The sequence below is a fragment of the Pectobacterium sp. A5351 genome, assembly GCF_028335745.1.
Classification (GTDB): domain Bacteria; phylum Pseudomonadota; class Gammaproteobacteria; order Enterobacterales; family Enterobacteriaceae; genus Pectobacterium.
This window is the reverse complement of sequence record NZ_CP116477.1, coordinates 4,033,816-4,264,501: the sequence shown is the minus strand read 5'-3', so window position 1 is coordinate 4,264,501 and position 230,686 is coordinate 4,033,816. Positions and strand designations below refer to the sequence as shown.

Annotated in this window: 196 protein-coding genes, 8 tRNA genes, 3 rRNA genes and 4 pseudogenes (2 of these 211 running past the window's edge); 122 read left to right on the top strand and 89 right to left on the bottom strand. The window is 52.2% G+C overall.

What is annotated here, in order from left to right:
- The 9 genes from O1Q74_RS19640 to O1Q74_RS19600 form a co-directional block, all read right to left on the bottom strand.
- Positions 1 to 866: the 5' portion of an alkylhydroperoxidase domain protein gene (locus tag O1Q74_RS19640; RefSeq protein ID WP_271875153.1), read on the bottom strand. Its footprint begins 268 nt before the window's first position; only the first 866 of its 1,134 coding nucleotides appear in the window; its start codon is at positions 864 to 866; its stop codon lies beyond the left edge, outside the window.
- The gene (locus tag O1Q74_RS19635) at positions 863 to 1,897 is read right to left on the bottom strand and encodes a putative FMN-dependent luciferase-like monooxygenase (protein WP_271875152.1); all 1,035 of its coding nucleotides are present in this window, start codon (positions 1,895 to 1,897) and stop codon (positions 863 to 865) included. The genes O1Q74_RS19640 and O1Q74_RS19635 overlap by 4 nt, the downstream gene beginning before the upstream one ends.
- A complete protein-coding gene (locus O1Q74_RS19630) occupies positions 1,894 to 3,633 on the bottom strand; it encodes a dipeptide ABC transporter ATP-binding protein (RefSeq protein WP_271875151.1) in 1,740 nt (579 codons plus the stop codon). Before O1Q74_RS19630 ends, O1Q74_RS19635 begins: the two co-directional genes overlap by 4 nt.
- Positions 3,630 to 4,490, bottom strand: a complete 861-nt coding sequence (locus O1Q74_RS19625) for an ABC transporter permease (protein ID WP_271875150.1) — start codon at positions 4,488 to 4,490, stop codon at positions 3,630 to 3,632. The genes O1Q74_RS19630 and O1Q74_RS19625 overlap by 4 nt, the downstream gene beginning before the upstream one ends.
- On the bottom strand, positions 4,487 to 5,431 hold the full coding sequence (locus tag O1Q74_RS19620) for an ABC transporter permease (RefSeq protein ID WP_271875149.1): 945 nt from the start codon (positions 5,429 to 5,431) through the stop codon (positions 4,487 to 4,489). Before O1Q74_RS19620 ends, O1Q74_RS19625 begins: the two co-directional genes overlap by 4 nt.
- A gap of 27 nt (positions 5,432 to 5,458) precedes the next feature.
- The gene (locus O1Q74_RS19615) at positions 5,459 to 7,096 is read right to left on the bottom strand and encodes a TIGR04028 family ABC transporter substrate-binding protein (protein ID WP_271875148.1); all 1,638 of its coding nucleotides are present in this window, start codon (positions 7,094 to 7,096) and stop codon (positions 5,459 to 5,461) included.
- A gap of 303 nt (positions 7,097 to 7,399) precedes the next feature.
- Positions 7,400 to 8,362 carry a glyoxylate/hydroxypyruvate reductase GhrB gene (gene ghrB / locus O1Q74_RS19610; RefSeq protein ID WP_271875147.1) on the bottom strand — a complete coding sequence of 321 codons (963 nt, stop codon included), beginning with the start codon at positions 8,360 to 8,362 and terminating at the stop codon, positions 7,400 to 7,402.
- A gap of 176 nt (positions 8,363 to 8,538) precedes the next feature.
- Positions 8,539 to 8,973: an N-acetyltransferase gene (locus O1Q74_RS19605; RefSeq protein ID WP_271875146.1), complete on the bottom strand. Its 435-nt coding sequence runs from the start codon at positions 8,971 to 8,973 to the stop codon at positions 8,539 to 8,541.
- A complete protein-coding gene (locus O1Q74_RS19600; protein ID WP_271875145.1) occupies positions 8,970 to 9,533 on the bottom strand; it encodes a DNA-3-methyladenine glycosylase I in 564 nt (187 codons plus the stop codon). Before O1Q74_RS19600 ends, O1Q74_RS19605 begins: the two co-directional genes overlap by 4 nt.
- A 295-nt stretch (positions 9,534 to 9,828) precedes the next feature.
- On the opposite strand from O1Q74_RS19600, the gene O1Q74_RS19595 reads away from it, so the two are divergent.
- The 8 genes from O1Q74_RS19595 to O1Q74_RS19560 all read left to right on the top strand — a co-directional run bounded on the left by O1Q74_RS19595 (position 9,829) and on the right by O1Q74_RS19560 (position 19,635).
- Positions 9,829 to 10,635 carry a sulfite exporter TauE/SafE family protein gene (locus tag O1Q74_RS19595; protein ID WP_271875144.1) on the top strand — a complete coding sequence of 269 codons (807 nt, stop codon included), beginning with the start codon at positions 9,829 to 9,831 and terminating at the stop codon, positions 10,633 to 10,635.
- 126 nt (positions 10,636 to 10,761) lie between these two features.
- Positions 10,762 to 11,676: a glycine--tRNA ligase subunit alpha gene (gene glyQ, locus O1Q74_RS19590; RefSeq protein WP_010286428.1), complete on the top strand. Its 915-nt coding sequence runs from the start codon at positions 10,762 to 10,764 to the stop codon at positions 11,674 to 11,676.
- A gap of 9 nt (positions 11,677 to 11,685) precedes the next feature.
- Entirely contained in the window at positions 11,686 to 13,755 is a 2,070-nt protein-coding gene (glyS, locus tag O1Q74_RS19585; protein WP_271875143.1) for a glycine--tRNA ligase subunit beta, read from the top strand.
- A gap of 375 nt (positions 13,756 to 14,130) precedes the next feature.
- Positions 14,131 to 14,847 (top strand): DUF3053 domain-containing protein, encoded by a 717-nt coding sequence (locus O1Q74_RS19580; RefSeq protein WP_271875142.1) that lies wholly within the window; start codon positions 14,131 to 14,133, stop codon positions 14,845 to 14,847.
- Between the two features lie 532 nt (positions 14,848 to 15,379).
- Entirely contained in the window at positions 15,380 to 17,287 is a 1,908-nt protein-coding gene (locus O1Q74_RS19575; protein WP_271875141.1) for a PTS mannitol transporter subunit IICBA, read from the top strand.
- 61 nt (positions 17,288 to 17,348) lie between these two features.
- Positions 17,349 to 18,497 carry a mannitol-1-phosphate 5-dehydrogenase gene (locus O1Q74_RS19570; protein ID WP_271875140.1) on the top strand — a complete coding sequence of 383 codons (1,149 nt, stop codon included), beginning with the start codon at positions 17,349 to 17,351 and terminating at the stop codon, positions 18,495 to 18,497.
- A 117-nt stretch (positions 18,498 to 18,614) separates the two neighbouring features.
- Complete coding sequence (locus tag O1Q74_RS19565) at positions 18,615 to 19,181, top strand: MltR family transcriptional regulator (RefSeq protein WP_271879006.1); 567 nt, start codon at positions 18,615 to 18,617, stop codon at positions 19,179 to 19,181.
- Positions 19,182 to 19,272: 91 nt separating this feature from the next.
- Positions 19,273 to 19,635, top strand: a complete 363-nt coding sequence (locus tag O1Q74_RS19560; protein WP_271875139.1) for a YibL family ribosome-associated protein — start codon at positions 19,273 to 19,275, stop codon at positions 19,633 to 19,635.
- Between the two features lie 117 nt (positions 19,636 to 19,752).
- On the opposite strand, the gene O1Q74_RS19555 is transcribed toward O1Q74_RS19560, so the two are convergent.
- From O1Q74_RS19555 to fdhD, 3 genes are all read right to left on the bottom strand, one after another.
- Positions 19,753 to 21,639 (bottom strand): methyl-accepting chemotaxis protein, encoded by a 1,887-nt coding sequence (locus O1Q74_RS19555; protein WP_271875138.1) that lies wholly within the window; start codon positions 21,637 to 21,639, stop codon positions 19,753 to 19,755.
- Between the two features lie 375 nt (positions 21,640 to 22,014).
- The gene (sodA, locus tag O1Q74_RS19550; protein ID WP_271875137.1) at positions 22,015 to 22,641 is read right to left on the bottom strand and encodes a superoxide dismutase [Mn]; all 627 of its coding nucleotides are present in this window, start codon (positions 22,639 to 22,641) and stop codon (positions 22,015 to 22,017) included.
- 235 nt (positions 22,642 to 22,876) lie between these two features.
- A complete protein-coding gene (gene fdhD / locus O1Q74_RS19545; protein ID WP_271875136.1) occupies positions 22,877 to 23,710 on the bottom strand; it encodes a formate dehydrogenase accessory sulfurtransferase FdhD in 834 nt (277 codons plus the stop codon).
- 305 nt (positions 23,711 to 24,015) lie between these two features.
- On the opposite strand from fdhD, the gene exaC reads away from it, so the two are divergent.
- The gene (gene exaC, locus O1Q74_RS19540; RefSeq protein ID WP_271875135.1) at positions 24,016 to 25,551 is read left to right on the top strand and encodes an acetaldehyde dehydrogenase ExaC; all 1,536 of its coding nucleotides are present in this window, start codon (positions 24,016 to 24,018) and stop codon (positions 25,549 to 25,551) included.
- A 207-nt stretch (positions 25,552 to 25,758) separates the two neighbouring features.
- Positions 25,759 to 26,751 carry an acyltransferase gene (locus O1Q74_RS19535; protein ID WP_271875134.1) on the top strand — a complete coding sequence of 331 codons (993 nt, stop codon included), beginning with the start codon at positions 25,759 to 25,761 and terminating at the stop codon, positions 26,749 to 26,751.
- 30 nt (positions 26,752 to 26,781) lie between these two features.
- Here the strand turns inward: O1Q74_RS19535 and xylB are convergent, their stop codons facing one another.
- Together xylB and xylA are read right to left on the bottom strand one after the other, a co-directional pair.
- Positions 26,782 to 28,239 (bottom strand): xylulokinase, encoded by a 1,458-nt coding sequence (xylB, locus tag O1Q74_RS19530; RefSeq protein ID WP_271875133.1) that lies wholly within the window; start codon positions 28,237 to 28,239, stop codon positions 26,782 to 26,784.
- A 66-nt stretch (positions 28,240 to 28,305) separates the two neighbouring features.
- A complete protein-coding gene (gene xylA, locus O1Q74_RS19525; RefSeq protein WP_271875132.1) occupies positions 28,306 to 29,625 on the bottom strand; it encodes a xylose isomerase in 1,320 nt (439 codons plus the stop codon).
- A gap of 357 nt (positions 29,626 to 29,982) precedes the next feature.
- On the opposite strand from xylA, the gene xylF reads away from it, so the two are divergent.
- The 4 genes from xylF (at position 29,983) to xylR (ending at position 35,110) form a co-directional block, all read left to right on the top strand.
- On the top strand, positions 29,983 to 30,978 hold the full coding sequence (xylF, locus tag O1Q74_RS19520) for a D-xylose ABC transporter substrate-binding protein (RefSeq protein ID WP_271879004.1): 996 nt from the start codon (positions 29,983 to 29,985) through the stop codon (positions 30,976 to 30,978).
- A gap of 119 nt (positions 30,979 to 31,097) precedes the next feature.
- A complete protein-coding gene (locus tag O1Q74_RS19515) occupies positions 31,098 to 32,639 on the top strand; it encodes a xylose ABC transporter ATP-binding protein (RefSeq protein ID WP_271875131.1) in 1,542 nt (513 codons plus the stop codon).
- Positions 32,640 to 32,667: 28 nt separating this feature from the next.
- Complete coding sequence (xylH, locus tag O1Q74_RS19510; RefSeq protein WP_271879002.1) at positions 32,668 to 33,798, top strand: xylose ABC transporter permease XylH; 1,131 nt, start codon at positions 32,668 to 32,670, stop codon at positions 33,796 to 33,798.
- A 133-nt stretch (positions 33,799 to 33,931) separates the two neighbouring features.
- Positions 33,932 to 35,110: a D-xylose utilization transcriptional activator XylR gene (gene xylR, locus O1Q74_RS19505; protein WP_271875130.1), complete on the top strand. Its 1,179-nt coding sequence runs from the start codon at positions 33,932 to 33,934 to the stop codon at positions 35,108 to 35,110.
- A 71-nt stretch (positions 35,111 to 35,181) separates the two neighbouring features.
- Here xylR and O1Q74_RS19500 read toward each other — a convergent pair whose 3' ends face one another.
- The gene (locus O1Q74_RS19500) at positions 35,182 to 35,757 is read right to left on the bottom strand and encodes a DJ-1/PfpI family protein (protein WP_271875129.1); all 576 of its coding nucleotides are present in this window, start codon (positions 35,755 to 35,757) and stop codon (positions 35,182 to 35,184) included.
- Positions 35,758 to 36,184: 427 nt separating this feature from the next.
- Here O1Q74_RS19500 and argG point away from each other — a divergent pair, with 427 nt between their 5' ends.
- Together argG and O1Q74_RS19490 are read left to right on the top strand one after the other, a co-directional pair.
- The gene (gene argG, locus O1Q74_RS19495) at positions 36,185 to 37,531 is read left to right on the top strand and encodes an argininosuccinate synthase (protein WP_271875128.1); all 1,347 of its coding nucleotides are present in this window, start codon (positions 36,185 to 36,187) and stop codon (positions 37,529 to 37,531) included.
- 267 nt (positions 37,532 to 37,798) lie between these two features.
- Positions 37,799 to 38,452, top strand: a complete 654-nt coding sequence (locus O1Q74_RS19490) for an acyl-homoserine-lactone synthase (RefSeq protein ID WP_271875127.1) — start codon at positions 37,799 to 37,801, stop codon at positions 38,450 to 38,452.
- Here the strand turns inward: O1Q74_RS19490 and O1Q74_RS19485 are convergent.
- The 3 genes and pseudogenes from O1Q74_RS19485 to O1Q74_RS19475 all read right to left on the bottom strand — a co-directional run bounded on the left by O1Q74_RS19485 (position 38,430) and on the right by O1Q74_RS19475 (position 40,305).
- On the bottom strand, positions 38,430 to 39,167 hold the full coding sequence (locus tag O1Q74_RS19485; RefSeq protein ID WP_271875126.1) for a LuxR family transcriptional regulator: 738 nt from the start codon (positions 39,165 to 39,167) through the stop codon (positions 38,430 to 38,432). The two genes, O1Q74_RS19490 and O1Q74_RS19485, sit on opposite strands and share 23 nt — an antisense overlap.
- A gap of 391 nt (positions 39,168 to 39,558) precedes the next feature.
- Positions 39,559 to 39,719 (bottom strand): annotated as a pseudogene (locus tag O1Q74_RS20425) (acyl-CoA thioesterase); the annotation flags it as partial.
- 244 nt (positions 39,720 to 39,963) lie between these two features.
- Complete coding sequence (locus O1Q74_RS19475) at positions 39,964 to 40,305, bottom strand: GlpM family protein (protein ID WP_271875124.1); 342 nt, start codon at positions 40,303 to 40,305, stop codon at positions 39,964 to 39,966.
- Between the two features lie 229 nt (positions 40,306 to 40,534).
- Between O1Q74_RS19475 and O1Q74_RS19470 the strand changes: the two genes are divergently transcribed.
- The 3 genes from O1Q74_RS19470 (at position 40,535) to O1Q74_RS19460 (ending at position 42,727) form a co-directional block, all read left to right on the top strand.
- Positions 40,535 to 40,762 (top strand): hypothetical protein, encoded by a 228-nt coding sequence (locus tag O1Q74_RS19470; RefSeq protein WP_271875123.1) that lies wholly within the window; start codon positions 40,535 to 40,537, stop codon positions 40,760 to 40,762.
- Between the two features lie 165 nt (positions 40,763 to 40,927).
- Positions 40,928 to 41,428, top strand: a complete 501-nt coding sequence (locus tag O1Q74_RS19465) for a GrpB family protein (RefSeq protein ID WP_271875122.1) — start codon at positions 40,928 to 40,930, stop codon at positions 41,426 to 41,428.
- 93 nt (positions 41,429 to 41,521) lie between these two features.
- Positions 41,522 to 42,727, top strand: a complete 1,206-nt coding sequence (locus tag O1Q74_RS19460; protein ID WP_271875121.1) for an AI-2E family transporter — start codon at positions 41,522 to 41,524, stop codon at positions 42,725 to 42,727.
- A gap of 10 nt (positions 42,728 to 42,737) precedes the next feature.
- Here O1Q74_RS19460 and O1Q74_RS19455 read toward each other — a convergent pair whose 3' ends face one another.
- Positions 42,738 to 42,824 carry a DUF596 domain-containing protein gene (locus tag O1Q74_RS19455; protein WP_271879000.1) on the bottom strand — a complete coding sequence of 29 codons (87 nt, stop codon included), beginning with the start codon at positions 42,822 to 42,824 and terminating at the stop codon, positions 42,738 to 42,740.
- A gap of 37 nt (positions 42,825 to 42,861) precedes the next feature.
- A complete protein-coding gene (locus tag O1Q74_RS19450; RefSeq protein ID WP_271875120.1) occupies positions 42,862 to 43,248 on the bottom strand; it encodes a hypothetical protein in 387 nt (128 codons plus the stop codon).
- 310 nt (positions 43,249 to 43,558) lie between these two features.
- Here O1Q74_RS19450 and O1Q74_RS19445 point away from each other — a divergent pair, with 310 nt between their 5' ends.
- Entirely contained in the window at positions 43,559 to 44,104 is a 546-nt protein-coding gene (locus O1Q74_RS19445) for a hypothetical protein (protein WP_271875119.1), read from the top strand.
- 221 nt (positions 44,105 to 44,325) lie between these two features.
- Here the strand turns inward: O1Q74_RS19445 and O1Q74_RS19440 are convergent, their stop codons facing one another.
- Together O1Q74_RS19440 and O1Q74_RS19435 are read right to left on the bottom strand one after the other, a co-directional pair.
- Complete coding sequence (locus O1Q74_RS19440; RefSeq protein WP_271875118.1) at positions 44,326 to 44,553, bottom strand: hypothetical protein; 228 nt, start codon at positions 44,551 to 44,553, stop codon at positions 44,326 to 44,328.
- Between the two features lie 551 nt (positions 44,554 to 45,104).
- A protein-coding gene (locus O1Q74_RS19435; protein ID WP_271873361.1) for an IS3 family transposase occupies positions 45,105 to 46,468 on the bottom strand; the annotation gives its coding sequence in 2 pieces (ribosomal slippage) (positions 45,105 to 45,991 and positions 45,991 to 46,468; 1,365 coding nt in all).
- A gap of 607 nt (positions 46,469 to 47,075) precedes the next feature.
- Between O1Q74_RS19435 and abiEi the strand changes: the two genes are divergently transcribed.
- Together abiEi and O1Q74_RS19425 are read left to right on the top strand one after the other, a co-directional pair.
- Positions 47,076 to 47,600 (top strand): type IV toxin-antitoxin system AbiEi family antitoxin, encoded by a 525-nt coding sequence (gene abiEi, locus O1Q74_RS19430; protein WP_271875117.1) that lies wholly within the window; start codon positions 47,076 to 47,078, stop codon positions 47,598 to 47,600.
- 26 nt (positions 47,601 to 47,626) lie between these two features.
- Entirely contained in the window at positions 47,627 to 48,514 is an 888-nt protein-coding gene (locus O1Q74_RS19425; protein ID WP_271875116.1) for a nucleotidyl transferase AbiEii/AbiGii toxin family protein, read from the top strand.
- Between the two features lie 215 nt (positions 48,515 to 48,729).
- Here the strand turns inward: O1Q74_RS19425 and dinD are convergent, their stop codons facing one another.
- The 14 genes and pseudogenes from dinD to ycjG all read right to left on the bottom strand — a co-directional run bounded on the left by dinD (position 48,730) and on the right by ycjG (position 64,985).
- Entirely contained in the window at positions 48,730 to 49,554 is an 825-nt protein-coding gene (dinD, locus tag O1Q74_RS19420) for a DNA damage-inducible protein D (RefSeq protein ID WP_271875115.1), read from the bottom strand.
- A 574-nt stretch (positions 49,555 to 50,128) separates the two neighbouring features.
- Positions 50,129 to 50,338 (bottom strand): annotated as a pseudogene (locus tag O1Q74_RS19415) (IS630 family transposase); the annotation flags it as partial.
- A 254-nt stretch (positions 50,339 to 50,592) separates the two neighbouring features.
- Positions 50,593 to 51,852: a tyrosine-type recombinase/integrase gene (locus O1Q74_RS19410; RefSeq protein ID WP_271875114.1), complete on the bottom strand. Its 1,260-nt coding sequence runs from the start codon at positions 51,850 to 51,852 to the stop codon at positions 50,593 to 50,595.
- A 186-nt stretch (positions 51,853 to 52,038) separates the two neighbouring features.
- Complete coding sequence (locus O1Q74_RS19405) at positions 52,039 to 52,902, bottom strand: YicC/YloC family endoribonuclease (RefSeq protein WP_039278589.1); 864 nt, start codon at positions 52,900 to 52,902, stop codon at positions 52,039 to 52,041.
- Between the two features lie 98 nt (positions 52,903 to 53,000).
- Positions 53,001 to 53,909: a LysR family transcriptional regulator gene (locus O1Q74_RS19400; protein ID WP_271875113.1), complete on the bottom strand. Its 909-nt coding sequence runs from the start codon at positions 53,907 to 53,909 to the stop codon at positions 53,001 to 53,003.
- Positions 53,910 to 54,238: 329 nt separating this feature from the next.
- Positions 54,239 to 55,186 (bottom strand): isoaspartyl peptidase/L-asparaginase family protein, encoded by a 948-nt coding sequence (locus tag O1Q74_RS19395; protein WP_271875112.1) that lies wholly within the window; start codon positions 55,184 to 55,186, stop codon positions 54,239 to 54,241.
- A 60-nt stretch (positions 55,187 to 55,246) separates the two neighbouring features.
- Positions 55,247 to 56,068, bottom strand: a complete 822-nt coding sequence (locus O1Q74_RS19390) for a M55 family metallopeptidase (protein WP_271878998.1) — start codon at positions 56,066 to 56,068, stop codon at positions 55,247 to 55,249.
- Positions 56,069 to 56,094: 26 nt separating this feature from the next.
- Complete coding sequence (locus tag O1Q74_RS19385) at positions 56,095 to 57,171, bottom strand: DmpA family aminopeptidase (RefSeq protein WP_442953109.1); 1,077 nt, start codon at positions 57,169 to 57,171, stop codon at positions 56,095 to 56,097.
- 8 nt (positions 57,172 to 57,179) lie between these two features.
- A complete protein-coding gene (locus tag O1Q74_RS19380) occupies positions 57,180 to 58,079 on the bottom strand; it encodes an ABC transporter permease subunit (RefSeq protein WP_039347894.1) in 900 nt (299 codons plus the stop codon).
- Between the two features lie 8 nt (positions 58,080 to 58,087).
- Positions 58,088 to 59,008, bottom strand: coding sequence for an ABC transporter permease (locus tag O1Q74_RS19375; protein WP_014913740.1), 921 nt, complete (start codon positions 59,006 to 59,008; stop codon positions 58,088 to 58,090).
- A gap of 278 nt (positions 59,009 to 59,286) precedes the next feature.
- Entirely contained in the window at positions 59,287 to 60,309 is a 1,023-nt protein-coding gene (locus tag O1Q74_RS19370; protein ID WP_271875111.1) for an IS110 family transposase, read from the bottom strand.
- A gap of 147 nt (positions 60,310 to 60,456) precedes the next feature.
- Positions 60,457 to 61,998 (bottom strand): glutathione ABC transporter substrate-binding protein, encoded by a 1,542-nt coding sequence (locus O1Q74_RS19365; RefSeq protein WP_271875110.1) that lies wholly within the window; start codon positions 61,996 to 61,998, stop codon positions 60,457 to 60,459.
- A 101-nt stretch (positions 61,999 to 62,099) separates the two neighbouring features.
- Entirely contained in the window at positions 62,100 to 63,971 is a 1,872-nt protein-coding gene (locus O1Q74_RS19360) for an ABC transporter ATP-binding protein (protein WP_271875109.1), read from the bottom strand.
- Between the two features lie 48 nt (positions 63,972 to 64,019).
- Positions 64,020 to 64,985: an L-Ala-D/L-Glu epimerase gene (ycjG, locus tag O1Q74_RS19355; protein WP_271878994.1), complete on the bottom strand. Its 966-nt coding sequence runs from the start codon at positions 64,983 to 64,985 to the stop codon at positions 64,020 to 64,022.
- Positions 64,986 to 65,190: 205 nt separating this feature from the next.
- Here ycjG and rph point away from each other — a divergent pair, with 205 nt between their 5' ends.
- Complete coding sequence (gene rph / locus O1Q74_RS19350) at positions 65,191 to 65,907, top strand: ribonuclease PH (protein WP_271875108.1); 717 nt, start codon at positions 65,191 to 65,193, stop codon at positions 65,905 to 65,907.
- A 58-nt stretch (positions 65,908 to 65,965) separates the two neighbouring features.
- A complete protein-coding gene (gene pyrE / locus O1Q74_RS19345; RefSeq protein ID WP_271875107.1) occupies positions 65,966 to 66,607 on the top strand; it encodes an orotate phosphoribosyltransferase in 642 nt (213 codons plus the stop codon).
- 50 nt (positions 66,608 to 66,657) lie between these two features.
- Here pyrE and slmA read toward each other — a convergent pair whose 3' ends face one another.
- The 3 genes from slmA to coaBC all read right to left on the bottom strand — a co-directional run bounded on the left by slmA (position 66,658) and on the right by coaBC (position 69,097).
- Positions 66,658 to 67,254, bottom strand: coding sequence for a nucleoid occlusion factor SlmA (gene slmA, locus O1Q74_RS19340; RefSeq protein ID WP_271875106.1), 597 nt, complete (start codon positions 67,252 to 67,254; stop codon positions 66,658 to 66,660).
- A gap of 129 nt (positions 67,255 to 67,383) precedes the next feature.
- Positions 67,384 to 67,842 (bottom strand): dUTP diphosphatase, encoded by a 459-nt coding sequence (gene dut / locus O1Q74_RS19335; protein ID WP_271875105.1) that lies wholly within the window; start codon positions 67,840 to 67,842, stop codon positions 67,384 to 67,386.
- Positions 67,820 to 69,097, bottom strand: a complete 1,278-nt coding sequence (gene coaBC, locus O1Q74_RS19330; RefSeq protein ID WP_442953108.1) for a bifunctional phosphopantothenoylcysteine decarboxylase/phosphopantothenate--cysteine ligase CoaBC — start codon at positions 69,095 to 69,097, stop codon at positions 67,820 to 67,822. The genes dut and coaBC overlap by 23 nt, the downstream gene beginning before the upstream one ends.
- Positions 69,098 to 69,250: 153 nt before the next feature.
- On the opposite strand from coaBC, the gene radC reads away from it, so the two are divergent.
- The 5 genes from radC to O1Q74_RS19305 all read left to right on the top strand — a co-directional run bounded on the left by radC (position 69,251) and on the right by O1Q74_RS19305 (position 72,648).
- The gene (gene radC / locus O1Q74_RS19325; RefSeq protein ID WP_271875104.1) at positions 69,251 to 69,916 is read left to right on the top strand and encodes a RadC family protein; all 666 of its coding nucleotides are present in this window, start codon (positions 69,251 to 69,253) and stop codon (positions 69,914 to 69,916) included.
- 237 nt (positions 69,917 to 70,153) lie between these two features.
- A complete protein-coding gene (gene rpmB / locus O1Q74_RS19320) occupies positions 70,154 to 70,390 on the top strand; it encodes a 50S ribosomal protein L28 (RefSeq protein ID WP_005967968.1) in 237 nt (78 codons plus the stop codon).
- An 11-nt stretch (positions 70,391 to 70,401) separates the two neighbouring features.
- Entirely contained in the window at positions 70,402 to 70,569 is a 168-nt protein-coding gene (gene rpmG / locus O1Q74_RS19315) for a 50S ribosomal protein L33 (RefSeq protein ID WP_002442576.1), read from the top strand.
- A 228-nt stretch (positions 70,570 to 70,797) separates the two neighbouring features.
- Complete coding sequence (mutM, locus tag O1Q74_RS19310) at positions 70,798 to 71,607, top strand: bifunctional DNA-formamidopyrimidine glycosylase/DNA-(apurinic or apyrimidinic site) lyase (protein WP_271875103.1); 810 nt, start codon at positions 70,798 to 70,800, stop codon at positions 71,605 to 71,607.
- Between the two features lie 51 nt (positions 71,608 to 71,658).
- Complete coding sequence (locus O1Q74_RS19305) at positions 71,659 to 72,648, top strand: glycosyltransferase (RefSeq protein WP_271875102.1); 990 nt, start codon at positions 71,659 to 71,661, stop codon at positions 72,646 to 72,648.
- Between the two features lie 5 nt (positions 72,649 to 72,653).
- On the opposite strand, the gene coaD is transcribed toward O1Q74_RS19305, so the two are convergent.
- The 4 genes from coaD to O1Q74_RS19285 all read right to left on the bottom strand — a co-directional run bounded on the left by coaD (position 72,654) and on the right by O1Q74_RS19285 (position 76,370).
- Complete coding sequence (coaD, locus tag O1Q74_RS19300; RefSeq protein ID WP_271878990.1) at positions 72,654 to 73,142, bottom strand: pantetheine-phosphate adenylyltransferase; 489 nt, start codon at positions 73,140 to 73,142, stop codon at positions 72,654 to 72,656.
- A gap of 36 nt (positions 73,143 to 73,178) precedes the next feature.
- The gene (gene waaA, locus O1Q74_RS19295; RefSeq protein WP_271875101.1) at positions 73,179 to 74,456 is read right to left on the bottom strand and encodes a lipid IV(A) 3-deoxy-D-manno-octulosonic acid transferase; all 1,278 of its coding nucleotides are present in this window, start codon (positions 74,454 to 74,456) and stop codon (positions 73,179 to 73,181) included.
- A 226-nt stretch (positions 74,457 to 74,682) separates the two neighbouring features.
- Positions 74,683 to 75,543, bottom strand: a complete 861-nt coding sequence (locus tag O1Q74_RS19290; RefSeq protein WP_271875100.1) for a glycosyltransferase family 32 protein — start codon at positions 75,541 to 75,543, stop codon at positions 74,683 to 74,685.
- 62 nt (positions 75,544 to 75,605) lie between these two features.
- Positions 75,606 to 76,370 carry a glycosyltransferase family 2 protein gene (locus tag O1Q74_RS19285; protein WP_258883510.1) on the bottom strand — a complete coding sequence of 255 codons (765 nt, stop codon included), beginning with the start codon at positions 76,368 to 76,370 and terminating at the stop codon, positions 75,606 to 75,608.
- A gap of 86 nt (positions 76,371 to 76,456) precedes the next feature.
- Between O1Q74_RS19285 and O1Q74_RS19280 the strand changes: the two genes are divergently transcribed.
- Positions 76,457 to 77,206, top strand: a complete 750-nt coding sequence (locus O1Q74_RS19280) for a glycosyltransferase family 25 protein (RefSeq protein WP_271875099.1) — start codon at positions 76,457 to 76,459, stop codon at positions 77,204 to 77,206.
- A gap of 123 nt (positions 77,207 to 77,329) precedes the next feature.
- On the opposite strand, the gene O1Q74_RS19275 is transcribed toward O1Q74_RS19280, so the two are convergent.
- The 12 genes from O1Q74_RS19275 to rfaD all read right to left on the bottom strand — a co-directional run bounded on the left by O1Q74_RS19275 (position 77,330) and on the right by rfaD (position 90,318).
- Positions 77,330 to 78,304 carry a hypothetical protein gene (locus O1Q74_RS19275; RefSeq protein WP_271875098.1) on the bottom strand — a complete coding sequence of 325 codons (975 nt, stop codon included), beginning with the start codon at positions 78,302 to 78,304 and terminating at the stop codon, positions 77,330 to 77,332.
- A 60-nt stretch (positions 78,305 to 78,364) separates the two neighbouring features.
- Positions 78,365 to 79,090 carry a hypothetical protein gene (locus tag O1Q74_RS19270; RefSeq protein WP_271875097.1) on the bottom strand — a complete coding sequence of 242 codons (726 nt, stop codon included), beginning with the start codon at positions 79,088 to 79,090 and terminating at the stop codon, positions 78,365 to 78,367.
- A gap of 197 nt (positions 79,091 to 79,287) precedes the next feature.
- Complete coding sequence (gene yibB / locus O1Q74_RS19265; protein ID WP_271875096.1) at positions 79,288 to 80,163, bottom strand: protein YibB; 876 nt, start codon at positions 80,161 to 80,163, stop codon at positions 79,288 to 79,290.
- Positions 80,164 to 80,269: 106 nt separating this feature from the next.
- Complete coding sequence (gene galE, locus O1Q74_RS19260; RefSeq protein ID WP_271875095.1) at positions 80,270 to 81,301, bottom strand: UDP-glucose 4-epimerase GalE; 1,032 nt, start codon at positions 81,299 to 81,301, stop codon at positions 80,270 to 80,272.
- A 155-nt stretch (positions 81,302 to 81,456) separates the two neighbouring features.
- The gene (locus tag O1Q74_RS19255) at positions 81,457 to 82,479 is read right to left on the bottom strand and encodes a glycosyltransferase family 8 protein (protein ID WP_271875094.1); all 1,023 of its coding nucleotides are present in this window, start codon (positions 82,477 to 82,479) and stop codon (positions 81,457 to 81,459) included.
- Positions 82,480 to 82,529: 50 nt separating this feature from the next.
- Complete coding sequence (gene waaO / locus O1Q74_RS19250) at positions 82,530 to 83,543, bottom strand: lipopolysaccharide 3-alpha-galactosyltransferase (protein ID WP_271875093.1); 1,014 nt, start codon at positions 83,541 to 83,543, stop codon at positions 82,530 to 82,532.
- 74 nt (positions 83,544 to 83,617) lie between these two features.
- Positions 83,618 to 84,742: a glycosyltransferase family 4 protein gene (locus tag O1Q74_RS19245; protein ID WP_271875092.1), complete on the bottom strand. Its 1,125-nt coding sequence runs from the start codon at positions 84,740 to 84,742 to the stop codon at positions 83,618 to 83,620.
- Positions 84,739 to 85,809 carry a lipopolysaccharide core heptosyltransferase RfaQ gene (rfaQ, locus tag O1Q74_RS19240; protein ID WP_271875091.1) on the bottom strand — a complete coding sequence of 357 codons (1,071 nt, stop codon included), beginning with the start codon at positions 85,807 to 85,809 and terminating at the stop codon, positions 84,739 to 84,741. The genes O1Q74_RS19245 and rfaQ overlap by 4 nt, the downstream gene beginning before the upstream one ends.
- A 192-nt stretch (positions 85,810 to 86,001) precedes the next feature.
- Complete coding sequence (locus O1Q74_RS19235) at positions 86,002 to 87,258, bottom strand: O-antigen ligase family protein (RefSeq protein ID WP_271875090.1); 1,257 nt, start codon at positions 87,256 to 87,258, stop codon at positions 86,002 to 86,004.
- Between the two features lie 26 nt (positions 87,259 to 87,284).
- A complete protein-coding gene (gene rfaC, locus O1Q74_RS19230) occupies positions 87,285 to 88,268 on the bottom strand; it encodes a lipopolysaccharide heptosyltransferase RfaC (protein ID WP_271875089.1) in 984 nt (327 codons plus the stop codon).
- Positions 88,265 to 89,362 carry an ADP-heptose--LPS heptosyltransferase RfaF gene (gene rfaF / locus O1Q74_RS19225; protein ID WP_271875088.1) on the bottom strand — a complete coding sequence of 366 codons (1,098 nt, stop codon included), beginning with the start codon at positions 89,360 to 89,362 and terminating at the stop codon, positions 88,265 to 88,267. Before rfaF ends, rfaC begins: the two co-directional genes overlap by 4 nt.
- Positions 89,363 to 89,385: 23 nt before the next feature.
- The gene (rfaD, locus tag O1Q74_RS19220; protein ID WP_271875087.1) at positions 89,386 to 90,318 is read right to left on the bottom strand and encodes an ADP-glyceromanno-heptose 6-epimerase; all 933 of its coding nucleotides are present in this window, start codon (positions 90,316 to 90,318) and stop codon (positions 89,386 to 89,388) included.
- Positions 90,319 to 90,560: 242 nt separating this feature from the next.
- Here rfaD and O1Q74_RS19215 point away from each other — a divergent pair, with 242 nt between their 5' ends.
- Positions 90,561 to 91,757 carry a glycine C-acetyltransferase gene (locus O1Q74_RS19215; protein WP_271875086.1) on the top strand — a complete coding sequence of 399 codons (1,197 nt, stop codon included), beginning with the start codon at positions 90,561 to 90,563 and terminating at the stop codon, positions 91,755 to 91,757.
- A 10-nt stretch (positions 91,758 to 91,767) separates the two neighbouring features.
- The gene (tdh, locus tag O1Q74_RS19210; protein ID WP_271875085.1) at positions 91,768 to 92,799 is read left to right on the top strand and encodes an L-threonine 3-dehydrogenase; all 1,032 of its coding nucleotides are present in this window, start codon (positions 91,768 to 91,770) and stop codon (positions 92,797 to 92,799) included.
- A 51-nt stretch (positions 92,800 to 92,850) separates the two neighbouring features.
- Here tdh and O1Q74_RS19205 read toward each other — a convergent pair whose 3' ends face one another.
- Both O1Q74_RS19205 and envC read right to left on the bottom strand, forming a co-directional pair.
- On the bottom strand, positions 92,851 to 93,798 hold the full coding sequence (locus O1Q74_RS19205) for a divergent polysaccharide deacetylase family protein (protein ID WP_271875084.1): 948 nt from the start codon (positions 93,796 to 93,798) through the stop codon (positions 92,851 to 92,853).
- 2 nt (positions 93,799 to 93,800) lie between these two features.
- Complete coding sequence (gene envC, locus O1Q74_RS19200) at positions 93,801 to 95,102, bottom strand: murein hydrolase activator EnvC (RefSeq protein WP_271875083.1); 1,302 nt, start codon at positions 95,100 to 95,102, stop codon at positions 93,801 to 93,803.
- Between the two features lie 364 nt (positions 95,103 to 95,466).
- On the opposite strand from envC, the gene O1Q74_RS19195 reads away from it, so the two are divergent.
- The 6 genes from O1Q74_RS19195 (at position 95,467) to O1Q74_RS19170 (ending at position 100,790) form a co-directional block, all read left to right on the top strand.
- Complete coding sequence (locus O1Q74_RS19195; RefSeq protein ID WP_271875082.1) at positions 95,467 to 95,898, top strand: rhodanese-like domain-containing protein; 432 nt, start codon at positions 95,467 to 95,469, stop codon at positions 95,896 to 95,898.
- Between the two features lie 203 nt (positions 95,899 to 96,101).
- The gene (gene secB / locus O1Q74_RS19190; RefSeq protein ID WP_263058295.1) at positions 96,102 to 96,572 is read left to right on the top strand and encodes a protein-export chaperone SecB; all 471 of its coding nucleotides are present in this window, start codon (positions 96,102 to 96,104) and stop codon (positions 96,570 to 96,572) included.
- Positions 96,572 to 97,591 carry an NAD(P)H-dependent glycerol-3-phosphate dehydrogenase gene (gpsA, locus tag O1Q74_RS19185; RefSeq protein ID WP_271875081.1) on the top strand — a complete coding sequence of 340 codons (1,020 nt, stop codon included), beginning with the start codon at positions 96,572 to 96,574 and terminating at the stop codon, positions 97,589 to 97,591. Before secB ends, gpsA begins: the two co-directional genes overlap by 1 nt.
- Positions 97,592 to 97,858: 267 nt before the next feature.
- Positions 97,859 to 98,680 (top strand): serine O-acetyltransferase, encoded by an 822-nt coding sequence (gene cysE / locus O1Q74_RS19180; RefSeq protein WP_271875080.1) that lies wholly within the window; start codon positions 97,859 to 97,861, stop codon positions 98,678 to 98,680.
- Between the two features lie 307 nt (positions 98,681 to 98,987).
- Entirely contained in the window at positions 98,988 to 99,641 is a 654-nt protein-coding gene (pagP, locus tag O1Q74_RS19175) for a lipid IV(A) palmitoyltransferase PagP (RefSeq protein WP_271875079.1), read from the top strand.
- Positions 99,642 to 99,890: 249 nt separating this feature from the next.
- Positions 99,891 to 100,790, top strand: coding sequence for a carboxylate/amino acid/amine transporter (locus tag O1Q74_RS19170; RefSeq protein ID WP_271875078.1), 900 nt, complete (start codon positions 99,891 to 99,893; stop codon positions 100,788 to 100,790).
- Here O1Q74_RS19170 and metR read toward each other — a convergent pair.
- On the bottom strand, positions 100,696 to 101,631 hold the full coding sequence (gene metR / locus O1Q74_RS19165; RefSeq protein ID WP_271875077.1) for an HTH-type transcriptional regulator MetR: 936 nt from the start codon (positions 101,629 to 101,631) through the stop codon (positions 100,696 to 100,698). The genes O1Q74_RS19170 and metR overlap by 95 nt on opposite strands.
- A 104-nt stretch (positions 101,632 to 101,735) precedes the next feature.
- Here metR and metE point away from each other — a divergent pair, with 104 nt between their 5' ends.
- Both metE and O1Q74_RS19155 read left to right on the top strand, forming a co-directional pair.
- Entirely contained in the window at positions 101,736 to 104,000 is a 2,265-nt protein-coding gene (gene metE / locus O1Q74_RS19160; RefSeq protein ID WP_271875076.1) for a 5-methyltetrahydropteroyltriglutamate--homocysteine S-methyltransferase, read from the top strand.
- A 657-nt stretch (positions 104,001 to 104,657) separates the two neighbouring features.
- A complete protein-coding gene (locus O1Q74_RS19155; RefSeq protein ID WP_271875075.1) occupies positions 104,658 to 106,319 on the top strand; it encodes a methyl-accepting chemotaxis protein in 1,662 nt (553 codons plus the stop codon).
- A gap of 141 nt (positions 106,320 to 106,460) precedes the next feature.
- Here O1Q74_RS19155 and O1Q74_RS19150 read toward each other — a convergent pair whose 3' ends face one another.
- The gene (locus O1Q74_RS19150) at positions 106,461 to 107,288 is read right to left on the bottom strand and encodes a dienelactone hydrolase family protein (protein WP_271875074.1); all 828 of its coding nucleotides are present in this window, start codon (positions 107,286 to 107,288) and stop codon (positions 106,461 to 106,463) included.
- 517 nt (positions 107,289 to 107,805) lie between these two features.
- Here O1Q74_RS19150 and udp point away from each other — a divergent pair.
- Together udp and O1Q74_RS19140 are read left to right on the top strand one after the other, a co-directional pair.
- Positions 107,806 to 108,576, top strand: coding sequence for a uridine phosphorylase (udp, locus tag O1Q74_RS19145; protein ID WP_271875073.1), 771 nt, complete (start codon positions 107,806 to 107,808; stop codon positions 108,574 to 108,576).
- A gap of 148 nt (positions 108,577 to 108,724) precedes the next feature.
- A complete protein-coding gene (locus O1Q74_RS19140; protein WP_271875072.1) occupies positions 108,725 to 109,507 on the top strand; it encodes a tyrosine-protein phosphatase in 783 nt (260 codons plus the stop codon).
- 75 nt (positions 109,508 to 109,582) lie between these two features.
- Here the strand turns inward: O1Q74_RS19140 and ppc are convergent, their stop codons facing one another.
- Complete coding sequence (ppc, locus tag O1Q74_RS19135) at positions 109,583 to 112,222, bottom strand: phosphoenolpyruvate carboxylase (protein WP_271875071.1); 2,640 nt, start codon at positions 112,220 to 112,222, stop codon at positions 109,583 to 109,585.
- 242 nt (positions 112,223 to 112,464) lie between these two features.
- Positions 112,465 to 113,838, bottom strand: coding sequence for a PTS transporter subunit EIIC (locus O1Q74_RS19130; RefSeq protein ID WP_271875070.1), 1,374 nt, complete (start codon positions 113,836 to 113,838; stop codon positions 112,465 to 112,467).
- A gap of 322 nt (positions 113,839 to 114,160) precedes the next feature.
- Between O1Q74_RS19130 and O1Q74_RS19125 the strand changes: the two genes are divergently transcribed.
- Complete coding sequence (locus O1Q74_RS19125; RefSeq protein WP_271875069.1) at positions 114,161 to 115,360, top strand: starvation-sensing protein RspA; 1,200 nt, start codon at positions 114,161 to 114,163, stop codon at positions 115,358 to 115,360.
- A 7-nt stretch (positions 115,361 to 115,367) separates the two neighbouring features.
- Here the strand turns inward: O1Q74_RS19125 and O1Q74_RS19120 are convergent, their stop codons facing one another.
- Complete coding sequence (locus O1Q74_RS19120; protein WP_271875068.1) at positions 115,368 to 116,081, bottom strand: GntR family transcriptional regulator; 714 nt, start codon at positions 116,079 to 116,081, stop codon at positions 115,368 to 115,370.
- 54 nt (positions 116,082 to 116,135) lie between these two features.
- Positions 116,136 to 117,287 carry an acetylornithine deacetylase gene (gene argE / locus O1Q74_RS19115; RefSeq protein ID WP_271875067.1) on the bottom strand — a complete coding sequence of 384 codons (1,152 nt, stop codon included), beginning with the start codon at positions 117,285 to 117,287 and terminating at the stop codon, positions 116,136 to 116,138.
- Between the two features lie 202 nt (positions 117,288 to 117,489).
- Here argE and argC point away from each other — a divergent pair, with 202 nt between their 5' ends.
- The 12 genes from argC to hemB all read left to right on the top strand — a co-directional run bounded on the left by argC (position 117,490) and on the right by hemB (position 129,345).
- Positions 117,490 to 118,494, top strand: a complete 1,005-nt coding sequence (gene argC / locus O1Q74_RS19110; protein WP_271875066.1) for an N-acetyl-gamma-glutamyl-phosphate reductase — start codon at positions 117,490 to 117,492, stop codon at positions 118,492 to 118,494.
- A gap of 37 nt (positions 118,495 to 118,531) precedes the next feature.
- Complete coding sequence (argB, locus tag O1Q74_RS19105) at positions 118,532 to 119,305, top strand: acetylglutamate kinase (RefSeq protein ID WP_334311370.1); 774 nt, start codon at positions 118,532 to 118,534, stop codon at positions 119,303 to 119,305.
- Between the two features lie 62 nt (positions 119,306 to 119,367).
- Complete coding sequence (gene argH, locus O1Q74_RS19100; RefSeq protein WP_271875065.1) at positions 119,368 to 120,741, top strand: argininosuccinate lyase; 1,374 nt, start codon at positions 119,368 to 119,370, stop codon at positions 120,739 to 120,741.
- Positions 120,742 to 120,961: 220 nt separating this feature from the next.
- Entirely contained in the window at positions 120,962 to 122,524 is a 1,563-nt protein-coding gene (rmuC, locus tag O1Q74_RS19095) for a DNA recombination protein RmuC (RefSeq protein ID WP_271875064.1), read from the top strand.
- A 135-nt stretch (positions 122,525 to 122,659) separates the two neighbouring features.
- Positions 122,660 to 123,415 (top strand): bifunctional demethylmenaquinone methyltransferase/2-methoxy-6-polyprenyl-1,4-benzoquinol methylase UbiE, encoded by a 756-nt coding sequence (ubiE, locus tag O1Q74_RS19090; protein WP_015842148.1) that lies wholly within the window; start codon positions 122,660 to 122,662, stop codon positions 123,413 to 123,415.
- A 32-nt stretch (positions 123,416 to 123,447) separates the two neighbouring features.
- Positions 123,448 to 124,089 carry a ubiquinone biosynthesis protein UbiJ gene (gene ubiJ, locus O1Q74_RS19085; RefSeq protein ID WP_271875063.1) on the top strand — a complete coding sequence of 214 codons (642 nt, stop codon included), beginning with the start codon at positions 123,448 to 123,450 and terminating at the stop codon, positions 124,087 to 124,089.
- Positions 124,086 to 125,726: a ubiquinone biosynthesis regulatory protein kinase UbiB gene (gene ubiB, locus O1Q74_RS19080; RefSeq protein WP_271875062.1), complete on the top strand. Its 1,641-nt coding sequence runs from the start codon at positions 124,086 to 124,088 to the stop codon at positions 125,724 to 125,726. The genes ubiJ and ubiB overlap by 4 nt, the downstream gene beginning before the upstream one ends.
- A gap of 82 nt (positions 125,727 to 125,808) precedes the next feature.
- Positions 125,809 to 126,069, top strand: coding sequence for a Sec-independent protein translocase subunit TatA (gene tatA, locus O1Q74_RS19075; RefSeq protein ID WP_271875061.1), 261 nt, complete (start codon positions 125,809 to 125,811; stop codon positions 126,067 to 126,069).
- 3 nt (positions 126,070 to 126,072) lie between these two features.
- Entirely contained in the window at positions 126,073 to 126,660 is a 588-nt protein-coding gene (gene tatB, locus O1Q74_RS19070) for a Sec-independent protein translocase protein TatB (RefSeq protein ID WP_271875060.1), read from the top strand.
- Between the two features lie 3 nt (positions 126,661 to 126,663).
- Positions 126,664 to 127,416 (top strand): Sec-independent protein translocase subunit TatC, encoded by a 753-nt coding sequence (gene tatC, locus O1Q74_RS19065; RefSeq protein ID WP_271875059.1) that lies wholly within the window; start codon positions 126,664 to 126,666, stop codon positions 127,414 to 127,416.
- A gap of 106 nt (positions 127,417 to 127,522) precedes the next feature.
- The gene (gene tatD, locus O1Q74_RS19060) at positions 127,523 to 128,305 is read left to right on the top strand and encodes a 3'-5' ssDNA/RNA exonuclease TatD (protein WP_271875058.1); all 783 of its coding nucleotides are present in this window, start codon (positions 127,523 to 127,525) and stop codon (positions 128,303 to 128,305) included.
- Between the two features lie 17 nt (positions 128,306 to 128,322).
- Complete coding sequence (hemB, locus tag O1Q74_RS19055) at positions 128,323 to 129,345, top strand: porphobilinogen synthase (RefSeq protein ID WP_271875057.1); 1,023 nt, start codon at positions 128,323 to 128,325, stop codon at positions 129,343 to 129,345.
- 59 nt (positions 129,346 to 129,404) lie between these two features.
- On the opposite strand, the gene rfaH is transcribed toward hemB, so the two are convergent.
- Complete coding sequence (rfaH, locus tag O1Q74_RS19050; protein WP_271875056.1) at positions 129,405 to 129,893, bottom strand: transcription/translation regulatory transformer protein RfaH; 489 nt, start codon at positions 129,891 to 129,893, stop codon at positions 129,405 to 129,407.
- A gap of 200 nt (positions 129,894 to 130,093) precedes the next feature.
- On the opposite strand from rfaH, the gene ubiD reads away from it, so the two are divergent.
- The gene (gene ubiD / locus O1Q74_RS19045; RefSeq protein WP_271875055.1) at positions 130,094 to 131,590 is read left to right on the top strand and encodes a 4-hydroxy-3-polyprenylbenzoate decarboxylase; all 1,497 of its coding nucleotides are present in this window, start codon (positions 130,094 to 130,096) and stop codon (positions 131,588 to 131,590) included.
- Between the two features lie 49 nt (positions 131,591 to 131,639).
- Positions 131,640 to 132,341, top strand: coding sequence for an NAD(P)H-flavin reductase (fre, locus tag O1Q74_RS19040; protein WP_271875054.1), 702 nt, complete (start codon positions 131,640 to 131,642; stop codon positions 132,339 to 132,341).
- A gap of 108 nt (positions 132,342 to 132,449) precedes the next feature.
- On the opposite strand, the gene fadA is transcribed toward fre, so the two are convergent.
- Together fadA and fadB are read right to left on the bottom strand one after the other, a co-directional pair.
- Positions 132,450 to 133,613: an acetyl-CoA C-acyltransferase FadA gene (fadA, locus tag O1Q74_RS19035; RefSeq protein ID WP_271875053.1), complete on the bottom strand. Its 1,164-nt coding sequence runs from the start codon at positions 133,611 to 133,613 to the stop codon at positions 132,450 to 132,452.
- A gap of 11 nt (positions 133,614 to 133,624) precedes the next feature.
- Positions 133,625 to 135,814, bottom strand: a complete 2,190-nt coding sequence (fadB, locus tag O1Q74_RS19030) for a fatty acid oxidation complex subunit alpha FadB (RefSeq protein WP_271875052.1) — start codon at positions 135,812 to 135,814, stop codon at positions 133,625 to 133,627.
- A gap of 185 nt (positions 135,815 to 135,999) precedes the next feature.
- Between fadB and pepQ the strand changes: the two genes are divergently transcribed.
- The 15 genes from pepQ (at position 136,000) to yjfF (ending at position 150,889) form a co-directional block, all read left to right on the top strand.
- Positions 136,000 to 137,331 (top strand): Xaa-Pro dipeptidase, encoded by a 1,332-nt coding sequence (gene pepQ / locus O1Q74_RS19025; RefSeq protein WP_271875051.1) that lies wholly within the window; start codon positions 136,000 to 136,002, stop codon positions 137,329 to 137,331.
- Positions 137,331 to 137,942, top strand: a complete 612-nt coding sequence (locus tag O1Q74_RS19020; RefSeq protein ID WP_271875050.1) for an IMPACT family protein — start codon at positions 137,331 to 137,333, stop codon at positions 137,940 to 137,942. The genes pepQ and O1Q74_RS19020 overlap by 1 nt, the downstream gene beginning before the upstream one ends.
- Before the next feature lie 43 nt (positions 137,943 to 137,985).
- Positions 137,986 to 139,437: a Trk system potassium transporter TrkH gene (gene trkH / locus O1Q74_RS19015; RefSeq protein ID WP_010298674.1), complete on the top strand. Its 1,452-nt coding sequence runs from the start codon at positions 137,986 to 137,988 to the stop codon at positions 139,435 to 139,437.
- 21 nt (positions 139,438 to 139,458) lie between these two features.
- The gene (gene hemG, locus O1Q74_RS19010; RefSeq protein ID WP_271875049.1) at positions 139,459 to 139,998 is read left to right on the top strand and encodes a menaquinone-dependent protoporphyrinogen IX dehydrogenase; all 540 of its coding nucleotides are present in this window, start codon (positions 139,459 to 139,461) and stop codon (positions 139,996 to 139,998) included.
- 391 nt (positions 139,999 to 140,389) lie between these two features.
- A 16S ribosomal RNA gene (locus O1Q74_RS19005) occupies positions 140,390 to 141,931 on the top strand.
- A gap of 73 nt (positions 141,932 to 142,004) precedes the next feature.
- Positions 142,005 to 142,081: transfer RNA gene (locus O1Q74_RS19000), tRNA-Ile, on the top strand.
- Positions 142,082 to 142,123: 42 nt separating this feature from the next.
- Positions 142,124 to 142,199 (top strand) — tRNA-Ala (locus tag O1Q74_RS18995).
- Positions 142,200 to 142,400: 201 nt separating this feature from the next.
- A 23S ribosomal RNA gene (locus O1Q74_RS18990) occupies positions 142,401 to 145,307 on the top strand.
- 138 nt (positions 145,308 to 145,445) lie between these two features.
- Positions 145,446 to 145,561 (top strand): 5S ribosomal RNA (gene rrf / locus O1Q74_RS18985).
- Together the 16S, 23S and 5S rRNA genes with 4 tRNA genes alongside form the textbook arrangement of a ribosomal RNA operon.
- A gap of 52 nt (positions 145,562 to 145,613) precedes the next feature.
- Positions 145,614 to 145,690: transfer RNA gene (locus O1Q74_RS18980), tRNA-Asp, on the top strand.
- A gap of 54 nt (positions 145,691 to 145,744) precedes the next feature.
- Positions 145,745 to 145,820: transfer RNA gene (locus O1Q74_RS18975), tRNA-Trp, on the top strand.
- 441 nt (positions 145,821 to 146,261) lie between these two features.
- Positions 146,262 to 147,218 carry a galactofuranose ABC transporter, galactofuranose-binding protein YtfQ gene (gene ytfQ / locus O1Q74_RS18970; RefSeq protein ID WP_130637827.1) on the top strand — a complete coding sequence of 319 codons (957 nt, stop codon included), beginning with the start codon at positions 146,262 to 146,264 and terminating at the stop codon, positions 147,216 to 147,218.
- A gap of 191 nt (positions 147,219 to 147,409) precedes the next feature.
- Positions 147,410 to 148,930: a galactofuranose ABC transporter, ATP-binding protein YtfR gene (ytfR, locus tag O1Q74_RS18965; RefSeq protein ID WP_271875048.1), complete on the top strand. Its 1,521-nt coding sequence runs from the start codon at positions 147,410 to 147,412 to the stop codon at positions 148,928 to 148,930.
- Positions 148,917 to 149,927 (top strand): galactofuranose ABC transporter, ATP-binding protein YtfT, encoded by a 1,011-nt coding sequence (gene ytfT, locus O1Q74_RS18960; RefSeq protein ID WP_271875047.1) that lies wholly within the window; start codon positions 148,917 to 148,919, stop codon positions 149,925 to 149,927. The genes ytfR and ytfT overlap by 14 nt, the downstream gene beginning before the upstream one ends.
- Positions 149,927 to 150,889 (top strand): galactofuranose ABC transporter, permease protein YjfF, encoded by a 963-nt coding sequence (gene yjfF, locus O1Q74_RS18955; protein ID WP_271875046.1) that lies wholly within the window; start codon positions 149,927 to 149,929, stop codon positions 150,887 to 150,889. The genes ytfT and yjfF overlap by 1 nt, the downstream gene beginning before the upstream one ends.
- Before the next feature lie 20 nt (positions 150,890 to 150,909).
- Here the strand turns inward: yjfF and hdfR are convergent, their stop codons facing one another.
- Complete coding sequence (gene hdfR / locus O1Q74_RS18950; RefSeq protein WP_271875045.1) at positions 150,910 to 151,737, bottom strand: HTH-type transcriptional regulator HdfR; 828 nt, start codon at positions 151,735 to 151,737, stop codon at positions 150,910 to 150,912.
- 120 nt (positions 151,738 to 151,857) lie between these two features.
- Here hdfR and O1Q74_RS18945 point away from each other — a divergent pair, with 120 nt between their 5' ends.
- Positions 151,858 to 152,196: a DUF413 domain-containing protein gene (locus O1Q74_RS18945; protein ID WP_102119500.1), complete on the top strand. Its 339-nt coding sequence runs from the start codon at positions 151,858 to 151,860 to the stop codon at positions 152,194 to 152,196.
- Positions 152,197 to 152,253: 57 nt separating this feature from the next.
- On the opposite strand, the gene O1Q74_RS18940 is transcribed toward O1Q74_RS18945, so the two are convergent.
- Entirely contained in the window at positions 152,254 to 153,780 is a 1,527-nt protein-coding gene (locus O1Q74_RS18940) for a YifB family Mg chelatase-like AAA ATPase (protein WP_271875044.1), read from the bottom strand.
- A 407-nt stretch (positions 153,781 to 154,187) separates the two neighbouring features.
- Between O1Q74_RS18940 and ilvL the strand changes: the two genes are divergently transcribed.
- The 7 genes from ilvL (at position 154,188) to O1Q74_RS18905 (ending at position 161,669) form a co-directional block, all read left to right on the top strand.
- The gene (ilvL, locus tag O1Q74_RS18935) at positions 154,188 to 154,286 is read left to right on the top strand and encodes an ilv operon leader peptide (RefSeq protein ID WP_071531109.1); all 99 of its coding nucleotides are present in this window, start codon (positions 154,188 to 154,190) and stop codon (positions 154,284 to 154,286) included.
- 140 nt (positions 154,287 to 154,426) lie between these two features.
- On the top strand, positions 154,427 to 156,073 hold the full coding sequence (gene ilvG, locus O1Q74_RS18930) for an acetolactate synthase 2 catalytic subunit (RefSeq protein WP_271875043.1): 1,647 nt from the start codon (positions 154,427 to 154,429) through the stop codon (positions 156,071 to 156,073).
- A gap of 76 nt (positions 156,074 to 156,149) precedes the next feature.
- Entirely contained in the window at positions 156,150 to 156,410 is a 261-nt protein-coding gene (gene ilvM / locus O1Q74_RS18925; RefSeq protein ID WP_005969103.1) for an acetolactate synthase 2 small subunit, read from the top strand.
- Between the two features lie 25 nt (positions 156,411 to 156,435).
- Positions 156,436 to 157,362: a branched-chain amino acid transaminase gene (locus O1Q74_RS18920; protein ID WP_225086140.1), complete on the top strand. Its 927-nt coding sequence runs from the start codon at positions 156,436 to 156,438 to the stop codon at positions 157,360 to 157,362.
- A gap of 69 nt (positions 157,363 to 157,431) precedes the next feature.
- Positions 157,432 to 159,282 (top strand): dihydroxy-acid dehydratase, encoded by a 1,851-nt coding sequence (ilvD, locus tag O1Q74_RS18915; protein WP_271875042.1) that lies wholly within the window; start codon positions 157,432 to 157,434, stop codon positions 159,280 to 159,282.
- Between the two features lie 5 nt (positions 159,283 to 159,287).
- Positions 159,288 to 160,832 carry a threonine ammonia-lyase, biosynthetic gene (gene ilvA / locus O1Q74_RS18910; protein WP_271875041.1) on the top strand — a complete coding sequence of 515 codons (1,545 nt, stop codon included), beginning with the start codon at positions 159,288 to 159,290 and terminating at the stop codon, positions 160,830 to 160,832.
- 93 nt (positions 160,833 to 160,925) lie between these two features.
- On the top strand, positions 160,926 to 161,669 hold the full coding sequence (locus O1Q74_RS18905) for a DUF2461 domain-containing protein (protein ID WP_271875040.1): 744 nt from the start codon (positions 160,926 to 160,928) through the stop codon (positions 161,667 to 161,669).
- A gap of 10 nt (positions 161,670 to 161,679) precedes the next feature.
- On the opposite strand, the gene O1Q74_RS18900 is transcribed toward O1Q74_RS18905, so the two are convergent.
- Both O1Q74_RS18900 and ilvY read right to left on the bottom strand, forming a co-directional pair.
- Complete coding sequence (locus O1Q74_RS18900; protein ID WP_271875039.1) at positions 161,680 to 162,480, bottom strand: lysozyme inhibitor LprI family protein; 801 nt, start codon at positions 162,478 to 162,480, stop codon at positions 161,680 to 161,682.
- Positions 162,477 to 163,367 carry an HTH-type transcriptional activator IlvY gene (gene ilvY / locus O1Q74_RS18895; RefSeq protein ID WP_271875038.1) on the bottom strand — a complete coding sequence of 297 codons (891 nt, stop codon included), beginning with the start codon at positions 163,365 to 163,367 and terminating at the stop codon, positions 162,477 to 162,479. Before ilvY ends, O1Q74_RS18900 begins: the two co-directional genes overlap by 4 nt.
- 203 nt (positions 163,368 to 163,570) lie before the next feature.
- Here ilvY and ilvC point away from each other — a divergent pair, with 203 nt between their 5' ends.
- Entirely contained in the window at positions 163,571 to 165,049 is a 1,479-nt protein-coding gene (ilvC, locus tag O1Q74_RS18890) for a ketol-acid reductoisomerase (protein ID WP_271875037.1), read from the top strand.
- 102 nt (positions 165,050 to 165,151) lie between these two features.
- Here ilvC and putP read toward each other — a convergent pair whose 3' ends face one another.
- Positions 165,152 to 166,636, bottom strand: coding sequence for a sodium/proline symporter PutP (gene putP, locus O1Q74_RS18885; RefSeq protein WP_271875036.1), 1,485 nt, complete (start codon positions 166,634 to 166,636; stop codon positions 165,152 to 165,154).
- Positions 166,637 to 166,832: 196 nt separating this feature from the next.
- On the opposite strand from putP, the gene putA reads away from it, so the two are divergent.
- Complete coding sequence (gene putA / locus O1Q74_RS18880) at positions 166,833 to 170,801, top strand: trifunctional transcriptional regulator/proline dehydrogenase/L-glutamate gamma-semialdehyde dehydrogenase (protein WP_271875035.1); 3,969 nt, start codon at positions 166,833 to 166,835, stop codon at positions 170,799 to 170,801.
- Positions 170,802 to 170,866: 65 nt separating this feature from the next.
- Here the strand turns inward: putA and ppiC are convergent, their stop codons facing one another.
- Positions 170,867 to 171,148 carry a peptidylprolyl isomerase PpiC gene (ppiC, locus tag O1Q74_RS18875; protein ID WP_015842110.1) on the bottom strand — a complete coding sequence of 94 codons (282 nt, stop codon included), beginning with the start codon at positions 171,146 to 171,148 and terminating at the stop codon, positions 170,867 to 170,869.
- Positions 171,149 to 171,308: 160 nt separating this feature from the next.
- Here ppiC and rep point away from each other — a divergent pair, with 160 nt between their 5' ends.
- A complete protein-coding gene (rep, locus tag O1Q74_RS18870) occupies positions 171,309 to 173,330 on the top strand; it encodes a DNA helicase Rep (protein ID WP_271875034.1) in 2,022 nt (673 codons plus the stop codon).
- A 22-nt stretch (positions 173,331 to 173,352) separates the two neighbouring features.
- Here the strand turns inward: rep and ppx are convergent, their stop codons facing one another.
- Together ppx and rhlB are read right to left on the bottom strand one after the other, a co-directional pair.
- The gene (ppx, locus tag O1Q74_RS18865; RefSeq protein WP_271875033.1) at positions 173,353 to 174,849 is read right to left on the bottom strand and encodes an exopolyphosphatase; all 1,497 of its coding nucleotides are present in this window, start codon (positions 174,847 to 174,849) and stop codon (positions 173,353 to 173,355) included.
- A gap of 6 nt (positions 174,850 to 174,855) precedes the next feature.
- Positions 174,856 to 176,148, bottom strand: a complete 1,293-nt coding sequence (gene rhlB / locus O1Q74_RS18860; RefSeq protein WP_271875032.1) for an ATP-dependent RNA helicase RhlB — start codon at positions 176,146 to 176,148, stop codon at positions 174,856 to 174,858.
- 118 nt (positions 176,149 to 176,266) lie between these two features.
- Here rhlB and trxA point away from each other — a divergent pair, with 118 nt between their 5' ends.
- From trxA to O1Q74_RS18770, 18 genes are all read left to right on the top strand, one after another.
- Positions 176,267 to 176,593, top strand: a complete 327-nt coding sequence (trxA, locus tag O1Q74_RS18855) for a thioredoxin TrxA (RefSeq protein ID WP_010283883.1) — start codon at positions 176,267 to 176,269, stop codon at positions 176,591 to 176,593.
- Positions 176,594 to 177,084: 491 nt separating this feature from the next.
- Positions 177,085 to 178,344: a transcription termination factor Rho gene (gene rho, locus O1Q74_RS18850; protein WP_096617845.1), complete on the top strand. Its 1,260-nt coding sequence runs from the start codon at positions 177,085 to 177,087 to the stop codon at positions 178,342 to 178,344.
- Positions 178,345 to 178,657: 313 nt separating this feature from the next.
- Complete coding sequence (gene wecA / locus O1Q74_RS18845; RefSeq protein WP_271875031.1) at positions 178,658 to 179,755, top strand: UDP-N-acetylglucosamine--undecaprenyl-phosphate N-acetylglucosaminephosphotransferase; 1,098 nt, start codon at positions 178,658 to 178,660, stop codon at positions 179,753 to 179,755.
- A gap of 21 nt (positions 179,756 to 179,776) precedes the next feature.
- Positions 179,777 to 180,823: an ECA polysaccharide chain length modulation protein gene (wzzE, locus tag O1Q74_RS18840; RefSeq protein ID WP_271875030.1), complete on the top strand. Its 1,047-nt coding sequence runs from the start codon at positions 179,777 to 179,779 to the stop codon at positions 180,821 to 180,823.
- A 67-nt stretch (positions 180,824 to 180,890) separates the two neighbouring features.
- Entirely contained in the window at positions 180,891 to 182,021 is a 1,131-nt protein-coding gene (gene wecB / locus O1Q74_RS18835) for a non-hydrolyzing UDP-N-acetylglucosamine 2-epimerase (RefSeq protein WP_271875029.1), read from the top strand.
- A gap of 113 nt (positions 182,022 to 182,134) precedes the next feature.
- Positions 182,135 to 183,397: a UDP-N-acetyl-D-mannosamine dehydrogenase gene (gene wecC, locus O1Q74_RS18830; RefSeq protein WP_271875028.1), complete on the top strand. Its 1,263-nt coding sequence runs from the start codon at positions 182,135 to 182,137 to the stop codon at positions 183,395 to 183,397.
- Positions 183,388 to 184,461 carry a dTDP-glucose 4,6-dehydratase gene (rffG, locus tag O1Q74_RS18825; protein WP_271875027.1) on the top strand — a complete coding sequence of 358 codons (1,074 nt, stop codon included), beginning with the start codon at positions 183,388 to 183,390 and terminating at the stop codon, positions 184,459 to 184,461. The genes wecC and rffG overlap by 10 nt, the downstream gene beginning before the upstream one ends.
- A gap of 42 nt (positions 184,462 to 184,503) precedes the next feature.
- Positions 184,504 to 185,235, top strand: coding sequence for a dTDP-4-amino-4,6-dideoxy-D-galactose acyltransferase (gene wecD / locus O1Q74_RS18820; protein ID WP_271875026.1), 732 nt, complete (start codon positions 184,504 to 184,506; stop codon positions 185,233 to 185,235).
- A gap of 4 nt (positions 185,236 to 185,239) precedes the next feature.
- Positions 185,240 to 186,370, top strand: coding sequence for a dTDP-4-amino-4,6-dideoxygalactose transaminase (gene rffA / locus O1Q74_RS18815; protein WP_271875025.1), 1,131 nt, complete (start codon positions 185,240 to 185,242; stop codon positions 186,368 to 186,370).
- Position 186,371: 1 nt separating this feature from the next.
- Positions 186,372 to 187,622 carry a lipid III flippase WzxE gene (gene wzxE, locus O1Q74_RS18810; protein WP_271875024.1) on the top strand — a complete coding sequence of 417 codons (1,251 nt, stop codon included), beginning with the start codon at positions 186,372 to 186,374 and terminating at the stop codon, positions 187,620 to 187,622.
- Positions 187,619 to 188,704, top strand: coding sequence for a TDP-N-acetylfucosamine:lipid II N-acetylfucosaminyltransferase (locus tag O1Q74_RS18805; RefSeq protein ID WP_271875023.1), 1,086 nt, complete (start codon positions 187,619 to 187,621; stop codon positions 188,702 to 188,704). Before wzxE ends, O1Q74_RS18805 begins: the two co-directional genes overlap by 4 nt.
- Entirely contained in the window at positions 188,701 to 190,083 is a 1,383-nt protein-coding gene (gene wzyE, locus O1Q74_RS18800) for an ECA oligosaccharide polymerase (RefSeq protein ID WP_271875022.1), read from the top strand. Before O1Q74_RS18805 ends, wzyE begins: the two co-directional genes overlap by 4 nt.
- Positions 190,080 to 190,829, top strand: a complete 750-nt coding sequence (gene wecG, locus O1Q74_RS18795; RefSeq protein WP_271875021.1) for a lipopolysaccharide N-acetylmannosaminouronosyltransferase — start codon at positions 190,080 to 190,082, stop codon at positions 190,827 to 190,829. Before wzyE ends, wecG begins: the two co-directional genes overlap by 4 nt.
- 286 nt (positions 190,830 to 191,115) lie before the next feature.
- On the top strand, positions 191,116 to 192,507 hold the full coding sequence (gene thrP, locus O1Q74_RS18790; protein WP_271875020.1) for a bifunctional threonine/serine APC transporter ThrP: 1,392 nt from the start codon (positions 191,116 to 191,118) through the stop codon (positions 192,505 to 192,507).
- 139 nt (positions 192,508 to 192,646) lie between these two features.
- Positions 192,647 to 192,723, top strand: a tRNA-Arg gene (locus O1Q74_RS18785).
- A gap of 115 nt (positions 192,724 to 192,838) precedes the next feature.
- Positions 192,839 to 192,914, top strand: a tRNA-His gene (locus O1Q74_RS18780).
- 42 nt (positions 192,915 to 192,956) lie between these two features.
- Positions 192,957 to 193,043 (top strand) — tRNA-Leu (locus O1Q74_RS18775).
- 44 nt (positions 193,044 to 193,087) lie between these two features.
- Positions 193,088 to 193,164 (top strand) — tRNA-Pro (locus O1Q74_RS18770).
- 123 nt (positions 193,165 to 193,287) lie between these two features.
- Here the strand turns inward: O1Q74_RS18770 and O1Q74_RS18765 are convergent.
- Positions 193,288 to 194,595 carry a histidine-type phosphatase gene (locus O1Q74_RS18765; protein ID WP_271875019.1) on the bottom strand — a complete coding sequence of 436 codons (1,308 nt, stop codon included), beginning with the start codon at positions 194,593 to 194,595 and terminating at the stop codon, positions 193,288 to 193,290.
- 248 nt (positions 194,596 to 194,843) lie between these two features.
- Between O1Q74_RS18765 and purB the strand changes: the two genes are divergently transcribed.
- From purB to O1Q74_RS18735, 6 genes are all read left to right on the top strand, one after another.
- The gene (gene purB, locus O1Q74_RS18760; protein WP_271875018.1) at positions 194,844 to 196,208 is read left to right on the top strand and encodes an adenylosuccinate lyase; all 1,365 of its coding nucleotides are present in this window, start codon (positions 194,844 to 194,846) and stop codon (positions 196,206 to 196,208) included.
- Positions 196,209 to 196,217: 9 nt separating this feature from the next.
- Entirely contained in the window at positions 196,218 to 196,760 is a 543-nt protein-coding gene (locus O1Q74_RS18755; RefSeq protein WP_010294608.1) for a GNAT family N-acetyltransferase, read from the top strand.
- Complete coding sequence (locus tag O1Q74_RS18750) at positions 196,757 to 197,548, top strand: amino acid ABC transporter substrate-binding protein (RefSeq protein WP_271875017.1); 792 nt, start codon at positions 196,757 to 196,759, stop codon at positions 197,546 to 197,548. Before O1Q74_RS18755 ends, O1Q74_RS18750 begins: the two co-directional genes overlap by 4 nt.
- Before the next feature lie 80 nt (positions 197,549 to 197,628).
- A complete protein-coding gene (locus O1Q74_RS18745; protein WP_010294604.1) occupies positions 197,629 to 198,300 on the top strand; it encodes an amino acid ABC transporter permease in 672 nt (223 codons plus the stop codon).
- Positions 198,301 to 198,309: 9 nt separating this feature from the next.
- Positions 198,310 to 199,071 (top strand): amino acid ABC transporter ATP-binding protein, encoded by a 762-nt coding sequence (locus O1Q74_RS18740; protein ID WP_271875016.1) that lies wholly within the window; start codon positions 198,310 to 198,312, stop codon positions 199,069 to 199,071.
- 77 nt (positions 199,072 to 199,148) lie between these two features.
- A complete protein-coding gene (locus O1Q74_RS18735; protein WP_271875015.1) occupies positions 199,149 to 200,306 on the top strand; it encodes a M20 peptidase aminoacylase family protein in 1,158 nt (385 codons plus the stop codon).
- Between the two features lie 59 nt (positions 200,307 to 200,365).
- Here O1Q74_RS18735 and O1Q74_RS18730 read toward each other — a convergent pair whose 3' ends face one another.
- The 7 genes from O1Q74_RS18730 to O1Q74_RS18700 form a co-directional block, all read right to left on the bottom strand.
- The gene (locus O1Q74_RS18730; RefSeq protein ID WP_271875014.1) at positions 200,366 to 201,121 is read right to left on the bottom strand and encodes an amino acid ABC transporter ATP-binding protein; all 756 of its coding nucleotides are present in this window, start codon (positions 201,119 to 201,121) and stop codon (positions 200,366 to 200,368) included.
- A gap of 42 nt (positions 201,122 to 201,163) precedes the next feature.
- A complete protein-coding gene (locus tag O1Q74_RS18725; RefSeq protein ID WP_271875013.1) occupies positions 201,164 to 202,273 on the bottom strand; it encodes an amino acid ABC transporter permease in 1,110 nt (369 codons plus the stop codon).
- Between the two features lie 10 nt (positions 202,274 to 202,283).
- Positions 202,284 to 203,507, bottom strand: a complete 1,224-nt coding sequence (locus O1Q74_RS18720) for an amino acid ABC transporter permease (RefSeq protein ID WP_271875012.1) — start codon at positions 203,505 to 203,507, stop codon at positions 202,284 to 202,286.
- Between the two features lie 122 nt (positions 203,508 to 203,629).
- Positions 203,630 to 204,682 carry an amino acid ABC transporter substrate-binding protein gene (locus O1Q74_RS18715; protein WP_271875011.1) on the bottom strand — a complete coding sequence of 351 codons (1,053 nt, stop codon included), beginning with the start codon at positions 204,680 to 204,682 and terminating at the stop codon, positions 203,630 to 203,632.
- A 221-nt stretch (positions 204,683 to 204,903) separates the two neighbouring features.
- The gene (locus tag O1Q74_RS18710) at positions 204,904 to 205,665 is read right to left on the bottom strand and encodes a sulfite exporter TauE/SafE family protein (protein WP_271875010.1); all 762 of its coding nucleotides are present in this window, start codon (positions 205,663 to 205,665) and stop codon (positions 204,904 to 204,906) included.
- A gap of 75 nt (positions 205,666 to 205,740) precedes the next feature.
- Positions 205,741 to 207,066: an MmgE/PrpD family protein gene (locus tag O1Q74_RS18705; RefSeq protein ID WP_271875009.1), complete on the bottom strand. Its 1,326-nt coding sequence runs from the start codon at positions 207,064 to 207,066 to the stop codon at positions 205,741 to 205,743.
- A gap of 63 nt (positions 207,067 to 207,129) precedes the next feature.
- Positions 207,130 to 208,482 carry an MmgE/PrpD family protein gene (locus O1Q74_RS18700; RefSeq protein ID WP_271875008.1) on the bottom strand — a complete coding sequence of 451 codons (1,353 nt, stop codon included), beginning with the start codon at positions 208,480 to 208,482 and terminating at the stop codon, positions 207,130 to 207,132.
- Positions 208,483 to 208,819: 337 nt separating this feature from the next.
- On the opposite strand from O1Q74_RS18700, the gene O1Q74_RS18695 reads away from it, so the two are divergent.
- Positions 208,820 to 209,470 (top strand): GntR family transcriptional regulator, encoded by a 651-nt coding sequence (locus O1Q74_RS18695; RefSeq protein ID WP_271875007.1) that lies wholly within the window; start codon positions 208,820 to 208,822, stop codon positions 209,468 to 209,470.
- Positions 209,471 to 210,082: 612 nt separating this feature from the next.
- Here the strand turns inward: O1Q74_RS18695 and hemY are convergent.
- Genes hemY through hemC form a run of 4 tightly spaced genes read right to left on the bottom strand, consistent with a single transcriptional unit; the run spans position 210,083 to position 214,105 of the window.
- Positions 210,083 to 211,276 carry a protoheme IX biogenesis protein HemY gene (gene hemY / locus O1Q74_RS18690; protein ID WP_271875006.1) on the bottom strand — a complete coding sequence of 398 codons (1,194 nt, stop codon included), beginning with the start codon at positions 211,274 to 211,276 and terminating at the stop codon, positions 210,083 to 210,085.
- A 2-nt stretch (positions 211,277 to 211,278) separates the two neighbouring features.
- Positions 211,279 to 212,403 carry a uroporphyrinogen-III C-methyltransferase gene (gene hemX, locus O1Q74_RS18685; protein WP_271875005.1) on the bottom strand — a complete coding sequence of 375 codons (1,125 nt, stop codon included), beginning with the start codon at positions 212,401 to 212,403 and terminating at the stop codon, positions 211,279 to 211,281.
- 23 nt (positions 212,404 to 212,426) lie between these two features.
- Complete coding sequence (gene hemD, locus O1Q74_RS18680) at positions 212,427 to 213,167, bottom strand: uroporphyrinogen-III synthase (protein ID WP_271875004.1); 741 nt, start codon at positions 213,165 to 213,167, stop codon at positions 212,427 to 212,429.
- Complete coding sequence (gene hemC / locus O1Q74_RS18675; protein WP_271875003.1) at positions 213,164 to 214,105, bottom strand: hydroxymethylbilane synthase; 942 nt, start codon at positions 214,103 to 214,105, stop codon at positions 213,164 to 213,166. Before hemC ends, hemD begins: the two co-directional genes overlap by 4 nt.
- Positions 214,106 to 214,438: 333 nt before the next feature.
- Between hemC and O1Q74_RS18670 the strand changes: the two genes are divergently transcribed.
- Positions 214,439 to 216,997, top strand: coding sequence for a class I adenylate cyclase (locus O1Q74_RS18670; protein ID WP_271875002.1), 2,559 nt, complete (start codon positions 214,439 to 214,441; stop codon positions 216,995 to 216,997).
- A gap of 48 nt (positions 216,998 to 217,045) precedes the next feature.
- Positions 217,046 to 217,219: pseudogene (locus O1Q74_RS18665) on the top strand (MFS transporter); the annotation flags it as partial.
- A 10-nt stretch (positions 217,220 to 217,229) separates the two neighbouring features.
- On the opposite strand, the gene cyaY reads toward O1Q74_RS18665, so the two are convergent.
- Positions 217,230 to 217,550, bottom strand: coding sequence for an iron donor protein CyaY (gene cyaY, locus O1Q74_RS18660; protein WP_271875000.1), 321 nt, complete (start codon positions 217,548 to 217,550; stop codon positions 217,230 to 217,232).
- A 59-nt stretch (positions 217,551 to 217,609) separates the two neighbouring features.
- Between cyaY and lptM the strand changes: the two genes are divergently transcribed.
- The 10 genes and pseudogenes from lptM to O1Q74_RS18615 form a co-directional block, all read left to right on the top strand.
- Entirely contained in the window at positions 217,610 to 217,795 is a 186-nt protein-coding gene (gene lptM / locus O1Q74_RS18655; RefSeq protein ID WP_271874999.1) for an LPS translocon maturation chaperone LptM, read from the top strand.
- Positions 217,796 to 217,872: 77 nt separating this feature from the next.
- On the top strand, positions 217,873 to 218,697 hold the full coding sequence (gene dapF / locus O1Q74_RS18650) for a diaminopimelate epimerase (protein ID WP_039277685.1): 825 nt from the start codon (positions 217,873 to 217,875) through the stop codon (positions 218,695 to 218,697).
- Complete coding sequence (locus O1Q74_RS18645; protein ID WP_271874998.1) at positions 218,694 to 219,398, top strand: DUF484 domain-containing protein; 705 nt, start codon at positions 218,694 to 218,696, stop codon at positions 219,396 to 219,398. Before dapF ends, O1Q74_RS18645 begins: the two co-directional genes overlap by 4 nt.
- Positions 219,395 to 220,330: a tyrosine recombinase XerC gene (gene xerC, locus O1Q74_RS18640; RefSeq protein ID WP_271874997.1), complete on the top strand. Its 936-nt coding sequence runs from the start codon at positions 219,395 to 219,397 to the stop codon at positions 220,328 to 220,330. The genes O1Q74_RS18645 and xerC overlap by 4 nt, the downstream gene beginning before the upstream one ends.
- A complete protein-coding gene (gene yigB / locus O1Q74_RS18635) occupies positions 220,330 to 221,046 on the top strand; it encodes a 5-amino-6-(5-phospho-D-ribitylamino)uracil phosphatase YigB (RefSeq protein ID WP_271874996.1) in 717 nt (238 codons plus the stop codon). Before xerC ends, yigB begins: the two co-directional genes overlap by 1 nt.
- 204 nt (positions 221,047 to 221,250) lie before the next feature.
- Complete coding sequence (gene uvrD, locus O1Q74_RS18630) at positions 221,251 to 223,413, top strand: DNA helicase II (protein ID WP_271874995.1); 2,163 nt, start codon at positions 221,251 to 221,253, stop codon at positions 223,411 to 223,413.
- 223 nt (positions 223,414 to 223,636) lie between these two features.
- Positions 223,637 to 224,383 (top strand): cyclase family protein, encoded by a 747-nt coding sequence (locus O1Q74_RS18625; protein WP_271874994.1) that lies wholly within the window; start codon positions 223,637 to 223,639, stop codon positions 224,381 to 224,383.
- Positions 224,384 to 224,569: 186 nt separating this feature from the next.
- Positions 224,570 to 224,626 carry a YsgD/CorL family protein gene (gene ysgD / locus O1Q74_RS20420; RefSeq protein ID WP_349814568.1) on the top strand — a complete coding sequence of 19 codons (57 nt, stop codon included), beginning with the start codon at positions 224,570 to 224,572 and terminating at the stop codon, positions 224,624 to 224,626.
- A gap of 166 nt (positions 224,627 to 224,792) precedes the next feature.
- The gene (gene corA, locus O1Q74_RS18620; RefSeq protein WP_180743781.1) at positions 224,793 to 225,743 is read left to right on the top strand and encodes a magnesium/cobalt transporter CorA; all 951 of its coding nucleotides are present in this window, start codon (positions 224,793 to 224,795) and stop codon (positions 225,741 to 225,743) included.
- A 553-nt stretch (positions 225,744 to 226,296) separates the two neighbouring features.
- A pseudogene (locus O1Q74_RS18615) lies at positions 226,297 to 226,743 on the top strand (AbrB family transcriptional regulator); the annotation flags it as partial.
- Here the strand turns inward: O1Q74_RS18615 and rarD are convergent.
- Both rarD and O1Q74_RS18605 read right to left on the bottom strand, forming a co-directional pair.
- On the bottom strand, positions 226,709 to 227,638 hold the full coding sequence (gene rarD / locus O1Q74_RS18610; protein ID WP_271874993.1) for an EamA family transporter RarD: 930 nt from the start codon (positions 227,636 to 227,638) through the stop codon (positions 226,709 to 226,711). The pseudogene O1Q74_RS18615 and the gene rarD overlap by 35 nt on opposite strands.
- A 98-nt stretch (positions 227,639 to 227,736) precedes the next feature.
- Entirely contained in the window at positions 227,737 to 228,243 is a 507-nt protein-coding gene (locus O1Q74_RS18605; RefSeq protein WP_271874992.1) for a thioesterase family protein, read from the bottom strand.
- 267 nt (positions 228,244 to 228,510) lie between these two features.
- Between O1Q74_RS18605 and pldA the strand changes: the two genes are divergently transcribed.
- A complete protein-coding gene (gene pldA / locus O1Q74_RS18600) occupies positions 228,511 to 229,383 on the top strand; it encodes a phospholipase A (protein WP_271874991.1) in 873 nt (290 codons plus the stop codon).
- A 122-nt stretch (positions 229,384 to 229,505) separates the two neighbouring features.
- On the top strand, positions 229,506 to 230,686 hold the 5' portion of the coding sequence (gene recQ / locus O1Q74_RS18595; protein WP_271874990.1) for an ATP-dependent DNA helicase RecQ. 646 nt of this gene lie beyond the right edge of the window; 1,181 of the gene's 1,827 nt are visible here — the first part of the coding sequence; it begins with the start codon at positions 229,506 to 229,508; its stop codon lies beyond the right edge, outside the window.

Sequence of the window (230,686 nt, the reverse complement as noted above, 5' to 3'; positions counted from 1 at the left end):
TTGGAGAGTTGGCTGGCTTTACGCGCGTGTACCGAGGCGCAGTAGATGCAGCCGTTGACCTTGCTGGTGACAGCGGCGATCAGTTCGCGCTCCTTGCGCGGCAGGCCGCCAGCGGTATAGAAAATCCCTTTATCCGTCAGCGTGCGCTGTTCCAGTACCGGGAGATTGCGGCCTAGCAAACGAAAATAGTCGGAATCGGTGTGGCCGAAACGCGCCAGAATCGCCTGCTCATCCGCATTAAATTCGGCCAGCGGCTTGGGCGCGATCCATGGTTCCCAACCCAGCTCTGCCTGAGTAAACGCCTGCGGTGCAGATTTGCCGCTGTGCGTCAACGGTTGGGTATGCCACTGACCCGCGACGGCGGCCTGTGAATGCGGCTGGCCGACGCGATGGCCGGCAATCAGGCGATAGCCGCGCAGCAGCCGGCTTTGAAAATTCACAAATGCGATGAGCTGAGACAGCGTCACGATATCGTTTACCGACCAGCCTGCTTTTTCCAGCGCGGTGACGTGTGGCGCTGCGGCCTGCACGGGCGTTTTCGTCAGGCGTTCGGCGTGATCCAACGCTAGCTGTAGTGCCGGTGTCAGCGTGGGTTCCAGGAAATCTGCCAGCCGCTCGGCATAGAAATGTTGTAGCTGCTCATCCTGCTGCCAGCCACTAATCTTTGCGGCAAACCAGAAGCGCAGCGATAGCGGCAGTGTTGCATCGTCTGCGGTGTTGGCATTAAACAGCACATCGTAGCTGCCCTGAGTGTGTCGGGTTGCTGCATCGCGGGTTTTTCTGGCTGCGGCGAGGGCGGAATCCGGGCCGATTTCGGCCAGTGCATCCAGTACGTCAGGGGTGTGTAATGTGTTAGCGTGCGTCATGCAATCTCCTGCCCGAGCGGGCTTTTCTGTTTGACGGCGGATCTCCAGCCCAACGCGGGGGCCACCTGAGTGGCAATCAGTTCAAGCGAACGCAGAATCAATGCGTGCGGCGGATCGATGGAATGCACCTGGAATGTCACATCGGTCGCACGTTCCAGCGAGCTGTCAGCCCGAAGTGACGCGATGACATCCTGCGCGGTGCCGACATGGCTATCGAAGGAGGCGATCAGCGCCTCTACCGAGTCGTGAGAAATCGGTCGGAACGTGCCGGAACGGGCGGCGGAGCGATTAAGCCCCTTTTCTGCCAGACTCAGCGCTAACTGTCGATCGTCAGCCACGAAAACGCTACGCGAGCTGAGGATGCGCGGTTCGACGCCGGTGGGCAACGCGGCCAGATAAGCGTCGATCATCGGATTTTGCAGGTCAGCCAGCGTGGCGTCTGGGAAATGTTCCGGGCGTGGCTGGGTACGAGAGAGCATCAAGCCATCGCCTGCTTTACCGGCTCGTTCTGCCCCTTCGATGGAAAACGTGGCCTGCCAGACGCGCTTATCCAAATGCGGGGCGGCAGGGTAGAGCTGATTACCGTCTTCGCTTAGTGCTTCTCCCCGCCACGCAGCGCGCAGTTTCTCAAGATAGCGCCCGAGGATCTGCCCGCGCTGTGCGCTGTCGTGACCGAAGGCGGCAAATGAGGACGGTGTACCGCCGGAACCGACGCCGATTTCCAGCCTGCCGTTGCTGAGTAAATCGAGCACGGCGGTATCTTCCGCTACGCGCAGCGGCTCTTCCATCGGCAGTGTAATCACGCCGGTGCCGAGTTGGATGCGGTGCGTGCGTGCGGCAACCAGCGCCAGAAACACCAGCGGCGAAGGTAGCCCGCCTTCATCGGCGTGAAAGTGGTGCTGCGCGACCCAGGCGCTGTCGAATCCGAGTTGTTCGGCTTTGACGATTTGTTCCGTCGCCAGCCGATAGCGTTGCTGAGCGGAAGCGTCGTCCAGCAATCGCGTGAAAAATCCCAGCCGTTTCGTTGTCATTCTACAGTCCTTGGTTTAGTGCCATGTTTTTCAGCGTGAATGTGTTTCAGAGTGAATGTGGATTCAGTACGAATGTGAGAGTGATGCGAACGGGAAAAAGCCGGATGTTGCTGCCCGGGGATGGCCGCAATGAGTTCACGGGTATACTGATGTGCGGGCTGGGCGAAGATCTGCTCCACCGGGCCGGATTCAAGCTGCTTGCCGTGATACAGCACCGAAACGGTGTCGGCGATCTGGCGTACCACCGCCAAATCGTGTGAGATGAACAGATACGTTAACCCGAGTGATTCCTGTAATTCGGTCAGCAAACGCAGAATCTGCGCCTGCACGGTGACATCCAGCGCGGAAACGGCCTCGTCCAACACCAGTACCTGTGGTTCCAGCATCAGCGCCCGAGCGATAGCAACACGTTGGCGTTGGCCACCGGACAGCTCACGCGGTTTGCGCGACAGCAACGCAATTGGCAGGGCGACACGCTTGAACATCTCATGAATTTTGCGTTCCCGCTGCGCGGCGGTATGGCGATTAAAATTGCGCAGCGGTTCCTCGACGATGTCGTATAACCGCTGCGACGGATCGAGTGAACCAAAAGGATTTTGATAGACCAACTGGATTTTCTGCCGGAACTGCCGTAGCGCTTCACCTTTCAGGTGGGTGATATCGGTGCCGTCGATCAGAATCCGTCCGGCGCTGGGGTGATGAAAGCCGAGTAGGCTGCGCGCTGTAGTGGTTTTACCCGAGCCGGATTCGCCGACAATAGCGTGGGTTGTGCCGCGCGGCACGCTGAAAGAGACGTCATCTACCGCCCGAAAGTGTTCCCCTTTACGTCCTGACAACGGGAAGGTCTGCACCAAATTTTCAACCGAGACAATACTGTCAGCTTCCGATGTATTGGTGCGCGGTGGACGCGGCGTTGGGTTTAGCGACGGGACGTTAGCCAGTAGCGTGCGGGCATAGTGGCTTGAGGGCGCGCTGAGTACCTCAAGCGTAGGGCCTTGCTCCTGAATATAGCCGCTCTGGAAGACCAGAAGCCGATCGGCACGCTCGGCCGCCACACCCAGATCGTGGGTGACGAACAGCACCGCTGTCCCATTTTCGCGCCGTAGTTCATCAAGCAGATCGAGAATGCGTTTCTGCACCGTGACATCCAGCGCGCTGGTGGGTTCATCGGCAATAATCAGCGCGGGTTTCAAGGCAATCGCAATGGCGATCAGGACGCGCTGTTTCATACCGCCGGACAGCTCGTGCGGATATTGCTTTGCGCGCAGTTCCGGCTGGTTTAGCCCCACGCGCTCCAGCAGTGCCAGCGTTTTCCGGCGGGTAGTCTGGCGATCTTCCCGCTGATGAATGCGCAGAATCTCGTCTACCTGCTCACCGATGGTCTGCACCGGATTCAGGGAACTGGTGGGATCCTGCGGGATCAGACTGATCTGCGCGCCGCGCACGCTGTCCAGCCGCTTCTGCGACCAGCCGCTGATATCTACGCCATTGAGCCGAATGGCGCCGCGCGTTAACCGACCGTTTTCGGCCAGCAAACCGATAACCGCCTGCGCGGTGGTGGTTTTCCCTGAACCGGATTCCCCCACCAGCGCGACGACTTCACCGGGCTGAATATGGAAAGAGACGCCTTCCACGACGGTCTGCTCGCGATCGTCACTGCGATAGGCAATCGTGACGTTCTCCAGAGCCAACACGGGCACCGCGGCGCTGGTTTGTAGGCTGGCTGACAGGCTCATCGTGCCGTTCTCCTGATTGACTGGCTGATGCGGTTAGCGGATAGCACAACAAGTACCACCACCAGACCGGGGAAGGTGGTTAGCCACCACGCAGTAGCGATGTAGTTACGGCCTTCGGCGATCAGCAGTCCCCATTCCGGCGTGGGCGGCGGCGCACCGTAGCCGAGGAAGCTGAGTGTGGAGATAGCCAGAATTGCGCTGCCGAATTGCAGCGCGGCAAAAGCGAAAACGGTGGTCAGTGAGTTCGGCAGAATATGCCGCCATAACACGCTGAAAAAGGTGCCGCCGCTGCCATAGGCGGCTTCGACGTAGTCGCTGTGGCGCACGCGTAGTACTTCTGAACGTACCAGTCGGGTGAAGCTGGCGACGGAGGTGACGCCCACGGCAATCGCAGCGTTAACCGTGCCGAAACCCAACAGGATGATGACGCTCAGTGCCAGCAGCAGGCCGGGGATGGCCAGCAACACGTCGATGCTGCGCATTACGACGCTATCCAGCCAGCCGCCAACGGCACCCGCCAAGAGACCGAACAGGCTGCCGAGCACCAAACCTAGCCCGACGGCGATGACCGCACCAGAAAGTGAGTGCACCGCGCCATAAACGATACGTGCATAGAGGTCACGCCCTAGCTGATCGGTGCCGAGCCAGTAGTCGGCGTCAGGTGCCAGCCGCTGTGCGCCCGCGATGCCTTCCGTCGGGCTATAGTCAGTAAACCAGCCGGGAAACAGCGCCCAGAGTGCGACGGTCAGCATAATCAGCCAGGCCAGCACCAACCCCGGCTGAAAGGCGTAGCGACGCAGAAGCGGCCGCTTACGCAGAAGAGGAAAGGTGATTTTTTCCAGTTGTACGGTAGTCATAACGTGGCTCCTGACGTGCTTTTCAGGCGCGGATCGAGAAGGGGATAGAGCAGATCGACGGCCAGATTGACGACAACAAAGGCGGCGGCGGAAATCAGCACGATGGCCTGCAATACGCTGCTGTCCTGATAATTCACGGCCTCCTGCGTCAACTGGCCGAGTCCATTGCGGCCAAACACGGTTTCGGTAATCAGTGCCCCTGCAATCAGTTCGCCCAACAGCAGGCCAGCGATAGTCAGCGTGGGCAGCATGGCGTTGCGGGCGATATGTCGCCAGAGTACGCCGCTGCGGCTGGCTCCTTTGGCGCGAGCGACGGCAACAAACGGCTGGGTTTGTATCTGATCGATGCTGCGCATCAGCACCTGAGCAAGCGGGGCGGAGATCGGTAGTGCCAGCGTGAGAACCGGCAGAATCAACCCTTCCCATTCGCCGGGGTTAATCACCGGAATCAACCCCAAACGGAAAGAGAAGACCTGAATCAGCACGATGCCCAGCCAGAAGGTCGGAACGGAAATAAACAGCGACGGCAACGATTGCAGCGTGCTTCGCAGCCACTGGAATGGTGTGAGCGTCGATAAGAAGGCGAGAGCAAACGCCAGCAGGCCAGCGGCAATAAAACCCAGTACCGCGAGCAGCAGCGTTGGCGGCAGGTTCGCGGCAATCAGTTCGGTGACCGGCACGCCCGCCTGAAGAGAGAGGCCGAGATCGCCACGCAGTATCTGGGTTATCGCATGAAAATACTGGGTGAGTACTGGCGTATCGGCGCCGTAAGACAACCGCAACTGCGCAATCTGCTCGGCACTCAGGCCGAGCTCTGGGGCTTGAAACTTAATCAGTACGGCATCGCCTGGCATCGCCTGAAGCAGGATAAAAGATAGGGTAAATGCCGCCCACAGAACGAGCAGTGCCTGACCGATGCGCAGTGCCAGATATCGGTTCATGATGATCTTCTCCTTCCTTCTTCTGTGTTACTTATCCAGCCAGGTGCTGTAAAAGCTGGGGCGACCCACGGCTTCAAACGCGATACCTTTGGTGGTGGGCGCGCCAGCAAACACCTGTGGTTCTTCAAAAATGGGGATGACGTAGGCCTGATCGATCAGGTAGTTCTGCACCTCTCCCACCAGCGCCAGTCGCTTGCTACGGTCGGTTTCTGCGGCGATGCCATCCAGCAGCGTATTCAGATGCGCATCCACAAAGGTATTCACCTTGTCGCTGGAACCGCCTTTTTGCAGCAGAACGTTACGCACTGTCGGGTAATACTGGCTTTTCAGCACATCCGGGTCGGCACGGCCTACCATCGCCGGAGCCACGCCGGTTTTCAGCGGGTCGAGGCTATCGACGGTCTTGCTGCCTGCGTCACCCGCCAGCACGTTCAGCTTCACGCCGACTTTTGCCCACTGCTGGGAAACCAACTGTAAGGTTTCTTTGTTCTGCGGTTGCGGCAGCGATTCATAAGCGGTCAGTTCCAGCGTTTTGCCGTCTTTTTGCCGCAATCCCTGCGAACCGGTTTTCCACCCCGCTTCATCTAACAGTTTGTTAGCCTGCGCGGGATCGAAGGTGAGCTTGCTGGAGAGATCGACATAGCCGGCGGCGGTTTTAGCTAGGGGGGATGTCGCTTGTGGGTAGTTGTCAGAGAACAGCGTAGCAATGATCTCTTTGGTGTTGGTGGCGTGCAGCAGCGCTTTACGCACGCGGATATCGGCGACCAGCGGGTTATCCGGGCGGAAAACCACGCTGTTATTAACGCCGCGCGTCGGTGGGGCATAAAGATTGAAGCCCTGACTCTGCACCCGCTTCTCATCATAAGCCTGAATCTGACGAATGAAGTCCGCCTGACCAGAGACCAACGCGCCGATGCGTACGCTGTCTTCCGGGGTGACCAGATAGGTAATGCCGTCCAGATAGGCACGCCCCTGATGTTTTGATTTAACCGGTGCCCAGTTGTAATCCTTACGGGCGGTCAGTTTCAGCTCGCGCCCCAGTTTCTCGCTGCTTACCACGAATGGACCAGAGCCGATAATGTTTTTGGCATTACCTAACTGATTGAAATTGCGCTCAAGCGTACTGAGCGAAACCAGTCCGGAACCGATGGCCGAGGTGCCTTGCAGGAAGCCTGGAGATGGCTTCTTAAAGTAAAACTTCACGGTGAGCGGGTCGATAACTTCGCTGCGCAGATAGTTATTGATGACCTCTGAAATTGGCTGGTTGAGCGCCGTATTTCCTAAGCCGTAGGTATCAAAATTTTTCGCTACCGCGTTGGCATCCAGCGGCGTGCCGTCAGAGAAGGTAATGCCGGGACGAATCTTGAATGTGTATTCGGTGTTATCTGCGTTGACGCTCCAGGATTCTGCAACCCACGGTTCGATTTCCAGCGTTTCCGGGTTTTGGTACGTCAGTTTATCGGTTACCTGATTGAGAATGCCGCCGTTTGGGTAAAACCCGCCCGCGGGCGTATAGAGATTGGTGTGCGCCTGCTGTTCCAGATAAATCAGCGTGCCGCCGATTTTCGGTGTGTCGTTCGCTGCTTGTACGCTCAGCGCACCGCCCAGAAGGAGCAGAGAGGCAAAAAGAGTGAGTTTTTGATGAGGATGCAAAAAAGTCGCCACGATGGTTGTTCCTACAGGTAATGGTTTTTATTAACGTTCTGTTTTATCAGGTGAATATGCGGAGCGATTACGCCCTGAAATGCGGAAATACGGCGGGGACGGTAACCATTCGTTACAGCCGATACTTCCATAGGCGGTAGGAAACAGCAAAGAACAAAACCGGCATTGGTTATCCAGTTTTTAGGTAGGAAAAAGAGCGGCTTTTTGCGGGAAATCGCTGCGTTTCGCGTGTGATGGTGAACTTATTGAGTGGGCGTCGGTAGCGCTGCGAGCGTGCGTCGCAGCGCCATAGCTACCTGAAGCCTATTTCAACACCTGTGGGTTCACGCAGTTTTCTTTTACTTGACCGCTCAGGGCGGCAATCAGGTTATCGACAGCACAGGCTGCCATGCCGTAACGGGTTTCGTGCGTGGCAGAACCGATATGCGGTAGCGCCACAACGTTAGGCAAATCCAGTAGTGGAGAATCGACGGGCAATGGTTCTTTGACAAACACATCCAAACCTGCGCCTTGAATGGTCCCTTTCACCAGGGCTTCCGTCAGCGCGTCTTCATCCACGACGGCACCACGACCGATATTAATCAACATGGCGCTGGATTTCATTTTTGCCAGTTGCTCGCGCCCAATCAGATGATGTGTTTCCGCCGTGAGCGGCAGCGTGATACAGAGGAAATCAGACTCGGCCAAGAGTGTATCGAGATCGCAGTAACGGGCATTAAAGCGCTGCTCCGCTTCGGAGTGATGGCGGCGTGCGTTGTACAGCACCGGCATGCTGAAACCAAAGTGAGCACGTTGTGCTACGGCCAGACCGATGCGGCCCATCCCCAGAATGCCGATGGTTTTATGGTGAACGTCTGTGCCAAACCAGTCGCTGTCAACGCCACCTTTCCATTCGCCTGCTTTAACGCGTTCGGCGACTTCCACGACCCGGCGCGCGCTGGCGAGCATCAGTGCCAGAACCGTATCCGCCACGGTTTCCGTCAGCACGGTTGGGGTATGCATGAGAATCACCCCTTTTTCATTCAGTGCGTCGACGTTAAAGGTGTCGTAACCGACAGAAATGGTGGAGGCTGCACGTAAACGTGGTGCATGTTGCAGGAAGTCTTTATCGACCTTGCCACCGGAACCAATGATGCCTTCGGCCGTTGCCAGAGCCGGGTGGTCGAGTGCAGGAAAGTCGTCAAGTTCAGTGACGGTGAAGTGTTGGTCCAAACGAGTGCGCAGGTCGTCAGCAACTTTTTTGTACAGGATAACGCTAGGTTTCATCACAAACTCCAGCAGATTAAGGAAGTTAACGTAGAAATAGCCCTCGAATAATCGCGTAGCTGGCGAGAGACTGCAAGTGATACCGCCCCCGCATTTGCCCAAGGCTAACCGCGATTAATGGGGGATTTGCACGATGTAGAGTATGAACGATGGTACGACATCCGCACTTATAGCGCTCATCTGGGGGCGGCCCACTGCATGATCAGTGCCGTGGCCTGCGTATCCTGATTGACGTTTTCCTCTACAACAACAAACCCCTGCTTATGGTAGAACCGGCAGGCGCGCGTATTCTGCTGATATACTTCTAGGCTGAGTAACGGGAACCGTGCCTGAACGTGCTGGATCAGCGCCGTACCAATCTGCTTGCCATAATAGGTCTGTTCTACAAATAGCGCGCCGATGAGCCGTGCTTCCAGCACGCTGATAAAGCCAATAAGGCTTCCTTGCTCCTCATCAACCCAGGTTTGCGACTGGGGAATATAGATCTCACGTACCGCGCTGGCACTCTCTCGCCAGTAATCTTCACGAATAAACGGATGTGCCAGAATGGTGCTCTTTAGCCAAAGCTGCATCAGAGGGGCGAGATCGGGGTCGCGGTAAGGGCGAATCATGACGCGCTTTCCTGATGACAAAAACAGTCGGTGACATGGTCGTTGACCAATCCACCCGCCTGCATGAAGGCATAGCAGATGGTTGAGCCGATAAATTTGAAGCCGCGCTTCTTCAGAGCTTTGGACATGGCATCCGAAACGTCTGTTTTGGCGGGGACTTCCGCGAGTGACGCGGGGTGATTGAGACGCGGCTGGTGCTCGACAAAAGACCAAATGAAGTGCGAGAAGCTCTTCCCCTGACTTTCCATTGCCACCCACGCTTTTGCATTGGTGATAATCGCCTCGATTTTTCCGCGATGGCGGATAATGCTGCTGTCCTGTACCAGACGATCTACGTCATCCTGCGTCATCTGTGCCACTTGCTCAGGGTTGAACTGGTGGAAGCAACGGCGATAGTGTTCGCGTTTTTTCAGCACGGTGATCCAGGAAAGACCCGCCTGCTGGCCTTCCAGGCACAGTAACTCAAACAGCTTCTGGCTGTCGATGCAGGGCTTTCCCCACTCGTTATCGTGGTAATCCTGATATAAGGTGTCTTGTGTCACCCAGCCGCAGCGTTGCATGCCTTTCTCCTGATGATGGTGATGCCGTTCATTGTAAGGCGATCTATCGCAATGTGGTGCGATGATGGCATTTATATTCCTGTATGGGCAACCAGTATTTTGCGGGCGTGCTCGCAGATATGAAAGTCTGTTTGCGGATGGGGCGGAAAGTCGTCGTGGAATCGTGAATAATGTTTTGCCAACAGCTTCGGGTTATTCATTTCATTAGCTCAAGGCTGTTTATTGGTTCAGGGCTGCTCATTAGCTCAAGACTGTTTACTCGATCATAAGAAAAGCATAAACAGGGGTGCAGGGAATGGCAGTGGAGTGGATAGCGGCCTATCTGGCATTAGGCGCGGTGGTAGGTTTTATGGCGGGGTTATTGGGGATTGGCGGCGGCGGTATTATGGTGCCGGTGCTGACGGCGCTGTTTGCCGCTCAGGGAGTCGATAATACACATCTGGTGCATCTGGCGTTGGGAACATCAATGGCGGCGATTGTCGTCACGGCGATTTCCAGCCTGCGCACGCATCATCAACATCAGGCGGTGCTTTGGCCAGTGGTGGTGCGGATTACGCCTGCCATCCTGATCGGGACATTCGCTGCCACCTGGCTGGCAACGCTGTTGCCGACGCGGACTCTGGCAATCTTTTTTTCCTGTTTTATGGCCTACGTTTCGCTGCAAATGGTACTGAATATCAAGCCAAAGCCTCAGCGTCAGTTGCCCGGTACGGCAGGCGTTTCACTGGCGGGATTGGTGATTGGTAGCATTTCAGCGCTGGTGGCGATCGGCGGCGGGTCGCTCACGGTGCCGTTCCTGACATGGTGCAACGTCCGCATTCAGCAGGCGATTGGCACATCCGCAGCGGTTGGGCTACCGATCGCCCTGTCCGGCGCGCTGGGCTACATGATTAACGGTTGGTCAGTGGCCGGGTTACCTGATTACAGCGTCGGCTATGTGTATTTGCCTGCCGTTCTTCTGATTTCCGCTGTCAGCTTTTTCACCGCACCTGTCGGGGCGCGTCTGGCGCACCGTTTGCCTGTCGCGACGCTGAAAAAGGCCTTTGCGGTGCTGCTGCTGTTGCTGAGCCTGAAGATGCTGCAGACCGTTTTTTCAGGCTGATCCTGAAATTTGAAAGATGATGACGGGGATTTGCACTTGTTACCGCATTCTGGCTGTATATCTTGCGGTCAGAGGGTATACTGGCGCATTCCTTATAAATCCACTTGTATCGTGCGCGAATCCAACATGCAAAAGTTTGATACCAAGACCTTCCAGGGCCTGATCCTGACATTACAGGATTATTGGGCGCGTCAGGGCTGCACCATTGTTCAACCATTGGACATGGAAGTCGGCGCAGGCACTTCACATCCTATGACCTGCCTCCGGGCGCTGGGGCCGGAACCCATGGCCGCTGCTTATGTGCAGCCTTCTCGCCGTCCGACCGATGGGCGCTACGGTGAAAACCCGAACCGCTTACAGCACTATTACCAGTTTCAAGTTGTCATTAAGCCATCACCGGACAACATTCAGGAGCTGTACCTCGGTTCTCTGAAAGAGCTGGGCATGGATCCGACTATTCACGATATCCGCTTCGTGGAAGACAACTGGGAAAACCCGACGCTGGGTGCCTGGGGTCTGGGCTGGGAAGTCTGGCTGAACGGTATGGAAGTCACGCAGTTTACCTACTTCCAGCAGGTTGGCGGTTTGGAATGTAAACCAGTGACGGGTGAGATCACCTACGGTCTGGAACGTCTGGCTATGTACATTCAGGGCGTCGATAGCGTTTACGATCTGGTCTGGAGCGATGGCCCGTTAGGTAAAACCACCTACGGCGACGTGTTCCATCAAAACGAAGTCGAGCAGTCGACCTACAACTTTGAACACGCTGACGTTGATTTCCTGTTCAGCTGCTTCGAGCAATATGAAAAAGAAGCGCAGCACCTGCTGGCGCTGGAAAAACCGCTGCCTTTACCGGCTTACGAACGCATTCTGAAAGCGGCGCACAGCTTTAACCTGCTGGATGCGCGTAAAGCGATCTCGGTTACTGAGCGCCAGCGCTATATTCTGCGTATTCGTACCCTGACCAAAGCGGTTGCGGAAGCCTATTATGCCTCCCGTGAGGCACTGGGTTTCCCGATGTGTAATAAGAAAGAGAGCTAAGAGGCAGCCATGACTGACAAGACTTTTCTGGTGGAAATTGGCACGGAAGAGCTGCCGCCGAAGGCTCTCCGTAATCTGGCAGAATCCTTTGCCGCTAATTTCACGGCGGAGCTGGATGCCGCCAATCTGGCGCATGGTGAAGTGAGCTGGTTTGCCGCGCCGCGCCGCCTGGCGCTGAAAGTGGCACGCTTAAGCGCTTCTCAGCCCGATCGTGAAGTAGAAAAACGCGGTCCGGCGATTGCCCAAGCATTTGATGCTGAAGGTAAACCAACCAAAGCGGCAGAGGGCTGGGCGCGTGGTTGTGGCATCACCGTTGAGCAGGCTGAGCGTTTGACGACCGACAAAGGTGAGTGGCTGCTGTATCGCGCCCATGCGAAGGGCGAACAGGCGCAGGCGCTGCTGGCTGGCATGGTAAGCACGGCATTGTCGAAATTGCCGATTCCAAAGCTGATGCGCTGGAGCGACAAAGAAACACAGTTTGTGCGTCCGGTACACACCGTAACCATGCTGCTGGGTGAAGAACTGATCCCCGGTCAGGTATTGGGTATCAATTCTGCTCGTACCCTGCGCGGCCACCGCTTTATGGGTGAAGCGGAATTTACGATCGATACTGCTGAACAGTATCCGCAGATTCTGCTGGAGCGCGGTAAAGTCGTCGCCGACTACGATGCGCGTAAAGCGAAAATCAAAGCCGATGCCGAAGAAGCCGCACGCAAGATTGGCGGTAATGCCGATTTGAGCGACAGCCTGCTGGAAGAAGTCACCTCGCTGGTGGAATGGCCAGTGGTACTGACCGCGAAATTTGAAGAAAAATTCCTCGCTGTGCCGTCCGAAGCGCTGGTTTACACCATGAAAGGTGACCAGAAGTATTTCCCGGTTTACGACAACAGCGGCAATCTGCTGCCTAATTTCATCTTTGTTGCCAACATTGAATCCAAAGATCCACAGCAGATTATTTCCGGTAACGAAAAAGTGGTGCGCCCGCGTCTGGCTGACGCCGAATTCTTCTTTAATACCGACCGTAAGAAGCGTTTGGAAGATCACCTGCCGCGTCTGGAAACCGTTTTGTTCCAGCAGCAGTTGGGTACGCTGCGCGACAAAACTGACCGCATTCAGGCACTGGCAGGTTGGGTGGCTGGTCAGATTGGCGCTGATGTGAATCACGCGACGCGTGCGGGTCTGCTGTCCAAGTGTGACCTGATGACCAACATGGTGTTTGAATTCACCGACACGCAGGGCGTGATGGGGATGCACTATGCGCGTCATGATGGCGAAGCGGAAGATGTTGCCGTTGCGCTGAATGAGCAGTATCAGCCGCGCTTTGCAGGTGATGAACTGCCGTCTTCCTCAGTGGCCTGTGCGCTGGCGATTGCCGACAAGATGGATACGTTGGCAGGGATTTTTGGCATTGGCCAACACCCGAAAGGCGACAAAGACCCGTTTGCGCTGCGTCGTGCCGCCCTCGGTGTGCTGCGTATCATCGTCGAAAAACGTCTGCCGCTGGATTTGCAGACGCTGGCCGAAGAAGCGGTGCGTTTGTATGGTGCCAAGCTGACTAACGCCAACGTTGTTGATGATGTGATTGAGTTTATGCTCGGTCGTTTCCGCGCCTGGTATCAGGAAGAAGGCCACAGCGTGGATACTATTCAGGCGGTATTGGCGCGTCGTCCAACTCGCCCGGCAGATTTCGATGCCCGCGTGAAAGCCGTCAGCCACTTCCGTTCGCTGGATGCCGCCGCAGCGCTGGCAGCGGCTAACAAGCGCGTTTCCAACATTCTGGCGAAGTCTACCGATACGCTGAATGAGAGCGTCAACGCTGCCGTATTGAAAGACGCGGCGGAAATTACGCTGGCAACGCACCTTGTTGTGCTGCGCGACAAGCTGACGCCGCTGTTTGCTGAAGGTCGCTATCAGGAAGCGCTGGTTGAGTTGGCTTCGCTGCGTGAACCTGTCGATGCATTCTTCGATCAGGTGATGGTAATGGCGGAAGATGAGCAGGTGCGTGTGAACCGCCTGACGCTGCTGAGCCAACTGCGTGAGCTGTTCTTGCAGGTTGCGGATATTTCCGTGCTGCAATAACGGCGATAGCGTCACCGTCGTCCTAATCCCCGAGTCGGTTCTCCTGCTCGGGGGTTATTTTTTCCGCGTTGTAAACGTCCCGCTGCTGTTCCTGTCCGTAACGACGGACTACTCCATGCTAAAACCCTGTCGTCATACTTTTTTAATACTGTTCATTTAAGCATGAATTTACTCGCCCAGTGCCTGTGCTCGCCCCGGTATCTCGATCCTAAAAGAGCGGCATTATGTTGTCAGATCTGGCCTTTTCCTGCACAGCCAGCCTGATTCGACTATGCTTATGTCGTAGAAAATCTTGTCATGGAAAATCCGTCGCTAGCGTGTTTTTGTCTGAGTAAAGCACGTCTGGCGGGGCAGTAAGCATAACAGGAGTAGGGCATGAGAAGGCTGATGATGTACCGTTCACGCTGGCTGCTGCCAGTTCTGGTTATTCTGGCGGCATTGCAGTTGGCTGCCTGTGGTGACAGCGAGGCGGAGCAGCGGAAGGCATTCATTGCATTCCTGCAAAGCGCACAGTCGCAGCAGGATGGGACGCTGCCAGCATTGACGGAAGAACAAAAGAAGAGTTTTGGCAATTTTGCCAACGATTATGCGATTTTAACCACCTTTTCTCAGCAGTTTAATCAGGCTGTATCCGGCAGTTTGACGCCGATGCTGGGGCAAATTTCCCGTATTCGCGTCCCTAAAGACTATCTGATACAGCGTGATGACCTTCGGCAATCTATCGGGGCAATGAACCTGCTGAGCCAGCATGTGCAGGCGGCGAAAGTGCAGGCGGACAATGCCCACCGAATGCTAAAACAACCTGAAGAGGTGCAGATACCCTATGAGCGGCTGTATGCACGCACGGTAATACAGCCAACTAACGCGCTGTTGCCCGCCATTCCGAGTGCGATTGCCTTCGCACAGAGCCTGATTCAGATCGGTGATTTCCTTCAGGCTCAGGGCGATCAGGTTGTGTTTAATGGTGCATCGGTGCAATTCCGTACGCCGCAGCAGGTGGCGCAATATAATGGCATGGTGGTGGCGTTACCTATGCAACAGCAGAATTTAATGAATGCGCTTAGAGGGATAAATGGCGTGAATTATCCCTAGCGGCGTTGTTTTTTTAGTGCGTCAACGATTCTATATTACGGGTCGGTATGCTGGGTAAAGTTGAGTTTGGCTGGGAGAGGGTGAAAATAAATTGTGATTTACATCACATAAATAAAACAAACACACACCATTAAAATGTGATGTAAATCACATATGGTGAGTCGTATTTGTCTGGGAATTGGTTTAGTTTTTCATTTTTAACGGCTTTTTGTGAAGTAAATCACCTATTTGTATCGTTGATGTAGGGTGGTTGTGTGATTTTTGTCACGTTCCTGCCATGGAGTTGCGGTATGAAAACAGCGTGTTAGAGTCCGCGCTGCATACAGTAATACTGACGGAAGCAATCGGTGTTTTGATAACCGATAGGTCTATAACCAGCCGAGGTTTTGGTCACTGCTGATATCTCGGTAAAAAATAAGACTGTCGGTCGTTGTTGCTAACCATCGCTGCAACTAACACATATTGTCACGCCGTCTCACGATAATTACCACGCGCTCTTATTGTCAGCGCGTTTCAATAGGGGTGTGTTTTTATGCTTTCACCAGATATTAAGATCAAAGTGCAAAACTTTGGTCGCTTCCTCAGCAATATGGTTATGCCCAATATTGGCGCCTTTATCGCCTGGGGTATTATTACCGCGCTGTTTATTCCTACCGGCTGGATTCCCAATGAAACGTTGGCGAAGCTCGTCGGCCCGATGATTACGTATTTGCTGCCATTGCTGATTGGTTATACCGGCGGACGTCTGGTATTCGGTGAGCGTGGTGGCGTGGTGGGTGCAATTACGACGATGGGTGTGATCGTCGGGACTGATATCCCGATGTTCCTCGGCGCCATGATCGTCGGTCCATTGGGCGGCTGGGCGATCAAACGTTTTGACCGCGTGGTCGACGGTAAAATCAAGAGCGGCTTTGAAATGCTGGTCAACAACTTCTCTGCCGGTATTATCGGTATGTTGTTGGCAATTCTGTCATTTTTGGCGATTGGTCCGCTGGTTGAAGTCTTCTCTCAGGTACTGGCTTCCGGCGTTAACCTGATGGTACAGAACAACCTGCTGCCGTTTACGTCCATCTTCGTTGAACCCGCGAAAATTCTGTTCCTGAACAATGCGATCAACCACGGTATCTTCTCACCACTGGGCATTCAGCAGGCAACGGAAACCGGCAAGTCTATTTTCTTCCTGATCGAAGCAAACCCAGGCCCAGGTATGGGCGTGTTGATGGCTTATATGTTCTTCGGTCGTGGTAATGCGAAAGAGTCTGCGCCAGGTGCGGCGATTATCCACTTCCTGGGCGGGATTCATGAAATTTACTTCCCGTATGTACTGATGAATCCGCGTCTGATTATCGCGGTGATTCTGGGCGGGATGACTGGCGTGTTTACGCTGAGCGTGCTGGGCGGTGGTTTGGTTTCTCCAGCGTCTCCAGGTTCGATTCTGGCGGTGCTGGCGATGACGCCAAAAGGCGCTTACTTCGCTAACCTCGCAGCCATTGCAGCGGCCTTCGCAGTATCCTTCATCGTGTCGGCGATTCTGCTGAAAAGCACCAAGCAAAAAGAAGAAGATCTGAGCGACGCAACGCGCCGCGTACAGGAAATGAAAGCCTCTGCGAAAGGTACGGCGACGAGCGTTGGCGTCAGCGGCGATATGAGCACCGTACGTAAAATCATTGTCGCCTGTGACGCCGGTATGGGTTCCAGTGCGATGGGGGCTGGCGTGCTGCGCAAGAAGGTGCAGGATGCCGGGCTGACCAACATTTCGGTGACCAACAGCGCGATCAACAGTCTGCCGGACGATGTCGACCTGGTCATTACGCACCGCGATCTGACCGAACGTGCGATGCGTCATGCGCCGCAGGCACAGCACATCTCACTGACCAACTTCCTTGATAGCGGTCTGTATAGCGATCTGGCGGCTCGTCTGGTGGCTGCGCAGGGTGCCGTGCAGCCTGAAACCGTGGCGACGCCTGTCCCTGCTACCGCTGAGGCGCAGACGAACCTGTTCCAACTGGGGGCGGGTAATGTGTTCCTGAATCAGCATGCGACAGACAAAGAGCAGGCAATCCGTTTTGCTGGTGAGCAACTGGTGAAAGGCGGCTATGTCGAGCCTGCGTATGTTGAAGCGATGCTGGAACGCGAAAAACTGACCTCTACCTATCTGGGCGAATCGATTGCCGTGCCGCACGGTACGATTGAAGCGAAAGATCGCGTGCTGAAAACGGGTGTGGTTTTCTGCCAATACCCTGAAGGCGTTCGCTTTGGCGATGAAGAAGATGAGGTTGCGCGTCTGGTTATCGGTATCGCTGCCCGTAACAACGAACATATCCAGGTCATCACCAGTCTGACCAACGCACTGGATGATGACGCTGTCATTGAACGTCTGGCGCACACGCAGGATGTTCAGGAAGTCCTCGACTTACTCTCCGGTAAAAAGAGTGCCTAATTGATGTGGCTAGTGCCGCCTTCGGGCGGCCTCTTTTTATGTTTTTTTAAGGTTATGTCTCATGAAAGCATTACATTTTGGCGCGGGTAATATTGGCCGTGGATTTATTGGGAAATTGTTGGCGGATGCCAACGTCGAACTGACATTCGCTGACGTCAATCAGCCGCTTCTGGATGCCTTGAACAGCCGTAAAAGCTATACGGTGCGGATTGTTGGCGATAACACACGCCTTGATACCGTGAGCAACGTGAGTGCCGTTCACAGCGGTAGTCAGGATGCTGTGGCGTTGATTGCCGTGGCCGATCTGGTGACAACCGCCGTGGGGCCGCAGATTCTGGAAAAAATCGCCGGAACTATCGCTCAGGGGCTGGTTAAGCGTCATCACGACGGCAATACCCGGCCGTTGAACATTATTGCCTGTGAAAATATGGTGCGCGGCACCAGCCAGTTAAAACAGCATGTGTTGAAACTGCTGCCCGAAGGCCATCAGGAATGGGTTGTCGAGCATGTGGGATTTGTCGATTCCGCCGTGGATCGCATCGTTCCTCCTTCCGAAGCCGGTAGTGATGATGTGCTGGCGGTGACGGTAGAAACCTTCAGTGAATGGATCGTCGATAAAACCCAGTTCTGCGGTGAGCCGCCAGCGATTCCCGGTATGGAATTGACCGACAACCTGATGGCGTTTGTCGAGCGTAAGCTCTTCACGCTGAACACGGGCCATGCGATTACGGCTTACCTCGGCCAGCAGGCGCGTCATCAAACGATTCGCGATGCGATTCTTGACCCGAAAGTCAGAGCCGTAGTCAAAGGCGCAATGGAAGAGAGCGGTGCGGTGCTCATCAAGCGCTACGGTTTTGATGCGGATAAGCACGCTGCCTATATCAATAAGATTCTTAGCCGCTTTGAAAACCCCCATCTGCATGATGATGTGGAGCGCGTTGGCCGTCAGCCGCTGCGTAAACTGAGCGCGGGCGACCGTCTGATCAAGCCGCTGCTGGGAACGCTGGAGTACCATTTGCCGCATGACAACCTGATTACTGGTATTGCCGCCGCGATGCATTATCGCAGCGAACAGGATCCGCAGGCGCAGGAGCTGGCCGAGTTGCTTCGCGCACAGGGGCCGCAGGCGGCGCTGGCACAGATTTCTGGTCTGGACGCTGACAGCGAGGTTGTCGCGCAAGCAGTGAATGTGTATAACGCCATGCAGTAATCGGCGCGTCTCGTCACCAGGCAGGTGTGGTCTTTTCGACACGGTGTAATTTATACGGGCGACGTCGGGGATGGGAGGTCGCCACACCTGCCGGTAAGCATGCTACCGAGATGGGGTATGCTGTGTGCGGGGTTAAAAGGTCGAGAAGTGACGATGGAAGAAACACAGGCGTTTGAAAACCGGGTTCTGGAAGCGCTGAACTCAGGGAAGACCGTGCGCGATTTTATGCTTTGTGCCGTTGAATTGCTGGCTGAAGCGGTCAGTATCCTGATGTTGCAGGTGTTCCGTAAAGACGACTATGCGGTGAAATATGCCGTTGAACCCTTGATGACGGGAACGGGCCCGCTGGGCGACCTGTCCGTGCGCCTGAAACTGATTTATGGTCTGGGGATGATCAGCCGTAAAGAGTACGAAGATGCAGAACTGTTAATGGCGCTGGGCGAAGAGCTGACGCATGACGATCGGCATTATCGTTTTACCGACGATGAAATTCTGGGGCCCATCGGCGAGCTGCATTGCGTTACGGCGCTGCCCGCAGAACCCGCTTTGCCGCCGGGGACCGACGCTGCCGATCCGCTTCTGGTGAACATGCAGCAGCAGCGTTATCAGCAGATGGTACGTTCCACGCTGGTGTTATCCCTGACCACTCTGATTGCGCAAATTAGCCTGAAAAAAGCGTTTTAACGCGATTCCACGCTATCACGTCACTGCGTCAATCCGAGGTTTCGTGTATGCTGTGCTCCGCATTATTCTCCCGTTATACAGGTTATCTTTTATGAAAGAGCAGGAAAAAGCAGAGATTAAACGCCTTAGCGACCAATTGGATAAGCTGACGCGTAAGCAGACCACGCTGCTGGCACAAGGTGATGCTGAGGCTATCGCCCTCAATATGGACGCGCGTGAGAAGCTAACGGCCGAAATTGAGCGCCTGCGTAACGTGAGAGAACAGAAACTCAGTAAAGAGGCGGAGAAACTGGTGAAGCTGCCTTTCAGCCGTGCGATTACGAAAAAAGAGCAGGCTGATATGGGGACGTTGAAGAAAAGCGTTCGCGGTTTGGTGGTGGTGCACCCGATGACCGCGCTGGGGCGCGAGATGGGCTTAACAGAGATGACGGGCTACGCGCCGAAACCGTTCTGAGGTTTGTTTCTCTGCGCAGACAGAAGCTGATGATGGACGCGTTAGCGTAATGGATTCGTTGATGAAGCCCCTGTTTAACAGGGGCTTTGTCGTTTCTGGTACGCAGCCGTTTTGGTATTAGCGCGGCGCGTACAGACGATGCGTTGGGTCGGCAAAGGCGATACCGGCCGGCGTGTCATCGTGCTGTGTGTTTGCCAGACGGAAGACGGAAACCGCTTGCTTCAGCAGTCTCGCCTGTTCTTCCAGCGAATCGGCGGCGGCAGAGGATTGTTCAACCAGCGCGGCGTTCTGCTGCGTGGTGCTGTCCATCTCAACAATCGCCTGGCTAACTTGACTAATTCCCCGGCTTTGCTCATCCGATGCCGTCGCAATTTCACCCATGATGTCGTGCACCTGCGTGATCGAGGTGACGATATCATTCATCGTTTTGCCTGCGTTGCCGACCAGCGTCGCACCGTGTGAGACCTGGTTAACGGATTCAGAGATCAGGCCTTCGATTTCCTTCGCGGCCTGAGAACTGCGCTGTGCCAGATTGCGGACTTCGCTGGCGACCACAGCAAAGCCACGGCCTTGTTCACCGGCGCGCGCGGCTTCCACTGCGGCGTTCAATGCCAGAATGTTGGTCTGGAAGGCGATGCTATTGATGACGGACGTGATTTCCGCGATACGTTTAGAGCTGTTTTCAATCGCGGTCATGGTTTGCACCACGTTATTCACCTGCTCGCCACCCTGTCTTGCGGTTTGGGAAGCGCTGATAGCCAGTTTGTTGGCGTGGTGCGCGTTATCCGCGTTTTGCTTAACTGTTGCAGTGAGCTGTTCCATGCTGGCGGCGGTTTCTTCAACGGCAGCAGCTTGTTGCTCGGTACGTGATGACAAATCGGTGTTGCCTGCGACGATCTCGCTGGAGGCGTTAGAAATCTGGCTGACGCCGACGCGAATGTCGTCGATCATATTGTGCAGGTTGTCGTTCATTTTCGACATTGCACTCATCAACTGACCCAGCTCATCCTTACGCGTCGTGTTGATGGACATGGTGAGATCGCCTGTCGCGATTTTTTCAGCCATGTTCAAGGTGTTGCCCAGGGGGGTGGTGATCTGGCGTGAAATAAACCAGGAAATCAGCAGGCCAAGCAATAGCGTTATCAGCGCCGCAATGCTCATTTGCAGCGTGGCATTGCGAATATCTGCCTGCGAAGCAGCCAACTGATCGCTAAGCAGGGATTTAACTACGTCGTTTAACTGTCCGGCGACAACCTGCATTTGCCCTGCTTGCGCCATCTCCTCCTGATAGGCTGGCATATAGGCCAGAACCTGCTCTTCATAGTTGTTCATGATTGTCAGAACGGGTGCCAGCGTTTCACGCTGTTCGGCAGACAGACTCTGATACAGGAAGGTCAATGACGTTTGTGCCGCATTGATGGCATCCGTCAGCTTTTCTTCGGATTCTTTATTGGTAGAAAGTAATAAACCACGAACGTGGTAGCGGACGGCAATCAGTTTTTGGTTCAGGTCGGAAAGTAATAATTGGAGAGTAGCGCTGTTGTTGTCTGTTTTTAATTGATCGTTGAGCTGTTGCAGTGGTTTTTCCGTGGTTGAAATATTCCAGCTCTTCCTGACGGCATCTTTTTTGCTTACGGCGTTAATGTAATTATTTTGTTTTTCCTTGTAGCTGGTAATCAAGGTGGGGATGCTGGCTATTTTCTTGGTATCGTTTTCCGGCCAGTGAAATTCTTTTGATTTTTCAACGAGTTTTATAATGTTGGCAATGTGTTCAACGTTCTTTTTTATATCATCAGGATTATAGGTAGTGCCGTATAATGCGCGGTAATACTTAGCCTGGTTAATTTCATCATTGATAGTGTTGCTTAAATTAACTTTATCAATACTGTCTTTCAGCGAGCTAATATGCATAATACCCGCGCCGGCAATCACCATGGTCATCAGCAGAATCAGGAAAAAGCCTAATCCTAATTTTTTACCGACTTTTAGATTGTCAAAATTCATAGCTATCACATCCCACCACTGTATCGTATTGAGTCAAATTCACTATCCCGATGCACACTTGATTAGCGGTGTTAGCATCTCGGATTACCGCTTGCCTGATCCCTGCAAAACAACATGATAAAACCCATAGCAGATATCGGCATTTTACTCTGAAACTTTACGCGCCGCCCGCTTTTCGGGCTTAAAGCTGCATGTTGTTTACACACTCAGAAGAATGCATAAACAAGATGATATCACTGCTATCTGAATGCGTATGTCGATGGTGGGGAAGAGGAACAGAAAAGACGAGACAATAAAAAACTGGAATAACAGTCTGTTATTCCAGTTTATATTCAAACGCAGAAGGAACCTGATGGTATCAGGCACCCAACGGTTTTATTTTTTTGCGGCAGCGAAACGGGCGGCAGCTTCGTCCCAGTTCACCACGTTCCAGAATGCTTTAGCATAATCTGGGCGACGGTTCTGGAATTTCAGGTAGTAGGCGTGTTCCCAAACGTCCAGGCCAATGATTGGGTAGCCAGAAGCGCCAGAAACGGCTTCACCCATCAGTGGGCTATCCTGATTTGCAGTAGAAACGACAGCCAGTTTGCCGTCGTCTTTCAGCACCAGCCAGGCCCAGCCAGAACCAAAGCGGGTTGCTGCTGCTTGCTCAAATTTCTCTTTAAACGCATCAACGCTACCGAAATCGCGTTCGATGGCGGCTTTCAGGTCGCCAGTCAGCGTCGTGCCTACTTTCAGGCCTTTCCAGAACAGGCTGTGGTTAGCGTGGCCGCCAGCGTTGTTACGCAGTGCTGCTTTTTTCTCAGCAGGAACTTTATCCAGTTGGGCGATCAGCTCTTCAGCAGACAATTTAGCCAGCTCAGGCAGAGATTCCAGCGCGGCGTTAGCATTATTGACGTAAGCCTGATGGTGTTTGGAATGGTGAATTTCCATCGTCTCTTTGTCGAAATGCGGTTCCAGTGCGTCATAAGCATAAGGCAGCGATGGCAGTGAATAACTCATGTTTAGCATCTCCATGGTAAAAAAAATGTTACGGCACTGTACGGTTAGTACCGCGTAAGCAATACATTCATTATAGTTAATTAAATGATATTGAAAATGATTATTCTCGTTCTGATGTCATGAACCATATTGCTTTACCTCATGATAACAAACGGTTATGTCATTATTGCACTATGTAGAAACAAATTAATCTATACCCGTCGCCTGCAAAACGCCGTGACGTGGGTGGCGTTTTTTACTCGCTCAGACGCTGTGGATGCGTGTAGATAGTCGCCTGCCCCGGCCGACAAAAACCGACCAGCGTCAGGTTGCAGCGCTCTGCGACCTCAACAGCCAGAGAGGTGGCCGCCGAGGCAGCAAACAGAATTTCCACGCCGCACATGGCAGACTTCTGGACCATTTCATAGCTGGCACGGCTGGAAACCAGCGCGGCGCCTTGCAGCCACCCTTGTTTCGCTCGGGTACCCAGCAGTTTATCCAGCGCGACATGTCGGCCGACATCTTCGCTTCCCCCAGATAGTGTACCGTCTGGTGCAACCCAGCCCGCGGCATGCGTGCAACCCGTCACCTGACCGATCTGCTGCACGTCTCGTAGTCGCGCCAGCGCGCTATCGAGCCTGCTGAGGGAAAATGTCTGCGTGAAGGGTAAAGGGGCGATAGGTTTGCCGATTTCCGCGAGCTGCTCTACGCCGCATACGCCGCAGCCTGTGCGGCCATCCATCGCTCGGCGTCGTTCTTTTAGCCCGGAAAAGCGTCGGCTGGAAAGCTCAATCTGCACTTCGATGCCGTTACAGGTGGCCTGTACATCCATCCCGTAGATATCCGCCGGTGATTGAATAATGCCTTCTGATAAGGAAAACCCGAGGGCGAACTGTTCCAGTTCTTTCGGCGAGGCCATCATGACGACATGTGATATACCGTTGTAGACCAGCGCAACGGGCACTTCTTCCGCCAACCAGTCAGACTGCGGTTGATGCAGCGAATCGGGATGATAGACCGAATGTTGCGTTGCGCCTTCAAGGGCGGCATCTGCGTGTAAATGAACCCCTTCCACCTGAAATACCTGCATGTTAATAACCCTGGAAATTAAAAGTATTATACCCGTCATACTTCAAGTTGCATGTGCGTTGGCTGGTCAAATTCGTTCCCGACGAATTTGTCCTTCCCTTGCCGCGTTACGATGCTCATTGTGAGCATCGCCCTGAAGGGCTGCGAATTTTTCTTGCAAGAAACTGTGCGTTAACTCGAAGAGTTGCCTTCTTCTCTGGCTGAATCCTGTCGCTAACCCCATACCCCGTATAGGCTTAATGTAACTGTTTGCCTCTTTTTTCACTGCGGCATGGCCGCTCACTCAGAACTGAAAAGGAGACTGAAATGGCGCATGATAATCTCGAAGGACGATCCGCATCTGGCGAATACGGTTCTCTCAATCTGAAAAAACGCTATGACAATTTTATCGGTGGAGCCTGGGTTCCCCCTGATGCGGGTCAGTATTTTGTCAATTTGACGCCAGTAACGGGCCAGCCGATGTGTGAAGTAGCCAGTTCGACAACGCGAGATGTTGATCACGCGCTGGATGCTGCTCACAAGGCAAAAGCGGAATGGGGTGGCCTGTCGGTGCAGGAACGCGCGTTGGTGCTTAACCGAATCGCTGACCGGATGGAGCAAAATCTTGAGCGGCTGGCGCAGGTGGAAACCTGGGATAACGGTAAACCGATACGTGAAACCAGTGGGGCGGATGTGCCGCTGGCGATTGACCATTTTCGCTATTTTGCGGCCTGTATCCGTGCGCAAGAAGGGGCGATCAGTGAAATTGACGGCGATACCGTGGCTTACCATTTTCATGAACCTCTCGGCGTTGTAGGGCAAATTATTCCCTGGAATTTCCCGCTGCTGATGGCCTGTTGGAAAATGGCGCCAGCGCTGGCTGCCGGTAACTGTATTGTGTTGAAACCCGCCAAACTGACGCCGATGTCGGTGCTGATTTTGATGGAGTTGATTCAGGATCTGCTGCCCGCGGGGGTCATTAATGTCGTCAACGGGTCGGGAAGTGAAATTGGTGAATACCTGGCGACGTCGAAACGCGTTGCGAAAGTCGCCTTCACCGGCTCGACCGAGGTGGGGCAGCAGATCATGAGCTATGCGGCGCAGAACGTGACGCCAGTCACGCTGGAGCTAGGCGGCAAATCGCCGAACATTTTCTTTGCCGATGTGATGGATAAAGAAGACAGCTTTTTTGACAAAGTGCTCGAAGGCTTCACCCTGTTTGCTTTCAATCAGGGAGAGGTCTGCACCTGTCCGAGTCGTGCGCTGGTACAGGAATCTATCTACGATCGTTTTATGGAACGGGCAATCAAGCGCGTTGAGGCTATCCGCATCGGCAACCCGCTGGACAGCAAAACCATGATGGGCGCACAGGTGTCAGCAGGCCAGCTTGATACCATCCTTAACTATATTGATATCGGTAAGAAAGAGGGGGCACGGGTGCTCACGGGCGGCCAGCGTAAGGTGATGCCGGGCGGGCTGGCGGAAGGCTACTATCTGGAGCCGACGATATTGTTCGGTAAAAACAGTATGCGCGTCTTTCAGGAAGAAATTTTCGGGCCGGTGCTGGCGGTTACGACGTTCAAAACGATGGATGATGCGCTGGAGATTGCCAACGATACGGAATACGGGCTGGGGGCTGGCGTGTGGAGCCGTAACGGTAACATCGCTTACCGGATGGGGCGCGGTATTCAGGCTGGGCGCGTCTGGACCAACTGCTATCACGCCTATCCGGCGCACGCGGCGTTCGGCGGTTACAAGCAGTCCGGTATCGGGCGTGAAAATCATAAAATGATGCTGGAACACTACCAGCAAACCAAGTGCCTGTTGGTGAGTTATTCTGATAAGCCGATGGGACTGTTCTGATTCACTCACGCCATGCCCTGCCTGCCTTTTCTGGCGAGTACGCATGGCGTAACCCAATGTTTTCCCGTGTTAATCTGTCATTATCACTCAGATTTGCCCGATTGTTGAGTACAGGCTTTTGATTGTGGATTGTTGATCGTTGATTGTACCAGCGCTCAACAACGGCTACGCTGTTTTGAATAGCGCTTTGCTTTCAAGAGGTTGTGCATGACGGATAAGATCGGCTGGATTGATAACCTGCGGGCGCTGGCCTGCATGATGGTCGTTCTGATTCATAGCACAACCTACTATATTACGGCGGGTGGCACGCCAGGCGACGGGCACTGGGATGTGGCGAATATCCTGAACTCCGCTTCGCGCGTCTGTGTTCCGCTGTTTTTCATGATCTCGGGTTACTTATTCTTTGGCGAGCGCAGCGCGGGGAAAAAACATTTCCTGCGTATCGGTTTATGCCTGCTTTTTTATAGTACGGTCGCGCTGATTTATATTGCGACGCTCACGCCGATTAATGGCCTGAATTCATTGCACCATGCGCTGCAAAAACCGGTCTTTTATCACTTATGGTTTTTCTACGCCATTATCGTGATTTATCTGCTTTCCCCACTTATTACCATCAAGCCGGTATCGGGAAAATATTTAGCCGTCTTGATTATCTTGCTGGCCGTTGTCGCCAACCCCAATACGGGGCGGGTGGAGTTTGAAGGCTTTAAATTACTGCCCGTGAATCTCTATATTTACGGCGATACGTTTTACTACGTGCTGTATGCCGCGCTGGGGCGTGCGTTGGGAATGTTGGACGTACCAAAGAAAATCGCGCTAGCCGCTATCCCATGTTTTATTGCCTGTGTCGCGCTGGTCGCGATGGGGACGAAGCACCACACATTATTGAACGATACGTTTACCCAGACATTTTATATCTACTGTGGCCCGCTGGTGTTTCTAGCGGCGGTCAGCCTTCTGGTGGTGTTTAAGCATTACGGTAGCCAGCGGATTTTACCGGGATTTGCCATCATTTCGCGCCATTCACTGGCGATTTACGGCTTCCACGCGTTGATCATTCACTATCTGCGTACGCATGACGTAGTGCTGCCATCCCACCCGGTTCTCGACATCTTGTATGTTTTCGCCATCGCGCTAGGAGCCAGCCTGCTGCTCTCGATGGCGCTACAGAAAATCGATGTGCGGCGCTGGGTGAGTTGACCGTTTGTCAGCCGCACCAGACGAATCTTTTTACATCAACGGTTTAAGCTGCTGGTAGAGTGCCTTAAATGTACGCCTCCGCTCGGCATAGTCGGCGTGACGCTGGGGATCCGGTTGATGAACCTGCTCCAGCGGCAGCGGCGGCAGAAGGTCTGCCAGTGACGTATGCGGATGCATGGCGATTTGTGCCAGACGAGCAGCACCGAGCGCAGGGCCGACATCCCCTCCCGTGCGGTACGCCAGCGTTTGACCGCTGATATTCGCCAGCATTTGCCGCCAGTAGGCGCTGCGTGCGCCACCGCCAATCAGTGTGATGCTATCGGGTTTTAGCCCGGTCATATGCAGTGCGTCCATGCCATCGGCAAGCGCAAATCCCACGCCTTCCAGTACCGCTTTTGCCAGTTCTGGTCGGTCGTGCTGATGGGTGAGTCCCCAGAATGCGCCTTTGGCATCGGGATTATTGTGCGGTGTGCGTTCGCCGGAGAGATAGGGTAAGAACCACACTGGCGTGATTGTGTCATCGGCTGGCGTCGAGGCGGTTTCCTGCAACAGCGCGGGTACGCTCTCTGCGTGCGTCAGACGGGCGACCCAGTCGAGGCAGGAGGCGGCGCTTAGCATTACGGACATCAGGTGCCAGGTATTCGGCAGCGCGTGGCAGAAGCTGTGGACGGCATGCTGCGGGTTGCTGAGAAAGCCGTCGCTGACGGCGAAGTAAACGCCGGATGTGCCGAGAGACAGCATCGCCTGACCCGTTTGATACAGCCCGACACCAATCGCACCTGCTGCGTTATCCCCGCCGCCAGCAATCACGGGGACGGGATCCATACCCCAGCGGCTGGCAATATCAGGCCGCAGATAACCAGTAATCTGGCTGCCTTCATATAGCGTAGGCATATGTTTGCGGCTCAGCGAACAGGCTTCCAGCAGGGTGTCGCTCCAGTCTCGTTTGGCGACATCCAGCCAGAGTGTGCCGGCTGCATCGGACATATCGCTGGCAAATTCTCCCGTCAGACGCCAGCGCAGATAATCTTTTGGCAGCAGGACTTTGTCGATTTGGCGAAAGATCTCGCTGTCGTTTTCCTGTACCCATTTCAGCTTGGGCGCGGTAAAGCCCGGCATCATCAGGTTGCCGGTAATCTGGCGCGATGTGGGTACCTGTTGCTCCAGCGTGCGGCATTGGGCCGCGCTGCGTCCGTCATTCCAGAGGATCGCGGGTCGCAGCACGTTCTGGCGGGCATCCAGCAAGGTCGCCCCGTGCATTTGCCCGGTCAGCCCCAGCGCTTTCACGGCGCGAAGGCTGTGCGTTGCCGCCAATGCCTGTAGCGCCTGATCGGTCGCCTGCCACCAGTCTTCCGGCGCTTGCTCTGACCAGAGCGGGTGCGGGCGAGAAATGCTCAGCACGGCGCTATGGCTGGCAATCACTTCGCCCGCTTCATCTAGCAGGATGGCTTTCACACCGGACGTACCCAGATCAATACCGATATACATAGTGGCTCCTGATAAGCCTCTGCGACAGGGTTTAGTCTGTCGCAGTAGGTGTGTGACCGTACCGTTTTAGCCAAAGAGGTGGCGGTTAACCAGATTTTCCAGCAATTCCTGCTGACCACTCTGGTGCTGTGGTGCCAGTTGGTGGCTTTCCGCATAGTGGGCGAGTGATTCCAGCGAGGCGTTACCTTGCAGGATTTGCTGACCCAGTTCTCCGTTCCAGCCTGCATAGCGTTTAGCAACCAGCTGATTGAGTTTATCATCTTCAATCATTCTGGCGGCGGCCTTGAGCGCCAGTGCCAGCGTATCCATCGCACCGATATGCGCATGGAAAAGATCATAGCGATCGGTGCTCTGGCGACGAACCTTGGCATCAAAGTTCATGCCTCCCGTCGTGAAGCCACCCGCTTTGAGAATTTCATACATGATCAGCGTGTTCTCTTCCACGCTGTTAGGGAACTGATCGGTGTCCCAACCGAGCTGTGGATCGCCGCGGTTTGCATCGACCGATCCGAAAACGCCCAGCGCGACAGCAGTGGCGATCTCATGGTGGAATGAATGGCCTGCCAGCGTCGCGTGGTTGGCTTCCACGTTGACTTTAATCTCTTTTTCGAGCCCAAACTGCTTCAGGAAGCCGTAGACGGTGGCGACATCATAGTCGTATTGGTGCTTGGTCGGTTCCTGCGGCTTCGGCTCAATGAGCAATGTGCCCTGAAAGCCGATTTTGTGTTTATGTTCGACGACCATCTGCATGAAGCGGCCGATTTGCTCACGCTCCTGACGCAGGTCGGTATTGAGCAGGGTTTCATAGCCTTCGCGCCCGCCCCACAGCACATAGTTTTCGCCCCCCAGTTTTTTGGTCGCGTTCATGGCCGTGAACACCTGCGTGGCCGCCCAGGCAAAGACATCCGGGTCAGGGTTGGTGGCCGCGCCTGCGCCATAGCGAGGATGGGTAAAGCAATTGGCGGTGCCCCACAGCAGCTTCACGCCGCTATCCTGCTGCTTTTCCGCCAGCACATCGGTGATAACCGCAAAGTTATGCAGATACTCTTTCAGTGAGTTCCCTTCCGGTGCGACATCGACGTCATGGAAACAGTAGTAAGGCACGCTCAGCTTTTGAAAGAATTCGAATGCGATGTCTGCCTTGCGCTTCGCCAGTTCCAGCGCGTCGCCTGACTGTTGCCACGGCCGTGCAAAGGATCCGACGCCGAACATATCCGCGCCGTTCCAGCAGAACGTGTGCCAATACGCGACAGCAAAACGCAAATGATCCGCCATACGCTTGCCGAGTATTTCCTGGTCGGGATTATAGTGACGAAAGGCGAAGGGATTGTTGCTTTGGCTACCTTCATAGCGGACTTTGTCGATCTGTTCAAAATAGGCTTGCATCGTTAACTCCTTAGAAACCACCCAGACGGAAGCGACGGGAATGGGATTAATTTTCGGAGCGGATGCATTTTTCCTCAATTACGTTATTTCACACTGAAATTCAGAGAATTATTAAATGTGCGCTGCGTCGCAAAAATAACGGTATTTAATCTGAATACGCTTCGCAATGTGTAACAACATAAAAATGTGATTCGACAATAAAATATGACCCGTATCAAAAAAAAGAAATTAAACCAAAAAACATAATTGGAGGATAAAAATCTGTAATTGATAGGGGGATACTTAGCGACAATACTCATCTGGCTATTGCTATTGGAGTTTTAGGCCCTGCATCTTAAATAAAAAAGGTACGCTATGATGAAAGTTAACCATTTTTTACTCTCAGCCTGTGCCGTATTCGCTTTAGTTTGTCAGCCCGGATTCGCGAAGGACGTTAAAATAGGCATGGCGATTGATGACTTGCGTCTTGAACGCTGGCAGAAAGATCGCGATCTTTTTGTTGAGCAAGCCAAAAAGCAGGGTGCTGATGTTTTTGTTCAATCGGCAAACGGCAATGAGGCCACGCAGATTTCTCAAATAGAAAACATGATCAATCGCGGTGTCGATGTCTTGGTTATTATTCCTTATAACGGTCAGGTACTTGGCAATGTTATTGCGGAAGCAAAGCGAGAGGGAATAAAAGTGCTTGCTTATGACCGCATGATTAATAATGCCGATGTGGATTTTTATATTTCATTTGATAATGAAAAGGTTGGAGAACTACAGGCGAAATATCTCGTCGATAAGGTGCCCGGTGGCAACTATTTCTTAATGGGCGGCTCCCCCGTTGATAATAACGCGAAGCTGTTTCGTCAGGGGCAAATGAAAGTGCTCACGCCGCTGATCGAAAGCGGGAAAATAAACGTGGTCGGCGATCAGTGGGTTGATGCCTGGTTACCAGAGAATGCGCTGAAAATTATGGAAAATGCGCTAACGGCGAACAGCAATAAGATCGATGCTGTTGTCGCATCGAACGATGCGACGGCGGGCGGGGCGATTCAGGCGCTTGCCGCACAGGGTCTGGCAGGGAAGGTTGCGATTTCCGGTCAGGATGCCGACCTGGCGGCAATCAAACGCATTGTGGCAGGGACGCAAACCATGACGGTCTATAAACCGATCAGCAAGCTGGCGAAAGATGCCGCAGATATCGCCGTGGCGTTAGGTTCAGGTAAAACGCCGGAATCTAACGCTAAATTAAACAATGGATTGAAAGACATTCCTTCCTTCTTACTGACGCCGATTCCCGTCGATAAATCCAATATCGATTCCACCGTCATTGCCGATGGCTTCCACAAAAAAGCGGATGTGTATTAACGCACTTCACCACCAACATAATCCAGGATGTAGGAAAGAAGTCTACGGGCCATGACATAACGTTGTGGCTCGCCACTGTCGCAGGCGAGGTCTGAGACACCTGAATTACGGAGGCTGCGATGCCACATCTGTTGGAAATGAAAAACATCACCAAGGCGTTTGGCGCGGTGAAAGCCGTCGATAACGTTAGCCTGACGCTGGAGGCCGGCCAGGTCTTGTCGCTGTGCGGCGAGAATGGTTCTGGCAAATCCACCTTAATGAAGGTGCTGTGTGGCATTTACCCTCATGGCAGCTATGACGGGCAGATCGTGTTCTCGGGTGACGAGCTACGCGCCAACCATATTCGCGATACGGAGCAAAAAGGCATTGCGATTATTCATCAGGAGCTGGCGCTGGTGAAAGAGATGACGGTGCTGGAGAACCTCTTTTTGGGTAACGAATGGTCGCGTTTTGGCGTGATGGATTACGACAATATGTACCTTCGCTGCCAGCGCATGCTGGAGCAGGTCAAGCTGGTTGTCGATCCGAATACCAAAGTGGGTGAACTTGGATTAGGTCAGCAGCAACTGGTGGAAATCGCCAAAGCACTGAACAAGCAGGTGCGTCTGCTGGTGCTGGATGAGCCAACGGCCTCATTGACCGAGCGGGAAACCGCTATCCTGCTGGAGATCATCCAGGATCTACGCGATCACGGTATCGCCTGCATCTATATCTCGCACAAGCTCAATGAAGTTAAAGCCATTTCTGATGTGATTTGCGTGATTCGCGATGGGAAACCTATTGGTACGCGTCCGGCGGCTGAGCTGAGTGAAGATCAGATTATTGCCATGATGGTGGGACGAGAGCTGACGGAGCTTTATCCCAATGAACCGCATGTCATTGGCGAAGAAGTGCTGCGTGTAGAACACCTTACCGCCTGGCACCCGGTCAATCGCCATATTCGCCGGGTGGATGATGTCTCGTTTGCACTGCACCGAGGCGAGATTCTCGGCATTGCCGGGCTGGTGGGGTCAGGGCGTACGGAAACGGTGCAATGCTTGTTTGGTGCCTATCACGGCCGCTGGCAGGGCGACATCTTTATTGACGGCGAGCAGGTGACCATCAGCAACTGCCAGCAGGCGATGGTGCGGGGCATTGCGATGGTGCCGGAGGATCGTAAGAAGGATGGCATCGTCCCGGTGATGAGCGTGGCGCAGAACATGACGTTGGCGGCACTCGACCAATTCACAGGGCCGTTTTCCATGCTGGATGATGCCCGTGAGCAGGACATCATCCGGCAATCGCTAGTGAACCTGAAGGTGAAAACCTCCAGCCCGGAACTGGCGATTGCCCGGCTAAGCGGCGGCAACCAGCAAAAGGCGGTGCTGGCGAAATGCCTGCTGTTGAACCCCCGTATTCTGATTCTCGATGAACCCACGCGCGGCATCGATATCGGTGCCAAATATGAAATCTACAAGCTCATTAATGCGCTGGTAAAACAGCACATTGCCGTCATTGTCATTTCTTCTGAATTGCCCGAAGTGCTGGGGTTGAGCGATCGGGTGTTGGTGATGCATCAGGGGCGGATCAAAGCGGATTTGATCAATTGTGATTTAACCCAGGAACAGGTTATGGAAGCCGCATTGAGGAGTGAACATCGTGCTGAAAACATCGCAGTCTGAACAACAACATATCGCGGGCTCTGTCTCGATGCTGCAACGATTGAAAAACATCAATCTTCAGGTCTACGTGATGATTGCCGCCATCATCGCCATCATGCTCTTTTTCACCTATATGACCGACGGGGCGTATCTCAGCGTGCGTAATCTCTCCAACCTGCTGAGGCAAACGGCGATCACCGGCATTCTGGCGGTCGGTATGGTGTTTGTCATTATCTCCGCCGAGATCGATCTGTCGGTTGGCTCGATGATGGGATTATTGGGCGGTGCAGCGGCTATTTTTGATGTCTGGTTTGGTTGGCCTTTGCCGTTAACCATCGTTGTGACACTTGCGCTGGGATTGCTGCTTGGCGCGTGGAATGGCTGGTGGGTTGCTTACCGGAAAGTCCCTTCTTTTATCGTGACGCTGGCGGGGATGCTGGCTTTTCGCGGCATTCTGATCGGCATTACCAATGGGACGACGGTTTCCCCGACCAGCGAAGCGATGTCGCAGATTGGTCAAAGCTATCTGCCTTCTGGTATCGGTTTTATGTTCGGTGCCGTCGGGCTAATGGTGTTTATCGCCTGGCAGTGGCGTCGGCGCAGCAGTCGTGCGCAATTAGGGTTACCAGTAAACCCTTCTGCGGGTGATATTGGCCGTCAGACGGTGACAGCGCTGGTGGTGCTGGGCGCGATTTATCTGCTAAATGACTATCGCGGTGTGCCAACACCGGTTCTGGTGCTGACGCTGCTGATGTTGGGCGGTATTTTTCTGGCGACGCGAACTGCATTTGGCCGCCGCATCTATGCCGTGGGCGGCAATATCGATGCCGCCCGCTTATCGGGTGTGAATGTTGAGCGCACCAAAATGGCGGTGTTCGCGATTAACGGCCTGATGGTCGCGGTCGCCGGGCTGATTCTTAGCTCGCGGCTAGGGGCAGGCTCACCCTCCGCCGGGAACATTGCCGAACTGGATGCGATTGCCGCCTGCGTGATTGGCGGCACCAGTCTGGCGGGCGGTATTGGCAGCGTGGCGGGCGCGGTGATGGGGGCATTTATCATGGCGTCGCTGGATAACGGGATGAGCATGCTGGATGTGCCGACCTTCTGGCAATACGTCGTAAAAGGCGGAATCCTGCTATTGGCGGTGTGGATGGATACCGCAACAAAGCGGCGCGTATGACGTGATGCGAAGGGGGAGGAAATACGTGGCGGCTCGCAATAATCAGCAAATTATTTTGGCCTCTGGGGGCGCTGTGCTATTCAAGGAAGCAGACTTGATTCAAAGAACGTGCGATTAATGAGTGCCGACTGCCATGTTTGAAAAACGCTATCGCATCACGCTGCTGTTCAACGCCAACAAAGTGTATGACCGTCAGGTAGTTGAAGGGGTTGGTGAATATTTACAGGCTTCTCAGTGTGACTGGGACATCTTCATCGAAGAGGACTTCCGTTGCCGCATTGATAACATCAAAGAGTGGTTGGGAGACGGCGTGATTGCCGATTTTGACGATGGCGAGATCAAACAGCTACTACAGGATATGAACGTGCCGCTGGTGGGGGTTGGCGGCTCCTACCATCGGCCTGAGGATTACCCGCCTGTGCATTATATCGCGACAGATAATTATGCACTGGTGGAAAGCGCGTTTATGCACCTCAAAGAAAAAGGGCTGAACCGCTTTGCTTTTTATGGCCTGCCGGCATCGGGTGGGAAAGGCTGGGCACAGGAGCGGGAATACGCTTTCCGGCAGCTCGTTGCGGCAGAAAAGTACCAGGGCGTGGTGTATCAGGGAATGGAAACGTCGCCGGATAACTGGCAATACGCGCAAAATCGGCTGGCCGACTGGGTGCAGGGGCTTCCGCCGCAGACGGGGATTATCGCGGTGACGGATTCCCGCGCGCGCCATCTGTTGCAGGTCTGCGAACATCTGAACATTGCCGTACCGGAAAAGCTGTGCGTCATCGGGATCGATAACGAAGATCTGATTCGCTACCTTTCACGCGTCGCGCTCTCGTCGGTGGCGCAGGGCACGCGCCAAATGGGATACCGCGCCGCGAAGTTGCTGCATCAACTGCTGTTGAACCAGACCGATTTGCCGCTGCAGCGTATTTTGGTGCCGCCGATTCGGGTGGTGGAACGTCGCTCAACGGATTATCGCTCTGTGCACGATCCTGCCGTTATTCAGGCGATGCACTTTATCCGCTATCACGCCTGTAAAGGAATTAAGGTCGAGCAGGTGCTGGATGCGGTAGGGATTTCCCGCTCGAATCTGGAGAAGCGTTTCAAAGATGAAGTCGGTCAGACGATTCACGGTGTGATTCACGCGGAAAAGCTGGATCGGGCGCGTCACTTGCTGATATCGACTTCGCTCTCGATTGGCGAGATCTCGCTAATGTGCGGTTACCCTTCATTGCCCTATTTTTATGCCGTCTTTAAGAAAGGGTATGACATTACGCCGAAGGAGTACCGTGAGCGTTATGGCGAAGGTTATTAAGAGGATTTGCTCAGGAAGGCGCGGCGGTGCGCGCCTTATCATTGGAGTAGTGAGGAGAGTCTGGTGAACGGTTACGCCGGCACGCGCCAGTAATCGTAATCGATATGCTCAACCTGGAAGTTGGCGTTCTCTTTGTCGCCCGTCAGACGGCTGGCGATGGTAAAGGCAAAATCGAACGTCACGCCTAATCCCTTGCCGCTGATCAGATTGCCGTCTTCCACGACTTTCTCGTCAACATAAACGCCATCGGTCACGTCCTGCCATAACTTGCCGGAGCAAACGTAGCGACGGCCTTTCAGCAGGTTGTTACCGCCCAGTACGCGTGCAGCCGCAGAGCACAGTGGGCAAATCAGTTTTCCCGCCTCGTCATGGCGACGGATAAACTCGACAACCATCGGGTTGGCGGCCAGGTTTACCGTACCCTGTGGGCCGCCTGGAATGACCACGGCATCAAACAGCGTGTCCTGATTTCTTTCCAGCAGAGAATCGGCAAACATACGAATATTGTGATAACTGCGCAGTTCCAGTCTGTCATAGCATGACAGCATGGTGACTTCTATCTTCATGCGGTGCAGTACATCAATCACCATGATCGCTTCTGCTTCTTCAAACCCAGGGGCCAGCAGAACGGCGACTTTCTTAGACATAGCATCTCCAGCAATATGCAAGGGAAGGTGTTAACCGCAAGAGGATAGCAAAGAAATATCAAGAAAATGAAACGATGTTTTATTAATGTCGAGCGGGTCGCGTAAACGATTTTTGCTGCTTAGCCTGAAGAGAAGATGGCGCTATACTTGCTAACTTGGTCGTGAATCGGCCATGAATTTTTTTACACGAAAGCATGACTCTTCTCTTCCTGTCCCGCCAAAAAGATGTTTAAATTATCACTCACTTATTTTGCATAAATATGCATCTTTGAGTGCGTCGATTTTGATTATCGACCGGCCCGCTTGATGTAGAATGTGCAACAGGGTCCGAACGCTCATTAATGCATGGCGTAACATAATGGTGTGGCGACTAAGCTGATACCCTAGGGGTATATCACCATAGATCTTTCGAGCAGGGATTACATATATGACAACGATTCTCAAGCATCTTCCGGTTGGTCAGCGTATTGGTATTGCGTTCTCGGGTGGTCTGGATACCAGCGCCGCGCTGCTTTGGATGCGTCAAAAGGGCGCGGTTCCTTATGCGTATACCGCAAATCTGGGTCAGCCAGACGAGGATGACTACGAGGAAATCCCTCGTCGGGCTATGGAATATGGCGCAGAAAATGCTCGCCTTATCGATTGCCGTAAGCAACTGGTTGCTGAAGGTATTGCTGCGATTCAGTGTGGCGCATTCCACAACACGACGGCGGGCGTGACCTATTTCAATACCACGCCGCTGGGCCGCGCAGTGACCGGTACGATGCTGGTTGCTGCGATGAAAGAAGATGGTGTCAACATCTGGGGTGACGGCAGCACCTATAAAGGCAACGATATTGAGCGTTTCTATCGTTACGGCCTGCTGACCAACGCTGAACTGAAGATTTATAAGCCGTGGTTGGATACCGACTTCATTGATGAGTTGGGTGGTCGTCAGGAGATGTCCGAGTTTATGGCGCAGGCAGGCTTTGGTTATAAAATGTCGGCCGAGAAAGCCTATTCCACCGATTCCAACATTCTGGGTGCGACGCACGAAGCGAAGGATCTGGAATTCCTGAATTCCAGCGTCAAAATCGTTAACCCGATTATGGGCGTGAAATTCTGGGACGAGAACGTCAAGGTTCCGGCAGAAGAAGTGACTATCCGTTTTGAACGCGGTCACCCGGTTGCGTTGAACGGCAAGACCTTTGCCGATGATGTTGAACTGATGCTGGAAGCAAACCGTATCGGTGGACGTCATGGTCTGGGGATGAGCGATCAGATCGAAAACCGTATCATTGAAGCGAAAAGCCGTGGCATCTATGAAGCGCCGGGAATGGCACTGTTGCACATTGCCTACGAGCGTCTGGTTACCGGTATCCACAACGAAGACACCATCGAGCAATACCACGCCAATGGCCGTCAGTTGGGTCGTTTCCTGTATCAGGGACGCTGGTTCGATTCTCAGGCGCTGATGCTGCGTGATGCGTCTCAGCGTTGGATCGCCAGCGCCATCACGGGCGAAGTGACGCTGGAGCTGCGTCGCGGCAATGATTACTCCATCATGAATACCGTGTCTGACAATCTGACCTATAAACCAGAGCGTCTGACCATGGAGAAAGGCGACTCGGTCTTCTCGCCAGATGACCGTATCGGCCAACTGACCATGCGCAATCTGGATATCACGGACACGCGTGAAAAACTGTTTAACTATGTTGAAACGGGCTTGCTCTCTTCCTCTGCCAGCACGGGTCTGCCGCAGGTAGGCCAACTACAAGATAAAACAGAGAAATAACGCAGAGGTTAAGTAAGATAAAAATCCGGAATCGTCTTGCGTTTCCGGATTTTTTTATCTGTTTATCATATGGTTATGTTTGGTCTTCTCGCGGTGTTTTTTTGTATATGAACTCTTGCTGACAATGCAGGTTGCATCTGTACAACCGTCGTAGAAAGGGACAGAATACAATGACAATAAGCCTGGAATGTTTAAAAGGCGAAAGAAGCTATTGGACGGTGTATCTGTTTTTGTGATGTCTAGATGCAAATTTTTAATGGAGGAAAAATGTTAGAAATATTCGATGTAAGTTACTCGCTATTATCGGAAAAAAAGTCGGAGGAATTGTTTACGCTTAGAAAAGAAACTTTCAAGGATAGGCTTAACTGGGCGGTGAAGTGTATTAATGGGATGGAGTTCGATCAATATGATGATGATAATGCGACCTATCTTTTCGGTGTAGAGGATAATCAGGTAATTTGCAGCTCCCGGTTAATCGAAACAAAATATCCTAATATGATAACTGGCACATTTTTTCCCTATTTTGAAAAAGTAGATCTTCCTGAAGGAAATTATATTGAGTCAAGCCGATTTTTTGTAGATAAAGCTCGGTCAAAAACGATTTTAGGTAATACTTATCCTGTTAGCACAATGTTCTTTTTGGCAACCGTGAATTACTCAAGATGTAAAGGGTATGATGGTGTTTATACGATTGTCAGTCATCCTATGCTCACTATATTAAGGCGTTCTGGCTGGAAAATTTCAGTGATTGAACAAGGGCTATCAGAAAAACAGGAAAGAGTTTATCTACTGTTTTTGCCTGTAGACAAAGAGAGTCAGGATGTATTGATTCACCGTATAAACCGCAATCAAGAGTTTGTTGAGAGTAAGCTACGGGAGTGGCCATTGTCCTTCGTGCCTATGACTGAAGCGGTCGAATAAGTTGTAGTTCGATGCCGAGTCTGATTGCATGTTTGGCATTTAATACACCGAGTTTTTTTACAACATTGCCTATATGGAATTTGACAGTCCCTGTTTTAATACCTAATATCAGTGCGATTTCCTGATAGGTTTTCCCCATACTGGCCCAATAAAGGATTTCATTTTCTCGTTGAGAAAAAATATCTTTATCATTCGATCTTTCATCTTCTTTGTTTCTAATCATCTCTCTGTAAAGGGAGATGGTTTCTGCATGAATATTCATCAACGTCATTTGTAGCTTATCTTTATTATTCTCGATTACCTCGTCAATGTTACTCACATTCGATTCATCAATCATGATAGATAGCATAACCAGATTATTACTATGGTCATGAAGAACAAAAGTATAGCCGTTAGTGATGTTATGCTCTTTGGACAAGTTGAATATCTTTGACATCTTCAACTGCGTGCTGACGAGTAAGTCCTCATCCCAAGGGAAAGGCGTGATTTTATTAAGAGCAGCAATGACCACAGGATCAATGTGTTGATAGTTATTGGCTCGGTATATTTCTCTCCATTCGTCGTGGTGATTTGAAATGATAAGGATTTCTGTAGGTTTTTTCTTATTTAATACCATATAGGAATATTTGATGTCACCATAGTAACTTAGTGCCATATCGAATTGACTTTTTATTATTCTGCTTATAGTTTCGTTGTTATGAAATAATTGTGACATCTGATAGCCTCAGTCTGAAAATTCAACATCCTGTAATAGAAAAAAAGTATATACCCATCACTATAGGTATATCTACAGGAACCTATACCGATATGCTAAACTATACCTTAGTATAGCTTTTCTTGGGGGTGAAAAAACATACAATCTTACGATAATGTTAAGGGCGTAAAACAAAAGAAATAAACACCGCTCAGGATAAGCGTGATGATTGGCTAACATCAGGGAATGCTAATTAAAACGATATTTTTCAGTAACATAATGAAGGGTATTTCTTTTTACGGCCAGTATTGTTTCACAGGCCCATCAAGTGTTCTGATTCATTAATTCCATCAGGGTGACAGTTTCGCGAATGACACTCGCTTTTATGCTGTGTTCTTTTTCGCGGAACTTCAAGCCTCACAACGTTGTTGTATTCCCACAGCCGATTGAAATGCACGTCGTCTAGATTGCGGGCTGAGTCCGTATTACCTGCAAAAGCCGTGCAGTGGTTGCCGCTGCTCCCCACGGTTGTTCTCTGTCATAGCTGCTGGCGTCAATCATACTGTCACGAATTCGTTGTGGACGTTGCTGGTATTGACGAAAAACGATCAATGAGGCGCACCCTTTCAAGCTGTACCTTATCGCCGTCGGTGCGGGCTGCCAGACATCAGCCTCATCTTGGTCATCGTTCTTATGCAGCGTAAAATAGTGCGGGAGCGTAAAGCGACTCGCTTCCTGCTCGGAAATAATGGGGTGAGAAACCGTACCGGGGTAGGTTGTTTTTATCATTGTGTTACCCTAATAAAGAAGTCAGAAGCTAATTCCCCTGATACCACGTCCAGATCTTGATCAGCAGTGCCGCTGATATACTCCAGCATACGACAGCCGCGAGCAATGCCTGTGGCAACTTCATCCATGCGGTAAAGTAATAAAGTGAGATGAGATAGACCAGATAAGGAATTACGGTCCAGATGCCAAACAGGATGGTGGCGCGTAGCGCTTCCAGACCGCGCTCAGTGCCAACGATATAATGTGCGATCAGCGCGAATGTAGGGAACAGTGGCACCAGCCCGGCAATATAATAGTTTCGGCTTTTCGCCAGTACGCTGATGATCAATACGATTAGTGCGCCGATAATAGATTTGATAAACAATGACATAAGTATGACCTCTGGCGTAATTAAGCATCGTGAATGAACAGAGAATAGTGCCACAGCTTAAGATTTCAATTCGTGGTGATTTCGTTATTCTTAGCAACAGAATGAATAAGTACCGCGCACGATAATCTTATCGTACGCGGGTAAAACGATAATGAATCAGGAAAGGATTGATATTGAGGATACAAGGTCATTTCTTTAATAACGCATTGATTAATATAAATATTATCCCTTGCTACGTAGTGGTAAATTAGATGTACGGCTCAATAAACCCGCCAGTGATGTAGAAAGCCGTTCTGGTATTACCTATCGCCACCATGCGGATAATCATGCCAGCCAGGCCGAATTCGATGTGGCGACGTTAGATGACGCGCTGGCGCGAGTCGTTATTCCGCCGGCATCTATTGCCCTGCTGCTGTTTGTTTCTGCGATACCCATTCAGGCGATCCTGAAAAGGTAAATGTTGATCCGATCGCGCAGTATGGCAAAACCTCACAAAAAAGACGTGTTTTATTAACAACTCTTTTATGCGTGGTATTCCCTTATCCTACTTGTGTGACGGCTTTTGAACCTTTCCCTGAACGTTGTTAACCTTTACGCGATAAGACGTGTGAGGGATAAAGGCATGGGCGGGCGAATAATTACCGTAGTGGATTACGATCCACACTGGGCGACGAATTACGCAACGGCGGCACGTGCGATAGCGCAGGTGCTCGGTGGCGTTGCGGTGAAAATCCACCATATTGGCAGCACGGCCGTGCCGGGGTTACCCGCCAAACCGGTGATTGATATGCTGCTGGAAGTGGTTTCGTTGTCCGATTTGGACCGACTCGATCATGTCATGGTCGATGTGGGCTATCGCCCTCGCGGCGAAAGTGGGATAGCGGGGCGTCGTTACTACACCAAAGGCGGCGATGTGCGCACTCACCATCTGCACGCTTTTGTGGTGGGTGACGAGTCTATTCAGCGACATCTGGCTTTTCGTGATTATCTACGGGCGAATCCTTCTGTATGTGCGGAATACGCGGCAATAAAACGTGCCGCTGCACGGGCATGTGACAACGATGCCGCCGTGTATAGCCAGCTAAAAAATGACTTTATCGTGATGCATGAGGCGCTCACGTAGCTACTTCCTCAGAATCAGGCATTTTTTTCTATATTGCAAACGCCCCACTTCGTTCTATATTTCGAGAGCAGATTGAATGAAGGGGAAATCGTTGTGAATATTAAAGGGCTTACGAAAGGATTCTTCATCCTTATCTTATTTGTCGTTACGCTGGCGTTTTTTGACATATTGGTGCCGTATTATTCCGCCATCCTGTGGGCGGCGGTGCTGGCTATTATCTTCCATCCGCTGAAAAGTAAAATTCGGCAAAAATTGAACGACCGTAACGGCGTTGCCTCGCTGCTGACTGTTCTGATCATCTTCCTGATCGTCTTCATTCCATTGGGCGTGATTGTTTCCTCGCTGGTGGTTGAGATTAATGGGGTTTATACCCGGTTGCAGGATAGCAATACGCAGTTCCCGGTGGTGCTGGCGGAGTTGCTTCAGCATTTGCCGAAGTGGGCGCGGCATTTCCTGGCGGAACACAATCTGGATAATGCCGCCAAAATACAGCAAGAGTTGTCTCAGGTTGCGCTGAAAGGCGGGCAATATCTGGCGGGAAGCGTGCTGCTGATCGGTAAAGGAACATTCACCTTCTTCGTGGGTTTCGGGGTGATGCTCTACCTGCTTTTCTTCCTCCTGAAAGACGGTTCCTATCTGGTGAACCTGATTCTGGAATCGCTGCCGCTGTCCACCTATGTTAAACACCACCTGCTGGTGAAGTTTGCCGCGGTATCCCGGGCGACCGTGAAAGGTACTGCCGTTGTGGCGATTGTACAGGGGACGCTGGGCGGTATTGCATTCTCCATCGCAGGAATAGAAGGCAGCCTGCTGTGGGGCTCGCTAATGGCGTTCCTGTCGCTGATTCCCGCCGTGGGTTCAGCGATTATTTGGGTGCCTGCTGCCGTCTTCCTGTTCGCGACGGACATGCTCTGGCAGGCGATCTTTATTGTTGCGTTCTTCGTGCTGGTGATTGGGCTGGTGGATAACATTCTGCGTCCGCTGCTGGTGGGTAAAGACACCAAAATGCCGGATTACCTGATTCTGATCGCCACGCTGGGCGGGATGGAAATCTACGGTATCAACGGTTTTGTGATTGGCCCGTTGATTGCGGCGTTATTCATCGCCTGCTGGAACATCCTCTCTGGGCGTGACAATCAGGAAAATATTGAAGGTATCGATGAAGATTTTATCGAGGAAGGCCGACTGTACGCGGGTTTGGTAACTCCCGAAGAGGCTGATGCGGGAGTGAAGGACAGCAAGACGGCAACTGAGCGAACGGTGGAAAGCCAGGGCGCGGTGAATAAGAAGGTAGAGTGAGTCGCTTGCGTTAAGTCCAAATTTCTTGCCCCTCGGGTGTGATCCACACGACGCCTGCGGGGACCTTGACTAAGAACCACCGACCACATTCTTTTATCGCCCCTCTTCAGCCCGTGACGTTAGAGGCACTGACTTTAGCGTGTGGGATCGTAGGCATTTATTTCATGGCTCCACGGAATCACATGGTCGTCGACCGCGACGTGCCATTCGCAGTGCGTCAGAGCGGCACGTATTTCGGATAAACACTGGCACCAATGCTGAACGCCAACCCAGGTGGCTTCTTCGTCGTTATCGGGAAGTTTGGTCGAACCGGAGAGTACGATTCCTTTTCTGAACACGTTACCGGTTTTCACGTTGAGAGCGAAATCAAAGGATTCCCAATTCAGGCCTTCTCCGGTTGTCAGATAGTTCTCAATTTGGTCATTAACGGAATGGCGTTGGACGATCTCCTTCACGGCAGATATCTCTGTCTGGCTCAGGGATTTTTTGCGTCGAACGGTGTAATAGAGCGAAATTGCCATGTTGCCTCGTTTATACCCGTCATACTTCAAGCTGCTTGTGCGTTGGCAATACTCGGCTCATTTCTGAGCCTCGCCCTAGAGGGCCGCCGCAAGCGGCGTTCAAATCGGCTAAGCCAATTTGTCCTTACTCACCCCAGTCACTTACTGGTGTAAGCTCCTGGGGATTCGCGCAGTTGCCGCCTTCACGCAACTCGAATTATTTAGGGTATATTAATAGTGTTTAAGGTGAGGTAATAGAGCATAAATTTTCGAATAAAAAACGGCATAACATAATCAGGAAGTTCTGATTTTATAAAGGTAAGGGATGGTTATGTTTGGGAAAATTATTCTCATGGGGATAAGCGCGGCATTAATCAGCGGATGCTCGGTCGCAACCTATAGTCATAAACTGGAGGATTATCAGGGTGCTGACCGCGTGGGTATCACGTTCGATAATCGTAACCTCGATTATATTCGCGTTTATCCGACGACCGACCGATGTATTAATATTGATGCGCCAGAAAATGGCTACACCAATAATGCGTTTGGGTTACAAACTAAACTCAATAATAAAGAACTCGGCTTCCCGGCTATTCCCGAAACGCCAACGATGATTCGTGAATTCTGGGTCAGTGCGCAACATAATATTACAGTCAGAATGATTGCAGTGAATGGCGGATTTAGCACCGTAACGTTTAAACCCGTAGTGGGGAATTACTATTATGTCACTGGCAAGTTTGATGGACCTTATTCGCCCCGACGCATTGAAGTCTACGAAGTGTTCCAAACAGAGAAAGGCTACTACGACCGCCGACCGGTCAAAGATTTGATGTTGAAAAACTGCGGTGGATTTGATTCCAGAGTGCATAAGTTTTAATGCTGCTACTCGGCCAGACGCGATCTGTCTGGCCGCCTTCACTATGTTTAGGTGAGCTGTTTCCCGGAAAGTGGTAACCGCCTGACGGCCGGTTAACGCAGGAAGGATGACGGAGAGGACGAGATAACGTATGTCGGTTGTTGTTCCCTGTTTTCACTGATGTGGATTTCTCAAGATGGTGCTCAATGGCGGTTTGGGTTCATCGACATTGTTGATAACCATCATAATTTTCCATTGAACATGTCGATAATTTCTTCTTTATTCAAATCATTAAAATTATCTGGGGCTGAAACTTGGCCCTTCATGAAACCAATGCGTGGCGTTTTCTCCGTAACGGTAAGGGGAACGATCTTCGCCACGGGTCTAAGATGATCAACGGGTAGTGAAGCAATCAGATCTCGGAAAATGGTAATGGAACTCTCGGTAACGGCTGCATTTGTCGTGGTCATTGGCGATCCTCCTTGAAAGTCAGTGTCGCGAATTGTCGATGCTTTTTACGGGTTCAGATACTACGAGTTTCGTAGTTATTTTAAAGAAGTTAGAATGATAATAATTTAATAATTACCAATATTTTTTAGCATGTATTAAATAATTATTTTGGGTGGTAAATATATAATTATGGTATATTATGTAAAATATTTTTAGAATGGGAATGTTTATTTAAATAAGAGGGTTGCTATATGTCTAATGCAGTCAAACTTCCACACACTTGTCCTAAATGTAAGTCTACCACAGCCCACACTGCCGTCGAGTTGCAGTCTCTTTTTGGTTATAGAACTGTACCTGCGGGAGCAACAACCCAAAGTTGGTGTAAAAGCTGTCGCTCAAAAAGTTAAAAATAAAAATTTTCCATTTATTCTTATGAGCATGAATTTATTCATTTAATAAATGAGAGGGATTTTAAATATCTATGTAATAACATTTTTTGTAATTAATACTATTGTGAAATATTTAAATGCCCTTAAAAATGGACTGACCCCATAAAGTTGGACAGTTCATGTTAAGCGGCTATCAGGGCCCGGGTTCGGTATTCTACCGGACTCAGGCCTTTTAATTTCAGGCTGATCCGCTCGTTGTTATAGTAATGGATATAGTCCTCTATCGCCTTCCTCAGTTCATTCAGATCGCTGAACCTGTTCAGGTAAAAACACTCCGATTTCAGTGTGCCGAAGAAGTTCTCCATCACCGCGTTATCCAGGCAGTTTCCCTTGCGTGACATGCTTTGCGTCATACCCTGTGCCTTTAACTTTGCCTGATAGCCTGCCATTCGGTATTGCCAGCCCTGATCCGTGTGCAGCAGCGGTGTATCCTCCGGTCCGAGCGCTGAGAACGCATCGTGCAGCATCGTATTAACCATCTCCATCACCGGCCTTTCCGACAGGCTGTAGGAGATAATCTCCCGGTTAAACAGATCGAGAACCGGCGACAGGTACAGCTTTTTACCCTGCACCGAGAACTCTGTAACATCCGTGACCCATTTTTCGTTGGCTTTCGATGCACTGAAGTTCCGGCTCAGGATATTGGGCGCAGCCTTGCCCATTTCCCCTTTCCAGGCACGATATTTCTTCACCCTTATCAGAGAGCGGAGTGACAGCTCCGCCATCAGTCTCTGCACAGTTTTATGGTTTACCAACAACCCCTGTTTTCTCAGTGAGAGTGTGATCCTGCGGTAGCCATAACGCCCTTTGTGATAGTGGTAAATCTCTCTGATTTTATCTTTCAGCCCGGCATGCCTGTCCACTCGCTTCAGCGCATTCATATTGTGATACCACGTACTACGGGACATACCCGCTGCACGCAGAAGATCACCGAGCGCATACTCCAGCCTTAGCTCACTGATTATTCCGGCTTTCTGCCGCTTTTCTCGCTTTGAACTAAGGCCTTCAGCTTTTTTAGATAGGCATTCTCTGCGCGCAGGTAACGAAGTTCAGCCCGCAGTTCTTCGGGAGATAACTTTTCCAGTGCAGCATCGGTAAGTGGAGGTGTTTTTTTGGGTTTTGTCATGTCCTTGCTCCGGCCTGGTTTTATGCTCAGAAGTCCTTTCTCACCTGCGTCTTTGTATACATTCACCCAGTGCCGGACAACGGTTTCAGTTGAGATATTAAACCGTGCGGCAGCTTCACGCATCGAAAGTTCTTCATTGAGAACAGTCTGGACAACAGTCATCCGGAACGCCGGAGAATGGCGGTCATTTTTCCAGGTAATGCCATCAATACCATGGAGTTGCCAGGCTCTTACCCAGCGTCGCACTGATGTTCTCTCAACACCAAAGCGTTCAGCTGTACGATGTGTTCCATCTTTTCCGGCGAGGTAGTGATTAACTACAGCTAATCTGGTTTCGAGGGAATATTTTGGCTTTGCCATAAAAAACTGCACCTTACTCAGTTGGGTGTCCAACTTTTGGGGTGCAGTCCAAAAAAGGGCATTATTGAATTTAATAGGTGCGGGTGGAATTTATTCGATTGAATTCACTGCTTGAATGATGGTGTAAATAACAGTAATATCAATATATTACACAAAATAAACCGTTCAAAAATGCCTGTTTGTCCACCAAACAGTCCACCAAACAGTCCACCACTTACCTTGGCTTTTACCAAATATTAGTGGCGAGCAATGGAAAAACAGTACCGTTTTTACGCTGCTGTTAGGGGGAAAAAATAGTAGTTTTGAAAGGCTTTACTGAGCAAAGTCGGGCCATCTTTTTGAGGCCTCTTTGCAATAGCCATTAGCCAACAGAATACCTCGCCCATTTGAAATGAATATCACCGTGTCCAAATTCTATAAAAATGCTCAATATGGACATATTGGTATCCCTGGCTGGCGATATACAAGAGTCGAGAGCGAAGGTTACCCAGGTTTAATGGGTCTACACTAAGTTACTTATTTCGTAACAATCTGTAGACCTTTTTTTTGCGCAGGTCTTGCATTAGGTCTACACTACATTACTTACTTGGTGATGTAGTGTAGACCTATGGCTAAATCTGATGAGCTATTAAACGCGTTGGCTAAAGCAGTGAACGCTGGCGGTGGCATTCACAGTGTAACAGAGCTGGCTTTTATGCAGGGTGTGCCTTGTGACTCAGCCTTTAGAAAGTTCCTGGCAGATTGCGTAAAGAAGGGGCTGCTAAGACGAGTGGTGAAAGGCTTCTATGAAAGTGTTATTACACCACCTGAGCCTGAGACTGCCATTTATAAAACCATCAAAAAGTTGCGCAGTGGTGTATTGAACTACATCAGCTTAGAAAGTCAGCTCAGTCATACCGGTGATATTTCACAAGTTGTGATGGGTAGAGTCACGGTGGTGACTAAAGGTCGAAGTGGTTGTTTTGATACGCCTTATGGCGTGATCGAGCTTACCCATACTAAAAAGTCAGTCGAGCAAATTGCACCTAATTTGTACTATGACCCTGACATCAAAATGTATCGCGCATACAAGGAACAAGCGATTGCAGATCTAAAGCACTGTCACCGCAATCTACATATGTTGGAGAGCTAAGTATGGGGAGTGTGTAGGAGAAACGTATGCTGAAGCAACAAATTCGCCAAATCGTCCAGTCAAACCCTGACTATGCCGCAGTGACACCCGTCATAGAAAAAGAGATTTTGCATCATGACATTATGGATGTGCTGATCAAACAGGGCGTCATGCAGCGGTTAACGTTTATTGGCGGTACCTCATTACGCATGTGTTACAATAGCAGCAGGCTATCAGAAGATCTTGATTTCAATGGTGGTCATGATTTCCAGCCCTCAGCGTTTGAGGGACTGGAGTCCGAAATCCAAACCTATATTCAGAATAAGTATGAAACCGAAGTTTGGGTAAACAAACCTTCTGGCGAGCAGCAAGGGGATACCGTTTCTTGGAAAATGAGTATCGTAAAAGAAGCTAATCGTCCTGATTTGCCACGGCAAAAAATGCATATTGACGTCTGTGCTATTCCGTCATTTGATATTGAAAAGCGCCCGCTAATCAATCATTACGACATCGTTGTTCCGACTGAAGGGATTTTGGTTCCGGTACAGTCGTTACAAGAAACATTAGCCGATAAGTTGATCGCGTTAGCGTATCGGGCAAGACGTATTAAACCTCGTGATATCTGGGATATTGTTTGGGTTAAGCAGCGCGGTATTGATTTATCCAAGACACTGGTTGAAAAGAAGCTCACCGCCAGACAGGAGCAAACAGAAGACTTTCGACAGGCGCTGTCTATTCAGTTAGCCAAGCTGATGTCGGAAGATGAAGTCCGTGACGACTTCAATATGGAAATGAGCCGCTTTATTCCTAAGCAAATTAAAGAGAGAACCCTCGATAATCCTGAATATTGGGCTTATGTTCAGGGGGAAGTACATGCCACCGCGTCTGAGTTACTGAATGACGGAACACCAAAAAATCCATTTGATATGGGTTAGCCCCATGTTTTTTCCTCCATCATAAAACAAAAAAGGCCATGATTTACAATGGCCTTTTTATCCTTGCGAGACTTAATGAGACAACGCGAGATCGCGTTGAATCTGTTTATTGAGTAGATGGGTTAAAGCCTTGCTGTAAGCGGGTTTGCGATAATGCGTTTTTTCTATGTGTACACCCATGTGTACACGGTAAAATGGAGTGCTCTATATTTTGGCTATTTTTTATCCAGTCTTTTTGCGGCAGACTCTAGCTGTTTGATGCTTTTTTCTGGCGCAGGTAGATTCTCTGGCATAGTCCCGCCCAGTTCCTTGATTGTTTGTCTTACTTTCCTTCCCACTTCAAAGTGAGTTTCATTGGCTTTTTGCTTCGATTTAACATTATCCCTGCGGAGTTTCTCTTCAGCCTGGGTTGCTCGGAATAGGTTGGCTGCTAATTCAGTGGAACCCATGTGGTCGAGTATCTTTTGGCTTTTCTTGAGTCCTTTCCGTTGATGTATGGCCTTTTGGTCTAATCCGCCGTACAGCCCTTGATACCCATGATTTTGAAATATTGCAAAATCCAGAGTAGTTTCAACACCCGCTTGCTGTGCTGCCTCGACCAATTGTTTATTGTGCTCTTTCAGTTCGTTCCTGAGAAAAAGTCGTTTTTCATCTTCGCGGAGCTGCTTGAATGTCTCATCATCAGCTAGCTCCTGCCGTCTTGTCTGTATTGCAAAGTATGTTTGCCCTGCTGCTATGACGGGCTTTGTGGGGTCGCCGTTTTGCACAACTAAGTAGCAAGCGTATCGGGAAAGCCTTATATCCTTTAATTCTCTTTGCGCACCTGAACCAATTTTGACCATACCGAGGACATCCTCGAAATGGTCATCAACATTGTGCCCGCTGTTGAGGCAGGCTTCTTTTGCGCGTTCTAAAACAGGAGTGAAATGACGATACTCTGAGTAATCCAGCAGCTTTGCTAGCTCTCGCGCTGACCAATATTCTGCTCCTTCGTCATCAACTTGCTTGATTTCTTCAAAAGGCTGGTGGTGCTCGTTCATCGCTCACTCCATGTATCTTGCGCTGGTGGGTTTTGTTTTAGTCACTGGATCTGCGAAATGTTTGCTTCAATATCCCACATTCCGATTATTGTATGATAGACCTATCCCACAATAAGGAACCACACCAGCCAGAGAATGACAGCCACAAAAAAAGAGATAATCGGTTTGTGCCGCTGCTTTGGTTGATAACTAGCGTCACTAAAAACGCATATATAAGCAAAAGTATGTTAGTTCAGTTGGTTCAGTTGGTTCAATTTGTAAAGATGATTGTTTTAAATAACTATTTTATCAAAAACTGAACCAACACAGGGACGTTTTGAGCCAACACTAACCCCTGATTGAACCAACATCATGATCCGCTGCTGTCATTTCCGTTTGATCGGGTACAAAAAACCGGCTCTGTAGCCGGTTCGTATAACCGAATATCAAGCAGGCGCTCTAATTCGGTGGCGTAGTTCCGGCCAGAAGAAAGGCGGCAATAGCGGAGAATATCATTCTCAGTAAAGCCACCAGCGCCGGAACACAGCATGAAAACCCGTGCGCGATGCTTTTTAGGGACTGGTTTTATCCGCTCTGGCCAGCGTGGAGTTCGCCCTGACTTGAGGCTTTTTAGTCCTTCAACACCATGTAGAGTAAACCAGTTTACCCATCGTCCAACGGATGAGCGAGCGGCACAGAGCAGTCTGGCGATGAGTCGTCTGGAATGGTTTTTATCGCGTGTTTGTTGGGCTTCTTTACGCATTAGTCGTCGTTCTTCATCAGGGATTGCTGCTATGATCGGCATTGCTCAGTCCGGTTGGTGATTTGTGATGTTTGTCGATTGATCTGATCGCACAACTCGGACTGAGTTCCCTTCAAGTGATCTACTATTTGGCGAAGCTATTTAATCTACGGGCGGTTTCTTCTGGGGTAAGCCATTCTTTTAATCTAAATAACTTTTTCACTACGCTACCTTTTGCGTTATGCCTTGTCGTTGATTGAGCCAGGCAGTAAGGCTTCCCGCTTTTCACCCCGTCGAGTTAGGCTCAATCTGTTCGGCTAATTTGCCTTTCTGATAGGCGTCACGTTGTAATCTTCGCCATGTTCCAGAGCCACCAGCAGGTTAGCCCACAGAGTTAATGCCGCCTTGCGTTCGTCGAAATACTGGTAACGGTTATAAATCCCCTCAACGCCTTTTATCCGGTGATTCAGGCAACGTTCAGCTACCACGGGATCGACACCTAGCGCGGCCAGATGAGTACGGGCCGTGCGCCGGAAATCGTGAATAGTGAAATTAGGCACTTCAGGCATTGCCGCCCGTACTTTCACCAGCGCGACGGGTAGTGTGCTTTCCTGAATATGCGGAATCATGCGGTTTTGCATCTTTCTGGCTGGAAGAACCCATGCGCTATTGCATGAAAATGAATGAAGTTCTCTCAACCATTCAAGCGCTGGTGGAGGAAGGGGGATATCTATTGGATCACCATTTTTACTGCGTTCTTCTGGTAAATGCCAGATAGCGCCATCTAAATCGAATTCTTCCCAACGTGCTGCGCACAGTTCCATTTTGCGTACACACAGTGTTAGCAATAATTTAAAGGTAAGCTCATTCTGGCGGCTGAATCCCTTTGCTTTCCGCATTGCCTGAAACAGTTGGATAAGTTCATCGCGGGTGAGCCATCGCTCACGAGCTATCTCTTTGCCGCCTGCGTCTGATACTTCAAAGGCTGAACACGGGTTTATTTCTAAAGCGTGCCGTTTAATCCCATAGTCGAATATGCGACGTGTCCAGCGCAGAACGTCCGTTGCTATGGTTGGCGCTCCGCGATCGACGATGCCTTTTAGCATGTCATCAATATGGCGCGGTTTAACGTCCTCGACCTTCATGTGACCAATGCAAGGGTTTATGTCCTTGTCGATACGGCGGCGTAAAATGTCGGGATGTTTCCAGCGGGGCAGAATCTGACGTTCAAAGTATTCAGCGGCCAGTGCTGATACTTTCAGCGCGTGTTTCTCTGCGTCGATCTTTGCTAATGCTTCGGTTTTTCGCTCTTGTTTTTCTCCGGCAACGTCATAACCCAGCGCAACGCGGGCGGATAGCTCTTTAGCGGTTTCTCTGGCTTTTGACAGTGATAACTCTGAATACGAGCCAATCAGCATGGCACGGGACTTGCCAGCGAACTTGTACCGGAAGCGCCAAACAGGCGTTTGATAGTTTTCTCGATAGGAAAGATAAAGCCCGTTGCCGTCCGAGCGCCCCTCAAACCGTTCTCCAGCTTTTATCCATGCCCGTATCTGCATATCTGTGAGCTTTGCCATCGTATCGCCTGAGTCTCAAATAGCGGTGTACACCTAACTATGCACACCTTCTGTCTAGGGGGGCACCCAGGTGTACACGGTAATCATGCGCTTTGTTGCTTCTTCATGATAGCTCATGATAACAAAAAAGCCTGCAATATCGCAGGCTTCTTGGTTTTTTGATAGCGGATGATTTTTCGTGAATCGTTATTCGATATTCTGAATCTGTTCCCGCATTTGCTCGATCAGCACTTTCAACTCAATGGCTGACGCGGTGACGTCGGCGTTGATGGATTTCGAGGCCAGCGTGTTCGACTCGCGGTTGAATTCCTGCATCATGAAGTCGAGGCGGCGGCCGACGGCTTCTTCTTTTTTCAGGATTTTGTAGGTTTCCTTGACGTGAGCGTCGAGGCGGTCGAGTTCTTCGGCGACGTCGACGCGCTGTGCCATCAGTACCAGTTCCTGTTCCAGACGGTTATTTTCCAGCTGTACCTGCGCATCTTCCAGTTTGCTTTGCAGGCGCTCGCGCTGCCATAGCAGAATGTTTGGCATCTGGGCGCGGACTTTGACGACTTCGGCGCTGACGCCAGCCAGGCGCTGTTCGATCAGCGCTTTCAGCGCGTTGCCTTCGCTTTCACGGGCGGCGATGAAGTCATCCAGCGCGCCTTCCAGCGCGGTCAGCAGTTCGGCGCTGATGGCATCCAGATCCTGCTCTTCCGCCGACATCACGCCGGGCCAGCGCAGAATATCAACCGGGTTGATTTCCCCTTCGTCGCTCTGCATTTTGACCCAGTTGGCGGCGTTAACCAGCTGTTTCGCCAACTTTTCGTTCAGAATCAACGCACTTTGCGCGCTCGGGTCGAGTTCAAAACGCAGGTTGCATTCGATTTTGCCACGGGTCAAACGGGCGCGGATGCGCTCACGAGCGACGGGTTCGAGGCTGCGGAATTGTTCCGGTAAACGAAGATAGGTTTCCAGATAGCGCTGGTTAACGGAACGCAGTTCCCAGGCTGCGCTTCCCCAGTTGCCCTTGATTTCTCGGCGGGCGTAAGCGGTCATGCTGCGAATCATTGGTGCATACCTGTAAAGCAAATGATGAGAAAGATTATAGCGTTGAGTCCGCCGCAGGGGATAGAAAAAACCGTCTGCCGTGTAGCGCCTGTCATGAATCAGGCGGCGTTAAGCAAGGCCTCGTTCTGTCGGGCTATCTCACGACAGCGGTTTTTCATCATCTGCTTCAGTTGCAGTGTTGCCTGTGATTGCGGGTTATCACGCCGGCTGATCAGCGTGACTTCAAAAGGCAGCGGCTGGTCGATAGGGACAATCTTGAGCTGATTGGCATAGCGACAGGCGGTAAAGAGATCGACGATACCCGCCCCGCCGCCTGCCAGCACCATATCGGCAATCACCGAGTAGGTTTTGATGTAGAGCGAAGCGGCGGGCTGTAGCGCCTTGTCGCGCAACGCACGATGTACCACCTGACCGAGCGGATCCTGATGCTGCATCATTAGCAGGTTGTTGTTGCACAACCATTCCAGCGAGACGGGGCCGTTTATCGGGCTGTCTTTCGGCAGAAGAGCCACCATCGTGGACTGGAATAGCGGTTCTGCCAGCAGTTCGGACGGCACCTGCTGACCAAAGATCAGCGCGAAATCGAGCTGGTTTTGCAGAATGTTCTGGCACAGCGTGCTGAAGTGTTCGGTGACGAGTTCGACGTTAACCGAGGCCGCCTGCTTATGAAACTCCACCAGCGTCGGTGCCACGATCATCTGCCCGAACGCATGCGCCGCACCCAGCCGTACGGAATGGGCCTTGCTGGTTTTGATTTGTTCGGTGAGGGAACTGATGCTTTGCAGGTGGCTGAAAAGTTCCTGCACTTTCGGGATGAGGCGTAGTCCTTCTTCGGTGGCGACCATTCCCTGAGTGCGACGCTCAAACAGAGAGAAGCCCAGTTGCTGTTCCGCGTGATTTAATACCCGGCTGACGTTGGGCTGAGAGACGTTGAGCAAACGAGCAGCACCGCTGATAGTGCCTGCCTGAACAATGGCCTGGAAGATTTCAATATGGCGTAATCGCATGGTTGCAGGCTCCGGCTGATGCTTTCTGATGAGCATCGTATGAGTAATAACCAAAAGTTCTGCAATTATTACGCCAGGTTATATACCCGTCATACTTCGAGTTGCATGTGCGTTGGCTGCGTTCAGTCACCCGAATTACTTACCTGAGTAAGCTCATCGGGACTCCCTCTCTTGCCGCCTTCCTGAAACTCGAATTATTTAGAGTATAAGGCCGCGATGAATGGCCGATAGATAAGCGATGAGAACACTTTATGCACTATTTTGATGCCCGATAATGGTGCAATGCACCGATATCGGGCGTTTTGGTTCTGTTTCGATGTGCTGGGACGTTAACGATAGATATCGGCGACGGGGGCTTCGCCCACGTAGCCATAGCCGCGGTACATGCCTTCGCTGTTGAACGGCAGAGCGATGTTGCCGGCTTTGTCCACGGCAATCATCCCGCCGCTGCCGTCCATTTGCACGAGTTTCTCCATCACCACGCGATCGCTGGCCTGTTGTAGCGTGAGTCCGGCGTATTCCATCAGCGCCGAGACATCATAGGCGGCGACGGCACGCATAAAGACTTCGCCTGTGCCGGTGCAAGAAACGGCCACCGTCTGGTTATTGGCGTAGCAGCCCGCACCGATAATGGGGCTGTCGCCGACGCGTCCAGCCTGTTTGTTGGTCATACCGCCCGTTGAGGTTGCCGCCGCGAGATTCCCCGCGCTGTCGAGTGCGACTGCACCGACGGTACCGAATTTACGGTCGGGATCGATAGGGTCGTTTTGACCGTCATGATCGAGGATAACGCGGCCTGAACCTGCCTGTGCGTTATGCAGTTGCTGACGGCGTTCCTCGGTGGAGAAAAACGCAGGTTCAACCCTTTCCAGACTGTGCAGCTGTGCAAAGGCTTCCGCGCCGTCGGCGGTAAACATCACATGCGGGCTGGCTTCGAGTACGGTACGAGCCGCCAGAATCGGGTTACGGATATGGCTGACACAACTGACCGCACCAGCATCCAGCGAACGTCCGTCCATGATGCTGGCGTCCAGTTCGTGGGTTTCCGCGTGGGTGAAGACCGAGCCGTGTCCGGCATTGAACAAAGGGCACTCTTCCAGCAGACGGACGGCTTCCGTCACGGCATCCAGCGCGCTGCCGTTTTCGGCCAAAATGCGTTGTCCACTGGCGACAATCTCGGATAGCGCCGCCAGATAGCGTTGCTCTTTTTCAGCGCTCATGGCCGAGCGGGTCAGCGCACCTGCGCCACCGTGGATCACAATCACGGGTTTCGTCATGCGATAAATTCTCTTTTCAAGCGGTTTACGCCCCCGAAATCAGGGGCGGAGAGACTGGAATCAGTTTTGCGTCGTCGCCAGATAGGAAAAGGCGCCCAGCAGGCTGGTGATTTCCCGCATGCTCTGCGCCGTATAACCTACGGTTATGGCATCCAAACGTTCAACGCTTGGCAGCAGACAGAATAGATCGGCCAGTACCGGTTTTGCCACCATCAGTTCGAGACGGTAAGGAGCCTGAATCCGCGAATTCAGCGTACGGTGTGCTTTTTCCACCGCCGCTTTTGCCGCGTCACGAATCACCTGACGCGCCTGTTCGGTGCTGAGGGATTCCGCTGCGTGCTGTGAGATGGCGCGCTTGACGCAAGCGTAGTCGGTATCGGGGTAGTAGCGGGCGATCCAACTCTGGAGCGTGTCGTCGCCGCTGACCAGCCAGAGTGGCGTTTTTTGTTCCACGCCTGCGGCGGCGTAGATGTCGCTCTCGCCCATGATTTCACCGTTGATGCGCACGCGGTAGAAAGCACGACCGTTGATGGTATGCGATAACACACCAAACTCACCCGCCGCGCTGTGGTAGCCAATGAACATCAGGCCATCGAATTGCTGCTGCTCTAATCCTTCTACCATCGAATAGCCGCGCGGTTTGCCTTGTACCAGCCGGGCGCGGGCGTCGATGTTTTCCGCACGCAGATTGACCATCGCCGCGTGGCTGTCAGCGACCACTACTTCTGTTGCGCCACCTGCGAATGCGCCGTCGATGGCGGCATTCACTTCCTGCTCCATCAGGCCGCGTGCCAGTTGGTATTCCGCGGTGCCGGGGCTGCACTGCTCCGGGCGCATCACGCCAGCGATACCTTCAATATCAGCAGAGATAAACACTTTCATCATCAGTTTCCTACGGGAGAATTTACTTATGGATAAAGAGTGGCGGTCAACCGATCCAACGCCTGTGGCAGCGTTGGGCGGTGATGGCCGCGAAAACCGGTCACGGCGTCTGCCTGAAGCATGGCGTCGAGCACCGCGTGTTCGGTGGCGTCGGCGGCGGCGCTTAACAGTGGTTCAAGCTGTGCATCCTCCGGCGGCTGTGGCTGTGGGCTGGTGGAGAAGGCGACGGCGATATCGCCGGAACCGTGTCCCCAGTAGCTGCCGAGCCGTCCTAATCCTGCGCCAGCACGTTTGGCGATGCGCTTGAGCTGACGGGCATCGAGCGGGGCGTCCGTCGCCATGATAATGATGATCGATCCCGCGTCCTGCTGTGGAGCGAGCCCCGGCAGGATGGGGGCGAGGGCGTTCCCCATTTGCACGCCGTCCAGCGTTAGCGAGGAAAGCGTGCCGAAGTTTGCCAGCACCAGTACGCCGAGCGTGGCGTCCAATTCAGGAATCAGACGTGATGCGGTGCCTATGCCGCCTTTCAGGCTAAAGCAGCTCATACCGCGCCCAGCACCGACGCTGCCGCGTGCGAAACTCTCTGCCACATTGTCCAGCGCTTGTCGCGCCATGTGTTCTGTTACCGCCAGCGCCTGAATGTCGTTTAGCCAGCCGTCGTTGCACTCCAGCGCCAGCGGGTTCACCGTCGGCAGCGTGCGACCTAGTTCAGGGTTGCGGGCAATGGCATCGCGCACCAGCGTAGTAAACAGCGTGCCGGTCGCCAGCGTGTTACTGAGCAGGATGGGTGTTTGCAGTTGTCCCAGTTCCTCAATCTGTACCAGTCCGACGGGTTTGGCGAAACCGTTCAGCACCGCCGCGCCGCAGGGCAGGGGCTGGGTGAACAGGTTGTCACCGGGCGGCACAATCGCGGTGACACCGGTTTGCACTTCGCCTGCCGCCAGCGTGCAGTGGCCGACGCGCACGCCTGCCACATCACTGATACTGTTTTGTGGTCCGCTAGCCGAGCGCGGCGTACCCAACTGCCGCGTCGTTTTCCAGCGCTGTAGCAACAGCGCCCGCTGCTGCTGGTGATAGTCGTTTATCTGATGATCGCCGTGCATCGCCTTCCTCAGCTTTTCAGTTTGGGATCGAGCGTATCACGCAGCGCATCCCCGAGCAGGTTAAACGCCAGCACGGTAAAGAAAATCGCCAGACCGGGGAACACGCTGACGTGCCAGGCGCCTGCCATCATCAGGCTGCGGCTCATCGCCAGAATATTGCCCCATTCCGGTACGTCCGGTTCTGGGCCAAGGCCGATGAAGCTCAGCCCTGCCGCCGTCAGGATGCTGGTGCCAATACGCATGGTGAAATAGACGATCACGTTAGGCAGCGTGCCGGGCAGGATATGGCGCATCAGCACGATGCGATCCGGCGCGCCGGCGCAGCGTACCGCTTCCACATAGGCCGCCTGCTTCAGCGACAGCGTAGAGGCACGCACGATGCGGGCGAAGACCGGTACGCTGAAGACCGCGACGGCGATAATCACGTTATTCAAGCCAGGGCCGAGGATGGCGACGACCGCAATAGCCAGCAACATGCCGGGGAAGGCGAACAGCACGTCGGAACCGCGCATGATCAGCGTATCCACCCAGCGGCCGTAGTAGCCTGCCAGCAGGCCGAGCACGATGCCGACCAGCATACCGAGCGTGACGGAAAAGATACCGATGTATAACGAGATGCGTGCGCCGTAGATGATGCGGCTCATCACATCGCGTCCGAGATCGTCAGTACCCATCCAGTGCGCTGCTGAAGGCGGTGAAGCCAGCGCCATCCAGTCAGGCTCCATCGGGTTCCACGGTGCCAGCCAGGGGGCGAAAATCGCAACCAGTACCAGTAGCAGGACAAAGCCGCTGGACACCAGCGCCATCGGGTTACGGATAAAGACCTGAACGAAATCGCGCCACGGCGAACGTATCGTCTCTTCATCAAGCGTGGCTGCGGCCACGACGGGTTCGGAAGGAAGGTTCATCGTGTCTCCTAACGTAGGCGAATCGCCGGATTGACCACCGCGTACAGCAGGTCCACCAACAGGTTAATGACAATAAATTCAAACACGAACAGCATCACCAGCGCCTGAATGACCGGCTGATCCTGTGTCTTGATGGATTCAATGAGCAGCCAGCCCAGACCCGGCCAGCTAAACACGCTTTCAACCACGATGGATCCACCGAGCAGGAAGCCGAATTGCAGCCCGAGCATGGTGATAACCGGAATCAGCGCGTTACGCATCACATGCTTCCAGGTGACCAGCCGATTGCGCAGCCCCTTGGAGCGAGCGGTACGTACGTAGTCTTCCTGCGCGACTTCCAGAAACGCGGAGCGGGTAAAGCGCGCCATAACCGCGGCGACCGATGCCCCGAGCGTCAGCGCGGGCAGAATGATGTCGCTGGGCTGATTAAAGCCGCTGACAGAAAAGACGCCGAACGGCATGGCCACAAATTGAATGAGCAGCAGGCCGAGCCAGAACGGCGGCATGGAAATGCCACCGACGGCGAAGCTCATCAGCGTCCAGTCTTGCCATTTTCCCCGCTTGAGCGCGGACACCACGCCGATCAACAAGCCGAGCAGCACCGACCAGACGAAGCCTGCCAGCGCCAGCCACATGGTGGGCATAAAACTTTTGCTGATAACGTCAATCACCGGCTGCTGGGTGCGGTACGTCACACCCAGATCGCCGCTGAACAGGCCGCCGAGCCAATGGACATACTGCTGCGGCAGCGGGTCGTTCAACCCTAGCTGCTGACGGGCGGCTTCCACCGCCTCAATCGTTGCGTCAGCGCCTGCGTAAATACGTGCCGGGTCACCCGGCAACAGCTTGATAAAACCGAACACTAACAGGGAGACCACCAGTAGAACCGGGATCATTTCCAGCAAACGTCGGACGATATAAGCAAACATGGCGTTCTATATGAACGCATCCCGTTTGCAAGGCTTCCGTTGTGTTGACGTTGACGGATAGGTCGCAGCTCTATATCCGGCCTTGTTGCAGCCTGTGCCGCGGGCCTCGATGAGATTCGCCGACTTGCTCCTTATTCTCCTGGCGGGCTTTATGCCCGACACGCCATTCAGGTTTAGCAAGTCCCGGTCTTACCTGTCGTCGTCATCACGCTGGCTGCCCTCGCAACCTTTCCGCATTCATCCTTTTGTTAAGGGTTAATGGTTTTCAGCATCCACTGTTAATACGGCCTGATGCTGACGTAATCTTTCCGGTACTCCCGTTCGTGCGCCGCCACCGCCCACACCGTGCGCGCCAGTTTGTTGGCCATCGCCACCACCGCCACGCTGGTCGGTCTGCGTTTCTTCAGCTCTGTTATCCACGGCCCAGGCTCCTTACTTAGCAACGATGCCGCCCGTGCCCCGTGGATAAACAGCGTACGCAGGTAGGTGTCACCGCGTTTGCTTATCCCCAGCAGGCGAACCTTGCCGCCAGTGCCGGTCTGTTTCGGGACGAGTCCGACATAGGCCGCGAACTCCCGTCCCGACCGGAACGCATGAGCCTCGCCCATCGTAGCCACCGCCGCCGTGGCTATCAGTGGCCCTACGCCGGGTATAGCCATCAGCCGTCGGCAGGTCTCGTTCTGTTTCGCCAGCGCCATCAGTTGTTGCTCCATGCCGTTAATCTGAGCATCCAGCTCACTCAACCGACGGTGCTGCTCTTCAATCTGGGCGATGAGGAACAGCGGCAGGCGGTTTTTCAGCCTCTCCAGCGCCACGGGCAGAGCTTTGTCCAGCGCGGTACGTCCTTTGCGTACTGTTTCACCAAATTCGAGCAGTAAGCCATGCAGGGCATTGGTCTGCGCGGTGCGGAACTTCACCCACTGGCGGCGCATGCGATGCAGTGCCAGAACGGCCTGCTGCTCTTCGCTCTTTACGGCTATCCCCCGTCCCGGTTGCTGGACCGCCATCCATATGGCGCGGGAGTCCATGACGTCGTTCTTGTTGCCCATAAGGAACGCTTTGACGAATTTCGCCTGAAGCAGGCGAACCTGATGACCGAGTTTTTTCAACTCCCGGGCCCAGTGCTGAGAGCCACCACAGGCTTCCATACCAATCAGGCAGGGCTCACGGTTGCTGAAGAAGGTCAGAACATCCTGACGTCTCAGCTGTTTATCCACCACTTCGCCGCTATGTTTGTCGATGCAGTGAACCTGAATCAGGTGTTTTGCGATATCAACGCCAACAGGGGTATAGTTATTCATGTGTGGAGTCTCCAGTCAGGGGAACGATGAGTATCCCGTTATAGGTACGATGATGCCGGAAATCTGCGAGGCTCCACACCCCGCCTTTCAGCCTCTGTGCTACTCGTCAAATAGTTGGGATGCGTTCATCTCATTCTCCCTGACCGATTACTTAAATTCAGCCTGATCGAAGATCAGCGAGCCATCTGCCAGCATGTACACGCCATCGAGGTTCTTGGTTTTACCGACGATGTTGTCCGGTGTACCCAGGAAGACCACTGGCGCATCCTGCCAAATCTGACGCTGTGCGTCGGCATAAGCGGCGGCACGTTTGTCGGCGTCGGCGGTAGCCAGACCGGCGGTGATCGCTTTATCTGCTACCGGGTTGCTGTAGTAAGAGACGTTATACGCAACGGGAACCCAGGACTCGGTGGCGAACAGCGGACGCAGCGCCCAGTCGGCATCACCGGTAGACGGAGACCAGCCGTTGTAGAACAGGTCAAATTCGGCATCTTTCGGATCTTTTACGCCAAACAGTTTGGCGTTGCGCATCCCTGAATCCATCGGCGTGACGGTAACTTTGACGCCAACCTGCTCTAGCTGCTGTTTGAAGAACTGTGCGCTACGGATGTAGTCGGTGCGGTTCGTTGTCCACAGTTTCAGGCTCAGGCCGTTGGCGTAGCCCGCTTCTTTCAGCAGCGCTTTGGCTTTTTCTGGGTTGTAGGTGTAGTTCGGTAAGCTTTGGCGTGCGAAGAACTGGACGTCCGGCGCCATTGCAGAGGTAGCAGGAACACCCATGCCAGCGAAGCCGACTTTTAACCAGATGTCGCGGTTGATGGCGTAGTTGAGCGCCTGACGCACGCGGATATCGTTAAGCGGCGGGCGCAGGTTGTTCATCGCCAGCCAGAATTGATAAATACTCGCGTCGCGCTGAATCGCCAGCTTGCTGTCGCTTTGTACGGTCGCAATCAGGTCGGAAGGCAGCGGATACACGGCATCGACCTGGCCGGATTTCAGGGATGCCACGCGGGTGGAATCTTCCGGCGTCGGGTAGAAGGTCACGCTGTCGACTTTCGGCCAGCCTTTCTGCCAGTAGTTGTCGAATTTCACCAGCTTCACGTCTTTACCCTGCTGCCATTCGGTGAATTTGAACGGCCCCGTACCGACCGGGTGCACGCGCAGTTGTGCTTCATCTGGGTATTTCTTGAGTGCTTCCGGGCTATGCATGACGGCGGATGGGTGCGCCAGGGTGTTCACAAAGGCACCGAAAGATTTGTTCAGCTCGATTTTGACCTGCGTTGGCGACAGCACGGTGACGCTCTGCACCATGTTAAACAGGCTGTTGCGCTTCAGGCCTTTGCTCTGATCGGCAAGACGATCAAGGTTGGCTTTAACGGCATCGGCGTTGAACGGCGCGCCGTCCTGGAAGGTGATGCCTTCGCGCAGGGTAACGACGAATTCAGTCGCCGTGTCGTTGCTGGTATAGCCCGTCGCCAGACGTGGCACCAGCTTCATTTTATTATCGAACTGGAACAGACGCTCGAAGATGCCGCTCTGAATGGAGTAGCTCAGCGTGTCCGAGGTGTCGTGCGGGTCGAGCCCGGTGATATCGGCATAGATGGAAATACGAAGGTCTTGCGCCTGGGCAACAGCCGCCAGACACAGTGAGAGCCCGAGGGCAACGGCAGAGCGACGAACGAATGGCTTCATGGTTTCTCTCCTGGTCAGCAATGAACGTGTGTTGTGTTTTATAAAAACGTTGTGTTTTATGGCTATTTTTTGTGGCTATTTTCTTGTCATGACGTCGTGTTTCAGGCTGCCGATTCGTTGTCGGCAACCCAGTGCTGCGGCGCGACCTCTCGGTAGCGCGTTTTGGCGACGGCCTCACCTGCTTTACGCAAAGGAGAGGGGATTTCACTGTCGTCAAACTGGCGTGTGCCGCGACGCGTTGGGTCGGCAATGGGAACCGAGGCCAACAGGCGGCGGGTATACGGGTGTTGCGGGTCGTTAAACACCGACTGGCGCGGGCCGATCTCCACAATCTGGCCGAGGTACATCACCGCGACGCGGTTGGCGATACGCTCGACAACGGCCATATCGTGCGAGATGAAAATCCACGACACGCCGGTTTTCTTTTGGAGGTCCATCATCAGGTTGACGACCTGCGCCTGAATGGACACATCAAGCGCCGACACGGCTTCATCAGCAATGATGACCTGCGGTTGTAGCGCCATCGCACGGGCAATCGCGATGCGTTGACGCTGCCCGCCGGAAAATTCGTGTGGATAACGGCGCGCGTGCTCAGGCAGCAAACCAACGCTTTTCAACAGCGCTTGTACCTGTGGCGTCGCTTCTTCCAGCGATTTCACCAGCCCGTGCAGCAGCAGCGGTTCGGCGATGGTGAAGCCGACCGTCAGGCGTGGGTTGAGTGAGGCATACGGATCCTGGAACACCATCTGCATTTCCCGACGCAGCGGCTGGAAATCACGCTCTTTCATCTGGGAAATTTCGTTGCCCTGAAAATGGATGCTCTCAGCTTCGCTTTGTACCAGACGCAGAAGGGCGCGCCCGGTGGTGGACTTGCCGCAGCCACTTTCCCCGACGATAGCCAGCGTTTCGCCCGGCCAGACGTTGAAATCGATTTGCTCGACCGCATGAACATGGTGGGTTACGGTGGATAAAATCCCGCTGCGCATGGGGTAATACACCCGCAGCCCGCGAATATCCAACAGCGGTTCGGCATCATAGCGCGCGGTGACTTGTTCACTATTTTCCGGGTCGGCAGCCTGCCCCAATAAAGGAAAACGCTTCGGCCAGAGGCTATCGCGCATGTCGCCCAGTTTCGGTACGGCGGCTAGCAGTGATTGGGTATACGGGTGTTGTGGTGCAGCGAAAATCTGCTCGACGGAACCTTGTTCCACGATCTCGCCGCGATACATCACCACCACACGATCGGCGATTTCCGCCACCACGCCCATATCGTGCGTAATAAACAGCACCGCCATGTCGCTCTGTTGTTGCAGGTCACGCAGGATTTGCAGAATGCGCGCCTGCACGGTGACATCCAGCGCGGTGGTCGGTTCATCGGCAATGAGCAGTTGCGGATCGCAGGCCAGCGCCTGTGCGATCATCACACGCTGGCGCATCCCACCGGACAGCGAGTGTGGGTAGCTTTTCATCACGCGATCGACGTCCGCGATGCGCACCTTGTGCAGCAGTTCACGGGCTTTCTGGTCCGCGCTGGCGGCATCGCAGAGCTTATGGTCAAGCAGCGCTTCGGTGAGCTGGTCGCCAACTTTCAGCACCGGATTGAGCGAGGTCATCGGTTCCTGAAAAATCATGGCGAGATCGCGGCCGCGCAGCTTGCGGCGTGCTTCCGCTTTCATGCTCAACAGGTCATGCTGCTGACCGTCGCGTGCGGTAAAACGGAGTGCGCCGCGTTCGATGTTGGCAGAGTCCGCCAGCAGCCCCATCACGGTGAGTGACGTCACGGACTTGCCTGAACCACTTTCGCCGACCACGGCGACGACTTCCCCTTTATTCACGGTAAAGGAAATGCCTTTTAGCGCCTGATGCGTGCCGGAACGGCCACTAAAGCTGACGCTCAGATCGTCGATTTCCAGTACAGGTCTGGGGGCGTTACCGGGTGCTGTGGCGGCACCCGCGTGCATGATATCCGTCATGGTCACTCCGGTTGATGGTGTAGTTAATTACGTCAATTGTTAATTGCGTCATAGCCAGATTCGGCCAAGGTTATAGGTCAGATAAGGCGAGCTGTCAGCGGCCAGCCAAATAGGGCCGTCGAGATCGACATGTTCAGCATCGGCTGCGACAGGCAGGGCGGCTTCCATCGCCATTGATGAGCCCAGCGTGCAGCCGACCATAATGCGCAGTCCGTGAAAGTGAGCCTCACGCACCATTGCCAGTGCTTCGGTCAGTCCGCCGCATTTGTCCAGCTTGATGTTGATCATGTCGTAACGACGGCGTAACCCGACGATGTCACCGCTGTGGCGGCAGCTTTCATCCGCACAGATGGGAATCGGGTGGGAAAAACGCTGCAAATCTTCGTCCTTACCGACAGGAAGCGGTTGCTCGATCATGGCGACCTGATAAGGCAGCAGGGCTGTGGACAGGCTATGTAAATCCAGTCCGCTCCAGCTTGCTCTTGCGTCGATAATCAATTTGGCGTTGGGCGCGGCGGCACGAATGGCGGCGACTTTCTCCAGAATCAGTTCGCGATCCAGTTTAATTTTCAGCAGCAGGGCGCCGTGGGAAACAGCATTGGATGCGGCGGCGGCCATTTTCTCCACGCTATCAAGCGCCAACGTTTGCGCACAGACCACGGATGTAGGGGGATAAATGCCAAGACGCTGCCACAGCGTTTGTTTTTCCAATGCGGTGTTGAGTCGCCACAGCGCGCAGTCCAATGCATTTCTGGCCGCACCTGGCGCTAAGTCTTTCTGGAGTTGTTCGATGGTCAGGCCGTGTTCTATTGCCTCACGGATCGCTGAGAGCTGGCGACATACGCTGTCGGCGGACTCGCCATAATGGGCGACAGGCGTACATTCACCTTGTCCAATAAATCCTTTTTCTTCTAGCGCGACACGGATAACGGTAACCGCGCGACGCGTACCGTTCTCAGCCGCCATAGGACGGGCTAGTGGCAGATTGACGGTTTCAATTTGCATATGCCGCATCATGATTTTTTTCTCATCAACGCTCAGGGGATGAACGGACTATTTCATGATGCATCATCACTGACGAATACTTGTTCATCAGTAGGGTATAACCTCAGGTTATACCCTACGTTCAAGGTATGGCTTTCTGGTTGCGCTTTGCCGCAACGCGCAGGATTTCGTGTATAATACGCGCCAGTTTTCATTGACCCGCCGGAGATGAGCCATGCGCCCAACAGGCCGAAGTGCACAGCAAGTACGCCCCCTCAAATTAACCCGTCATTACACGAAACACGCCGAAGGTTCCGTTTTGGTCGAATTTGGCGACACCAAAGTGTTATGCAATGCCACGGTAGAAGAGGGTGTCCCGCGCTTTCTGAAAGGCCAGGGGCAAGGATGGGTCACCGCCGAATACGGCATGCTGCCGCGTGCGACGCACAGCCGCAACGCCCGCGAAGCCGCTAAAGGCAAACAGGGCGGGCGCACGCTGGAGATTCAGCGCCTGATTGCGCGCTCCCTGCGTGCGGCAATCGACCTGAAAGTGCTCGGCGAATACACTATTACGCTCGACTGCGACGTCTTGCAGGCGGACGGCGGTACGCGTACGGCGTCTATCACTGGTGCCTGCGTGGCGCTGGCCGATGCGCTGAACCAAATGGTTGCCAACGGCAAGCTGAAGAAGAACCCGATGAAAGGTATGGTCGCGGCGGTTTCCGTCGGTATCGTTAATGGCGAAGCGCTGTGCGATCTGGAATACGTGGAAGATTCCGCCGCTGAAACCGACATGAATGTGGTGATGACCGAAGATGGCCGCATGATTGAAGTGCAGGGGACTGCCGAAGGCGAGCCGTTCAGCCACGAAGAATTACTCACCCTACTGGCTCTGGCCCGAGGGGGAATCGAGACCATCGTTCAGGCGCAGAAAGCGGCCTTAATTGATTGATTTTATAAGCGACCAATGGGTCGCTTTTTTTATATTCGTAAGACGAGGAGATGCCGTAATGAAAGCCTACCAGCGCCAGTTTATTGAGTTTGCACTCAGCAAGCAGGTATTGAAGTTCGGCGAATTTACCCTGAAATCCGGGCGCATCAGCCCCTATTTCTTCAATGCCGGGCTGTTTAATACCGGGCGCGATCTGGCCTTACTGGGGCGTTTTTATGCCGAAGCGCTGGTTGATTCCGGTGTAGAGTTCGACCTGCTGTTCGGGCCGGCTTACAAAGGCATTCCGATTGCTACCACCGCTGCGGTAGCGCTGGCAGAACATCACGATCGCGACCTGCCATACTGCTTTAACCGCAAAGAAGCCAAAGATCACGGCGAGGGCGGTAGTCTGGTCGGCAGCCCATTACAGGGCCGCGTGATGCTGGTGGATGACGTAATTACGGCAGGAACGGCGATTCGCGAGTCTATGGCGATCATCAGTGCACATGGGGCGACGCTGGCGGGTGTGATGATTGCGCTGGATCGTCAGGAACGCGGTCGTGCTGATTTATCCGCGATTCAGGAAGTTGAACGCGACTATCAGTGCAAGGTGATTTCGATTATTACGCTGAAGGATTTGATTACTTATCTGGCGGAAAAACCGGATATGGCGGCGCATCTGGATGCGGTGAAAGCCTATCGTGAGCAGTACGGGATTTAACGTTGTGAGTCACGAACCCGCCAGAGATGTCTGGCGGGTAAAAGCGGTGTTTAGTTCAGTTGGGCGGCTAACAGCGGCCAACGGGTGTCGAATTCCTGCGTCGGGCGATAGCGGAATTCAGAGCGAATAAAGCGCGACAGCATCCCTTCACAAAATGCCAGCAACTGGCTGGCCAACAGCGTTTCGTCATGCTGAAAACCTTGTCCGCCGCGCAGCTTATGCTCGCGTAACACCTGACGTAGCTGCGATTCAATACGCTCAAACAACTGGTTGATGCGATCCTGCAAGCGGTCCTGTTCAAACATCAGCGCGTGGCCGGTCATGATGCGAGTCAGACCCGGATTCCGTTCCGCAAACCCCAAAATAAGCAGCAAAATCAGACGAAGACGATTAAACGTTTCTTTTTCGTCTTGCAGAATCAGGTTAATGCGGGTGGTCAGGCTATCCTCAATAAATTCAATCAGGCTATCAAACATCCGCGTTTTACTGGGGAAATGCCGGTAGAGTGCCGCTTCGGACACGCCAACGTTCGCAGCCAGTTTTGCCGTGGTGATGCGTTGGCTGCCGTCGCTGGATTCCAGCATCTGTGCCAGCGCCTGCAAAATTTCCTCGCGGCGGTTCCTTTTCGTACTTTCTTTTTCTGCCATGTCTGAAAAGACCCTTGCTAAATATTTGACTGACAAGCACCCGGTAGCGCCACAGTCGCCATTTCTTTTTGGATAGATAGGCGCTGTGGCTTATAGGAATTTTTTACACTATGGGGTGGCTGGAGCGCGTTAGCTACGGCCGGAGTGGCCGAAGCCGCCTTCTCCACGTTCGCTGCCGACGAAATCGTTGACCAGATTAAATTCGGCCTGAACGACGGGCACAAAGACCATCTGCGCGATGCGCTCGCCAGGCTCAACCGTAAATGCTTGTTGACCACGATTCCAGACGGACACCATCAGTTGCCCCTGATAGTCCGAATCAATCAGCCCAACCAGATTCCCCAGTACCACGCCATGCTTGTGGCCCAGCCCAGAACGAGGAAGGATCACCGCCGCGAGTCCGGTATCGGCAATGTGAATCGCCAGTCCGGTTGGGATTAGCGTAGTTTCCCCTGCTTTGAGTTCAATCGCCTGATCCAGACAGGCACGCAGATCGAGCCCGGCAGAACCCGGTGTCGCATAGGTTGGTAACGGAAATTGCTGCCCAACGCGTGGGTCAACAATCTTAACGTCGATTTTTTTCATCATAACGGCTGATAATCTCGTCGATTAATTTTTGGCCAAGAAGACGTTTGTCACACTGTGGCAACGGTACGTCTCCTCCTTGCCAAAAAAGGTGTAACGCATTGGTTTCACTGTTAAAACCATGCCCGGAAAGAGAGACGTTGTTCGCGCAAATCAGGTCCAGCTTTTTACGCGCCAGTTTTTGCCGGGCGTATTCTTCCACATTCTGGGTTTCGGCAGCAAACCCGACAACATAAGGACGATTTTTCGTCATGGCGGCGACACCGGCGATAATATCTGGATTTTTAACCAGAGTGAGAGTCATTTCATCGCCCTGCTGGTTCTGTTTTTTAATCTTCTCATCGGCGATATGTTTGGCGCGATAGTCAGCAACCGCCGCGCAGCCGATCACAATGTGCTGCTGGGCCGCGTGTTCCATTACCGCGTGCTCCATCTCCAACGCGCTGCCGACATCAATACGTGTGACGCCCTGCGGCGTGGCGAGTGACACCGGACCGCTCACCAGTGTGACTTTCGCGCCACGAGCTGCCGCGGCCTGCGCGATAGCAAAGCCCATTTTCCCGGAGCTGTGATTGGTGATAAAGCGAACCGGGTCCAGCGCTTCTCTCGTCGGCCCGGCGGTGACCAGAATGTTCAGATGTTGCAGATCGTTGATGGCAGAAAAATGACGCTGCGCCAGCCCAACAACTTCCAGCGGGTCGATCATACGGCCTGGCCCAACATCGCCACACGCCTGGCTACCGCTATCCGGTCCCCAGATCGGCAAACCCCGAGCGGCCAGCGTGCGCAGGTTGTCTTGCGTGGGCTCTGCGCGGTACATCTGCTGATTCATCGCAGGGACAACGGCGATGGGGGCAGAGGTCGCCAGACAAAGGGTGGTCAGCAGGTCGTTCGCCATACCGGCTGCGACGCGAGCGATCAGATCGGCGGTGGCCGGAGCGAGAATGACTAAATCAGCCCATTTCCCCAGTTCAATGTGGCCCATTGAGGCTTCCGCCGCGGGGTCAAGCAGGTCGTCTGATACCGGATAACCGGAGACAGCTTGTAGCGTCAGCGGAGTGATGAAAGCTTTAGCGGCAGATGTCATGACAACCCGTACGTCGGCTCCGGCATCGCGCAGGCGCCGTACCAGTTCCGGGCACTTGTACGCGGCGATGCCGCCGCTGATACCCAGCACGATTCGTTTGCCGACGAGTGCATTCAGGCTGGAAAATTCCGTCATCATCATGGTCCGATTGAAAGTCAGAAGATGTGCCATTTTACCATAACCTTGCAGCCAGATAGGAATCTTAAGGTTGTCGCGACTGTTTACCTAAGAAGATTGCGAAGCGCTTCGCAGCCTTTTATCGCCGCGATCGTCCTGTTTTTACGGGCGTGACATGATGCCATCGAGCGGTATAGGGAGAGGGTGATGGGTTGGGAAAAGGGATTGGCACCGCGTGAAAAACTGGTGCGTTTAGGGGCTGAATCGCTGACGGATGCGGAACTGTTGGCGATTTTTTTACGCACAGGGTTGCCAGGCGTGCATGTGATGCAGCTGGCGGAAGCGTTGTTGGCGCAATTCGGGTCGTTATATCAGCTGATGACAGCCGATCAATCCGCATTTCATACCGCCAAAGGCGTAGGAATATCGAAATATACGCAAATCAAGGCGATTGCAGAGCTGTCGCGTAGGTTGTTTTTTTCTCGTCTGGCGAAAGAGGATGCGATGCTGAACCCTCAGGCGACAGGCCAGTATTTGCAGTTGCTCTTGTCTCGGCGCGAGCGTGAGGTCTTTTTAGTCCTGTTTTTAGACAATCAGCATCACGTTATTCGCCATCAGGAGATGTTTGTTGGTACGATTAACAGCGTGGAAGTACACCCGCGTGAAATTGTGCGTGAAGCGCTAAAGGCAAATGCCGCGGCGTTGATTTTGGCGCATAATCACCCGTCGGGAAAAGCGGAGCCGAGTCAGGCGGATCGTGCGATAACCGAACAGATTGTTAAAGCCTGTCAGTTAATGGAGATCCGCGTGCTCGATCATTTGGTTATTGGGCATGGCGAATACGTTTCTTTTGCCGAACGCGGCTGGATTTAACAGATATTTCCGCGATCCAGTGGGATCTTTAGCTGTTCGGGACTTGAGCACTTACGCTTCAGAGCGTATACTACGCCACCTTTGAGAATCTTGGGTGTGGCGTTAAGAGCCTATCTCAGCAGGTTTATCCTGATGACAGAGTCTTTTCAGTGAAGTTGCTGAGATGGGCTCTAAAGCCTGACGAGGCGGCCAAACCCTATACGAAGCTCGAGCTGATTTGATTTTTGGAGAATAGACATGTCCCGAGTCTGCCAAGTTACTGGCAAGCGTCCGGTGGCCGGGAACAACCGTTCCCACGCACTGAATGCGACCAAACGCCGTTTTCTGCCGAACCTGCATTCACACCGTTTCTGGGTTGAAGGCGAGAAGCGCTTTGTAACACTGCGTGTATCTGCTAAAGGTATGCGTGTTATTGATAAGAAGGGTATTGAGACGGTTCTGGCCGATCTGCGTGCCCGTGGTGAAAAGTATTAAGGAACTGAATCATGGCTAAGGGTGTTCGCGAGAAGATCAAGCTGGTTTCTTCTGCTGGTACTGGTCACTTCTATACCACTACGAAGAACAAACGTACTAAACCGGAAAAATTGGAACTGAAGAAATTCGATCCAGTTGTTCGTCAGCACGTTGTCTACAAAGAAGCTAAAATTAAGTAATTTCTGCTTCTTGATAAAACCCGGCCTTGGTCGGGTTTTTTTTCGCCATTTGCCAGCCAGCGTGTCGATTTGGTTTAACTGTTTTGTGGTAAATACTGCGGGTAAAATACGTCAGGCGTTACGCTGTTTCCGTTGTGTCCTCTGTCTTGCTGCCTGTCACAGAGGGTATCCTGTCGTTTATGAAAATGTTGTTTATGCTAATCTAGCCACCTTTATCAGGAGACGTACATGCCTGAATTACCTGAGGTTGAAACCAGTCGTCGGGGGATTTCACCCTATCTTGTCGATCATACCATTCTGTATGCTGAGGTCAGGAATACGCGCCTGCGCTGGCCGGTATCGGCTGAGATCCTCTCGCTGAGCGATGAGCCGGTGCTCAGCGTGCGTCGGCGGGCAAAATACCTGCTGATTGAACTGACTCGCGGCTGGATTATTGTGCATCTCGGCATGTCGGGCAGCCTGCGGGTACTGCCGGAATATAGCGAGCCGGAGAAACACGATCATGTTGATTTGGTGATGGACAGTGGCAAAGTGCTGCGTTACACCGATCCCCGGCGCTTTGGCGCCTGGCTGTGGACGGATAATCCAGAAACCTGCTCGGTATTGGCGCATCTGGGGCCGGAGCCGTTAGAGGCGGAATTCTCTGCGGACTATCTCTATCAGTCCTCGCGCGGTAAAAAAGCGGCAATCAAACAGTGGATTATGGATAACAAAGTGGTGGTTGGCGTAGGCAATATCTATGCGAGCGAATCGCTGTTTGCTGCGGGTATCCACCCTGACAGAGCCGCCGGATCGTTAAATGAAAACGATGCAGCCGTATTAGTGAACGTGATTAAACAGGTGCTACAGCTTTCGATTGAGCAAGGTGGAACGACGCTGCGCGACTTTTTGCAGTCAGACGGTAAGCCCGGCTATTTCGCTCAGGAACTGCGAGTCTATGGCCGCAATGGTGAACCTTGCCGGACATGTGGGACGCCGATCGAAACCGCGAAACACGGGCAACGCAGTACATTTTTCTGTCGCCGCTGCCAGAAGTAATACTATTTTTCAGTTTTTACAGCCTAAATATAAAAAATCTCAGAGGGCATTATGAGTCGTGTGGATATTAGCGTCATTGTTCCTATCTATAACTGCGAAGAGTTTATCGAGCCTCTTTTTTCGTCGTTGCTTGCCCAGGATAATGTCTCTTTTGAAATTATTGCGGTCAATGATGGTTCCACGGATGACAGCCTTGTGAAATTGAATGAGATAGGCAAGTCGACTACAAATCTGATTATTATAAGTCAGGAAAATAGAGGATTATCTGAAGCGAGAAATACGGGGATTCAGCACGCGAATGGTGAATGGATCGCATTTGTTGATGGCGATGATTGGTTGGAAAAAGACACGCTATCGACGTGGTTCGAAAAAGCGAAGGAACAGCGTCTTGATTTATTGATAGGTAACGGTTTTAAGTTTAGCGAAAGCCCTGAGCGAGAAATAAAAGAGCCTCTTCAGACCAAACAACCATGGGGTGAGGTAACCAGCGGAGACGAGTGGATCATTCGTAGTGTAAAAAATAACGAATGGTGCCACTTTGCTTGGTTGCAGCTAATACGCCGCGATATCATTTTACTGAATAAGTTAAAATTTATTCCAGGCATGATGCATGAAGACATTCTATGGACGGCGAATTTAGCGTTGGTAGCCAAGCGAGTCGGTTTCTGTGAAAAAATGGGTTATGGCTATCGCGTTGGCAATACGAATTCGATCACAAAATCATCATCCATTGAGAAAATAACACGTAGAGCAAACAGCTATATTGATATCATGCAGGGGCTGATTTCTCTCGCGGTTCAGAACAAAGATAACGCTACTTTAAATAAAGCGTTAATTCGTCATGCTAACCGAGAGAGTCGCCATTTTTTTGGTATGTTGCGTAAAAAAATATCATCGCCTGATATCCGGAAACCATTAGCCCAAAAATTTCTTGCTACGGGGATTGGTTGGAATTTATTTAAGGGGATGGGCTCATTGAATGATTTTTGGTATGCCGTACGTTTCAATTTTACGGTTTACCTCTATTCAACGAAAAAATGATGCCTCTATATCGTCTTTGATAGTTTGCTTTGCAACGCACTAACGATGGCATCGGGTAAGAAATGTGATACGTCACCGCCGTGACGAGCGACTTCTTTGACTAGGGAAGATGAAATAAACGACCACTCTTCCGATGGCATCAGAAAAACGCTTTCGAGCGTAGGCATCAGGTGATGATTCATTTTCGCGAGCTGGAGTTCATATTCGAAATCGGCAACGGCTCGCAAACCGCGTACGAGGATAGTGGCGTTTTGCTGCTGTGCGAAGTGTGCCATGAGATCGCTGAAGCCGATAACGTCGACATTCGATAAATGCTGTGTCGCCCCTTTTGCCAGCGCCACGCGTTCATCCAGTGTGAAAAGCGTGCGCTTACTTGGACTGGCGGCGATGGCCAGTACCACATGATCGAACAGCCGTGATGCACGCGTCAGTAAATCCAAGTGACCATTGGTTAATGGATCGAACGTTCCAGGATAAATCGCTTTGGTTGTCATCACGTTAGCCCTTCATTCACTGTCTCAGTAGCGATTTTACTGCGTCCGCTGGGGCAAATAAGGTTCCAGGAGCGTAAGCAGCATCTGTAGTGCGCCCTGGTTTTGGTGTAACACTTCCACGGCATGTCGACCATAGTAGAGACGATAGTCTTCGTCAGCGAGCAGTTTCCCTACTTCTTTTCCAAGCGAGTCTGCATCGGTCACGGTAATCAATCCGTCGGCCTGATCTAGCTTGTTACAGATGTCTTTGAAATTGAACGTGTGTGGCCCCATCAATACCGGAATAGCATGGGCTGCGGCTTCTAGTGGATTATGCCCGCCTCGTTCAACCAAACTTCCACCGACAAAAGCCAGATCGGCGATGCCGTACAACAGCATCAGCTCACCCATGGTGTCCCCAATCACGACCTGAGTGCTGGCTGAAGGCTGTTCACCACTGCTGCGCAGCGTGTAGGTGAATCCCAGATTTTCCGCCAATGATTGAGTGGTGGCGAAACGTTCCGGATGGCGAGGCACAAGAATCAGTAATAAATCAGGGTAGGTACTAAGCAACTGCCTGTGAGCGGCCAGAACGATCGCTTCTTCGCCTTCGTGTGTACTGGTGGCGATCCATACCGGGCGGCGTGGTGCCCATTGTCGGCGTAATGTCACCGCTCGTGCCGCCAGTTCCGGTGTCACGGAAATATCAAATTTAAGACTGCCAGTTACTTTCAGGCTTGAGCGCTTCAGGCCAAGATCGATAAATCGATTCCCGTCTTCCTGATTCTGTGCGGCAACGAGGGTGATGCGCTGCAAGATATGGCGCATTAGCTTCCCTATTTTCTTATAACCCGCCGCAGATCGCTCTGACAGCCTTGCGTTTGCAATAACCAGCGGAATGTCACGTTTATGCAGCTCTGCAATTAGGTTTGGCCATAGCTCTGTTTCCATAATGATGACGATTTTCGGACGAACCTGGTCAAAAAAGCGTTTCAGAGCACTGGGCAAATCATAAGGCAGGTAAACGTGATAGACCGTATCACCAAAAGCGGAGCGTACGCGCTCAGAGCCAGTTGGTGTCATGGTGGTTACTGTGATCGGCAGATTGGGGTAACGATGGCGCAGAGCCCTTACTAAGGGAATGGCAGCCAGCGTTTCACCCACCGACACCGAATGCAGCATGATACCGTCTGGTTTAACCTTCTCTGCACAAAAGCCGTAACGTTCACCCCAGCGCCGACGATAGGCGGGTGCTTTGCGGCCACGAAGCCACAGGCGAAGCCAAATCAACGGTTGGATGAGATACAGGATAATGGTGTAGAGAGTTTGTAGCATAAGGTTTACTGTTATCGGTTATCGCTGGGGTGATTTTATCGGGTTCGTGAGGATAAGGCTATTTGTAAAACGGGTGTTGTTTATTCCTCAGCCGATTTTCCTAAAAATCGCTGGCAGATGCACGCAATTTTCGCAGGCATTGAATCTAATACGGGAAACGGACAACCGAACAAGACAGAAGAGCCAACTATAATCCACACTCACCTTACTTATGAGACGTTTGTATCTATTTTGAGTTTTTGCGTAAGATACGTTTCATTTTTCTTATAACACCTTTGCTTTCATTAATAATATTTTTCTTTAGTCGTTGCAGTGGATAAATAAAAAATAACCATAATCGATAATATAATTTATCTTTTCCTTCCAGAATAACAATGGAGTCTTTTAATTTGCTGTAATGGTTTCTATTAAATTTATTTATTATCTCGTTGGTAACATTACGGTATTTAAATCCGATGTTCCGATGGTTTTCTTCATGATGGAAAAAATCGGTTTTCTTGATTTTTTCAATGCCAATGGAAAATGGAATTGGGCCTGTAGTATTTAATACGCCTTTCATTCCTACACCATAAATCCAAGGTTTGTAAATTTTTAATCTATGAATAACTTCGTCTATTACAGATTTGATATAAGGAGACCTGGGTACTGAGGTTATGTTCCATTGTTGATATTCCCCACATTTTAAGAAACCCAACTCTTTGTGTATCCCCATGTTTTTATCACAACCACACGCTTTATTGTCCCAACTGCATAGCAATATCTCACAATCTTCTGCAATGGCATCATTAAGTGGGTTCAAACACGAGCTTTTAATATCGAGGTAAACACCGCCTTCGATATAAATCAATAAATAGCGAAATAAATCAGCCCTAGCTGCACCATACTTTGGTTCGATGCTTAAATAGAGATTCAGCATCTCTTTTCCATAATGCTTGTCTATATATTCAATTATTCTTTTTTCATCATAAAAAAAGTATTCCCACGTTGGATTCATCTCTTTTAATTGTTCTATAGATACTAAAATTTCTTCAGGCAGTTTATTTATGCCTTTTGTGTATATTTGATGAATCTTCTTAGGTATTTTCATTGCTGTATCGTCCTTGGTGTAAAATTAAAACTTATTCGAAAAAATAATATTTATGATAATTTTTATTTTTTATTATTCAGTGACCATAAATAAGTATACTTATTAAATGTATATTGAGCGTTAACAAATGCGAGCAGTAATCCTTGTTTTCCATCTAAAAAACCACATTTTAATATCCAGGTTTTTAAAAATGAAAAAATAGTATGAGTGAAAATAGAGGTATAGTTACACGATTTACCTTTTTCATAACGCTCTTTTGCCCATACTGAAGCGTAGCGTAACTGTTTTTCCTGAAATGCTGAAAAATCACGACAGGTCAAATGTTTAAGGTCTCCAGATAGGTGCTGGATAGGTGCGTCGCCACAATTCAATGATTCATGCACGCGGTTGTCATTATATTTATAGCGCTGGTTGGCATAGAGTCGAATGACTTTATCGGGATACCAACCGCTATGCTTCATAAAGCGGCCAAGAAAGAGATTTCGCCGAGCGCAAGAGTAAATGATTTTATCATCTAGGTTGGGTTTGGATAACACGCGTTCAATTGATTGATGCAGTTCGGGAGTAATTCTTTCGTCAGCATCAATAAAGAATATATAGTCTCCGCTGGCATAACCCTGTGCACGCTGCCTTTGTTTACCATACCCCGGCCAGTCATCGTGTTGATAGACTTTTGCGCCATATCGATGTGCGATCTCTACAGTGTTATCTGTACTGCCAGAATCGACTAAAATGATTTCATCTGCCCAGCCAACAGATTGCAGGCACTCTTCTATTAGTTCGGATTCATTTTTTGTGATTATTATTATGGATAATTTTTTATTCATACTACACCTATGATGTAAGTTACTCTTGATTTTTTCATTGTTATTGATATACGCTAATCAATTAATATTATCATAAGGTAATTACCATGAAGACATTCGTAGTAAACTTGGAAAGAGATAAAAATAAAAAAGATCAGATACAGGATGAATGCAGAAAAGCTAAACTTGATTATGAAATAATTAGTGCAGTTGATGGAAGAGAGCTAAATGATAGTGAATTGAGTGCAAAAGTTAACCCTGTTAGTATTAATTATCTTTCTAAAGGCGAAATAGGTTGTGCACTGAGTCATCAGAAAATATATAAAAAAATAGTAGATGATAACATCGATTATGCTCTCATCTTAGAAGATGATGTCGAAATCCCCCAAGATATTAATGTGTTTTTAAGACAATTTTTAAATATTAAAGATAAGAGACAAGGTGATGTTTTTTTACTATACCCTTCAGGATTAAGATTTACTAATAGAAAAATAAGTATCACCCAAGAGTATTTTTTTTATGAGGTTTATAATGCATCATGTACTCATGGATATATTATTTCAAGTAAGGCTGCTAAAAAACTTATACGAATAAATAATCCTGTAATATTAGTGGCTGATGCGTGGCTATGGTTTTATCAAGTATCTTTATTAAAAGTTTATGCGTTGAATAAAGAATTAGTCAAGGCATATGATGTTGATAAATCGCTGTCTTCCATAGAGGCTGAAAGATTATTGTTGTTAAATGAAAAAGAAAAATATCAAATGGGAGTAATAAAAAAGCAATCTTTCTATTATGTGATAAAATATTATCATAAATATATCAGAAGGGTTTTTCTTAAAAAAGAAAAGGCTTAATGACTATATAAAAACCACTATTCAAAATGCATGAATAAAAACGTTTTTAGAGTAGTGGATGTATTTCATAATATTGTTAGTTAAACTATTTACAGTTTACTTTATGTATACCCATTTTTATATTCAATTGTTTTTTAGGAAAGTATTATCAAATTTTTCCATGACTGAAAATTTGTTAAATTCTTTAGTATAACAATCCCAATCTTGCTTTTTCATATACTCTCTATCAAATTCACTGATTATACGGTGAAGGTCATCAGCGTTATTATATATTATTGCCCTATCTCCTAGTATATCAAGATGACAACGTTCATCAGATAACCCCCATGTTATAATCGGTTTGTTTTTTATCGAGAACTCACCAATAGCTATACCGAATGTTTCTCCGCTAGTTCTAGCGTGAAGATAAGCGTCGCATGTATTTATAAATTTTGATATATATTTCGGGTCTGATGTTCCATTAAGGAAAATAATATTATCATATTTATAGAAGAAATTATTTTTAACGAACGGATCTGTTCCGAGAAATAAGAAAAATATATCCTTCCTCTTTCTTGATATTTTCTTAATAATGTTTTTAGCAAATTTTATATCGAATGTGTCTGCGCCGCCATGTCTACCGAAAACAATTGCGTCCTTAGGAATTCCTAAGGTGGCTCTCAGATCTGATTCGTTATCAGGTAAGGATATCATATGAGGTACATAGGGGGCCTTACCTGACGTCATTTCATCTGAAAGCCATTTTGAGACATAAGCATATACATCACCATGCGGCTCATGATTTTTAAAAACAGCATGAACGACAGTTTTAATATCATCACTAATTACATCAGATTTTTTACCTGAGTTTATTACATATAAAACATCTGATTGCGTCTCTTTTATTATTTTTTTTATTTCAGAAAGGTGAGAGTAACTATATACTGAAAAGTTTTTTTTGAATAATTCAACTGCTTGGGGGAAATTATTTGGATTATCTTTTTCATATATAATTATAGACTCATTTCCTAGGACTCGTTGATTTTCTAATGCATAATGGAACATTGCATTGGTTGTTCCTCTATAGCACAATTGATTTTCGTGAAATATTATTTTCATGATGTTACCAAATTTAAATTTTTTAACTTTATATTTTAGAGAGGCTATAATTCTTTATCTTTAATGATTTTTAACTAGCCTGCGTTTTTTGAAACGGACCCACTCTCTTTTTATCTTTCCTAAAATGCTTTTCTTATCTAGGTGATTTTTTAAATATATATTGTGACTTTCTATTGATGCTTTTATTACATACTTTCGATAATCTATATTATCGCCATCTCGAATTATTTCATCAGATAAATCGATAAAACATTCGATAAGAAATTTATTTCTTGACTCGAATAGATGTAAGTAATCGTTATTATATATCGTAAATAACCCATACACATGACTGTCACCTAATAACCATTTAGGTACAGCAGATATTGTTGGGTAAACAAAATCTATCGGGTATTTGGCATTTTTTCCTGCTAATGTTAGTCTGCCAGCAACATCAAACTCGGTATCCGCAATTAATGATGGGCGTCCTACACCCCTCCATGTTTTTCCTGTTAAAGCAAGAAACATGGGCGCTACGTAAATAAAATGATAGTCAATATGATTAGCCGATTGTGCACAACCATAAATACGACCATCACGTGCGGAGGTTATTGCTTTTTGTACTGCTTCTGAGTTTAAAGGAATACAATCAATATCAACAATGATAATTATTTCATCATCAGATGCATTGTCAAAAATTTCTGTCATCCATACAGCATGATCTATCTTATGGCAATTTTGTTGTTCAATATGAAAGCCTAATTTATTAAAAACTTGCCGCTGCGCATTAACCAAACGTTGATCCACATTGTTCCAATACAACGATAGTATACGAACATTATTACAATTAGGTAGGAAAGTGTTAGTCACGAATTACTCCATTTAATTAGATATTACTATCTTTAATTTTTTTAGTTGTTATTACTTTCGGGTATTTTTATATTACTTATTCATTTTTTATAGTAAAGATAGTGATAATTAAAAATAATCAAATATAAGAAATGTCATGAACTAGTAGAGAAAAAATGAGAGAATAACTTCCTCTTAAATATTTCTAGTTTAGAAAATAAAGATTTTTGGTTATATTTCTTAAATAAATTAAACCAATTATTTTTTCCAAGATAGTTTAATTTTATAAGTCTATTGTTTTTATAGTAGCACATAATATAAATACCTTGGTCATCATCAATAATTCTTTGCTGCAAAGTTAGTTTTTGGCAATGCCAGACAAGGTTAGAAAATTCATTCCATTTATCTTTAGTACCTACGATGGCTCCGCCAATAATAAAAGCCTCATTATTAAGCATTTTATCAAAAACAGAGTTTAATGACTTTACCTCCAAATTATTATTTATAGTAAAAAGATGTATTTTTTCTCTATCGAATGAATAATCCCACTGTGTAAGTCCATTTAATATTTTTATGTTTCTACAATAGCCAAAATCTATCCAAGCAGCAAAGTCTGTTTCTATTAACCCCATGCTAATGGATTTAGTGACAAAATAACTTTTAAGATTATTGACTATAACATAATCTGGTGAGAAATATTCGGGACTAATTGACTGTTCCTTGTTTAATTTACTTTGAAATTCTGTCGATTTTTGAATTTTTGATACTTTGTTTTTCATCCTATTTAGTTTGTTTTTATAATCAATAATTACTATTTCCGTCGGTTTTTCTCCTCTTATTTTCTTTATGCGATCTTTAAATTCATTCGATGTAAATATAATCATTTTGTTGTCAAGATGGGATAGATTATTAAAGTACTCAAAATAAGAATCTGTTGTTCTATGGAAGTATGGCGTGTGGCCATTTTCTGGGGTCCAACTTCCTCGACCTATATCAAAGAATGCAGTAACAATTGTTATGGAGGGAGCCATTTTTTTCCTATGATTTTAATCAGGTAGGAGGTAATTAAACACGCTATAAAAATATTAATACATCATTAGATGAGTTAATAAATCATAAATAGCCTTTTTGGGGATTTTATTTCTTAGGCGTGGTAGATAAATAACCGTTAGGATTTTTTACTTGCCAAGCCCATGCATCTGTCAACATGCACTGTAGATTTTTTTCAGCCCGCCATCCTAACTCTTTCTCTGCTAATTTAGGATTGGACCAGCATTCGGCAATATCTCCCTTACGTCGAGGCATTATATTATAGTTGATTTTTTTTCCTGATACGATCTCAAGTTCTTTGATAATATCTAGTACTGAGTAGCCTATCCCTGTACCTAAGTTGTACACACGGTAGCCATAGTTATCTTCTAAACGATCTACGGCACATAAATGACCATTAGCAAGGTCCATCACATGGATATAATCTCTTACTCCTGTCCCATCTTTTGTTGGGTAATCATTACCAAATATTGATAATGCACTCAATTTACCCATGGCCACCTGAAGCATGTATGGCAAAAGGTTACTAGGGATACCATCAGGATCTTCGCCAATCATTCCCGAATGGTGTGACCCTATAGGATTAAAATATCGAAGAGCTATCAATGAGAAATTTTTATTCGCTGTACAAAAATCTTGGAGTATATTTTCTACCATTAATTTAGATGAGCCATATGGGTTAGTTGTTCCCCCTGTTCGACAAGATTCATTCAATGGTATCAATTCAGGCTCACCATACACTGTGGCTGATGAGCTGAAAACTAAATTTTTTATCCCAAAACTTAGCATTTCCTCTAACAAAACTAAAGTTCCAGAGACATTAGTTTTATAATATAATATAGGGGAACTAATCGATTCAACGACAGATTTTAAACCAGCAAAATGAATAACGCTAGATATTTTATGTCTAGAAAAAATATTAGATATAAATTGTCTGTCTAATATATCACCTTGATAAAATATAGCCTGCTTACCAGATATTTTTTCAACTCTATGAATAGACTCAATATGCGAGTTAGATAAATTGTCTAGTACAATTACCTCATCTCCTCTTTGTAAAAAAGAAAGGACGGTATGAGACCCAATATATCCAGCTCCACCTGTTATTAATACGGCCATGTATATCTCCTAATGGGTTTTTAGTTAATAAAATATTATGTTAAATTTTATAGATAATTTTTATAATAAATGGTTTGTTTTGTTAGCGGTAATATTATTATTTTTCGAGATTAAGATTCATATTTGCATATGTAAAAAATAAACATTTAATGTCATCATAACTGATTATGTAATTTTTTTGATAATTTTCTTATTCCATAACATAAACAACTTAAAAAACCTGATAAATATTTTTTTTGTGAAATAGAGTGCTTATATTTTTTTTTCATTTCAACGAATGCGGTTGCATCTTTTAGATCTGCTGTTATCCATGGCGATTTTTGGAGTGCTTGATGAAAAAATATAGTTGAAGGATAATTTGCCCATTTATGCCAAGGTTTAGTTACACCTGTATAGTGTATGAGAATAGTGTCATTTTTTATGATTTCTTTATATTTTTGATGACTTGGATCTTTCAACTCATTTTTTATAGAATAAATAGTATTATATTCTCTTGGAAGGAAGGTTACATTATCATGTAATAGAATATTCATAACATCTTGGTCTGGATATTGAATTGACTCCTCACCAATTTTTAATTTATCAAATATTTTTTGTGTTAAATCCAATTCATTCCAGATGGTTAAATTTACGAATAAAACGCCAGAGTTAAAATACTTTCCTTCTAAGGCTGCCATCTTTAATCGATTTGCTGACTTTTTTTGCATTTCAGGCACATCACGAATTACGGCAGCAACATGTGGTGCTGTATTCAGTTTGTTTAGTTGTGCTAAAGAGCCTTTACACATCACATCAGCGTCAAGATAGAGAAGGCTTGATATTTTATCTGAAAGATGGGAGAAAGCTAATAATCTAAAATACATAGCATGTGACCAAATATCAGTACAAGGCAATGTGTTTAACATGTCAGAATTTATTTTATATAAGACTATTTTAGTTTTAAATTTTTCAGCAAGAACATTTAATTTTTTAATAAAGTCATCATCAAAATCATCAGAAAAAACATGGAATGTAAAATCGATATCATTATTGATGAGGATCGATGCTATTGATATTCCACAACCAATGGCGTAGTTTTTATCTATACCATAAGCAACGTTTAGAGTATCATTATCGGCGATTGGTTGATGCCTATTTTCGGAAACAGAAAGAACATCAATATGTGATGAAATGACCATAAAATCACCTTCAAAGAAGAAAAACTTAACTTGCAGACTTTTGCAATTTTTTAAAATACTTTTTTATAAAAATACTTAATGAAGCTAAGCGATCCACGAACAACGTCACCGTTGTGGAATTGATGCTTGGCACAATATCTCATATTACTCGTAGTTGTTGCTTGTAGTAATGGTGAATGATTCCATGGTGATGCTTTTTTGGCATCCAGAAAATATTTTGTGCAAGCGTAACTTTCAGCCCATTGATGCCAGGGTTTTGTCGGCCCAATATAGTGGATCATAACCGTGCTGTCCGTTATAGGGTTGACTGGCTTAGGCTTATTAAGTTCATAATTAATGCTATATTGTGTATTGTATTTTTTATCAAGCCATATTGTTTTACCTGTAAGTAAAATATTCAATATGTCTTGATCAAGGTAAGATATTTTTGATTTTATTTCATCCTTGGCAAGGAGCGACATAGCCTGTGAGCTAATATCATATTTGTGCCACTGTACGAGATTGATATATAGGAAGCCAGCGTTGAAATACCCTGCATTGATTCCCGGCTCATCAAGTGCCTTGGCTCGTTTTTCCCACCAAACCTTGTCTTCTTCTGCGACCACTGCCGCAATGTTATTGCTAAATTCGATTTTTAACAGTTCGTGTAATGAGCCTTTGCAAACAATGTCAGCATCGATATAAAGGAGTGTTTCAATTTCTGGATAAAGCAAGTCGGCAATGACAAAGCGAAAGTAGGTTGCATAAGACCAGTTTTTGGTGCTGGGTAGTGATTTCAATTCATCACAATCTACAATATAAATATTAATCTCTGCATTATATTGAGTGCTGAGGGCTCGAAATTTCTGCTCTTCATCATCATTTAATGAATCGGTGAATATATGAAATGAAAAGTTGATGTCAGGATTATGAAGCAAGATTGATGCTGCTGAAATGGCGCAGCCAAACATAAAGTTTTTATCAATACCGTAAGCGATATTTAGCGTATCGGATTCTGAATTTTCCGTTAAGGGATGAGTAAATGAAATTTTTCTTTTTATAATACCTTGCGATGAAAAATACATAGTGGACTCGGTTATAAATCTTAAAAATAGATGGGGATCAACGCGTTATTTTGACAACAATAGATTGCGCTGGTTTAGCTATCGTTTTCTCTGATAATCAACTGCGCCGCCTTTTCCGGCAGACTATAAATATCTTCGGTATCCGCAAAATGGCGGGCATTTTCTGCCCACTGTTTCAGCGTTTCCGGCTGACTAAGTGCATGTGACAACGCATGGTTCAACGCTATCTGGTTAAAAGGTTCGGGGATGACTTGCCCGGCCTGCGAGCGCTCAATGTAAAACGCATAACCGCACGCATCGGTAACCAGTATCGGTAACCCCGCCGCAATAGCCTCAAGCAAAACGATGCCAGCGGCCTCCTGATGAGCCGGATGCAGTAACAAGTCTGCGGCTGCCATGAAGTCAGGAATGTCATCTCGGCCAGAGAAAAAGTGGATCTGTTTACCAATACCTAGCTGTTCCGCTTGTTGTTGAAACGGTTTTGGATCGTCCTGACCGACCACCAGAAAGGCAACGCGCTTGCGTATTTCCTCTGGCAGGCTGGCAATAGCGCTCAGGCTGCGGCCAACACCTTTGCGTTTGAAATCGGAACCGACTTGCAACAGAACAAATTGATTTTCACTTAAATGATGTTGCTGACGGAAGTGGGATCGCGTTTCTGGAGAATGTGCGCTGTATTTTCTATCCAGTGAAATCCCCGGTGGCAGCATAAAAAAGCGTTCATCCTGTGTGCCATAATGCTTCTGGAAATGGGCTATTTGCCGTGGCGTCAGCATTAGCATGCGCGTGTGGCTATTTTTATCGAACACGTCCCGTTCAAGCGCTGCGTAACCACGGTAGCGGGGGGTGAGTCGATAAAAGAAGCCTTTTTCCTGCACGGCCTTTTCTGCCGTACATCCTTCCGCGGCATAGTAGAAATCCAGTCCTGGCATTTTGCTAAATCCGACAACACGGTCGACAGGGTGCTGTTGTAAATGGTGTTGTATCCAGTCGGAAAAATGGCGGTGGCGAGTATGATTTCCCAATCCAGAGATGGGTACGAGAATGATCTCAAATCCTTCAGGTTTGTCGCCTTGCCATTCGCTAGTGTAAACACGAATATCGTGGCCTTGCTGTTGGCAGGATTTCGCAATACTCAGAAAATCACGTTGCAGCCCACCGAAAGGAAAATATTTATAGACGCTGAATGCAATTTTCATTGGGCATCTCTTTGCGACGTGATATTCAGCATCTGCTCTGAGGCCAAAATGACATCTTCCGCAGGGATGCAGGACAAATACTTAACTGTCTGATCATAGTTATAGTGAGCTGGCATCGGTTGATATTCCCCTGCCCAAATCTGTTTATAGTGTTCGCACCACGGACGCCATACCTTGTAGTCTGTTGGGCCAAATAAGCTGACGAGTGGCGTATTTAATGCGGCAGCCATATGCATTGGAGCTGAATCTACGCCAATATATAGCACGGCATTGTCGATTAACGCCGCGAGTTCTGGAAAGCTCGTTTTGCCCGCAAATGACATCTCAGGTTTATGAATACACTGTGAATAAATATCGCGAACGACAGATAAATCATCTTCCGATGGACCGCACGTTAACACGACTTCCAGATTTTTTTCTTTAAGATAGTCAATCACCTGGGCGAACTTGTCGTTATCCCAAAATTTATAATATTGACGCGTTGTGGGCTGGATGACGACATAAGGTTGTGTTAACAGCGTCGGACATTGGTCAAAAATACGTTTGGCATCGTCTTGATGATAATGCAGTGATAGTCGTGAAACGGCATTCGATGCTGGTAGCCCTAGCGGCGTAAGTAAATAGAGATTTTGTTCAACAATATGTGCGCCTATTGGCGGTACACAGTGGTCGAAAAACAAACGCCAGATTTTACCTTTCAGTTTATTACCGCGATCGAGCGCAATGCTACGTCCACCTAAGGATTTTACTAACAACGCAATCGGCCACTGATCCGCAAGATTAACGATGAGGTCGTACTTATTGCTCTTCAGTGTTTTTCTGACATCGGTGAAATTACGAACTTTCTCGGAGAGCGTCTTCGTTTTTCTCTTCAACCCATAGAGCTGATGTATCTCTGGGTTGGCGGACAGAATCGGCATCGTATCCTGATAGAGTAATACGTCGATTTTAGCCTCAGGATAATTTGCTTTCAGTGTGCTGATGAGCGGAGTGGTCAGCAGCATATCGCCATGATATCTGAGCTTTACCACGAGAATCCGGTGATAAGGGATGATGCGTTGACTCACTCGTTTTCCTTCATGTCATCAAAGGTTATTATTTTACAGGCACGCTACCGCCTTTGGCTCAACAGCGACCAAAAGACTGATCTTATCCATGTGGCGCGACAGCATGGATAGCTAATTTTCCCGCTATGGTACTAAAACCCATTCCCCTCTCACAGAGGTAAATGCTACTGCCACACGCTAATTATAACAGGGCTAATTCTTTAGCCATTTTCCGGTCAGCGTTGTGCCGAGGCAAAATGCCATAAGCCACGCGATAAGCATGTCTCGTGAATAGAGAATGACATCGCTAAGTCCATACATCAGCAGGGCAAAAAGCAATGCGGCAGAGAGGTGGCTGCGTAGAACAAAAAATGAAAAATAAAATAGAGAGGCATAAAGCAATACTAGCAGTATCACCCCTGGTATGCCTTTCAACGAAAAAGCGTCAATCACTTCATTATGCAGGTGAACATTCAAATATCCCAGCGCGCCGGATAATTCAGACTCTTGCTTTGCTTGTGCAATGATATGTTCTGCACGCTGTTCGGCGGATTGTCCAAACAGGGCTTCTTCTCCTGCCTCGATACCAGATTGGTACATCGCAATACGCGCCCCCACCGATGTCATGCTGTTGTCCATACTATAGCTGTGTATATCGTTGATCAGGTCGTTGACACGTTGCTGAAGTGTATTCTGGAAGAGGAATAAACATAGGAGAAGAGTGGCGGCTGAGCCGATGAATGCTTTAATAAGCAGGCGCTTATTATGTCTGACTTCTGACAATAAAATAGTCGCGCCGACAATCGGGTAGACGAATATCGCTGCCCGCGTCTCTGTTAGCAGAATAGCCACCATCACTAACAGAAAATGCCCCAGGTAAAGATAATACTTATGAGGCGAATCGAGTTTAAGCAGGGCCTGTGCGCTTAGGGCACCGACGAAAGTCAGAAAATAGGCTGCGCTAGTGGCCGTGCCAAATACCAGCCCAATACGATGCATACCACTGAACCATGCCTGATAAAATGCATATCCTAACGCTAAGACACAAATGACGAGCATATAGGCATGTAACCGTTGTGGCTGACTCTTTTGTGAGAGATGCAAGACCGTCAGCAGGGTAAATGCACCCAGAATACCGGCGTGTGCGGATGCCCTGTAGGCGTTATAGACATAAGGGAAAAGGCTATCAGGTTGATAATAGTGGTGATACCAGATGAGATTGGTTAAACCGATAGCCAGCAGGAAAAGTGGAATCAGTAACAATCGTTTAGCCGCTATTACGGTTCTTAGGTTTGTCGCCACATAGAAAACAGAGAGAGAACCCGTGAGATAAAACAGCCACCCGGCAATAATGCTACTAAATGGCATAATAGCTAATGTGAGTAAACAGCCGGGGAAAACGGTTTTAAGCGCGACAGTTGAGCTTATACTGGGTGTTTTGCCCAGTTCGTATCTTAATTCATTAAGCATGTATTTGTTCACAGTCGGGAGCGATATCACTCGCCTGATGCCGGTAATTCTATCAGATTCTCTAATTTCTGATGGACGTGGCTAGCAGGAATTGTCTCCATTTTCTGGCTTTCAGACATTTCTACCACCTGATTCATTCCGTAGCCGCCAATCAGCCCTGGATCGGTTGGTCCGTATAGGGTGATATTCGGACGATCCAATGCCGCCGTCAGGTGGCTAAGCCCGGTATCGACGGAAACAACGGCTTTGGCGCCTGCTAATACCTCGGCGACCTGTTGCAGCGTGAGGCGCGATAAGACCTCAACGTGAGGAAACCCTTCCGCTAGCCGTAATGCGCGCTGATGCTCATGCTCCGCTCCCCAGGGAAGTTTGATGCGTAGGCCGCTCGGCGCCAATAGGTCAATCAGTTCACGCCAGTGTGCTTCCGGCCAGTGTTTTTCATCGCGCGTTGTGGCGTGGAGAAACACCAGATAGCGGTTGGCGTCTGCGGGCGGTTGGGAGAGGAAGCGCGAGGCAATCGCATAATCGCCGCGCTCGGCGGGTTTCCGGTAGCCCAGACTGGCGGCAAACAGCTCTCGTACGCGCTCGACGGCATGCTGTTGACGGCTTATCGGGTGGCGATAGTTATAAAACCAGCTTGCCAGCGGTTCACGCGCGCTCTTGCAATCCAGTCCGTGTTTCTTTCCGTTGGCGAGCCGCGTCACCAGCAGCGCGCTTTTAATCAGCCCTTGCGCATCAATGACGGCATCATAACGGTACTGACGCAGCTGGCGTTTAAATTCAGCACGTTCCTGACGTATCGGGGCGCTGAACCAGCTTTTGCGCCAGCGGCGTATTGCGACTGGAATCACACGAGAAACCGCCGGGTGCCAGCTAGGAACTTGCGCGAAACCTTCTTCAACCACCCAGTCAAACTGGATACCGGGAATAGCCTGCATCGCGTCGGTCAAGGCGGGTAACGTATGCAGCACATCGCCCATCGACGATGTTTTCACGATCAGCACTCTCATGCGTCAGCTCCCGGCAGCGGGTTTTCTCTCTGAATCTGAACAAGGCTTTCTTTTTGAACCGGAACAAGATAGTTATCGAGTGCGCTGAGCACGCGTTCGGGCTGAATGTCGATCAAACTCTGGTGATAACCCTGTTCGGCATCCCCTTTGCGCACCCGGTGATAGCCGGTGATCAGCCGAATCACCTCGGCTTGGTGAGACAGCGGTGGGGTAAAATCGGGGCTACTTGGGCCATAAAGCGCGACAAGCGGACGATGAAGTGCCGCAGCAACGTGCATGAGTCCAGAGTCATTGCTGACGACGGCGTGACAGGCGGCAATGAGCACCACCGCTTGTTCCAGCGAGGTTTTCCCTGCCAGATTAGCGCAATGCTGCCGCGCGCCTTCCGTCAATCCTTGAAGGATATCGTCACAGGCTGAACGGTCATTGGCCGAGCCGAACAGCGCTATTTGGTAGCCGCGTTCAATCAGTGATTGTGCCAGCGCCGCATAGTGATAATGCGGCCAGCGTTTGGCAGGGCCGAATTCGGCACCGGGGCAAAAACCGATGATGGGGCGCGCATCGCTGAGGTTAAACGCCTGCGTCATGTCCGCAATTTCGGTCGTATTGACCTGCAACTGCGGCCACAGTAACGGCTGAGGTAAGTCTTCGGCCCGACGAATACGGCTACGATCGTAGGCTAACGCGGTATAGCGCTGAACCATCAGCGGAAATGCGGCTTTATCCAGCACGCGTACGTCGTTCAGCAATCCGTAACGCATTTCGCCACGCCAGCCTGTACGCTGCGGAATGTTGGCAAAGAAAGGCACTAGCGCGGATTTGAAGGAGTTAGGCAGCACGTAAGCGCGGTCATAGCCCGCATCGCGCAGCGAGACGCCAAGACGGCGACGTTCGCCCAGCTCCAGTGCGCCGTGACCTAGCGGCATGGCTAACGCCTGATTGACTTCCGGCATACGTGCCAGCAGCGGACGGCACCAGGCTGGCGCCATCACGTCAATAACCGCTTCCGGGTGTTCAGCCTTCAGGGTGCGATAAAGGCTGTGCGACATCATCATATCGCCGACCCAGGAAGGGCCGATGACCAAAATTTTCATACCGCTTATGAATCCTTATTTGATTAAACGGTACGGTTCAGCCAGGCCATATATTCCGCTACGCCTTCGGCGACGGTTTTGAACGGCTTGTCATAGCCTGCGGCACGCAAGTTGGTGAGGTCAGCCTGAGTGTAAGCCTGATAGCGGCCTTTCAGCTTCTCGGGGAATTCGATGTATTCCACGCTGCCTTTTTTGTGGAAAGCAAGCGTAGCGTCGGCAACCGCCTGAAAGGATTCGGCGCGGCCGGTACCGCAGTTGAATATGCCGGAAACACCGTTTTGCCAGAACCACAGGTTGACGGCGGCGACATCGCCGACGTAGATGAAGTCACGTTGGAAGTTCTCGCTACCGGAAAACAGTTTCGGATTTTCGCCCTGATTAATCTGGTTATTCAGGTGGAATGCGACGCTTGCCATGCTGCCTTTGTGGCCTTCGCGCGGTCCGTAGACGTTGAAATAGCGGAAGCCGCAGATCTGCGATTCTGCTTCTGGGAGAATTTCACGCACGTACTGGTCGAACAGGAATTTGGAGTAACCATAGACGTTCAGCGGCTGCTCGTATTGACGCTCTTCGATAAAGTTATCGTTACGACCGCCGTAGGTCGCGGCAGACGAGGCATACAGGAACGGAATGTTGCGATCGAGGCAATAATGCAGCACGTCTTTGGAATACTGATAGTTGTTATCCATCATGTACTTGCCATCCCACTCGGTGGTGGAAGAGCAAGCGCCTTCATGGAATATGGCATCAATATCGCCCAGATCGTCACCGGCAACGATGCTGGCGATGAAGTCTTCCTTATCCATGTAATCGGCGATGTCCAGATCGACCAGATTGACGAATTTGGTGCCGTCTTTCAGGTTATCGACCACCAGAATGTCCCGATAGCCGATGTCATTCAGAGATTTTACGATATTGCTGCCGATAAAACCGGCACCGCCAGTAACGATAATCATGGGCGCGACCTTTGTTAATCTTGCTGGTGGGGCACCGCGCCCCACGCTATTTATGACCGCTATAATAGCATTTCATTTTACCGCAAGCAGCCAGAGCTTAATTTATCCCGTGTTGCCTCAACGTTTTTAAGATGATTCAGGCCGTGACGAAGCCTGCATTTTCAGACTGTTTACCCCGCATTTCTGCCCACATCCGCTAGCTTAAAAACCATAAAGCGATCTTTTTATGTGAGAGTCACGCTATGCCTGCCGCTTTTTATCAACAACTTACTACACAAATCATGGCTGCACGTACCGAAGGGGTGTTCAAGGAGGAACGCATTATTACCTCTGCCCAGCAGGCTGAAATCGAGGTGATGGACAGCAACCGCTTACTCAACTTCTGTGCCAATAATTATCTTGGTCTGGCGGACAGCCCGGAACTGATTGCCGCCGCCAAAGCCGGATTGGACAGCCACGGTTTCGGTATGGCATCGGTGCGCTTCATCTGTGGAACGCAGGATATCCACAAGCAGCTAGAGCGTAAGCTGGCGGATTTTCTGGGAATGGATGACGCGATTCTCTATTCCTCCTGTTTTGATGCCAACGGCGGGCTGTTTGAAACGCTGATGGGGCCGGAGGATGCGATTATTTCCGATGCGCTCAACCATGCCTCAATCATTGATGGTATTCGGCTATCGAAGGCGCGACGCTACCGCTATGCCAATAACGATATGAATCAGTTGGAAGCGCAGTTACAACTGGCGAGAGCGGAAGGGGCAAGGCACATCATGATCGCCACTGACGGCGTGTTTTCGATGGATGGCGTCATTGCCAATTTGCAGGGGATTTGCGATCTGGCGGATCGTTATGACGCGCTAGTGATGGTGGATGATTCCCATGCGGTGGGGGTTGTGGGCGAACAAGGGCGCGGAACGCATGAACACCGTGGGGTGATGGATCGCGTCGACATCATTACCGGGACGCTAGGTAAGGCGCTGGGGGGCGCGTCGGGGGGGTATACGGCGGGCAGGCATGAGGTGATCGACTGGCTGCGCCAGCGATCTCGACCCTATCTTTTTTCCAACTCGCTTGCGCCAGCGATTGTCACCGCGTCGCTCAGCGTTCTCGATCTGCTGGAACAGAGTGGCGAACGGCGTGAACGTCTGTGGGCAAATGCTCGTCTGTTCCGTGAAAAGATGGCTGCCGCAGGGTTCACGCTGGCGGGGGCCGATCACGCCATCATTCCCGTCATGCTGGGCGAAGCGCAACTGGCGCAGGATTTTGCGCAGGCGCTACAGCGGGAAGGCGTGTACGTCGCCGGCTTTTTCTATCCCGTTGTTCCCCCCGGTCAGGCGCGTATTCGTACCCAAATGTCGGCCGCCCATACGCCGCAGCAAATCCAATTTGCCGTCGAGGCTTTTGTGCGCGTGGGCAAACGTCTGGGTGTTATCAACTGAGGAAACCGTCATGAAAGCATTGGCAAAACTGCGGCCGGAAGAAGGCATCTGGATGGTGGATTCCCCCATGCCGGAGCTCGGACATAACGACATTATGATTAAAATCCGCAAAAGCGCGATCTGCGGAACGGATGTACATATCTATAACTGGGACGAATGGTCGCAGAAGACTATTCCCGTTCCGATGGTCGTCGGGCACGAATACGTTGGTGAAATTGTCGCGATTGGTCAGGAAGTTAACGGTTTCCATATTGGCGACAGGGTCTCCGGCGAAGGCCATATTACCTGCGGCTACTGCCGCAACTGTCGGGCTGGGCGACGTCATTTATGCCGCAATGCCATCGGCGTCGGGGTCAATCGTCCCGGTTCGTTCGCAGAATATCTGGTGATTCCTGCCTACAACGCGTTTCGCATTCCCGACAATATTTCTGACGAGCTGGCCGCCATTTTCGATCCCTTCGGCAACGCGGTGCATACCGCGCTTTCCTTTGATTTAGTGGGGGAGGATGTCTTGATTGCTGGCGCGGGGCCGATAGGCATGATGGCAGCAGCGGTGTGTCGCCACGTTGGCGCAAGAAACGTCGTGATTACCGATGTGAATGCGTACCGTCTGGATCTCGCCAGGAAAATGGGGGCAACGCGGGCCGTCAATGTGGCAGAGGAAAGGCTGGCTGACGTCATGATAGAACTAGGCATGACCGAAGGGTTTGATATTGGGTTAGAGATGTCGGGTGCGCCATCGGCCTTTCGCGCCATGCTGAAAGCGATGAACCACGGTGGGCGCATCGCCATGCTGGGTATTCCGCACGAACCGATGTCGATTGACTGGGGAGAGGTGATTTTTAAGGGGCTGTTTATCAAAGGTATCTACGGACGGGAAATGTTCGAAACCTGGTACAAAATGTCGGCGCTGATTCAGTCCGGGCTGGATTTGTCACCGATTATCACCCACCGCTTTCACATTGATGCATTTCAAAAAGGCTTTGATGCCATGCGATCGGGTCAATCGGGCAAGGTTATTCTCAATTGGAGTACAGAATAACCCCGCCGTAACGAACTCGTGCGATGGCAAAAGGGAAACGCACACTCGGCGTTACGGCTGCGCGGGCGTTTCGGTTTCGGCCGGTGCCACCCAGGTCTGCCAGCGGTGTTTGATAAACATCACCGGGGCGCTTTCCTGAATGCTGCTGCTCACCAGCCTGAAGAACACATCGTTCTTCATCGGTTCCGGCGGCTGCTTGACCCGACACTGTTGTATGCCGCGGAATGGATTACGCGGTTTGGCTGGTTGCTGTGGCTGAGGTTCGTACTGCCGCGTCGGTTCATTCAGTAACTGGCTGGGACGGACTAAGACAATATCGGCATCCAGCGTGGGCAGCATCTGCTGTAAGACGCGGATAGTGGAAGGATGCGGATGCCCGATAGCGATGGCGGAACCGCTGCGGCGGGCAATTTGCACCGCGCGGGTAAACTGCTTACGAATCTCGGCTTCGTTTTGCGAATCATCCAAAAAGACTTTGCGTTTGATGACTTTGACGCCCGTTCCCGCCGAAGCCTGACTGGATTGGCTGCTTCCGATGGTCATGCTATCGAGGAAATAGAGCTGGTAAGCGCTTAGCGCCTGCATGACTTTTTGCATGCCGGGCAGGCTGGCGGTCATCGCGCTGCCCATATGGTTGTTCAACCCCACGGCGTAAGGCACGTTATTGACCGACTGGCGAATAATGCGCTGAATTTCGTCACTGCTCATGTCCGGGCGTAACGTGTCACGCTCCAGCGGCTGCTTGCTCATCGGGGCCATTGGCAGATGAATCAAGACTTCTCGCCCTTGTTGGTGGGCTTTGGTCGCCATTTCACGGGCGTATGGCGCGTTGGGCAATACCGCGACGGAAATCGCCGTTGGCATCGCCAGAATCTGGTTCTCATTATGCGGGCGATAGCCGAAATCATCGATGACGATGGACAGTTTTCCTGCCAGTGCCAAAGGAGACAGCGCGAGCAGACTTAATGCCAACAACGGCGTTTTGGTGAAATATGACAAGACTATCTTCCCAGCCAAGGTTGTGGATTGACCGCCTGACCCTGACGACGGATTTCGAAATACAGTCCGGGCTGGCTCTGCCCACCGCTGGTGCCGACCAGTGCAATGGATTGACCCGCTCTGACCTGAGCGCCAACGGAAACTAATGCGCTTTGGTTATAGCCGTACAGGCTCATATCGCCTTTACCATGCTGCACCACCACGACCAGCCCGTAGCCTTGTAGCCAGTCGGCCATCAGTACGGTACCGTCGGCGATGGCTTTCACTTCCGTTCCTTCCGGCGCGGCAATCACCAAGCCTTTCCAGCGTAGTTCACCCTGTAGTGGTTCGCCGAAACGGTGTTCGATACGGCCGTTAACTGGCCAGATGGCTTGACCTGAAGGCCGCCCTAAACCGCCGGTTCGAGCCATGAGTGAGCGTTCACCTTCTGTAGGTTTGTAGCTGCTGCCACTGCGTTTGGCCTGTTCTTCCTTCGCGCGAACTTTGGCGGCCTCGCGTGCTTCCCGTTCGGCGCGGGCTTTCGCTTCTCGCTCGGCGCGAGCGATCTGGTCGCGCAACCGGGTTTCATTCTGGCGCAGTTCCGTCAACTGCTGCCGATCTTTTTCCAGCGAACTTTCCAACGTCGACAGCGTTTTTTTCCGATCGGACTGCGCCTGCTCCAGCGTCTGCTGTTGCTGCTGTTGGTCACTCAGCAGCGTTTTTTGCTGCGCCTGTTTTTGTTCCAACTGATGTTTTTGGTCAGCCAGCTCCACGCGGGTTTGCTGCAATTCGTGGATGGATTTCTGGCGGGCTTCATTCAGGTAGCCGAAGTAGGCGAGGATGCGCTCGTTGCGCTGGCTTTCCTCTCCGCTCAGCATTAATTGCAGCGCGCTGTGCTGGCCTTGCCGGAAAGCAGCGTCAAGCTGACGGGAGAGCAGCGTTTGTTGCTTATCCTGTTGAGATTGCAGTTTTGCGATAGAGGCGCTGAGGCTGGTTAATTCTTTATTTAGCGTGGACAGCGTATTACGCGTTTCATGCAGTTGACGACTGGCCTGAGAGATAGACTGCTCCTGCGTTTTCAACTGCTGGACTAACGCACTGCGTTGCTTTTGCTGCTCCTGAACGCTTTTTTCTTTCGCGGCGATATCTTGTTGCAGAGTCTTGAGCTGTGTCTGATTATCTTCCGCCTGGCTGAGCGCGGGCAACAGCAAAACGCCAACGCAGAGTGCGCTGACGCAGCGGGTGAGCAGCCTTTGTAATGCGGATAAATGGCGATCGGCGCTACATGCCACTCGACTCTGTACAAATAACGCGTTTTTACTCATAGCGGTGAATTATTCCACGATGAACAGCGGCTTACCAGTTGTCTCTTGTCTGATTTCTATTTCCAGACGTGACAAGCATGGCACAAAGACGGGCATCTATGCGTATCAATAATGGATAAATGGAAAGCTCTGCGCATAAAATGAAGGAATGGCATTATTGGGTATGCCAGTTTCTGTGGCCTGCTCTCTCTGGCTGGCGTCGGTGTTGGGATGGCGTTAAATCGCTATCCTGGAAATTTTTGGGTATCGCGCCGCAGATTCGATACGCTATGTTGGCTTACTGGCTGTAATTGCCGTATCGCGCAGGTATACTCAGGAACCTTATATTTTTGTTGATTAACTGATCCGGGAGTCGTTACACCCCATGCAAGAGATTATGCCATTCATTAGCAAGAACCCTATTTTGAGCATTTCCTGGGTTGCACTGTTGGTTGCGGTTATCGTGCTTACTGTGAAGAGTAAACTGTCGAACGTAAAAGAAGTGGTTCGCGGTGAAGCGATCCGCCTGATTAATAAAGAAGATGCTGTCGTCGTTGATATCCGTAACCGTGACGACTATCGCCGTGGCCATATTGCCAACGCATTTAACCTGTTGCCGAACGACATTAAAAACGGCAGCGTAGGTGAACTTGAAAAACATAAGTCGCAACCGATTATCGTGGTATGCGCCAACGGCCTCTCTTCACGCGAAGCGGCCGAGAATTTGTTCAAAGCGGGCTTTGAGCGTGTGCAGATACTGAAAGACGGCCTGGCTGGCTGGAGTGGTGAGAATCTGCCTTTAGTCCGCGGCAAATAAAACGGTTTGTGGTAAAACTATCCTCGTCGTGCCGTGTGTGATCAGTCATAGTGTGATAAGTCATACGCAGCAAGAATGGCAACGATTTGGCAGGATAACCGACAGGCTGATTGCAGTACGATAATGACAGAACTGTGCTGACGTCCGCCTACTTATGACGACGGAAGACGTCAAGAAAATCTAACAAAAGGGTATTACTTAACATGTCTGAACAAAACAACACAGAAATGGCTTTCCAAATCCAGCGCATCTACACCAAAGATATCTCTTTTGAAGCGCCGAATGCGCCTCAGGTGTTCCAGCAGGAATGGCAGCCCGAAGTAAAACTGGATCTGGATACGGCGTCCAGCCAACTGGCTGATGACATCTATGAAGTTGTTCTGCGTGTGACCGTAACGGCTTCTCTGGGTGAAGAAACGGCGTTTCTGTGTGAAGTTCAGCAAGGTGGTATCTTTACCGTTGGCGGTATTGAAGGAACCCAACTGGCGCACTGCCTGGGCGCATACTGCCCGAACATTCTGTTCCCTTACGCACGTGAGTGCATCACCAGCCTGGTTTCTCGCGGTACCTTCCCGCAGTTGAACCTGGCACCAGTTAACTTTGATGCGCTGTTCATGAACTACCTGCAGCAGCAGGCCGAAGGTGAAGGCGCTGCGCAGCATCAGGATGCCTGATGAACGCGTCTGACGCTTCCATGACCGTCATCGGTGCCGGTTCGTACGGCACCGCACTGGCCATTACGCTGGCGCGTAATGGCCATCGAGTCGTACTGTGGGGTCATAACCCTACACACATTCAGGCGTTACAGGCTGCCCGCTGTAATCAGGCCTTCCTGCCGGATGTCCCTTTCCCCGATTCGCTACAGTTGGAAACCAATTTGGCCCATGCGCTTGCTGCCAGCAAAAACGTGCTGGTTGTGGTGCCGAGCCATGTGTTTGGTGATGTTCTGCGTCAGTTGAAACCGCATTTACGGGCCGATGCACGTATCGTGTGGGCGACAAAAGGGCTGGAAGCCGAAACGGGACGTTTATTGCAGGATGTTGCCCGCGAAGCGTTGGGTGAAACCATTCCGCTTGCGGTGGTCTCTGGTCCGACATTTGCCAAAGAATTAGCGGCCGGTATGCCAACGGCGATTGCTCTGGCATCAACGGACAGTGAATTTGCCGATGACCTACAGCGACTGCTGCACTGTGGGAAAAGTTTCCGTGTGTACAGCAATCCGGATTTTATCGGCGTGCAACTGGGCGGAGCGGTGAAAAACGTCATCGCTATCGGTGCCGGGATGTCTGACGGCATTGGGTTTGGCGCTAATGCGCGAACCGCGTTGATCACCCGCGGGCTGGCGGAAATGACCCGGCTTGGCACGGCGCTGGGTGCTGATCCCTCGACCTTCATGGGGATGGCGGGGCTTGGCGATCTGGTGCTGACCTGTACTGATAATCAGTCCCGTAACCGACGCTTCGGGATGATGCTAGGGCAGGGAATGGATGTACAGAGTGCGCAGGATAGCATTGGTCAGGTTGTTGAAGGATATCGCAATACGAAAGAGGTGTTGGCGCTAGCACAGCGCTACGGCGTTGAAATGCCAATTACCGAACAACTCTGGCAGGTGCTGTATTGCGGAAAAGACGCCCGAGAGGCGGCACTGAGCCTGTTGGGGCGCACGCGTAAAGACGAAACCGCCAGATTATAAAACACGTCGTTCTATACTCTAAATAATTCGAGTTTCAGGCAGGCGGCAAGGGAAGGAGTCCCGATGAGCTTACTCAGGTAAGTGATTCGGGTGACTGAACGTAGCCAACGTACATGAAACTTGAAGTATGACGAGTATATGCTGGGCTTCCTAATCTGGGAGGCTCATAGTATCTTCATTTTCTTGTATGCGAGCGGTGGTGCTATTAAGCCTGCCGTTTGAGAACAGATATACGTTGTGGTGTGTGGTATCTCGGAGAGTAAGGCAATGTCGACAGAAGAACTGGAACTGGTCTGGACCAATATCAAAGCAGAAGCGCGCAGTCTCGCAGACTGTGAACCGATGCTGGCCAGCTTTTTTCATGCCACGCTGCTGAAGCACGAGAACCTGGGTAGCGCACTGAGCTATATGCTGGCGAACAAGCTGGCAAATGCGATCATGCCCGCTATCGCCATTCGTGAAGTGGTGGAAGAAGCCTACCACGCCGATCCGCAAATGATCGTTTCTGCCGCGCGCGATATTCAGGCTGTCTGCCTGCGCGATCCGGCGGTGGATAAATACTCGACGCCGCTGCTCTACCTGAAAGGGTTTCATGCACTACAGGCTTACCGCATTGGCCACTGGCTTTGGTCGCAGGATCGTAAAGCACTGGCGGTCTATTTCCAGAACCAGATCTCGGTTTCTTTTGGTGTCGATATTCACCCAGCAGCGAGAATTGGCTGCGGGATCATGCTCGATCATGCGACAGGTATTGTGATCGGCGAAACCGCTGTGGTTGAAAATGATGTCTCTATTCTGCAATCCGTGACGCTGGGCGGTACGGGTAAAACGAGTGGCGATCGTCACCCTAAAATTCGTGAAGGCGTGATGATTGGTGCTGGTGCGAAAATTCTGGGGAACATTGAAGTTGGCTGTGGCGCGAAAATTGGTGCCGGTTCTGTCGTGCTGCAATCCGTTCCTCCACACACGACGGCGGCAGGTGTCCCGGCTCGTATTGTCGGTCGACCGGAAAGCGATAAACCTGCTATGGATATGGATCAGTATTTCAACGGCATCAATCGTGGCTTTGAATACGGTGATGGTATCTAGCCCCGCAGCATAGGCGATTCACCGCTCTTGCTATCCATCTTGAACGGTTCCTCATCAGAGTATAAACCACCGATAAATAAGGTGGTTTTTTGCTATTTCTGCTAAGAAACGTCTGAAATCGGTACTGAATTCACTATCTATTTAAGCAAAGTTGTTACTTATCCCTTCATAATAGGCTGCTTTAGTTTACCGCTTATATAGGCAGATGGCGTAAGTTGAACTATATATTTTGGTAACGACCAAGGATAGCTTTGCCTGGATTACCTTTGTTTGAATGGAATCGTGACGCTGTTACAGAGAACATTATATGTATTTGAAGCGAACTTTAATCACGCTGAGTTTGAGTACACTACCCGTTGTCCCTTTTTTGAGCTACGCAGCAGAAAGCATAAATAATGTAGGGATAAATAATACGGATAGCACGGCTAACCGTACCCTTACAGCGGTTGATTCCAATGATTTGGCATCGGATAAGCGGAGTGAAAGCTGGTGGCAGAGAAGTAAAAATAACCTGTCTACGACCTGGAATTCGCCGCAAAGCCACGATATTTATATCCCGGCGATTACCTGGCATAACCGCTGGACGTACGATAAAGAAAAGACTGATCGATATAATGAAAGGCCGTGGGGCGCGGGCTACGGTGTTTCCCGTTTGGATAAGGATGGGGACTGGCACGGGCTTTATATTATGGCTTTTAAGGATTCCTTTAATAAATGGGAGCCAATCGGTGGCTATGGTTATGAAAAGCGCTGGCGGCCAACCAGCGATCAGGATTTTCAACTGGGGCTGGGTTTTACGGCTGGCGTAACGATGCGTGACAACTGGAACTATATTCCGATCCCTGTATTGCTGCCTCTGGCATCAATAAGTTATAACAAACTCTCTTTCCAGGCGACTTACATCCCTGGCACATATAATAACGGAAATGTTTTCTTTGCCTGGTTAAGATGGCAGATTTAATTTTTCGGTTATCGAGCCTCTTTTATTTCATGAAAAGAGGCTCTAATTATTTGATAAAGCGTCGCACTGACCGAATATATTCGGTGGTGTAAATGTTACTTGGAAAATGGTTATTTAATGCCGTTTCTCTCATTGTGACATTCACTCGTCCATTTGTTCGTTATTCACTCTAATGTAAACCACATTGACTGAAATTCATTCAGTCATCTCCGTTACAATGGCGAGACTTTTTCCTAAGCGGATGTTGTTGTGCCATTACTTACTATTACCACTATCTTGTGGGCATTTTCATTCAGCCTGATTGGCGAATATCTGGCAGGTCAGGTTGATAGCTGGTTTTCTGCGATGTTCCGTCTGACAGCGGCGGCGGTGGTGTTTTTGCCGTTTTTACGCTTTCGAGGCTATGCGCCACGTGTCATTTTCTTGTATCTGTTAGTGGGTGCTTGCCAACTGGGTATCATGTACCTGTTCGTCTTCCAGGCCTACCTGTACCTGACCGTACCTGAGTTTTTACTCTTTACGGTGATGACGCCGCTGTATGTCACGCTGATTTATGATTTGCTTGCCCGGCAGCGTCTGCGCTGGGGCTATGTCATGAGCGCTCTGCTGGCGGTATTCGGCGCAGCCGTGATCCACTATCACGGTGTGAGTGAGCATTTCTGGTGGGGATTCCTGCTGGTGCAGGCGGCTAACGTCTGTTTTGCCGCAGGTCAGGTTGGCTATAAGCGCCTGATGGAACTCTATCCCGTACCGCAGCACTGTGCATTTTCCTGGTTTTATCTGGGCGCGGCGATCGTGACGATAACCGCGTGGCTGTTCTTCGGCAATCTGGATAAATTACCCACCACAACTTTGCAGTGGGGCGTACTGCTCTGGTTGGGGATTGGTGCTTCCGGCCTGGGTTATTTTATGTGGAACTACGGCGCAACCCAGGTGGATGCCGTAACGCTTAGCATAATGAATAACTTCCATGTGCCAGCTGGCCTCTTGGTCAATTTTGCTATCTGGCATAAAACGCCAGACTGGCTGAGCTTTATCGTGGGGACGATAATTATCACGTCCTCACTGTGGGTACACCAGCGTTGGGTCGTGAAGCGTCCTTCACAAACGGTAAGTGCTCACAAGCGTGCTGACGCGCCGAACGAATAAACGCATCAATCACCGGTTGGCGCTGTTCTCCGTCACGGACGGCGGCGTACAACCGGCTCCAAAGTCCATCCCCCAGTGATTTGGTTACAATCAGTCCCTGACGCTCGAAGCTTTCCACTACCCAGTGCGGTAGCGCGGCGATGCCCATGCGGGCAGCGACCATCTGAATCAGCAGCAGCGTGTTGTCCACGCTTTTCAGCGTAGGACTGACACCTGCCGGCTGCAAAAAGTGACGCCAGACATCCAGTCGCTGCCGCTGTACCGGATAGATCATCAGGGTCTCGGCGGTAAAATCCTCCGGTTCGATTTTCTCTTTTCCCGCCAGCGGATGGTCAGGAGCCAGCACTAGTCTGACTTCAAAATCAAACAGAGGCGAATAGTGTAGGCCACTGCGCGGCATGATGTCGGAAGTCATCACCAGATCCAACTCGCCTTGCTGGAGCGCTGGCTGAGGATCGAACGTCACGCCCGATTTAAAATCCATCACCACCTGCGGCCAGTGCTGATGGAACTCGTCTAGCGCAGGTGTCAGCCACTGAATACAGCTATGGCACTCAATGGCCAGACGCAGCGTGGTCTGGTGCGGCGCATGACAATCCTGCAACGCCTGCTGGATTTGCGGTAACACCTGCTCTGCCAACTGCAACAGAATTTCTCCCTGAGGCGTAAAGCGCAGCGGCTGGCTTTTACGTACGAATAGCCTGAACCCAAGGCGCTGTTCCAGATCGCTGAACTGGTGGGATAACGCCGATTGAGTTTGGTGAAGTGCAGCGGCAGCGGCGGCTAACGATCCGGTATTGCGCAGTGCTTGCAGCGTTCGCAGGTGTTTGAATTCGATCATGAGAGTCCTTCACAGTGACAGTGAATAAATTGCGCTTGTAGTTACTACACTACCTGCGGATTATGGATGTGTAAACATCTGGACGGCTAAATGAGGAATTAACGATGGCGATTGTGAATCATACACTGGGTTTTCCGCGCGTTGGATTACGTCGTGAACTGAAAAAAGCGCAGGAAAGCTACTGGGCAGGTAACGCGACACAGGAAGCGTTGCTGACCGTTGGACGTGAGCTGCGTGCGCGTCATTGGCAACAACAGAAGGATGCTGGTGTTGATCTGCTGCCAGTGGGTGATTTCGCCTGGTACGATCATGTACTGACCACCAGTCTGCTACTGGGTAATGTACCTGCACGTCATCAGAATGAAGACGGCTCGGTCGATCTGGATACGCTGTTCCGTATTGGCCGTGGACGTGCGCCAACCGGTCAGCCTGCCGCTGCGGCTGAAATGACCAAATGGTTTAACACAAACTATCACTATATGGTGCCGGAATTCACCAAAGGGCAGCAGTTCAAGCTGACCTGGACACAACTGCTGGATGAAGTTGATGAAGCATTGGCGCTGGGCCATAACGTGAAGCCTGTTCTGTTAGGCCCGGTTACCTATCTGTGGCTGGGTAAAGTGAAAGGTGAGCAGTTTGACCGTCTGTCGCTGCTGCAGGATATTCTGCCCGTTTACCAGCAGGTGTTGGCTGAGCTGGCGAAACGCGGGATTGAGTGGGTGCAGATCGATGAACCTGCGCTGGCGCTGGAACTGCCGCAAGCGTGGCTGGCCGCGTTTAAATCGGCTTACGATGCGTTGCAAGGTCAGGTGAAACTGCTGCTGACGACCTATTTCGATAGCGTGAGCCAGAATCTGGAAACGATCAAAGTGCTGCCGGTTCAGGGGCTGCATATCGATCTGGTTCACGGTAAGGATGATGCCGCGACGCTGAGCGCCCAACTGCCTGCTAACTGGGTGCTGTCTCTGGGGGTGGTTAATGGCCGTAACGTATGGCGCGCCGATCTGAGCAACTGGTTCGAGCGTCTGCAACCGCTGGTGGGAACGCGCGATCTGTGGCTGGGCAGCTCATGCTCGCTGCTGCATAGCCCGATTGATCTGAGCGTGGAAGTGCGTCTGGATGATGAAGTGAAGAGCTGGTTTGCCTTTGCGATTCAGAAATGTGCGGAGCTGTCACTGTTGTCTCAGGCACTGAATAGCGGCAACGGTCAGGCACTGGAAGCCTACAGCGCGCCGATTCGCGCCCGCCGTACCTCAACGCGAGTGAATAACGCCGACGTTGCGCAGCGTCTGGCAGCCGTTACCGCACAGGACAGCCAGCGTCAGAATGTGTACTCGGTGCGTGCAGATGCTCAGCGCGAGCGCTTTAATCTGCCAGCATGGCCGACGACCACGATCGGCTCTTTCCCGCAGACCACTGAAATTCGCGGCCTCCGTCTGGATTTCAAACAGGGGCGTCTGGATAGCAATAACTATCGCACCGGTATTGCCGAGCACATTAAGCAAGCGGTGGTTGAGCAGGAGCGTCTGGGTTTGGACGTGCTGGTGCACGGTGAAGCCGAGCGTAACGACATGGTGGAGTACTTCGGTGAGCATCTGGATGGGTTTATCTTCACCCAGAATGGCTGGGTGCAGAGCTACGGTTCTCGCTGTGTGAAGCCGCCTGTCATCATTGGTGATGTGAGCCGTCCAGAAGCGATCACCGTTGAGTGGGCGAAATACGCGCAGTCCCTGACCGACAAGCCGATGAAAGGCATGCTGACCGGTCCGGTGACTATCCTGTGCTGGTCGTTCCCGCGTGAAGACGTTACGCGTGAAACCATTGCTAAACAGATTGCACTGGCGCTGCGTGATGAAGTGGCAGATTTGGAAGCCGCAGGTATTGGCATCATCCAGATTGACGAACCGGCGTTGCGTGAAGGTCTGCCGCTGCACCGTTCTGACTGGGACGCGTATCTGACCTGGGCAGTGGATGCTTTCCGCCTGAATGCCGCCGTGGCGAAAGATGATACGCAGATCCATACCCACATGTGTTATTGCGAGTTCAACGACATCATGGATTCTATCGCCGCGCTGGATGCCGATGTGATTACGATTGAAACCTCTCGTTCCGATATGGAATTGCTGGAGTCGTTTGAAGAATTCGAATACCCGAATGAAATTGGCCCCGGCGTTTATGATATCCACTCCCCGAACGTACCGAGCGTGGAATGGATGGAGGCGTTGCTGAAGAAAGCGGCACAGCGTATTCCCGCTGAGCGTCTGTGGGTGAATCCGGATTGCGGTTTGAAAACCCGCGGCTGGACAGAAACGCGTCAGGCTCTGGCGAACATGGTTCAGGCCGCGCAGCGTCTGCGTGAAACCCAGTAAGGTTTAATTGCTGATGAAATCAGGGAGGCGATGGCCTCCCTGATTTTTTCATGTGTTATGCAGAGTAAATATGATTTTTTCTCTTGTTATTTAGCTTGTGATGCTTTATCAGGAAATATTCTCATCTCTTTATTTTTAATAACCAATATGTCTGGCTATTCTTTTATGTAATTGAAGTGTTATTTGTGTTAATTATCGGTTGTTTTATCTGTGATTTTTCCGATCGAAACTTAATTTTTGATAGTTGATATCTATTTATCGTATATTTTTGAATGATTTAAACGATCAATTTGTAAAGTTCAGAAACATGTTGCCGATAAAAAGGGATAACACAGGAGCGGCCATGGCTGCATGAGTCCGGAGAGGGAAGACCATTATTATCACCTCCATCCCGTCTTTGCGGTCTTGTCAGTTGTATTTGTAGCATTGTTAGATTTATTTCCACTTTCGCACCTCAACACCCGAGGGAAACTATTTGATTTTTGATAGCGCCTCTCATGCTGAGAGCGTGCGTAAAAATGCCTGCCTCAAGGTATCTCTGGCGCGTCAGAAGGTTTTTCCCCTTCCGACCGTCAATCATTCTCCGCCCTGTGGTTCCATCAAGCTGCGACATGTGCGCAATTGACATTGCTATGCATTACCTAAAAGGAGTGAGACATGAGTTTAGTGAATTGGCGTATTGGCTATCGACTGGGAGCCGGATTTGCCGCCCTGATTTTAATGCTGTTTATTGTGAGCGCTTTTTCCCTGTCTAAGTTATCCGGTTTCCAGGATAGTGCCAGAAGTATCGTGAAAGACGTTTACCCACAAACTGTTGATTCCAATGATCTCATCGATAATGTGAACGGCATTCTGGTGGTGTATCAGCGGCTGATGCTGGTTTCAGGTAACGATAAAATCAAGGAAAACGTCGATCGCGTGAATACGTTCCGCCAGGAGATTGGCCGTCTGTTGGATAAGCTGGAAGGGCAGACTGTTGAAGAACGTTCGGTCGCTCAGTTGCGTGCTATTCGCGGCATCCGTACAGAATTTTTGAAGTCTGGTGACAAAATTATCAGCGAAGTGGTAGCAGGCAATCGGGACGCAGCGATTGAGGAGTTCAACAACAACCTGAATGTCATCCAGCGTCAGTACCGTGATGCGGTAGGAAAACTGGTTAATTATCAGGATGATGCAATGGATTCCTCTGTTGAAGCGATGGCTGAGGTATACAGCGAGACCCGTATTATTCTGTTGCTTATTTTGGTGCTGGGTGCCGTATTTGGGGCATTGATTGCCTGGTCAATTACGCGCAGTGTAACCCGACCGATACAGCAGGCTTTGCAAGTGGCAGATAGAGTGGCACAGGGCGACCTGACCTCGAACATCACTGTTACCAGCAAAGATGAAACCGGATTGCTGCTGCAATCGTTGGATCACATGAACACCAGCCTGAGCACGATTGTCGGGCAGGTACGTGATGGGGCAGAAACCATCTCGACGGCAGCCTCGCAAATCGCCGCAGGTAATCAGGATCTGTCCGCCCGGACTGAAGAACAGGCCAGCTCGTTGGAAGAAACCGCAGCGTCGATGGAACAGTTGACGTCTACCATTAAAAACACGGCGGAGAACACCCAGCAGGCGACGGATATTGCCAATAAAGCCTCTGGTGCGGCGAAGCAAAGCGGCGACGTGATGGTTTCTGTGACGCAGAAAATGCGCGGCATTCGCGACTCATCCCAGCGTATGGCGGAGATCATTGGTGTGATTGACGGCATTGCCTTCCAGACCAATATTCTGGCGCTGAACGCGGCGGTTGAAGCTGCACGTGCGGGTGAGCAAGGTCGCGGCTTTGCGGTGGTGGCAGGGGAAGTGCGTTCTTTGGCACAGCGTAGTGCGACCGCCGCACGGGAGATCAAGGATTTGATCGACGACTCCGTGAGCAAAATTCAGGAAGGCATGTCGCTGGTGGATACTGCCGAAGAAACCATGGGAGGTTTAACGGGCTATGTGCGCGATGTGAATGATATTATCAGCGAGATTTCGCAGGCTAGCCGTGAACAGAGTGATGGAATTAATCAGATGAATCTCGCGGTTGGGCAGATTGATACCACGACCCAGCAGAACGCGGCTCTGGTTGAAGAATCGGCCTCTGCTGCCTTGTCTCTGCAAGCACAGGCTTCCGTTCTGGTCGAGGCGGTAAGCGCCTTTAAGCTTTCGTCTAATGGTAACGGTAAAACGGCATCTTATGCACCGGTGCCAACACGTACGCCAGCGCTGTCTTTAGCGCCCTCGGTGGCAAAAGATCAGGGTAACAACGGAGACTGGACGTCGTTCTAAGGCCGTCCACCTCTGTCACACGTTAAAACGCCGTCGTTTTCTGAACTGCACCCCTACTCGTTGGGTGTCCAACTTTTGGGGTGCAGTTCATTTTCCGTGGCGTTTTAACGCGGTGATAAAAAAGAAAATAGTGTGATGGCGTTACGCCACGCCGTTTTTCTGGAACCATGCCAGCATACGCCGCCAGCCATCTTGTGCGGATTCTTCATGGTAGCTGGGGCGGTAATCGGCATGAAAAGCATGACCGGCATCGGGGTAGACGATGATATCTGCCGCCGCATTGGCCGCACGCAGCGCCTGCCGCATCGTATCGACCTGTCCCAATGGAATCCCTTCGTCTTTCGCACCGTACAACCCCAGTACCGGGGCTTCTAATTCCGTTGCGACATCGACCGGATGTTTAGGGCTATTCAGCGTTTTCTCACCCGTACACTTGCCGTACCAGGCAACGGCCGCCTTGAGTTGCGGGTTGTGTGCGGCGTAGAGCCAGGTGATGCGTCCGCCCCAACAGAAACCCGTTATTGCCAGCTTACTCGCGTCCCCACCCTGTTTAATCGCCCAGTTGGCCGAGTGATCGAGATCGGATAGCACCTGCGTATCGGGTACCTTATAAACCAGCTCGGTCAGGATCCGCTGAATGTCGTTATAGTGGCTGGGGTCGCCCTGACGGAAATACAGCTCTGGCGCAATGGCCATATAGCCCTGTTTGGCCAGCCTGCGGCAAACGTCCTGAATGTGTTGATGAACGCCGAAAATCTCCTGCACCACCAGAACGATAGGGAGCGGCTTGTCATGGTTCGCCGGTCTGGCGATATACGCGGGGAGCTGCTCACCCTGAGAAGAAATGGTGGTTTCACTGGCAATGATGCCGACAGAATCCGTGGTAATGATCGAGGAGCTCTGCGGTTCCACTGCCGGGGATAGACCCTGAGGAAGATGTTTGAAGGTTGTCTGTTCATCAGTCTTCATTACGCGCGCTCCTGTTATCGGGCTGTTCTTATGGGAAAGAGGGATTCCAGAACATTGATGATAAATACTATCAATGATTAAAGCATCTACACTAGAAGACGATTAATCGACAAAAATGAATTCCTTACCTGATAAATAGTGATGTTAATCACATATTTTATGTATGTTGATGTTTGTTTCTTTTTTATAGGTGATTCTCATCACTTAAAAAGACGTAGTGATGCGCTAGAGTCTTTTTATTAAACGGATGCTTATGGACTAATGCCGATCGTTTAAGAATCGAGATACCGGGGGCTACCATGGTGCGAGGTATCCCAGCGGGAGCCTCATCACCGTGTTTCCCCCTATAAAATGCAAACGCATTTTAAATGCCACGTGTGGCAGTCCGTCAGGGCGAGCACAGGAACTGGGCGAATAAATCCAGTCTTAAGTGAACAGCGTTACGTTTATAGACCGCGTTTATGGGGCGTCCGGCGCGATTTCTCTGAATACCCACTTGATTGCCCGGGAGGCAGTTATGTCTACATCTGATGTGTTCCATCTTGGTCTGGTCAAGAACGATTTACAGGGCGCGACGCTGGCTATCGTCCCCGGCGATCCTGAGCGTGTTGAAAAAATTGCTCGCCTGATGGATAACCCGGTACATCTGGCATCACACCGTGAATTTACATCCTGGCGTGCGGAACTGGACGGCAAGGCAGTGATTGTTTGCTCGACCGGCATTGGCGGCCCGTCAACGTCAATCGCGGTAGAAGAATTGGCACAGCTCGGCATCCGTACTTTTCTGCGCGTCGGCACCACCGGGGCGATTCAGCCTGGGATCAACGTCGGTGATGTGTTAGTGACCACCGCCGCTGTCCGTCTTGACGGGGCGAGCCTGCACTTCGCGCCGATGGAATTCCCGGCTGTCGCGGATTTCGGTTGTACCACCGCGCTGGTGGAAGCGGCAAAAGCCTCGGGAGCGGCGCTGCACGTGGGCATCACCGCGTCTTCCGATACGTTCTATCCGGGTCAGGAGCGCTATGACACCTTCTCTGGGCGTGTTGTGCGTCGCTTCCGCGGTTCTATGGAAGAATGGCAAAGTATGGGCGTGCTGAACTATGAAATGGAATCCGCCACGCTGCTGACCATGTGCGCCAGTCAGGGGTTAAAAGCGGGCATGATCGCTGGAATTATCGTGAACCGTACCCAGCAGGAAATTCCTGACGTGGCGACCATGAAACTGGCCGAAACCACGGTGATTAAGGTGTTGCTGGATGCGACTCGCCGTTTGTTAGCGGCTGAATAAGCGCAATATTGATGATATTTTGGGCTGGTCATCGCAGAGGCCAGCCCTTATCCTAATCACTTGTTCTGGTTTATTGGGTTAACCTGCGACATGCTCTACGTGTGTAATACGGTTGCCTTGCTCGCCTTTCAACCTCGCAAGGAGATGTATGACCGAACCAACGTTGCTTCATCCCTCTTTATTACCGCTGGACGGCGGAATCAACTTCCGCGATTTAGGCGGCAACCGCGCTGCTGACGGGCGGCTTATCCGACACGGCAAACTTTTTCGCTCTGGCTCACTGGATCTGCTGAGTCAGGCTGACTGTGAACATCTTGCGGGCGTGCCTATTTCCCACGTGGTGGATTATCGGGATGCCGATGAAATTGCGCAGAAGCCCGATGTATTGTGGGCAGGTGCGACCTATCACGCTTACCCTGCCAACCCATTGCGCCATGAAGTGACGGCCAATCTGGACTCGCTGGGGTCTGATGTGCTGGCGGCGTTTGATTCCCGGGCGTTTATGCTGGAGCTTTATCGCCGTTTGCCTTTCAATAATTCAGCCTATAAACAGCTGGTGTCGCTGCTATTACAGCCGGGTGAGGGCGGGCTGGTACAGCACTGCGCGGTGGGTAAAGATCGTACGGGTATCGGCTCGGCGCTGGTGATGTTTGCGCTGGGGGCGGATGAACAGACGGTGATGGAAGATTACCTGCTTACGGACACGACGCTGACGCCATTCCGCCAGCAACTGCTGACGCATTTGTCGGCAACGCTGAATGAGAAAGCGTTGGGACAGTTCTCTTATGTGCTGTCAGTGCAGGAAGAATTCATCGTGACGGCGTTGCAGGCCATCTACGAACGACACGGTTCGATTGATAGCTGGCTTGAGGTGGAATACGGTCTGGATAATCGTGCGCGGAACTATTTGCAGGATAAATATTTGGCGTGAGGTTTTCTTCATATTATTGGCGAATCGATTAAAGGCCGGTCAGTTGACCGGCCTTTATTTTTACTGCTCGCGCAATTAACCCGTATTACGCATACCCGCGGCGACACCGGCGATGGTCACCATCAGCGCCAGCTCCAGATCGGCATCTGGCTGCTCCTGCTGACGCGAGCGATGCAGCAGTTCAGCCTGCAACACGTTCAGGGGGTCGGTATAGACGTTACGCAAGGCGATCGACTCGGCGATCCACGGCAGATCTGCCATCAGGTGATCGTCGTTGGAAATAGCCAGTACGATGTTGATGTCGGCGGCCAACTGGTCGCGGAGCTGTTTCCCTAACGGCCACAGTTTTTCTTCAACCAGGCGCTGATCGTAATACTCCGCCAGCCACAGGTCGGCTTTGGCGAACACCATCTCCAGCATGCCGATACGCGTCGAGAAGAACGGCCAGTCGCGACACATCTCTTCCAACTGTTCTTGTTTGCCGTCATCCACCACTTTCTGCAAACCGGCACCCGCACCGAGCCACGCAGGCAGCATCAAACGGTTCTGCGTCCAGGCGAAAATCCACGGAATAGCTCGCAGGCTTTCCACGCCGCCGTTCGGGCGACGTTTGGCCGGGCGTGATCCCAACGGCAGTTTACCCAGTTCCAGTTCCGGCGTCGCGGCGCGGAAGTAAGGGACGAAATCCGGGTTCTCACGCACGTATCCACGGTACATATCGCAGGACACGCGGGACAGCTCATCCATCACCTCATGCCATTCCTGTTTTGGCTCCGGTGGCGGCAACAGGTTCGCTTCCAAAATCGCACCGGTATATAGTGCCAGACTGCTGATGGTGACTTCTGGCAGGCCATATTTAAAGCGGATCATCTCGCCTTGCTCGGTCACGCGCAGGCCACCTTTCAGGCTGCCCGGCGGTTGTGACAGCAGCGCGGCATGAGCCGGTGCGCCACCGCGACCGATGGAACCGCCGCGTCCGTGGAACAGCGTCAATGCGATACCGGCTTTCTCACAGGTTTTGATCAGCGCGTCCTGTGCGCGGTACTGTGCCCAAGAGGCTGCCATCACGCCCGCGTCTTTCGCGGAGTCGGAATAGCCGATCATGACCATCTGTTTGCCTTGGATAAAGCCGCGATACCAGTCGATGCTCAGCAATTGCGTCATGACATCATCGGCGTTGTTCAGGTCGTCCAGCGTTTCAAACAGCGGCGCGACCGGCAGGGCAAACGGGCAGCCTGCTTCTTTGAGCAGCAGGTGAACGGCCAGCACGTCGGAAGGCGTGCGCGCCATTGAAATAACGTAAGCGGCGATAGAGCCCTGCGGTGCTTTGGCGATGACCCGACAGGTATCCAGCACTTCTTTGGTATCTGCGCTCGGTGCCCAGTAGCGTGGCAGGAGCGGGCGTTTGGAACTGAGTTCGCGAATCAGGAAGGCCTGCTTGTCGGACTCTGACCAGCTTTCGTAGTCGCCCAGACCCAGATAGCGGGTAATCTCAGCCAGCGCTTCAGTGTGGCGAGTGCTCTCCTGACGGACATCGATGCGCACCAACGGCACACCGAAGCAACGTACGCGACGCAGCGTATCCAGCAGGCTGCCGTCGGCGATAATGCCCATGCCGCAGGCTTTCAGAGACTGGTAGCAGGCGTGAAGCGGTTCCCAGAGTTGCTCGTTGGTAAGCAGCAAATCTTTGGGCGGTAGACGTTCTTCACCGGTCAGACGCGCTTCCAGATAGCTCAGTGTGCTGCTCAACTGTGAACGCAGTGATTTCATGATGGCGCGGTACGGTTCCTGCACCTCGCTGCCACCGGCCAGCTCCAGCAGCTCCGGCGTACATTCGGACATCGACAGTTCGGAAACCAGCACCTGAATATCGCGCAGGAACAGGTCGGCGGCCTTCCAGCGGCTGAGTAGCAGAACATGGCGAGTCACTTCCGCCGTGACGTTTGGGTTACCGTCGCGGTCGCCACCCATCCAGGAGGTAAAGCGCACCGGAACAGCGTCAACGGGCAGACGGTAGCCGAAGGCCTGCTCCAGTTGTTCATCCAACTCGCGTAAAAACGCGGGTACGCCTTCCCACAGGCTGTTTTCCACCACGGCGAAGCCCCATTTGGCTTCATCTACCGGGGTAGGGCGAATTTTACGGATCTCATCGGTATGCCAGGACTGGGCGATCAACTGGCGCAGACGGCGCATGATCTGATTACGTTCATAATCAGCCAGATCGTTATGGTCGAGCTGCTTGAGGCAGGTATTCACTTCCACTAGCTTGTGGATCAGTGTCCGACGGGTAATTTCGGTTGGGTGTGCGGTCAGCACCAGTTCGATCGACAGCGATTCCACGGCATCGCGGATATCTCGCTCGGTCAGATCTTTACTTTCTTTCAGGCGCTCAAAGGCGCTGGAAAGCTGTGCCGGGTTGCTCGCTGCCTCACCGTGCGGTGAAATCGTATGATATTGCTCAGCGGTATTGGTCAGGTTAAGGAACTGGCTGAATGCGCGGGCAACGGGCAACAGTTCATCGTTAGACAGGTTTTGCAGCGTGGTCAGCAGCTCCTGACGATGTTTTTCATTACCTGCGCGGGAAGACTTTGACAGCTTGCGGATTGTTTCGACTTTATCAAGGATATTTTCACCCAGCGCTTCCTTGATGGTGTCGCCGAGCAGTTTGCCGAGCATACTGACGTTACTGCGCATTGCGGAATATTGTTCGTTCATAGTTACCCTGACCCATCCCTACCATTTTTGTAAGTTTATTTCACTTGACATATTTTGACGCACTGCCTCCATCTAGCCACGATAAGGCGGGTTCGTCAATTGACGATTCTTTCTTCTCCTTATTCTTTGTACTTGCATTAAGGCGGGCTTGGCAATTTGTGAAATTTAATTACAGGGGCGCGGATATTAGGATAGCTAATTAGGGAGGGGGATGGCGGGGCGCAACGGCCCCGCGAGTGCGGTTACGACTGTTTGGAGGCTCTGACAACCAGGATGTAGGTCAGCGTGAAGGAAAGCACGATAGCGATGGCCATGCCGGAAACGGCGTAGCTAAAGTACGGGCCGATATAGGCCGGCAGGCTGAAAATACTCGACAAGATGTAGCCATACAGCCGGACACCGAAGTACGCGATAAAGGCCGAGGCGATGGAGCTGGCAACGGTGGCGGAGATAAACGCTTTTTTATACTTGGTCAGTACGCCGAAGAGTGCAGGTTCGGTAATACCGAGCAGCGCAGACACCCCAGCAGAGAGCACGACGGATTTGTCCTGACGGGTTTTGGCATGGAAGTAGATGGCAAACGTGGAACCCGCAATCGCCATATTAGCCATACACATCATTGGCATCAGCATATCAAAGCCCTGATTGCTGAAATTTTGCAGCGCGATTGGCGTCATCGCGTGATGCATGCCAGTCAGGATAGCGACAGGCCGAATCGCACCGACCACGAAACCAGCAAAAATAGACGACACATCGAACAGGCTCTGAATAAACAGCGCCAGCAGTTTACCGAGATAAATCCCGAATGGCCCGATAATGGTGAGCGACACCAGTGCGGCGATAAACAGCGTCAGCGTTGGGGTAAATACGGTTTTCAGCACCGAAGGCATGATGCGGTCGACCCAACGATGGATATAGCTCAGTGCCAGCACGGAGAAAATCACTGGGATGACGCTAGCAGCATAATTGAACACCGGAATGGGTAGCACACCCATGAAGTAAAAGGCGCTGACCGCATTAGGGCTATTGCTGGCTAGAGCCTTCGCCGCTTCTATCAATGACGGGTACATCAGGCAGGCTGCAACGGCCGCTGCCAGATATTCGCTTGTTTTAAATATCCTGGCTGCGGAGATGGCGAGGAAGAAAGGTAAGAAATAGAACACACCGCTGGCGATCAGGTCGAGGACGATCACGGTATCGGTTTTGGCAGAGACCACTTTCAAGGCAATCAGCCCTGCCAGCAGCCCTTTGATCATCCCTGCGCCAGCGATGGCGGGAACGATTGGGCCGAACACACCGGAAACCGTATCCATGAACAGCGAAATCAGCCCCTTCTTCTGCTTCTGTACGTCTGGCTGCGATGTCGTTGTAGGCGAAAGCTGGGCGTTCAGCAGTTCGTAATACTCATTGACCTGTGGCCCGATAATAATCTGAAACTGTTCACTCTGGTGTTGCGCACCTAATATACCGGGCAGATTTTTGATCGCCTCGGTTTGCACTTTACTTTCATCAATTAAATCAAACCGCAACCGCGTCATACAGTGCCAGGCTTTATTAATGTTTTCGTTTCCACCAACCAGTTTAATGATTGACTGAATAACGTCATTTTTTCCCATGGAATAAACCCCCAACATGACCTTATGTTATTTTTGGCCGAATTATTTCCTCAGATAGTAAAATCTTAAAAAATAAAAAACAAACCAATAAAACATGAGGTTCATCACACGATTAGCCTGTAATGGGGTGTTTATTGCCATTATTCAATAATTGGTCTGGTTTTTTTGTTAATTCGATGGCTTTTCCAAACCAAAATAATTATTTTAAATAAGAGATTTACAATAAAAGAAAAAATAAGTAGAAAACAAAAAAGAAACTGATTTTTAGACTGCATCTTTGCCGGTTATCGCTATTCCGGAAAATGCGTCGGAGGATATTTTTGTGTTACCGACAATCATTACTGACATTGAATGTCTTGTTACTCGCCCTGACCGCCATAATTTAGTGACGGTGGTGGTTTACACAGATAAGGGCGTCACGGGTTATGGCTGTGCGACCTTCCAGCAGCGCCCGCTGGCCGTAAAAGCGATGGTCGACGAGTACCTCAAACCGCTTCTGCTCGGGCGAGATGCTAACCATATCGAAGATCTGTGGCACATGATGATGGTTAACGCCTACTGGCGTAACGGGCCGGTGATCAACAATGCGGTAGCGGGCGTCGATATGGCGCTGTGGGACATCAAGGGCAAGCTGGCGGATATGCCGCTTTATCACCTGTTTGGTGGGAAATCCCGCGATGCGATCGCGGCCTACAGTCATGCTGCCAGCGATACGCTGGACGGGCTGTATCAGGAAGTAGAACGGCTGTATGCGCAGGGCTATCGTCATATCCGCTGTCAGTTAGGGTTCTATGGTGGCAATTCTGACGCGCTGCACAGTACGCGCCAGCCAACGGAGGGAGCCTATTACGATCAGGATCAGTACATGGCTAACACGATCGCCATGTTCCGTGCGCTGCGCGAGAAATACGGCGATCGCTTCCACATCCTGCATGATGTTCATGAGCGCCTGTTCCCGAATCAGGCCGTGCAGTTCGCCAAAGCAGTAGAAGCCTATCGTCCCTATTTCATCGAAGATATTTTGCCGCCTGCGCAAAACGAGTGGCTGGCGCAGATCCGCAGCCAGAGCGCGGTGCCGCTGGCGACGGGCGAGCTATTTAATAATCCTGCCGAGTGGCAGAATCTGGTGATTAACCGGCAGATTGATTTCATTCGCTGCCATGTCTCACAGATTGGCGGGATTACACCTGCGCTGAAGCTGGGTGCGTTCTGTCAGAACTTTGGTGTTCGGCTGGCGTGGCATTGCCCACCTGATATGACGCCTATCGGCGCGGCGGTCAACATTCACCTCAATATCCACCTGCACAATGCCGCCATTCAGGAGTTTGTCGCTTACCCGGAAAATACCCGCAAGGTCTTCCCGCAGGCGGTAGAACCGGAGAAGGGCTATCTGTATCCGATTGAGCGCCCCGGCATTGGTGTCGGGATCGATCTGGACGCGGCGCGGCAGTTCCCCGTCGTCTATCGTCCGCACGAATGGACACAGAGCCGCCTGCCTGATGGCACGATGCATACGCCCTAAGTCAGCGTCACGGCGACTGGCGGAAGGTTAGGTTATCGAGGTTTAAGGGGATGACGTAGGTACAGGTGTAGTTGATGTCGATAATATCGCTCGATTCGTACACGCGACCGCCCTGTAAAATACCGCGATTAAGAATATGCATCGCGGCCGTGCCTTTCTTGCAGTCCAGCAGCTCAGCCTGAGCTTTGGTGACGTTAACTGCCTGATAATGTGTCAGGTAGTGTGAAATCGCATAGCCCTTGCTGAGCACATACTGCTGAATAGAACCTTCAATAATCTTCTGATTCATCTCTGGGAAATCCGCAGCGGGCATTTTCGATATTTCGATCTGTACCTTGCGGTTATCAACGTAGCGTAATCGACTGAATTCCCAGATAAATTCACTGTCGCCGATCGCAAATACCTGTTGTTCTTCCCGAGTCGGCAGGCGCTTATGCAGGCTGAGCAGACGGAATGAAATCTGATTAAATTTCTTTTCGGTAATCGAGTTATACACCAGCGGGTTGCTGCGTACGCCCTGATTAATGAAGTTGCCTGAGCCCTGCACCATATGGATCGCGCCGATGCTGGCGAGTTTTTCCAATGCCTGACGAATGGTGAAGCGCGACACGCCGTATTCTTCCGCCAACTGACGTTCCGGCGGCAGCTTTTCCGGCAGTGGGTCGGTGTGCTGATAGATTTTGCTCAGTAAATCCTGCGCGATGAAATCTTTCTTTTTCATGGACTGTCTCAAAATAGCCCTGCCAGCGTCGCTGACAAGGCCGTTTGCGTCGGATCAGTGGTGGCAGAAGTGATGAATCACCTGCGAAATCAGCTCCCGCGTCGGCTTGATAAACTTGGTATCAATATATTCATCCGGCTGGTGCGCCTGTTCGATCGATCCCGGCCCCAGAACCAGCGTCGGGCACAGTGTCTGAATAAACGGTGCTTCGGTGCAGTAGTTCACGATTTCCGTTTTCGTCCCCAGCAGCTTCTCTACGACTGACACCAGACGGTGATCGGGCGGGCACTCATAGCCGGGAATCGGCGGATGCAGTTCGCTGATGGTTAACCGACCCGGCCAGCGCTGGCTGACAGGTTCAAGCGCTTCTGACAGCAGCCCATCCAGATCGTTAAGTGTAATGCCCGGCAGCGGGCGAATATCCATATGCAGTTCACAGCAGCCGCAGATGCGGTTAGCAGCATCGCCGCCGTGAATGTGGCCGAGGTTCATGGTGGGGTGAGGGATGTGGAAAATCGGGTTGTGATAGCGTTCCTGTAGGGTGTTGCGCAGCACCAGCAGGTGGGAAATCGCTTCGTGCATCAGCTCAATCGCATTCACACCGCGTGAAGGATCGCTGGAGTGACCGGACTGCCCCTGAATACGGATCGCGTTGGACATATGGCCCTTGTGGGCGCGCACTGGTTGCAGCGAGGTTGGCTCGCCGATGATGGCGCAGTCCGGGCGAATCTGTGTGGATTCGGAGAAATACTTGGCGCCGGCCATCGTCGTTTCTTCATCGGCTGTCGCTAAAATATAGAGTGGCTTTGTCAGCCTGGTCGGATCGATGTCGCGCAAGGCATCAAGAATAAAGGCAAAGAACCCTTTCATATCCGCGGTACCCAGGCCGTACAGCTTATTGTCGTGTTCGGTTAGTGTGAAAGGATCGCGCGTCCAGCGGCCATCGTCGAAGGGGACGGTATCGGTATGCCCTGCCAACAATAAACCGCCTTTTCCTTCACCAATTCGCGCCAGCATATTAAATTTATTGAGGGTGCCGGGAACTGGCTGGACTTCAACATGGAAGCCGAGATCGCCGAACCAGCCTGCCAGCAGGTTGATTAACGTCTGATTACTTTGATCGAGCGCGCTGTCGGTGGCACTGATGGACGGTGTAGCGATTAGTGCCCGATATAGCTCAATAAAAGGGGGTAAATTCATCTTCACTGTTGACAGCCTCTGGTTAGGATAGTATCAATATTCATGCATTTATTGTGAATAAAAATACAATAACGCGCGGTGAAAGGAAACCCAAAGGTACGGCGATGGCGATTCGTCACTTTCACTGAGCTTCGCGGGTGAACTGCGTACCGACGCTGGTGAGCCCTGTTACCTGTTCCATAGATAAGTAAGAAGGTATACGGATCCCATGCTGAATACGCTGATTGTTGGTGCAAGTGGTTATACCGGCGCGGAGCTTGCGCTCTACCTGAACCGTCACCCACAGATGAACATAACCGCTTTGATGGTTTCTGCGCAAAGTGTCGATGCAGGAAAATTGATTTCTGATTTACATCCGCAGCTCAAAGGCATCATTGATGTACCGGTAAAACCGCTGACCGATTCTGAAGAAGCGGCGAAAGGTGTGGATGTCGTGTTTCTGGCGACCGACCACAAAGTCAGCCACGATCTGGCCCCTGTTTTTCTGGCGGCAGGCTGCACCGTTTTTGATTTGTCCGGCGCGTTTCGCGTGCAGGATGCCGAATTTTATCGTCGCTATTATGGTTTTGAGCATCAGCACCCTGACTGGCTGGCAAAAGCGGTTTATGGGCTGGCCGAATGGCGTGCTGAAAGCGTAAAACAGGCACAGCTGGTTGCCGTGCCGGGGTGTTATCCCACGGCTGCGCAGTTGGCGCTGAAGCCGCTGCTGGATGCACAACTGCTGAATCCGGCACAGTGGCCAGTGATTAATGCCGTGAGCGGCGTGAGCGGGGCAGGGCGTAAAGCGTCGCTGACCAGCAGCTTCTGTGAAGTTAGCCTGCAACCCTACGGCATTTTCAACCACCGCCATGAACCTGAAATTTCAACGCACCTCGGCACGCCAGTGATCTTCACGCCGCATTTGGGCAACTTCGCTCGCGGTATTCTGGAAACCATCACCTGCCGCCTGCAACCGGGCGTTACGCAGCAGGATGTCGCCGAAGCCTACCACAATGCCTATCACGATAAGCCACTGGTACGCCTGTATGATAAGGGCGTTCCGGCGCTGAAATCCGTTGTCGGCCTGCCGTTCTGCGATATCGGTTTCTCCGTTGACGGTGAGCACCTGATCGTCGTGGCGACCGAAGATAACTTGCTGAAAGGCGCAGCGGCACAGGCTGTGCAATGCATGAACATTCGTTTTGGTTTCCCTGAAACCCAATCGTTAATTTAATGACTACTGGTCCCGACATTTCGAGGCGCGAAGCATAATGAATCCGTTAATTATCAAATTAGGTGGCGTTTTACTGGATAGCGAAGAAGCGCTGGAGCGTCTGTTCACTGCGCTGGTGACTTACCGTCAGGAACATCAGCGTCCGTTGGTGATTGTGCACGGCGGTGGCTGTCTGGTGGATGAGCTGATGAAGAAACTGTCGCTGCCTGTCGTGAAGAAAAGCGGCCTGCGCGTCACGCCTGCCGATCAGATCGACATCATCACCGGCGCGCTGGCGGGTTCCGCCAACAAGACGCTGCTGTCATGGGCGAAAAAGCATGACATCAACGCGGTCGGCCTGTGTCTGGGCGATGGTGGCAGCACGACGGTCACGCAGCTCGATGAAGCGCTAGGTTTTGTGGGTAAAGCAGAAGCGGGATCGCCTGCGCTGCTGAACACGCTGCTGTCTGCGGGCTACCTGCCTGTTGTCAGCTCCATCGGTATTACGGCGCAGGGCGACCTGATGAACGTCAACGCCGACCAGGCGGCGACGGCACTGGCGCAAACGCTGGGCGCGGATTTAATCCTGTTGTCTGACGTGAGCGGCATTCTGGACGGTAAAGGCCAGCGTATTGCCGAAATGACGGCAGAGAAAGCCGAGCAGCTGATTGCTCAGGGCATCATTACCGACGGCATGATTGTTAAGGTTAACGCCGCGCTGGATGCCGCGCGTGCGCTGGGTCGTCCGGTTGATATCGCCAGCTGGCGTCATGCCGAGCAGCTACCTGCGCTGTTCAACGGCGTGGCGATTGGTACGCGTATTCTGGCGTAAGTCGTTTCTGGGTATGGCATGATGCGATACCAACGTGAATGATATTTTTGGGAGTAAGGATTATGGCTTTGTGGGGCGGTCGGTTTAGTCAGGCAGCAGACCAGCGTTTTAAACAATTTAATGACTCACTGCGGTTTGATTACCGTCTGGCGGAACAGGACATCGTTGGCTCGATCGGCTGGTCGAAAGCGCTGGTGACGGTCAATGTGCTCAGCGAACAGGAACAGCAGCAACTGGAACAGGCGCTGAATGCCCTGCTGGTTGAGGTTCAAGCCGATCCTGAGATGATCCTGCAAAGCGATGCAGAAGATATTCACAGCTGGGTTGAACAGCGCCTGATCGAGAAAGTCGGCGATTTAGGTAAAAAACTGCATACCGGTCGTAGCCGTAACGATCAGGTCGCAACCGACCTGAAACTCTGGTGCAAGGCGCAGATTGCAGAACTGCTGCTGTCGGTACGCCAGCTGCGTCAGGCGCTGGTTACGACGGCGGAAGCGAATCAGGATGCGGTGATGCCGGGCTACACCCACTTGCAGCGCGCACAGCCGGTGACGTTTGCACACTGGTGTCTGGCCTATCACGAGATGCTGGCGCGTGATGAAAGCCGTCTGGAAGATACGCTGAAGCGTCTGGATGTCAGCCCGCTGGGCTGCGGCGCGCTGGCGGGAACGGCTTATCCGATTGACCGTGAGCAACTGGCGGGCTGGCTCGGGTTTGCCTCGGCCACGCGTAACAGTCTGGACACGGTTTCCGATCGCGATCATGTACTGGAGCTGCTGTCTGATGCCTCGATCGGTATGATCCACCTGTCGCGTTTTGCCGAAGATCTGATCTTCTTCAACAGCGGTGAAGCGGCGTTCGTTGAGCTGTCTGACCGTGTGACATCCGGTTCTTCCCTGATGCCACAGAAGAAAAACCCGGATGCGCTGGAGCTGATTCGTGGTAAATGCGGCCGCGTACAGGGTGCGTTGACCGGCATGATGATGACGCTTAAAGGCCTGCCGCTGGCGTATAACAAAGATATGCAGGAAGACAAAGAAGGGCTGTTTGACGCGCTGGATACCTGGCACGACTGCCTGATGATGGCGGGTCTGGTGCTGGAAGGCATTCAGGTTAAACGTCCGCGCTGTAAAGAAGCGGCTGAGCAAGGCTACGCGAACTCGACGGAGCTGGCAGACTATCTGGTCGCGAAAGGCGTTCCGTTCCGTGAAGCGCACCATATCGTGGGTGAAGCGGTGGTTGAAGCCATTCGTCAGGGTAAAGCGCTGGAAGCGTTGCCGCTGGCCGATCTGCAAAAATTCAGCGCCGTGATTGGTGAGGATGTCTACCCGATTCTGGCGTTGCAATCCTGTCTGGATAAGCGTGCTGCACAAGGTGGCGTGTCACCGCAGCAGGTCGCTAAAGCGATCGGTGATGCGAAGCAGCGCTTAGGCTAAGTTGCCCTCTTCTGTTTCAGTTCCCCCGACGTGGTGTTTCGCGTTGGGGGAATTTCTGTGTTACCCATCTGATTCTTCTGCAAATTATCCTCTATCCCTGTTCATATGGAATGCGGCTCGCATTTTTCTGCTCAGCGTCCCTCTCGCCTGAATTGTTTCTGGACATCCATACAGTATCATTTTACCTTGACCGACAGCGTGAAAGGCCTGCGGAGGCAAAGTGGATATCAGCATATTTTATGGTCTGGGCGGCGGTGCGGTAGGGCTATTGATCGGGTGGCTGATTGCCAGCCTGATTCATCAGCAGAAGCTGTCGCAGCATGGCACCGAACAGCGGCTGCTGGCACAGACGTTACAGCAGACCCAGCAGTCGCTCAGTGATCAGCAGCAGGTGAAACAGCAGGATGAACAGCGGCTGCGGCAAAACGAGCTGGAACTGCGCACGGTCCACGCGCAACTTTCTGCCAGCCATGAAAAGCTGCAACAGTTGAGTGAGCTTCGCACAGAGTGCGTGCAGCTCAATCAGGAACTGCGAACGCTGCGTGAAATAAACAGCGCACAGGAAGCGGAATTGCGGGAAGTCACTATTCGGCTGGAAGAAACCCGTATGGCGGCGGAAGAAAAGCAGCGGCTGTTGGCCAATAGCGAACAGCGGTTGACGACGCAGTTTGAAAATCTGGCGAACCGGATTTTTGAACACAGCGGCCGCAAGGTGGATGAGCAAAATAAACAGAGTCTGGATAAGCTGTTGATGCCGCTGCGTGAGCAGCTTGACGGCTTCCGCCGTCAGGTACAGGACAGCTTTGGCGCGGAAGCGCGCGAGCGCCATACGCTGGCGCATGAAATCCGCAATCTGCAACAGCTGAACGCGCAGATGGCACACGAAGCCATCAACCTGACGAAAGCGCTGAAGGGCGACAATAAAACGCAGGGTAACTGGGGCGAGGTGGTGTTAAGTCGCGTGCTGGAAGCCTCTGGTCTGCGTGAGGGCTATGAGTATCAGACGCAGGTCAGCGTGCAAACGGGGACGAATAGCCGCCTGCAACCGGATGTCATCGTACGTTTACCGCAGGGCAAAGATGTCGTGATCGACGCCAAGATGTCGCTGGTGGCCTATGAGCGCTATTTCAATAGTGACGATGACGTCGAGCGCAATACGGCGCTGAACGAACATTTGCTCTCGGTGCGTAGCCATATTCGGCAACTAAGCAGCAAAGATTACCAGCAGCTTCCGGGGCTGCGTTCTCTAGACTATGTTCTGATGTTTATTCCGGTCGAGCCCGCTTTTCTGGTTGCTATCGATCGCCAGCCCGAATTGATTAACGAGGCGCTAAAGCACAATATTATGCTGGTCAGCCCGACCACGCTGCTGGTGGCGTTACGTACCATCAATAACCTATGGCGCTATGAACAGCAGAGCCGCAATGCACAGCACATCGCTGAAAAAGCATCACGGCTGTACGATAAACTGCGGTTGTTCGTCGACGATATGGAGGCCATGGGGCAGAATCTGGATAAAGCGCAGGGCACTTATCGTCAGGCGATGAATAAACTTTCCTCTGGGCGTGGTAACCTTATTGGTCAGGCTGAGGGGTTCCGCGCGCTGGGGGTAGAAATTAAACGCACCATCAGCCCGTCATTGGCCGAAAAAGCAATGGCCCATGAGCCCGCTGAACGCGACGAATTACCGGGCTCTGTCGCGCCCGATACTGTCCCTCCTGCCGTAAAAACGGAAGGTGAAGAAGGGGAAACGCTCTTCTCCTCTCGTACTCACCCATACTAAATGGGTAGGGATTTCGCGGGTTTGGCACCATGCTATGCGAAAGAAATTAGTGCAGTGGGGTTTTTATCCGGGTCTGGTACACTCTCACCATAAATGGGTAGACCCGAAATTTGATTGAAATAGTAGGCGGATAAGATGGCAAGTGAGCAGGAGAATACGGCCGACTTTGGTTTTCGGACTGTCGCCAGGGATGAAAAAGAAGTCATGGTGGCTGAAGTTTTTCATTCTGTAGCAGCAAAATATGACTTGATGAATGACCTGATGTCCTTTGGTATCCACCGTATCTGGAAGCGTTTTACCATTGAATGCAGTGGCGTAAGACGTAACCAGCGTGTTCTGGATCTGGCCGGAGGGACAGGGGATTTAACCGCCAAATTCTCCCGTATGGTTGGTGAAGGCGGTGAAGTCATTCTGGCGGACATCAACGCCTCAATGCTGAAAGTAGGCCGTGAGAAACTGCGTAACAAAGGCATTATCGACAACATCAGCTATGTGCAGGCCAATGCAGAAGCGCTGCCGTTCCCTGATGACTTCTTCGACTGTATTACTATCTCCTTTGGCTTGCGCAACGTAACGGACAAAAACAAAGCGCTGCGCTCAATGTACCGTGTCCTGAAGCCAGGTGGCCGGTTGCTGGTGCTGGAGTTTTCCAAGCCGATAATTAAACAACTGAGTACCGTTTACGATGCCTATTCCTTTCATATCCTGCCGAGGATTGGCGAGGCCGTGGCAAGTGATGCCGGGAGCTACCGCTATCTGGCGGAATCCATCCGCATGCATCCCGATCAGGAAACGCTGAAAGGGATGATGAGCGACGCCGGTTTTGACAGTGTTAACTATTTCAACCTCACCGGTGGAATCGTTGCACTACATCGTGGGTTTAAATTCTGAATCGTGGGTTTACATTCTGATTGGAAACGCCAATGCTGATAACGTCTTTTCTGACAGCTACGCTGGAAACCGCGCTGAATCAGCTGCTTTTTCACGATACGGTTTCTTGTGATCGTGGTTTTTCGTGTGATCGAAATATGAAGTCTGCCCGCCAACGCTTACAGGGAAAAACACTACAGATCGAACTGGCTGAGCTGGATGTGCCGTTGGTGCTGGTGTTTAACGAACAGCGGCTGGACGTTGTCAGCCAGTGGGGCGAATTGGCGGATTGCCGCCTGAAAACACGCGTTCCGGTTCTGGTGAAATTACGCGATCGTCAACAGCTATCGTCGCTGATGCGCAGCGGTGAATTGGTGATTGAAGGCGATATTCAGGTCGTTCAACAGTTCATCGTGCTGGTTGATCTGGCGGAGTTCGATCCCGCGGAATGGCTGTCTCCCTATCTGGGCGACATTGTTGCCCAAGGCCTCAGCCAGACGGCACAGAAAACGCTGAGCTTCCTGAGACGGTCATTGCATCAGCAGCAACATTTTCTGTCCGAAACGTTAACGGAAGAGTGGCGACTCGCTCCGGGAAAACTGGAAAATGCCTGGTTCCATGAGGAAATTGTTGCGCTGGATAAATCCGCCGATACGTTGTCCGAACGGCTGGCTAAGCTGGAGGCTTTACGATGACGCCCAGTGAATTACGCCGCCTTTACAGCATTGTGCGCGTGCTGTTGAGCTATGGTCTGGACGAACTCATTCCTAAAATGCGTCTGACGCTTCCCCTGCGTGCGGGCCGTCGTCTACTGTTCTGGTTACCCAATCGTCACCGCAACATGCCTTTAGGGGAACGTCTGCGTTTGGCATTACAGGAACTGGGGCCGGTGTGGATTAAGTTCGGGCAAATGATGTCTACGCGCCGCGATCTCTTTCCACCTGCCATCGCAGATCAACTGGCGATGTTGCAGGATAAGGTTGAGCCGTTTGATGGCAAACTGGCGCGCGCGCAAATTGAGCTGTCGATGGGGGGGATTCCTCTCGAAGAGTGGTTTGATGATTTTGACATTACACCGCTGGCTTCTGCCTCCATTGCACAGGTGCATACCGCCTGTCTGAAAAGTACGGGAAAAGAGATCGTTATCAAGGTTATCCGCCCGGATATCTTGCCGGTCATCAAGGCGGATATGCGCCTGATGAAGCGCCTGGCTGGCTGGTTGCCTCGTCTGTTGCCGGATGGTCGTCGCCTGCGGCCGCGTGAAGTGGTGCTGGAATACGAAAAAACGTTGCTTGATGAGCTGAACTTGCTGCGAGAAGCAGCCAATGCCATTCAGCTACGGCGGAATTTTGAGAACAGCCCGATGCTGTATGTGCCGGAAATTTATTCGGATTATTGCAGCGAAGACATGTTGGTGATGGAACGAATCTACGGCATTCCCGTTTCTGATGTTGATGCGCTGAAAGCGAATGGAACGGATATGAAACTGCTGGCTGAACGCGGTGTTCAGGTTTTCTTCACGCAGGTATTCCGCGACAGTTTCTTCCATGCAGATATGCATCCCGGCAATATCTTTATCAGCCACGAGCACCCGGAAGACCCGCAATACATCGGTATTGATTGCGGTATAGTCGGTTCGTTGAATAAAGAGGATAAGCGCTATCTGGCCGAGAATTTTATTGCCTTCTTCAACCGTGATTATCGCAAGGTCGCCGAACTGCATGTGGATTCGGGCTGGGTGCCGGCGGATACCAATGTTGCCGATTTTGAATTTGCTATTCGTACGGTCTGTGAGCCAATCTTCGAGAAGCCGTTGGCGGAAATTTCGTTCGGCCATGTATTATTGAATTTGTTTAATACGGCGCGTCGCTTCAACATGGAAGTACAGCCCCAATTGGTGTTGCTGCAAAAAACGTTGCTGTATATTGAGGGCGTTGGCCGGCAGCTTTACCCGCAGCTTGACCTGTGGAAAACGGCTAAGCCGTTTCTGGAAACCTGGCTGAAGCAGCAAGTCGGTTTGCCTGCGGTTTTCCGTGCGCTTAAAGAAAAAGCGCCGTTCTGGGCGGAAAAGCTGCCGGAAGTGCCTGAATTGTTTTATGACGGGCTGCGTCAGCATAAGATGTTAAAGCACAGCGTCGATCAACTGGCCTATGAGTTGAAAACGCAGCAGGCGCGTCAAGGGCAGTCACGATATCTTTTGGGTATTGGCGCCACGCTACTAATTAGTGGTACGTTGTTATTGATCAGCCGTGTTGAGGCCGACATGGTTCCCGCAGGGTTGATGGCTGCAGGAATTGTTGCCTGGATTATCGGCTGGCGTCGAACTCGTTGAAGCAGATCATGATACACGCCAGAATAACCCGATATAATCACGGTAATTCTGTCGTTCCCCTTTTTGAAAAGAGGTAAATGTTATGGGTGGTATTAGTATCTGGAACCTGTTGATTATCGCTGTCATCGTCGTACTGCTGTTCGGAACTAACAAGCTGAGAACGCTGGGTTCAGATCTGGGCGCGTCAATCAAAGGGTTTAAGAAAGCGATGGGTGACGATCAGCCGTCCACTAGCGCAGACAAAACGCAGCCAGATGCAGATTTCTCTACCAAATCTATTGCTGACAGCCAGGCAGACGTCAAGCAGGGCGACCCGAAGAGCCAGCATAAAGAGCAGGTGTAATCTGTGTTCGATATCGGTTTTGGTGAATTGCTATTGGTGATGGTTCTTGGCCTGATTGTCCTTGGGCCGGAACGTTTGCCTGTGGCAGTCAAGACGGTTGCAAGCTGGATCAGGACGCTGCGTGCGCTGGCGTCCACCGTTCAGAATGAACTGTCGCAGGAGCTGAAAATTCAGGAGTTTCAGGAAAGCCTGAAAAAAGTCGAAAAAGCCAGTTTGCAGAATCTGTCACCTGAGTTGAAAGCCTCAATGGATGAACTTAAAGAAGCGGCAGAAGCGATGAAACGTAGCTATAGCGAAACATCGTCGCTGCAAAAATCAGAGGGTCATCAAGAGTCAGACGATCCGAACGCGACGGTGGAACCGCCTCGCAACGCCCCGCTAAACGATCCTGAAGCGGCCTATGACGGGGTCATTGAAACGGAAACCGCAGTACGGCCAGCAGCCAGCCAGCCTAAGCCTGAAAAGGGTGCTGTTGCTGAACATCACCATGAGAGCGCCACCGGTGCTGAAGCTGTCGGCAACGAGAATGTCAAACCTGAGCAGTTCCAGTCTTCTGCTGTTTCTGCCCGTCAACCGAGCGATAGTCGTTAGTTTATGGCCGATGAAGATACTCAACCGCTAATTAGCCACCTGATTGAGCTACGCAAGCGTCTACTCAACAGCATTATCTGTGTGCTGGCGGTATTTATTGCGCTAGTGTACTTTGCCAACGACATCTACCAATTGGTTTCTGCTCCTCTCATCGAGCAATTACCGGCAGGTGCCAGTATGATCGCGACCGATGTCGCCTCACCTTTCTTTACGCCGATCAAGCTGACGATGATTGTCTCAGTGTTTGTTGCCGCGCCGCTGGTGCTGTATCAGGTGTGGGCGTTTGTGGCACCAGCCCTGTATAAACACGAACGTCGTTTAATGATGCCGCTGTTGGTCTCTAGCAGTCTGCTGTTTTATGCGGGTATGGCGTTCGCGTACTTTGTGGTGTTCCCTCTGGCGTTTGGCTTTTTCGCGAAAACCGCGCCCGTTGGCGTGCTGATTGCGACCGATATTAATAACTACCTCGATTTTGTTATGGCACTGTTCATGGCGTTCGGGGTATCGTTTGAAGTGCCAGTTGCCATTGTGCTGCTCTGTTGGAGCGGTGTGGTGACGCCGGAAGATCTGAAAAGAAAGCGCCCTTATATTCTGGTCGGCGCGTTTGTTGTCGGTATGCTGCTAACGCCGCCGGATGTTTTCTCACAGACGCTGCTGGCAATCCCCATGTATCTGCTGTTTGAAGTTGGCGTCTTTTTCGCGCGGTTTTACGTTGGCAAAGGCCGCCGGGCTGAAACCGAAGAGCCATCGCAGTAACACACGGTTTCCTGCGGTAGGACGGTAAAATGACCTCTCTTTGAGAGGTCTTATTTTTTTATTCGCCAGAGTGAAGTCGGCGAACGGTCACGAGCAGGTGAGAGTCATGTTTGATATTGGCGTTAACCTAACCAGTTCTCAGTTTGAAAAAAACAGAGAGCAGGTCGTCATTCGGGCTAGGCAAGCGGGTGTCAGTGGTATCTTGATCACCGGAACCAACGCTCAGGAAAGCCAGCAAGCAATGTTACTGGCGCAAGCCTATCCCGATTATTGCTGGTCAACGGCGGGTGTTCATCCACATGATGCCAGCCAATGGAATGACGTCATCGCCGAACAGATTCATCACTTGGCCAACGCGGCTTGTGTAGTGGCGATTGGTGAATGCGGGCTGGATTTCAACCGCAATTTTTCGACGCCAGAAGAACAAGAGCGGGCATTTAGCGCGCAACTGGCGATGGCGGCCGAGCTGTCTATGCCGGTTTTCCTTCACTGCCGTGACGCGCATTCCCGTTTTATCTCGTTGCTAACACCCTGGCTGAATCAGTTGCCTGCTGCCGTGGTTCACTGCTTTACCGGCAATCGTCATGAATTGGATGAATGCCTGGAAGCGGGGCTGATGGTTGGCATTACTGGCTGGGTTTGCGATGAGCGTCGTGGGCTTGAGCTTCGTGCGTTACTGCCGCATATTCCTGCCGATCGATTGTTGGTGGAAACCGACGCACCTTATCTGTTACCCCGGGATTTACGCCCTAAACCGGCATCCCGCCGTAACGAACCCTGTTATCTGCCCCATATTATTCGCCAGATTGCGATGTGGCGTGGAGAAGATGCCACATGGTTGGGACAGACAACAGATGAAAATGCCCGCCGGGTTTTCCGGCTGGCCTGATTCAGGAGAATAATGACATGAGCAATGCTTTTCCCGGCACATTCCCCGGCCGACGTATGCGCCGTATTCGTCGCCATGATTTCAGTCGTCGCCTTGTTGCTGAAAATCAACTGACGGTGAATGATTTGATTTATCCCGTTTTCGTGATGGAAGGGACAAATCAGCGTCAGGAAGTTCCCTCAATGCCGGGGGTATACCGGATGACTATCGACGTGCTTCTGAAAGAAGCAGAAGAGATCGCTAAGCTCGGTGTTCCGGTACTGTCGTTGTTCCCCGTTATTGAAGCGGATAAAAAATCACTCTATGCCGAAGAAGCCTATAACCCAGATGGTCTGGTTCCTCGGACGATCCGCGCGCTGAAAGACGCCGTCCCAGAACTGGGTTTGCTGACGGATGTGGCACTCGATCCCTATACCACGCACGGGCAAGACGGGATTATTGATGCTGATGGTTATGTGATTAATGACGTCACCAAGGAGATTTTGGTGCGTCAGGCGCTGTCGCACGCCGAAGCTGGGGCAGAAATCATTGCGCCTAGTGACATGATGGACGGTCGCATCGGCGCTATTCGTGACACCCTTGAAGCACAAAACCTGATCAACACTCAGATCATGGCCTATTCGGCTAAGTATGCATCGTGCTATTACGGGCCTTTCCGTGACGCGGTGGGCTCTGCTGGCAACCTGAAAGGCGGCAACAAGAAAACCTACCAGATGGATCCGGCCAACAGCGATGAAGCCTTGCAGGAAATCGCGCAGGATTTGCAGGAAGGCGCGGATATGGTGATGGTGAAACCGGGTATGCCTTATCTGGATGTCGTGCGCCGCGTCAAGGAGACGTTCGGCGTACCGACGTTTGCCTATCAGGTCTCTGGCGAATATGCGATGCACATGGCGGCGATTCAGAACGGCTGGTTGCAGGAGCAACCGGTGGTGATGGAGTCTCTGCTGTGCTTTAAACGCGCGGGTGCGGATGGGGTACTGACCTATTTTGCTAAGCGTGTCGCACAGTGGCTGCACGATCAGCACATGCAGCGCTAAGTTTGTTTCATCCGGCGCGGTATAAACGCGCCGGGTAGGGTAAAAAACATAGACACGGGTTAGGCTTTGCGAAACTCGCGGTTATCAATGCTCTGCCTGACCTGCTTGTTCAGCATATTCAGCAACAGCATCGAACGGGCTTCGCCGTCAGGTTCGGTGTAAATCGCCTGAAGACCAGAGAAAATACCGTCGGTAATGACCACGCTATCGCCGGGCTGCGGCGTCAGTGGGTCAAGGATTCCCTGAATCGGGCGAAGGGATAACTCATCGATAACCTGCTGCGGAATGGTCGCGGGCAGCGCGCCAAATCGCACAAAGTTGCTCACCCCACGCGTTGCGCTGATGGTGGTGGTGTGGATGCGTTCGGGATCGAATTCCACAAACAGGTAGTTTGGGAACAGCGGCTCACACACTTCCGTTCGTTTACCACGAACGATTTTATCCAGCGTGATCATCGGGCTCACGCAGGTCACATCCTGACGTTCCAGGTGCTCTTTCGCGCGCAGCAGTTGACCACGTTTACAATACAGTAAGTACCAGGCTTCCATAATTTCGCAGACTTATGATTCCGACGAGCAAGCATAACAAAAGCGAGCACGGATAAAAAATTTTCGGCAGATATTTTTGTTACCACATTATGGTAATCGGATTCTTGATGGTGACTGGATTCTTACCATAAATAGGCGCTGCGGGAAGCGACAGGTGGGTGAAGAGACTTTATAATAGCCACAACGATAGACTGCCCCCGATGAATAGCATGAAATACCGTGACTTACGCGAGTTCCTCTCGCTGCTGGAAGAGAGAGGGGAGTTGAAACGCATTACCCAGCCCATTGATCCTTACCTTGAAATGACGGAAATTGCTGACCGGACGCTGCGTGCGGAAGGCCCGGCTCTCCTGTTTGAAAACCCCAAAGGCTATGACATACCGGTGCTGTGCAATTTATTCGGCACGCCGAAACGTGTTGCATTGGGAATGGGGCAAGAAGAGGTCAGCGCACTGCGCGAGGTGGGTAAGCTGCTGGCGTTTCTGAAAGAGCCGGAGCCGCCTAAAGGGTTCCGCGATCTGGTCGATAAAATGCCGAAGTTCCGTCAGGTATTGAATATGCCGACGAAACGGCTGTCTTCGGCGCCGTGTCAGGAACAGGTTTGGCAAGGTGATGACGTTGATCTGCGCCGGCTTCCGGTGATGCAGTGCTGGCCAGAAGATGCCGCGCCGCTCATTACCTGGGGGCTTACCGTGACGCGCGGGCCGCATAAAGAACGCCAGAATCTGGGGATCTATCGCCAGCAGGTGCTGGGTAAAAACAAACTGATCATGCGCTGGCTATCTCACCGCGGCGGCGCGCTGGATTTTCAGGAGTGGTGTCAGGAAAATCCGGGGCAGCGTTTTCCGGTATCTGTCGCATTGGGGGCTGACCCTGCGACGATCCTCGGTGCGGTGACGCCCGTCCCTGATACGCTATCGGAATATGCCTTTGCCGGTTTGCTGCGTGGGAATAAGACCGAAGTGGTGAAGTGTCTGTCAAACGATCTTGAAGTGCCTGCCAGTGCGGAAATTGTTCTGGAAGGCTATATTGAACCTGGAGAAATGGCGGCTGAAGGGCCTTATGGCGACCACACCGGCTATTACAATGAGGTTGACCATTTTCCGGTCTTTACCGTCACGCATATCACTCAGCGTCAGAATGCCATTTATCACTCGACTTACACGGGGCGGCCACCGGATGAGCCCGCGGTGCTGGGCGTGGCGTTGAACGAAGTTTTCGTGCCGATCCTGCAAAAGCAGTTCCCTGAGATTGTTGATTTTTATTTGCCACCGGAGGGTTGCTCTTACCGTCTGGCGGTCGTTACCATGAAGAAACAGTACGCGGGCCATGCTAAACGCGTCATGATGGGCGTCTGGTCTTTTTTACGCCAGTTCATGTATACGAAATTTGTCATTGTCTGCGATGATGACGTTAACGCCCGAGACTGGAACGACGTGATATGGGCGATCACGACGCGTATGGATCCGGCACGCGATACGGTATTAGTGGAAAATACGCCGATCGACTATCTTGATTTCGCCTCGCCGGTTTCTGGCCTGGGTTCCAAAATGGGTCTGGATGCCACCAATAAATGGCCGGGCGAGACACAGCGCGAGTGGGGACACCCTATCAAGAAAGACCCACAGGTTTGTGCCCGCATTGATGAGATATGGGACGAGTTGGCCATTTTTAGTGACAGAGAGCCCCGGCGTTAACGGCTGCCCTGTTCTCAGTTTTGCTTTTATGACCCTATAGAGGGAATGCATGACAACATTGAGCTGTAAAGTGACTTCGGTTGAAGCGATAACCGATACGGTCTATCGCGTTCGTTTATTACCTGAAGCGCCGTTTTCCTTTCGGGCTGGCCAGTATTTGATGGTGGTGATGGGCGATCGAGACAAACGTCCTTTCTCACTGGCATCGACCCCGATGGATAAAAATTTTATCGAATTGCACATTGGGGCGTCCGAACTCAATCTTTACGCGATGGCAGTGATGGAACGTATTCATAAGGAAAAATCCCTGACGGTCGATATTCCTCATGGTGAAGCCTGGCTGCGGGAAGAGAGTACGCGTCCGCTGGTGCTGATTGCGGGCGGAACCGGATTTTCATATGTGCGTTCTATCCTGCTGACCGCGCTGGCACAGCAGCCCGATCGCGATATCTCCGTTTACTGGGGCGGACGTGAATCCCAGCACCTGTACGATCTCGCAGAGCTTGAAGGCTTTGCGGCCAGGCACCCCAACCTGCGGGTGGTGCCAGTCGTCGAACAGCCGGAAGCTGGATGGAATGGCAGAACGGGAACCGTTCTGAGTGCGGTATTGCAGGATTACGGTTCGCTGGCAGAACAGGATATCTACATTGCCGGTCGCTTTGAAATGGCGAAAATTGCGCGTGAGCGTTTTTGTAATGAGCGCGGTGCGCTGACGGCCCATATGTTCAGCGATGCATTTTCGTTTATTTAAAATGGCCGATGGCAGTCAGAGTTAATGGCGGTCAGAATGAAAAAGTAAAAATCCCACGTCTGTGGGATTTTTGGTTTCTGGTGTAGCTCTGGCAAAGCATATCTATATTCAGACGCGCTCAAATACCGTTGCAATACCCTGTCCCAGCCCGATGCACATTGTCGCCACGCCAAACTGAACATCGCGGCTTTCCATCAGATTAATCAATGTGGTAGAGATACGCGCGCCCGAGCAACCAAGCGGGTGACCCAGCGCAATCGCGCCACCATTGAGATTGACCTTTTCATCGAGCTGTTCCAGCAATCCCAAATCTTTAATGCAGGGTAGCGTCTGAGCGGCGAAGGCCTCATTGAGTTCAAAGAGACCGATATCGGTGAGGCTTAATCCTGCCCGCTTCAGTGCCAGCTTGGTGGCCGGAACCGGACCGTAACCCATGATCGAAGGATCGCAGCCAACTACAGCCATCGCCCGGATGCGGGCTCGCACAGGTAAGCCTAACGATGCCGCGCGGGATTCGCTCATGATCAACATGGCTGCCGCACCATCGGACAACGCCGAGGATGATGCGGCTGTCACCGTGCCGTTAACCGGATCGAACGCCGGTTTGAGCGCCGCAAGGCTATTGACGGTGGTGTCTGGGCGAATGACTTCATCATAATCGAAGCGTTGCAGCGCGCCGTCGGCATCATGCCCTGCCGTGGGGATGATTTCATGGCGAAACGCCCCTGACTGGGTAGCTCTGTGGGCGCGTTGGTGTGAGCGAGCGGCGAACTGATCCTGCATCTCACGACCGATATTGTGCATACGTGCCAGCATTTCTGCCGTCAATCCCATCATTCCCGCCGCCTTAGCTGTGGTGCGACTCAGTCCCGGATGAAAATCGACGCCATGATTCATCGGCACATGCCCCATATGCTCAACGCCACCAATTAAGCAGACATTCGCATCGCCGACCATAATGGCACGGGCGGCATCGTGAAGCGCCTGCATGGAAGATCCACACAGTCGGTTAACCGTGGTCGCCGGGACGCTCACCGGGATTTCTGCCAGCAAAGCGGCATTGCGGGCGACGTTGAAGCCTTGCTCCAGCGTTTGTTGCACACAGCCCCAATAGATATCGTCAATCTCATGAGCATCCAGCGCCGCGTTACGGCTTAATAGGCTGCGCATCAGGTGTGCGGACAGGTCTTCGGCTCTCACCTGACGGAAAGCACCGCCTTTGGAGCGTCCCATCGGCGTGCGTACGGCATCAACAATCACTACCTTTTCCATATTTCCTGCCCTCATGCCGGTTGGCCGTAAGAAACGTCCGCGTGTGGCGCGGCCGATGGGTAATAGCCTTCATTGTTTCTGGCTTTCTGCTGCAACCCGTCAGGCACCTGATAAATTGCGCCGAGGTGCGCCAGTTGCTGCGCCATCTCGACATAACGTTGGCTACCCAAAGTATCCAGATAGCGGCAGGCTCCACCGTGGAAAGGGGGGAAACCTAGCCCGTATACCAGCGCCATGTCCGCTTCGGCGGGGCTGGCGACGATACCTTCTTCCAGACAGCGTGCCACTTCATTAATCATCGGAATCATCATGCGAGCGATAATCTCTTCCGCGCTGAATGTTTTTCTCGTTTGGCTGATGTCCTTAAGGAGTGCCTCTACGGCTTCATCCTGCTCTTTACGCAGCTTGCCTTTGCTATCGGTTTGATAGCGGTAGAAGCCCTGACCATTTTTCTGCCCAAAACGCTGATGTTCAAACAACATGTCAATCGCATCGCGATAATCTTTCGCCATGCGCTGTGGAAATCCTTCGGCCATCACCGCCTGAGCATGGTGTGCGGTATCAATACCGACCACATCCAGCAGATAGGCCGGACCCATCGGCCAACCGAATTTTTTCTCCATGACTTTATCGATCTCGCGGAAATCGGCACCGTCCCTAAGCAGTAGGCTGAACGCCGCAAAGTAGGGGAATAAAACCCGATTGACGAAGAATCCGGGGCAGTCGTTGACGACAATCGGCGTTTTGCCCATTTTGCTTGCGTAAGCGACCACGCTGGCAATGGTGCTGTCGCTGGTTTTGGGACCGCGAATAATTTCAACCAGCGGCATGCGATGCACCGGGTTGAAGAAGTGCATACCGCAAAAATTTTGCGGCCGTTTTAACGATGCAGCCAGCGAAGCAATCGGGATGGTTGAGGTATTCGAAGCCAGAATCGTCTTTTCGTTCACGTACGATTCGGTTTCTGCCAATACGCTGGCTTTGATTTTCGGGTTCTCTACCACGGCTTCAACGACGATGTCGGTACGCTCGAATCCGGCATAATCCAGCGTTGGGTGAATGCTGGCCAGAATCGTTGCCATTTTCATTCCGTCCAGTTTGCCTCTTTCCATCTGCTTATTCAGCAGCTTTGCCGCTTCATTCATCCCCAGTGCGAGCGGTTTCTCGTTGATATCTTTCATCCGAATCGGTATGCCCTTGAACGCCGATTGATAGGCAATCCCGCCGCCCATAATACCTGCTCCCAGCACGGTGGCCTGTTGCGGTACAGATGTCTCGCCAACCAGCTTCTTCGCTTTGCTTTTAACATACTGATCGTTGAGGAAAATACCGACGAGTGAGCGGGCTTCATCTGAGCGTGCCAGTTGCACGAAGTGTTGAGTTTCGAGCTGCAATGCGTCATCGCGCGTCATGGTTGCGGCGGCTTCGATGGTTTTTACCGCTAGCATCGGTGCCGGATAATGTTTCCCGGCGGTTTGCAGCACCATCGCTTTAGCGGTAGTAAAGCTCATCATGGCTTCAATTTTATTGAGCTTCAGTGCTTCAAGTTTTGGACGTCGGTAAGCTTGCCAGTCCAGTGCACCGTTAATTGCCTGCTTTAGCATCTTGATGGCCGCGGGAATCAGTTTTTCGTTGGCGACCACGGCCTGCACCAACCCCACCTTTAAGGCATCGGCTGCGCTGACGTCTTTACCTGCGGCGATAATCTCCAGTGCGCTGTCCGCGCCCAGCAGACGCGGTAGCCTGACCGTGCCGCCAAAGCCTGGCATGATCCCCAGCTTGGTTTCTGGTAGCCCGATTCGTGCATCCGGCGTTGCTAAACGAAAATCGGTTGCCAGTACGCATTCACAGCCGCCGCCCAGCGCATAGCTATTAATCGCAGACAGAGTGGGAACGGGTAAATCCTCAAGGCGGCTGAAAATGCGGTTGGCGAAGACAAGCCATTCATGCAGCTTTTCTGCTGGCGCAGCAAAAAGAGAAAGGAATTCCGTGATATCGGCACCGACAATAAATGCTGGTTTGTCTGAGCGCAGCAGTAAGCCCTTCAGGTTCGGTTGCTCCGCCAGAACATCCAGCGCTTTACCCAGGCTGGCCACCGTGCGGGTATCTAGCTTGTTTACGGAGCCAGGGGCAGAAAATACCAGCTCGACAATGCCGTCCTCAAGCCAGTTAAGGTAGAGGGATTCACCTTGATAAAGCATGTTTATCTCCGCTGTTTGTGTAAGTGATCTGGTATGACCAGATGATTGGATTGTGGTTTTAATGTTAATTTTTTGCAAACGAGAGATTAATTTTTTGCCGAATCGATCACAAAGCACCGGACGCTGCCCTTGGAGAATGCCTGTGTTAAAATGGAGGGATAATGTCGTGACGTACAAGGATACTCATGGAAAAGCTGGCTTCTTTATATCATCACCATCTGGCTACGCTGCAAGCGCGTGCTCAGGCAGTTTTAGCGCGCCATCAGCTTGACGCATTACTGATTCACTCTGGTGAGCTGTTGACCGTTTTTCTGGACGATCACGATTATCCTTTCAAGGTTAACCCGCAGTTTAAAGCCTGGGTGCCCGTCACGCAGGTGCCGAATTGCTGGCTGTGGATTGACGGTGTTAATCCGCCAAAACTGTGGTTCTACTCGCCAGTGGATTACTGGCACAACGTGGCTCCGGTTCCTGAGAGTTTCTGGACCGAAGAGATTGATATTGCCGTGCTACGAAACGCTGATGACATCGGGCAATATCTGCCATCGCAGCGCGAGCGCGTTGCTTATATCGGTTATGCACCGCAACGGGCGCAGGCGTTGGGGATTCGCGCGGACAATATTAATCCTCAGGGCGTGCTGGATTATCTGCACTACCACCGGGCTTACAAAACCGATTACGAGCTGGCCTGCATGCGTGAAGCACAGAAGACCGCGGTGATCGGTCACCGGGCTGCGCATGAAGCGTTTCTGTCCGGTATGAGCGAATTCGATATTAATCTGGCGTATCTGACAGCCACTGGACATCGGGATATTGATGTTCCTTACGGTAATATCATCGCACTCAATGAACATGCCGCAGTGTTGCACTATACCCAGCTCGATCATCAGGTACCTTCCGATGTCCGCAGCTTTCTGATTGATGCAGGGGCTGAATATAACGGCTATGCCGCCGATCTGACGCGAACCTATTCTGCCCAGAGCGATGGCGCGTTTGCCCTGCTGATTAAAGATCTCAATCAGGAAATGCTCGCGCTGATTGATACCATTCAGGCGGGAGTGCGCTATACCGATTACCATATTCAGATGCATCAGCGAATTGCGAAGCTGCTGAAATCACATCAGTTGGTGCGTGACATCAGCGAGGAGGCGATGGTGGAGCAGGGACTCACGTCACTTTTCCTACCACACGGTTTGGGTCACCCGCTGGGGTTACAAGTACATGATGTTGCAGGGTTTATGCAAGACGACCGCGGCACGCATCTGGCCGCGCCGTCTCAGCATCCTTACCTGCGCTGTACTCGTGTGCTGGAACCCGGCATGGTCATGACGATCGAACCGGGCATTTATTTCATCGAATCCTTGATCGCGCCGTGGCGTGAGGGCGAATTGAGTCAACACGTTGACTGGCAAAAAATCGATGCGTTGAAACCGTTTGGTGGTATTCGTATCGAAGATAATATTGTCATTCATGAAGGGCGCGTGGAAAACATGACGCGCGACCTGAACCTAGCCTGATGCAAGCGTATCCAGTCCTTGTTGAGCCAGTGAGCTTCAGTGAGGAAATCAAGAAAAGCCGCTTTACGACGATCCTGGCAGCAACGCCGGGAATCGAGGCGGCGAAAGCCTTTATCCAGCAGGTAAGGGAAGAGCACGCCTCGGCAGGGCATCACTGCTGGGCGTTTGTTGCGGGCGCGCCCGACGATTCCCAGCAACTGGGTTTTTCTGACGATGGTGAACCGTCTGGTACAGCAGGTAAGCCGATGCTATCGCAACTGATGGGTAGCGGTATCGGTGACATTACTGCCGTGGTCGTGCGTTACTATGGCGGAATCCCGCTGGGTACTGGTGGGTTGGTGAAGGCTTATGGCGGCGGCGTTCAGCAAGCGCTGAAACGGGTATCGCTGCAAGAGAAAGTCTTGCAAAAAGAGTATGGCTTACACTGTGACTATGCGCTGTTGCCTCAGGTGGAATCACTGATCTTCCAGCTTGGCGGAAAAGTGCTGCATAGCGAGTATGGCGTGGAAGTCGTATTGCGGTTCTCTATCCCCGTCAGGGGAACTGAGGAAGCGGCAATGAAATTGCGTGATTTAAGCCGTGGCGCGTTGCATTTATTGCCGATTCCATAATAATCCCAGCGCTTTTTTATGAATCATTAAGGAATTCCCTGCGATGCACTTGCGCGCCATAACCCGTATTGTCGGCCAGTTGGTTATCCTTTTTTCCGGAACGATGGTTATTCCCGGGCTGGTAGCGTTAATTTACCGCGATGGCGCAGGCCGGGCGTTTACGCAGACATTTATTGTCGCGCTGGCTATTGGCATCATGCTGTGGCTACCAAACCGAAAACAGAAGCATGAGCTGAAATCTCGAGAAGGATTCCTGATCGTTGTCCTCTTTTGGACGGTGTTGGGAAGCGTTGGAGCACTGCCTTTCTTATTTGCTGAACACCCTAATTTGGGCGTAACGGATGCTTTTTTCGAATCGTTCTCTGGGTTGACGACAACGGGGGCTACCACGCTGGTCGGGCTGGATTCGCTGCCTAAAGCCATCCTGTTTTATCGCCAAATGCTGCAATGGTTTGGCGGGATGGGGATCATCGTACTTGCCGTTGCCATCCTGCCGATTCTTGGTGTCGGTGGGATGCAGCTCTATCGTGCCGAGATGCCGGGGCCGTTGAAGGAAAACAAAATGCGCCCGCGTATTGCCGATACGGCGAAAACGCTGTGGCTGATTTATCTCTTACTTACCATCGCCTGCGCCGTCGCGCTCTGGCTGGCTGGAATGCCAGTGTTTGATGCGATTGGGCACAGTTTCTCTACGGTATCTGTGGGTGGCTTTTCTACTCACGATGCAAGCATCGGTTACTTTAATAGCCCAACGATTAACACCATCATCGCCATATTCTTGCTGATTTCCGGCTGTAACTTCGGCTTGCACTTTGCCCTGCTGAGCGGTCGCAGCCTAAAGGTATACTGGCGTGATCCAGAATTCCGCATGTTCATTTTTGTTCAATTGTCGCTGGTGGCCGTGTGTACGATTGTCCTGTGGTTCCACCATGTTTATGACAGTGGGATGCAGACGATCAATCAGGCATTCTTCCAGGTTGTCTCCATGGCGACAACGGCAGGGTTTACGACGGATAGCATCGCATCGTGGCCGCTTTTTCTGCCAGTTTTGCTTCTGTGCTCCGCGTTTATTGGCGGGTGTGCGGGCTCAACCGGCGGTGGCCTGAAAGTGATTCGTATCCTGCTGCTTTTCTTACAAGGATCGCGTGAGCTTAAGCGTTTAGTGCATCCGAATGCGGTTTACACCATTAAGCTGGGTCACCGGGCGCTGCCAGAACGCATCCTTGAAGCTGTGTGGGGATTCTTTTCCGCGTATGCGCTGGTTTTTATTGTCAGCATGCTGGCTGTTATTGCGACAGGCGTTGATGATTTTTCCGCGTTTGCTGCGGTCGCTGCCACCTTGAATAATCTGGGGCCGGGTCTGGGCGTCGTCGCGGAGAATTTTACGTCGATGAATGATACGGCGAAATGGATTCTGATACTGACAATGTTGTTTGGTCGTTTAGAAGTCTTCACGCTTTTAGTTCTGTTTACGCCAACCTTTTGGCGGGAATAGTACCCATAAGGATAAAGAACAATGAAAGCTTTGATCGTGTTTTCGAGTCGGGATGGGCAAACCAGAGCGATTGCCTCCTATATTGCGAATACGCTGAAAGGAACCCTGGAGTGTGATGTTGTCAACGTACTCAATGCGAATGATATCGATCTGAGCCAATACGATCGGATTGCTATTGGGGCATCGATTCGATACGGGCGCTTTCATCCTGCGGTAAATCAATTTATCCGTAAGCACCTGGCTTCTCTGCAACAGCTTCCTAGTGCCTTCTTCTCCGTGAACCTCACCGCACGTAAGCCAGAAAAACGCACGGTACAAACCAATGCCTACACACGCAAGTTCCTGCTGACTTCTCCCTGGCAGCCGGATTTGTGCTGTGTGTTTGCGGGTGCTTTGCGTTATCCGCGCTATCGTTGGTTCGATCGGGTAATGATTCAACTCATTATGCGAATAACTGGCGGTGAAACGGATAGTACAAAAGAAGTTGAATATACGGACTGGCAGCAGGTTGCACGTTTCGCTCAGGATTTCGCCCAATTAGCGGCGAAAAATCCGGCATAACGCCGTCTTTTAATTCGCTTTGCTGAAAAAATCCCCACTCGATAATTTTTTTGCATTTAGCGCTTGTCAGGCGGCGAGAAGTCCCTATAATGCGCCTCCACTGACACGGCAACAGCGCAAACGCAGTTGTGATGACAGGAAAAAGATTTCATAAAGCAGTCAGCAATGACTTGACTTTAAAGCGGGTTAGCATAGTATATGCGACCCGCGCCACGAGAGATTGTGGCACTGCTCTTTAACAATTTAATCAGACAATCTGTGTGGGCACTCACAAGACCGTATCTTGACGATATAAAAAGTCTTGAAGAGTGAACAACAGTAAATTCATTACGAATAAACAGTTTTAATTCTTTGAGCATCGCTGACGAGTTCAGCAAATCAAACAAATCTTAAATTGAAGAGTTTGATCATGGCTCAGATTGAACGCTGGCGGCAGGCCTAACACATGCAAGTCGGGCGGTAGCACAGAGGAGCTTGCTCCTTGGGTGACGAGCGGCGGACGGGTGAGTAATGTCTGGGAAACTGCCTGATGGAGGGGGATAACTACTGGAAACGGTAGCTAATACCGCATAACGTCTTCGGACCAAAGCGGGGGACCTTCGGGCCTCGCGCCATCAGATGTGCCCAGATGGGATTAGCTGGTAGGTGAGGTAATGGCTCACCTAGGCGACGATCCCTAGCTGGTCTGAGAGGATGACCAGCCACACTGGAACTGAGACACGGTCCAGACTCCTACGGGAGGCAGCAGTGGGGAATATTGCACAATGGGCGCAAGCCTGATGCAGCCATGCCGCGTGTGTGAAGAAGGCCTTCGGGTTGTAAAGCACTTTCAGCGGGGAGGAAGGCGGTGAGGTTAATAACCTCATCGATTGACGTTACCCGCAGAAGAAGCACCGGCTAACTCCGTGCCAGCAGCCGCGGTAATACGGAGGGTGCAAGCGTTAATCGGAATGACTGGGCGTAAAGCGCACGCAGGCGGTTTGTTAAGTCAGATGTGAAATCCCCGAGCTTAACTTGGGAACTGCATTTGAAACTGGCAAGCTAGAGTCTTGTAGAGGGGGGTAGAATTCCAGGTGTAGCGGTGAAATGCGTAGAGATCTGGAGGAATACCGGTGGCGAAGGCGGCCCCCTGGACAAAGACTGACGCTCAGGTGCGAAAGCGTGGGGAGCAAACAGGATTAGATACCCTGGTAGTCCACGCTGTAAACGATGTCGATTTGGAGGTTGTGCCCTTGAGGCGTGGCTTCCGGAGCTAACGCGTTAAATCGACCGCCTGGGGAGTACGGCCGCAAGGTTAAAACTCAAATGAATTGACGGGGGCCCGCACAAGCGGTGGAGCATGTGGTTTAATTCGATGCAACGCGAAGAACCTTACCTACTCTTGACATCCACAGAATTCGGTAGAGATACCTTAGTGCCTTCGGGAACTGTGAGACAGGTGCTGCATGGCTGTCGTCAGCTCGTGTTGTGAAATGTTGGGTTAAGTCCCGCAACGAGCGCAACCCTTATCCTTTGTTGCCAGCGGTTAGGCCGGGAACTCAAAGGAGACTGCCAGTGATAAACTGGAGGAAGGTGGGGATGACGTCAAGTCATCATGGCCCTTACGAGTAGGGCTACACACGTGCTACAATGGCGTATACAAAGAGAAGCGACCTCGCGAGAGCAAGCGGACCTCATAAAGTACGTCGTAGTCCGGATTGGAGTCTGCAACTCGACTCCATGAAGTCGGAATCGCTAGTAATCGTAGATCAGAATGCTACGGTGAATACGTTCCCGGGCCTTGTACACACCGCCCGTCACACCATGGGAGTGGGTTGCAAAAGAAGTAGGTAGCTTAACCTTCGGGAGGGCGCTTACCACTTTGTGATTCATGACTGGGGTGAAGTCGTAACAAGGTAACCGTAGGGGAACCTGCGGTTGGATCACCTCCTTACCAAGAAGATGTGCGTTGAGTGAAGTGCTCACACAGATTGTCTGATGAAAATAACGAGCAGAAATACCTTAATAGGCTTGTAGCTCAGGTGGTTAGAGCGCACCCCTGATAAGGGTGAGGTCGGTGGTTCAAGTCCACTCAGGCCTACCAACTCTTCCGTGAGTGGTATATAAGGTATCTGTAAGCAACGATGGGGCTATAGCTCAGCTGGGAGAGCGCCTGCTTTGCACGCAGGAGGTCTGCGGTTCGATCCCGCATAGCTCCACCATTAAAAAGACTTCAGAGCGTATTGGAAACAGTATGCTGCGAAGTATTTTGCTCTTTAACAATCTGGAACAAGCTGAAAATTGAAACATGACAGCTGAACATGCATGACTGCCTTCGGGTGAGTTGTGATGAATCAGTCTGTCAATGAGTCTCTCAAATAATCGCAGCGCGAATGTGTCTTCAAGACACCTTCGGGTTGTGAGGTTAAGCGACTAAGCGTACACGGTGGATGCCTAGGCAGTCAGAGGCGATGAAGGGCGTGCTAATCTGCGATAAGCGTCGGTAAGCTGATATGAAGCGTTATACCCGACGATACCCGAATGGGGAAACCCAGTGTGTTTCGACACACTATCATGACATGAATCCATAGTGTCATGAGGCGAACCGGGGGAACTGAAACATCTCAGTACCCCGAGGAAAAGAAATCAACCGAGATTCCCCCAGTAGCGGCGAGCGAACGGGGAGGAGCCCAGAACCTGAATCAGTTTGTGTGTGAGTGGAAGCGTCTGGAAAGTCGCACAGTAAAGGGTGATAGTCCCGTACACAAAAATGCACAAGTTGTGAGTTCGATGAGTAGGGCGGGACACGTGACATCCTGTCTGAATATGGGGGGACCATCCTCCAAGGCTAAATACTCCTGACTGACCGATAGTGAACCAGTACCGTGAGGGAAAGGCGAAAAGAACCCCGGCGAGGGGAGTGAAATAGAACCTGAAACCGTGTACGTACAAGCAGTGGGAGCCTACTTGTTAGGTGACTGCGTACCTTTTGTATAATGGGTCAGCGACTTATATTCTGTAGCAAGGTTAACCGAATAGGGGAGCCGCAGGGAAACCGAGTCTTAACTGGGCGTTAAGTTGCAGGGTATAGACCCGAAACCCGGTGATCTAGCCATGGGCAGGTTGAAGGTTGGGTAACACTAACTGGAGGACCGAACCGACTAATGTTGAAAAATTAGCGGATGACTTGTGGCTGGGGGTGAAAGGCCAATCAAACCGGGAGATAGCTGGTTCTCCCCGAAAGCTATTTAGGTAGCGCCTCGTGAATTCATCTTCGGGGGTAGAGCACTGTTTCGGCTAGGGGGTCATCCCGACTTACCAACCCGATGCAAACTACGAATACCGAAGAATGTTATCACGGGAGACACACGGCGGGTGCTAACGTTCGTCGTGAAGAGGGAAACAACCCAGACCGCCAGCTAAGGTCCCAAAGTCATGGTTAAGTGGGAAACGATGTGGGAAGGCACAGACAGCCAGGATGTTGGCTTAGAAGCAGCCATCATTTAAAGAAAGCGTAATAGCTCACTGGTCGAGTCGGCCTGCGCGGAAGATGTAACGGGGCTAAACCATGCACCGAAGCTGCGGCAGCGACACTCAGGTGTTGTTGGGTAGGGGAGCGTTCTGTAAGCCTGCGAAGGTGTCCTGTGAGGGGTGCTGGAGGTATCAGAAGTGCGAATGCTGACATAAGTAACGATAATGCGGGTGAAAAACCCGCACGCCGGAAGACCAAGGGTTCCTGTCCAACGTTAATCGGGGCAGGGTGAGTCGACCCCTAAGGCGAGGCTGAAAAGCGTAGTCGATGGGAAACAGGTTAATATTCCTGTACTGGGTGTTACTGCGAAGGGGGGACGGAGAAAGCTAGGTTATCCGGGCGACGGTTGTCCCGGTTTAAGCGTGAAGGTGGGTGACTTTGGTAAATCCGGGTCATCATTAACACTGAGGCGTGATGACGAGTCACTACGGTGATGAAGTAACTGATGCTACGCTTCCAGGAAAAGCCTCTAAGCTCCAGGTAACACCGAATCGTACCCCAAACCGACACAGGTGGTCAGGTAGAGAATACTCAGGCGCTTGAGAGAACTCGGGTGAAGGAACTAGGCAAAATGGTGCCGTAACTTCGGGAGAAGGCACGCTGGTGTAAGGTGAAGTCCCTCGCGGATGGAGCTGAGACCAGTCGAAGATACCAGCTGGCTGCAACTGTTTAATAAAAACACAGCACTGTGCAAACACGAAAGTGGACGTATACGGTGTGACGCCTGCCCGGTGCCGGAAGGTTAATTGATGGGGTCAGCCGCAAGGCGAAGCTCTTGATCGAAGCCCCGGTAAACGGCGGCCGTAACTATAACGGTCCTAAGGTAGCGAAATTCCTTGTCGGGTAAGTTCCGACCTGCACGAATGGCGTAATGATGGCCAGGCTGTCTCCACCCGAGACTCAGTGAAATTGAACTCGCTGTGAAGATGCAGTGTACCCGCGGCAAGACGGAAAGACCCCGTGAACCTTTACTATAGCTTGACACTGAACCTTGAGCCTTGATGTGTAGGATAGGTGGGAGGCTTTGAAGCGTGGACGCCAGTCTGCGTGGAGCCGACCTTGAAATACCACCCTTTAATGTTTGATGTTCTAACGTGGGCCCGTAATCCGGGTTGCGGACAGTGTCTGGTGGGTAGTTTGACTGGGGCGGTCTCCTCCCAAAGCGTAACGGAGGAGCACGAAGGTTAGCTAATCCTGGTCGGACATCAGGAGGTTAGTGCAAAGGCATAAGCTAGCTTGACTGCGAGAGTGACAGCTCGAGCAGGTGCGAAAGCAGGTCTTAGTGATCCGGTGGTTCTGAATGGAAGGGCCATCGCTCAACGGATAAAAGGTACTCCGGGGATAACAGGCTGATACCGCCCAAGAGTTCATATCGACGGCGGTGTTTGGCACCTCGATGTCGGCTCATCACATCCTGGGGCTGAAGTAGGTCCCAAGGGTATGGCTGTTCGCCATTTAAAGTGGTACGCGAGCTGGGTTTAGAACGTCGTGAGACAGTTCGGTCCCTATCTGCCGTGGGCGTTGGAAGATTGAGAGGGGTTGCTCCTAGTACGAGAGGACCGGAGTGAACGCACCACTGGTGTACGGGTTGTGATGCCAATTGCATTGCCCGGTAGCTAAGTGCGGAAGAGATAACCGCTGAAAGCATCTAAGCGGGAAACTTGCCTCGAGATGAGTCTTCCCTGGGCACTTGATGCCCCTGAAGGGCCGTTGAAGACGACGACGTAGATAGGCTGGGTGTGTAAGCGTAGCGATACGTTGAGCTAACCAGTACTAATGACCCGGGAGGCTTAACCTTACAACACCGAAGGTGTTTTGTGAGATGACTCATAGAAACGAGTTTTGATATTTAGCTTGTTCGAAGATTGGTTCTGATGGTTGTACACAAACACACGAAAGTGAGTGAAGTACAACGGTTGGAATGAAACAGAATTTGCCTGGCGGCGATAGCGCGGTGGTCCCACCTGACCCCATGCCGAACTCAGAAGTGAAACGCCGTAGCGCCGATGGTAGTGTGGGGCTTCCCCATGTGAGAGTAGGGAACTGCCAGGCATCAAATTAAGCAGTAAACCGGAGCAATCTGGTGGTTGTAAAGAAACTCGGTGGAGCGGTAGTTCAGTTGGTTAGAATACCTGCCTGTCACGCAGGGGGTCGCGGGTTCGAGCCCCGTCCGTTCCGCCACTTATTAAAAATTATGCCTGCTAATTTTAGCAGGCATAATGTTAAGCGTAATTTAGGGGCGTAGCTCAGTTGGTAGAGCACCGGTCTCCAAAACCGGGTGTCGCGAGTTCGAGTCTCTCCGCCCCTGCCAAATAAAACCCTTCACATTATCGTGAAGGGTTTTTTTTGATCTGTACTTTATGCTCGATCCTGTCTCGTATCCCTCTTTCCAACTTCTCCGTAATTTCTCCCCTCTGGATATTTATTTAATCTAACGTGTTGTTATTTAATAGATAAAGCATCTCTGATGTGTTGTTGATAGCTCGTGTCGATTTAGCTGTAAATATGCACAAAATCACCGTAATACCAGGTTGTGAACTTGCTCATCTACCTTGTTCGATATTTGAACTAAAACTATCTACAACCTGAGTGAAGGATAAATCGTTTTCCATAGCGATCCTTCAGGTTGCATTCACTTGTTAGTGATATCTGCCAACATCACATCGGTAGCGCTATAGCAGAAATTCGTAGCGCTATGCTGTACCTGAAATCTGACTAAGTAGCTGTAAGACTACACAGAAGGAGTTTAAGTATGTACAGACGTTTACTGGTAGCGGTTGCTGTAAGCACGGCGTTATGTGGTGCCGTACAGGCAAAACCCTTAACTGTTGGATTTTCCCAAATTGGTTCAGAATCAGGATGGCGCTCTGCAGAAACCAAAGTGTCAAAGCAGGAAGCCGAGAAGCGTGGGATAACGTTAAAAATAGCTGATGCTCAGCAGAAGCAGGAGAACCAGATTAAGGCTGTGCGGTCATTCATCGCTCAGGGTGTCGATGCCATATTTATTGCGCCGGTCGTCGCGACAGGATGGGCACCAGTCTTACAGGAAGCTAAGGAAGCAAAAATTCCAGTATTCCTGCTTGATAGAACGATTGAGGTTAGCGATCCATCGTTGTACACCGCTGCCATTGCTTCTGATAGCGTCTATGAAGGAAAGGTGGCAGGGGAATGGCTCGTGAAAGAGGCTGCTGGCAAACCTTGTAATGTTGTTGAACTACAGGGAACGGTTGGGGCTAGCGTCGCGATAAATCGCAAGAAAGGATTTGCTGAAGGCATAGCTTCAGATCCGCAGATAAAAATTATTCGCTCACAGTCAGGAGACTTTACTCGTAGCAAGGGTAAAGAGGTCATGGAAAGCTTCATTAAAGCCGAGCAGAATGGAAAAAATATCTGTGCGGTTTATGCACACAATGATGACATGGCTATAGGCGCTATTCAGGCAATTAAAGAAGCAGGTTTGAAACCTGGTTCACAGATAAAAGTTGTCTCCATTGATGGTGTCCCTGATATTTTCAAAGCCATGATGAATGGCGAAGCTAATGCTACCGTTGAATTAACGCCTAATATGGCTGGGCCTGCTTTTGATGCTTTATTAGCGATGAAGAAGGATGGCAAGCAGCCTGAAAAATTCATTCAAACCGAATCACGTTTATTACTGCCTGATACAGCAAAACAGGAATATGAAACCAAGAAAGATCTCGGTTATTGATATTTATATTATGGATTCATCGTTGATATAAATTTTGCCAAATACCTGGCAGAAATATGAATATGGAAAAGTGGGTTTGCTATGTTTTCTGTACCGTTAAACTACGGAACAGTGAATATTGCTAGCCTACTTATCCATGATATTGCTCAGGTATGACGTAGCCTTGTTTAGTTATCGCATAGGTGATGCTGATGGAAACGACACGGTTGTTAGATATTCGGGGCATGAGCGTTGAGTTTCCAGGGGTAAAGGCATTAGATCAGGTGGACTTCACGCTTAATCGCGGCGAAATAGTGGCGCTATTAGGAGAGAATGGTGCAGGGAAATCAACCTTAATTAAGGCGTTGACTGGCGTTTATCACCGCTCGTCTGGTGATATTATCCTCGATGGTATCGCGATTAATCCTGTTAATACTGCCCATGCTCAGTCATTGGGAATTGGTACGGTATATCAGGAGGTCAATCTATTACCGAATCTGTCCGTTGCGGCAAATTTATTTATTGGTCGTGAACCCACACGTTGGGGCATCGTGGATCAACATAAAATTCTGCGCCAGGCCGAAGCGATCTTATTGAATTATGGGTTGGCGATTGATGTTAGCCATCCGCTTGGCAATTACTCCATCGCAGTACAGCAAATTGTAGCCATTGCCAGAGCTATCGATCTTTCCGCTAAAGTTTTAATTCTTGATGAACCGACCGCAAGCCTTGATGCAAAAGAAGTCGATATGCTGCTGGATATATTGCGGAAGTTGCGCGACCGCGGAGTCGGTATGATATTTGTGACGCACTTTCTGGATCAGGTTTATCGCATTAGCGACAGAATTACCGTTTTGCGTAATGGAAAATTAGTGGGGACATTACCTGCCGCAGAATTGCCACGTATTGAATTAGTCCAAATGATGTTGGGGCACAGTTTTGATGAAACGTTATTGAAACGGGGTGAACACAGTGACGTCGCAGGGGAACCCATTGTGCACTTTAAACACTATGGTCGACGTGGTTCGATTAATGACTTCGAGCTTTCCGTGCGTCCAGGAGAAATCGTTGGCCTTGCTGGTCTACTGGGTTCCGGCCGTACAGAAACCGCGCAGTTGATATTTGGTATTAACGTGCCTGATGCCGGAGAAGCCAGAGTTGATGGCAAACCTGTCAGCATTCGCACGCCGCGTGCAGCAGGAAAGCTGGGTTTTGGCTATTGCCCTGAGGATCGCAAGACTGACGGCATTGTCGGCGCGGCAACGGTACGAGAGAACATCATTCTGGCGCTTCAGGCGCAGCGGGGCTGGCTGAAACCCATTTCCTTACGTGAGCAAACCCGTATTGCTGAAAAGTTTATCAGCCTATTAGGGATTCGTACGCCCAGTCCAGAGCAGGAAATTCAATATCTATCGGGGGGGAATCAGCAAAAAGTCCTGCTATCGCGCTGGTTGGCAACAGAGCCGCGCTTCTTGATTCTGGATGAGCCAACGCGAGGAATCGATGTTGGCGCGCATGCTGAAATCATTCGCCTAATCGAAAAATTGTGTGAACAGGGGATGGCGTTACTCGTGATCTCTTCTGAACTGGAAGAACTGACTGGCTATGCCGATCGCATCATTGTGCTGCGTGACAGGCAGCACGTTGCGCATCTCGAACATAATGAGATCTCGGTTGCCGCAGTGATGCAGGCAATCGCGGTACAAGCGGGAGCAGCTGATGACAGACAATAACGTCAAACCTGCCAAAAAAGTTCGCCTAACGTTTACCAAGGGCGTGCCGCAGTTTCTGGCACTGGTCGCTATTCTGTTGATTGACAGCATGGTCGCGCCAAATTTCTTCTCCCTCCACATTCAGGATGGGCGCTTGTTCGGTAGCCTTATTGACATCCTTAACCGCGGTGCGCCCGTTGCGCTGCTGGCATTAGGTATGACGTTAGTGATTGCAACCGGCGGAATCGATTTATCGGTTGGCGCCGTCATGGCGATTGCAGGCGCGACGGCCGCAACACTGACCGCGGCTGGTCATCCACTCCCTTCTGTACTGCTGACTGCGCTATTGGTTGGCACCCTGTGTGGGCTATGGAATGGTTTTTTGGTTGCGGTGTTACAGATTCAGCCGATTGTGGCGACGTTAATGCTGATGGTTGCCGGGCGGGGCATTGCTCAGCTGATTACCGAAGGCCAGATTATTACCTTTGATAACGCCGGGTTGGCTAAGTTGGGTAGCGGAACCCTGTTCTATCTGCCTATGCCAGTGATTATTGCCTGCGTAGTGCTGATGGCGCTGTGGGCTCTGACGCGCAAAACGGCACTTGGGCTATTTATTGAATCTGTCGGTATTAATCTGCGGTCTGCTCGCAACGCTGGCGTGAGTACGAAGCTGGTATTAATCGCGGCTTATGTCATATGCGGCGTGTGTGCCGCCGTAGCGGGCATTATTGTAGCGGCGGATATCCGTGGTGCGGATGCGAATAACGCGGGGCTCTGGTTGGAATTAGACGCGATTCTGGCCGTCGTGATCGGTGGTGGTTCGCTACTCGGTGGTCGTTTTAATTTGCTGCTCTCTGTTGTTGGCGCATTGATTATTCAGAGCATGAATACCGGCATCCTGCTTTCGGGCTATCGACCGGAATTCAATCTGGTTCTGAAGGCACTCGTTGTTCTGCTGGTTTTGGTTATGCAATCTCCGCGTATTTCGCTGCATCACCTGTTCAGGAGGAAAACATAATGTTGAAACGCCACTTCCCCCTGTTGATGACGATTTTGGTATTTATTGCGGGTTATTTATTCTGCCTGAGCCAGTTTCCCGGCTTTGCTTCGACGCGCGTTTTCTTTGATTTACTGACGGATAATGCGTTTCTGGGGATCGTGGCGGTTGGAATGACGTTTGTCATTCTCTCTGGTGGGATCGATCTCTCTGTGGGGTCAGTCATTGCGTTTACCGGGGTGTTATTGGCCAAGTTGATCGGTACATATGGCATCGATCCTTTCTTTGCATTCGCAATCGCGCTGGTGATGGGAGCCATGTTTGGCGGGTTGATGGGATGGATTATCGATACACTTAAATTGCCCGCATTTATTATCACGCTGGCGGGGATGTTCTTTGTTCGAGGGATGAGTTTCATCGTCTCACAGGAGTCGATACCCATCGATCATCCGGTCTATAGCCAACTGGCGGGTTTAGCATGGCGCATGCCTGATGGGGGACGTTTTACCTTTCTGGCGCTGATTATGCTGATTGTCGTGCTGCTGGGGATTGTGATGGCACATCGTACCCGTTTTGGTAACCGTGTTTATGCGATTGGCGGCAGCAGCTATTCTGCGGAGCTGATGGGGGTGCCCGTCAGGCGGACGACGATCCATATCTACATGCTTTCCAGTACGTTAGCGGTGCTGTCAGGCATTGTGTTTTCGCTCTATACCTCGGCGGGCTATGCTCTGGCGGCAAGCGGCGTGGAATTGGACGCTATCGCGGCCGTTGTCATCGGCGGTACGCTATTGACCGGTGGTGTTGGAACCGTATTGGGAACCCTATTTGGCGTACTGATTCAGGGCCTGATTCAAACGTATATCACGTTTGATGGCACTTTAAGCTCGTGGTGGACAAAAATCGTCATTGGCTTCCTGCTGTTTGCTTTCATCGGGTTACAGAAAGCGTTAAGCACCTTCTGGTTAGCCAGACGTGCTTAAGTCTATGTGAGCAGGATGGCTCAGGCATTCATTAAAATCGGCGTTTTCAGTAACTGACGAATCATCGTCTGCTGATCGCTGTTTTGTAACCAAACGGCATAAAACGGGCGCACGACGGGTTGACTGTCGCCGACGATCCGCAGATTAGAATAGGTTTGTAGCCAATGGCTAGGTAAGAACGCGCAACCGCCGGTGGTTTCGAGCAGTTGGCGAGTCAAATGGGCCGATGTTGTTGTCAAAACCGGAAGCTGATCGCTGGCTAAGAGGCGATGTTCCTGCTGATGAAAGTCGGCACCCCATTCTAGTTTTATATAGGGTAGTTCCTGTCCGGGCGGATGTGCTTCTGCCGCGAACAGTGAAAGGGAAAAGTTTCCTAGCAGTTGGCTCGCCAATTCCTCCATTTTGGGTTGTTCGGTGGTAATCAACAGATCCAATTGACGCTCATGGAGCTGTTTTACCAGCGAATGACGTAAGGCAATGCGTGCCTCTAGCTGGAGCAACGGGCGCTGTTGGTACAGCGATTGTAGCCAGGGCGTCAGATAGGCTTCCCATAGCGAAGCGGTGGCGCCCACCGAAAGCAGGCTGTGCTGTTGCGAGCGTGCGACCTCTTTTTTCGCGATTTGCCAGGTACCGATAAGGCTTTCGGCATAGGGCAGAAGCCGCTCGCCTGCTGGTGTCAGGCGTATATTGTTGCGGTGGCGTGTGAACAGGTTGGCACCAAGCTGTGTCTCTAGCTGGCGAATCCGAAAACTCACCGCTGACTGCGTCAGATACAGGGATTCGGCGGCACGCCCAAAGTGTCTTGTCCTGCTGACTTCCAGAAAGGTTTTTAGTAATTCGGTATCCACGCCCATCTCCAAAAAAATTTTGTCGTAATGATTTAAATGTTTTGTTTTACACAATGTCAAGCCTATCTAATACTCCGCGCCATAAACAACACGACCATAGAAGAATTAGGAGCGTGTAAGATGGCAGAAAGCTTCTCTACCACTCATCGTTTTTTTGATAACAAGTTCTATCCGCGTGGTTTTTCCCGACACGGCGACTTTACGATTAAAGAAGCACAACTGTTGGAACGCCACGGTTACGCCTTTAACGAGCTGGATTTGGGTAAACGTGAGCCGGTGACTGAGGAAGAGACATCGTTTGTCGCAATGTGCCGCGGTGAACGTAAAGCGGAAACGGAACTGGAAAAAATCTGGTCCAAATATCTGGATCGTATCCGTCGTCCTAAACGCTTCCATACGTTGTCCGGTGGTAAGCCGCAGATGGATGCGGTGGAAGAATACACGGAAAGCGATGATTAATTAAGAATGGGGCGTTAGCCCCATTTCCTTTTGTGGCGAGCAAATAGTGTGTTCCCGCTATTCAAGGCTTCTGTGGAGCTTGATGAGCAATCGGTCCATACAGCGATAGCTCAGCGCTTCGGCAAGATGTTTTCTCTCTATGCTGCCCCGATCGCCGAGATCTGCGATTGTGCGGGCGACTTTCAATATCCGGTGCCAGGCGCGTACGGATAAGCCAAGTTTGTTCATCACTTCTTCCAGATAAGCCGCATCAGGTGCCTCTAACGTACAGTGTTTTTCTATTTCGCGTGAGGTGAGTAGTGCGTTGATTTTATTTGCCCGTTTTAACTGTATCTGCCGTGCGATCAGTACGCGTTCGCGAATCGTCGCGCTGCTTTCTCCCTGATAATATTGCTGAGATAAAACCCCTGGTGGTAGCAAAGGAACTTCGATAGAAAGGTCAAAGCGATCCAAAAAGGGACCGGAAAGTTTGCTGAGGTAGCGCAGTATTTGTTGTGCGGGTAATCGGTTATGAATGCCCTGATAGTGGCCTGACGGGCTGGGGTTCATTGCGGCGACGAGCTGTACGCGTGCCGGGTAGCACACTTTGGCGCGCGTGCGGGAAATGATAATTTCACCGGACTCCAGAGGCTCTCGTAGTGAGTCTAAAACGCGTCGCTCAAACTCCGGTAACTCATCCAGAAACAGCACGCCGTTGTGGGCGAGTGAAATCTCCCCTGGTTTAGGCAACGACCCTCCGCCCACGAGCGCAGCCATGGAGGAACTATGATGAGGTGCTCGGAATGGCCTGGCTCGCCAGCGCGTCATGGTGGCATCGATGTTAATGAGGCTATTGATGGCGGCGCTTTCCAGCGCTTCTTCGTCGCTTAATGGTGGCATCAGATTGCCTAATCGGCTTGCCAGCATGGTTTTCCCTGTTCCCGGCGGCCCCAGCAATAGCAGATTGTGGCCACCAGCCGCCGCAATTTCCAGCGCGCGCTTAGCCTGCTCCTGACCGATGATATCCTTCAGGTCGAGCGCATCTTCTTCTGACTGCGGAGTTGGTACGATGTCGGAGCAACTGAGCAATTCCTCTTCTCCGCTGAGAAAAGCACACACTTCCAACAAGTGCCCGGCCATGAGTGCCTCACCCTGCGGTATCAGTGTCATCTCCCGTTTATTGTCATCTGGCAGGATAAGCTGGCGACCTGACTTGATGGCCTCCAGGGCGGCGGGAATCGCGCCATTAACGCCACGTAAGGTGCCAGACAGGCCGAGTTCACCAAGAAACTCGTAGCGGCTTAGCTTTTCCCCATCGATTTGTTCCGATGCCGCCAGAATCGCCAGAGCAATCGGTAGGTCGTAGCGTCCCCCTTCTTTCGGTAGATCTGCGGGGGCGAGGTTGACCGTGATGCGTTTGGCTGGAAAGGTAAACCCACAATTGATGAGTGCGCTGCGCACGCGATCGCGTGCTTCTTTGACGGTAGTTTCTGGTAAGCCAACCAGCGTCAGAGCCGGTAGCCCGCTGCTGATGTGAACTTCGATATAAACGTCCGGTGCTTGTACACCAATCATTGCCCGAGTATAGGTAACTGCCAATGACATGCTATTTCCCCTTTGCTGATGGCTTGCATCATGTCTGGTAGGGGAGAGGAAGTAGAGTCCGTCATCACCAGCCTGCGCGACGGTGTCATAAAATAATGCTCTGTTTCAGCAATGAAGAAAATTTGTGCGCAATGCATCGCACTTATGTCGGGTGAACTGACCGCTTTACGTTATCCGACGATCGATAACGTTCGTATTCCTTTGCCATGTTTCTCGCGCAATGCTCATTTTTACACCAACGAGCGAAAATAATTTGGTGCGCGTCTACCTTATGATTCCGTTGTATTTTTTGCCGCATCATAGGTAATTCTTACCAGGAACGATGAAAAAAAATGGTTGTCACGCCATGTCTGACTGTGATAACTCTGTAGGCATTCGTTCGACAGAAGATTAATGAACAACCTATTATGAAAGCCCTATCCCTAGTGATTAGCCTAGTCGTGATTAGCGTGGTGGTGATTATTATCCCACCGTGCGGGGCTGCACTTGGACGAAGAATGGCTTAGAAATCAAGGCCTAATTCAAGAAAACCCCCGCACCGAAAGGTCGGGGGTTTTTTGTTGGGCGTAATCTATAACGGAAAGGAACAGAAAATGAACATCAGCATAAAATTCTGTTATTCCCATAAGATGTCGGGGAAATAACTATGAATGGAGCACAGTGGGTGGTACAAGCGTTGCGAGCGCAGGGAGTGGACACCGTTTTTGGGTATCCGGGTGGCGCGATAATGCCCGTCTATGATGCACTTTATGACGGTGGCGTTAAACACCTGCTGTGTCGCCACGAGCAAGGCGCGGTGATGGCGGCGATTGGCTATGCCCGTTCCACAGGTAATGTGGGCGTTTGCATTGCAACGTCTGGCCCAGGTGCAACGAACCTGATCACCGGTTTGGCCGATGCGCTGCTGGATTCTGTGCCTGTAGTGGCGATCACCGGACAGGTCGGGTCGGCGCTGATTGGTACCGATGCTTTTCAGGAAATCGACGTGTTGGGGCTGTCGCTGGCCTGTACGAAACACAGTTTTCTGGTTGAGTCTCTTGAATCACTGCCAGAAGTAATGGCAGAAGCGTTTGCGATTGCCAACAGCGGCCGTCCCGGTCCTGTTCTGGTCGATATTCCTAAAGATATTCAACTGGCCATGGGGGATTTCACGCCGAACTTTGCGCCTGTTGCTAACGATGTTGATTTCCCCGAGCAAGATATCACGCAGGCATATGCCCTGTTGGCGAAAGCACAAAAACCGGTGCTGTATGTTGGCGGCGGGGTCGGTATGGCGAATGCGGTTCCGGCGCTGCGTGAATTCCTGAGCGTGACGGATATCCCTTCGGTTTCGACGCTGAAAGGCTTGGGTGTCGTGGATGCCAATCATCCCTATTACCTCGGTATGATTGGTATGCACGGCACAAAGGCGGCGAACCTGATTGTGCAGGAGTGCGATCTGTTAATCGCGGTCGGAGCGCGTTTTGATGACCGCGTGACCGGCAAGCTGAATGCCTTCGCGCCTCATGCCAGCGTGATTCACATGGATATCGACCCAGCGGAGCTGAGCAAATTGCGCCATGCCAATGTGGCGTTGCAAGGCGATCTGAAGTCGATATTACCGGCGCTGCAACAGCCGCTGAACGTCAGCGCGTGGCGCCAGCAGGCAACCATGATGAAGGCGGAATACCCGTGGCGTTATGATCATCCTGGTCAGGCGATTTATGCGCCTGCACTGCTGAAAACGATCTCTGAACGAATGGATGCGGATACGGTGGTGACGACCGATGTGGGTCAGCACCAGATGTGGGCTGCGCAGCATATGACGTTCAGCCGTCCTGAGAATTTCATCACTTCCAGCGGTCTCGGCACAATGGGCTTCGGCGTGCCAGCGGCGGTAGGTGCGCAGGTTGCGCGCCCGGACGACATGGTTATCTGCATCTCCGGCGACGGTTCTTTCATGATGAACGTTCAGGAGCTGGGCACCATCAAACGAAAACGGCTGCCGTTGAAAATCGTGCTGCTGGATAACCAACGGTTGGGCATGGTACGTCAGTGGCAGCAGTTATTCTTTGATGAACGCTATAGTGAAACCGACCTCTCCGATAACCCTGATTTCCTGACGCTGGCAAGCGCGTTTGATATCCCCGGCCAGCGCATCACCCGTAAAGATCAAATTGATGTCGCGCTGGATGCCCTGTTTAACAGCGAAGGACCCTATTTGCTGCACGTCTCGATCGATGAATACGAAAACGTCTGGCCCTTGGTTCCGCCGGGTGCGGGTAACGAAACGATGCTCGATAAAACCAAATAGGCTCGATAAAACCGAATAGGCTCGACAACAGCCAATAATGGCCGACTTACACAGAATAAGTGCTGGAGACAACAGAATGACACATCATCAACTTTCGATTCAGGCGCGCTTTCGTCCCGAGGTTCTGGAGCGTGTATTGCGTGTTACCCGCCATCGCGGTTTCAAAGTTTGCGCGATGAATATGGTGCAAACCACCAATACCGATCACATTAATATTGAACTGACCGTTGCCAGCCATCGTTCGGTAGATTTATTGTCAACGCAATTGAGTAAGCTGTTAGATATTGCCTGCGTTGATATTCAACCGATGACGACATCACAGCAGATCAGCGCCTAACGCATAAAGAGTAAGGAAAAAAAGAATGACAAAAAAAGCGGATTACATTTGGTTCAATGGCGAGATGGTTCCATGGGCTGAAGCAAAAGTACACGTGATGTCGCACGCTTTGCATTATGGCACTTCCGTCTTTGAAGGCGTTCGTTGCTACAATTCACATAAGGGCCCGGTAGTTTTTCGTCACCGTGAGCACATGCAGCGCCTGCGTGATTCGGCAAAAATTTACCGTATGCCGGTCGAGCAAAGCGTGGATGAACTGATGGAAGCTTGCCGTGAAACGCTGCGTAAAAATAACCTGACCAGCGCGTATATCCGTCCGCTGGTGTTTATTGGCGATGTGGGGATGGGCGTGAACCCACCAGACGGTTATAAAACCGACGTGATCATCGCGGCGTTCCCGTGGGGCGCGTATCTGGGTGAAGAAGCGCTGGAAGCGGGTATTGATGCCATGGTGTCGTCCTGGAATCGCGCCGCAGCGAATACGATTCCGACCGCGGCTAAAGCGGGCGGTAACTATCTGTCCTCCCTGCTGGTGGGCAGTGAAGCTCGTCGCCACGGCTATCAGGAAGGGATCGCGCTGGATGTCCACGGCTATGTTTCTGAAGGCGCAGGCGAGAACCTGTTTGAAGTGAAGGATGGCGTTATCTTTACGCCGCCGTTTACCTCTTCGGCGCTGCCGGGCATTACGCGTGATGCCATCATCAAGCTGGCGAAGGACGCGGGATATGAAGTGCGCGAGCAGGTGCTGTCCCGCGAGTCACTGTATCTGGCGGACGAAGTGTTCATGTCCGGCACGGCGGCGGAAATTACCCCAGTGCGTAGCGTAGACGGTATTCAGGTCGGGATTGGCAAACGCGGTCCGGTCACCAAAGCCCTGCAACAGGCGTTCTTTGGCCTCTTCACGGGTGAAACCGAAGATAAATGGGGCTGGTTGGATCCGGTAAATCAGTAATCAATCAAGATAATCAGGCGGTGATACGTTACATCATCGCCCAATTCGTAATTTTTGGAGTAATAGAGCATGCCTAAGTACCGTTCAGCCACCACCACGCACGGCCGTAATATGGCCGGTGCCCGAGCCTTGTGGCGCGCCACCGGGATGACCGACAATGATTTTGGTAAACCCATTATCGCTGTGGTCAACTCCTTCACCCAATTCGTGCCTGGCCATGTGCACTTGCGCGATCTGGGTAAACTGGTTGCCGAGCAAATCGAAGCTTCTGGTGGTGTCGCGAAAGAATTCAACACTATCGCAGTGGACGACGGCATCGCCATGGGTCACGGCGGTATGCTCTATTCTCTGCCTTCCCGTGAACTGATTGCCGACTCGGTAGAATACATGGTCAATGCTCACTGCGCGGATGCGATGGTGTGTATCTCCAACTGTGACAAAATCACCCCGGGGATGCTGATGGCGTCACTGCGTCTGAATATCCCGGTGATTTTCGTTTCTGGTGGCCCGATGGAAGCGGGGAAAACCAAACTCTCCGATCAGATCATCAAGCTGGATCTGGTGGATGCGATGATTCAGGGCGCGGACCCAAAAGTCTCTGATGAACAGAGCGAACAGGTGGAACGTTCTGCCTGTCCGACCTGTGGCTCCTGTTCCGGTATGTTTACCGCTAACTCGATGAACTGCCTGACCGAAGCGCTGGGCCTGTCTCAGCCGGGCAACGGTTCGCTGTTGGCGACGCACGCCGACCGTAAACAACTGTTCCTGAACGCGGGTAAACGTATTGTCGGTTTGGCGAAGCGTTACTACGAGCAGGATGATGAGAGCGTACTGCCGCGCAACATCGCCAATAAAGCTGCATTTGAAAACGCCATGATTCTGGATATCGCGATGGGCGGTTCCACCAATACCGTGCTGCATCTGTTAGCCGCGGCGCAGGAAGGTGAAGTGGACTTCACCATGACCGATATCGACAGACTGTCACGTCAGGTTCCGCACCTGTGTAAGGTGGCGCCGAGTACGCAGAAATACCACATGGAAGACGTACACCGCGCGGGTGGTGTGATCGGTATTCTGGGCGAGCTGGACAGAGCGGGTCTGCTGAACCGTGAAGTGAACAACGTGCTGGGCAAAACGCTGCCGGAAACGCTGGAAGCCTACGATGTCATGCTGACGCAGGATGAGAGTGTGAAAAGCATGTATTCCGCTGGCCCGGCAGGTATCCGCACCACGCAGGCGTTCTCGCAGGATTGCCGCTGGGACTCACTGGATACCGATCGTCAGGAAGGTTGTATTCGTTCCCGCGAATTTGCCTACAGTCAGGACGGCGGCTTGGCCGTGCTGTACGGCAATCTGGCAGAGAATGGCTGTATCGTGAAAACCGCAGGCGTGGATGAAGGTAGTCTGGTCTTCCGCGGTCCGGCAAAAGTTTATGAAAGTCAGGATGATGCGGTAGACGCTATTCTGGGCGGTAAAGTTGTGGCGGGCGATGTGGTTGTGATTCGCTACGAAGGGCCGAAAGGCGGACCGGGTATGCAGGAAATGCTGTATCCGACCACCTACCTGAAATCGATGGGGCTGGGTAAAAGCTGTGCGCTGATCACTGATGGCCGCTTCTCCGGTGGTACTTCGGGTCTGTCTATCGGCCATGCCTCTCCTGAAGCGGCCAGCGGCGGCACCATTGCGCTGGTACAGGACGGTGATACCATCGCGATTGATATTCCAAACCGCAGCATTGCGCTGGTTCTGGATGATGCGGAGTTGGCGAGCCGCCGCGCAGCGGAAGAAGCACGAGGCGAACAGGCCTGGACGCCGCACCATCGTGAACGTCAGGTGTCTTTTGCGCTGCGCGCGTACGCCAGCCTGGCAACCAGCGCGGATAAAGGCGCTGTGCGGGATAAAAGCAAGCTGGGAGGCTAATGCTGATGGCTGTGTCACAACCTCTTCCTGCCGCGCCGGGAGGCGCGGAGTACCTGCGGGCGATCTTGCGCTCGCCAGTGTATGAAGTCACGCAGGTCACACCGCTGGAGAAGATGGAGAAGATCTCTTCGCGGCTGGGTAATGTCATTCTGGTAAAACGTGAAGACAGGCACGCGGTGCACAGCTTCAAGCTGCGCGGCGCGTACGCCATGATGGCGGGGCTGAGTGACGAGCAGAAGTCACACGGCGTGGTGACAGCGTCTGCGGGTAACCATGCGCAGGGCGTGGCGCTCTCCTCCAGCAAGCTGGGGATTAAATCGCTGATTGTGATGCCTGTGGCGACGGCCGATATCAAGGTGGATGCCGTGCGTGGTTTTGGCGGCGAAGTGCTGCTATACGGCGCTAACTTTGATGAAGCCAAGGCGAAGGCCATTGAGCTGTCACAGCAGCAGAAAATGACGTTTCTGCCGCCGTTCGATCACCCGGCGGTGATTGCGGGTCAAGGTACGTTGGCGCTGGAATTGTTACAGCAAGATGCCCATCTGGACCGCGTGTTTGTGCCTGTCGGCGGCGGCGGTCTGGCGGCGGGTGTTGCCGTACTGATTAAACAGCTGATGCCGCAGGTGCAGGTGATCGGCGTGGAAGCGGAAGATTCCGCTTGTCTGCGCGCGGCGCTGGATGCCGGGCAACCGGTCGATCTGCCGCGTGTCGGGTTGTTTGCTGAAGGCGTTGCGGTGAAACGCATCGGCGATGAAACGTTCCGCCTGTGTCGGGAATATCTGGATGACGTGATTACCGTCGACAGCGATGCCATCTGTGCGGCCGTGAAAGATCTGTTCGAAGATGTTCGTGCGATTGCTGAACCGTCCGGCGCGCTGGCGCTGGCGGGGATGAAAAAATACATCCAGCAGCATCAGATTCAGGGTGAGCGTCTGGCGCATATTCTGTCCGGTGCGAATGTTAACTTCCACGGATTACGTTACGTTTCCGAACGCTGCGAGCTGGGCGAACAGCGTGAAGCCTTGCTGGCGGTGACAATCCCCGAGAAACAGGGCAGCTTCCTGAAGTTTTGCCAACTGCTGGGTGGCCGCTCCGTTACCGAGTTCAACTATCGCTACGCCGATGCCAAAGACGCCTGCATTTTTGTTGGTGTGCGCCTGACGCGTGGCTATGCGGAGCGGCAGGAGATCATTGCCGAGCTGTCTGCGGATGGTTATGAAGTGGTGGATTTGTCCGATGATGAAATGGCGAAGCTGCATGTTCGCTATATGGTCGGCGGACGCCCTTCCAAACCGTTACAGGAACGGCTTTATAGCTTTGAGTTCCCTGAGTCACCGGGGGCGTTACTGAAATTCCTGCAGACGCTGGGGACGCATTGGAATATTTCGCTGTTCCATTACCGCAGCCACGGCACGGATTTTGGCCGCGTGTTGGCCGCGTTCGAGCTGGAAGCGGGCGATCGGGAGTTCGAGCAGCACCTACAGGCGCTGGGCTATGAATGCCACGACGAAACCAATAACCCAGCGTTCCGCTTCTTTCTGGCGGGTTAAGCGCTGAGTTTTCCCTTAACGCCGCCGATGGTGTTTCACCGTCGGCGGCGTTATCTTTATGTCATCTGATAGCAACAGGGATGGCATTTCTTTATGGCAACGCAATTCACCGGTTTTTCTCAAGCGGGTTTAACGTTTCTTCAGCAGGTGCGGCAAAACAACGATAAAGCGTGGTTTGATGAGCATCGTGCCGTTTACGATGAGCAACTGGTTGCACCGTTTCGCACGCTGGTGGATGAGCTTAGTCTGACCATGTTGCAGATTGACGACCATTTTGAAACGCGCCCGGCCATCGGCAAGACCCTCTCCCGTATTCACCGCGATACGCGTTTTTCTCACGATAAATCACGCTATCGCAGCCATATGTGGCTCACTTTCAAACGCACACGCAAAGACTGGACGGATGCGCCGGTGTATTTCTTTGAAATCACGCCGGATACCTGGCGCTATGGGCTGGGCTATTACAGCGCGACGCGCAATACGATGGATCTGTTCCGTCAGACGCTGCGTGGTAATCCGTCACAGTTTCTTGACGTGGCGAGTTGTCTGGGAAATACCTTCGCACTGGAAGGGGAAAGCTATAAACGTCCGCTGATTAAAGGTCAGGAGCCGGAACTGGCTGACTGGTATAACCGTAAATCGTTTGCTGCGATATGTACCCGGCAGGATATGGAGGTGCTGTTTTCCGGCGACCTGGTGACGCTTCTGTCACAAGGTTTTACCCAGCTTGAACCGCTCTATCACTACCTGATGAATATCGAAACCATGAAGAAAGCCGCGCAGGAAACAGAGTCCAGTACGCGGGCTTTCCCGGCGGATAAGTGGTTTGATCGTTAAGGGATAAGCGTTACGGCGTTTTCTGCTGTTCCTGTGAGGTTTTATCGCGCACCAGCAACGTGTTAAACAGGTAACCTTCTTCCTGATTGCTGCCGAAGGTGGCAAGTTGCAGATGGTCGTCATCAATGCAGGTGAGCAGTATTTTCACCTGCTGACCGAAACTGCTTTCACCTTTGCCGATAGCCTGTACATCGCTCATCTGACGTGCCGTGAAGGAGGAATCATCCAGCTTGTTACCGTAGCGGAATGCAATGGACGCGCCGCCGTCAATCTTGCCGCGCTGGTTGGTCATGGTCAGGCTGACGGCGTGGTAGGGGGCCTTTTGGTCGTACATTTCCCGAAAATACTCCGCCAGATCGCGATATTCCTCGGCGGAAAGCCCTGACATCACATACTCATAGCTGAATGAGCCGTGGAAACAGGACGTACTTTTCACGGGGGTAATGGGCGAAGGGAGTGCGTGCTGTGCGATATCATTCAGATAGCGTAGCCGATTTAACTGCTGCTGATAGCGCTGACGCAGGCAGTCTTCGTCTTTGCATTGATCGCGCGTGGTAAGCCAGTTGCGCTGAAACTGATTGAGCGTTTTTTCCCACGGTGCGCTGTTGCTGTACGCGGTCAGGAACGCGCGTGAGGTCTTCCAGGCCTGCGCCAGTTCTTCATCCAGTTGTCCGAGCAGCGGGCTGGCACAAATCAGTTTCTCTTGCTCCGAAGTGGCCTTGTCGCAGGGGAAACTGGCGGCTTGCGCATTGTAGTTGAAGGCGACCAGCGTCACTCCGACGGTGATAAGGGCAGTGAAGGCTATCTTCATGGCGTGTCCTGTAATATGTCCCAAAAGGCGGCAATTAGTGGTTCGCTAAGCCGTTTTTTCTGTACGCAAACACCCAGTTCAAGCGGTTCCATGACCTGCTCGACAAAGACAGAAACGCGGTTACGTACCGGTTCCGGACTGTTCTCCAGCACGACGTTGGGAATCAGCGCGATGCCGCAGCCCAGCGCGACCATCGATACCATCGCTTCATGCCCGGAGATGGTGGCGTAAATTTGCGGATTGGTGATGTGGTTGCGGCGGAACCACAGATCGATGCGTTTACGCACCGGGCCGTGTTCCGGCAGGATGAAGGGAATCTGCGACCAGTCCGGGTTCGCCTGACGCACCAACGATTGCACAGGGCAAGGTAGCGCTGGGATGATCAAGGCCAGAGGCAGTTTATCGAGCGGTATGAAATCAACGCTGACAGGCAGGGCCTCCGGGCGTCCTGCAATCCCCAAATCCCCCTCATTCGACTGAATTTTCTCAACGGCATCGGCGGCATCGCCGGTCGTCAGTTTAATTTCCACCAGCGGGTGCAGCGCCCGGAAGCGATCCAGAATCGGCGGCAGGTGGCTGTAGGCGGCGGTGACAGAACAGAAAATCCGCAGTTCTCCGCTTAATGACGGCCCGTGCTGGTCTATCGTGTGGCGTAGCTGCTGGTATTGCAGCAGCGTTTGCTGAGCGAACAGCTTCAGATGTTCTCCAGCATCGGTGAGCTGCACGGTGCGGTTATCGCGCAGAAACAGCGTCTGCCCTAAATCCTCTTCCAGCCGCTGAATTTGCCGCGACAGTGTCGACGGGCTGATGTGCATCGCCTTGGCGGTACGACCAAAGTGTCGGCTTTCCGCCAGATGCAGGAATAATTTGAGATCACGTAAATCCATGCGACGCAGGCCCCGTTTTTTATCTTTCAGCCGTTTTTTATCTTGCAACCGCTTTTGATCTTGCAAATAGTGCAATATGACGTTGCTAATATATCAATTTCAGCAACGCAATTCCTGTCATATGATGGGGTCATAGTGAATTCCCATCTGGCGGGAATCCTTTCTCGAATAATAGACAAACAAAACCGTATACGGAGCACGACATGGCTAACTATTTCAACACATTAAACCTGCGTCAGCAGCTGGATCAATTGGGCAAGTGCCGCTTTATGGGGCGTGATGAATTTGCCGATGAGGCGAGCTACCTGAAAGGGAAAAAAGTGGTGATCGTCGGCTGTGGTGCTCAGGGCTTGAACCAGGGTCTGAACATGCGCGATTCTGGTCTGGATATCGCTTATGCCCTGCGTGCTGAAGCGATTGCCGAAAAACGTGCATCATGGCGCAAAGCGACCGAAAACGGCTTCACCGTTGGCACCTACGAAGATCTGATCCCACAGGCTGATCTGGTGGTTAACCTGACGCCGGACAAACAGCACTCCGCTGTGGTTCAGGCAGTACAGCCGCTGATGAAGCAGGGCGCTGCGCTGGGTTACTCTCACGGTTTCAACATCGTTGAAGTGGGCGAACAAATCCGTAAAGACATCACCGTTGTGATGGTGGCACCGAAGTGTCCAGGTACGGAAGTACGTGAAGAATACAAACGTGGCTTCGGCGTACCGACGCTGATCGCGGTTCACCCGGAAAACGATCCAAAAGGCGAAGGCATGGCCATTGCTAAAGCCTGGGCTGCGGCAACCGGTGGCCACCGTGCTGGCGTTCTGCAATCCTCTTTCGTTGCGGAAGTGAAATCTGACCTGATGGGTGAGCAGACCATTCTGTGCGGTATGTTGCAGGCGGGTTCTCTGCTGAGCTTCGACAAACTGGTTGCGGAAGGCACCGATCCAGCTTACGCAGAAAAACTGATTCAGTTTGGCTGGGAAACCATCACCGAAGCGCTGAAGCAAGGCGGCATTACGCTGATGATGGATCGTCTGTCTAACCCAGCGAAACTGCGTGCTTACGCGCTGTCTGAGCAGTTGAAAGGCATCATGGCACCGCTGTTCCAGAAACACATGGATGACATCATCTCCGGCGAATTCTCCAGCGGCATGATGGCCGACTGGGCGAACGATGACGTGAAACTGCTGACCTGGCGTGAAGAGACCGGTAAAACGGCATTCGAAAACGCACCGCAGTTCGACGGTAAAATCGCTGAGCAGGAATACTTTGATAACGGCGTGCTGATGGTTGCGATGGTGAAAGCGGGCGTTGAGCTGGCGTTTGAAACCATGGTGAGCTCCGGCATCATCGAAGAATCCGCTTACTACGAATCCCTGCATGAGCTGCCGCTGATCGCCAACACCATTGCGCGTAAGCGTCTGTATGAAATGAACGTGGTTATCTCTGATACCGCAGAATACGGTAACTACCTGTTTGCTAATGCTGCCGTTCCGTTGCTGAAAGGGGATTTCATGGCTTCTCTGCAACCGGGCGATCTGGGCAAAGCGGTAGCGGGTACTGAAGTCGACAACGCGCAACTGCGTGATGTTAACGAAGCCATCCGTAACCACCCAATCGAAACCGTAGGCCACACGCTGCGCGGTTACATGAAAGACATGAAACGTATCGCCGTTGCGGGTTAATTCCTGTCGGTGATCGAAATAGAAGAGGGCACAGCATTAGCTGTGCCCTCTTTTTTTGAGCTTTTTTATCGCCGGACTTTTGTCGCAATCAAACGTGTTTTATCAAACGGACTTATATTTTGCTTCCGCCTGATTGAAGCGGTCAGTAATCGCTTTTGAGGGCGCTTTACCCAGCAGGCTGACGATAAAAATGGTCAGGCTATTGAAGATGAAACCCGGGATGATTTCATATAGGCCCAGCCAGGCGTAGTGTTCCCAGATCAGCACGGTTGCTGCGCCCACAATCATTCCAAACAGGGCGCCGTTGCGCGTCATACGCGGCCACAGCAGAGAAATCAGAATCACGGGGCCGAATGCGGCACCGAACCCAGCCCAGGCATAGCTCACCAGACCCAGTACGCGGTTTTCAGGATTAAGCGCCAGCACGATGGCAATCATTGCCACTAACATCACCATGGCGCGGCCAACCCACACCAGCTCTTTCTGGCTGGCATTTTTACGCAGGAAGGGCTTGTATAAATCTTCGGTGATGGCGCTGGAACACACCAGCAGTTGGCAGCTCAGCGTACTCATCACGGCGGCCAGAATCGCAGACAGCAGCACGCCGGCAATCCACGGATTGAACAGTAACATCGATAGCTCGATAAAGACGCGTTCGCTGTTTTGCGTCACGTTACCTGCCTGATCAGGGTTGCTTTGGAAGTAAGCAATGCCGAAGAAGCCTACCGTCACGGCACCAGCCAGACAAAGAATCATCCAGGTCATACTAATGCGGCGCGCGCTGCGGATGGTGTGGTGGGAATCGGCGGCCATAAAGCGCGCCAGAATGTGCGGTTGACCGAAATAGCCCAGACCCCAGCCCATCAGCGAGAGGATAGCGATAACATTCAGCCCTTTGAACATATCCAGATTGGCTGGGTTTTTCGCTTCAATCACCATCAGAGAGGTGTCTATTCCTCCCAGCGATAAAATGACCATGACCGGCGTCAGGATCAGGGCGAAAATCATCAGGCTGGCCTGAACGGTGTCCGTCCAGCTCACGGCCAGAAAACCGCCGATAAAGGTATAGGCGATGGTGGCCGCCGCTCCTGCCCATAACGCGGTGCCATAACTCATATCGAAAGTGCTTTCAAACAGGCGTGCCCCTGCCACAATGCCGGATGCACAATAGATGGTGAAGAAAATCAGGATCACTAACGCGGAAATGACACGCAGTAATTTGCTGTTATCTTCAAAGCGGTGGGTGAAATAGTCAGGCAGGGTGAGCGCATTATGGTTTATCTCAGTGTGTACGCGCAGGCGTCCGGCAACCCATTTCCAGTTCAGATACGCGCCTAACGTCAGGCCGATCGCGATCCAGCTTTCAGAAATGCCGGAAATGAAAATGGCACCCGGTAATCCCATAAGCAGCCAGCCGCTCATATCGGAAGCGCCAGCCGACAGTGCAGTGACCACGCTTCCCATTCGGCGTCCGCCCAGAATGTAATCGCCAAAGTTATTGGTGGCGCGATAGGCAAACAGGCCGATGAGAACCATCCCGAAAATATACACCAGAAACGTCACCAACATAGGTGTGCTTATTGTCATTCAACTCTCCACATTATTTTTCGTGCCGCTGTCGCGGCGACGCTGTGTTTTATTGTCATCACTCAGGCCGGAACGAGGTCTGAAGGTGATAAGGGGTGGCAACCGCTCCATTTGTTAACAAGGTTGCACAAAGTTGCAACATGGTCGATATTGACGTTTTCCCGATGTGCATCTTCTACTGACAGGAGTGGACGCTATGGGCTTTACCACGATGGGTGTAAAACTCGATGAGGAAACGCGCGAACGCATCAAGGCGGCAGCACAGCGTATTGATCGCACACCGCACTGGCTGATCAAACAGGCTATTTTCCATTACCTCGAACGCCTCGAAAGTGGCCTCGACACTCCTGAAACACCGCAATGGGCGAACGTCAGCCACACTGAAGCGGAAGAGATTATGCCGCAATCTCGGGAAGAAGAAACCCACCAACCCTTTCTTGATTTCGCTGAGCATGTTCTTCCCCAGTCTGTTATCCGCGCCGCCATTACTTCTGTTTACCGCCGCCCCGAAAGTGAACTGGTTCCCATTTTACTTGAACAGGCAAGACTTACCGATGAAATGTCGGAATTAACGCAGAAAATGGCTTATCGGCTGGCGGAGCAATTACGCAGCCAGAAAGCCGGAAGCGGGCGCGCGGGCATGGTGCAAGGGCTGCTACAGGAATTCTCACTTTCTTCTCAGGAAGGAGTGGCGTTGATGTGTTTAGCCGAAGCGCTGCTGCGTATTCCTGATAAATCCACGCGCGATGCGCTGATCCGCGACAAGATCAGTCGGGGGAACTGGCAGGCGCATCTTGGTCATAGTCCGTCGCTTTTTGTGAATGCCGCAACCTGGGGACTGCTGTTTACCGGAAAACTGGTGGCGACACATAACGAGGCGCACCTGTCGAATTCGCTGAACCGGATGATCGGGAAAAGTGGCGAACCGCTTATTCGCAAAGGCGTTGATATGGCTATGAGGCTGATGGGAGAACAGTTTGTTACTGGCGAAACCATCGGTGAAGCGCTGGCGAATGCCCGTGAGCGAGAGGAAAAAGGCTTCCGCTACTCTTACGATATGTTAGGTGAAGCGGCGCTGACGGAGCACGATGCCGCCGCGTATTTGGCGGCCTATCAGCAGGCGATTCATGCTATCGGCAAAGCCTCGAACGGGCGCGGGATTTACGAAGGGCCGGGCATTTCCATCAAGCTATCGGCACTGCATCCACGCTATAGCAGGGCGCAGTATGACCGTGTAATGGAAGAACTCTACCCGCGTTTGCTGACGCTGACGCTGCTGGCGCGTCAGTACGACATCGGGATCAATATTGACGCGGAGGAAGCCGATCGACTGGAGATCTCACTCGATCTGCTGGAAAAGCTCTGTATGGAGCCGCAACTGGCGGGGTGGAACGGCATCGGGTTTGTCATTCAGGCGTATCAGAAGCGCTGCCCATATGTGATCGACGCGCTGATTGAGTTGGCACAGCGCAGCCATCGGCGGCTGATGATTCGTCTGGTGAAAGGCGCGTACTGGGATAGCGAAATCAAGCGGGCACAGGTTGACGGGCTGGAGGGCTACCCTGTCTACACGCGCAAGGTCTATACCGATGTGTCTTATCTGGCGTGCGCACGCAAGCTACTGGCCGTACCGAATCTGATTTACCCGCAGTTCGCCACACACAATGCCCAGACGCTCAGTGCGATCTACCACATGGCGGGCAACAATTACTATCCCGGCCAGTATGAGTTTCAGTGCCTGCACGGCATGGGGGAACCGCTCTATGATCAGGTGGTGGGGGCAGTTGCGGACGGTAAACTGAACCGCCCGTGTCGTATTTATGCCCCGGTGGGAACCCATGAAACGCTGCTGGCTTATCTGGTACGGCGTCTGCTGGAAAACGGCGCGAATACCTCGTTTGTTAACCGCATTGCGGATACCTCAATGGCGCTGGAAACGCTGATTGCCGATCCGATTCGCGGCGTAGAGGCGCTGGCAAAAGTGGAATGGATCATGGGGGCACCGCATCCCCGCATTCCCCTGCCGCGCCAGCTGTATGGTCAGGCGAGGCAAAATTCGAGCGGGCTGGATCTCTCGAATGAGCACCGGCTGGCCTCGCTGTCCAGCGCGTTGTTGAACCACGCGACACAACCGTGGTATGCCGCACCGATGATTGAGGGAGAAAGCGACGCGGTCGAAGAAAAGCCCGTGGTGAATCCCGCCGATACGCACGATGTGGTGGGCTACGTTCTTGATGCCTCGGTGGCGGATGTTGAGCTGGCGATAGACGCAGCGGTACATGCGGGCACCATCTGGTTTGCGACGCCACCTGCTGAGCGTGCTGCGATATTGAATCAGGCTGCTTCGCTGATGGAAAATCAGTTGCAGAGCCTGCTGGGGTTGCTGGTGCGGGAAGCGGGGAAATCCTTCAGTAACGCGATTGCGGAAGTGCGCGAAGCGGTGGACTTCTTACGCTATTACGCGGGTCAGGTCCGAGACTCGTTCACCAATGACACCTATCGTCCGCTGGGGCCGGTGGTGTGCATCAGTCCGTGGAATTTCCCGCTGGCGATCTTCACCGGACAGATTTCTGCCGCACTGGCGGCAGGAAACAGCGTATTGGCGAAACCGGCTGAACAGACACCGCTGATTGCGGCACAGGCGGTGCGTATTTTACATGAGGCGGGCATTCCTCTGGGCGTACTGCAACTGCTGCCTGGGCAGGGCGAAACGATTGGTGCCGCATTGGTCAACGATGAGCGAGTACGCGGCGTGGTGTTTACCGGATCGACAGCCGTGGCTAAAACGCTACAACGCAGCATTGCTGGCAGGCTCGATCCACAGGGACGGGTGACGCCGCTGATTGCCGAAACGGGTGGTCTGAATGCGATGATTGTCGATTCCTCTGCACTGACGGAACAGGTGGTGAATGACGTGATCGCCTCCGCGTTCGATAGTGCAGGGCAGCGTTGTTCCGCGCTGCGTCTTTTGTGTCTGCAAGAGGACATTGCGGATCGCACGTTGGCTATGCTGCGTGGCGCGATGGCGGAGTGTCGAATGGGGAATCCTGAACGCTTATCGACCGACATCGGCCCGCTGATTGACGCGGAAGCGAAAGAGAACGTGGAGTGGCATATTCAGGCGATGCGGGCGAAAGGCCATACCGTATTTCAGGCAGCGCACCCGCAGGATGAGGAAACCTGGCGGCACGGGACGTTTGTGAAACCGACTCTGATTGAACTGGGCAGTATAGACGAGTTGAAAAAAGAAGTTTTTGGTCCAGTTTTACACGTTGTTCGCTATCAAAGCCAGCAGTTGGATACCGTGGTTGAGCAAATTAACGCAGCGGGATACGGCCTGACGTTAGGCGTGCATACCCGTATCGATGAAACCATCCAGCGTGTGACGGGCAAGGCGAGGGTGGGCAACCACTATGTGAATCGCAATATGGTCGGTGCTGTTGTCGGGGTTCAGCCTTTTGGTGGTGAAGGCTTATCAGGAACCGGACCAAAGGCTGGCGGACCGCTTTATTTGTATCGCTTGCTGGCACATCGGCCGGACGAGGCGCTCGCGAAAGGGTTCGCGCATCAGGATCGTGAGCAGGTTCCCGATGTTTCTGCCCGAGCGTCGCTGCTGGCGGGGTTACAGGCGCTGGAAGCGTGGGCGATTGCCGGCGAACGCCACGGGCTGACGACGCTGTGCCAGCGTTACAGAGAATATAGCATCAGCGGGATAACGCGGCTGCTGCCGGGCCCGACAGGGGAAAGCAATACCTATACGCTGTTGCCGCGTGAACGGGTTTTATGTTTGGCAGATACTGAGGAAGACCGCTTGATTCAGATGGCGGCGGTGCTGGCAACCGGCGGGCAACTGCTGTGGCCGGAAGGTGAGCAGGAGAAAACGCTCTATGAGCATTTACCCGCCGAGGTACAGTCTCATATTCAGTTTACGCCGGACTGGCAGCGGCACGACGTCTCTTTTCATGGCGTCATTTACCACGGGGATGCCGATCGGTTGCGGCAGTTGAGTACAATGCTTGCAGAGCGCGATGGCCCGATTATCCTGCCGCTGGGTTATGCGCAGGGTGATACCCACGTTCAGCTTGAGCGCCTGCTGACCGAACGTGCCCTGAGTATTAATACTGCGGCAGCGGGCGGCAACGCCAGCCTGATGACGATAGGCTAAGAAAAAAACGCGCCAGCCCAGAAGGTCGGCGCGCTTTTTCTATTTATATGCGTCGGTGTAATGACTTAGTTGCGGTATAGCACCTTGATTACATGGTAACCAAACTGGGTTTTTACCGGACCAAACGGTTTCAACAATTCGCAGGAAAACACGGCCTTATCGAACGCTGGCACCATGTCGCCTTTACGAAATTCACCTAAATCACCGCCATTGCGCTTTGACGGGCAGGTCGAGTGTTTTTGCGCCAGTTTCTGGAAGTCTGCGCCTTTTTCCAGTTGAGCAAGAATGTCGTTAGCCTGCTGTTCGGTATCCACCAGGATGTGCAATGCTGCTGCGGTATTTGCCATGTTGTTACCTTTTTTGCAAAAGAGATGCCTGCGCGCAATGTAACATTTGCAACGCAAGATGTGGACTGCGACGTGCTTTCCTTAATAACAAATCCCTGGTCAAGATCGATACGGCTTTCTGCTACAATCGCCTTCCGTTTTATGAGTGAGCAAGATCGTTATGCGCTTAAACCCCAGCCAACAACACGCCGTCGAATTCGTCACCGGACCTTGTCTGGTACTGGCGGGCGCAGGTTCAGGCAAGACCCGCGTGATCACCAACAAGATTGCGCACCTTATCCGCCAGTGTGGCTATCAGGCTCGGCATATTGCTGCCGTGACGTTTACCAACAAAGCGGCGCGGGAGATGAAGGAGCGCGTGGCGCAGACGCTGGGGCGTAAAGAAACGCGTGGGCTGATGATTGCGACCTTCCATACGTTGGGGTTGGAGATCATCAAACGCGAATACGCCGCATTGGGGATGAAATCCAACTTCTCCCTGTTCGACGATCAAGATCAGATGGCGCTGCTGAAAGAGCTGACGGAGCAGTGGCTGGAAAATGATAAGGTTTTGCTGCAACAGCTGATCTCGACGATCTCAAACTGGAAAAACGATCTGATCGATCCTGCTGGTGCGGCAGCGACGGCGCGTTCCGAACGCGACAAGCTATTTGTGCACTGCTACTCGCTCTATCATGAACATTTGCGCGCCTGTAACGTGCTGGACTTCGACGATCTGATTTTGTTGCCTACGCTGCTGCTGAAGCAAAACGCTGAGGTACGCGAACGTTGGCAGAACCGCTTGCGCTACCTGCTGGTGGATGAATATCAGGATACCAATACCAGCCAGTATGAGCTGGTGAAACTGCTGGTCGGTACCCGCGCGCGTTTCACCGTCGTAGGCGATGACGATCAGTCTATTTACTCCTGGCGCGGGGCGCGTCCACAGAATCTGGTGCTGCTACAGCAGGATTTCCCCACGCTTGACGTGATCAAGCTGGAACAAAACTACCGCTCATCCGGGCGTATTCTGAAAGCGGCCAATATTCTCATCGCCAATAACCCGCACGTTTTTGAAAAACGACTGTTCTCAGAGCTGGGCTACGGCGATGAACTCAAAGTGATTACCGCCAATAACGAAGATCACGAAGCGGAGCGGGTCGTTGGTGAGCTGATTGCCCATCACTTTATTAAAAAGACCCAGTATGGCGACTATGCCATTTTGTATCGTGGTAACCATCAGTCGCGCCTGTTTGAAAAGATGCTGATGCAGAACCGTATTCCGTATCGCATTTCCGGTGGCACGTCCTTTTTCTCCCGTCCTGAAATCAAAGACTTGCTGGCTTATCTGCGCGTTTTGACCAACCCGGATGATGACAGCGCGTTCTTACGCATTGTGAACACGCCCAAACGTGAGGTCGGCCCGGCGACGATGAAGAAGCTGGGGGAGTGGGCAGGGCAGCGCAATAAAGGCCTGTTCAGCGCGAGCTTTGATTTGGGATTGAGCCAGTCGCTTACCGGCCGTGGGCTGGAATCCCTGCAACGGTTTACCCAGTGGCTGGCGGAAATTGCCCGTTTGGCAGAGCGTGAACCGGTAGCCGCCGTGCGCGACCTGATTCATGGGCTGGACTACGAAAGCTGGCTCTATGAAACCTCACCCAGCCCAAAAGCCGCTGAAATGCGGATGAAGAACGTCAATCAGTTATTTAGCTGGATGACAGAAATGCTGGAAGGCTCCGAATTGGATGAGCCCATGACATTGACGCAGGTGGTGACGCGCTTCACCCTACGGGACATGATGGAACGTGGAGAAAGTGAAGAGGAGCTGGATCAGGTACAACTGATGACGCTGCATGCGTCCAAAGGTCTGGAGTTTCCATACGTCTTTTTGGTCGGGATGGAAGAGGGGCTACTGCCGCACCAAAGCAGCATTGATGAAGACAACGTTGATGAAGAACGCCGCCTGGCATACGTGGGGATTACGCGCGCCCAGAGTGAACTTATCTTCACGTTATGCAAAGAGCGCCGCCAGTATGGTGAATTGGTTCGCCCTGAGCCGAGCCGTTTCCTGCTGGAATTGCCGCAGGACGATGTCGTGTGGGAAACAGAAAGGAAAGTGGTCAGCGCACAAGAGCGTATGCAGAAAGGTCAGGCGAACGTTGCTAACATCCGAGCGATGTTGGCGAAAGCAAAAGGGGAATAAAGCGTTCTCCCCTATGTGCTCGTTAAGCTGAAGCTTCTTCCAGCATCAGCGGCCAGTGTACATAGCTCTGCCAGCGACTTTCTTGTTCCAGCATTTCTGCCCGTAATGGATGCTGTGCCAGCCAGCCCGCAGGCAGAATCAAACGCAGTGTTTCACCTTCTACGCGTAATCGTACGGCTGGCAGCGTGTCATCGCGGCGCCGGCTGGCAAAAATAATCGCCAGACGTAACAGGCGGCATAGGCGCTGCGCCTGATTCACTGGCAGCGCATTCTGCTGACTCAGCGGCATTAAATCGACAGGGTTAATCTGGTTTTGCAGGAGCGTGGCTAACAGTTTTTTCTGGGCGGGCGTAAAGCCGGGGAGATCGCTATGGCGAATCAAATAGGCTGCATGCTGGGGCGACTGGCGAAAGTCGATGCTCAAACCGATTTCGTGTACCAGACAGGCGCTGCGCAGTAACTCGCGACATCGGCTATCTAACTGCCAGTCACGGGCAACCTGTTGCAGAAAGTTGTCCGCCAGTGTGCTGACGCGCTTAGCCTGTTCGGCATCCAGCAGATAGCGGCGTTGCAGCGTCGCCAATGTGCGGTGACGAATGTCCTGATCGATGGGCAAATGCAACATGCCATAGACCAGCCCTTCACGCAGCGCTCCACCAGCCAGCGTCATCGTTTTGATGTCGAGCTCTTGGAAGATCGCCAGCAGGATGGCTAATCCGCTGGGAAAAACCAGCGCGCGTTCCAGCGTCAGGCCTTCAATTTCCAGCTCTTCCAGCTTATCGCACTGAATCGCATGCTCTTTAAGCTGTCTGAGCTTCGGCAGGGTAATGTATTCATCCATTCCCTGCGCGACCATGATTTCCTGTAGCGCTTGTACTGTGCCGGAGGCGCCGACGCAGATTTGCCAACCCTGCTCGCGCAGCGAGGCGGCGACAGGACGCAGCATTTCACGCGCCGCTTGTTCCGCGCGTTCAAAATTACCGGCTTCCAAATTGCGGTCGCTGAAATAGCGATCCAGCCACGTGACGCATCCCATCGGGAGGCTGATCAACTGGGTCGTTTTTGCGCCAATCCCTGTCGCCAGCTCGGTGCTGCCACCGCCGATATCCACGACCAGACGCGCATCCGGGCCGCCCGTCGTATGTGCTACGCCTTGATAAATCAGGCGTGCTTCTTCTTCACCGCTGATAACCTGAATCGGCAAGCCCAGAATTTCCTGGGCCCGTTGCAGAAACTCGTCAGCATTCGTTGCCAGCCGCAGGGTGGCGGTCGCGACGACGCGCACCTGATCCTGCGGGATGTCCTGCAACCGTTCGGAGAACAGCTGTAGACACTGCCAGCCGCGCTGCATCGCGTCCTGCGAGAGCCGATTCTGTTTATCCAGCCCTGCCGCAAGGCGGACTTTACGCTTTATTTTCGCCAGCGTCTGAATGCTGCCTGCGGTTTCCCGGGTGACCAGCATATGGAAGCTGTTCGAGCCGAGATCGATGGCAGCGTAAAGTGAAGAAGAGCTCAGCATCGACGGTTAATCCGCTCGTTTACGGTTATTACGGGGCGCTCCACTGCGGCGCGGCGCATTGCTATGTCGGCGCGGGCCATTATTGGAACGCGGTGGGCGTGTTAAACGCTTCGGCGCGGGTAAATCATTCATCAGCGCGTCGCTGTTGTATTTGCTGACCGGGATGCTGTGGCCGATATAGGTCTCGATAGCCGGGAGGTTCAGCGCATACTCTTCACAAGCCAGGCTGATGGAAAATCCGCTTTGTCCCGCGCGACCAGTACGTCCAATACGGTGGACGTAGTCTTCGCAGTCATCCGGCAGGTCGTAGTTGAAAACGTGGGTCACGGAAGGAATATGTAAACCACGCGCTGCAACGTCCGTTGCCACCAGAATATCCAGATTGCCCTGAGTAAATTCTTCCAGAATACGCAGACGTTTTTTCTGTGCGACGTCGCCCGTCAGCAGCCCAACACGATGGCCGTCGGCAGCCAGATGGCCCCAGATATCTTCGCAGCGATGCTTGGTATTCGCGAAAATAATGCAGCGGTCCGGCCACTCTTCTTCCAGCAGTGTCTGGAGCAGGCGCATTTTTTCTTCGTTAGACGGATAAAACAGTTCTTCTTTAATGCGATGGCCGGTTTTTTGCTCTGGTTCAACTTCCACGTACTCTGCGTTATTCATCTGTTCAAACGCGAGTTCACGCACCCGGTAGGAGAGCGTTGCGGAAAAGAGCATGTTCAGACGCTGTGTCGCTGGCGGCATGCGGCGGAACAACCAGCGAATATCTTTGATGAAGCCGAGATCGTACATACGGTCCGCTTCGTCCAGCACGACGACCTGAATCGCGCCCAGGTTTATGTGGTTCTGTTTGGCGTAATCAATCAGGCGACCGGTGGTACCGATCAGGATATCAACGCCGTTTTCCAGCACCTTAAGCTGCTTGTCGTAACCGTCTCCACCGTAGGCTAAACCCAGTTTTAACCCAGTAAGGTGAGACAGTGCTTCTGCGTCAGAGTGAATCTGGACAGCCAGTTCACGGGTTGGTGCCATAATTAAGGCACGTGGTTGATTGGTTTGACGCTCTGCATTTGCAGGGTGTGAAAGCAAATAATGGAAAGTAGACGCGAGAAAAGCCAGCGTCTTGCCGGTACCGGTTTGCGCCTGACCTGCAACATCACGCCCTGACAGAGCCAATGGCAGAGCTAACGCCTGAATAGGCGTACAGTTATGAAACCCTTTACTTTCAAGGGCTTCAATAACCTGCGGGTGCAGGGCGAAGTCGGAAAACTTCTGTTCAGTTAAGTGTGTTTTGCTCATAGTGTGGTAGAATATCAGCTAACTATTGCTTTACGAAAGCGTATCCGGTGAAATAAAGTCAAGCCGTTGTTGGTTAATGCTACACCAACAAGGTAGAAATAATCCTGCGGAGTAAAATATGAGCGATAAAATAATTCACCTGACTGATGACAGCTTCGGCACGAAAGTACTGCAAGCTGAGGGCGCTATCTTGGTTGATTTCTGGGCTGAGTGGTGTGGTCCTTGCAAAATGATCGCTCCTATCCTGGATGAAATCGCCGAAGAGTTTGAAGGAAAACTGACGGTTACCAAGCTGAACATTGATGAAAATCCGGCCACTGCGCCGAAATATGGTATCCGTGGTATCCCCACTCTGCTGCTGTTTAAAAACGGCGAAGTCGCGGCGACAAAAGTCGGCGCGCTGTCCAAAGGGCAACTGAAAGAGTTCCTGACGGCGAATCTGTAATTAGCTTTATACCCCCAAAGGGTATTGCCGACGGGCGCAATCGGGCAATATGCAATTCTCATATTGACCGCTTGCCGCTCGTCGGGAAGCGTGTTAGATTCTTCATCACTGCATATCGTACTTGCCTATGTTTAAGCCCTTAGGCTTAAGCCTGAAAGTTAGAGTCTAAAGCATTATTCTGTGTCGAAATCGAAAAATCGTTGTTTTGCAAAGTCTTTTTTGAAAAATGATTATTTTACAACACGTTTGTGATCTGATTTTGGCAGTCTACTAGTTTTATAATACTTAGTTTTGTGTGTCTTCGATCTCCTGCCGTTGGTTTATGCGGATATCGTTTGTGCGGATGTTGTTTTGCGCGGATGTAATGCGCTTCAGGTGTGAAACCAGACAGGAATCCGGTGGTTGAAGGCTGTTATAGAGGCACGGATGACCCTGCCATACCATTCACGTTAATAGTTCGAGATTTACCCCGAGTTAAAGAACCCACCACTATGAATCTTACCGAATTAAAGAATACGCCAGTTTCTGAGTTAATTGCTCTTGGCGAAAATATGGGTCTGGAAAATCAGGCCCGCATGCGTAAACAGGATATTATCTTCGCTATTCTGAAACAGCATGCCAAAAGCGGCGAGGATATTTTCGGCGATGGTGTGCTGGAGATATTGCAGGATGGCTTCGGCTTTCTCCGCTCCGCAGACAGCTCCTACCTCGCAGGCCCCGATGATATCTACGTTTCTCCCAGCCAAATCCGCCGTTTTAACCTCCGTACTGGTGACACCATTTCTGGCAAGATTCGTCCGCCGAAAGAAGGTGAACGCTACTTTGCGCTGCTGAAAGTTAACGAAGTCAACTACGACAAACCTGAAAACGCCCGCAACAAGATCCTGTTCGAAAACCTCACGCCGCTACATGCAAACTCTCGTCTGCGTATGGAACGTGGTAACGGCTCGACAGAAGATCTGACGGCGCGTGTACTGGATCTGGCTGCGCCGATTGGCCGTGGTCAACGTGGTCTGATCGTTGCACCGCCCAAAGCAGGTAAAACCATGCTGCTGCAGAATATTGCGCAGAGCATTGCTTACAACCATCCTGACTGTGTGCTGATGGTACTGCTGATTGACGAACGCCCAGAAGAAGTGACTGAGATGCAGCGTCTGGTGAAAGGTGAAGTGGTGGCGTCAACGTTTGACGAACCGGCTTCCCGTCACGTTCAGGTTGCCGAAATGGTGATCGAAAAAGCGAAGCGCCTGGTTGAGCATAAGAAAGATGTTATCATTCTGCTGGACTCCATTACCCGTCTGGCGCGTGCCTACAACACCGTTGTTCCGGCGTCGGGCAAAGTGTTGACCGGTGGTGTGGATGCTAACGCCCTGCATCGTCCTAAGCGCTTCTTCGGTGCGGCGCGTAACGTTGAGGAAGGCGGTAGCCTGACCATCATCGCTACTGCGCTGGTGGATACCGGTTCCAAGATGGATGAAGTGATTTACGAAGAGTTTAAAGGTACAGGTAATATGGAACTGCACCTGGCACGTAAAATTGCAGAAAAACGCGTCTTTCCGGCGATTGATTACAACCGCTCTGGTACGCGTAAAGAAGAATTGCTTACCACCTCTGAAGAATTGCAGAAGATGTGGATTCTACGCAAGATCATTCACCCAATGGGCGAGATCGACGCGATGGAATTCCTGATCAACAAGCTGGCGATGACGAAAACCAACGATGAATTCTTCGACATGATGAAACGTTCATAAATCCGGGCGTTCATCTATATATACCCTAAATGAACGCCGCTTGCGGCGGCCCCTCAGGGCGAGGCTCAGAGATGAGCCGAGTATTGCCAACGCACATGCGGCTTGAAGTATGACGGGTACATTACGGATAACTCGGGGAACGCCACGCTGGGTCGTGGCGTTTTTTTTATCCCCTCATTGATCGGATGTGAAGGGACTTTCTACTGGGAAAAGTCGCGGTTATCACTCAATTTGTACTGGCGATCAACGTGGGCGATAGGATATAAGGCGTAAACCGAGTCTATACTGAACAGCTACAGCGCAGCTGTTAACGGTGAACTTACTCACTATGAGTACCGAATTACTATTTATTTTCTTTTTTTCTCTGGGCTTTCTTTTTTTTGCTCGCGGCATCGCGGGTAAAATAGGACTTGTCGATCGTCCCAACTACCGCAAACGCCATCGGGGTCTTGTGCCTCTGGTTGGCGGTATCTCTGTGTATGCGGGTATCTGCTTTACCTACTTTATTACCGATCAATATATCCCCAACTTCCGTCTTTACCTGCTGTGTGCGGGCGTGCTGGTTTTTGTCGGTATGCTGGACGATCGTTTTGATATCAGTGTGAAAATCCGTGCTGTGGTGCAGGCGTTTGTCGCAGTGGTGATGATGGTCTTTGCCGACTTGACGTTACACAATCTGGGACACATTTTCGGCCCATGGCAGATGGCGCTGGGGCCGTTTGGTTATCTGGTCACGCTGTTTGCCGTTTGGGCGGCGATTAATGCGTTCAATATGGTGGACGGGATCGATGGGTTGCTCGGTGGATTGTCCAGCGTTTCGTTTGGGGCGATGGGGATTTTGCTGTATCTGAGCGGCCAGACGAATCTGGCCCTGTGGTGTTTCGCCATGATCGCGGCGACGTTGCCTTATATTCTGCTTAATCTCGGCATGTTTGGCCGACGTTACAAGGTTTTCATGGGTGATGCGGGCAGCACGATGATTGGCTTCACAGCCATCTGGCTCCTGATTCAAACAACGCAAGGTCCGCAGCATCCGATTAATCCGGTGACGGCATTGTGGATTATCGCGATCCCGCTGATTGATATGATCGCCATTATGTATCGGCGCTTACGCAAAGGGATGAGCCCGTTCTCGCCTGACCGGCAGCATATTCATCATTTAATGATGCGTGCAGGTTTTTCTTCCCGTCAGGCGTTTGTGCTGATTACGCTCGCCGCCGCTTTGCTGGCTGCGGTTGGTGTGTTGGGAGAATATTTCTTTTTTATACCCGAATGGTTGATGTTGGCATTATTTTTGCTTGCATTTCTACTGTATGGCTACTGCCTGAAACGAGCATGGCGGGTCGCCCGTTTTATCAAGCGAATCAAACGCCGTATGCGGCATTCCGATGAGCAAAAGCAGTCATCCTGACCAAATAATTTTGGGGAAGTAATGAAATCAGAGAACTTGTCTACCGGGAATGCGTTGATTGATAACGAACTGGATATCCGTGGTTTATTTCGCCTGCTGTGGCGGGGGAAGGTATGGCCGATAGCGCTCGGCCTGCTTTTTGCCGTTGTGGCATTAGGCTATTCCTATCTTGTTAAACAGGAGTGGAGCGCGACAGCGATTACCGACAAGCCGACGGTCAATATGCTGGGAGGATATTATTCGCAGCAGCAATTCCTGCGTAACCTCGACGCCCGATCTTTTTCTACTCTTCAGCCAGAGCAACCCTCTATTTCGGCTGATGCTTATGATGAATTCATCATGCAATTAGCGGCTTACGATACCCGTCGTGATTTCTGGTTGCAGACCGACTATTACAAGCAGCGTCTGGAAAGTAATGCAAAGGTAGATGCCGCTCTGCTGGATGAAATGGTCAGCAACATTCAGTTTACGCCACGCGACGATGGGAAAAAAACCAATGATTCCGTGAAGCTGGTGGCGGAAACCTCTGCGGATTCCAACACGTTGCTTCGTCAGTATGTGGCTTTTGCCAGCCAGCGAGCTGCTAACCACCTGAATGAAGAGATCAAAGGGGCCTGGGCTGCCAGAACCATTTTCATGAAATCACAGATCAAGCGTCAGGAAGCGGTAGCGAAAGCGATTTACGATCGCGAAGTCCGCAGCGTTGAGCTGGCGCTGAAAATCGCGCAGCAGCAAGGCATTAGCCGTAGCCAGACGGATACGCCGGCAGACGAAATCCCCGCATCGGAAATGTTCCTGCTCGGCAGGCCGATGCTTCAAGCCCGACTGGAAACATTGCAGACCAGCGGCCCCCACTACGAACTGGATTACGATCAAAATCGCGCGATGTTGGCTACCCTGAACGTTGGCCCAACGCTTGAAGCCAGTTTCCAGACGTATCGCTATTTGCGTACACCGGAAGAGCCAGTAAAGCGTGACAGCCCACGTCGGGCATTCCTGATGGTGATGTGGGGCGCGATTGGTGCGCTCGTTGGTGCCGGTGTTGCTTTGGCTCGCCGTCCGCGTTAACCCGCTGGCTGTTTCGCGTTTGATGCTCTGCGAGCGTCTGCGTCTAACCTGATTAAAGAGATTCAATGTGAAAGTGTTGACTGTTTTCGGCACCCGGCCGGAAGCCATTAAAATGGCGCCGCTGGTTCATGCCCTGGCTCAGGATGGAGCCTTTGAATCGAGAATTTGCGTAACAGCCCAGCATCGGGAGATGCTGGATCAGGTGCTGCGTTTGTTCGATATTATGCCGGATTACGATCTGGATATTATGCGACCGGGACAGGGGCTCAGTGAGATATCCTGCCGGATTTTATCGGGACTTGAACCCGTCATGGCGGAGTTCAAACCGGACCTGGTGTTGGTTCACGGAGATACCACTACGACGTTGGCAACCAGCCTGGCGGCCTTTTATCAGCGTATTCCCGTCGGCCATGTAGAAGCGGGATTGCGTACTGGCAATTTGTACTCGCCCTGGCCGGAAGAGGCTAACCGCAAACTGACCGGACATTTGGCGATGTACCATTTCGCCCCAACGGAAAATTCCCGCCAAAATTTACTGCGTGAGCATCTGTCCGATCGGCATATTTTTGTGACGGGTAATACGGTGATTGATGCGCTGTTCTGGGTGCGCGATCGCATTCTCGGGGATGCCGCGCTACGCCGCAGCCTTGACGAAAAATATGCCTTTTTGGACGATAACAAGAAGCTGATTCTGGTTACCGGACACCGCCGCGAAAGTTTTGGCGGTGGCTTCGAGCGCATTTGCAGCGCGCTGGCGGATATCGCCCGTCGCCACCCTGAAGTACAAATTGTGTATCCGGTTCACCTGAATCCTAACGTCAGCGAACCGGTGAATCGCATCCTGAGCGGCATTGATAATGTGATGCTGATTGCGCCGCAGGACTATCTGCCTTTCGTGTATTTGATGAACCGTTCTTACATGATTTTGACCGACTCTGGTGGCATTCAGGAAGAGGCACCATCGTTAGGCAAGCCAGTATTGGTGATGCGTGATACGACAGAACGGCCGGAGGCGGTTGAAGCGGGCACGGTCAAGCTGGTGGGAACAGAAGTGACTAGCATTGTCGATGCGGTCTCTATGCTGCTGACGGATGAAGAGGCGTATCAAGCAATGAGCCGCGCCCACAATCCTTATGGTGATGGACAAGCCTGTCAACGCATCGTTGATGCTTTAAAAAATCGCCAGGAGCGATTTTAAACGTCGCTATGCGACGGCCCGAAGGGTGTCGGGCAGGGATAGCCCGACATAAAAAATCGCTAAGTGCATTTTCGGGCTGCGACGGCCCGACATAAAAATTATCAGGTGACACTATGAGCTTCACTACCATTTCCGTAATCGGTTTGGGCTACATCGGTTTACCCACTGCTGCGGCGTTTGCGTCGCGCCAGAAAAAAGTCATCGGTATCGATGTGAACAAACTGGCGGTCGAAACCATTAATCGCGGCGAGATCCATATCGTCGAGCCCGATCTGGATTCGTTAGTCAAAGTCGCTGTAGAAAATGGTTACCTTCAGGCGCTGACAAAGCCTGTGCCAGCCGACGCTTTCCTGATTGCCGTTCCTACCCCATTCAAAGGCGATCATGAACCCGATCTGGCCTACGTTCAGGCGGCTGCGGCATCCATCGCGCCTGTTCTGAAGAAAGGCGATCTGGTGATTCTGGAATCGACATCCCCCGTAGGTGCAACCGAGCAAATGGCCGAATGGCTGGCCGAGGCACGAGCGGACTTGACGTTTCCGCAGCAGGTTGGGGAAACGGCGGATATTAATATAGCCTATTGTCCTGAACGCGTGCTGCCGGGGCAGGTTGTGGTTGAGCTGATTAAAAACGATCGTGTGATTGGTGGTATGACCGCGGTGTGCTCTGCGCGCGCCAGTGAACTGTACAAAATCTTCCTCGAAGGTGAGTGTGTGGTTACTAACTCTCGCACCGCCGAAATGTGCAAGTTGACGGAAAACAGCTTCCGCGATGTCAACATTGCTTTCGCCAATGAGCTCTCGCTGATTTGTGCCGAACAAAACATTAACGTATGGGAACTTATCCGATTGGCAAACCGCCATCCCCGCGTCAATATCCTGCAACCCGGCCCTGGCGTCGGCGGGCACTGTATTGCGGTCGATCCGTGGTTTATCGTGGCGCAGAATCCGCAGCAGGCTCGCTTGATTCATACCGCCAGACTGGTGAACGATGGCAAGCCACTCTGGGTCGTGGATCGCGTTAAAGCGGCCGTGGCGGATTATCTGGCACAAACGGATAAACGCGCCAGCGAGGTCACGGTGGCCTGTTTTGGGCTGGCCTTCAAGCCCGACATTGACGATCTGCGCGAAAGCCCCGCAGTAGGGATTACGTCCATGATTGCACAGTGGAATACCGGTGTGACGTTAGCCGTTGAACCTAATGTCAAACATCTGCCGTCCGTATTGGCCGGGCAGGTAAAACTGGTCGATACCAGCAGTGCATTAAAAGAAGCCGATGTGCTGGTAATGCTGGTCGACCACCGTCAGTTTAAAGCGATTAATCCAGAAGATGTGAAACAACAGTGGGTTATTGATACCAAAGGAGTATGGCGTTGAAACGTATTTTAATTACCGGTGGTGCAGGGTTTATTGGTTCAGCGTTGGTCAGATACATTCTGACGGAGACGCAGGACAGCGTCGTTATTGTCGATAAACTGACTTATGCAGGTAACCTGTCTTCTCTGGCTCCCGTTGCCGATAGCGAACGTTTTGCGTTCGAGCAGGTAGATATCTGCGATCGTGCTGAACTGGACCGTGTCTTTAAGGCCTACCAGCCCGCGCTGGTGATGCATTTGGCGGCAGAAAGCCATGTCGATCGCTCTATTGACGGCCCAGCGGCGTTTATCGAAACCAATATTGTTGGTACCTACACCATGCTGGAAGCGGCACGCCACTACTGGCAGAGCCTGGCTGATGCGGACAAACGTGCGTTCCGTTTTCACCATATCTCTACCGATGAAGTATTTGGCGATCTGCACGGGACGGATGATCTGTTCACAGAAACGACGTCTTATGCGCCGAGCAGCCCCTATTCCGCATCGAAGGCATCTAGCGACCACCTTGTTCGCGCCTGGCTGCGTACCTACGGGTTCCCGACGATTATCACCAACTGCTCGAATAACTACGGCCCTTACCATTTCCCAGAGAAACTGATTCCGCTGGTGATCCTGAATGCGGTCGCGGGTAAACCGTTGCCAGTTTACGGTGATGGCGCACAAATTCGCGACTGGCTGTTTGTCGAAGACCATGCTCGCGCACTGTACAACGTGGTGACAGAAGGCGAAATCGGCGAAACATACAACATCGGCGGGCACAACGAGCGCAAAAACATTGAAGTCGTGCAGACCATTTGCGCGCTGTTGGAAGAGCTGGCGCCGAATAAACCCGCTGGCGTAGAACATTACCGCGATCTCATCACCTACGTGAAAGACCGCCCAGGCCACGATATGCGCTACGCGATCGATGCCGGGAAAATTGAACGTGAACTGGGCTGGCGTCCGGAAGAAACGTTTGAGACGGGCATGAGAAAAACCGTCAACTGGTATCTGAATAACGAAAAATGGTGGCGCAGCGTGCAGGATGGTTCTTATGCCGGCGAACGTTTAGGGCTGAACGATTAAACCTGTGCCCAGTGGCGGAAAAGGAAAAGAAGGAGCGAAACAATGACCTATCCGGTATCAGTAGGGCAGGGAGAGATTCGCGCCACGGTTGAACCGCTGGGCTGGGAGAGTGAGTTCTTCCAGATCGACAGCGGTAAGCTGAATTTTTCGCCTTCTGCGCCTGTGTTGACGCCTGATGCGCTGAGCGCCTTTATGCTGACGCAGGCCAAAATCGCGGCGAACAATCTGGTGTTGGCGGATGCGCTTGCCGATCTGGGTTTTCGATTGGTAGAAGGCGAAGTCGATCTCAGTTTGTCGCTGGAACGGCCTACCGTGGTTACGTCGCTACCGCGCTGGCGTGAAGCCGCGCCCGACGATATCCCGGCACTGAGGGACGCGGCATCTCGTGTGTTTGCACTGAGCCGTTTTCGTTCTCCGTGGTACCAGCCGGAGGATAGCGGGCGTTTCTATGCGCAGTGGATTGAAAATGCCGTGCGCGGTACGTTCGACCACTGCTGTTTACTGGCGGAAGATGCCGCTGGCAATCCACAGGGATGGGTCACGCTACGCAGAGTGGATGACGCGGATGCACGTATCGGACTACTGGGCGTTTGGCCGGGCGTTACGGTACGGGGCATCGGTTCACAGCTGATGGCGCTGGCGGAAACGTGGTGCCGACAACAAGGATTGATTCGTCTTCGGGTCGCGACGCAGGTTGGCAACGTGGCGGCGCTTCGTCTTTATCTTCGCCGTGGTGCCACGATTGAGAGCACGGCGTATTGGTTATACAGGTGATCACATGATTCCATTTAATGCGCCACCGGTTGTCGGTACGGAACTGGATTATATGCAGGCTGCCATGAGCAGCGGTAAGTTGTGCGGCGATGGTGGGTTTACCCGCCGTTGTCAGCAGTGGTTGGAACATTACTCCGGCAGTAAAAAAGTCCTGCTCACGCCTTCTTGTACGGCTTCGCTAGAGATGGCCGCTATCCTGCTGGATGTGAAACCCGGCGATGAAGTGATCATGCCGAGCTATACCTTTGTTTCCACCGCTAACGCCTTTGTGCTGCGCGGTGCGAAAATCGTGTTTGTCGATATCCGCCCGGATACCATGAACATTGACGAGACGAAAATCGAAGCGGCCATTACGGAAAAGACGCGCATTATCGTGCCAGTTCACTACGCGGGCGTGGCCTGCGAGATGGACGCGATTATGGCGCTGGCGAAGAAATACGATTTATATGTCGTGGAAGATGCCGCGCAGGGCGTGATGTCCAGCTACAAAGGCCGCGTTCTGGGCTCTATCGGCCACATCGGTTGCTTCAGCTTTCACGAGACCAAGAACTACACCTCGGGCGGAGAGGGTGGCGCCACGCTGATTAATGACGCCAGACTGGTGGAGCGCGCGGAAATCATCCGTGAAAAAGGCACTAACCGTAGCCAGTTTTTCCGCGGACAGGTGGATAAATACACGTGGCGTGATATCGGCTCAAGCTACCTGATGGCGGATATTCAGGCTGCCTATCTCTGGGCACAGCTGGAAGCGGCACGGCCGATCAACGAGCGTCGCCTGAAACTGTGGCAGAACTACTACGCGGCATTTAAATCGCTGGCTGATGGCGGGCGTATTACCCTGCCGACCGTGCCTGCCAATGGGATTCACAACGCACACATGTTTTATATCAAACTCAGCTCCCAGGACGACCGCAGCGCGTTTATCAATTACATGAAAGAAGCGGAAATCATGACGGTCTTTCATTATATCCCGCTGCATAGCTGTCCGGCTGGCCTGAACTTCGGTCGTTTCTCCGGTGACGATCGCTACACCACGCAGGAAAGCGAACGGCTGGTGCGTTTACCCTTGTTCTACAACCTCTCGGACGTCAACCAGCGGACGGTCATCAATACCATTCTGAGCTTCTTCTCCTGATATGTCGTTGGCGAAAGCATCGATATGGACGGCAGGCTCCACGCTGATAAAAATCGGCGCGGGGCTGGTTGTTGTCAAACTGCTGGCGGTCACGTTTGGCCCCAGCGGTGTGGGAATGGCAGGGAATTTCCGCCAGCTGATTACGGTGCTGGGCGTGTTAGCCGGCGCAGGGATCTTCAACGGCGTCACCAAATATGTGGCGGAGTATCAGCAACAGCCGGAACGGCTGAGGCCGCTGCTCGGTACGTCTGTCACGCTGGTGCTGGGGTTTTCCACGCTGCTGGCGATACTCTTTCTGACTGCTGCAACGCCTATTGCCAATCTGCTGTTTGGGCATGACGACTATCGCGATGTGGTGCGTGCGTTGGCGTTTATCCAAATGGGTATCGCCTACGCCAACCTGTTTCTGGCGATCCTCAAAGGCTATCGGGATGCGATAGGCAACGCGTTGGCGGTGATCGGCGGTAGCCTGATTGGGCTGGCAGCCTTTTGGCTCTGTCTGCAACTGGGTGGCTACGTTGGCGCACTGGCTGGGCTGGCGCTGGTGCCCGCGCTGCTGGTGATTCCAGCAGGTATCATGCTACTGCGACGCACGCCACTGTCGCTAGCGTCGCTAAAACCGACGTGGGAGCGCGCTATTGCCGGTCAGTTGGGCAAGTTTACGCTGATGGCGTTGATGACCGCGGTGACGCTGCCTGTGGCGTATATCATGATGCGTAACCTGCTGGCAGCCCATTACAGTTGGGATGAGGTGGGTATCTGGCAGGGCGTCAGCAGTATTTCCGATGCGTACCTGCAATTTATTACTGCCTCCTTTACCGTTTATCTGTTGCCGACACTGTCGCGCCTGACGGACAAGGCTGCGCTGGCGCAGGAGATTGTGCGCTCGCTGAAGTTTGTGCTGCCCGTCGTGGCGGGCGTTAGTTTTTGCGTGTGGCTACTGCGAGACTTTGCCATCTGGCTGCTGTTTTCCAGTCAATTTACGGCAATGAGAGATCTCTTCGTTTGGCAGTTGGTAGGGGATGTGATGAAAGTGGGCGCTTACGTCTTTGGCTATCTGGTCATCGCGAAAGCGGCGCTGCGCTTTTATCTGCTCACGGAAGTCAGCCAGTTCCTCCTGTTGACCGGGTTTTCCCACTGGTTGATTCCGCTTTATGGTGCACAAGGTGCGGCGCAGGCCTATATGGCAACCTACCTGGTCTATTTTTTGCTTTGTTGTTGCGTATTCATTATTTACCGTAGGCGAGCATGACGACACTGATTCATGTATTGGGATCTGACATCCCGCATCATAACCAGACCGTTTTACGTTTTTTTAACGACGTACTGGCAACGGAACTCCCCGAACGTCAGGTTCGGCATTTTATCGTGGCTTCCCACGACGGCATTTCATCGGCCGATTTTCCCGCGTTGCGTATTGAAACCTGTGTGGATAAGAAAACGCTGGCTGAGGCCGTCATTGCCAGAGCCAAAGCGAACCGTAAGATGTGCTTTTTCCTGCACGGGCAGTTTAACCCCACGCTGTGGCTGGCGTTGCTGAGCGGGAAAATCAAATCCGAACAGGTTTACTGGCACGTGTGGGGTGCTGATCTGTATGAAGAAGCGAGCAGCCTGAAATATCGCTTGTTTTATCTGCTGCGGCGTATGGCGCAAAAGCGTGTTGGGCACGTGTTTGCCACGCGTGGCGATCTGGCGTGGTATCAGCAGCGTTCACCTCGCGTGCCGACGTCATTACTGTACTTCCCGACGCGAATGAATCCAGCGCTAACGGGCATGCAGGTGGATAAACCGCTGGCAGGGCCGATGACGATTTTGGTTGGCAATTCTGGCGATCGCACGAATCGCCATCAGGAAGCGCTGCGGGCGATTCACAAGCAGTTCGGAAAAAATGTGCGGGTAATTGTGCCAATGGGCTACCCTGCGAATAACGAATCCTACATCGCGCAGGTGGAAAAAGACGGTTTGGCGCTGTTTGGCGTGAAAAATTTCCAACTGCTGAAAGATCAGTTGGCGTTTGATGATTATCTCAACATGCTGCGCACCTGCGATTTGGGCTATTTTATTTTCGATCGCCAGCAGGGCATCGGGACGTTATGCCTGCTGATTCAGTTTGGCGTGCCGTTCGTGATTAGTCGGCAAAATCCGTTCTGGCAGGATCTGACGGAACAGGAACTGCCCGTGCTGTTTTACGGTGACGAGCTGGATGAAGCGCTGGTGCGTGAAGCGCAGCGCCAGTTGGCATCGGTAGATAAGCACCAGATCGCGTTCTTTAATCCCAATTATCTGCAAGGCTGGCGAGAGGCGCTGGCGTTGGCGACGGGAGAACCAACATGACGCTGGGGCAATTTGGTGGGCTGTTTGTCGTCTACCTGATTTCAGTCATCTTTATCCTGAGCCTGACCTGGATGGAGTTTCGGCGGGTACGTTTTAATTTTAACGTGCTGTTTTCCCTGCTCTATTTATTGACGTTCTATTTTGGTTTTCCGTTTACCTGTGTGCTGGTGTTCCGGTTCGGCGTTGACGTCGTTCCCGTACAGTTCTTGCTTCAGGCGATGCTGTCTGCGACGGCGTTCTATGCGATCTATTACGTCAGCTATAAGACACGGCTACGCCAGAAAACCTCCGCGCCGCGTGCGCCACTCCTGACGGTGAACCGGGTGGAAGCCAATCTGACCTGGCTGCTGTTGGCGTTGATTGCGGTAGCCACCGTCGGTATTTTCTTCCTCAACAATGGCTTCTTGTTGTTTAAGCTGCGTTCTTACAGCCAGATATTCTCCAGCGATGTGTCCGGCGTGGCGTTGAAACGCTTCTTCTACTTCTTCATTCCGGCGATGCTGGTGGTGTATTTCCTGCGCCAGACGCAGCGTGCGTGGCTACTGTTCCTCATCGGCACCGTGGCATTTGGTATGCTGACCTACGTGATTGTCGGCGGAACGCGTGCGAATCTGATCATCGCCTTTGCCCTGTTTCTGTTTATTGGCATTGTGCGCGGCTGGATTACGCTGTGGATGCTGGTTGCGGCAGGCGCGTTCGGAATTGTCGGGATGTTCTGGCTGGCGCTGAAGCGCTATGGGCTGGACGTCAGCGGTGATTACGCCTTTTATACCTTCCTCTATTTAACCCGTGACACCTTTTCGCCCTGGGAGAACCTGGCGCTACTGTGGCAGAACTACGACAAAATTGAATTTCAGGGGCTGGCGCCGATTGCTCGCGATTTCTATGTTTTCATTCCCTCCTGGCTATGGCCGGAGCGTCCGAATCTGGTGTTAAACAGTGCGAACTATTTCACCTGGGAAGTGTTGAATAACCACTCTGGGTTGGCGATCTCTCCCACGCTGCTAGGGTCGCTAGTGGTGATGGGCGGGGTGCTGTTTATCCCGCTCGGCGCGATTGCAGTCGGGCTGGTGATCAAGTGGTTCGACTGGGTGTACGAGTTAGGAAAACGCGACAGTAATCGCTATAAGGCCGCTATTTTGCAGGCGTTCTGCTTCGGGGCGGTGTTCAACATTATTGTGCTGACGCGTGAAGGCGTTGATTCTTTTGTTTCGCGTGTGGTGTTTTTCTGTCTGGTCTTCGGCCTGTGCTTGCTCGTTGCCAAGCTGCTCTACTGGCTGCTGGAAAGCGCCGGGCTAATCCGGCAACGTCTGATGCGTATGCGTGCCACGCCGACACCCAACACCGTACAGGATCCTGTGATAAAGGAGCAGGTATGACAGCGTTAAAAACCACAGAGACCATTCCTCTGTATACCATTCGTGGTTTGCCCATTCACGGCTTTCGCAATATGGCGCAGTTTGTTGATTACCTGTTTGCGGGCGAGCGGGTTGAAACGGGCACGCTCGTCGCGATTAACGCGGAGAAAGTGCTAACGGCGGAAAAAGACGTGGCGCTACGTGCATTGCTCGATCGTGCAGAGTACAAGTATGCGGACGGCATCAGCATCGTGCGCTCCATTCGGCGCAAGTATCCGCAGGCTGACGTCACGCGGATTGCAGGTGCTGATCTGTGGGAAGCGCTAATGGAGCGGGCAGGCAAAGAAGGAACGCCGGTTTTTCTGGTGGGCGGCAAACCTGATGTGCTGGCACAAACGGAAGCGAAGCTGAGGGCACAGTGGAATGTGAATATTGTTGGTAGCCAGGATGGCTATTTTGCGCCAGAGCAGCGCGATGCGTTGTTTGAGCGCATTCGCGCCAGCGGTGCACGGATTGTTACCGTCGCGATGGGGTCGCCACGACAGGAAATCCTGATGCGCGACTGTCGTCACCACTATCCTGATGCCTTGTATATGGGCGTGGGGGGAACGTATGACGTCTTTACCGGGCATGTGAAGCGTGCCCCGCTCGTGTGGCAAAACTTAGGACTGGAATGGCTGTATCGCTTACTGTCCCAGCCGAGCCGTATTTTTCGGCAGTTTAAGCTACTGAAATACGTTGCCTATCACTACAGCGGTCGCCTGTAGCCTCATTGAATTGGCGCGTTGAACGCGCCAACCTTTCTCTGCGATATATCGCCCTGTTTTTTTATTCCTATTCGATTTTGATTGTCTATTTGCCAGCCAATCGGGAATACAGAATTCTATCTTTGGCCTATTCGTCATCCCTGATGTGTTATTCACATTCACATTACGGTATTTTCATGGCCGCTGATTTGAGGCGAGGGATCATTCTTTCTACTCGATCGCCTTTCTGAATAAGAACAATAACCGGCAGTAGCCGGGATAAGCACAACATAAAGACAGAGGATATATGGCAGAAGATGTAAAGCAGGAAAAACTCCATCGGGGGTTAGAAGCCCGACACATTGAGCTGATTGCGCTGGGTGGCACGATCGGCGTCGGGCTGTTTATGGGCGCGGCCAGCGCGCTGAAGTGGGCAGGGCCATCGGTATTGCTGGCCTATATTGTCGCTGGGATCTTCGTTTTCTTCATCATGCGCTCAATGGGTGAGATGCTCTATCTGGAGCCGGTCGCGGGATCGTTTGCCGTCTACGCGCACAAATACATGAATCCCTTTTTCGGTTATCTCACCGCATGGGGTTATTGGTTTATGTGGATGGCGGTTGGGATTTCGGAAATTACCGCCATTGGCGTGTATGTTCAGTACTGGTTCCCCGATTTGCCACAGTGGATACCGGCTATCGCCGCGGTTGCGCTGGTGGCGGGTGCAAACCTTGCGGCAGTCAGGCTGTATGGCGAAATTGAATTCTGGTTCGCAATGATAAAAATCACCACCATCGTTGTGATGATTATCGTTGGCGTCGGCATTATCTTCTTCGGCTTTGGTAACCACGGTCAGGCAACTGGATTCAGTCATCTGACCGAACACGGCGGTTTTCTGGCCGGAGGCTGGAAAGGTCTGCTGTTTGCACTCTGTCTGGTGGTGGCGTCTTATCAGGGCGTTGAGCTGGTCGGTATCACGGCGGGTGAGGCGAAAAATCCGCAGGTGACGCTGAAGCGAGCAATTAACAACATTCTGTGGCGCATCCTGATTTTCTATGTGGGCGCGATCTTCGTTATCGTCACGATTTTCCCCTGGAATGAAATCGGCACGTCCGGCAGCCCGTTTGTGCTGACCTTTGCGAAAATTGGCATTACGGCGGCAGCAGGTATCATCAACTTTGTGGTACTGACGGCTGCGCTGTCCGGCTGTAACAGCGGCATGTATAGCTGTGGGCGTATGCTGTATTCGTTGGCTAACAATCGCCAGCTTCCCGCCTGGTTAGGTAAAGTGACGGCCAGCGGCGTACCGGCTGCGGGTGTCATGATTTCGATTCTGTGCCTGATGGCCGGGTCGGTGCTGAATTACATTATCCCTAACCCGGAAAAAGTGTTTGTTTATGTTTATAGCGCGAGTGTACTACCGGGCATGGTGCCGTGGTTTGTGGTGTTGATTAGCCAACTGCGTTTTCGTGAACAGCATCGTGCCGCGCTGGCCGCACATCCGTTTAAATCGATATTGTTCCCGTGGGTAAACTACCTGACGATGGCGTTTTTGCTGTGTGTGCTGGTGGGAATGTACATCAATATCGATACGCGGATGTCTTTATTGGTCGGTGTCGCGTTTTTAGCCGTGGTCAGCCTGTGTTATTTCGCACTGGGACTGGGTAAAAAAACGTCGTTGGTAGGGGGTAAATCGTAGTGTTTTGGGGCGGGAAGGGCGTAACTGTATGTTATTTAGCTTGGAATGAACAAATCATAATCAAACGCATCATTTCGATAAAAAAGCACTAGACAGCCAGTCGCTAAGCCCGTAATATCCCGCCCCGCAACGGCGCTAAGCGCCCGTAGCTCAGCTGGATAGAGCGCTGCCCTCCGGAGGCAGAGGTCTCAGGTTCGAATCCTGTCGGGCGCACCATTATATTTTTATGAAGTATGTTGTGTGCAAGAGCTGCGGTGGTACACTTTTTTTCGTAAAGAAAGTATCCCGTAAAAAGGAAGTACCGCGTAATAAGATGTAAAGTGTGGTGATGGTGGCTATAGCTCAGTTGGTAGAGCCCTGGATTGTGATTCCAGTTGTCGTGGGTTCGAGTCCCATTAGCCACCCCAGATTTTGCAGCTAGAGTAGTTGATTGACAGTTTGTGAGTTATGCGAAGGTGGCGGAATTGGTAGACGCGCTAGCTTCAGGTGTTAGTGTTCTTACGGACGTGAGGGTTCAAGTCCCTCTCTTCGCACCACACACAAACGAGAACATCAGTGATGTTCAAAAAAGCAGTACATTCGGCGAGTAGCGCAGCTTGGTAGCGCAACTGGTTTGGGACCAGTGGGTCGGAGGTTCGAATCCTCTCTCGCCGACCAATTACAAAGAAAAGCACATCGAAAGATGTGCTTTTTTTTCGTCTGCAATTCGCCTTCTCTGGCAAAAGCCTTGCCGGATTTATCAACCCGAGAAGACGTTGTGGTTCCCTGCGATATCGCGCATTACAGCGCGTAATGCACTGGCGCTAGCGCGCTGCTATCGATACTTTCTCGCATTGATTTTAGTGCGGTATCAAAAGGACACAGCGTGCCTTTTTCTGTCTGCTGGCAGCCCTGAGAGGTAAATTCCTCTTTCAGTAACGGCTGCCGATCGTCAAGCGGCGTCAGTGAGCGAATCTGATCCAACGACTGTGTCTGGAAATAGATACGCAAGAAGCGCTGCTGAGTAGTGGTGTCGCGCCAGCGTTCGAAGACCAGACTGCCCGCGGGCGGAATGTTATCGGCGGTATCGCCGGGTAGCTGCCAATGAAACTGCAACAGTGTGCGCAGGTAGGCGATATTGGTATCGTGAGCGACATACAGCAAGTAAGGGACGGCTGGTGGCTCACCTTGTGTGGTGTCCTGTTCTTCCTGCGTCCCTTGCGCTAAAGCCTGTGCGATTTGCTGCATGAATAGCGAACCGCCGCGCTGTGCAATATAGGGAACATCATTGGTGAAGTCGTATTTAGCGGTCATCGGTGCCATCAGCGGGATGAGATCTTGTGTGTTGCGGACATGACCAAAGGCAACCTGTGCCAGTGGCAAGTTTTCGCTGTACTCCAGTAGGAAAACCTCGCTCATATTCGCCAGCGTATTCAGGCCGCTGATAGAAATCGAACCTTCTTTATCCTGCTTGTTCGCCCACGGTTTATCAAACACCGGGCACGGCTTACCTGCCTCGCATACAACCTGCTTTAACAGCTCGATGCTGGGCTTAAGACGCTGATAGGCGATATCCAAATCACCTCCCATGGCTTTCAGCACTTCGGCCTTTGCCCGTTCGGGGTCAAGCGTGCCAATCCCCATTTTATCCCCGTGGAACATCGGATCCTGCTTTTCATCCTCAACGGCATGCGTCGCAACGCCGCAGCCCGGAAACATGCCGTCCATATAGGCTTGTGCGGTTGCGCGGGTGCGTTGTAGCGGACTGGCGAGCACATAAATCTGCTGTTCCGTTGGGCAACCTGACGCGAACAGATGCTGCTGACGATAATACTCGCCCTCATAGCGGCCTTTTAGCACGGTGGCAGCATAGCCGTGTCCGGTTAATTCACCGTCACGCGTGACCCACTGCGGCCATTCTCGTGCCGTGCCGGACTCCAGCGTCGTCGTGTTGGATTCTGTTGGAGGACGTACGCCATGACGGCTGACTTCAACGACCTTTTCCAGAAGATAGCGATCCTGAGCCTGAGCCTGAGTAGAGAAAGCTGAAATAATGATCATGGTAATCAATAAGCTACGGGGAGTGCGTAATGTCGTGTGGGAAAGCATGGTAATCCTTCGTCAGCGGTCATACGGATAAGGAGCTTCATTGTAGGAAGAGGAAAGTGACAAAGGGGTTTTTCAGCAGAGGAGAGAGTGTTAGCGAACATTTCTGCATGCATAGTTTGCAATCAAACTTTTTGATCTAAGATAGATCCCAAAGGTATAAAGCGCATAATTTCCGCATGTTATATTTTTAAAAATTAAAAAGACGACATAAATCCCCGCCTGATAAATCCAACACTAACGAGTTAATTATGGCATCACATCTTATTGATTTTCTTCTTATAGGGAATAATTTTGGCACGCCTGAAATGCGCGGCGTATGGTCCGAGCATAACCGCCTGACTAAACAGGTCGAAGTCGAAGTTGCCCTGGCGCTTGCCGAGGGTGAACTGGGTGTCATTCCGCTGGATGCGGCAAAAACCATTGCAGAAAACGCTGACGCAAGCGCGCTTAACGTTGAAGAGATTGCAAAAGATGCCGCGCGCATGAAGCATTCTCTGATGCCGACGATTGCCGCGATTCAAAAACAGTGCGGTGCCGCGGGTGAGTTTATTCACTACGGCGTGACCACGCAGGACATCGTTGATACGGCGACGGTGTTACAGCTGAAACAATCTTTTGATATTGTCGTCAGAGATACACAACTGCTGGCCGTTGAGTTGAAACGTCTGGCAAAGAAACACCAGCATACGCTGATGGCCGGTCGTACCCACGGTATGCAGGCGCTACCTACCACGTTTGGCTTCAAACTGGCTGTGTGGCTGGATGAGTTTATCCGCCACCTCGAACGTCTGAGTGAAATCAAGGAACGTGTTCTCGTCGGCAACATCAACGGTGCCATCTGCACCTATGCTTCTTTTGGCGAACAAGGGCCGGAAATCGAGCGTCTGACGCTGGATAAACTGGGGCTGAATACGCCGAATATCGGCTGGCAGTCTGCCCGCGATCGTTTCTCCGAATACGCCTCTGTCGCGGTGCTGATCAGCGGTACGCTGGGTAAAATCGGCAACGAATTGTATAACCTGATGCGCACCGAGATTAACGAAATCGAAGAGCCGTTCTCCGAAGGGAAAATCGGTTCTACCACGATGCCGCATAAACGTAATCCTGCCGCACTGGAAGGGCTGGCGAGCCTGACTGCTCCGCTGTTTAAGAGCGCCGCGCTGATTCATGAATCCATGAAAGTTGAGCATGAGCGTGATGCGATGAGCTGGCGCGCGGAGTGGATCGCGCTGCCGGAAATCAATATCTATCTGTCCGCTCAGCTTCAGAACGCGCTTGGCATCCTGCGTGGCATGTCCGTCAACGAGAAGCAAATGCTGGCGAACCTCGATCTGCAAAATGGCCTGCTGCTGTCTGAAAAAGTGATGTTTGAGATTGGTAAACGTCTCGGCAAGCAGACCGCTCACCATCTGGTTTACGAATGCTCTATGCAGGCATTCGAGCAGAATCAATCGTTTAAATCGGTGCTATTGACCCATCCGGTGCTTTCCGAGCAGGTGACTGCCGCCGATCTGGACGAATGGCTGAATCCGGCTAACTACGTTGGCAGTGCGCCGCAGAAAGTGGATGACGTGATTCGTTATGCGGACAACTCCGGCCTGCTGCCAGCATAAGGTGACATCATGAGTATCGTATTTCGTCAGGCTACGCTTGCGGACGATGAGACCTATCTGGCACTGGCGCTGGCGGCATTTGAGCCGATTCGCCAACTGGGTATCAATTTTTCTGCCGCCCATGCGGACATCGATATGGTGCGTACGCACATTGCCTCACATGGCGTTTATGTGATGGAAAAAGACGGTGAGATGGTGTCGTCATTTACCATCCGCTATCCGTGGGGGCCGGAGCCGGGCCCGTTCGGTTTGCCCCATTTGGGCTGGTTTGCGACGCACCCTGGCTATAAAAAACAGGGGTTGGGTAAGCAAATGATGAACTGGCTGGAAGAAGAGATTCTGATTAACCAGCTCAAAGCCCCTGCGGTGTCGCTTGGCACCGCGCAAAACCACCCGTGGCTGATTGAGATGTACAGAAATTATGGTTTCAAGGAAGTCGGGCAGACGAATCTGGGAAAAGGACACCTGACAATCTGGATGGAAAAAATCCTTGATAACCAATTGTATGACCAGTGGAAAGATAAAAATTCAAAAAGAGAGGCAGTAAAATGATGAAAAAAGTAACGTTGTCTGTTCTGGCGCTGACGACCGCCTTTCTTGTCGCTGGCTGTGACTCTGGGAAAAGCAGCGCCGAGCAGGAAAAAGTACTGAAAGTGGGTTCAACAGGCCAGAGTTATCCAAGTGGCTTCAAGCAAGATAACAAGCTGGTCGGGTTTGACGTTGAAGTGACGGAAACCATCGCGAAAGATCTGAACTACAAAGTTGAGTGGGTTACCGCCGATTTCAGTGGTCTGATGGGGCAACTGGAAGCGAGAAAACTGGATACGGTCGCGAACGTGGTGGCAATTACCCCCGCACGTCAGGAAAAGTATAACTTTGCCCAACCGTACAGTTATTACGGTAGCCAGATTGTGACGCACAAAGACAACACGGACATTAATACATTGGCTGACCTGAAAGGGAAAACGGTGGCTGGTGTTCTGGGTTCCAACCACGTTAACAACCTGAAAAAAGCCTTTGCCGACGGCAGCGTGAATATTCGTACCTATGAAACGCGCGATGGCGCGATGAACGATGCGTTGTCTAAACGTGTTGAAGGCTATGTGAATTCACGTCCGATCCTGTTGGCAGAAATCAATAAGCGTAACCTGCCGTTCAAACTGGTTGGTGAGCCGCTGGTGATTGAAGAAGTGAGCTTCCCGTTCCATAAGGACGAAAATGGTGATGCATTACGTAAACAATTCGATGCTGAATTGACGAAAATGCGTGAAGATGGACGCCTGAAAGCGCTCGCCGAAAAATACTTTGGTGAGGACATCTCTGTTCCACCGAAAAAGTAACGCTATTGCCGCTTGTCGGTTGACTTATCACCTTCTCCACCGGCGCAATATGGCCGGTGGAAGCATTAATGGTATGACTCATGAATGTCGATCTTGCCTACCTGTTAAAAGTCTTTCCTCAGGTATTAATGTATTTGCCGACCACGTTGTTCCTTGCCGTGGTTTCGATGTTTTTTGCTATGGTTCTCGGCCTGATACTGGCGTTAGTCCGTGAAAGCAAGATCGTCGTGGTAGTAAAAATCGTCGAACTGTATATCTCGCTGTTCCGCGGGATTCCATCGCTGGTTCAGTTGTTTATTATCTACTTCGGCCTGCCGCAGCTATTCCCCGGCTTATCCAATCTGGATGCGATGACGGCGGCGATTATCGGCTTTAGCCTGAAAACGTCCGCCTATATGGCAGAGATTTTCCGTGCGGGTCTGGCCTCGGTGGATTTCGGACAGACGGAAGCGGGCCTATCTATTGGCATGAGTAAAGCGCAGGTCTATCGCCGCATCGTGTTGCCTCAGGCCATGCTGAACGCGCTGCCAGCGACGGGGAACACGTTCATTTCTCTGATTAAAGATACCTCGGTGGCTTTTGCGTTGGGTGTCTCCGAACTGTTCGCGGAAGGCAAAATGATTGCTGCCGAATCTCTGCGTTTCTTTGAGACCTTCCTGGTTGTGGGTCTGATTTACTGGTTGGTGATCATTGTTTATTCCTGGCTGCAAAAGCAGTTGGAGAAGAAACTGAATCACTCGCTACAGCGATAAGGGGCTGACATGATCAGTGTAAAGAATCTTTCTAAACGCTTTGGCGATCAGGTGGTGTTGGACAACATTAGTCTGGATATCGCGAAAGGCGAAGTGGTTGCGATCATCGGTCCATCCGGTTCGGGTAAATCTACGCTGTTGCGCTGCCTGAATCTGTTGGAGACGCCGGAATCAGGTACGATCGAAATTGGTGAACAAACGCTGGATACGCGTCGTTACTCCTCTAAAGAAGCCTACGCGCTGCGCCGTCAGACGGCGATGGTGTTCCAGAGTTACAACCTGTTTAAGAATAAAACGGCGCTGGAGAATGTGACGGAAGCGCTGATTGTCGTGAAAAAGATGCCGAAGAAGCAGGCGAATGACATTGGTCTGGCGCTGCTGGAGCAGGTGGGTCTGCTGCCGCAGGCGGCACAGTATCCGGTGACGCTGTCCGGCGGGCAACAGCAGCGCGTGAGTATTGCGCGTGCGCTGGCGGTGGATCCGAAAGCCATTCTATTTGATGAACCAACGTCGGCACTGGATCCGGAAAGGGTACACGAAGTGCTTCAGGTGATTCAGAAGCTGGCGAAAAACGACACCACGATGGTGATCGTCACCCATGAAATGCAGTTTGCGAAAGAAGTGGCTGACCGTGTGATCTTCATGGCGGATGGTCACATCGTTGAAGAAGGTCCGGCGGAGCAAGTCATTAGCTTCTCGGACAACCCGCAGACCCAGCGTTTCCTGCGTCAGTTGACCAAGCTGCCTGAGCCGCTTGAGTACGATATTTAACGCATACGTAGATACACCTGCACGCCTGAACAAGGCAGCCCTGTGAGACCGGGCACGATAATGTGGAGCAAGTATTCATGAGAACAGCACCTCAGCATGAGCCTTTGGCTCAGTTTATTCAGGCGTTTCGCCACGATTTACACCGTAACCCTGAGCTGTCGAATCAGGAGTTTGAAACCACGAAGAAGATTCGTGCGGTATTGGAAAAAGAGGGGATTCGCGTCCTCGATCTGCCGCTGAAAACGGGTTTGGTTGCCGAAGTGGGCGGCCTTCAGGATGGCCCGTTGGTCGTGGTGCGTTCTGACATCGACGCCCTGCCGATTGAAGAAGAGTCTGGCGTAGAATTCACGTCGCTCAATAAAGGGGTGATGCACGCCTGCGGTCATGATTTTCACTCCTCCGCGGCGTTGGGTGCGGCGATTCTGTTGAAAAAAATTGAGCCAGAGCTGAAAGGTACGGTGCGGATTTTATTCCAGGCGGCTGAAGAGACAGGGCTGGGCGCGCCGGAAGTGATTGCTGTCGGTGCATTGGACAATGCGGTAGCGATTTTCGGTATCCACAACGATCCGACGCTGCCTGTTGGCGTTATCGGCGGGAAAGATGGCGCGTTGACGGCGGGTGTTGACCGCTTTGAGATCAAGATTGCTGCGAAAGGCTGTCATGCCGCGAAGCCGCATGAAGGCAACGATCCTATTATCATTCTGGGTCAGTTGATTTCTGCCGTACAGACCATCATCAGCCGTACGGTGTCTTCTGACAACAATGCGGTGGTGTCGATTACTCAGGTTCATAGCGGCAGCACCTGGAACGTTATCCCGGATACTGCCTATGTTGAAGGCACGGTCAGAACGTTCAATCAGGACGCGCGTGATTTGATTGAACAGCGTTTCCGCCAGATCGTGGCCGGTATTGCCAGCACCTTTGGCGCAGAAATCGAGTTCCTGTGGCACGCTGGGCCGCCGTCGGTGGTTAACACGCCGGAGTGGGTCGAGTTTGCGCTGAATGTAGCGAGTGACGAAGGGTTTGAAGCTCGCCGCGTGGAAGCCAGCCCGATTGGTGAAGATTTTGCGTTCTATCAGCAGAAACTGCCGGGTACGTTCATGATGGTCGGCTCCGGCGGACCGTATGCGCTGCACCACCCGAAATTCCGCGTTGACGATCGCGCGCTGTTCCCGACCGCGCACTATCTGTACCAGATGGCGAAGCAGAGTCTGGAACAACTCTCCTCCCGCTAAGTTCTCCTGATTTTGTTAATGTATCCGCGTCGGTTTTCCGCGCGGATATTTTTTGCCTCTTAATGACTCAGGATCTGATCCAGAAATTGGCGCGTGCGCGAGTGTGATGGCGTGTTGAAGAACGCCTGCGGTGGGGCGGATTCCACAATGCTGCCGTCGGCCATCAGAATGACCTTGTCCGCGACCGTTTTGGCAAAGCCCATTTCATGGGTGACGACGATCATCGTCATACCGGATTCCGCCAGATCGAGCATCACATCCAGCACCTCTTTAATCATCTCCGGGTCCAGCGCCGAGGTGGGTTCATCAAACAGCATGATTTCCGGCTGCATGCACAGTGCCCGGGCAATGGCCACGCGCTGCTGCTGACCGCCAGAGAGCTGTAGCGGGAATTTGTGCGCCTGATTGGCGATATGCACCTTTTCCAGGTAGTGCATCGCTAAATCAATGGCTTCCTGCTTCTTACGCTGTTTGACCAGTGTCGGGCCGATCGTCAGATTATCCAGCACGTTCAGGTGGGGAAACAAATTGAACTGCTGGAACAGCATACCGATGCCGGCGCGCACGCGATTGATGTTCTTGATGTTGTCATTGACCTCAATACCCTTCACGCGGATGTGTCCGTCGTGGTGCTCTTCCAGTCGGTTAATGCAGCGGATGAGCGTGGATTTGCCGGAGCCTGAAGGGCCGCAAATCACTACACGCTCGCCTTTCTTCACGTTCAGCGTCACGTTATTCAGCGCCTGAAACGCACCGTACCATTTGCTGACGGCGTCGATCTCAATAATGACGTTGCTGTCTTTGGCTAAGCTCATGATAACAAAGCTCCTATCGGTATTTTCATCAACGGCTATCGCTTAACCGTGATACGTTTCTGGGTTACGGCTGGCATCAATGCGTTTTTCTACCCACAGCGCGTAGCGTGAGAGCAAGAAGCCAAACAGCAGATAGATAGCCGAGATGAAAAGGTACGTTTCAATGTAATAACGCCGCCATAGCGGGTCCTGCATCACCGAACTGGTGGCAGTAAGGATGTCGAACAGCCCGATAATGATGACGAACGAGGTATTCTTCATGGCGGCGATAATATGGTTGGTCATGGCGGGCAGGCAGATGCGCAGCGCCTGCGGCAGGATGATTTTGGTCGTCGTGTGCCAATAGCCGAGGTTGAGCGCCATCGCCGCTTCGTATTGCCCACGTGGAACAGACTGTAAACCACCACGAATCACCTCAGCCTGATAGCAGGCGAAAAACAGCGCGATGCCGATGATGATGCGCAGCAGTTTGTTGATTTCCACCCCAGCGGGCAGGAATAGTGGGAAGACGTTAACGGCGACGAACAGAATCGTGATGAGCGGCACGCCGCGCAGGCCCTCGATAAAAATAACCGACAGACCGCGCAGAAAAGGCAACGGCGATCGCCGCCCCAGCGCCAGCAGAACCGAAACCGGCATCCCGATGACGACGGTGCCGCTGAACAGCAGAATCGTCAGCGGCAGTCCGCCCCATTCGCTGGAAGGCACGTAAGATAAGCCAAACACGCCACCAGACATCAGGATGGCGATGCCGACTACCGCGACGCTCCACAGCGGTAAGAGGATGCGCGAGTGCCAGAAGCGCGGCATCAGCGACAGGCCAAGCGCCAGAAACCAGATTCCCATCGCCAGTATCAGACGCCAGTGTTCATCGTAAGGATAAAGGCCAAACAGGATGGGGCGATGCTTTTCCACGATCACCGCCCAGCAGGCACCAGTGGCCACGCGGCAGATGTCTGGGTCAGTGGTGTACCACACGGCATCGAGAATGCCCCAGTACAGCAGTTTATTGCCGACGTTCCACATTAGCACCGCCAGTAGCAGTGTGAGTACGGTTTGCGGCACGCTGCTGAACAGGTGGCGACGCAGCCACAGCAGCGGCGTGCGCAAGCGGCTGGGAACGGCGGAGAGTGACAGTACCGGAAATAACATTCAGTGCTCCTCAGCGCTCTTTGATGGCGACGACGCGGTTAAACAGGTTCATCAGCAGCGATGTCACGATGCTGACCGTCAGGTAAACCACCATCATGATGGCAATCACTTCGAGCGCCTGACCGGTCTGGTTCATCAGCGTGTTACTGATGTTCGCCAACTCCGGGTAACCCACCACGACTGCGATTGAACTGTTTTTTGACAGGCTGACATATTGACTGGTCAACGGCGGAACGATGACGCGCATGGCCTGTGGAATGATGATGTGGCGCATCATATGCCAGGGCGAAAAAGACAGCGCGCGCGCCGCTTCCAGCTGGCCTTTGGGGATAGACTGAATGCCTGCCCGCACGATTTCCGCGATAAACGCAGAGGAATAGAGCGCAATGCCAAGCAGCAGCGCAGTAAATTCAGGGCTGACGGTAAAGCCACCGCGGAAGTTAAAGCCGCGCAGGATAGGTCGGTCAAGCTCTGCTGGAGCGCCAGAAAGCCACCAGACCAGAAGCGGTAACCCGATGATCGCGGCCAGCGTCAGGCGACCTGTAGGCAGAGAGCGGCCTGCATTTTCCCGCATGTAGCGTGCGAGGCGATTCAGGATCAGGCTAATCAGTACCGCGATAAGCAGGGCGACTCCCATCCACAGCCAGCCGTGGTGTGCGGCGGGAACAGCAAAAGACAGCCCGCGATTGGTCAGAAATCCCAGGCTACCAAGCTCGATGGCATCGCGTGGCGAGGGCAAATTACGGATCACCACCGACCAGAAAATCACCTGCAAGATCACGGGGATATTGCGCATCAGCTCGATGTATCCCCCGGCAAGCCGTGCCAGTAGCCAGTTGCGGGAGACGCGGGCGATGCCGACGGAAAAACCCAGCAGTGTGGCGAGTACGATGCCGCATAGCGTGACGTACAGAGTATTCAGTAACCCGACGCCAAGCGCGCGCAGATAACTGTCGCGTGGCGTAAACGCGATGCGCTTTTCACCAATTTCAAACTGTGCCGCGTGGTCGAGAAAGCCAAAGCCTGTCGCGATATTCTGCGAACGCAGGTTCTCGACCACATTGGCGTACAGCCAGTAGCTGAAAACAACAATCAGGAGGCCGAGCAGGCACTGATAAATCCAGGCGCGCAGCGCTTTGCTGTCAAATGCGTTCAACAGACGGCGCGAATAAGATAGCGCTCCCGGCCACGGTGGTGCAGAGGCTGACGGCAGCGTCTTGTTTGGTGATTTCATTACCGGCGGTCTTTTCTTCTGGTGATTACCGAGTAGAACACGCACCCGGTGACAGCGATGCGTGAATGCGGTGGTATGACGTCAGCCGACGATCTCCATGCTGACGCCAGTAGCATGGTGACTTAACGAATGGGCAGGCCGTAGAGCAGACCGCCTTTCGTCCAGAGATTATTCAGGTCGCGCTCCAGCGGGGCTGGGGTATCTGGCCCGAAGTGGCGGTTATAAATATCGCCGTAATTGCCTACCTGCTTAATCAGGTTGTAAGCCCACTGGTTATTCAATCCTAACTTCTGGCCGTAATCGCCAGTGACCCCAAGCAATGCCTGTATATCTGGATCTGTGGATTTGAGCTTGCTGTCCACGTTCTGCTGGCCGATTTCCATCTCTTCGGCGTTGAACGTGGCATACACCACCCATTTCACGATGTCGTACCACTGATCGTCGCCCTGACGGACTGCCATTGCCAACGGCTCTTTTGAGTAAATCCCCGGTAGAATGACGTGGTCAGAGGGCTTTTCTGCATCGAAGGTGCGTACGCCGGGCAGCGCCACTTTATCGCGGGCAATGACGTCGCAGCGCCCGGACAGATAGGCCGCGACATATTCTTTGTTGTTCTCAATAACCACCGGGGTGTAATGCAGGTTGCGCGACGCGAAAATCTGCGCGACGTTGCGCTCGGTGCTGCTGCCCGGTGTGATGCAGACGGTCGCGCCATCCAGATCTTCCACTTTCTTCACATTGGCGCTGGCTCGCACCATAAAGCCTGTTCCGGTATAGAAGGTTGGCGGAGCGAAGTTCAGCCCCAGCGACGTATCGCGCGACAAATCGGCAGTGATATTGCGTGACAGCACGTCAACTTCACCAGACTGAATCGCTGGGAAGCGCTGTGCGGTAGACAGGGCGGCAAAACGCACCTTGCTGGCATCGCCAAAAATAGCGGCGGCTAACGCGCGGCAATAATCGACGTCCAGCCCGGTCCACTGCCCTTTGCTATCAATCGCAGAAAAGCCGTGGCGTGCCGGGTGCACGCCGCAAACCAGCTCACCGCGTGCTTTGATCTTTTTGAGCGTTTCGCCATTTCCAGCGTCAGCGGCAGTGGCCAGAGCAACAGGCAGCAAGAGACTCCCTAAAGTCAGCGCTGTGGCAGTCGTCAATGAGAGTAGTTTTCTCAGCATAGTATCCTCAGAATAGTCGGTGTTGTTTTAACGTGTTGTAATCAATTGTTTTTATTATGGTGCGTCCATTTGTATACAAATGTTCTCAATGTTACATTCAAATGGCAAATAGCATATTTCTCTATCTAAAGCTGAATAGTGGATATAGCCATTTTGGGGATCACATGAAGGGGAACAGAGAACTGCGCCTCGCACGGTAAGCAAGGCACAGAAGGGAGAGATTAGCGGGCGAGCAGGCCTTGTACGCCTTGCCAAATGAGCTGAGCGCTGAGAATCAACATGGTGAGGCGAAAAGTGGTGCGGAAAAGTTTTTCGGGCAGATTGTCCAGCAGGCGCGTGCCCAGCCAGGTACCCAGTACACCGCTGGCAATCATTGCGGCCAGCATCGGCAGCCAGTCGTGATAGGCAAACCCCATCAGCCCGAATGCCAGAATCTTCAAGCCGTGCTGTAACACCATGCAAAGCGCATGTGTGGCGATCAGCGGCTGTTTGGTCAGCCCTTGAGAACTGATAAGCCCAGCGACCATCGGGCCTGTTGCGCCGACGATCATGGTGCCAAGGCTGGTGAGCGCACCACCGAGAATGAAGAACAATCGATTAACCGGTTTTGGCGCGGTGCGTTTACGAAAAACCGACCACAGAATGAAACTGGCCAGCGCAATTTTTGCCACGCTGTCTGGGATCCAAACGACGACGGGCGCGCCCAGTGCGATGCCGATGACGCTGCCGATAAAAAACCACAGCGCCAATGGCCAGACGATATACAAACGCTGAATCAGGCTGCGGCTCAGGTTGGAGCCTAGCTGGACGATGCCGTGTACCGGCAGCAGGCTGCTGACTGGCATCCCGAGACCCATGATCGCAAGCAAGGTGACGCCACCGCCCAGCCCCAGCGCGGCCGTTAACGCCGACGTCAAAAAACTGCAAAAAATCAGGATACCGGCAAAGAGCGGAGAAATGTCGGGCGGAACAAGATGTAGCATGGTGAAACCCATCGCGTGGTCGAGCAAATGATAATGCCTGATGCGTTCAATTCGTATCAAGCACCCGTTCCGCTGTTAACGATAATCGTCATGCAGCAGGCGTTGATACAACGCCAGCGCCTCAGGGCGTGGCAAAGCCTGACTGGCGCAGTCGATGAATTTCTCCGCAATCAGATTATCCGGCAGCGGGTTCTCTGCGCTGGAGCCACACGCACCTGCCACGCGACGATGATAGGTGTGGCCGTCACGAGTGATTAGCGTAACGTGCGCCGTGTGTGTGGTGGGCTCGTCATGACAGATGAGTTCAACGCGTGCCATCAGCGATTGTGTGGTGAGGTCGTGCAGCGCCGCTTCGTCAATAAAATCGTCCAGCGTCAGCTTTCCCTGCACCCAGGCACGGGCAATACAGTAGTGCAGGCTGAATTTCCCCGCCAGCGGCGTATCCGGCGTCGGGATGTTGATGTGCGGGAAGCGAATAGGGTGGATGGCAATCTGAATGCGTTCCAGCGATTCAGGCTCCAGTCCGGTTTCCTCGCGCAGCGCCAGCAGCCCGTCCAGTGGTGCCAGAATGGCGTAGCAGCAGGGGAAATATTTAAAATTATTCCCTTTTACGGGGTCCAGAATATGAGACGGTGCGGACCAAGGTTCGGTTAACGGCGTGGTGTCGACGTTTTCGGCGGCGCGGTTGTAGACGTTGAAATACCCGTGGTGATGTTCAAATGCGGTATCCCCCGCGCTGTACCCCTGACGCGCCAATAATACCGCCATGACGGCGCTGCGGTTAGCGTGACCGACCGCCAGCGATTTCGTTTGGCTGCCGAAGTTGGATTTGATGCCGGAGGCGAGTGATGCCGTGATTGCAAAGGCGGTCGCCGTTTCTTCTTCACTAAGCTTCAGCAGCACCGCGCAGGCTGCCACGCCCGCGAAAATGCCGACGGACGTTGTCGGGTGCCAGCCGTTGCGATATTGAAAAGGGCTGACGGCTTTGCCCATGCGTACCGCAGTTTCATAGCCGCACAGGTAGGCGTGCAGGATGGTTTCTCCATCAGCTTCCTGCTCGTCAGCCAATGCCAGCAGCGCGGGCAGCACGGCGACGGAAATATGCCCGTGCAGCCAGGAGTTGGAATCGTCGAAATCGAGTAAATGTGCGGATGTGCCATTCAAGAGCGCAGCGTCCAGCGCGTTCAGTGTGAGGTCGGTGCCGAAAATGCGGCTCTTTCCCACGGCGGTGGAGGGAACGATCACCGCCCTGAGTTTTTGTGCACCGTCCTGAACTCCCCCCGCGAGCGTGACGCCCAGCGTGTCAATGACGGCAGTGCGGGCGTGTGCCAATACGTCGGCAGGAAACGTCTGGCGAGAGAATTCCAGCAGATTATGGGCAAGCTGGCGGGCAATGGTCATGAAAGTATCCTGTCGTTAGCGTGAAGTTTTTATGCTGAATGGTTTATGGCGAGCGACAGCGCGTCAGCCTGCCAGAAGCTCAGTGAGTGCAGCGAGTGAACCCGGCTGCTCAAAGTGGAAAGCCGCCTGATAGAGCCGATTGCTACGGGCTTCCCCCAATACGGGGAGGGTTAGCGCGTCAAACTTGGCGCGCAGCTCTGTGTCGGTCAGCGGGTTTTGCGGGTGGCCGCGATAAACCTCGGTTTCCGCATGCAAGATTTCGCCGTCTTCCAGTTCGATATCGATAAATGCAGAGCTGGCTGATTGCCCCTCTACCGTGTCAATCTGTAGGCGCGACAGCAGTTGGCGCGGTGCCGGGTCGTCGACGGTCTGCTGCGTGAAATCCGTATCGGTGAGGCGGTAGCCGCTCAGCGCCAACGCAATACAGTGTGGAATGCTGAATTTGCTCTCCAGTGGGGTTTGCGGGTTGGTGATTCCCGCGTTCACCATGCCCATCGGGTGGACTTTGGCATGAATACGGGCGATCGCACGGCCTTTTAGCTGCGGATAGAGCTTAAGCGCGGTTTCGATTGACGCATGAGTTCCCCGACAGCTGGCATACAGCTTGTAGCCATTGCCGAGCAGTTCCCAACTCTCGCCAAAATCGAGCGGCGGGATAACGGCGCTGCCGTCCTGCACGAACGTTTTCACCCAGCCATCGGTTTCATAAAAGTGATGGGCGGCGATAAAGCCCTCATCAGCCAATTCCGCTGCCGTGATGCCGTCCATGGCCGCTTTACCAGCATGAAACGGTTTACCGTGTGTACCGGATGATTTCTGCAATCCTCCCATCATGGTAGCGGCAGCGCCCAGCGCATTGGCAATGGCATTGGGTTGCAGGCGCAGGATAGACGCCGCGACGGCAGCCGCCCCTGCGCGCCCGACAATTGACGTCGGGTGAAAGCCCCGGCGTTGCAGGCTACGTCCCACGCCAGGCACCCAGCCGCCTCCCAGTCTGGCCATGACTTCAAATCCGGTGATGAAAGCGATAAGCGTCGTGCGCTCGTCCGCGCCATAGTGCTGTGCCATCGCCAGCGCGGTAGACCAGCAGGGGCCACTGGGGTGCCCCGCGCCAGCCGGATGCGTATCATCATAATCAGCCGCATGAGAAAGCGTGCCGTTGATCAGTGCCGCCAGCGCCGGTGTGGTTTTTGTGCCGAGAATGAGCCGTGCATTACCCTGAGCTTGCCAGCGTTGTGCCACGCGTTGAACCGCGTTGGCTGCATCGTCTCCAACCGCGCCAATGGCGACGCCCAGATAGTCAATAAGCGCTCGCTTGGCTTCGTGCCATACGGTATCGGGGATCGTCATGGTGTGGGCGGTGTGAATGAACTGGCTGAGCGCGTCGCCGCGAGGAAACGTCGGGGTGGCAGACATCGTAGGAGCTCCTTAAACGAAAACGCGATGACATTGCCAGTACAGTCGAATGGTTCTGGGATTCACGTTTTGTCTTGTTGAATGCATTTGTATACAGTGTGTGGTGAAAAGCATATGCAATCGTCCATTCAGTGACAAAGACGCTTTTTCGCTAAGCTAAGTACAAAATATGCGATGCGATATCTTGCTAAAGGCAGGGCGTCGGGCAAACTTGAATTTTTCTCAATGCATGACGATCCGTAGTGCAGCATGAATGTGCTAACGCCACGAAAGGTGAGGCGTTTTTCCCGTCTGCACGTGGCTTTATTCCGACCGTCACACGATATATCAAGGGACTATGAACTTAACACTTAACGATAAAGCGCTGGCGCTGTCGCCGTTCGAGATATTGATTAACGCGATAGAGAAAGGCGAGCTGTTGCCTGGCGAACGTTTACAGGAAACGCGGCTGGCGAAGCAGTTTGGACTAAGTCGTACGCCGATTCGTGAGGCATTGCATCGCCTGGAAGCATTGGGACTGGTAGAACCGGGCCCGCAGCGTGGACTGATGATCGCACAGATTAGCTATGAGCGGCTTCGTCAGCTTTTCGCCGTGCGTGAAGGGTTGGAGCGGCTAGCGATGGAGCTTGCTGTCGCGTCTGCGTCGGCAGAAGAACTGGAACTGTTGCAGGATATGGTTGATGTGGAGAAGACGCTCACTGATAGCAGGCAACTGCACGATCATAATCGGCTTTTTCATCGTCAGATTTATCGGGCGACCCATAATCCGTATCTGAACGAGATGCTGGAAAACCTGCGTATTCATCTGTCGCTACTGCGCGGAACCACCTATGAATCGACGGAACGTACCGAAGAAGCGAGGCGTGAACATCAGGCCATTGTGGAAGCACTGGTGCGGCGTGATAAGGGCGCAGCACAAGAGGCTGCCTGCCAGCATATTCGTAACGGCTATCGTGCCCGACTAAGCATGTTAAATCAGCAGCTTTAATAGGACTGTCGGAAAAACACGACACTCGGGGGGATCTGCTGTCGCAAAAGAGAGACATTTAATCTATTGATTAATAATGATTAATATTTTATTTGGTAAACCTGTCTCTGAACAGCGACAGGTTTTGTGAGCCCGATCTCGTTTTCACCGCTCGTCACGTCTTTACTTTTCCAGTAGTTAAAAAATAAAAATATTATTTATTATTATATAGTTACTATGATTTCATAAGTCGATAGCAATAAAATTATGCATGTTGGCATAATTTATGCTTAAATAAGCGGGTAGATGCTCATTCCACCTTCTATGTTTGCTTCGGCTTCATAATCCTGGGAATGACGCAGAGCCAATTTGAGGTGCCTATCGTCCAACTCCAGATGAAGATGCAAATCTCCATCGGGCTTTCCGGACATAACGTTGAGTGAGGCACCATTCTGTTGTCTGACAGACCTGAAATTTTCAACGCTTACCGTTTATCGGTAAGCGTTTTTTTTCGTCTGATGAAAATGTTCGGTCGCCGTCTGCTATCAGGCTAGATGAAGCCGTCTATAAAAAACAGTCCATAAAAAGAGAAAGGCTCCAAAAAGGAGCCTTATGAAAGGGATAGTGTCGCGATCAGTCGGCAGGTTGCTGTAGCGTGAGCAATAGCCCCTCGCGCCGCATTTGCGCTGCTTCATCCGGCAGACGCAACCGATCGAGAGCGTCGGCGCGCCAGGCATAATCATAAGCGTCTGGGCGGAGCTCCAGTGCAGTGCGGAAGGCATCGCTGGCCTGCTGCCATTCACCGTGTTTCATCAGCAATTGTCCTAACGTGCTGTTCAACAGCGGTGTGGCTCCCTGCTGCTTGATGTACTGGTGAAGCATTTTTTCCAACTGCTCTGGATTTCCGGCTTTGAGACGCGGCATCAGCAGGATCAAACGCTCGTCATATTGACGTTTAAGGCCGTCGAGAATGATCTTCTGAGCCGTATCATGATCGTCACATTCGATTAAATGCTCAGCCATCGCGACCTGAAGTGGGATCTCATGGCGCACTTTGCGGCTTTGATTATTCCACCACGATTTCAGGCCTTCGCTGCCGCCGTCTGCCATCGCCTGATTCATCAGGCCGATATAGGCCTGCTGTTGCAGATCCAGCAAACGTGCTTCAGGGTACAGATTGATCTTGCGCATCGCAGGCAGAATATCCAGCAGCGCACTGTAGGCATGGGTTCGCAGGAAAGCCTGTTCCGCTAAACGCAGCACCTCAGGATGACGGGGCGCAACTTCCAGCAATTTGTCCACGCCGTGACGCGCCGCATGATCTTCATTACGCGCCAACTGAATACGCACGCGCGTGATATCCACCGGAAGTTGATCGGTATCTGCAACCTCGGCGGCACGCTCCAGATATTGCTTGGTGCGGAATTCGTCACCGCGCTGTTGAGCGGCTTCGGCTGCCAGCAAGTAGTTAACCACAGGCTGCTCGGCGTGGTCGGCATTGCGCGTCAGTAGCTTCTCTACCTGTAAATAATCTCCCTCGGCCAGCTTGAGCAGCGCGGCTTTGGTCTGCTTTCTGGCGCGGGTGCGTTTGCGGCCGAGGAACCAGCCGCGTGTGCGGGCGCCGGTACGAAAGAGCCGGCGTAGCACCCATTCCACCGCCAGAAAGGCGAGGAAAAACAGCACCAGCATAATGACCAGACCGGTCACACTGGTTTGAATATCATAATTATCTGTCTGGATCAGGACGTAGCCTTGGTGACCCGCGACGATCGGGCCGATCACCACGCCTGCGATCAGGATCAGGAACAGCAATAAGACTTTCAGCATGCTCATTCCCCCTGCTGCGTGGCTGGCGCTTGAGCCAGCAGATTACGAACGCGCGTTTGCATCAGTTTTTCCAACAGCGCCTGACTTTGTAGCTCCATTGGGACATCCAGTGAAACCGACTGCTGGCTTAAGGCATCGAGCTGATCCAAAAAGGCCTGCGTCGTGGGGTCGGTAGTATCGAAGTAGGCGCGAACCCAGGTGGCGGCCGTTTCCAGCGACTGTTTGTACACTTCATTCTGGTGACGAGGAATGGCCTGTGCGGCAACTAGCAGACGTGAACGAATATTCTCACGCAGATATACATCCTGATTCGGTGCCAGCAGCGGTTCGGCCGCGCTGTCGCGGCGACGAATGGTGATAAAATCCGCCATGAAATTGTGCCAGCTCTTGCTTAGATTCTGTCGCCATTCGCTCAAGGAGGCGGACAGCTCGGTGCTGTTGGCGTCCATCGGCGCTTCATCGGTGTTGTTATCGGCGAGCTGCAAGTTGTCCAACTGGTCGGTGAGCTGATTCACTTTCAGGATGATGCCGTCGAAATCGACCTGGCTCACGCCTGCCAGCGCGCCGATGTCGCTGGTCAATGCGCGGCGGATTTCAATCAGGCTGGGATCGTTCATTTCCGCCAGACTTGCGTCCGCGCTTTTCAGCAACGCACCGGCAGTGGTGACGTCTTTGTCGCTCCACAGCTTACGTCCTGCCAGTTTCACCAGAAAATCCGCCTGAGCGATCAGCCAGGTATTGGTGTCATGACTGGAAAGTGCCGCCAGCTTATCGCGCAGTTCATCTGACTGACGCGTTAACGCCTCAAGACGCTGTACAGCCGTGTCCTGCGCTTTGCTTTGCTGCTGCTGAGCGTCCTGCCACTGCTGTTGTTCTTGCTTGTGCTGCTGCTGCAAGGCATTTAACTGTGCTTCCAGACGTTGAAGCGTGGCAGTTTCCCGCTGCGCCTGCTGGTGTCCGTGGTAATACAGCCCCGCGCCTATCGCCAGCGCAATCACAATGACAATCGCTCCCAGCACGGCACCACTGCGTTTGGGTTGCGGTGCGGGATCTTGCTGCTGATGCGCGGGTTCAACCCGTTCAGCAACCTCGTCGGATGGAGCTGTGGGGGTATTGTGTTCCGTCATAATGGTACATCCCATGATCAGGTTTATTGTAGTGCGCGCACGAGCGCATCGTTATCGGCGTTATCGGCGACCCGGATATCGCGCCAGCCAAGCTGACGGGCTTGTTCTGCCAGTCGTTCGCTGACGACGATCAACTGGCAGCCGAGTAACCAGGAAGCCCGATAGTAATCAGGTACTAAAGTATAGATCCGTTGTAGCATTTCTCCGCTGGTGATCACCAGTTTGTCGATGCCTATTTGTTGCCAGTGGCGGCTTTGCTCCGGCCCATCATAATGAACGTCCCTGCGCTGATAGCATTCGCAGTAGGTCACCTGCACGCCGCGTTCAGTTAGCGTTTCTCCCAGCAATTCCCTGCCGCCGTTGCCACGCAGCAATAGCGCGCGTTTACCGGAAAGGTTTTGCAGGTCAGGCAGTTGCAGGAGTGTTTCACTGGTTTCGCGTTCGGGAGGATAAGTTACTGGATGGGCGCTGGTTTTGTGCAGCGCCAGCGCTGTGGTGCGGCCAATTGCATAATAAGCGAGATGGGCGGGCCAGCTTATGCCCGCTCGAGCCAGCATCGGATCGGCGTAGTGAACCGCGTGTTGTGAGAGCGCAAACACCAGATCGTCGGCGCGTAGTGCCTGTAACAAAGCAGGCAGGCGAGCGAGTTCTCGTCCAGGTGAAAATTCGATCAACGGACTGTGCCAGGCGTGATAGCCAAGCTTTCTTAAACGGGTCACCAGTTGTTCGCCAGTTGGTGACGGACGGGTAACCAGAATCGTCATGATGAGCTTGACCCTTGATAAACGGCTTGAAGGATGGCGCTGGCCCCTTTTGCCAGTAGCTCTTCAGCCAGCGCAATACCGATTTGTTCGGCGTCGGAGACGCTTCCTCTACGTTCACCGACGATCATTTGGCTGCCGTCCGGGGCACCAACCAGCGCACGTAGCCACAGTGTGTCGCCTTCCAGTTCGGCGTAGCTGCCAATCGGTACCTGACAGCCGCCTTCAAGGCGCACATTCATCGCGCGTTCAGCCAGTACGCGGGCCGCAGTAGCGGGGTGATTCAGCGGGGCAAGGAGTTGACGGACATGCTCGTCATCCAAACGGCATTCGATGCCGATAGCACCTTGTCCGACGGCAGGCAGAGATTCTTCCGGGCTCAACGCACAGCGGATGCGTTCTTCAAGACCGAGGCGTTTCAGGCCGGCGACAGCAAGAATAATGGCGTCATACTCGCCGCTATCCAGTTTTGACAGGCGTGTTCCGACGTTGCCGCGTAAATCACGAATCACCAGATCGGGACGTCGGGCGCGCAGCTGGCACTGGCGGCGCAGGCTGGACGTGCCGACGCAACTGCCTTCTGGTAACTGTTCGAGGCTATCGTAGTGGTTGGAAACAAACGCGTCACGCGGGTCGTCGCGTTCGCAAATCGTGGTCAGGCCAAGGCCATCCGGGAATTCGACAGGCACATCTTTCATGGAGTGGACGGCAATGTCGGCGCGTCCTTCAAGCAGCGCCAATTCCAGCTCTTTAACAAACAATCCTTTACCGCCGACCTTGGCCAGTGGCGTATCCAGGATGATGTCGCCGCGGGTCACCATCGGCACCAGCTCCACGTGTAAATCCGGGTAGAGGCGATTCAGACACTGCTGTACATATCGTGCTTGCCACAGGGCGAGCGGGCTTTGTCGGGTGGCAATTCTAATAATATTGGCTAACATGCTTGATACCGTTTTTATCATTTTCCGCCATCGTATCATTGATGGTGCGTTGGTGTCAGGTTGTGGGCATGAGCGGTGCGCCTTTTAAAACGGTCTGAAATTCGGGTGCCGCATACATAGATAGGAGACCGTGCTGATGCAGTCGGGTAGGTAAATTCGTAATAAAGCAAGATAGATAAGTCTAACTTTCTTTACTTTCTTTACGCCCATTCAGCAAGGTGTTAAATTGATCACGTTTCCAGCAATAATTCGCTAAACATTCTTCTAATTTCATCATGGCGGATTTGGAACACGGGGTTTTTCTAGGCACTGGGATAAATCAGGCGAAACGTCTTGTACTTCTACATCGAGACTTTGAAGCAAAGACTGGATGCGATCAACCAACTGCGTGTTGACCGTGCTCTGGGAGCAATGAAGCCCGCTTTTCAGCAGGTTTACAGTCTTCTGCCCATTTTATTACATCATCATCACCCGTTGATGCCCGGCTACCTTGAAGGCAAGGTGCCTCACGGTATCTGCACTCACACGCCTGATGAAAAACAACAACAGTACCTTGATGGCATCGCGCTGCGTTGGGGTCAGTTTGACTGTTCTCATCCGCAGGGCGAACTGCCGATCACGGGCATCTATTCCATGGGCAGTACCTCGTCTATCGGGCAGAGCTGTAGCTCCGATCTCGATATATGGGTGTGTCACCAATCCTGGTTGGACAGCGAAGAACGCCAGCTCCTACAGAAGAAATGTACGCTGCTAGAGCAGTGGGCTGCGGCGCAGGGCGCTGAAGTCAGCTTCTTCCTGATGGATGAAAGCCGCTTCCGCCACAATGAAAGCGGTAGCCTGAGCGGTGAAGACTGCGGTACCACGCAGCATATCCTGTTACTCGACGAATTCTACCGTACCGCCGTGCGTATGGCGGGTAAACGCATTCTGTGGAACATGGTGCCGGTCGAAGAAGAATCTCACTACGACGAATATGTACTGTCGCTGTACTCACAGGGGGCGCTTGCTCCTAATGAGTGGATGGATTTAGGCGGCTTAAGCACGCTGTCGGCGGAAGAGTATTTCGGCGCGAGCCTCTGGCAGCTCTATAAAAGCATCGATTCCCCTTATAAAGCCGTACTGAAAACGCTGCTGCTGGAAGCCTATTCCTGGGAATACCCGGACACCAGCCTGCTGTCGACCGAAATTAAAAAGCGCCTGCATGACGGCGAGATCGTCTCTTTCGGCCTCGATCCTTACTGCATGATGTTGGATCGCGTGACGCACTATCTGACGGCGATCAACGATCCCACGCGCCTCGATCTGGCGCGTCGATGTTTCTACCTAAAAGTCTGTGAAAAGCTCTCCAGAGAAAAAGCCTGTGTCGGCTGGCGTCGCCAGATTCTGAGCCAACTGGTGCAAGAATGGGGATGGAGCGACGAACATCTGGCCATGCTGGATAACCGCGCTAACTGGAAAATCGAACAGGTACGCGAAGCACATAATGAGCTGTTGGATGCGATGATGCAGACCTATCGCAACCTGATTCGCTTCGCCCGCCGCAATAATCTGAGCGTCAGCGCCAGCCCGCAGGATATCGGTGTGTTGACCCGTAAACTGTATGCCGCGTTTGAAGCGCTGCCGGGTAAAGTTACCCTGCTGAACCCACAAATTTCGCCCGATTTGTCGGAGCCGAATTTAACCTTTATCTATGTTCCGCCGGGTCGTGCGAACCGTTCGGGCTGGTATCTGTACAATCAGGCACCGTCGATGGATGCGATCGTCAGTCATCAGCCGCTGGAATATAACCGCTATCTGAACAAACTGGTGGCGTGGGCGTATTTTAACGGCCTGCTGACGCCAAGCACGCGTCTGTACATTAAAGGCAACGAGCTGTGTGACATCACGCGCCTGCAAGCGCTGGTGGACGACGTTGCCAGTCATTTCCCGCTGCGTTTGCCTGCACCGACGCCGAAGGCGCTGTACAGCCCGTGTGAAATTCGTCATTTGGCGATTATCGTCAATCTGGAACACGATCCGACGGCGGCCTTCCGCAATCAGGTTGTACATTTCGATTTCCGTCATCTGGATGTCTTTAGCTTCGGCCAACAGCAGCAGTGTCTGGTTGGCAGTATCGACCTGCTGTATCGCAACTCGTGGAATGAAGTACGTACGCTGCATTTCAGCGGCGAACAGGCGGTGTTGGAAGCGCTGAAAACCATTCTGGGCAAAATGCATCAGGATGCCGCGCTGCCGGAATCACTGGAAGTCTTCTGCTATAGCCAGCACCTGCGCGGGCTGATTCGTACCCGTGTGCAGCAGTTGGTGTCCGAATGCATTGAGCTGCGCCTGACCAGTACGCGTCAGCAGGAGCCTGGGCGTTTCAAAGCGGTGAAAGTCGCGGGTCAAACCTGGGGTCTGTTCTTCGAACGGCTGAGTGTCTCGGTGCAGAAGCTGGAAAATGCGGTCGAGTTTTATGGCGCGATTTCCAACAACAAACTGCAAGGACAGCCGGTTCAGGTTGAAACCAACCATGTGCATTTACCGCCGGTGGTCGATGGCGTCGCCAGCGAAGGGATCATCCAATTCTTCTTTGAAGATCTGACAGAAAATCAGGGCTTTAATATCTATATTCTGGATGAATCGAATCGCGTTGAGGTGTATCACCACTGTGAGGGCAGTAAAGAAGAGCTGGTGCGTGATGTCAGCCGCTTCTATTCGTCTTCGCATGACCGATTTACCTACGGCTCCAGCTTTATCAATTTCAACCTGCCGCAGTTCTACCAAATCGTGCAGTTGGACGGCCGTACGCAGGTGATCCCGTTCCGCAGCAGCGCGCTTTCTCATCTGTGCATTACGCCAGTCGTGGATGATGAAGTGATGACAATGAAGCAGCGGCTGCAAATCTTATAATCACTTCCTGATATTCGGCTTTCAGCGCATTCAGAAAAGGATGTATTGATGGATTCGTTGCAACGCCGAAATCTGATACTGCTGGCGCTCGGACAAGGGCTGACCGGCAGTATTATTTCTCTGATGACGCTGTGTTCTACGCTGGTTGATGTATCCATAACGCCTGTCCCGCTGTTGACCACGCTACCGATTACCGCGACGGTTTGTGGTACGGCGCTGATGTATGGCGTGTTTACCCGAAGTGAACGGCTTCCCCGGCCTGAGCCGAACAGGCTGATGACAGCCGCGCGATAAAATCTTCACCGCTGCGATCGCATATCCAGCGTGTGTCCTGAAGGTTGAAGTGGTAGCCACCTGCTTTGGTCGCCAGCCAGATTTGGTGCAGCGGCTCCTGCCGATTAATCACGATTTTGCTGCCGTTCTCAAAACTCAGCGTCATCACGCCGCCGTTGGTTTCATAATCGATGTCGGCATCACCCTCAAACCGATCCAGCGTTTCTTCCAACTGAAGCATGAGTTCGTCGGCTAATTGGTGGAACTCGCTATCGTTCATTTTCGATTCCTATTGATTTTCATGATCCACCTGCGATTATAGAGAGCATACGAGTATTAATGACAGGTCTTAACGTGATGAAGAACGTATTTCGCCAGTTTTTTCTGGTGTTAGCCGTAGTGAGTTTATTGGGTTGTGGTCTGAAAGGGCCGCTGTATATGCCTGCCGATGGCAAATCCGGTGCGTCAACGACTCAGCAAAATGAGAACCAGCCGCCGCAAAAGAAAGCGTCAATACGTCCTTAATGCGTGACGGTAATAATAAATAACAGGTCACGTAGATGTTTATCGCGCCCGGTTAAGCAAGCGGGGGAGTCAGGATAATGCAGTTCGCTAAGATGCACGGATTAGGCAACGATTTCATGGTTGTTGATGCCGTTACGCAAAACGTTTATTTTTCACCCGAATTGATTCGTCGTTTGGCGGATCGGCACTGTGGTGTCGGGTTTGACCAACTGCTGGTCGTTGAGCCGCCCTACGATCCTGAATTGGATTTTCACTACCGTATTTTTAACGCGGATGGCAGTGAAGTGGCGCAGTGTGGTAACGGCGCGCGCTGTTTTGCCCGCTTTGTTCGCCTGAAAGGGCTGACCAACAAGCGTGACATCGCCGTCAGTACGCAGACGGGCCGGATGGTGCTGTCTGTGACGGATGATGAACTGGTGCGCGTTAATATGGGCGAACCTAATTTCGAGCCGCAACAGGTGCCGTTTCGCGCGGTCAAAGCAGAGAAAACCTACATCATGCGTGCTGACGAACACACGGTGCTGTGCGGCGTGGTGTCGATGGGTAACCCGCACTGTGTGATTCAGGTTGAGGATGTGGACACGGCGAAGGTGGAAACGCTGGGGCCGCTGCTGGAAAGCCATGAGCGTTTTCCCGAGCGTGCCAACATTGGTTTTATGCAAATTGTTGATAGCCACACTGTCCGCCTGCGGGTATACGAACGCGGGGCGGGAGAAACACAGGCGTGTGGTAGCGGCGCGTGTGCAGCCGTGGCAGTAGGAATCCAGCAGGGGTTATTGTCCGCGAACGTTCGCGTATCTTTGCCGGGCGGGGAGTTGGATATCCAGTGGGATGGGCCGGGACATCCGTTATTCATGACCGGGCCTGCAACGCATGTCTACGATGGATTTATTCATTTATGAAGAATGTCGAGGAACAGGCAGAGCGCGAGATCGCACTCAGTGACGAGATGGTTTTGCAGTTCCTGCAACAGAATCCCGATTTTTTTATCCGCAATGCGCGTCCCGTCGAGCAGATGCGCATTCCTCACCCCGTCAGGGGAACCGTGTCGCTGGTGGAATGGCAACTGGCGCGTCAGCGTAACCACATTACTCAGCTTGAGGAAGAAATCACGCTGCTGATGGAGCAGGCGGGCGCGAACGAAGTGCTGTTCAATCGCCTGCTTGGGTTACAAACTGAATTGGCGTCGGCGGATAGCCTGACGGACATGCTGGATCGGTTGCAGCGCTGGGCACGCCAGCTTGGTCTGGCGGGGGCGACGGTTCGTCTGTTCAGCGATAAATGGCGTATTGGCGCGCCATCCGGTTTTACCCATCTTGGGCTAAACCGCACCACGTTTGAGCCGCTGCGCATTCAGCGTTTCGGACAAAGCAACCACTATCTTGGCAGTCTAAACGGACCGGAACTGCTGCTCCTGCTGCCGCAGGCCAGGCAGATTGGGTCGGTTGCGCTGTCGCTGATGGGCAACAATCACGATTTGGGCGTGCTGATTTTCAGCAGCCGTGACAGCCACCACTATCAGGATGGCATGGGAACCGTACTGCTCCAGCAAATGGCCATGATGCTGCCGGCGATGCTGGCGCGCTGGGTTGAGCGGGTATGAGCCGACAGCCTGCGTCATCGGAGGTACCTTCCTCTTCCCCTTTACACGCTGATGTTGAGGCTTTCCTGCGCTATCTGAAAGTCGAACGTCAGCTAAGCCCGCTCACGCAGACCAGCTATTTGCGCCAACTGTCTGCGGTTATCACAATACTTTCCGCAGCAGGTGTGGCTGATTGGCGTAAACTGGATGCCGCTGACGTGCGTTCCGTGGTGTCCCGCAGTAAGCGCGATGGCCTGCATTCGGGCAGTCTGGCGCTGCGCCTATCGGCATTGCGCAGCTTTCTCGACTGGATGGTGTCACGGGGCGTACTGGCGGCAAACCCGGCGAAAGGGGTATCCACGCCGCGAGCCGGACGCCCATTGCCCAAGAATATGGATGTAGATGAAATGGGCAGGCTGCTGGAGATCGATCTGGACGATCCTCTCGCGGTACGCGACCGTACGATGCTCGAAGTGATGTACGGTGCGGGGCTGCGTCTGGCGGAGCTGGTCGGTATGGACTGTCAGCATATCGATCTGGCCAGCGGTGAAGTTTGGGTCATGGGGAAGGGCAGCAGAGAGCGCAAATTGCCGATAGGAAAAACGGCGGTAACCTGGCTGGAACGCTGGCTGGCGCTGCGCGAGCTGTTTGGCCCGCAGGATGATGCCGTTTTTATCTCCAATCAGGGACGACGCATTTCGATGCGCAACGTGCAGAAGCGTTTTGCTGAATGGGGGATTAAGCAGGGCGTGAATAGCCATGTTCATCCGCATAAGCTGCGCCACTCCTTTGCGACGCACATGCTGGAATCCAGCGGTGATTTACGGGCGGTGCAAGAGCTACTGGGTCATGCCAACCTGTCTACAACACAGATTTATACCCATCTTGATTTTCAACATTTAGCCTCCGTGTACGATGCTGCGCATCCACGCGCCAAACGAGGGAAACCCTGATGCATTTTTACCGATCTCTTGGCCCGATCCGTGCGATCACGTTCGATCTGGATGACACGCTGTACGACAACGCGGACGTCATCCGGCGCACGGGGCAAGAGTCAATCCGCTTCCTGCAACAGTACCATCCTGCACTTCGTGACTTTCAGGCGGATGATTTTCAGAACTTACGCCAGACCTTGCTTGAGCGCGAGCCGGACATTTATCACGACGTGAGCGAATGGCGTCGCCGTGCGGCTGAGCTGGCCATGTTAGAACGTGGACTGAGCGCGGCAGAAGCGAAGGATGGCGCAAAAGCGGCAATGGAAAATTTTGCCCACTGGCGCAGCCAGATTACGATTACCGAAGAGACGCACCAGACGTTGGCGGCGTTAGCCGAGAAAGTGCCGCTGGCCGCCATCACCAACGGTAACGCTGAGCCACACCGTTTTGGGCTCGATCGCTATTTTTTGTTTATCCTGCGCGCTGGCCCGCATGGTCGCGCCAAACCGTTTGATGACATGTACCATCTGGCTGCGGAAAAGCTCAACCTGCCTTTGCATGAGATCCTGCACGTGGGTGACGATCTCACCACCGATGTGGCGGGGTCGATCCGCTGCGGTATGCAGGCCTGCTGGATTAACCTGCGTGAAGGCAGCCTGACGCAGATTGGGGATGCCCGGCTGCTGCCGCATATTGAAATTTCGCGGTTGGCATCGCTGTCGGCATTGCTATAATCACCGCATTAACCTGTATAAATTACCAGTGGAAATGCCCTCGCATGTGCGAATACTGGTCACTTAAGCCCGTTATTAGGGGAAACACAGGGGGAGGTTCCCGCAGGGAGGCCCCACCCCTGTGGTCGCCCCGTGTATCTCGATGCTTAAACGATCGGCATTACTTACATGTGCGGCGTTTCCCTCACCGGATAACCCGTACCTATGGACGTTTCTGATCTGCTCGATGGCCTCAACGACAAACAGCGTGACGCGGTAGCCGCGCCGCGCAGCAATTTATTGGTGCTGGCGGGGGCAGGCAGCGGCAAAACGCGGGTACTGGTTCATCGCATCGCCTGGCTTTTGTCTGTCGAAAACTGCTCGCCGTATTCCATCATGGCGGTGACGTTTACCAACAAAGCGGCGGCGGAGATGCGTCATCGTATCGATCACCTGATCGGCACCAGCCAGGGCGGCATGTGGATTGGCACCTTCCACGGGCTGGCACACCGCCTGCTGCGTGCGCACCATATGGATGCCAATCTGCCGCAGGATTTCCAGATTCTGGACAGCGAAGATCAGTTGCGTCTGCTGAAACGCCTGATTCGGGCACTCAATTTGGACGAGAAACAGTGGCCGCCGCGTCAGGCGATGTGGTTCATCAATGGGAAGAAGGATGAAGGTCTGCGCCCGCAGCATATTGAAAGCTATGGCAACCCTATTGAGCAAACGTGGCAGCGCGTGTATCAGGCCTATCAGGAAGCGTGCGATCGCGCCGGGCTGGTGGATTTTGCCGAACTGCTGCTGCGCGCCCATGAACTGTGGCTGAACAAGCCGCACGTGCTGAACCACTATCGCGAACGTTTTACCAATATTCTGGTGGACGAATTCCAGGACACCAACCGCATTCAGTACGCCTGGATCCGTATGTTGGCGGGCGACAGCGCCAAAGTGATGATCGTCGGGGATGACGATCAGTCGATTTACGGCTGGCGCGGGGCGCAGGTCGAAAATATTCAACTGTTCCTGAAGGATTTTGCTGGCGCAGAAACGATCCGTCTGGAGCAGAACTACCGTTCGACCAGCAATATTTTGAAAGCGGCGAATGCGCTGATTGCCCACAACGGCGGGCGACTCGGAAAAAACCTGTGGACTGATGGCGTAGAGGGCGAGCCTATCTCGCTGTATTGTGCGTTCAACGAATTGGATGAAGCGCGCTACGTCGTCAACCGGATTAAAACCTGGCAGGAAAATGGCGGAGCGCTGAAGGATAACGCCATTCTTTACCGGAGTAACGCCCAGTCGCGCGTGCTGGAAGAGGCGCTGTTGCAGCAGAGTATGCCGTACCGCATTTATGGCGGCATGCGCTTCTTTGAGCGTCAGGAAATTAAAGATGCGCTGTCTTATCTGCGTCTGATCGCCAACCGTAACGACGATGCGGCGTTTGAGCGTGTGGTGAATACGCCGACGCGCGGTATTGGCGACCGCACGCTGGATGTCGTGCGCCAGACGTCGCGCGATCGTCAACTGACGCTGTGGCAAGCGACGCGGGCGCTGTTGCAGGAGAAAGTGCTGGCAGGACGTGCGGCGGCATCGCTACAGCGTTTTATCGAATTGATCGATGCGTTGGCCTATGAAACGTCGGAACTGCCGCTGCATGTGCAAACCGACCGGGTGATTAAAGATTCCGGCCTGTGGAGCATGTACGAACAGGAAAAAGGCGAGAAAGGGCAGGCGCGAGTAGAAAACCTGGAAGAACTGGTGACGGCGACGCGCCAGTTCAGCTATCAGGAAGAAGATCAGGATTTGATGCCGCTTCAGGCTTTCCTGTCGCATGCCGCGCTGGAAGCGGGTGAAGGTCAGGCGGATGCCAATCAAGACGCGGTTCAGCTTATGACGCTGCACTCGGCGAAAGGGCTAGAGTTCCCGCAGGTGTTTATCGTCGGCATGGAAGAAGGGATGTTCCCTAGCCAGATGTCGCTGGATGAAGGCGGACGTCTGGAAGAAGAGCGTCGTCTGGCTTATGTCGGCGTCACGCGTGCGATGGAGAAACTGACGATAACCTATGCGGAATCCCGCCGTTTATACGGCAAAGAGGCCTATCATCGACCTTCCCGGTTTGTTGGCGAACTGCCTGAAGAGTGTGTAGAAGAAGTGCGGCTACGCGCCAGCGTCTCCCGCCCGGTCAATCACCAGCGTCTTGGCACGCCGGTCACGCAAAACGACAGCGGCTACAAATTGGGGCAGCGGGTTCGCCATGCAAAATTTGGGGAAGGCACGATCGTGAATCTGGAAGGCAGCGGCGATCACGCCCGTCTTCAGGTGGCGTTTCAAGGGCAGGGGATTAAATGGCTGGTTGCCGCCTATGCCCGGCTGGAAACGATGTGATCGTCATGTGTGAGTCGGTATATCTCACGTAAGTGATTCGGGTGAGTGACAAACCAGCCAGAGGCAGGTTTGAACGCTGCTTGCAGCGGCCCCAATGGGGCAAGGCACACGCTAGTGTGCCGAGTAGCGCAGCCAACGCACATGCAACTTGAAGTATGACGGATATAGGTGGTCTGCCGCGTATCCAGGATGTGTGGTATCACAATAAAAAAGGAGAATGCCCATGACGCTAGATCAGATTATTGCCGAATTACAGAAGAAAAAATGGGTCGATCTCACGCATACGGTGACGGAGTCGATTCCTATTTTTAGCGCGTTTGAAGGCGTGTTGCAGCGTAAGACCTTATTCAACGTTGAAGATCATGGTTTTTATGCGCAGGCCGTGACGTTTGCGACACAAACGGGGACGCATATTGATGCGCCGGGGCATTTTGTCGCGGGTAAACGTTATCTGGATCGCATTGATAATAAAGAGCTGTTGCTGCCGCTGGTGGTGCTCCACAAACAAGACGCCGTCGCGCGCGATCATGATTATCGCCTGTCGGTTGATGACATTCTGGCGTTTGAACGTGAACACGGAGAAATCCCGTCAGGAAGCTTTGTCGCGTTTGCCAGCGGCTGGAGCACGCGCTGGCCCGATATTGACGCCTTCGTCAATAAAGATGAGCAGGGTAACAGCCATACGCCGGGCTGGTCGCTCGAGGCACTGACCTTCCTGTTTGAAGAGCGCGGTATTAGCGCGGTTGGGCATGAAACGCTGGATACCGATTCCGCCGTTGATTTCCGTCGCAACAACGGGTTGATTGGCGAGTTCTTCGTGCTGAATCAGAATGCCTGGCAGGTTGAGGTACTGAATAACCTGCATCAGTTGCCGCCTACCGGTGCTTATATCCACGTCAGCTACCCTAATTTCGCTGGCGCACCCGGCTTCCCCGTCCGAGCCATCGCCTATTTGCCGGACAATGCCTGATCGGCAGATGCAGTGCCTTTTTGCTTTGGGGACTGCGTTTTCTACCGCTTCAATGCCGGATTTATTGGATAAACCCCATTCATTTGACCAATATTTTACAGCGTGTTTCCGCCGCGGTTTTAAAGTTGAAGTCTTTTTCATCTCGGCGTAACATGCGCGCATCATTATTCTCGGAGGACTGACGCCTTGGACACACCCAGTCGATACTGGCTCACTAACCTGTTCATTAGGTACAACTTCTAAGGCTATCTTCCTCTGCTGATAGCCTTCGTGGTTGTCAGCGACGCTGTTTTTATCGCTATGAGTCAGATCCGTCGAACGGACTGAAACCTGCCGGTGACACCTCACCTCTGTTTCTGTGCTTCAATCGCGTTGTCCATCTCTGCTACTGAAAGGGGAGCTATGGCCCATGCTGAGCGCATTTAAACTGGATAATTGCCGTTTATCTCGTCTGGAACTGGATGACTCCGATGATCTCACCACGTCAGTTTGGGTCGATTTGATCGAACCGGAAGACGATGAGCGTGAAAAAGTACAAAACGAACTGGGACAAAGCCTGGCAACCCGCCCGGAACTGGAAGATATTGAAGCGTCGGCACGTTTTTTTGAAGATGAAGATGGCCTGCACATCCACTCCTTTTTCTTTTTTGAAGATGCTGAGGATCACGCCGGTAACTCCACGGTGGCGTTTACCATTCGCGATGGTCGCCTGTATACCCTGCGCGAGCGTGAACTGCCCGCGTTCCGCCTGTATCGCATGCGCGCCCGCAACCAAACGATGGTGGACGGCAATGCTTACGAACTGCTGCTCGATCTCTTTGAGACCAAAATTGAGCAACTGGCGGACGAAATAGAGAACATCTACAGCGATCTGGAATCGCTGAGCCGCATCATTATGGAAGGGCGACAGGGCGAAGAGTACGACGATGCGTTGTCCACGCTGGCTGAACTGGAAGACGTGGGCTGGAAAGTGCGCCTGTGTCTGATGGATACCCAACGCGCGTTGAATTTTCTGGTGCGTAAAGCCCGCTTGCCATCCGGCCAGTTGGAACAGGCGCGCGAAATTTTACGCGACATCGAGTCTCTGCTGCCGCACAACGAATCCCTGTTCCAGAAAGTTAACTTCCTGATGCAGGCGGCGATGGGCTTCATCAACATCGAGCAGAGCCGGATTATCAAGATCTTCTCGGTGGTCTCCGTGGTGTTCCTGCCGCCGACGCTGGTGGCGTCCAGCTACGGGATGAACTTTGAGTTTATGCCGGAACTGAAGTGGTCGTTTGGTTATCCGGGGGCGATTGTGCTGATGATTCTCGCCGGACTGGCACCTTACCTCTATTTCAAACGTAAAAACTGGCTCTAAATCTGTCCGAATGCGCCTGATGAGGTTTAACTGTCAGGCGCATCGCGTTTCTTCCCTTCAATGCAAAACTCCTTCCCTGCTTGATAGTTTGCCACCTTAGTATTCTTGTTTATTCTCCAACTATTCTGTTTATACTCGTCATACTTCAAGTTGCATGTGCGTTGGCTGCGCTACTCGGCACACTAGCGTGTGCCTTGCCCCATTGGGGCCGCTGCAAGCAGCGTTCAAACCTGCCTCTGGCTGGTTTGTCACTCACCCGAATCACTTACTCAAGTAAGCTCATCGGGATTCCTTCGCTTGCCGCGTTATTCGGCCTTATGGCCTCAGCCCTTCGGGGTCAGCGCAAGCGCTGTTCAAAAACGCCTTGCCGTTTTTGTCCTGAAACTCGAATTATTTAGAGTATGGAATGGTGGACTGCTTTTCTGTTCTTACTTTCTATTTTTACTCTTTATTCCTAAAAAAGGTCGTGTGCATGAAAGGGATGTCACCGTGGGTGCAATGGGGAATCCTGCTGTCGGTCTCATTAATTCTGGGGTTCGGGTTACAGGTTTACCACGTTCCCGCCGCGCTGTTGCTGGGGCCGATGATCATCGGTTCAATGCTGCATGCCAGCGGCACCTTGCACTTGCAAACTCCAGAATGGCTACTGGCGCTGGCCTATGCCTTTATCGGCTGGAGCGTCGGGCTATGCTTTACTCGCCCCATCTTTTTGCTGGCGATACGCACACTGCCGCATATGATGGCGTCGATAGTTGGATTGATGCTGCTGTGTGGCGGCATGGCGTGGATGGTGACGAGAATGATGCCGGTGGATATGCTGACTGCCTTTCTGGCGACCAGCCCCGGCGGGCTGGATTCAATTGCGATTATTGCCGCAGGCAGTCGGGTCGATATGGCGTTTGTCATTGCCATGCAGACGCTGCGGCTGTTTTCGACGCTGTTATTCAGCCCGATCTTATCGCGCTTTATTTCCCGTCGTGTGGAGGCTGGGAAGGTGTAGCGGGTGCGCGCCGTAGCTTACGCTGCGTATAAAGCGCATCCAGAATGAACAGCCCCAGCGCGCCCCAGATGAAGGCAAAAGTGACCAGTTTGTCGCTGCTGAACGTTTCCCCGTAGAACACTACCGCCAGCAGGAACATGATGGTAGGGCCGAGATACTGGAAAAAGCCAAGCGTCGACAGACGCAGGCGCATGGCCGCCGCGGTGAAAAACAGCAGCGGCACCGTGGTGACGATCCCCGCCGAGAGCAGCAGCAGGTTCAGCGACCAGGGATTGGCTGCCAGGTGGCTGCTTGGCGTGTCGGCAATAAAAAACAGATAAATGACGGCCACCGGCAGCAGCCACAGCGTTTCGATCAGCATACCGGTTTGCCCGTCGATACCAATTTTCTTACGCAGCAGGCCGTATAACGCGAAGCTGAATGCCAGTCCCAACGCGATAACCGGCAGCGAGCCAAACGTCCACAACTGAACTAATACACCTGTCACCGCGAGCAGTACGGCCAGCCATTGCAGACGGCGAAAGCGCTCGCCAAGGAAGATCATGCCCAACATAACGTTGACCAGTGGGTTGATAAAATACCCCAGGCTGGCTTCCAGCATGTGATGGTTGTTGACCGCCCAGATGTACAACAGCCAGTTTCCGCCGATAAGCACCGCCGTTAATGCCAGCAGAAACAGGTGTTTGACGTTGCGGCAGGCATAGCTCACCTGACGCCATTTCTGGCCGATGGTCAGCAGGATCAACATAAAAAAGAATGACCAGATAATACGGTGCGTCAGTATTTCATTGGGTGGAACGTGCTCAAGCAGCTTGAAGTAAACGGGAGCAATTCCCCAAATGAAATACGCACCGAGGGCGAAAAATATCCCCTCACGGGTTTGTTGCGCGTTCATGGGTGGACTCGATAAGGATGGCGGGAAAACGCTAAGTTTACCCAAAACCGTGAGCGCTTTCACGTAAAGTGTTAATGACAATCTTTGCCGGCGAAAGGCTATCCAACAATATAAGTTGCGGTGGCGCTGGCCAGATGCGAACCCTGTTCGTTATGCAATTCGGCACGTGCGACGGCGATTTTATTGCCGCCGCGCAGCAGCGTACTGGTAATGGTGAAGCGTTCCCCATAGCCCGGACGCAGATAATCTACCCGCATATCAATGGTTCCCATGCGGGCGAGTCGATGATGAAACTCCTGATCGCTAATCGTCTCATGACGCAGTAGCGTGTTACCGACGCACACTAATCCGGCAGCGACGTCCAGCCCGGCGGCAATCACACCGCCGTGCAGAATTTTTTGTGCCGCATTGCCGATGAGCTTCTCTTGCCGGGCGAATGTCAGGACGGCTTTGTCGGCTTCAAATTGCTGTAATTCAAGGCCTAATTCGATGTTGAACGGCATCTTGTAAATGAAAATCTCGCCAACAAGCTGGCGCACGGTATCTCTGGTTAGTGTGGTTCCCTGAGATGAGGGGATGTCCTGAGATGATGGTATGTCAGCCATAGCCGTTCCCCCGTTCGAACAATAAGAGATATGCATTAAATGTGGTTAATTTGATGCTTGAATGTTATTTAAGTGTTTATTTTATGCATCTATTTTGTTTCTTGCCAGAAAAGACCGATAAACAGGGGAACGGTAATTCAAACGTCGCTGAACTGTGTAGAATGGCGGGCTTGAGTAGGGAACGGCCGATTGGGTAAACGAGTTTATTTAGATAAAAGACTTTATTTATAAAAGAATGCTGGAGAAAAAACATGTCGGAGAAAATGGATGCATAAACATAAAATAGGATTCGTACTGGCAGCATTACTGATGGTGCAGGCTCATGCCGAAGAAACAACAAATGCACCTGTACCAGGTCAACCGGCGGTACGTGGCAGCATTATCGCCAGTCTGTTACAAGAGCACGATACCCCGTTTGTCCTTTATCCTTATGAAAGCAATTACTTGCTTTATACCTATACCAGCAATATCAATAAAACGGCGATCCAGAGCTATAACTGGGGCGATGAAGCACGTAAAGATGAAGTGCATTACCAACTGAGTCTGGGATTCCCTATCTGGCGCGGCATTTTGGGTGGGAATTCGTTGCTGGGTGCCTCTTATACGCAGCGCTCGTGGTGGCAGTTGTCGAACAAGAGTGAGTCCGCTCCGTTCCGTGAAACTGACTATGAGCCACAGGTTTTCCTGGGCTGGGCAACGAACTACGATTTTGCGGGCTGGACGCTGCGGGATGTAGAAGTGGGCTTTAACCACCAGTCTAACGGACGCTCCGAGCCGACGTCACGCAGTTGGAACCGCGCTTATGCCCGCCTGATGGTGCAGAACGGCAACTGGCAGGTCGATGTGAAACCGTGGGTACGTTTCTCCGATAGCCAGGATGATAACCCGGATATCACCAAATATATGGGTCATTACCGCTTACGCGTCGGCTATGTGTGGGGCGACAGCGTGTTTAGCGCGGAAGGACGTTATAACTGGAACAGCGGCTACGGCGGTGGTGAACTGGGCTGGAGCTACCCGCTGACGCGCCATGTTCGCTTTTACACCAAGGTCTTTAGCGGCTACGGCGAATCCCTGATTGATTACAACCACCGTCAGACCCGCTTCGGCGTTGGGGTGACGCTGAACGACATGTTCTAATGATCGTGTGTTTTAGCGATTGCCGTTTTTAGCCATCGTCGTTTTACCAAACTTAACCATTGCAGTTTTACCAAACGGCGCTGAAAATAGCGCCTGTTTGATTTCATTGAATTGGGGAAGGCGTGTCTACGGCGGAAGTATTGAATAAGGAAGCGCTGGCGGTTCAGGTTCTACGGGACACGTTCGGCTACCAGCAATTCCGACCGGGTCAGCAGGAAATCATCAGCGCGACGCTCAGTGGGCAGGACTGTTTGGTTATCATGCCGACAGGCGGCGGCAAATCGCTGTGCTATCAAATCCCCGCGCTGGTGATGGACGGGCTGACGCTGGTGGTATCTCCGCTGATTTCGCTGATGAAAGATCAGGTCGATCAGCTTCAGGCCTACGGCGTTTCGGCAGCCTGTCTGAATTCGACGCAGACGCGTGAGCAGCAGCTTGACGTGATGGCGGGTTGCCGTACCGGTCAGATCAAACTGCTGTATATTGCGCCCGAACGTCTGACGACAGACAGCTTCCTCGATCATCTCGCCCACTGGCAGATCGCCCTGATCGCGGTGGATGAAGCACACTGCATTTCCCAATGGGGGCACGATTTCCGCCCTGAATATCGTGCGCTGGGGCAGATTAAACAGCGTTTTCCCCATCTTCCTTTTATTGCTTTGACGGCCACCGCTGACGAGACCACGCGCAACGATATCGTTCGCCTGCTGGATCTGCGGTCGCCGCTCATCCAGATCAACAGTTTTGACCGCCCGAACATTCGTTACACGCTGGTAGAGAAGTTTAAACCGCTCGATCAGCTCTGGATGTTCGTGCAGGGGCAGCGTGGAAAAAGCGGTATCATCTACTGCAATAGCCGTTCCCGCGTGGAAGATATTTGCGCGCGTTTGCAGGCCCGCGGGCTGAGTGCAGGGGCGTATCACGCCGGTCTGGATAATGAACGGCGTGCGCAGGTACAGGAAGCGTTCCTGCGGGACGATCTTCAGGTGGTGGTGGCGACCGTCGCATTTGGTATGGGCATCAACAAACCTAACGTGCGGTTTGTGGTGCACTTTGATATTCCGCGCAATATCGAATCCTACTATCAGGAAACGGGGCGTGCCGGGCGTGACGGCCTCGCGGCGGAAGCCGCGCTGTTCTACGATCCGGCGGATATGGCGTGGCTGCGCCGTTGTCTGGAAGAAAAGCCCGCTGGGCCGCAGTTGGATATCGAGCGCCATAAGCTCAATGCGATGGGGGCGTTTGCCGAAGCGCAAACTTGCCGCCGTCTGGTGTTGCTGAACTATTTCGGTGAAGGACGCCA

Bases quoted from the DNA above. Each gene is read 5' to 3' on its own strand.
- O1Q74_RS19635 (WP_271875152.1), bottom strand. From the start codon at position 1,897: ATGACAACGAAACGGCTGGGATTTTTCACGCGATTGCTGGACGACGCT.
- O1Q74_RS19630 (WP_271875151.1), bottom strand. From the start codon at position 3,633: ATGAGCCTGTCAGCCAGCCTACAAACCAGCGCCGCGGTGCCCGTGTTG.
- O1Q74_RS19625 (WP_271875150.1), bottom strand. From the start codon at position 4,490: ATGACTACCGTACAACTGGAAAAAATCACCTTTCCTCTTCTGCGTAAG.
- O1Q74_RS19620 (WP_271875149.1), bottom strand. From the start codon at position 5,431: ATGAACCGATATCTGGCACTGCGCATCGGTCAGGCACTGCTCGTTCTG.
- ghrB (WP_271875147.1), bottom strand. From the start codon at position 8,362: ATGAAACCTAGCGTTATCCTGTACAAAAAAGTTGCTGACGACCTGCGC.
- O1Q74_RS19605 (WP_271875146.1), bottom strand. From the start codon at position 8,973: ATGATTCGCCCTTACCGCGACCCCGATCTCGCCCCTCTGATGCAGCTT.
- O1Q74_RS19600 (WP_271875145.1), bottom strand. From the start codon at position 9,533: ATGCAACGCTGCGGCTGGGTGACACAAGACACCTTATATCAGGATTAC.
- O1Q74_RS19595 (WP_271875144.1), top strand. From the start codon at position 9,829: ATGGCAGTGGAGTGGATAGCGGCCTATCTGGCATTAGGCGCGGTGGTA.
- glyQ (WP_010286428.1), top strand. From the start codon at position 10,762: ATGCAAAAGTTTGATACCAAGACCTTCCAGGGCCTGATCCTGACATTA.
- glyS (WP_271875143.1), top strand. From the start codon at position 11,686: ATGACTGACAAGACTTTTCTGGTGGAAATTGGCACGGAAGAGCTGCCG.
- O1Q74_RS19580 (WP_271875142.1), top strand. From the start codon at position 14,131: ATGAGAAGGCTGATGATGTACCGTTCACGCTGGCTGCTGCCAGTTCTG.
- O1Q74_RS19575 (WP_271875141.1), top strand. From the start codon at position 15,380: ATGCTTTCACCAGATATTAAGATCAAAGTGCAAAACTTTGGTCGCTTC.
- O1Q74_RS19570 (WP_271875140.1), top strand. From the start codon at position 17,349: ATGAAAGCATTACATTTTGGCGCGGGTAATATTGGCCGTGGATTTATT.
- O1Q74_RS19565 (WP_271879006.1), top strand. From the start codon at position 18,615: ATGCTGTGTGCGGGGTTAAAAGGTCGAGAAGTGACGATGGAAGAAACA.
- O1Q74_RS19560 (WP_271875139.1), top strand. From the start codon at position 19,273: ATGAAAGAGCAGGAAAAAGCAGAGATTAAACGCCTTAGCGACCAATTG.
- O1Q74_RS19555 (WP_271875138.1), bottom strand. From the start codon at position 21,639: ATGAATTTTGACAATCTAAAAGTCGGTAAAAAATTAGGATTAGGCTTT.
- sodA (WP_271875137.1), bottom strand. From the start codon at position 22,641: ATGAGTTATTCACTGCCATCGCTGCCTTATGCTTATGACGCACTGGAA.
- fdhD (WP_271875136.1), bottom strand. From the start codon at position 23,710: ATGCAGGTATTTCAGGTGGAAGGGGTTCATTTACACGCAGATGCCGCC.
- exaC (WP_271875135.1), top strand. From the start codon at position 24,016: ATGGCGCATGATAATCTCGAAGGACGATCCGCATCTGGCGAATACGGT.
- O1Q74_RS19535 (WP_271875134.1), top strand. From the start codon at position 25,759: ATGACGGATAAGATCGGCTGGATTGATAACCTGCGGGCGCTGGCCTGC.
- xylB (WP_271875133.1), bottom strand. From the start codon at position 28,239: ATGTATATCGGTATTGATCTGGGTACGTCCGGTGTGAAAGCCATCCTG.
- xylA (WP_271875132.1), bottom strand. From the start codon at position 29,625: ATGCAAGCCTATTTTGAACAGATCGACAAAGTCCGCTATGAAGGTAGC.
- xylF (WP_271879004.1), top strand. From the start codon at position 29,983: ATGAAAGTTAACCATTTTTTACTCTCAGCCTGTGCCGTATTCGCTTTA.
- O1Q74_RS19515 (WP_271875131.1), top strand. From the start codon at position 31,098: ATGCCACATCTGTTGGAAATGAAAAACATCACCAAGGCGTTTGGCGCG.
- xylH (WP_271879002.1), top strand. From the start codon at position 32,668: ATGCTGCAACGATTGAAAAACATCAATCTTCAGGTCTACGTGATGATT.
- xylR (WP_271875130.1), top strand. From the start codon at position 33,932: ATGTTTGAAAAACGCTATCGCATCACGCTGCTGTTCAACGCCAACAAA.
- O1Q74_RS19500 (WP_271875129.1), bottom strand. From the start codon at position 35,757: ATGTCTAAGAAAGTCGCCGTTCTGCTGGCCCCTGGGTTTGAAGAAGCA.
- argG (WP_271875128.1), top strand. From the start codon at position 36,185: ATGACAACGATTCTCAAGCATCTTCCGGTTGGTCAGCGTATTGGTATT.
- O1Q74_RS19490 (WP_271875127.1), top strand. From the start codon at position 37,799: ATGTTAGAAATATTCGATGTAAGTTACTCGCTATTATCGGAAAAAAAG.
- O1Q74_RS19485 (WP_271875126.1), bottom strand. From the start codon at position 39,167: ATGTCACAATTATTTCATAACAACGAAACTATAAGCAGAATAATAAAA.
- O1Q74_RS19475 (WP_271875124.1), bottom strand. From the start codon at position 40,305: ATGTCATTGTTTATCAAATCTATTATCGGCGCACTAATCGTATTGATC.
- O1Q74_RS19465 (WP_271875122.1), top strand. From the start codon at position 40,928: ATGGGCGGGCGAATAATTACCGTAGTGGATTACGATCCACACTGGGCG.
- O1Q74_RS19450 (WP_271875120.1), bottom strand. From the start codon at position 43,248: ATGGCAATTTCGCTCTATTACACCGTTCGACGCAAAAAATCCCTGAGC.
- O1Q74_RS19445 (WP_271875119.1), top strand. From the start codon at position 43,559: ATGTTTGGGAAAATTATTCTCATGGGGATAAGCGCGGCATTAATCAGC.
- O1Q74_RS19440 (WP_271875118.1), bottom strand. From the start codon at position 44,553: ATGACCACGACAAATGCAGCCGTTACCGAGAGTTCCATTACCATTTTC.
- abiEi (WP_271875117.1), top strand. From the start codon at position 47,076: ATGGCTAAATCTGATGAGCTATTAAACGCGTTGGCTAAAGCAGTGAAC.
- O1Q74_RS19425 (WP_271875116.1), top strand. From the start codon at position 47,627: ATGCTGAAGCAACAAATTCGCCAAATCGTCCAGTCAAACCCTGACTAT.
- dinD (WP_271875115.1), bottom strand. From the start codon at position 49,554: ATGAACGAGCACCACCAGCCTTTTGAAGAAATCAAGCAAGTTGATGAC.
- O1Q74_RS19410 (WP_271875114.1), bottom strand. From the start codon at position 51,852: ATGGCAAAGCTCACAGATATGCAGATACGGGCATGGATAAAAGCTGGA.
- O1Q74_RS19405 (WP_039278589.1), bottom strand. From the start codon at position 52,902: ATGATTCGCAGCATGACCGCTTACGCCCGCCGAGAAATCAAGGGCAAC.
- O1Q74_RS19400 (WP_271875113.1), bottom strand. From the start codon at position 53,909: ATGCGATTACGCCATATTGAAATCTTCCAGGCCATTGTTCAGGCAGGC.
- O1Q74_RS19395 (WP_271875112.1), bottom strand. From the start codon at position 55,186: ATGACGAAACCCGTGATTGTGATCCACGGTGGCGCAGGTGCGCTGACC.
- O1Q74_RS19390 (WP_271878998.1), bottom strand. From the start codon at position 56,068: ATGAAAGTGTTTATCTCTGCTGATATTGAAGGTATCGCTGGCGTGATG.
- O1Q74_RS19385 (WP_442953109.1), bottom strand. From the start codon at position 57,171: ATGCACGGCGATCATCAGATAAACGACTATCACCAGCAGCAGCGGGCG.
- O1Q74_RS19380 (WP_039347894.1), bottom strand. From the start codon at position 58,079: ATGAACCTTCCTTCCGAACCCGTCGTGGCCGCAGCCACGCTTGATGAA.
- O1Q74_RS19375 (WP_014913740.1), bottom strand. From the start codon at position 59,008: ATGTTTGCTTATATCGTCCGACGTTTGCTGGAAATGATCCCGGTTCTA.
- O1Q74_RS19370 (WP_271875111.1), bottom strand. From the start codon at position 60,309: ATGAATAACTATACCCCTGTTGGCGTTGATATCGCAAAACACCTGATT.
- O1Q74_RS19365 (WP_271875110.1), bottom strand. From the start codon at position 61,998: ATGAAGCCATTCGTTCGTCGCTCTGCCGTTGCCCTCGGGCTCTCACTG.
- O1Q74_RS19360 (WP_271875109.1), bottom strand. From the start codon at position 63,971: ATGACGGATATCATGCACGCGGGTGCCGCCACAGCACCCGGTAACGCC.
- ycjG (WP_271878994.1), bottom strand. From the start codon at position 64,985: ATGCGGCATATGCAAATTGAAACCGTCAATCTGCCACTAGCCCGTCCT.
- rph (WP_271875108.1), top strand. From the start codon at position 65,191: ATGCGCCCAACAGGCCGAAGTGCACAGCAAGTACGCCCCCTCAAATTA.
- pyrE (WP_271875107.1), top strand. From the start codon at position 65,966: ATGAAAGCCTACCAGCGCCAGTTTATTGAGTTTGCACTCAGCAAGCAG.
- slmA (WP_271875106.1), bottom strand. From the start codon at position 67,254: ATGGCAGAAAAAGAAAGTACGAAAAGGAACCGCCGCGAGGAAATTTTG.
- dut (WP_271875105.1), bottom strand. From the start codon at position 67,842: ATGATGAAAAAAATCGACGTTAAGATTGTTGACCCACGCGTTGGGCAG.
- coaBC (WP_442953108.1), bottom strand. From the start codon at position 69,097: ATGGCACATCTTCTGACTTTCAATCGGACCATGATGATGACGGAATTT.
- radC (WP_271875104.1), top strand. From the start codon at position 69,251: ATGGGTTGGGAAAAGGGATTGGCACCGCGTGAAAAACTGGTGCGTTTA.
- rpmB (WP_005967968.1), top strand. From the start codon at position 70,154: ATGTCCCGAGTCTGCCAAGTTACTGGCAAGCGTCCGGTGGCCGGGAAC.
- rpmG (WP_002442576.1), top strand. From the start codon at position 70,402: ATGGCTAAGGGTGTTCGCGAGAAGATCAAGCTGGTTTCTTCTGCTGGT.
- mutM (WP_271875103.1), top strand. From the start codon at position 70,798: ATGCCTGAATTACCTGAGGTTGAAACCAGTCGTCGGGGGATTTCACCC.
- O1Q74_RS19305 (WP_271875102.1), top strand. From the start codon at position 71,659: ATGAGTCGTGTGGATATTAGCGTCATTGTTCCTATCTATAACTGCGAA.
- coaD (WP_271878990.1), bottom strand. From the start codon at position 73,142: ATGACAACCAAAGCGATTTATCCTGGAACGTTCGATCCATTAACCAAT.
- waaA (WP_271875101.1), bottom strand. From the start codon at position 74,456: ATGCTACAAACTCTCTACACCATTATCCTGTATCTCATCCAACCGTTG.
- O1Q74_RS19290 (WP_271875100.1), bottom strand. From the start codon at position 75,543: ATGAAAATACCTAAGAAGATTCATCAAATATACACAAAAGGCATAAAT.
- O1Q74_RS19285 (WP_258883510.1), bottom strand. From the start codon at position 76,370: ATGAATAAAAAATTATCCATAATAATAATCACAAAAAATGAATCCGAA.
- O1Q74_RS19280 (WP_271875099.1), top strand. From the start codon at position 76,457: ATGAAGACATTCGTAGTAAACTTGGAAAGAGATAAAAATAAAAAAGAT.
- O1Q74_RS19275 (WP_271875098.1), bottom strand. From the start codon at position 78,304: ATGAAAATAATATTTCACGAAAATCAATTGTGCTATAGAGGAACAACC.
- yibB (WP_271875096.1), bottom strand. From the start codon at position 80,163: ATGGCTCCCTCCATAACAATTGTTACTGCATTCTTTGATATAGGTCGA.
- galE (WP_271875095.1), bottom strand. From the start codon at position 81,301: ATGGCCGTATTAATAACAGGTGGAGCTGGATATATTGGGTCTCATACC.
- O1Q74_RS19255 (WP_271875094.1), bottom strand. From the start codon at position 82,479: ATGGTCATTTCATCACATATTGATGTTCTTTCTGTTTCCGAAAATAGG.
- waaO (WP_271875093.1), bottom strand. From the start codon at position 83,543: ATGTATTTTTCATCGCAAGGTATTATAAAAAGAAAAATTTCATTTACT.
- O1Q74_RS19245 (WP_271875092.1), bottom strand. From the start codon at position 84,742: ATGAAAATTGCATTCAGCGTCTATAAATATTTTCCTTTCGGTGGGCTG.
- O1Q74_RS19235 (WP_271875090.1), bottom strand. From the start codon at position 87,258: ATGCTTAATGAATTAAGATACGAACTGGGCAAAACACCCAGTATAAGC.
- rfaC (WP_271875089.1), bottom strand. From the start codon at position 88,268: ATGAGAGTGCTGATCGTGAAAACATCGTCGATGGGCGATGTGCTGCAT.
- rfaF (WP_271875088.1), bottom strand. From the start codon at position 89,362: ATGAAAATTTTGGTCATCGGCCCTTCCTGGGTCGGCGATATGATGATG.
- rfaD (WP_271875087.1), bottom strand. From the start codon at position 90,318: ATGATTATCGTTACTGGCGGTGCCGGTTTTATCGGCAGCAATATCGTA.
- O1Q74_RS19215 (WP_271875086.1), top strand. From the start codon at position 90,561: ATGCCTGCCGCTTTTTATCAACAACTTACTACACAAATCATGGCTGCA.
- tdh (WP_271875085.1), top strand. From the start codon at position 91,768: ATGAAAGCATTGGCAAAACTGCGGCCGGAAGAAGGCATCTGGATGGTG.
- envC (WP_271875083.1), bottom strand. From the start codon at position 95,102: ATGAGTAAAAACGCGTTATTTGTACAGAGTCGAGTGGCATGTAGCGCC.
- O1Q74_RS19195 (WP_271875082.1), top strand. From the start codon at position 95,467: ATGCAAGAGATTATGCCATTCATTAGCAAGAACCCTATTTTGAGCATT.
- secB (WP_263058295.1), top strand. From the start codon at position 96,102: ATGTCTGAACAAAACAACACAGAAATGGCTTTCCAAATCCAGCGCATC.
- gpsA (WP_271875081.1), top strand. From the start codon at position 96,572: ATGAACGCGTCTGACGCTTCCATGACCGTCATCGGTGCCGGTTCGTAC.
- cysE (WP_271875080.1), top strand. From the start codon at position 97,859: ATGTCGACAGAAGAACTGGAACTGGTCTGGACCAATATCAAAGCAGAA.
- pagP (WP_271875079.1), top strand. From the start codon at position 98,988: ATGTATTTGAAGCGAACTTTAATCACGCTGAGTTTGAGTACACTACCC.
- metR (WP_271875077.1), bottom strand. From the start codon at position 101,631: ATGATCGAATTCAAACACCTGCGAACGCTGCAAGCACTGCGCAATACC.
- metE (WP_271875076.1), top strand. From the start codon at position 101,736: ATGGCGATTGTGAATCATACACTGGGTTTTCCGCGCGTTGGATTACGT.
- O1Q74_RS19155 (WP_271875075.1), top strand. From the start codon at position 104,658: ATGAGTTTAGTGAATTGGCGTATTGGCTATCGACTGGGAGCCGGATTT.
- O1Q74_RS19150 (WP_271875074.1), bottom strand. From the start codon at position 107,288: ATGAAGACTGATGAACAGACAACCTTCAAACATCTTCCTCAGGGTCTA.
- udp (WP_271875073.1), top strand. From the start codon at position 107,806: ATGTCTACATCTGATGTGTTCCATCTTGGTCTGGTCAAGAACGATTTA.
- O1Q74_RS19140 (WP_271875072.1), top strand. From the start codon at position 108,725: ATGACCGAACCAACGTTGCTTCATCCCTCTTTATTACCGCTGGACGGC.
- ppc (WP_271875071.1), bottom strand. From the start codon at position 112,222: ATGAACGAACAATATTCCGCAATGCGCAGTAACGTCAGTATGCTCGGC.
- O1Q74_RS19130 (WP_271875070.1), bottom strand. From the start codon at position 113,838: ATGGGAAAAAATGACGTTATTCAGTCAATCATTAAACTGGTTGGTGGA.
- O1Q74_RS19120 (WP_271875068.1), bottom strand. From the start codon at position 116,081: ATGAAAAAGAAAGATTTCATCGCGCAGGATTTACTGAGCAAAATCTAT.
- argC (WP_271875066.1), top strand. From the start codon at position 117,490: ATGCTGAATACGCTGATTGTTGGTGCAAGTGGTTATACCGGCGCGGAG.
- argB (WP_334311370.1), top strand. From the start codon at position 118,532: ATGAATCCGTTAATTATCAAATTAGGTGGCGTTTTACTGGATAGCGAA.
- argH (WP_271875065.1), top strand. From the start codon at position 119,368: ATGGCTTTGTGGGGCGGTCGGTTTAGTCAGGCAGCAGACCAGCGTTTT.
- ubiE (WP_015842148.1), top strand. From the start codon at position 122,660: ATGGCAAGTGAGCAGGAGAATACGGCCGACTTTGGTTTTCGGACTGTC.
- ubiJ (WP_271875063.1), top strand. From the start codon at position 123,448: ATGCTGATAACGTCTTTTCTGACAGCTACGCTGGAAACCGCGCTGAAT.
- ubiB (WP_271875062.1), top strand. From the start codon at position 124,086: ATGACGCCCAGTGAATTACGCCGCCTTTACAGCATTGTGCGCGTGCTG.
- tatA (WP_271875061.1), top strand. From the start codon at position 125,809: ATGGGTGGTATTAGTATCTGGAACCTGTTGATTATCGCTGTCATCGTC.
- tatC (WP_271875059.1), top strand. From the start codon at position 126,664: ATGGCCGATGAAGATACTCAACCGCTAATTAGCCACCTGATTGAGCTA.
- tatD (WP_271875058.1), top strand. From the start codon at position 127,523: ATGTTTGATATTGGCGTTAACCTAACCAGTTCTCAGTTTGAAAAAAAC.
- hemB (WP_271875057.1), top strand. From the start codon at position 128,323: ATGAGCAATGCTTTTCCCGGCACATTCCCCGGCCGACGTATGCGCCGT.
- rfaH (WP_271875056.1), bottom strand. From the start codon at position 129,893: ATGGAAGCCTGGTACTTACTGTATTGTAAACGTGGTCAACTGCTGCGC.
- ubiD (WP_271875055.1), top strand. From the start codon at position 130,094: ATGAATAGCATGAAATACCGTGACTTACGCGAGTTCCTCTCGCTGCTG.
- fre (WP_271875054.1), top strand. From the start codon at position 131,640: ATGACAACATTGAGCTGTAAAGTGACTTCGGTTGAAGCGATAACCGAT.
- fadA (WP_271875053.1), bottom strand. From the start codon at position 133,613: ATGGAAAAGGTAGTGATTGTTGATGCCGTACGCACGCCGATGGGACGC.
- fadB (WP_271875052.1), bottom strand. From the start codon at position 135,814: ATGCTTTATCAAGGTGAATCCCTCTACCTTAACTGGCTTGAGGACGGC.
- pepQ (WP_271875051.1), top strand. From the start codon at position 136,000: ATGGAAAAGCTGGCTTCTTTATATCATCACCATCTGGCTACGCTGCAA.
- O1Q74_RS19020 (WP_271875050.1), top strand. From the start codon at position 137,331: ATGCAAGCGTATCCAGTCCTTGTTGAGCCAGTGAGCTTCAGTGAGGAA.
- trkH (WP_010298674.1), top strand. From the start codon at position 137,986: ATGCACTTGCGCGCCATAACCCGTATTGTCGGCCAGTTGGTTATCCTT.
- hemG (WP_271875049.1), top strand. From the start codon at position 139,459: ATGAAAGCTTTGATCGTGTTTTCGAGTCGGGATGGGCAAACCAGAGCG.
- ytfQ (WP_130637827.1), top strand. From the start codon at position 146,262: ATGTACAGACGTTTACTGGTAGCGGTTGCTGTAAGCACGGCGTTATGT.
- ytfR (WP_271875048.1), top strand. From the start codon at position 147,410: ATGGAAACGACACGGTTGTTAGATATTCGGGGCATGAGCGTTGAGTTT.
- ytfT (WP_271875047.1), top strand. From the start codon at position 148,917: ATGACAGACAATAACGTCAAACCTGCCAAAAAAGTTCGCCTAACGTTT.
- yjfF (WP_271875046.1), top strand. From the start codon at position 149,927: ATGTTGAAACGCCACTTCCCCCTGTTGATGACGATTTTGGTATTTATT.
- O1Q74_RS18945 (WP_102119500.1), top strand. From the start codon at position 151,858: ATGGCAGAAAGCTTCTCTACCACTCATCGTTTTTTTGATAACAAGTTC.
- O1Q74_RS18940 (WP_271875044.1), bottom strand. From the start codon at position 153,780: ATGTCATTGGCAGTTACCTATACTCGGGCAATGATTGGTGTACAAGCA.
- ilvL (WP_071531109.1), top strand. From the start codon at position 154,188: ATGAAAGCCCTATCCCTAGTGATTAGCCTAGTCGTGATTAGCGTGGTG.
- ilvG (WP_271875043.1), top strand. From the start codon at position 154,427: ATGAATGGAGCACAGTGGGTGGTACAAGCGTTGCGAGCGCAGGGAGTG.
- ilvM (WP_005969103.1), top strand. From the start codon at position 156,150: ATGACACATCATCAACTTTCGATTCAGGCGCGCTTTCGTCCCGAGGTT.
- O1Q74_RS18920 (WP_225086140.1), top strand. From the start codon at position 156,436: ATGACAAAAAAAGCGGATTACATTTGGTTCAATGGCGAGATGGTTCCA.
- ilvD (WP_271875042.1), top strand. From the start codon at position 157,432: ATGCCTAAGTACCGTTCAGCCACCACCACGCACGGCCGTAATATGGCC.
- ilvA (WP_271875041.1), top strand. From the start codon at position 159,288: ATGGCTGTGTCACAACCTCTTCCTGCCGCGCCGGGAGGCGCGGAGTAC.
- O1Q74_RS18905 (WP_271875040.1), top strand. From the start codon at position 160,926: ATGGCAACGCAATTCACCGGTTTTTCTCAAGCGGGTTTAACGTTTCTT.
- O1Q74_RS18900 (WP_271875039.1), bottom strand. From the start codon at position 162,480: ATGAAGATAGCCTTCACTGCCCTTATCACCGTCGGAGTGACGCTGGTC.
- ilvY (WP_271875038.1), bottom strand. From the start codon at position 163,367: ATGGATTTACGTGATCTCAAATTATTCCTGCATCTGGCGGAAAGCCGA.
- ilvC (WP_271875037.1), top strand. From the start codon at position 163,571: ATGGCTAACTATTTCAACACATTAAACCTGCGTCAGCAGCTGGATCAA.
- putP (WP_271875036.1), bottom strand. From the start codon at position 166,636: ATGACAATAAGCACACCTATGTTGGTGACGTTTCTGGTGTATATTTTC.
- putA (WP_271875035.1), top strand. From the start codon at position 166,833: ATGGGCTTTACCACGATGGGTGTAAAACTCGATGAGGAAACGCGCGAA.
- ppiC (WP_015842110.1), bottom strand. From the start codon at position 171,148: ATGGCAAATACCGCAGCAGCATTGCACATCCTGGTGGATACCGAACAG.
- rep (WP_271875034.1), top strand. From the start codon at position 171,309: ATGCGCTTAAACCCCAGCCAACAACACGCCGTCGAATTCGTCACCGGA.
- ppx (WP_271875033.1), bottom strand. From the start codon at position 174,849: ATGCTGAGCTCTTCTTCACTTTACGCTGCCATCGATCTCGGCTCGAAC.
- rhlB (WP_271875032.1), bottom strand. From the start codon at position 176,148: ATGAGCAAAACACACTTAACTGAACAGAAGTTTTCCGACTTCGCCCTG.
- trxA (WP_010283883.1), top strand. From the start codon at position 176,267: ATGAGCGATAAAATAATTCACCTGACTGATGACAGCTTCGGCACGAAA.
- rho (WP_096617845.1), top strand. From the start codon at position 177,085: ATGAATCTTACCGAATTAAAGAATACGCCAGTTTCTGAGTTAATTGCT.
- wzzE (WP_271875030.1), top strand. From the start codon at position 179,777: ATGAAATCAGAGAACTTGTCTACCGGGAATGCGTTGATTGATAACGAA.
- wecC (WP_271875028.1), top strand. From the start codon at position 182,135: ATGAGCTTCACTACCATTTCCGTAATCGGTTTGGGCTACATCGGTTTA.
- rffG (WP_271875027.1), top strand. From the start codon at position 183,388: ATGGCGTTGAAACGTATTTTAATTACCGGTGGTGCAGGGTTTATTGGT.
- wecD (WP_271875026.1), top strand. From the start codon at position 184,504: ATGACCTATCCGGTATCAGTAGGGCAGGGAGAGATTCGCGCCACGGTT.
- rffA (WP_271875025.1), top strand. From the start codon at position 185,240: ATGATTCCATTTAATGCGCCACCGGTTGTCGGTACGGAACTGGATTAT.
- wzxE (WP_271875024.1), top strand. From the start codon at position 186,372: ATGTCGTTGGCGAAAGCATCGATATGGACGGCAGGCTCCACGCTGATA.
- O1Q74_RS18805 (WP_271875023.1), top strand. From the start codon at position 187,619: ATGACGACACTGATTCATGTATTGGGATCTGACATCCCGCATCATAAC.
- wzyE (WP_271875022.1), top strand. From the start codon at position 188,701: ATGACGCTGGGGCAATTTGGTGGGCTGTTTGTCGTCTACCTGATTTCA.
- wecG (WP_271875021.1), top strand. From the start codon at position 190,080: ATGACAGCGTTAAAAACCACAGAGACCATTCCTCTGTATACCATTCGT.
- thrP (WP_271875020.1), top strand. From the start codon at position 191,116: ATGGCAGAAGATGTAAAGCAGGAAAAACTCCATCGGGGGTTAGAAGCC.
- O1Q74_RS18765 (WP_271875019.1), bottom strand. From the start codon at position 194,595: ATGCTTTCCCACACGACATTACGCACTCCCCGTAGCTTATTGATTACC.
- purB (WP_271875018.1), top strand. From the start codon at position 194,844: ATGGCATCACATCTTATTGATTTTCTTCTTATAGGGAATAATTTTGGC.
- O1Q74_RS18755 (WP_010294608.1), top strand. From the start codon at position 196,218: ATGAGTATCGTATTTCGTCAGGCTACGCTTGCGGACGATGAGACCTAT.
- O1Q74_RS18750 (WP_271875017.1), top strand. From the start codon at position 196,757: ATGATGAAAAAAGTAACGTTGTCTGTTCTGGCGCTGACGACCGCCTTT.
- O1Q74_RS18745 (WP_010294604.1), top strand. From the start codon at position 197,629: ATGAATGTCGATCTTGCCTACCTGTTAAAAGTCTTTCCTCAGGTATTA.
- O1Q74_RS18740 (WP_271875016.1), top strand. From the start codon at position 198,310: ATGATCAGTGTAAAGAATCTTTCTAAACGCTTTGGCGATCAGGTGGTG.
- O1Q74_RS18735 (WP_271875015.1), top strand. From the start codon at position 199,149: ATGAGAACAGCACCTCAGCATGAGCCTTTGGCTCAGTTTATTCAGGCG.
- O1Q74_RS18730 (WP_271875014.1), bottom strand. From the start codon at position 201,121: ATGAGCTTAGCCAAAGACAGCAACGTCATTATTGAGATCGACGCCGTC.
- O1Q74_RS18725 (WP_271875013.1), bottom strand. From the start codon at position 202,273: ATGTTATTTCCGGTACTGTCACTCTCCGCCGTTCCCAGCCGCTTGCGC.
- O1Q74_RS18720 (WP_271875012.1), bottom strand. From the start codon at position 203,507: ATGAAATCACCAAACAAGACGCTGCCGTCAGCCTCTGCACCACCGTGG.
- O1Q74_RS18715 (WP_271875011.1), bottom strand. From the start codon at position 204,682: ATGCTGAGAAAACTACTCTCATTGACGACTGCCACAGCGCTGACTTTA.
- O1Q74_RS18710 (WP_271875010.1), bottom strand. From the start codon at position 205,665: ATGCTACATCTTGTTCCGCCCGACATTTCTCCGCTCTTTGCCGGTATC.
- O1Q74_RS18705 (WP_271875009.1), bottom strand. From the start codon at position 207,066: ATGACCATTGCCCGCCAGCTTGCCCATAATCTGCTGGAATTCTCTCGC.
- O1Q74_RS18700 (WP_271875008.1), bottom strand. From the start codon at position 208,482: ATGTCTGCCACCCCGACGTTTCCTCGCGGCGACGCGCTCAGCCAGTTC.
- O1Q74_RS18695 (WP_271875007.1), top strand. From the start codon at position 208,820: ATGAACTTAACACTTAACGATAAAGCGCTGGCGCTGTCGCCGTTCGAG.
- hemY (WP_271875006.1), bottom strand. From the start codon at position 211,276: ATGCTGAAAGTCTTATTGCTGTTCCTGATCCTGATCGCAGGCGTGGTG.
- hemX (WP_271875005.1), bottom strand. From the start codon at position 212,403: ATGACGGAACACAATACCCCCACAGCTCCATCCGACGAGGTTGCTGAA.
- hemD (WP_271875004.1), bottom strand. From the start codon at position 213,167: ATGACGATTCTGGTTACCCGTCCGTCACCAACTGGCGAACAACTGGTG.
- hemC (WP_271875003.1), bottom strand. From the start codon at position 214,105: ATGTTAGCCAATATTATTAGAATTGCCACCCGACAAAGCCCGCTCGCC.
- cyaY (WP_271875000.1), bottom strand. From the start codon at position 217,550: ATGAACGATAGCGAGTTCCACCAATTAGCCGACGAACTCATGCTTCAG.
- lptM (WP_271874999.1), top strand. From the start codon at position 217,610: ATGACAGGTCTTAACGTGATGAAGAACGTATTTCGCCAGTTTTTTCTG.
- dapF (WP_039277685.1), top strand. From the start codon at position 217,873: ATGCAGTTCGCTAAGATGCACGGATTAGGCAACGATTTCATGGTTGTT.
- O1Q74_RS18645 (WP_271874998.1), top strand. From the start codon at position 218,694: ATGAAGAATGTCGAGGAACAGGCAGAGCGCGAGATCGCACTCAGTGAC.
- xerC (WP_271874997.1), top strand. From the start codon at position 219,395: ATGAGCCGACAGCCTGCGTCATCGGAGGTACCTTCCTCTTCCCCTTTA.
- yigB (WP_271874996.1), top strand. From the start codon at position 220,330: ATGCATTTTTACCGATCTCTTGGCCCGATCCGTGCGATCACGTTCGAT.
- uvrD (WP_271874995.1), top strand. From the start codon at position 221,251: ATGGACGTTTCTGATCTGCTCGATGGCCTCAACGACAAACAGCGTGAC.
- O1Q74_RS18625 (WP_271874994.1), top strand. From the start codon at position 223,637: ATGACGCTAGATCAGATTATTGCCGAATTACAGAAGAAAAAATGGGTC.
- corA (WP_180743781.1), top strand. From the start codon at position 224,793: ATGCTGAGCGCATTTAAACTGGATAATTGCCGTTTATCTCGTCTGGAA.
- rarD (WP_271874993.1), bottom strand. From the start codon at position 227,638: ATGAACGCGCAACAAACCCGTGAGGGGATATTTTTCGCCCTCGGTGCG.
- O1Q74_RS18605 (WP_271874992.1), bottom strand. From the start codon at position 228,243: ATGGCTGACATACCATCATCTCAGGACATCCCCTCATCTCAGGGAACC.
- pldA (WP_271874991.1), top strand. From the start codon at position 228,511: ATGCATAAACATAAAATAGGATTCGTACTGGCAGCATTACTGATGGTG.